Here is a 230,686-nt window from a genome sequence, read left to right on the forward strand (position 1 = left end):
TCGTGGCAAACCTCAACACCGTGATTGTTGTGGTTCAGGTTGCGGTCATGATCATCTTTGTCGGCTTACTTATCCGTGGCGTGTCCGGCGGCGAAGGTGCAGGTTCACTGCTCTCATTCCGTCCGTTTGCCTCCATAGATGCTGAGCTTATTCCGATGATAAGCGGGGCGACGATACTGTGCTTCTCCTTCCTGGGATTTGACGGTATCAGTTCCCTGTCCGAAGAAACACCGAATGCCGGTAAAGTTATCCCGAAAGCGATTTTCCTGACGGCGCTGATTGGCGGCCTGATCTTTATCGCAGTGTCATACTTCCTGCAACTCTATTTCCCGGATGTATCGCGCTTTACTAATCCGGAAGAATCACAACCTGAAATCATGTATATGGTCGCCGGTGCATTCTTCCAGTCCATCATTCTGGTCTTCTCTTGTGTGACGGTACTGGCTTCCGGTATGGCAGCACAGGCAGGGGTATCCCGTCTGATGTATGTGATGGGGCGTGATGGCGTGTTCCCGGAGAAATTCTTCGGCTATGTTCACCCGCAATGGCGGACACCGGCACTGAATGTGCTGCTGGTCGGCGTGCTGGCACTGAGTGCAGTCTGGTTTGATCTGGTCACAGCGACCGCGCTGATTAACTTTGGTGCGCTGGTGGCATTCACCTTTGTGAACCTGTCTGTGATTTCTCAGTTCTGGGTTCGTGAGCGGCGTAATAAAACACTGGCTGATCATATTAATTATCTGATCCTGCCGGTTATTGGTGCCGCAACAGTAACCGTGCTCTGGTTCAATCTCGATGCTAAATCGATGGAATTAGGGCTGAGCTGGGGCGCATTGGGTCTTGTCTATATGTTATGGCTGACCCGCCGTTTCCGCCGTCCGATGCCGCAGATGCCCGAACAGTAATTGTCCGGCAGTTTACGCTGCATAACGGCGCACAGGTTGATTCTGTGCGCCGTTTTTTTTATGTATACCCTTATTGACTCAAATTGCAGGTTCACTGGCTGCATCCGGAATTATTCAGAGTATAATATGACAAATTAACATGCTGAAATAACAGAATAAAAACAAAGACAGAGGGATACGGATGTACATTGAACACAGTCTGATGGCGGACTATTTTTATGCGGGGCTGGCGCTGTTAGTGATCGCGTCATTTATTGCCGGATATATTGACTCTATTGCAGGAGGCGCGGGGCTGATTTTAATCCCGGCGTTTATGCTGACCGGTCTGCCGCCGCACATGGCGCTGGGACAGGAAAAACTGGTCAGTTCTTTTGGTACGCTTGCCGCTATTACTAATTTTATTAAAAATAAATCGATTTACTGGCAAATTATTCCGGCGGGGATTGTCTCATCATTTCTCGGGGCATGGGTCGGTGCAAAGGCAATAATTTACCTGCCCGCTGAAACGATAACCTACATTATCATTTGTATGTTACCACTCGGGCTACTGGCGGCCTTCTTTAAAGGCCGGCTCGGGCGCGCGCAGCAGGACAGTGCGGTACGAAAATCCGTCTGGCTGGTCTTTTTCACCTGTTTTATTGTCGGATTTTATGATGGATTTTTCGGACCCGGTACCGGCAGTATCTTTATTATCTGTCTCTTTCTGATCAATAACCTCGATTTACTCAAATCCTCCGCGACATCCAAAATTTTTAATTTAGCCTCTAATATCGGCGGGCTGGTTGCCTTTATTATGGCGGGTCACATTGCTTTCCTTATCAGTATTCCGATGATCGCCGCGAGTCTGCTCGGCAACCACCTGGGCAGCCAACATGCCATCCGCACTAACGGGGAAATTGTCCGTAAAATCCTAATCCTGACGGTCGGGATCATGATGCTGACGTTGCTTATCAATCTGTTCAGATGACAACAAAATAGTAGCGAATCTGTTAAATTTGTTAAAAATAGAGTTTGTATTACAAATGATATAAGAGGCATAATCATCTAATGTACAATAATTAATCTGACAGGGGAAAGATCATGAACGACAGCCGGGAGCCTGACAACAAACAGCTCATTCAGGTGATGACGGATATTGTGAGTCACAAGCACATTCTGACCGAGCCGCATAAAACAGAGCGCTATCGTAAAGGCTTTCGTTCCGGTGAGGGAAGTGCGCTGGCCGTGGTTTTCCCCGGAACCTTATATGAACTGTGGCAGGTATTTAAGGCCATCGTTGAGGCAGACAAAATTGTGATTATGCAGGCCGCCAATACCGGTCTGACAGAAGGCTCCACACCCAGCGGTGAAGATTATGACCGCGATATTGTTATTATCAGTACCCTGCGGCTGGATAAAATTCAGGTATTGTCAGAACAGCAGCAGGTTATTGCATTGCCGGGCAGCACATTGTGGCACCTGGAAAAAGTACTGAAACCGCTGGGACGTGAGCCGCATTCCGTGATTGGTTCTTCCTGTATCGGGGCTTCTGTGGTCGGCGGAATTTGCAATAACTCAGGCGGTTCGCTGGTTCAGCGCGGACCCGCTTATACCGAGCTGGCATTGTACGGGCGCGTCAGTGCAGACGGCAAAGCAGAGCTGGTTAATCACCTTGGTATTGAATTAGGGTCATCACCGGAGGCGATATTAAACGGCCTGGAAAACCGGCAGTACGGCGATGATGATATTGAAAGCACGGATAAACCGGCATCTGATCCTGATTATCAGCAGCGCATCCGTGATGTGGATGCGGATACGCCTTCACGTTTTAATGCTGATGAACGGCGTCTGTTTGAAGCCTCCGGGTGTGCCGGGAAGCTGGTGGTGTTTGCTGTGCGCCTTGATACGTTCCCGTCACAGGGCGAAAGCAAGGTATTTTACATCGGTACTAATACACCGGACGTGCTGGAAGATATCCGCCGCCATATTCTTGCGGATTTTACCCATCTGCCTGTTGCCGGTGAATATATGCACCGCGAATGTTATGACATCGCGAAAGTGTACGGTAAAGACAGTTTCCTGATGATCGATAAACTCGGCACGGATAAAATGCCGAAGCTGTTTACCATCAAAGGGCGGATGGATGCGGTATGTAATAAAATTCCGTTCTTACCAAAGCACTTTATTGACAGAGCAATGCAAATGCTCAGCCACTTGTGGCCAAATCACCTGCCACGGCGGATGGAAGAGTATCATGAGAAATACGAGCACCATCTGATGCTGAAAATGTCAGGGGATGGCATTGATGAAGCGCGTCAGTGGCTGAGCGGATTTTTTGATTCAGCAGACGGTGCTTTTTTTGAATGTGATGCGAAAGAGGGTGCAGATGCCTTTTTACACCGCTTTGTGGCAGCCGGTGCGGCTATCCGCTATCACGCGGTAAACAGTCAGAAAGTGGAAGATATTCTGGCGCTGGATATTGCGCTGCGGCGCAACGACCGCGTGTGGCTGGAACAACTGCCGCCGGAAATTGAAGATAAACTGGTGCATAAATTGTATTACGGACACTTTTTATGCCATGTTTTTCATCAGGATTATATTGTGAAGAAAGGCGTTGATCCGCATGCGCTGAAAGAAGAGATGCTTAACATTCTCAATGCGCGCGGAGCAGAATACCCGGCAGAGCACAATGTTGGTCATATCTATAAAGCCAAACCACAATTAAGAGCATTCTATAAAGTAACGGATCCGACCAATACTATGAACCCGGGGCTGGGGAAAACCAGCAAATTAAAATTCTGGGGTGAAGGGCATGAAGGGTGCGGCTGCGGAGATAGCAAGCCGTAACAGGGTTTATACCCAACGTCATTCGAATTGCAGGCAGGCGGCAAGGGAAGATAGACGGGGAGCATAGATAAACTATGTGACCCGGCTGGCTGAGCGTAGCCAACGAACCTGCAGTTTGAATGAATAAGGGTTTACCAGGCGCTATCTGTCCGGTTGCGGTTACGTGACCGGATTTTTTTTGTCACTATTGCGTAATTACTCTGAATAATTCGGAATGCCTGCGGTATAACGAGTATAAATCGGTAATGTTAATGTGGGTATAATTTCACTATAATCAGCTTTTCTTCTTGTTTATTGGTTATTATGTTTAAGAGACTCAAAAATGCGTTTGGCAAAACAGCTCCTGTAAAATGCCATAAATCGGTGGTTCTTCATAATCTCAGTTCTGATGAGCGGGCGCTGATTGTCTATATTCTCAATGCGCGTGAAGAGAATGTCAGCATCGGCATTAAGCACAGCAGTGCGGATTCACTGATAACGAAAGGGGTGCTGAAAGAAACCGGACGGGATCAGGAAAGCCGCACACGGACAGTGATAGTTTGCCCTAAATACAAAGAATCTCTGTGCCGGGTATTTTATACCGGGCAAAAACACTGAGTATTAACCCGCCGGGCTGTCGGCCCGGCGTATTGTTTATACCCAACGTCATTCAAGATGCAGCCAACGAACCTGCAGTTTGAATGAATAAGGGTATATTGATTATTCAGCCAGGTGCTGTGCATACTGCACCAGTTTTTTCAGCAGCTCACTTTTCTGCTCATCATGCTGATATTCCTGCATCATCTCACCAATCCGTGCAAAATAACGGGTTAAATTCTCCTGATTAAACACCTCACGGCGATGTGCCAGCCAGCGCTGTTGCTCGCTTTCGTCCAGTGTGCCTGGAAAATTGCGGGCGCGGTAACGGAATAGCAGTTCCGGCAGACGCGCATCCTGATATGACAGTGCCAGCGCCGGAAGATTTTTCGGGTCAGTTTCGCGGATAATCGTCATGGCGGCTTTATCAGCATCACTGAAAAATCCCTGATAAATCATGCGATCCACATCATTTCCTGCCGGGTATTCCCGCGCGACAGCAAATACGGCAACCACTTTTTCCCGGATTTCCGGATGCTGTAAAAGCAATTGCGCATTACGGGCACAGGCGTCTTTATCCAGCCCGATGCGCTGTGCATCCTGCGGGCGCAGGGTATTTTCCGGTGCCAGGATCGGACATTTATTGATATGAACAAGTTTGAGCGGCACCGGGGATTCACCCGGTGGCAGTTCATCGCGCCGGGTATACAGGCGTTCGCGCAGTGTATCGGCATCCAGTGTCAGCAGCGGCGTCAGGTCACCGGCGAGGTCGCACATAATCACTGCGTTGCGGTTATCCGGATGCCACGCCAGCGGTGCGACCAGGCTGGTATTTGACCGGATTGCACCAAACATACCGGATACATGCACCAGCGGCGTCATTGCCGGAATATCAATCAGGGCAGAGAGTTTGCGTTTATCCCGCAGCGCCAGGAAATAATCAAACAGGCGCGGCTGTGCGCCTCTGAGCTGTTTTGCCATAGCGATAGTGGCATATACATCTGCCATCGCATCGTGCGCGTTCTCATGGGCTATACCATTCGCTTTGGTCAGGTGTTCGAGTTTAAAGCTTGGCAAACCTTCATCATTCTCCGGCCAGTTTGTCCCTTCAGGACGCAGAGCATAGCAGGCGCGGGTGATATCAATCAGATCCCAGCGGGAATTGCGGTTCATCCAGCTGTAAGCGTAGGGGTCGTAAAAATTCCGGTAAAAAATATTACGTGTGACTTCATCATCAAAACGAATACTGTTGTAACCCAGAATGCAGGTATCGGGTTGTGTGAAGGTGTCATGGATGAGTTTGGCAAACTGCGCTTCACTCACACCCTTTTGCAGCGCTTCCTGTGGCGTTATCCCGGTTATCATGACCGCAACCGGATCCGGCAGGTAATCATCAGCCGGTGCGCAATAAGCAATCACCGGTTCTGCAATAATATTAAATTCACTGTCAGTGCGGACACCGGCAAACTGTGCCGGGCGGTCACCGGCGGGATCTTGTCCGAAGGTTTCGTAGTCATGAAAGAAAAATTGTGCAGAAGACACTGTTTACACCTGCTGTCTGATTCATTATGGGCTACAGGGTAGCAAATAAGAGGGAAATTACCAATTTCAACAGATGTTCATGGTGCATTAAAGCCCGGCAGGTAACACGATCATGATTGCGTATAATAAGGGGATATTTTGCGGATATCGCATCAGCTGAAACAATTCCGCTGATAAATACGCTACACTGAATAAAACCGGAGAAAATCGGCAGAATCACTTGTCGGCAGCCGTGGTTAACCTGTATTGTTTAATGAATCACATTTCAGATATGACTAAGGGTAGAATAATGGACAACACAACCAAGCCTTCCTTTCACAATGTCCTGGAGTTCGTTCGTATGTTTCGCCGTAAAAATAAGATACTGCGTGAAATAACTGACAACGAAAAGAAAATCCGTGATAACCAGAAACGTGTGCTTCTGCTTGATAACCTGAGTGAATATATTAAGCCGGGAATGTCCATTGACGATATTCAGGCCATCATCGCAAATATGCGGGGTGACTATGAAGATCGTGTGGATGAGTACATTATTAAAAATGCTGATTTATCAAGAGAGCGTCGTGAAATCTCGAAAGAATTGAAAGCGATGGGCGATATTAAAGATATTAAGTAATCGCTCGATCCTGATAGTGGAAACCGTGAATAATGATATTCGCGGTTTTTTTTTGCCTGAAAATCAGGATAAAAAAATGGCTCCCGGGGGAGCCATTTAACGGTCTGATTAATAAATCAAAGCATTGTTTTTGTCGCGCCGGAAGAGGCGTGATTTGTCGCGGCATGAGCACCGGCGCCATGCGCCTGATAATCTTCACGCGCTTCACGCTGATATTCCACAATTGTAAATGCTTCACCGGCAGCAGCCGGAGCCGGTGCTTTTGTCATCCCGGAAGAAGCATGATGACCAGCCTGCACCGCAACGGCAACCACGACAGCGGCTGTTTCAGTTACCTGAGGTGCAGCAGCAATTGCCTGAGCAACATGTGTTTCTGCGGCGGCAGTGTGTTCAGTCACGTCAGAAACGGTGTCTTTCACAATCGCCACCACGACTTGCGCCACATCAGCAATCACCGGTTCAACAGCGACAGACTCAGTAACCACCGGCTCAGTGATAACAGGCTCAGCAACAGCAGGCTGTGGTGCTTCTGAGGCAACCGTCAGTGTGAACTGCTCTGCCACAACCGTTGTTTCTGCCACATTCGCGACAATCTCAGTCACAACCGGGGCGATAGTTGCGGTTTCGGCAACAGGTGCAGTGGTATTAACCGCATCTGTGGTATCGACCTGGATATCTTCGACAGGAACAAATTCTGCAGCAGGTGTTACCACCGGATATTGGATCCACACTTTACCGGATGCAAGCTCAGGGGAGAACACCGCCATTTCCAGCGGAACCGGCGACTGAGTCAGCTGACGGTCTTCGCGGTAACGGCGGCGGCGCTGACCACTCACACGCAGATGGCGCGGAGAGCGGCGGGAGCGGCGCGGCAGCATATTATCAGTGTGTGCTTCATCACCGGCAGCATCCGCAGAGACAGAGGCTTCAGTTTCAGCCGTCTGTGCAACAATCGGTGCAACAACAGGTGCAGGTGCGGCATCAATAACAGCCGGAACTGCCGGCGTTACAGCAACAACAGCAGGTGCGACAGGTGCAACGGATGTCACACTATCAGTGACACGGACAGAGCCGGTTAACTGACGGCGTGTACGACGCGTACGAACCTGAGTCGGTGCATCATCATCTTCGGTATTGCCGTCACTGTTGAGTGCATCCTGATCTTCCTGCTGGGCGAGAAGTACTTTCTCATCCTGCGGCTGGGTGCGTTTCTCATCCTGACGGCGGCGCTGACGCTCTGCACGCTGATCACGGCGTAACTGCTGCTGTGCTTCGCGGGCGGCCAGTGCTTCCGGTGTCAGTTCTTCTTCCGGCGTGTTCTGGTTGCGCGGTTTGCGTGGTTCATTTACCGTATCGCGATCACGCTTGTTACGGGATTCACCTGCGGCGCGTTCCGGACGGTCAGGGCGCTCTGTACGCTCAGGACTACCCGCACGTTCAGTGCGCTCCCCGCGTTCAGGGCGGTCACCATTACGATCACGGCGGTTACGACGCTGTTTGTTACGATCGTTACCACCACGGCGGTTATTATCGTTACCTTGTGTTGTCTCTTTCTGTGCAGGGGCTTCTACGGCTGCAACCGGTTCAGACCCGAACAGTTTTTTGAAGAAACGGCTGAAGAACCCGCCTTCGGAAGATGCAGCAGCTTTATCTTCCTGACGATTATCGCGCTTAACTTCCTGTTTACGGGAAGGGGCGGACTGTGTCGGCACGGGTGCATCAGAGGTAATTTCAAATGCATTGATTGCCGGTTGTTCCGGCTCACGGCGCTCAGGTGTCTCTTCTTCCTCAACGGCTGCGGCTTCGGCTTCGTATTTCTCCGGTAAGCGATAGCTCAGTGTACCGATTTCTTCACCATTACGGACGCGGACGACACTGAAGTGCGGCGTTTCCATGTGGTTGTTCGGTACAATAATGACACTGACACCGGCCTGACGGGTTTCAATCGCACTGACTGCCTGACGTTTTTCATTCAGCAGATAAGAGGCAACCGGCACCGGTACGATGGCATGAACCTGATGGGTATTCTCTTTCAGTGCTTCTTCTTCAATCAGACGCAGAATAGAGAGCGCCAGTGATTCATTGTCGCGCACTGTTCCGGTTCCGCTGCATCGCGGACACACATGATGGCTTGACTCACCCAGTGACGGGCTGAGACGCTGACGGGACATTTCCAGTAAACCGAAACGGGAAATACGGCCGATCTGAATACGGGCGCGATCCTGACGAACGGCTTCGCGCATCCGGTTTTCAACTTCACGCTGATTGCGCACAGGGGTCATATCGATAAAGTCGATGACAATCAGACCGCCGAGGTCACGCAGACGCAGCTGACGGGCAATTTCATCCGCCGCTTCGAGGTTGGTGTTAAAGGCGGTTTCTTCGATATCACCGCCGCGCGTTGAGCGGGAGGAGTTAATATCAATGGCGGTCAGGGCTTCGGTGGTATCGATAACAATAGCACCGCCTGACGGCAGGCGGACTTCACGCTGGAAAGCGGATTCAATCTGAGATTCAATCTGGTAATGGCTGAACAGCGGCACTTCGCCCTGGTACAACTTAATTTTACTGACGAAATCAGCACGACCGATAGCGGTGATGTGTTTGCGCGCCAGTTCCAGAACCTTAGGATTATCGATGAGGATTTCACCGATGTCCGGGCGCAGATAATCACGGAACGCGCGGACGATAACATTACTTTCCTGATGGATAAGGAAAGGTGCCGGACGGCTTTCGGATACTGCTTTGATAGCCTCCCAGTGCTTGACGCGGTATTCCAGATCCCATCTCAGGGAGTCAGCGGATTTACCCACACCGGCAGTACGGACGATAAGCCCCATACCTTCCGGAATATCCAGCGCGGAAAGCGCTTCTTTCAGCTCAGTACGATCATCACCTTCGATACGGCGGGAAATCCCCCCGGCACGCGGGTTATTCGGCATTAAAACCAGATAGCTCCCGGCGAGGCTGATAAACGTGGTGAGTGCTGCACCTTTATTACCGCGCTCTTCTTTATCGACCTGAACAATGACTTCCTGACCTTCTCTCAGGACATCTTTGATATTAGGGCGACCGGATGCGTGATAATTAGCGGGAAAATACTCGCGGGCAATTTCTTTGATAGGAAGAAAACCGTGACGCTCTGCGCCATAGTCAACAAAAGCAGCTTCTAAACTCGGTTCAATACGGGTTATTTTCCCTTTATAGATGTTTGCTTTTTTTTGTTCGTGACCGGGACTTTCAATATCCAGATCATACAGCCGTTGCCCGTCGACGAGGGCAACACGCAACTCTTCCTGCTGAGTTGCGTTGATTAACATTCTTTTCATTATAAGTTACTCAATTTTTTCATTTAGTTAGTGCGCTGCGGGCAATCTTGTTGCTACCGGAACCGATGACCTCGTGGCTTTTACCGCACCGTCAGCCTCCCGGCTGTCGATCGTATAGAGGTGCAAATTGTGTCGGTGAGGTTCAGTCTTATTCTGAAATTCTCTTTGCCGGCAGAAAATCACGTTTATACGTGATACCGGCCCGGTAAGCTGCAACCCGCAGCCCGCTGATTATCTGACCGGAAATAACGTCTTATGCCATTGCAGCGTTTTCATCGGTCAGACAAATATAAAATTTCTGTTTTGCCAATATCGGCGTATGCATTATTCCATTGCTGGCGTGGTGATAGCAAGGCGACATTGCATGTTTTAATCAAAATTGTGCAGAAATTTGTTAATGACGTTAATCTTTGGTCTTTTCCTGAAAAAAATGGGAAAATAACCGTGTAAAAAATTGACGCACATTTGCCGCCTGTTTCACCGGAGCAATACCGGGTGACGGTGCAACAGTTCAGAGGATAGCCCCCCGTTTCATGAAAACTGATAATTTAGCCGTTCATTTCGTTGTTGTGACCGATGACGAAGCCGGACAACGCATTGATAATTTTCTGCTCGCCCGCCTGAAAGGGGTGCCGAAAAGCATGATTTACCGCATTATCCGCAAAGGCGAAGTGCGGGTGAACAAGGGCCGGATAAAACCGGAATACAAACTGGCGGAAGGTGACAGTGTCCGTATCCCGCCGGTGCGTGTGGCAGAATCAAATGCCGCACCTGTGTCGGCAAAGCTGGATAAAGTCGCGGCACTGGCAGATTGCGTTATCTATGAAGACGACCATATCCTGGTTATCAACAAACCGGCAGGCACCGCAGTTCATGGCGGCAGTGGTCTGAGTTTTGGTGTGATTGAAGCCATGCGTGCGCTGCGCCCTGATGCCCGGTTCCTGGAACTGGTGCATCGTCTTGACCGCGATACTTCCGGGATACTGCTTATTGCGAAGAAGCGCTCCGCATTGCGCGCGCTCCATGAGCAACTGCGTCTGAAACAAATGCAGAAAGATTATCTGGCGCTGGTGCGTGGACAGTGGCAGTCGTCGGTTAAGTCTGTTCAGGCACCGTTGCTCAAAAATATTCTGCAAAGCGGTGAACGTGTGGTGAAAGTTAATGCAGAAGGAAAACCATCAGAAACCCGTTTCAAAGTGGAAGAGCGTTTTGAGCATGCGACATTGGTGAAAGCAAGCCCGGTTACGGGGCGGACACATCAGATTCGCGTACACACGCTGCACGCGGGACACCCGATTGCCTTTGATAACCGTTACGGCGACAGCCAGTTTGATGAGCAACTGAAAGGCACAGGACTTAACCGCCTGTTTCTGCATGCGGCAGCGCTCGCGTTTACGCATCCGGCAACCGGGGAGACAATGCACCTTCAGGCACCAATCGATCCGAAACTGCGCCACTGTCTGACAATACTGCGCGCTAAGCAGGAAAAATAAACCCCGCCGGCAATGTTTGCCGGTGAATGAGTGATAACGGGCGGGCAAATAAATTTTATTGCCTGTCCCGGCCCGTTATCGCGGGTGTATCAGCCGGGACTCCGGTTCTGACAGTCTACTGCGCAGGGACACCAATGATGTCAGTTGTGCAGCTCTGTGCAATTTCACCAATCACCTGAGAATCCTGCTCTGACAGTTTCTGTCCTTTGCGGATCTGGTCATCAAGCTTAGTCAGCCCTTTGGTGCCGAATTTTGCTGCCGCTTTGTCGTACACACATTCACATACTGCCGGAACTTTACTGCGGTTATCCGGGTTTTTCAGATTGGCAATGGCCTCCTTCGAACAGTTAGCAACAAATGTTGTTTTGTCAGCCAGTGAAGGCGATGCAGCAAAACCAGCGGCACTGAATAGCAGGGCTGCTGTTGCTACAGCGGTCATTTTCCATTTCATGTCAGATCCTTAACAGTCAGAGAATACCCCGGAAACAGGATTTACCGGGAGATCCGTAATGGGTGAGATCCTGCCTGTATTAATAATTGCGTCAGGCGGATCAAGGGTAATCCTACCAGCGTATTAGGGTCATCTCCCTGTAGTTTTTTAAATAAGGCGATTCCTAATCCTTCTGATTTAAAGCTTCCTGCGCACTGATAAGGTGTTTCTGCGAGCAGATAAGCCCGGATTTCATCATCATCCAGTGTACGGAAATGAACAGAGTAAGGTTCACATAATGTGTGATCACGACCGGTGGCGCTGTTATATAAACAAAGCCCGGTGTAAAACGTAATGCACTGACCGGAGGCTTTGCGCAGTTGTGCAAAGGCCGCGTCATAATGATGCGGTTTGCCGGTTATTTCGCCGTCCAGTACACACACCTGGTCGGAACCGATAATTAAGCTGTCAGGGTGTGCTGACGCCAGCGCAAGGGCTTTTTCACGGGCAAGGCGCATAACCAGTGCCTGTGGCTGTTCGCCGGGTTCCGGTGTCTCATCAATGTCCGGAGAGCCGGTTACAAACGGGATGCCGAGCTTCTCCAGCAGGGCTTTGCGGTAAGGTGATGTTGAGGCTAAAACCAGTGATGTCATAAATATCCCGGAAAAACGTGGTAGAAAAACGTGGTAAAAGTAATGGACTCATTCTAAACTATGCGCCGCTTATTGAGTGTATTTTTAGCGGGAAGGGCAGATTATCGCCTTTTTTTGCTTTCTATATTTTCTTTGACTAAATCGTCTTACAAATATAAGATGCGCGCCTTATGCAAAAGATAAAATTACCTCTGACCATTGATGCAAAACGTACCGCGCAGAAGCGACTGGATTACCAGGGGTGTTATACACCTGAGCAGGTTACGCGGTTAGCGGAGTCAGTGGCCAGTGTGGACAGCGATGTTGATGTTGATTTGCGGTTTGAAATCGATCCTCAGCGTCTGGCAGTAATTAAGGGAACAGCAGATGTTGATGTTTCACTTGAGTGCCAGCGTTGTGGTAACATCTTCCCGCTTCATGTCCACGCAACGTATTGTTTCAGCCCTGTCACCAGTGATGAAAAGGCTGAGGCATTACCGGAAGAGTATGAGCCAATTGACGTAAATGATTTTGGTGAAACAGATTTACTGGCAATGATTGAAGATGAGTTAATTCTGTCTTTGCCCGTGGTTCCGGTACATGAATCTGAACACTGTGAAGTGTCCGACGCGGAGAAAGTTTTTGGTAAACTTCCAGAGGAAGTTGAAAAGCCTAATCCTTTTGCCGCATTAGCCAGCTTAAAGAAAAGTAATTAAGGAGTAAGGTCAATGGCCGTACAACAAAATAAACCAACTCGCTCTAAACGTGGTATGCGTCGCTCTCATGACGCTCTGTCAGTAACTCTGGTTTCTGTTGACAAAACCTCAGGTGAAACTCATCTTCGTCACCATGTGACCGCTGATGGTTACTACCGTGGTCGCAAGGTAATCAACAAGTAATCTGCTGCCTCCGGGCACGTTGATATCTTGACTAATCTAACCATTGCGTTAGATGCCATGGGCGGGGACATTGGCCCCCGCGTCACAGTGCCTGCCTCGTTGCAGGCACTGGCATCTAATCCGCAGCTCACCTTACTATTGGTCGGGCACCCTGATTCTATCTCTCCTCTGCTTGCACACCAGGATGCTGAGCTACTCAGTCGTCTGCGGGTGATCCCTGCTTATCAGACTGTCGCAAATGATGCAAAACCGTCTCAGGCTATCCGCCAGAGTAAAGGGACATCAATGCGTATTGCGCTTGAGCTGGTGAAAGACGGGGAGGCAGGGGCGTGCGTCAGCGCCGGTAATACCGGTGCGCTGATGGGACTGGCGAAACTGATGCTCAAATCCATTGATGGTATTGAGCGCCCCGCACTGATGACTGTCGTGCCGAATCAGCTGAAAACGAAAACCGTTTTGCTGGATTTAGGCGCAAACCCGCAATGCAGCAGTGCCATGCTGGTACAGTTTGCTGTGATGGGATCGGTGATGGCTGAAGATATTGCGGGGATCAAAAACCCGCGGGTCGCGCTTCTCAATATCGGGGAAGAAGAGACTAAAGGGCCGGACACTATCCGCGAAGCCGCCGCCGTGTTAAAAGAAATGCCGGAAATCAACTATATTGGTTATGCAGAGGGCAATGAACTGCTGACCGGTAAAACAGATGTTCTGGTGTGTGACGGCTTCGCGGGTAATGTTACCCTCAAAACAATGGAAGGGGTTATACGTGTGATCCTTTCTATGTTTAAATCGCAGAATGAAGGCAAATCTTCATCCCGGTTGTATAAAATTGTTAAGAAAGTCGTGAAGAAAGTGGTCACCAAATGGCTGAATAAACGTTTCAGTCACCTGAACCCCGACCAGTATAACGGTGCTTCTCTGTTAGGATTACGTGGTATTGTGATTAAAAGTCATGGTGCTGCGAATATAAATGCATTCAACGCAGCTATCGCACTTGCGGTACAGACGGTTGAAAAGCAAGTACCTGAACGGATAGCTGCACGTCTCGCTATGGCATCACCCAAGAGTAACTAACTATTATGTATACAAAAATCTTAGGAACCGGGAGCTATCTTCCTGCACAGATCCGTTCTAATGCCGATCTGGAAAAAATGGTCGACACATCGGATGAATGGATTGTTTCCCGTACAGGTATCCGCGAGCGCCGTCTGGCCGGTGATGATGAAACCGTTGTCACAATGGGTCACCAGGCCGCGCTGAATGCGCTGGATATGGCCGGAATTCCGGTAAATGATATTGATCTTATCGTTGTGGGCACCACCTCATCAACACATGGCTTCCCGAGTGCGGCCTGTGAAATTCAGCATCTGCTGGGTATTGATACCTGCATTTCATTTGATGTGGCAGCGGCCTGCGCCGGTTTCAGCTACGCCATCAGCGTAGTTGATCAGTTTATTAAAACCGGTATGGCGAAAAAAGCGCTGGTGATTGGCTCAGATGTGCTGGCAAAAACACTGGACCCGCAGGATCGCGGAACGGTTATCCTTTTTGGTGATGGTGCAGGCGCCTTTGTGGTGGAAGCCTCAGAAGAGCCGGGCATTTTATCCACCCATTTACATGCTGACGGCCGTTACGGCGATTTGCTGACATTACCGAATAAAGATCGCAAAGACAGTGAGAAACCGGCGTACCTGACAATGGCAGGTAACGAAGTGTTCCGCGTGGCGGTTCGTGAACTGGCGAATGTCGTGGAAGAAGCACTGACAGCTAATAATATTGATAAATCAGAATTAGACTGGCTGGTGCCGCATCAGGCAAATCTGCGTATTATTACGGCGACCGCGAAAAAATTAAACATGGGCATGGATAAAGTGGTTGTGACGCTTGATCGTCACGGAAACACATCCGCTGCCTCTGTGCCGACAGCCTTTGATGAAGCTGTCCGTGACGGGCGCATTAAACGCGGTCAGCTGATTCTGATTGAAGCCTTCGGCGGCGGTTTTGCCTGGGGTTCTGCTTTAATTCGTTTTTAATTTTTCAGGAAGATAATTCATGTCTGTATACGCAATGGTATTTCCCGGTCAGGGCTCTCAGTCTGTGGGTATGCTGGCTGAACTGGCTGCACACTTTCCGGTCGTTCAGGCAACATTTGCCGAAGCATCAGCTGAACTGGGCTATGATTTATGGGCACTCGTGCAGAACGGGCCTGAAGATGAACTGAATAAAACCTGGCAGACTCAGCCTGCACTGTTAGCAGCCTCTGTTGCTGTCTGGCGTGTCTGGCTGGAAAATAACGGTGCAATGCCCGCACTGATGGCGGGTCACAGCTTAGGTGAATATTCCGCGCTGGTGTGTGCCGGGGTGATTGATTTTAAAGAAGCCATCAAACTGGTCGAATTACGCGGACGCCTGATGCAGGAAGCCGTTCCGGCCGGGGTCGGCGCCATGTACGCGATCATCGGTCTGGATAATGACGCCATTGCCAATGCGTGTAAAGAAGCGGCTCAGGGGCAGGTTGTTTCCCCGGTTAACTTTAACTCACCGGGCCAGGTTGTTATCGCCGGTGAAAAAGACGCCGTTGAACGTGCCGCGGCATTATGTAAAGAAGCCGGTGCAAAACGTGCGCTGCCATTATCGGTCAGTGTACCGTCACATTGTGCATTAATGCAGCCGGCTGCTGAAAAATTAGCCGTTGCGCTAAAAAATATCACATTTAATTCACCAAACTTTTCGGTTGTGAACAATGTTGATGTTAAGATAGAGACATCCGCCGACGCAATTCGTGATGCATTAGTCCGTCAGCTTTTCAATCCGGTCCGCTGGACAGAAACTGTTGAGTTTATGGCCGCACAGGATGTTGAAGATCTGCTGGAAGCAGGCCCGGGTAAAGTTCTGACAGGACTGACCAAGCGTATTGTGAAAACATTAACATCATCCGCTGTCAATGATATGGCATCATTAACGACAGCTCTTGAAAATCGCTGAGGCTGAGATGAGCTTTGAAGGAAAAATTGCCCTTGTTACCGGCGCAAGCCGCGGAATAGGCCGTGCAATCGCGGAAAAATTAGTTGCACGCGGTGCAACAGTCATTGGTACAGCGACCAGCGAAAGCGGTGCGGCTGCCATCAGTGAATACTTAGGCGCAAAGGGTAAAGGTTTTGCCCTGAACGTGACGGACAGCGCATCCATTGACCAGGTGTTAGAAAAAATTCGTGCGGAATTTGGCGAAATCGATATTTTGGTTAATAATGCAGGTATCACGCGTGACAACCTGCTGATGCGTATGAAAGAGGATGAGTGGCAGGATATCCTGGACACCAATCTTTCATCAATCTTCCGTCTGTCCAAAGCAGTTATGCGTGCCATGATGAAAAAACGTTATGGTCGTATTATCACCATCGGTTCTGTTGTCGGAACGATGGGGAACGCGGGACAGGCTAACTATGCGGCGGCGAAAGCCGGGCTGATTGGTTTTAGCAAATCACTCGCCCGTGAAATCGCGTCGCGCGGTATCACCGTCAATGTTGTTGCACCCGGTTTTATCGAAACTGATATGACCCGTGCATTGACAGAAGACCAGCGCGCAGGCATTTTATCTCAGGTTCCTGCGAACCGTTTAGGTGATGCTGACGAGATTGCCAGTGCTGTAGCCTTCTTAGCTTCTGATGAAGCGGCTTACATTACAGGCGAGACATTGCATGTCAATGGTGGCATGTACATGATTTAATGTTTGAGCTGACCATTTGCTGATTTTGTGTGGAAATACACAAAAATAAGTAATTATTTGGTCAGACCAGCCGGGATTGGGTTGCATCTTTTCCTGTATTTTATAAACTACGAAAACCATCGCATATAGCGAGTTTTGATAGGAAATTTAATAGTATGAGCGCTATCGAAGAACGTGTTAAGAAAATCACCGTTGAACAACTGGGTGTTAAAGAGGACGAAGTAAAAAAACGAAGCTTCATTCGTTGATGACTTAGGCGCTGATTCTCTCGACACAGTTGAGCTGGTGATGGCTCTGGAAGAAGAGTTCGACATCGAAATCCCAGACGAAGAAGCAGAAAAAATCACAACTGTACAGGCTGCTATTGACTACGTTACTAATAACGAAGTTAAATAAGCAAACCTCATATCCAGGCGGTCACCCGACCGCCTATGTTATTTATTCCTTTTATTTTCCCTCCCTGGAGGATCAGCGTGTCTGAGCGTCGTGTAGTCGTGACCGGACTGGGCATGTTATCTCCTGTCGGTAATACAGTTGAATCATCATGGGATGCTGTGTGTGCCGGACAGAGTGGTATCAGCCTGATTGAACATTTTGACACCACAAACCATGCGACAAAGTTCGCCGGTATGGTGAAAGACTTCAATCACGAAGAATTCAATATTTCGCGCAAAGATGCACGGAAAATGGATCTCTTTATTCAATATGGTGTTGCTGCCGGTATTCAGGCAATGACCGACTCCGGAATTGAAGTAACAGAAGCCAATGCAACGCGTATCGGTGCTGCGATTGGTTCTGGTATTGGTGGGCTCGGACTGATTGAAGAAAACTGCAATTCTCTTAGTCATGGCGGACCGCGTAAAGTCAGTCCGTTTTTTGTGCCGTCGACGATTATTAATATGGTCGCAGGCCATCTGAGCATTATCTACGGTCTGCGTGGCCCGAGTATCTCGATTGCCACAGCCTGTACGTCCGGTGTTCATAATATCGGTCATGCGGCGCGGATTATCGCGTACGGTGATGCGGATGTGATGGTTGCAGGCGGAACTGAAAAAGCCAGCACACCATTAGGTGTTGCAGGATTTGGTGCTGCCCGTGCATTATCCACCAATAATGACAATCCGCAGACGGCAAGCCGTCCGTGGGATAAAGATCGCGACGGGTTCGTGCTGGGTGACGGTGCCGGAATGTTGGTGCTGGAAGAGTATGAGCACGCGAAAAAACGCGGTGCAAAAATTTATGCGGAACTGGTTGGTTTCGGGATGAGCAGCGATGCTTATCACATGACATCGCCGCCGGAAAATGGTGAAGGTGCTGCGCTGGCGATGGCTAACGCGTTGCAGGATGCGAAATTGTCCGCAGACCAGATTGGCTATATTAACGCACACGGCACATCAACCTCAGCGGGTGATGTGGCGGAAGCCCGCGCCGTTGAAGCGGTATTTGGCAAAGGAACATCTGTTCTGGTCAGCTCCACCAAATCCATGACCGGGCATTTACTGGGTGCGGCAGGTGCGGTTGAGTCGATTTTTACGATTCTTTCCCTGCGTGACCAGATTGTTCCGCCGACCATCAACCTGGATAATCAGGATGATGCAGTCTGCAAACTCGACTTTGTACCGGGTAAAGCCCGCAAAGTGGAAGGTATGGAATATGTACTCTGTAATTCTTTCGGTTTCGGCGGCACCAACGGTTCCCTGATTTTCCGTAAAATTTAAGATATTCCGTCAGGAAAAAGCGCCGGTGGCGCTTTTTTTTTTGCCTGTCTCACAGAGACTGAACGATATCAGCGGTATTTTGCACAAAAACCACCATTATACTATACCCTTATTCATTCAGGATGCAGCCAACGAACCTGCAGTTTGAATGAATAAGGGTATATGATACAGTTCTGTTCGGATGCAAAGTTCCGGTTATATAATAAGCGGTAAAACAATAAGTTGGCTATGACACAACAGACAAAATACCTGGTCAATGGTGTACCGTGCGACACTATCACTATTGCGGATCGCAGTGTACAGTTCGGTGACGGCTGTTTTACCACCATGCGTATTGCGGACGGCAAACCTGTGTTGCTGGCCCGCCATCTGCAACGTCTGCACGAGAGTACGGCAAGGCTGGGTCTGGCGGATGTGGATGACTCACTTCTGACCTCATGGGTCATGCAGGCGGCTGAAGGTAGCGAAGATGCGGTACTCAAAGTGATCATCAGTGCCGGAGAGCAGGGACGCGGCTATTTACGGGCGGAAACACCCCCGGTTGTGATCCTTATTCTCACGGCGTATCCGGACAATTATGCGACTCTGCGGGAAACCGGGCTGTCTGTGGTGAAAAGCCCTGTATCGCTGGGCATCAATCCTTATCTTGCCGGTCTTAAACATCTCAACCGGCTGGAACAGGTGCTTATCCGTCAGTATGTGGCGCAGCAGCAGGCGGACGAAGCCATTGTTACGGATGTGTCGGGCATTCTGACGGAAGGGTGCAGTGCCAATCTGTTCTGGCGTTGTGGTGATGATGTTTTTACACCGTCACTGGCAAACGCCGGTGTGGCGGGGATTATGCGGGCGCACATTTTAGAGGTGCTGAAAGACAGCCCTTACCGTTGCTATGAAACTGCGCGTTATCCGCAGGTACTGACAGGTGCCGACGAAGTGATTATGTGTAATGCGTTAATGCCGGTGATGCCGGTTAACGATATCCGCTTTGATGGTGATAATCACCGGTATTACACATCCCGTTCATTATTTATGTATCTTCAGCCCCATTGTACGGCGGCATCAGCCTGATCACACAGAGTATATTACTGATGAAAAAAACACGGATTATTCTTGTCACTCTTTTAGCACTGGTCGCAATAGTGGGCGGTGTGGCGTACTATTTTTATCATCAGACTGAAGCCTTCTCAGAACAAAAAATCATGGTTAAAGAAGAAACTATTTTTACCGTTTCTCCCGGAACCGGACGTGTTGCACTGGAAAAAAAACTGGCGGAAAACGGGATTATTCCGGAGTCCCCGAATTACGGCTGGTTGCTGCAACTGGAGCCGGAGCTGGCAAAAATTAAAGCAGGGACTTACCGCCTGACGCCGGACATGACTGTCCGCGACATGCTGCGTTTGTTTGTCAGCGGCAAAGAAGCCCAGTTCAGTATCCGTTTTGTTGAGGGCAGCAAGCTGTCAGATTGGCAGAAAACCCTGGCGGACGCTCCGTATCTCAAACAAACACTGGCAGATCTTCCGGCGGATAAACTGACTGATATGCTGGGATTACCGGCGGGCAGTAATCCGGAAGGGCGTTTTTATCCGGATACCTATCTTTATACTGCCGGTACGGAAGATGCGGACATTCTGAAACGGGCGCATCAGCAGATGGACACGCGGCTTGCTGCTGCCTGGAAAACCCGAAATACTGATTTACCCTACGCTACGCCTTATGAAATGCTGATCATGGCCTCTTTGATTGAAAAAGAGACCGGGGTGGATGGCGAGCGCAAGAAAGTGGCATCCGTCTTTATGAACCGTCTGCGCCTGAAAATGCGCCTGCAAACAGACCCGACAGTTATTTACGGTATGGGCGAGCGTTATCAGGGAACGATTTACCGCAGTGATCTGGCGCGCGTGACCCCTTATAACACCTATCAGATAGATGGTATGCCGCCGACACCGATTGCCATGCCGGGCAGTGCATCACTGGATGCAGCGGCAAAACCGGATACCACTGATTACCTCTTCTTTGTTGCAGACGGCAAAGGCGGGCACGTATTTACTTCAACATTACGGGATCACAACCGCGCAGTTGCTGATTACCGCAGCGGACTAAAAAAACAATGACGGGCAAATTTATTGTAATTGAAGGGCTTGAGGGCGCAGGAAAAACAACTGCGCGCCAGGCGATTGTGGATACCTTGCATGAGCAGGGTATTACAGACCTGGTGTATACCCGCGAACCGGGCGGCACGCCACTGGCAGAAAAACTGCGTACGCTGATTAAAGAGGGTATTGACGGCGAAACCGTCACAGACAAAGCGGAAGTACTGATGCTATACGCCGCGCGTATTCAACTGACTGATAATGTCATTAAACCGGCGCTGGCGCGCGGGCAGTGGGTTATCGGCGATCGTCATGATCTCTCGTCCCAGGCCTATCAGGGAGGCGGGCGTGGTATTGATCGCAAACTGATGGCATCACTGCGTGATACTGTGCTGGGAGATTTTTATCCGGATTTCACCCTGTACCTCGACCTGCCGCCGGAAATTGGTCTGGCGCGCGCGCGCAGCCGGGGTGAACTGGACAGAATCGAGCAGGAGTCTCTGGACTTCTTCCGGCGCACCAGGGCGCGTTATCTGGAACTGGCAGCAGCTGATCCGCGTATTGTGACGATTGATGCATCGCAATCAATGGATAACGTGCATCAATCTATCCGCAGCGCATTACAGCACTGGCTCTTACAGCAGAAGCAGAAAGAGGCGTAATGAACTGGTATCCGTGGCTCAATCCTGTTTACCGTCAACTGGCGACGGCATGGCTCTCCGGTCAGGGTCACCATGCGCTGTTGCTGTACGGTATTGCGGGCACCGGGACTGATGAACTGGCGTATGCACTGACTCGTCTGCGTATGTGTCAGCGTCCGGAAGGCATCAAAAGCTGCGGGGAATGCCACAGTTGCAAACTGATGCTGGCGGGCACACATCCCGATTTTTATCTGTTGCAGCCGGAAAAAGGCAAAAGTTCGCTGGGGGTTGATGCGGTACGCACAATCACTGAAAAATTGTATGACCGCTCACAACTGAGCGGCGCAAAACTGGTGCATATTCCGCAGGCGGAGCTGCTGACAGAAGCGGCTGCCAATGCGCTGCTGAAAACCCTCGAAGAGCCGACAGACAATACCTGGTTTGTATTACAAAGCCCGCGCCTTGATCTGTTGCTGCCGACTCTGCGCAGCCGCTGTTTTGCGTATCATCTGGCAACACCGCCGGTTGCATCAGGGCTGCAATGGCTGCAACGGGAACTGCCGCAGTCGGATGCCACAGACCGGCAAACGGCACTGAATCTTTGTCACAATGCACCGGCAGCCGCGCGGGACTTACTGATGACACCTGACTGGGCAGCCCGGCAGGCGCTGTTTACACAGCTTTTGCAGGCAGTACACAGTGGTGATTTTTTATCTCTGCTGTCTGCTGTTAACCATCAGGAGCCGGAAAAACGTATCAACTGGCTGGTTACATTGCTGATGGATGCGGTTAAATATCAGCAAAACATGGCTCCCGCCTGTCTTAATCAGGATCAATCCGCGCTTATTACCCTGCTGGCGGGGCGCTACAGCAGTGCACATTTACTGGCAGCGGCTGACAGTTGGCTGACCTGCCGCCACCGGTTGCTGACTGTTACCGGCATCAACCATGAGTTGCTGCTGGTGGAACAATTATTACATCAGGAAACGCTGTTTTCTGCACCACCTTTATCAACCCAATGAGTTTATTATGTTTTTAGTCGATTCCCATTGCCACCTTGATTGTCTGGATTACGAAAAACTGCATGAAAATGTGGATGATGTACTGCAAAAAGCCGCACAGCGTGATGTGCATTATGCCCTCGCAGTGGCAACAACCCTGCCCGGCTACACAAAAATGCGTGAGCTGATTGGTGAGCGCGATAATGTCGCGTTCTCCTGTGGTATTCATCCGCTGAATCTGGATGAGCCGTATGATTTCACCCTGCTGCGTGAACTGGCGGCAGATCCGCGTGTGCTCGCACTGGGCGAAACCGGGCTTGATTATTACTATCAGAAAGAAAATGCCGCATTACAGCGCGATGTATTCCGTGAGCATATCCGCGTCGGACGTGAGCTGAACAAACCCGTGATCGTACATACCCGTGATGCGCGCGAAGACACGCTGGCGATTATCCGCGAAGAACAGGCCGGTGATTGTGGCGGCGTGTTACACTGTTTTACCGAAGATAAAGAAACCGCCACAGCACTGCTGGATGAGGGTTTTTACATCTCATTTTCCGGTATTCTGACCTTCCGTAATGCAGAACAGATCCGCGAAGCCGCGCGCATTGTTCCGCTGGATCGCATTCTGGTAGAGACCGATTCACCCTATCTGGCGCCTGTTCCGTTCCGCGGAAAAGAGAACCAGCCCGCCTATGTACGCGATGTGGCGGAATATATGGCTGTTTTAAAAGGTGTGAGCGTTGAAGCGCTTGCTGAAATCACCACTGACAATTTCTGTCGTTTGTTTCAGGTGTCTGTCCGCTAAACCCGGATACTGATACGGCAGAATTATTACAGGAGCAGGTCATGTCCGAAGAAACTATTTTCAGTAAAATTATCCGTCATGAAATTCCGTCTGACATTGTTTATCAGGATGACAGCGTTACGGCATTCCGTGATATTTCTCCGCAGGCACCAACGCATATTCTGATTATTCCCAATCATCTTATTCCTACTGTGAATGATGTTACGGCAGCGGATGAACAGGTTCTGGGTCACATGATCACGATTGCGGCAAAAATTGCACAGCAGGAAGGTATTGCGGATGACGGCTACCGCCTGATAATGAACTGTAACCGTCACGGCGGGCAGGAAGTGTACCATATCCACATGCATCTGGTCGGTGGTCAGCACCTGGGTCCGATGTTAGCGAAATAAGCGGCAAAACAGGAGAATTGTGATGAAGCGTCTTTTGTGTGTGATTGCCTCTGTCTGGCTGCTGGCCGGGTGTCCCTCTCTCTCTCCGGTGACACCGCCGGCACCGGTTGAGACGGTAACCCCGCCACCGGTTGATACCACGCCACCACCGCCGCCGACAGATACTGTGCCTGTTCCGCCTAAAATGAAAAAAATCGAGTGGGAACAAAGCATTACACCACTGGTTAATCAAATGGTGAAAAGTGACGGTCTGACACAGGGCGGCACATTGCTGGTCAATAAAATCGGTAATAAAACCAACAGCAGTCTGCAAACCAATGTGGCGACCGGTGCGCTGATGAACAGTATTAATAAAACCGGCGTACTGACGGTTATCCCGGCAGGTGCTGTCACCAGCGCGATGTCTGTGCTCGGGATGGATGATAACGACACGCTGACACTGCGCAGTAAAGCCATTGGTCTTGCCCGTTATCTGAATGCGCAATATGTATTATACAGCGTGGTCACCGGCACGCGGGATGCCCGCCAGATAGAAATGCAGCTGATGTCTGTCGTCAGCGGTGAAATTATCTGGTCCGGTAAGGACGCGGTGCTTGAGCAGTAACTGCGGATTATTGCAGTGCCTGCGCGATCATTTTCCTGCGCTGCCCGCAGCGGGTTGGGTTATTCGCCCGCTGACCGGGCTGACGCAGGGAAGTGTCAGTATTGAACAAGCCGGTATTCGTCTTATCGGGCGCGCGCCTGTCGCACACAGTGCGGGTCCGGGTGTCAGCCGCCGGAAAGAAGCGCGTATTCTTTCAGGGCTGCGTCACAGCGGATTTGTCCCGCATATGTCGGGCTATAGTCATGGCTGGCTGTTATTGCACAGAGTAGAGGGCGATACACTTGCACCGGGTCGTATGGCATCCGCTGATTTTATGCCGCAACTGGCGGCACTTATCAGTCGTCTGCATGCAGAGCCGTTAACGGGTTACCGGTTGCCGTTGAAAGCACAGGTGCAGCACCATTATCAGCAGATGGATAAACGCCGTCTCACACCGCGCTGGCGGGCGGTTCACCGCGCATTTATGCACTTACCGGAGCCGCATCCGCTGAAACTTGCGCCTGCGCACATGGATATCCATCCCGGTAATATCATTATGTCCGGCACTAAGCTCAGTCTGATTGACTGGGAGTACGCCGCCGACACGGATATCGGCCTGTCCCTCGCGGCACTTTTTCGTGCAAACAACTGGTCATTGACGTTAATTAACACTTTTCTGCGTTATTATTCAGGCTATCACTGTCCGCAGCGTGTGCTGCTGCAAACCCGCCGCTGGCAGCGCCGGACAGATTATATGATGCTAATGTGGTTTGAGGGTCGCTGGGCGCATACCGGCGATCCGCAGTTTCTGCAACACTCTGCGCCGCTGATGACAGCGCTCGGGATCAGATAAATACAAAGGGGTATCGTCATGGGACCTGTAATGTTAGATGTTGAAGGGTATGAGCTGGACAGCGAAGAGCGCGAGATCCTGCGACACCCCTCTGTCGGCGGGCTGATTCTGTTCGCCCGCAATTTTCACGATACCGCGCAACTGCGTGAACTGACCCGGCAAATCCGCGAAGCAACCGGTGATAACCGTCTGGTCATTGCGGTTGATCAGGAGGGCGGGCGTGTTCAGCGCTTTAAAGACGGGTTTACGCATCTGCCTGCGGCGCAATCTTTTGCACAGTTTAATGACCTGCTGACCGGTGCGGCACTGGCAGAAGATGCCGGCTGGCTGATGGCAGCAGAAATGATCGCCATGGATATTGATATCAGCTTTGCGCCGGTGCTTGATTTGGGGCACGGCAGTGCAGCTATCGGTACGCGGGCGTTCCATGAAGACGGCGAAATCGCCGCACAAATGGCAGAGCGCTTTGTGCGCGGTATGCGCAATGCAGGAATGTCGAGTACCGGTAAGCATTTTCCGGGGCACGGCGCGGTCAGTGCGGATTCCCATAAAGAAACACCGCGTGATGACAGAGATCCTGCGCTTATCCGTGGTAAAGATATGGCAATTTTCCGCGAGTTTATTCAGCGCGGTCTGTTGGATGCCGTTATGCCCGCGCATGTTATTTATACACAGATTGATGACCGCCCGGCCAGCGGCTCGCCGTACTGGCTTAAATCTGTCCTGCGTCAGCAGCTCGGTTTTGATGGTGTTATTTTCTCAGATGACCTGTCCATGGAAGGGGCGGCGATTATGGGCAGTTATGCAGAGCGCGGGCAGGCTTCGCTGGATGCGGGCTGTGACATGATCCTGGTGTGTAATAACCGCAATGGGGCGGTATCAATCCTTGATAATTTGCCGGTTATCACGGCACAACGTATTGATAAGTTGTATCATCGCGGGAAAGGTTATGATTTAACTGAATTACAGCGCAGTGATCGCTGGCAGCAGGCAAACAAAACCTTATCCGCATTACATGAACAATGGCAGGAGCAAGCATGATTATTTACCTTCATGGATTTGATTCAACCAGCCCGGGCAATCATGAGAAAGTGATGCAGTTACAATTTGCTGATCCGGATGTCCGTTTTATCAGTTACAGCACGCTTCACCCGCGTTATGACATGAAATATCTGCTGACAGAAGTGGATAAAGCTGTGAAACAGAGTAATGGTCCCGCCATTATCACCGGTGTGGGGCTGGGAGGCTTCTGGGCTGAGCGCGTTGGTTATTTGTGCGGTATCCGTCAGGTGATGATTAACCCGAATCTGTTCCCGTATGAAAATATGGAAGGCAAAATCGACAGACCGGAAGAGTACCTCGACATCATGACGAAGTGTATTTCGGATTTCCGTGACCTGAACAAGCAGAACTGCCTGGTGATTTTATCCCGCAATGATGAGGCACTGGATAACCAGCGGACATCTGATACGCTCTCACCATTCTATAATGTCATCTGGGATGAGACACAGGGCCATAAATTTAAAGATCTCTCTCATCATCTGCAAGAGATAAAAGCCTTTAAAACCGCGTTTAAAAAGAACTGATCCGTTGCCGGTTGATAACCGGCAACATAAAACGATGCGGATACGTTTACCGCATCGTCCTGTTTTCTGCACGTCAACTGACACGATCCATATCTCATTTCTGCACGGTTCCCTCTCTCCGGCTTACGTATCATTACTGTGATTGCGTTACATCAATAACATTCTTTTTCTGAATCAGCAAGATAGCAGGCTTTTTGGCTCCCCGTCTGTCTTCCCTTGCCGCCTGCCTGCATCCTGAATGACGTTGGGTATAATCTTCCCTGCAAAGAATAGCCAATCTGTTGATTGATGATTTCGCGAAAGGTAAACCAAAAGTAAAATAGTCTTGCTGTTTTTAAAATAATGTTTGCATTTTGTCACCGGATTACCCAAAATTTGATAACGATCAATTTTGGTATGACCAAATTACCGGTTGTGCTATACCTTGATGTGACACGATTCAGTTTTATCTGATGTTATCTTACGGTTTTTCGGGAAAGCCGTAAGATAACGTTAGATTATTTTTCAGAGGATGTTATGACTACACCTAATACGAAAATTGTGATTATCGGCGGTGGCGCGGGCGGCCTGGAACTGGCAACACAGCTCGGCCGTAAACTCGGTAAGAAGAAAAAAGCGGAAATCACCTTAGTCGATCGCAACAGCAGCCATTTATGGAAACCTCTTCTGCATGAGGTCGCGACCGGCTCTCTGGACGATGGCGTGGATGCTCTGAGTTATCTGGCGCATGCCCGTAACCATTATTTTAATTTCCAGCTGGGTGCAATGACAGGTCTTGATCGTGACAGTAAAAAGGTAACCCTGGCAGAAATCCGTGATAACAGCGGTGAACTGCTTGTGCCTGAGCGCGACCTGGACTATGACATCCTCGTGATGGCGCTGGGAAGCACCTCAAACGATTTTGGCACGCCGGGTATCAGGGATAACTGTATTTTCCTGGACAGCCCGACACAGGCGAAACGCTTCCATAATGAGATGCTGAATCTGTTCCTGAAGTATTCTGCCAGCCACGGCGAGGGCGATAAAGTGAATATCGCTATTGTCGGTGGCGGGGCAACGGGCGTTGAGTTATCGGCAGAGCTGTACAATGCCGTTGAGCAATTGCACAGCTACGGATTTAAAGGTCTGAATACCGATGCACTGAATGTGACGCTGGTGGAAGCCGGTGAGCGCATTCTGCCCGCACTGCCGCCTAAAATCGCAGGTGCCGCGCATCAGGAACTGAGCAAGCTGGGTGTCCGTGTGATGACTCAGACGATGGTTACCAGTGCGGATGAGTCCGGGCTGAATACCAAAGAGGGTGAGCACATCACCGCAAGTCTGATGGTCTGGGCTGCCGGTATTAAAGCACCTGATTTCCTGAAAGACATCGGCGGACTGGAAACTAACCGCATCAATCAGTTAGTTGTGAAACCGACATTACAGACAACGGTTGATGACGCTGTTTTTGCCATCGGTGACTGCTCATCCTGCCCGAAAAAAGAGGGTGGTTTTGTACCGCCGCGCGCTCAGTCTGCCCATCAGATGGCGACCCGCTGCTATCACAATATCCTCGCGGTACTCAGCAATAAGCCGCTGAAGGAGTATGTGTTTAAAGATCACGGTTCGCTGGTATCGCTCTCCCGCTTCAGTACTGTCGGCAGCCTGATGGGTAACCTGATGCGGGGTAATATGATGATTGAGGGGCGCATTGCCCGAATTATGTATATTTCACTGTATCGTATGCATCAGATAGCGTTACACGGCTATATTAAAACCGGGCTGATGATGTTGGTCGGGGGAATAAACCGGATTATCCGTCCGAGACTTAAATTACATTAATGTTAATGATGTAAAAAATAACGCCTGCGGGCGTTATTTTTTATCCCCCGGAGCAGACTATCCCTGAAATAATCACAAACCCTGATTTAATTGACCGGCAGATATGAAGGGTAAAGGACAGGAAAAAAACAGAATAATTAAAGCCATATTAAAATCAGGGGTATTGGGTTTCGCCTTTTTACAGGATATGCCGGGAAATACACATTTACCCCGGAGTGTGACGATATTATTTAGCACAATGACTAACAGATAATTCTTGTGGTATTTGACAAAATAGAGAAGATACTACTCTTTATTAATCATTGTTGATCATTGTCAGTGCGCCGTGAGTTAAATTGAATTAATAAATAAGACAGTAAATTTTATCATTTCATTATTATTTAACTTTTATTTAGCAGGGCTATGAGAATATAACGTTATAGCTGAACAGCTGAAGAAAGACCTGTTGATAAATAGGAATTGTCCTAATAACCACTGCTAAATATTTATATACGTTGACAATGAATAAACATAAACAAAAATCAGTAACGTGGATTACAGTAAGAGGATTATTCCTCCTTATTGTTATTTTTGTTGTGATTATTTCCTCCGCTGTTATAAAAAATAAACGCCCTGCTATTGCCGAGGTCCTGTCCTCTGAGGCGATTATGGCGACGGTACCTGTGCGCCATGAATACTGCGACCTGATACCGATGCCCGGGCCGTTTAAGCCTGAGCATCTGGATATTATCCGCCCGACGTCGGAAACCTGCACACCGTATCTGCTGTATGAAATGCTGCTTAAACCCCCGCGAATGTATGGCGGCGCGGCTTATCGCTCCTGCACTGAGGCCTTTACCTATGAGCACAGGATAGTCGGGTATGACGTGGTGTATAAGATTAATAATACTGTCGGTAAGGTCAGGATTAATTATAACCCCGGGGATGCGATGCCGGTTGATAACACAGGGCGCCTGATCATTTTACCCGGATTGAGCAACGGGAAATAAACTGCATAATAAACAAAAAAAAGAAAATACCGGTTTATATCATAAACCGGTATACAACCAACGTCATTCAGGTTGCAGGCAGGCGGCTATCGTCGTTCCGCCAACTAACCTGAGGTTTGAATGAATAATGGTGTAAGTCACTTTTAATTTAATTTAGATTATAATTAAACCCAGCCTTTTTGGCGAAATTGCTTTAATACAGAAACAAACTGTAACATTTCTTCTGGTGTACCTAATGTCAGGCGGCTTCTGCCAATCACAGGCGGGAATTCACGTCCTACCATAATATGATTCTCTTTCATTCGCTGCTGATAGGTTTTTACATCACCGTTCACCTGATGAAAGATAAAATTAGCCTGTGAAGGCGCGTAAGCCAGATTTAATTCAGTCAGTGCAGCTATAACAATTTCCCGCGAAACGTCTGTTGATTTACGGTTGTAGTCAATAAACGACGAGTCATTTATTGATGTTAATGCAGCAACGGCTCCTGCTATATTTGTATTATCGCTAGAATTGAAGTTATTAATCTGTTTTGTCACTTCCGGTACGGCAATACCGTATCCGACACGTAATCCCGCCAGCGCAAATATTTTTGAAAATGTCCGCGTTACGATAATATTAGGTTTTCCGGCAGAAACCCATTCAACCGCACTTTTAAATTCCGGGTCAGAAACAAACTCAGCATAGGCTTCATCAATAATAAAATGTTGCTGTAAAGGCGCGTTTTTGATCCATGCCGCTAAGGCCGACGCCGGGGTTATCATGGCTGTCGGGTTGTTCGGGTTACAGATATAAATGATGGTGTGCCCGGCAAAATTATCAGCAATTGCCTGCATTGCCGCCAGGTCAAAAGAGAGATCTGCTTTCAGCGGCACTTTGACAACATTGACACCCAGCGGTTGTGCATACAGCTCAGCATAATTAAACGTCGGGTCCGGTACGATTAATTGTATCGGCTGCTGTTTTTTCTGTGCATCCGCGACCAGCATCTGCACCGCCGCCCGAATGGTTTCTGATGAACCATTTCCTAAGCTGATGTGCTCCGGCGTCAGAGAGTAGTGTGCGGCAATCTGCTCAACCAGCGCTTCACGGGCGGCATCCGGATAACGGAATGCCGTCGGCAGTGATTCAACAATTGCGCGGCGGGCATTGGCTGACATACCCAGTGAATTTTCATTAAAGTTCAGCAGCAGCGGATTTTTTTCACTGAGCGGAGCCGCAGGTACTGCCGCGCTTGCCGCATCTGTGGCGGCATAGCTGTGACTGACCAGTGAGGCGGCACTTAAACCGCCGAGAACAATCCCGGTTGATTTGAGAAACAAACGACGATCCATAGTATTTACCCTGTTTTTTTTAATTATGTTCAGGCAAATACTAACCGATATAATAATTAATTTATATATCATTATTCGTAATACGTGACTTTTTATTCATTCATAAAAGCGCCGGCATGGAAGCCGGCGCAGGTTAACAGGGGGGTGTTACATTTTGATAAAAGAAAATTTATGCAGTATGCGCAGAGAAGGCTGTCAGCAATTCAGTGATAAACTCAATGCGTTTTGGACGTGAACTCAGGTCGCAGATAAATTTCAGTTTTGCCGGGCCATCCAGCCGGTATTGTTTCGGATTATTTTGCAGTAATCCGATAAGGTAGCCGGGGTCAACGTGGTTTTTCTCACTGAATTCAATAAAGCCGCCTTTCTCCTGAGCCTCAATCCGTTTAATACCCAGTTGTTGCGCCAGTAAACGTAACTGAGCGGCTGCCAGTAAGTTGCGGGCAGCATCCGGCAGTAATCCGAAGCGGTCAATCAGCTCAATTTTTAGCTCTGTCAGCTCGGTGTCACTGCGGGCACTGGCAATTCGCTTATAAAAGGAGAGGCGCATATTCACATCCGGCAGGTAATCATCCGGCAGCAGGGCGGGCATCCGCAGTTCAACATCTGTCTGGTTTTGGGTGAGATCTTCCAGTGACGGCTCGCGCCCGTTTTTCAGGGATTCAACCGCGCTTTCCAGCAACTCCATATACAGTGTGAAGCCGATGCTGGCCATCTGTCCGCTCTGGTCATCGCCCAGTAATTCACCGGCACCGCGGATCTCAAGGTCATGTGTGGCAAGCGCAAACCCGGCACCAAGGTCTTCCAGTGAGGCGATAGCTTCAAGGCGTTTATGGGCATCCGTTGTCATTGATTTCGGGTGCGGTGTCAGCAGATAAGCATACGCCTGGTGATGTGAGCGCCCGACACGACCGCGCAACTGGTGCAGTTGCGCCAACCCGAAATGATCCGCCCGTTCAATGATAATGGTATTTGCGCTGGGAATATCGATACCGGTTTCAATAATCGTGGTGCATACCAGCACATTAAAACGCTGGTGGTGGAAATCGGTCATTACACGTTCCAGCTCGCGTTCGCGCATCTGTCCGTGACCCACTGCAATACGGGCTTCCGGCACCAGTTCCGCAAGGCGGTCGCGGGCTTTTTCGATATTTTCCACATCATTATAGAGATAATAGACCTGCCCGCCGCGCAGCACTTCACGCAGGATAGCCTCACGCACAACCAGTTCATCATGCTGACGGACGAAGGTTTTTACTGCCAGGCGCCGCGCCGGCGGAGTGGCGATAATCGAGAGGTCGCGCATACCGCTCATGGCCATATTCAGCGTACGCGGGATAGGTGTGGCGGTCAGTGTCAGAATATCAACATCGGCACGCATGGCTTTGATGCGCTCTTTGTGACGGACACCAAAGCGGTGCTCTTCATCAACCACCAGCAACCCGAGGTCGTGCCAGAGCACATCACTCTGCAACAGTTTATGAGTGCCGATAATAATATCAACTTTACCCTCCTGTGTGGCTTCCAGTACCTGCTGCTGCTCTTTGGCGCTGCGGAACCGGGAGAGCACTTCGATCCGCACCGGCCAGTTGGCAAAGCGGTCACGGAAGTTATCATAATGCTGTTGTGCCAGCAGGGTGGTCGGCACCAGAACGGCGACCTGTTTATGGTTATTGACCGCCAGAAACGCGGCGCGCATGGCAACTTCTGTTTTACCGAAGCCGACATCGCCGCATACCAGTCTGTCCATCGCCACCGGCTGACACATATCACTCAGTACGGCATTAATCGCCTGTTCCTGATCCACTGTGGTTTCAAACGGAAATCCCTGACAAAATTCAATGTACTGTTCGCGATCGTGCTTAAAGGCAAAACCGGGTTTGACGGCGCGTTGTGCATAAATGTCCAGCAACTGTGCTGCAACATCCCGCACTTTTTCTGCGGCTTTCTGCCGGGCTTTGCTCCAGGCTTCCCCGCCGAGTTTATGCAGCGGTGCGCTGTCATCGGCACCGCCCGCATAGCGGCTGATAAGATGCAGGGATGAAACCGGGACATACAGTTTGTCCTCACCGGCGTAGGTAAGGATAAGATATTCTGCTTTGATGCCGCCTGCTTCCAGGGTGGTTAAGCCCTGATAGCGCCCGACACCGTGCTCCAGATGTACCACCGGCTGACCGGGACGCAACTCCGCCAGGTTGCGGATCAGGGTATCGGTATTGATGGTGCGGCGCGGATCCCGGCGGCGGCGTACCACGCGCTCGCCGAGCATGTCACTTTCACAAATCAGGGCGCGTTGCAGAGTATTATCAATAAAACCGTGCTCTGCCGCGCCGATCATCACATAAATACCCGGTACAGCAGCATCCTGCAAGCGGCGGATTTCTGTCGGCTTTATTTTTATCCGTGCCAGCAATTCCTGAACACTTTCCCGGCGACCTTCACTTTCAACCGAGAATATAACCGCGCCCTCAAAGGTTTCCAGGAAGCGGCGCAGCGGGTCGAGAGGGGATTTCAGCTGAGAATTGACTTTAATATCCGGCAGCGGTGCATAGCCCAGGTTGGTATTCGCCGCTTTGCCGGGTAATTTTTCATTATTAAGTTGCAGGCGCGGGAACGCTTTCAGGTGCCGGTTCAGTTCATCTGTGGTCAGCCAGAGCTGTGCCGGAGGCAGCAGCGGGCGCATCGGGTCAACGCCGCGGCTTTCGAAACGCTGGTTTACATCCAGGCTGAAGCGTTCGGCGTGAGATTGCAGATCCTGCGTGACCAGCAGGGTATTTTCCGGCAGATAATCAAAGAGAGACACCAGCGGTGTGCTGAAAAACAGCGGCTGCCAGTATTCAATACCGGCAGGCAGGGTCTTTTTGCTGACCTGCTGATAGATATGCTCCGGGTCGCGGCGCACCTCAAAGATTTCCCGCCACTGGCTGCGGAACAGCTCGATGGCTTCTTTGTCTGTCGGAAATTCGTGGGCGGGCAGCAGATTAATCGCATCAACTTCATCCAGCGTACGCTGGGTATCGACATCAAATGTGCGCAGGCTGTCAATTTCATCATCAAAAAAATCAATCCGGAACGGCAGTTCACTGCCCATCGGAAAGAGATCCAGCAATGCGCCACGGATAGCAAATTCGCCGTGCTCCAGTACTTGTTCAACACTGCGGTAGCCGCCCTGCACCAGTTCATCGCGCAGTTTGTCCCGCGATAATTTTTCGCCTTTTGCCATTACCAGCGCATGAGCGGTGAGGAATTCAGGCGGACACACTTTCTGCATCAGGGTATTCACCGGCAGAATAAGTGCGCCTTTTTCCAGAGTCGGCAGGCGGTATAATGTCGACAGCCGGTTGGAGATAATTTCCTGGTGCGGCGAAAAACTGTCATAAGGCAGCGTTTCCCAGTCGGCGAGGGTTTCTGTCGGCAGCGCGGTAAACTGGCGGATTTCATCACGCAGGCGCAGTGCATTTTGCATGTCGCGGGTGACCAGGATAACGGGGCCGGTGTGGCGGTCAATAATTGCCGCACTTTCAACGGCGCAGGCAGCACCGGTCATTTCACCGAGCTGGCGGGTGTCTGCGGCACGGAGCGGGAGTTCATAACGTGTTTTCAGCGACATTCGGTTTTCCATCAGGCTTCGGTTTTCTGAGCTGGCAGCAGGTGCCCGCCCTGTAAATGATAATAATTCTGAATAATATAATCCCACCGTATTACCTTATTTGTGGCGTTTTTACCGGCAATACGCTGACCATATACCCAACGTCATTCAAGATGCAGGCAGGCGGCAAGGGAAAACAGACGGGGAGCATAGATAAACTATGTGACCCGGCTGGTTGAGCGCTGCCAACGAACCTGCAGTTTGAATGAATAAGGGTATAAATGAAAAAAAAACCACAGTAAACGGGCACGGGTGGTTCCATTCATCTATCGGAGCCTTTATTATCCCTGAACACTTCGCTTTGGCAACAGGGGCGTTCAGATTTCATGTTTCAGTCTGTCTCATTTTTAATCGGTCTGCGTTATATGCGGGGACGGGGCGGCGATCGTTTCGCCCGTTTTGTTTCTCTGCTTTCCGCAATCGGTATCACACTAGGGGTCGCGGCGCTGATCACGGTCACGTCAGTGATGAACGGGTTCGAGCGTTCACTGCAACAAAGCATTCTTGATTTTATGCCGCAGGCGGTGATTACCACCCCGGCAGGTGTGCTGGATCCGCAGGAGCATCCGGTTTCTCAACTCTCAGGGCTGCGCGATGTGGTAAAGACCGCGCCGATTGTCACCGGCGATGTCGTGCTGCAAAGCAGGGGAAATGTCGGAATAGCCACGGTAACAGGGGTTGATCCGCAGGGAACGGAGCCACTGATGGCGCACCTGGTGAACACCCGGGCGTCTGAACTGGCGGCGGGGCAGTACCATGTGGTGCTGGGTGAGGGCGTGGCGGTCAAAATGGGACTGAAACGCGGGGATACTGTCCGTGTTCTGGTGCCGAATGTCTCACAACTGACGCCGATGGGGCGCATTCCCAGCCAGCGGTTATTTACTGTGGCGGGTATCTTTTCCTCGGGCAGCGAGTCTGATAAAAACCAAATTCTGATGAATCAGGACGATGCCGCACGTCTGATGCGCTATGCGCCGGGGCACATCACCGGCTGGCGGTTGTATCTGTCACAGCCTCTGATGGTCGATACACTCAGTCAGCAGACTTTACCGGACGGGCTGACCTGGACAGACTGGCGCGTTCAGAAAGGCGAGTTTTTCCAGGCGGTGCGCATGGAAAAAAATATGATGGGCCTGTTGCTTGGTCTGATTATTGCCGTCGCGGCATTTAATATTGTTACATCACTGGCGCTGCTGGTGATGGAGAAACAAACCGAGGTTGCTATCCTGAAAACGCTGGGTATGACGCGCGGCAAAATAATGCTGATTTTTATCATTCAGGGCGCAGGTGCGGGGATACTCGGCTCCGTGATCGGTATGCTTCTGGGGGTTCTGCTCTCTTCACAACTGAATATTCTGATGCCGCTGATGGGGCTTATCCCGAAAGGTATCGCGCTGCCGACGGTGATTGAACCGTTGCGCGTGGTGACTATCGGCGCGGCGGCAATGCTTATCTCTTTATTATCCACACTCTGGCCTGCGTGGCGGGCGGCAGCGGTACAACCCGCGGAGGCTTTACGTTATGAGTGAGTTATTACTGGCATGTCGTCAGTTATGCAAATCCTACCACGAGGGTGTGGTGGAAACAGATGTCCTGAAACAGGTTGATTTTGAGCTTAAACGCGGCGATATGCTGGCGATTGTCGGCAGTTCCGGTTCCGGGAAAAGTACATTGCTGCATTTGCTGGGCGGGCTGGATTCACCGACGTCCGGTGAGGTGATTTTCAACGGAACATCACTCTCATCAATGAGTCAGAATGCGCTGGCGGCACTGCGCAATGAAGAAATGGGCTTTATTTATCAGTTCCATCATCTGCTGCCGGATTTTACCGCACAGGAAAACGTGGCCATGCCGCTGCTGATAAGCGGTATGGCACGGGACAAGGCGATGAAACAGGCGTATGAAATGCTGGAAAACACCGGCGTGGCGCAGCGTGCGCTGCACCGGCCGTCAGAGCTTTCCGGTGGTGAGCGCCAGCGCGTGGCTATCGCGCGTGCGCTGGTGAATAAACCGTCTCTGGTGCTGGCAGATGAACCTACCGGTAATCTTGATCAGCGCAATGCGCAAAGTATTTTTGACCTGCTCTCCGGGCTGAATAAAACCCTTGGCACTGCATTTCTGGTGGTCACACACGATCTGGCGCTGGCACATAAAATGGGGCGGCAGATGGAGATGCGCGACGGGATCCTTAACCCGCAGCCGGAGACGGCAGTATGAATGCATTACCGCTGTCATTACTGACTGCGCTGCGCTTCAGTAAAGGGCGGAAACGGGCGGGGATGGTATCGTTTATCTCGGTTATTTCGACCCTCGGAATAACGCTGGGCGTGGCGGTGCTGATTATCGGGCTGAGTGCGATGAACGGGTTTGAGCGCGAGCTGGAAAACCGCGTGCTGTCTGTTGTACCGCAGGGGCAGGTTTCCACTGTTGAACAGCCGTTTGACAACTGGGCGCAAAGCTTATTGCGCATACAAAAGACCCCGGGCGTCGTGGCAGCGAGTCCCTATATTGAGTTTACCGGGCTTGCGGAAAAAGGCACAAAACTTCAGGCAATGCAGCTGATGGGGGTTGATCCGCAGACACAGCAGAAAGTCAGCGGGCTGGCGGATTTTGTTGCAGATAATGCCTGGGCGGATTTCAGGGCAGGTCAGAATCAGATAATCCTCGGCGATGGTGCGGCAAAAACACTCGGTGTCAAACCCGGTGAATGGCTGACTATCATGATCCCGAATAATGACAGCAGCGAGCGCCTGCTACAGCCGAAACGTATCCGTTTACAGGTTGCGGGCATTTTTCGTCTCAGTGGTATGCTCGATCACCGCCTGGCGTTGATCCCGCTACAGGATGCACAACAATATCTGGATTATGGTGACGGCGTCACCGGTATTGAAATCCGGGTAAATGATGTCTTTAAAGCAGATGCAATAGTATTACAGGCCGCTGAAGCCAGCCGCGAACATGTGTATTACAAAAGTTGGATCAATGAATACGGTTATATGTACAGCGATATACAAATGGTGCGCAGTATTATGTATCTGGCGATGATCCTTGTTATCGGCGTGGCGTGCTTTAATATTGTTTCCACCCTGATTATTGCCGTAAAAGACAAAAGCAGTGATATTGCCATTTTGCGCACGTTAGGTGCAAAAGACAGCCTGATCCGCGCTATTTTTCTCTGGTACGGGCTGATGACCGGAATGGTCGGCTGTATCAGCGGCGCAATACTCGGTACATTGGCGGCATTGAATCTGACACCGCTTATCCGTGGTGTGGAATATCTGACCGGACATAAACTCTTATCCGGGGATGTCTATTTTATTGATTTTCTGCCGTCACAACTGCAACTGACGGATCTTGTATATGTGGTATTGACCACGATTGTACTGAGTCTGATTGCCAGCTGGTATCCGGCACGACGTGCCTGCCGCCTGGAGCCTGCACGTATTCTGAGCGGGCAGTAAAACCGCAGAATACCGCAGAATAAGTAATGACGTTGGATCCGTACAACAAATGGATTACCCTGAACAGGGATATTGATGAACAAAGGCCGGATTATGCGCAGAACACACAGATTAAGAAAGTTACGTAAACAGCGGCGGATGTTGCGTCTGCGTTTTCACTTACGCTTTTTCTATCGTGATAAATGGAAAGCCGGAGAAATGGGCAGGTTTAAACCGAAAGTGGTGGTGCTGACCGGTGCGGGGATCTCCGCAGAGTCCGGTATCCGTACTTTCCGCTCAGAAGACGGGCTGTGGGAAGAACACAACATTGAAGATGTGGCGACCCCGGAAGGGTATGCCCGTGATCCGCGTCTGGTACAGCAGTTTTATAACGATCGCCGCCGGCAACTGCAATCTCCGGCTATTGCGCCTAATGCCGCACATCTGGCGCTGGCTGCGCTGGAGCAGGAACTGGGTGATAACTTTCTGCTGGTGACACAAAACATTGATAATCTGCATGAACGTGCAGGCAGTGAGCGGGTTATTCATATGCACGGCGAGTTACTGAAAATCCGCTGCGCTATGTCCGGACAGGTTCAGTCACGAACCGGTGACCTCACGGTGGATGAACGCTGCCACTGTTGCCAGTTCCCGTCACCGCTGCGCCCGCACATTGTCTGGTTTGGTGAAATGCCGTTCGGTATGGATGACATTTATCAGGCGCTGAGTGATGCGGATATTTTTATTGCTGTCGGCACATCCGGACATGTTTATCCCGCTGCCGGGTTTGTTCATGAGGCCCGGTTATGCGGCGCACATACGGTGGAGCTGAATCTGGAGCCGAGCCGGGTGCAGAGTGAATTTGAAGAATGCCATTACGGAGAGGCAAGCCGGGTGGTGGATGAGTATGTCCGCAGTCTGATTACACGGATTAACGACACTAAATCTGATTTGTCTCAATAACTCAATCTATGTTTCCCTGATAATAAGAAAACAAAGTTATCGGGGGAACTCATGGATAAGTTATTAGAGCGCTTTTTCGGGTATGTCTCGTTTGACACCCAGTCTAAGCCTTCAGGCAAATTGACACCCAGCAGTGACGGTCAATTCAGGTTGGCGCGTGCTCTGGAAAAAGAACTGAAAACGCTGGGACTTGAAGATGTCTCGCTGGATGATAAAGGCTGTGTGATGGCCTCATTACCATCAAATGTTGACTGGCAGGTGCCGGTTATCGGTTTTATATCCCACCTTGATACATCACCGGATTTCTCCGGGCGTAATGTGAACCCTCAGGTTCTGGAAAACTACCGTGGCGGAGATATCGCACTCGGTATCGGTGATGAAGTACTGTCTCCGGTGATGTTCCCGGTTCTGCATACCATGCTGGGTAAAACCCTGATCATGACGGATGGTAAAACCCTGCTCGGCGCGGATGATAAAGCAGGTATTGCGGAAATTATCACCGCAATGGTCCGCCTGAAAAACAGCGATATTCCACACGGTGATATCCGCATCGGCTTCACGCCGGATGAAGAAATCGGGCGTGGTGCTCAGCATGTGGATCTGAAAAAATTCGGCGCTCAGTGGGCATATACCGTGGATGGCGGTGGTGTTGGTGAGCTGGAATATGAAAACTTTAATGCGGCGGCTGTGTCTATCCGTATTGAGGGGAACAATGTTCATCCCGGCAGTGCCAAAGGGGTGATGGTCAATGCGCTCTCGCTGGCAACCCGTATTCATAATGAATTACCGCCGGAAGAAACCCCTGAACATACTGAGGGTTATGAAGGTTTTTATCATCTGCAAAGTATCAAAGGCACGGTTGAACGCGCTGAGATGAATTATATCATCCGGGACTTTGATCGTAATAACTTTGAAAAACGCAAAAATAATATGATTGTCATTGCTGAAAAAATCGGCAGCGGGTTGCATCCTGACTGTTATATTGAGCTGACCATCGACGACAGTTATTACAATATGCGCGACCATGTGGTGAAACATCCGCACGTCATTGAACTCGCCAAACAGGCAATGATTGACTGTGATATTAAACCGGATATCAAACCTATCCGTGGCGGTACTGATGGCGCACAGCTCTCTTACCGTGGCTTACCCTGCCCGAATTTATTTACCGGCGGCTATAACTTCCACAGTAAACACGAGTTTATTTCGCTGGAAGGTATGGAACAGGCGGTATCCGTTATTATGCGGATTGCCGAATTAACCGCGTTGGATATGAAGAATAAATAAGTTAAATTTTATATCTAAATGGTCGATCAATAAGCCACCTGAATACAGGTGGCTTTTTTATTAAATTAATCTAAAAACAATAATATTATAATCATTCCAGATGGCGTGATTATTTTTATTCCCCGCTATTTATTTTTTGTTTTAAATGTGTTTATTGTTTACTGGTATATTGTGCCGCCTGTTAACCTCGTTGGTTTATATACTCTCAGATAATATATTATTACGTTGGTTATTAATAATATAACCAAATATATAAGGTTTAATATTGATGTTTAATTTAAAAAGTAAGTTAATGGTTTCAGCTTTGATTATTTTTACAGCAACCTCATTTGCAGATGATTCTGATCCTGTTGAAATAGCCGGGGAGCCAAAAGGTCCCGGATATATTGACGGAAGTATTAAATTTAAAGGTTTAATAACTGACTCAAGTTGTAATATTACACAAAAAGATCAGGAGGTTGAACTTGGAACACATTCTGCAGCTGTTTTAAAAGAAATAAACAGCCGTACCAATCCTGTGGAATTTACTATTGATATTAAAGATTGTTCTCTGTCTATGAGTTCATTAACGATAGCAATGAATGGTGTAGCTCATGCAGATAATAATGCCATTTTCGCACTTAATACAGATGAAGAAAGTGCCGGTAAGGTTGGTATCCAAATTTCGACAGAAGCAGGTGACCCGGTTACCCCTGCAGGCGTTAGCGAAACAATCACATTACGTCAGGATTCACGCGATTATTCAAAAACGTATGCTGCTAACTATCTGGCGACCGGTCTGGCAACACCGGGACCTGCAAATGCAACCGTAAACTATACCGTTACTTATAATTAATTAATTACAGGGTGGTAATACGGATTGCTGCCCTGTTATATCAGATAATTTTTTTTATGAAAAAAAACATCATTTATTTTATCACGTTATGGATGGTATGCAGCCAGGCATATGCGGGGATTGTGGTCGGGGGAACCCGGTTTATCTATCCTCAGAGCCGGAAAATGATCACTGTGCCGGTTGAAAATACGGATAGTGAACGACCTTACTTAATTCAGTCCTGGATTGAGGATGAAGATGGCATTAATAAAACGAAAGAATTTGTGATAACACCGGTTATATTTCAGTTAAATGAAAAAAAGAAAAGTATGTTTCGTGTTTTATTGCGTAAGGCTGATTTAAAATCAGACAGAGAAACCTTGTTCTGGCTGAACGTACGGGGTATTCCTGCAACAGAATCAGATACTGAAAATAAATTACAGGTTGTTATTAATTCTAAGTTTAAATTGTTTTACCGTCCGGATGGATTAACAGAGCCTGATTTTAATAAAATACAGTATGAGATATCAGGCAGGAAAATAAAAATACTGAATAAAACACCCTATCATCTAACAATAAAGAGCATTAATATAAACAAAAAAGAACATTCTGTTTCCGATATGATTAAGCCCTTTGATGATTTGATTGTTTCAGCTAATGTCATTTATGAGAAAAATGATATTGTTATTAATTATATTAGTGATCTTGGCGGGGTAATCAGCAGGCCGGTGGTTTTCAATAATTAAAAAATAACTGCGGATATATGTATTTAAAAAAAAACTCATCTTATATTTATGATTGTGACTGGTATATATTCCGTCAGCACATTCAGTAAACCGTATTTTAACCCGGCGGCTTTGGGCATCGGCAGCACGGATTCTACAATCGATATTGTACAGTTTCAGCAACTGAGTGAACGGCAGTTTCAGAATGAAGGCCGTTATTTTGTCTCTGTATCTGTTAATCAACAGGTTCAATCCGGACAGTGGATTGAGTTTCGCTACCATCCTGTCCGAAAACAGCTGTTACCCCTGGTTTCCCGCAGGCAGTGGCTTATGTGGGGACTACGCCCTGATGCGGGTGCTGAATTTGAGCGCATGGATGACACCGCTCAGATTGACGATATCACGCGGTTAGTCAGTGTGGTGAATGTTACATTTGATGCCGCACAGCAGTCACTGGATATTATTATTCCGCAGCGTTTTTTTGTACCGGCCGACCAGCGGAACGGGGATATGCCACAGTGGGATCACGGTATAACCGCATTTTTACTCGACTATGATTACCGCATATTTCATACACGTGACCGTCACTATTATGATACCCGGCACTCTTTATCACTGCGCAGTGGTTTTAATCACGGCGCATGGCGCTTCCGGCATCAGGGATACCTGGATAAAACGAAGGACAAACTGTCATGGCAGTCACAGCGGAGCTGGCTGTATCGCCCGGTTGCACCGCTGAAGAGTGAATTGCAACTGGGTGAATTGTTCAGCAGTGATCCTATATTTGACAGCCGTGCTTACACCGGCGTCCGTCTTATCAGCCGTGAAGAAATGTTTGCGCAGAATCAGCAGGGTTATGCACCTGTTATCAGAGGAATTACGGCACACAGTGCACAACTGACGATAAAACAGCAGGGAATGATATTGCGTCAGATGTCATTACCCGGTGGCGAGTTTGAGATTAATGACCTTCATAATGGTCTTCAGGGTTCAGATCTTGAGGTTCTGATTGAAGAGGCGAACGGCACTGTTCAGCACTACTTTCAACCCGGCGCTTATGTCCCGGTCATGCTGCGTGAGGGGCGGACAAAATACAGCCTGGATGCAGGGAAACGCACCGGACAGAAGAATGAACACAGTACCTGGTTTATGCAGGGAACGGCGGCATACGGTATCAATTCCTCCTGACGCTGTACGGAGGCGGATATACGGCACACCGGGCAATAAGCGGCGGCATGGGCGCAGGTGTTAATATGGGAGCTGCGGGCGGGATTTCACTGGACTGGCTGACACATCAGGCAAACAGGCTTCGTTATCAGCGCTATCGTATTAATTATCAGAAAATTATCCCGCAGACAGGTTCTTCTCTTTATCTCAGGGCGGGCGAAACCATTCATGGTTCAGATAATACCGGACAGGAATATAGTCCTATATCTGCCGGGCGGCGGTGGTCGGGGCAGTTTCAACAGTCCCTGGCGGGATGGGGAAGTCTGTCTCTCAGCTATCGTTACAGTGAACGGACGCCACACCAGCGCCATCGTCGCGTACATCACCGTCAATCTGACAAAGTATGGGATGCGGGCTATCACGGCAGCATGCGTTATATCAATTACGGTGTGAACTATCAGTATCGCAGGAGTGGTGCTTATCAGCGGGAAGATAACCGGATATCTGTCTCATTTTCGGTTCCGCTGGAGTTTGGCACACAACAGTTGCGCAGCCATTTTTATTACTATCATCAGGCCGCCGGTTCCGGGACTCAAACCTCGGTAAGTGGTACTGCTGGTGATGATTATCGTCTGAACTATACATTACATCATGGCTATCAGCATAAAACGGGCTCTCATCGTCGTGGTGGCGAAATTTATTCGCGTTATGGCAAAGCGGATTTACAAGCTGGTTTCAGTTCTGACGGAAACCGTAATGTCTGGAATGGCGGTTTACAGGGAAGTGTGGTTATTCACCGTAACGGGGTAACACTGTCACGGCCGCTGGGGGAAAGCAATGCGCTGGTGGATATGAACGGAGTTGAAAATATCCGCCTTATGAACTCTAATGCGGCTCCCACGGATATCCGCGGGTTCAGCATTATTCCGCAACTGAGTAATTATAATAAGAATACTGTTTACATTGATCCGGAAACATTACCTGCTAATGCCGATATAGCCGACCCGGTTCAGATGGTTATTCCGTCAAAAGGTGCGCTGGTTGCGGTCCGGTTTGATGTTCAGGAAGGGCACCGTGTTATTTATGTCCTGAAAACAGTGACCGGCAGTGTTCCGTTCGGTGCTTTTGTGCAGGTAAAAAGACCTGACGGCAATACGGTGGGCGGGATTGTTGGTGATGATGGGGAAGTGTATCTGAGCGGTTTACCTGACAGTGGATTATTGCAGGTGAAATGGGGAAGTAACCCTGCGCAGCAGTGTGAATCAGAAATTGCTGTACCCCCTGAAAACCAGTGGCTTGTCACAATGACATTACTGTGTCAGTGAGGATTATTGAATGATTAAAGATATTATATATGGTGGCAGAATAGGTATTGTTTGTGTGATGCTGAGTATCATCCCCGTATATGTAAACGCCGCCTGTACCACGCCGGAGCCTGAAATAATGCTGACCCCGGATATGCATTTTGCTGAAATAAGTGAGCAATTACCGTTAATGGCTCCGATAGCCGGACCATTTTACTCTCGTATTTCAGCAGGATATCACTGTCATTTCACTGAAGAGACTTCAGTATCATTCGGAATTGCCGCATTTGGTGAAAAAATCGGAACCACACCGGAAGGACATTCTGTTTTCTATTTTTCCGAAGGTATCGGCTATAGTTTAGGCGGTGAAATTAGCTCCCCGGGTTGTCCGGCAGAAATGCATTATATTGACGGGAGTGATAGCGGGGGAACGGATATAGATAAAATTATCTGCCGTGACCGTCGTGTAAAAAGCGATATTAGTTACCGGGGACGGGTGGCGGTGACACTGTATAAAACAGGTGTTATATCAGGTAATAAAATACCGGAAGCTCAGGTGGCAAAATTTACGCTGATGAAAAATAACCGGTGGTATTCCACTATCAGAGAACCCTATGTCACTTTTTCCGGTTTTAATATCCGTCAGCGGGCTTGTGATATTTCAGCCCCACGTGAGATTGATTTGGGTCGGGTGTCGCGGACGGATTTCAGCAGAAAAGGATCTGTTGCGCAGGGAAGTGTGCGGGAATTCAGCATCGGATTGCAGTGCAGCCAATTGAACGGAGCTGAAATCCGGCTAAAAAGAACACTTTCTTATATGGGAAATGTGCCCGGAGTACTGAAACTTGAGCAGACTAAAAATGGTGCAAAAGGTATTGGTATTCAGCTAACCCGGCAGGGAACGCCGGTGAAATTTGATGAGTGGATACCTTTTGACAATGTGACTGCGCGGAGTGCACAAATTCGTTTTCAGGCGGCGCTGGTACAGATAAGAAAGAACATTCATCCCGGTAAGGCGGAAGCGGTACTTGATTATACTATCCGCTATCTGTAATAAACAACGCCACGATGTCGTGGCGTTGTTTATACTAACTATATGATAACTAATCGTTAGTCATCAAAATACCAGTAGCCGCTATTAATCAGCGCAGTCAGTAAAATAACAAACTGCGGGTCATGTAAGGCATCGCCCAGCATGTCTGCTGAGACTTCGTCATACTGGCAGAGCACGTCAGCGGCTTCAATATGCGGTGTTTTCAGCTCTTCGCCGTTGACAAAACAAGTGTCACCAACGCGCAGAACCCGCAGACCGTTAAGGCGGAACAGGGATTCGCCCTGAGCCATCAGTGCCTGAATATCTTCCGGCGTGTACGGCGGCTCCGGTTGTGCCAGATCCAGCTCATGGCGGGACTGAGAGATATATTCCCCGAACCACTGACGGAATACGGCGGGTTGATCCAGTAAATCCTGCATCATGCGGTGAAGTTTGGTTAATTCACCCTGCTGGATAAGCGCCGGATTATCACGGAAGGAGAGATCCGGATCACTGTAGCGATAGCTGCCGAGATCGTTAGCAATCACATAATCAGCAAAACCGCTGAATAATTCACGGGCATTCGGGGCACGGAAGCCGACTGAATAGTTCAGTGACTCTTCGATAGCATAGCCCTCATGCGGGAATCCCGGCGGAATATAAAGAATATCACCCGGCACCATTTCATCATCAATAATGGCATCAAACGGGGCGACCTGGAGTAGATCCGGGTGCGGACAGTGTTGTTTCATCGGGATTTTTTCCCCGACACGCCAGTGGCGGCGACCCTGTCCCTGAATAATAAAAACATCATACTGATCAAGATGCGGACCCACACCGCCGCCCGGCACAGAATAAGAGATCATCAGGTCATCGGCACGCCAGTCAGACAGGCAGCGGAAAGGTTTCATTAAGGCTGCGGACGGGAAATGCCAGTGATTGACTGCCTGCACCAGGATTGACCAGTCTTTTTCGCCTAAGTCGTCAAAATCCTGAAATGGTCCGTGGCGCACATCCCATTTTCCATCGAAGCGGGTAACCATGCGGCTGCTGACGTCATCTTCCATCGCGAGTCCCGCCAGTTCATCCGGTGAAATAGTATCCCGGAAATCGCGGAAGCCACCTTTGATCAGTAAAGGGCGTTTTTGCCAGTGGCTTTCCATAAAGGACTGCCAATCTAAATTCAGTTCATAATCCATGGTTACGCCCTCAATGAGAAAAAAAAACAACCAGATAACGGAGTATGTTGCATAACTATAGTGAAAGAAAGAACAAAAAACCGATGTCAGTCGTCACTCTCATCATGTGCCTGACGGCGGAATGTGATGGTAATGCGGGCACCACCCAGCGGGCTGTCGGTTACAACCGCACCGCCGTCATACTGCTCCAGAATATCCGTCACGATAGCAAGCCCCAGTCCCTGCCCCGGACGCAGGGTATCTGCCCGCTGTCCCCGGCGGAAAATCAGCTCCCGCTTATCTTCCGGCACACCCAAACCATCATCATCGACAATCAGGATCACCGCATCATGATGCCATTGGGCGGTTACTTCCACAAATTCAAGGCAGTATTTGCAGGCATTCTCCATAATATTGCCCATCACTTCCATAAAATCATTTTTTTGACCCAGCCAGGTGATGTCCGGCGGAATATCGACAGTAATATCAACACCTTTGCGCTGATAAACTTTGGACAAAGCACTTGCCAGGCTGTCAATCAGGGCAGGGACGGAGGAAATCTCACGCATCAGCAACGTGTTGTCACCGCCGATATTCGCGCGATGCAGATAATAGCCGACCTGCTGTGAAATCCGCCCGATCTGCTCAAGCATAATCGGTTCGGCGGTATCAATTGTCATGTCTTTCCCGCTGCGCAGAGAGCGCAACGTACTCTGTAATACCGCCAGCGGGGTTTTCAGGCTGTGCGTCAGATCAGACAATGTCCGCTGATAGCGTGTATAGCGCTCGCGCTCGTTGTGCAGCAGCAGGTTCAGGTTGCGCACCAATCCGCGCAGCTCGCTGGGCGGCTGTTCATCCAAGTCGTCCCGCTCGCCTTTTTCCAGTGCGCTTATCTGCCCGCTGAGGGCATTAATAGGCCGCAGGCTCCAGTGTGCCGCCAGCCAGATAAGCGGGGTGAGTAAAAAGAGGTTAGCGAGAACCACATACCCGAACCATTCCCAGACCTGAAATGTTTTCTGTAAATCCTGCGGAATGGTATCCACGACTACGATAGTCAGCGGCGGCAGATTATCGGTTTCGCCGTAACGGCTGACAGAGACGGAGTGGATCATACGCCCGTCATTATCTTCATCCAGGTCATTGATGCGGATATCTGCCGTGGAAAACAGCGGGGTATTAACCAAAATCGCTTTGGTGGCTTCAAGAGAGGTATTCAGATCATACAGACCCTCTTTGGTCAGCCATTTGGGCGGGATAGCCTTTTCAAGCGCATCAATCTTATGCTGACGCCAGAGCAGATTCTGATCTTTATCATAAATCAGCACAACGGAGGGGGAATTAAGGGTGAAATTCGGCGGAAAGCGGATATTGAGCTTTCCGTCTTCCCACTGCGACAGGCTGTAGAACAGATTGCTCTGGCTGCGCAGCATGGTATAGGTGGTTTTATCAAAACTGACCAGATAACCGACAATGGCAACCGCCCCGTAAGACAGGGTCATCGCCAGGATCACAGCGAAGGTTGCCAGTAAAAACCGGGTCCGCAGAGAGAACGGACTTTTGGTTCGCATTGTCATGCGAATTACCTCTGTGGCGTAATATTATGCTTTGGCGTCGAAACGGTAACCCTGACCACGGACAGTGACGATGGCATCCACGTCTGTAAAGACCAGGATTTTTTTACGCAACCGTCCCATCAGGACATCAATGGTGTGGCTTTCACGCAATTCGGCATCCGGGTAGAGCTGGCGCATCAGGGAATCTTTACTGACCACTTTACCATTATCGCGCATCAGTGTTTCAATAATAGTGTATTCAAACGCAGTCAGTTTGACCGCATTGTCACCGACCAGAAATTCTTTACGGGAGAGATCAATAGTAAAAATACCCAGTTCCAGTTGCTGTGAGGCAAGCCCGCTGTTACGGCGCATTAATGCCTGCATCCGGGCAACGATTTCTTCAAGCTGGAAAGGTTTTGTCACGTAATCATCTGCACCGGCATTGAGGGCGGCGACTTTCTCCTGCCAGCTTTCGCGGGCAGTGAGAACCATAATCGGGATTTTTACCTGCTGCTGACGCCAGCGGGCGATCATAGTCATGCCATCTTCACCGGGCAGCCCGAGGTCAACCACCGCGATATCCGGCTGACTTTCCTGAAGGAAATAATCTGCTTCTTTTGAATCTTCCGCAGCGTCCACCTGATGCCCGAGTTCACGGATCTGAACCATCAGGTGATGACGAAGTAAGTTGTTATCTTCAACAATAAGTACGCGCATACACAATCCCTTACAAATACAGATATTCCGATAGAAAACTGACGTGAATTGTAACAGTTTACCTGAATGAAGTGGAATATGTACGCCAAATAATACGCGGGATATGCGATTAATCATAAAAAAAAGAGGCAGATATTCTCCGCCTCTTGTGTAATTTAATTAGTTGTTGGTTAACTAACTATAACTCATCAACTAAACGGACAGCATCCCCGAGGTAATTTTCCGGTGTCATGGTTTTCAGGCGCGCTTTTTCGGCATCCGGCAGATCCAGACCGTCGATAAATACCTGCATTGCCTGCGCATTCACGCGCTTGCCACGGGTCAGTTCTTTAAGTTTTTCATACGGTTTTTCAATGCCGTAACGGCGCATCACAGTCTGAATCGGCTCTGCAAGGACTTCCCAGTTTTGATCCAGTTCATCGCGCAGGTGTTGTTCATTGACTTCCAGTTTGCTCAGACCTTTTTGCGCTGACTGATACGCGATTAATGCGTAACCAATGCCCACGCCCAAATTGCGCAGCACAGTGGAGTCAGTCAGGTCGCGCTGCCAGCGGGAAACCGGCAGTTTTGCTGCCAGGTGACCCAGCACCGCATTCGCAAGACCCAGGTTACCTTCTGAGTTTTCAAAATCAATCGGGTTGACTTTATGCGGCATGGTGGAAGAGCCGATTTCACCGGCAATTGTTTTCTGTTTAAAGTGATTCAGGGCAACATAGCCCCAGACATCACGGTTAAAGTCGATCAGGATGGTGTTAAAGCGGGCAACACAATCAAAATATTCGGCGATATAGTCGTGCGGCTCAATCTGTGTGGTGTACGGGTTCCACTGAATGCCCAGCGAGGTAACAAAGGCTTCGCTGAAACGGTGCCAGTCCACATCCGGATACGCGGATAAGTGCGCATTATAGTTACCGACGGCACCATTGAGTTTCCCGAGGATCTCAACCTGCTGTAACTGACGGTACTGACGTTCCATCCGGTAAGCGACATTGGCAAACTCTTTGCCGACCGTACTAGGTGTTGCCGGTTGTCCGTGGGTGCGGGAAAGCAGCGGTAAATCACGGTAACCGGCGGCCATGGTTTTAATGGTATCAATCAGCTGACGCCATGCAGGAAGAAGAACCGTTTCGCGCGCGGTGCTGAGCATCAGGGCGTGAGAGAGGTTATTAATATCTTCAGATGTACAGGCAAAATGAATAAATTCGGATACCGCATGCAGCGCAGGCACAGCTTCCGCTTTTTCTTTCAGAAAATATTCAACCGCTTTGACATCGTGATTAGTGGTGCGCTCAATCTCTTTGATGCGCATTGCGTCTTTTTCACTGAAATTTGCGACAATCTCATCAAGGTAAGCGATTGCGTCGCGGTCAAAAACCGGAACTTCACGAATGTCTGCACACGCTGCCAGTTTTTGTAACCAACGTACTTCGACCTGTACACGGAATTTCAGTAAACCATATTCACTGAAGATATCGCGCAGGGCGCGTGTTTTGTCACCGTAGCGGCCATCGACGGGGGAAACGGCGGTAAGTGAGGATAATTCCATGGGTTGCAACTCCGGATAATTTTAGTGTTGAGCGAGAATTTTTTTTAGCCGTGTCCACGAGACGTGAACGGGAAAACAGCAGTTGTAAGCGGTTTCCGCCTGTCTGACGCCAGAGTACCGCGCTGCGGATCCCGCTCAGTAACAGAGAGCGGACTTTGGCCTGAACCAGTTGGTTGCGCAGGATTTCCGGCGAGCCGGTAACCTGAATGCGGGGACCGAGCGGGCTGATGTTATCCACATAAATACCGGCAATGGTGTTAAGCATCGCCTCCTGTGACAGCCCGAAATGGTCGCGCTGATGTTCAAGATTATCAATGCGCTTACCCAGGTCATTCATGGCCCCGGGAGTTTTATACAGGCGGCGTTCGAGCAGCATAATCCCCAGCATATAGCGGGTCATCTCTGTATTTATGCCCTGCGCGCCGGTCATGTTAAACATCCCGGCAAAGGCTTCAAGACCAATCCGCAGGTTTTGCGTATTGTTGCCGTATACATCTGCTACAGATGACGGATTATTATTGATGATACTTTGGATCATCACATCAACGGCATCATTATCTGCCTGACCTTCATGCGCCAGTTGCTGAACCAGACGTGCGGCCTGGCAGATACCCGCCAGAGCGAGGGTAATGTCATCGTAATTTTTAGCCACAGTTACTCCGTAATTCGCGCTTCAATGATCCCGCCGCCCAGGCAGACTTCATCCTGATAGAAAACAGCAGACTGACCCGGTGTAACGGCCGCGACCGGGATATCAAACCGGACACTGATTTTATCTTCACCGAGCGGGGTAACAGTACAGGGAATATCTTCCTGGCGGTAACGTGTTTTGACAACACAGCGCAGCGGGTGTGCCAGCGGCTCCCGTGATACCCAATCCAGTTGTTGTGCAATCAGCCCGACAGACATCAGACGCGGGTGCTCATGGCCCTGGGCAACAATCAGTAAATTGTTTTCAACATCTTTATCAACGACATACCAGGGTTCTTCTGAGCCGTCACGCGTGCCGCCGATGCGTAACCCTTTGCGCTGTCCGAGAGTGTGGTACATCAGCCCGTCATGCTGACCGATTTCCTGCCCGTCCACAGTCATAATCGGACCGGGTTTTGCCGGTAAATAACGGGCAAGGAAATCACGGAACTTGCGCTCCCCGATAAAACAGATGCCGGTGGAGTCTTTTTTCTTTGCTGTGATAAGATCTAATTCTTCCGCAATACGGCGGACTTCCGGTTTTTCCAGTTCGCCGACCGGGAACAGGCTCTGCGCCACCTGCTCATGACTTAATGTATAAAGGAAATAGCTTTGATCTTTATTGCCGTCCAGTCCGCGTAATAACTGCGTTGTGCCGTTAATATCACGGCGGCGGACATAGTGACCGGTAGCGATATAGTCAGCGCCAAGATCTTCTGCGGCATATTCCAGGAATGCTTTGAATTTAATCTCTTTATTACAGAGAATATCCGGGTTTGGTGTGCGCCCGGCTTTATACTCTTCCAGGAAAAGCTCAAATACATTATCCCAGTATTCAGCGGCGAAATTGACGGTCAGAAGTTCAATGCCGAGCTTATCACACACCGCCTGCGCATCGGCAAGGTCGGCAGCGGCTGAGCAGTATTCTGTATCATCATCCTCTTCCCAGTTCTTCATAAACAGCCCGGTCACCTGATATCCCTGTTGTTGCAGTAACCAGGCTGAGACGGAGGAATCCACACCACCGGACATACCGACGATGACTTTTTTCTGGCTGTTATCTGACATGAGCTGATCTCGCGGCGATTGGGAAGCTCCGCACACGCAAAAAGGCGCAGTGCAAAGACGTACCCGGGGAAAAAATTAAGCGTCATACTTTACCATGATACGCCGGGCGGCGCATCATCAGGGCAGGACAATCTGTGTTTTTTTCACCGGGCATTTTTACGGATAGCTTTCGCTGATATCACCGAACGTGGCCAGCACGGATAACGGCAGCGGCTCGGCAGCAAAGAAGGCAAACATACTCTCTTTAACCAGCGGCGAGCGCAGGATCGGGCTGTTAATAATCTCATCAGCACTGACCCAGTGACAGCAATCAATATCCCTGTCCTGCGGACAGGTTTCACATTGTGTTTCCAGCGGGACCCGGAACAGAAAACGGATAAACGGTGTGCCGTCCGGTGCAACCCACTGATGAACTTTCAGCAGGGCATCCGGTGTGGCGCTGATCCCGGTCTCTTCATACAGTTCGCGCTCTGCCGCCGCAATCAGGGATTCACCGGCTTCCAGATGTCCGGCAGGCTGATTCCAGGTCGGTTTGCCCTTTACTGCTTCTTCCACCACCAGAAATTTATCGCCTGCGGTGACCATGCAGGCAACCGTAATATGGGGCTTAAATGTCATTCACACTTCTCCAGTCGCCGGGTTTGAGTGTATCAAGGGTATAATCGCCAATCTGCCAGCGGATAAGGCGCAGTGTCGGGTGCCCGATATGCGCGGTCATCCGGCGGACCTGGCGGTTACGGCCCTCTTTCAGTGTCAGTTTCAGCCAGGTGACCGGGATTGATTTGCGCTCGCGGATAGGCGGATTACGCGGCCACAGCCAGGCGGGTTCTTCCGTGATTTCAGCACCTGCCGGGAGGGTTTTCCCGTCATTAAGCGTCACGCCTTCGCGCAGTTTTTTCAGCGCAGCAGCATCCGGCACACCTTCCACCTGGACATAATAGACTTTCACGGCTTTACTATCCGGTCTTGTCAGCCCGGACTGTAATACACCGTCGTTGGTCAGGATAAGTAACCCTTCGCTGTCACGATCCAGGCGTCCTGCGGCATAAATATCCTGAATCGGGATATAATCTTTCAGTGTGCTGCGCCCGGCTTCATCAGTAAACTGAGGTAACACATCAAACGGTTTGTTAAACAAAACCATTTTGCGCGGACCCCGTTTGCGGGCAGGTTTATTCAGCAGGCGCTGTGCCGCCGGATGTGAATGTTTTTTGTCTGTAGGTCGGGTGTTAGGTGTTTTCGCGGCCATGATATCTTTTTTATAAAAAATGAGACTTACATTATAGCTTAAAACAGTTAGGATTTGCGTGATGCAATTATTCAAGTAGTATTGACAGTGCTATTACAAAAAATTAACAAAACATTGCGCTTACATAAAGGAGAGGTTGATGGAAAGCAAAGTAGTTGTTCCGGCGAAAGGTGCTAAAATTACCATTGACGCAAAAGGCAAGTTAATCGTTCCGGAAAATCCGGTTATCCCGTTTATTGAAGGGGACGGAATCGGGGTCGATGTTACGCCTGTAATGATTAAAGTTGTTGATGCTGCTGTGAAAAAAGCCTACGGCGGCAAACGTGAAATCTCCTGGATGGAAATCTACACCGGTGAGAAATCCACAAAATTATATGGCAGTGATGTCTGGCTGCCGGATGAAACTCTCGATTTAATCCGTGAATACCGTGTGGCTATCAAAGGCCCGCTGACCACTCCGGTCGGTGGCGGCATCCGCTCCCTTAACGTAGCACTGCGCCAGATCCTTGATCTCTACGTTTGCCTGCGCCCGGTTCGTTACTATAAAGGTACACCAAGCCCGGTAAAACAACCTGAACTGACTGACATGGTCATTTTCCGTGAAAATGCGGAAGATATCTATGCGGGTATAGAGTGGAAAGCCGGTTCTGCGGAAGCGGATAAAGTGATTAAATTCCTGCAGGATGAAATGGGCGTGACGAAAATCCGCTTCCCTCAGGAGTGCGGTATCGGCATCAAGCCATGCTCTGAAGCCGGCACAAAACGTCTGGTGCGCGCGGCAATGCATTACGCGATTGATAACGACCGTGATTCAGTCACACTGGTTCATAAAGGCAACATTATGAAGTTCACCGAAGGTGCTTTCAAAGACTGGGGTTATGAACTGGCGCGTGAAGAGTTCGGCGGAGAATTGCTGGACGGCGGTCCGTGGTTAAGTGTGAAAAACCCGAAAACCGGCAAAAAAATCGTCATTAAAGATGTAATCGCAGATGCATTCCTGCAACAGATCCTGCTGCGTCCGGCTGAATATGATGTTATCGCCTGTATGAACCTGAACGGCGACTATATCTCTGATGCGCTGGCAGCACAGGTCGGCGGTATCGGTATCGCACCGGGTGCGAATATCGGTGATGAATGCGCGCTGTTTGAAGCCACTCACGGCACCGCGCCGAAATACGCGGGTCAGGATAAAGTAAATCCGGGCTCCGTTATTCTCTCCGCAGAGATGATGCTGCGTCACATGGGCTGGTTCGAGGCGGCTGACTTAATCATTAAAGGAACTGAGGGCGCGATTGCTGCCAAGACCGTCACTTATGATTTTGAACGCCTGATGGACGGCGCTAAACTGCTGAAATGCTCAGAGTTTGGTGATGCCATTATTAAACACATGTAATTAAGCATGCTGTAAAACAGTTAACGGGAACTGATTGGTTCCCGTTCTTTTTTTAACCAATAAAATTCTTCCCCAAAACTCTTCCCCAAAACCGGTTAAATTCCGGGCGATTATACGGCGATAATTTGCCAGTCCTTTCCCCGGTCATCATTGTACTTATCTGTCATTTTGAATGACGTTGGATATATATTAAATAATAAAATTTGCTATCTGAATTAATCTGTGACTTAATGTCATCACTGGTTTGGAAGTACAGGCCTATTTATGCTGGTCAGTTTAAAGTTGTTCACCGTTTAGTGCTATCACTGATACCTCTTCATTGCGAATTCCTTCTAATTAATTCCCATAAGTAAAAATAAAAAAAACAAACCTCATATGCCTTATGGCAATTTAAAAAAATTAAAGGAAATTCTATGTCTAATACAATGACTGGTTCAGTAAAATGGTTTAACGATGATAAAGGTTTTGGTTTTATTACCCCTAAAGATGGCAGCAAAGATCTGTTTGTTCATTTCTCTGCAATTCAGAGCGATAGCTTCAAGTCTTTAGCCGAAGGTCAGGAAGTATCATTTACCATAGAAGATGGAATGAAAGGTCCTGCCGCTGGTAATGTGGTGGTGCTTTAAAACACTATAATGATTAACTTCTGTTTTAAATGTCCTTGTTGTAGTGGGTCGCAATACCGAACATCACAATTTGACATTTCACTGAGTAATCCGCGTGGAGCAAAATGTATTTTTTGCAAAAGCGTGATGAAAGTTGAAGCAAGTTAGATATTAAGTGGTCAATTATTTCAGACCCCGCCATCGGCGGGGTTTTTTTATACCTGAATTCAACACATTGATATTGTCCCGATATCGGAATTCCGATAACGCTGTTGATAAGTAGCATTTCCATAATATAAACCAGGATGGTTTATACCCTTATTCATTCAAACTGCAGGTTCGTTGGCGGCATGAAGCCAGCCGGGTCACATAGTTTATCTATGCTCCCCATCTATCTTCCCTTGCCGCCTGCCTGCATCTTGAATGACGTTGGGTATACATAAAATCATAATGCATAATAAAGTGATAAAAATTATTTCAGGTGCTTATACTCTTTATCTGAAACAGGTTCTAACCATTCGTTGGTAGCACCTTCTGCCGAAATTTCGACTGCGACATGAGAAAACCAGCTATCTGCGGCTGCGCCATGCCAGTGTTTAATTCCCGGGGCAACATGAACGACATCGCCCGGATTTAATGCCTGAGCATGTTTTTCTGCTTCCTGATACCAGCCGCGACCGCCGGTGACTAACAAAATTTGTCCGCTCTTATGGTGAATATGCCAGAAGTTACGACAGCCCGGTTCAAAGGTAACGTTAGCGATAACCGGGTTTTCTTTATTTAGTAATGACAGATAGCTGGTTCCGGTAAAATAATCGGCATACGCAACGTTTTTTTCACCAAAAGGGAAAATACCTTTTCCATTAAATATACCTGCTTTCAATTCTTCAGGGATCAATATATCTGATTCTTTATGCATAATAATCTCCGGTAAGTGCTGGTTTAATTGACGGATGAACACGGTAAGCATATTGGTATTAATACATATTGCTTTGTGTTACCTGATCGTTTATTCAACAATGTAACCAATCTATACGTACTCAGGTGATCATTGGTAGCCTGTTCCGTTCTGATACTTGCTCAATTGTCCAAAAATATATATTCAGAAAATTATGTTACTCATTAGTTAAGAATAAACACACGGAATTATTGCCTGATATTCTTTACATCAGTGAAGCCACCGTTATACTGAAATACAGCATCAAAGCCGGGAGAATAATTCCCCGGTTACCGATGGAGGCGACATGAACAGCCAGGAACACATGGAGAGAGCAACAAGAAAACTCGCCGGACAAATTGAAAAACTGACACAGAATACGAATCAGTCTGATACTGATATTCCCGGGTTGAGACTCAGCCATTGGGTATCTCCGACATCACCTGCGGGTTATACACATATATCAAGTATTTGTTTGATTGCTCAGGGAAAGAAACGTGTTCTGCTCGGCGAAGACAGTTTCACTTATGATGAGAATCATTTTCTTATTTCATCCGTTGATCTGCCCATTATTGCTAATATTATTGAAGCCAGCGAAGATAAACCCTATCTGGCGCTTACCCTGGAGTTAGATCTGCATGAAATATCACAATTGATTGCAGAAAGTGGCTTATCATTTAATCAGAGTACCGGTGCACAAAAAGGAATTGCGGTCGGTGAGTTATCAGAGCCGTTACTGGATGCCTTTATTCGCCTGATGGCGCTGCTTGAACATCCTGAAAGTATTAAAATCCTCGCCCCGGTTATTAAACGTGAAATTTTTTACCGTATGCTGACTACCGGACAAGGTGCCCGTTTAAATCAGATAGTGACTGCCGGTAGCCATAGTCACCAAATATCTAAGGCCATCGACTGGCTGAAAAATAATTTTGTGAGGTCGTTAAGTATTAATGAACTTGCTGCTTATGCCGGTATGAGTAAATCTGCGTTTTATACACATTTTCGAATAATGACATCAATGACCCCGCTGCAATTTCAGAAAAAACTTCGCCTGAGTGAAGCCCGCCGTTTAATGCTGACTGAACATCTGGATGCGGCTACCACCACATTCAGGGTGGGTTACGAAAGCCCGTCACAATTTAGCCGGGAATACAGCCGCTTGTTTGGCGCACCACCTTTAACCGATATTAAAGCGCTGAGAGAAACGGGATCAGTCTGACCCCGGTACAGGTAAATATGCGTACGATTATTTTTTTTCTTTATTTTTGTATTTCGGAAAAACAGGCAATAGACAGAGAGTATCAGACATTCATTTCCGGGATATAAAGCAGTAGTCTTTATCCTGATATCACAGCGTTACCCTATTCATCCTCAGGTGTGCAAAAATTGCACAACAGCCCTGTATCAAGGTTAATTCATAATAAGGATAGAAAAATGCAACTGGACTTTACTTATTACAATCCGACAAAAATCCATTTTGGTAAAAATTCTCTCACTAAATTAAATGATGAATTAACGCAGTATGGTGAGACTGTGATGCTGGTATATGGTCGTAATGCGATTAAAGCTAACGGGCTTTATGATAATATTATGACAATTCTTGCGGCTGCGGGGAAAAAAAGTTATTGAGTTGTCCGGCGTAATGCCGAATCCGACATATAACAAAATGATGGAAGGCGCTGCACTGGTCCGGGAACATAATGTCAGTCTTATTCTGGCAGTTGGTGGCGGTTCAGTCATAGATTGTGCAAAAGGCATATCGGTATCAGCCTATTGTGAAAATGAAGATCCATTTCAGAAATATTGGATTGAATTTAGTGAAGTCGATAATAAAGTTGTTCCTGTCGCGTCAGTTCTTACGATGGTCGGAACCGGTTCTGAAATGAATGGTGGTTCAGTAATAACACATGAAGCCACAAAATATAAAGCAGGGCGGGTTTTCCCGGCGAACATTTACCCTGAATTTTCAATTTTAAATCCGGAATATACATTCACTGTTTCTCAATATCAGATGGTCAGCGGTGTATTTGATACGATGTCTCACCTGATGGAACAGTATTTTTCTGATCAGGGTGCGAATACCAGCGATTATTTGATCGAAAGTCTGTTGAAGTCTTCCGTTGATAACCTGCGTGTTGCGCTGAAAAATCCGGATGATTACGAAGCCAGAAGTAATCTGATGTGGAATGCAACATTGGCACTGAACACCATTACGGGTTTATCAAAAACACAAGACTGGCAAGTCCATATGATTGAACATCAATTGGGTGCTTATACGGATTGCGCTCATGGTATGGGATTAGCCGCGATATCTTTGCCTTATTATCGTCTGATTTATAAATTTGGTATTGAGAAATTTGTACGGTTTGCAACTCAGGTATGGGGTATTTCCTGTGAAGGTAAAACTCAGAACCAAATTGCACTCGAAGGAATTGATGCACTCGAACATTTTACTAAGGAATGTGGCATCGTGACATCACTTAAAGAGTTGGGTGCAACAAAAGAGATGCTGCCAAAAATTGCAGAGTCAACCACCATTATAGGTAAAGGCTATAAAAAAATTAACATCGGAAGAGATCCTTAATATTTTGGAAATCTGTTTCTGATTATAGTCATTTGACTAAAGAGGCTGACTGATTTTATTGATATTAACTAAAAATATACTCATGCCAGCCTGTCATCAGACGTTTAATTTTGTTAGTGCAGGACGTATCCGTGTTGCACTAATAATCCAGCTGATCTATTTATCTTTCCGGGGATATTTTTACCGAAATGCTCTATTCTATAGTCGAGTGGGGTGCAATAATAAAATCAGAGTGATAATAAGATAACCAAGGTACGCCATATTACTTCATTATTATAGTAATTGTATTTACCAGTGTGTTTTTTTCCTGTGAGTGTTTTTTTAATCCTACGGGATAGCTTGTTTCGGCATGCCATTATATGAAAACTAATATTAACATCCTAATGAATGGGTAATATCTTATTTTCAATTAACATCAAAATAATGTCTTGATTTAACTTTTAAAAAAAACAGATCATAGAATAAGTGCATGTAATTATGTTTTTAATTTATAAATATATAACATGACATGGTACGTTATTTACTTGTTGATAAGGAAATCATTATGAAAGAATTATCTGTTAGTGAGCGTGAAATTGTCAGCGGAAGTGGGTTATTTGATTTTCTGAGACCAGGTACAGGAAACGTTTCTCCTCCTGTCACACCACCAACTGAATGTACTGGTGGCGGTAAATTAATTATTGGTGGCGGGATCGGGTTCGGGATTGGTATTTTTCCGTTCTTTATCGGACCAATGATTGGTTTTATCAGATCATTTAATTTGTAATATGTGGTAAGTGCTCTCAGAGTATGAATCATATTAAGGTCACTCAGGTGGCCTTTTTTACATTCTGTTTTCCGGATAAAAAAAATACCCGGTGTTATGGGCACCGGGCAGAAAGAGATATAGGTATGAAAATCATGAACGGCAGGTATAAACAGTTCATGCACGCATGGTAATGGATTTAACTTAAACAAAGCACCAACAAAGTTGGTCAAAATTTAAAATTAGTATGCGGTGCATCATTAGCTGTATGTTTCTGAGCTGATAGTATTCAGATAACATTTTGATTATCAGTGGTTTTACAAGAGCAGAATGAGCGTGAATTACAGTCTGAATTAACCTGCCCGCCAATACAGGAAGCGGTACTTACGGGCAAAGCGGCATGTTGCTGCCCGTCACAGGACGGAAAATAAAGATAAAAAAATGCCCGCAGGATAATAATGCGGGCAGAGTACATCAGTAATAAAACCGGGTCATTATATATCCTTATTCATCCAAACCGCAGGTTGGTTGGCTACAGTCAGTCGGCAGCCTGAATGACGTTGGGTATAGACTCCGTGAAATAAAGAGAATATCAATTAATTAAAAACGCTTATCAATATAGCCGGTGTGATAAAGAAGTACAGGTCAAAAAAAGACCATGTCCAGTTTTCAGTATTTATACTTATCCCTGATTGTGTTTTTAATTAACGCCTGAGATGTGTTTTAGGTTGACTGTAAGTAATTAATTTTTATGTTAAATGTCGTTTTTTTTCTGTGTGGGTATCAAAAAAAAAGCCTCTGAACAAACAAAGCGGGTTCAGAGGCATCAGGTGTTACTTTCAGCTTGGTAACAGTTTAAATATAGTTAAGATATATGAATTAGTCAAAAAATGATTTGTCATAATACGTGTTTTTATCGCTGCTTTATGACGGGATATTATTGAATCCCCGGATAAACGAAAACGCCTTTCAGTTTATGGTGGAAACTGAAAGCGTTTAATCAGATAATATACCTGCGTTCATTTAATCATCCCATTTAGGGCTCATTATTGTAGCAAACAGGCAGGATGTAATAATTAACCCCAGTGTCAATAAAAACATATACTCTCCTCAATACCGCGTTAAATTAGTCTGATAAAACACTCCGCTGAACATGTATAAAGCTGTTGCGCTGTCAGTAATTAATCTTACCGGGAAAGCGTGGTAACGCAATGAAAGTAAAGTATTTTATTGTAATTTTTTGTCATTGTCAGTGCTGCTGTACTGACGAAGGATCATGAATGTAAGTAAATATCGATAAAATGAAAATATTGTCTGCCGGAGAAAGTAGTAGCAATAAATTAAAAAAAGTTGTAAATTGATTGAATGATGAATAATAAAATTACAGCTCAGTTATCTCACAATGCTTTTTGGTGGCGCACAACGTGCGGCGCCGGTTTTGTTATGTCATTTTAATTTTAACAAATCGCCGCCGGAGTGCGGCGATTTCATTTCAGGTATATTGCACTTCACTCTGGCGGCTTCTGATATACCCTTATTCATTCAAAACTGCAGGTTCGTTGGCTGCATCCTGAATGACGTTGGGTATAGTATTCAAGAGGAAATAGTATGCCAGCTCATCAAACCAACCCGATTATCCTGACCGGCGACCGTATTACCGGGCCATTGCATCTTGGTCATTATATCGGCTCCCTGCAACAGCGCGTTTTACTGCAACATTCGTCCACTCAATATGTGTTGATGGCAGACTTACAGGGTCTGACTGATAATGGCTCACATCCGGAAAAAGTTAATCGCTATCTGTATGATGTGGTTGCTGATTATCTGGCGGTTGGTATCGACCCCGGGCGCTCTGTGATTTGCCTGCAATCCGCACTGCCTGCGCTGGCGGAACTGACACTGCTGTATCTCAATCTGGTCACTGTTTCCCGCCTTGAGCGCAATCCGACAGTCAAACATGAAATCATTCAAAAGCAATTTACCCGCACCGTTCCGGCAGGTTTTCTTATCTATCCGGTAAGCCAGGCGGCAGATATTTCGGCGTTCAAAGCAGAGCTGGTGCCTGTCGGGGAAGACCAGTTGCCGATGATTGAGCAAACCAATGAAATCGTCAGTAAAGTAAACAGTATTACCGGCGAACCGCTGCTGGTGCATTGCCGTGCGCAGGTTGGTAAAGCAGGGCGGTTGCCCGGCATTGACGGCAACGGGAAAATGTCAAAATCCCTCGGAAATGTGATCAATCTTTCGGTCAGTGAGGATGAGTTAACCCGCGCGGTGAATGCGATGTTTACTGACCCGCAGCACTTGCGGGTATCTGATCCCGGGCGGATTGAGGGCAATGTCGTGTTTACGTATCTTGATGCGTTTCATCCGGATACCGCCCTGATTTCTGAGATGAAAGCGCAGTATCAGGCAGGTGGGCTGGGTGACCGGCAGTGTAAAACGGTATTGAATGACTGTTTGCAATCATTGTTGGCACCGGTGAGAGAAGAGCGGGTGCGTCTGATGGCGGATAAACCTATCTGCTTTCCGTTATCCGCAGCGGCACGGAAAAGGCGCGGGAAGTAACACAACAAACGTTGGATCAGGTAAAGCGGGGCATGGGGCTGTTTGTCATTTGATTGACGGATCATGCGGTTTTAACCGGATGCGATTGATTCCCGTTTCCGGGAGGTTTACCATATGAACCATATCTGTTTCATATATGGTTTATCAGTAAAGGATTTCACGTGGGTATTGTTAAAATCTCCGATGAATTACATGTTTATCTGCGCCGTGCGAGCAATGTAATGTCACGCTCAATCAATGCACAGGCGGAATTCTGGATAAAAATCGGTATGCAGGCTGAAATGAATCCCGATAAAACCTTCACAATGCTTATCAGTGAGATGCTGGAAAAAGAGTCACTGAGCCGGAAAGGAGAGCAGCATGAGTAGTATCGTTATTAAAACAGCCGCGGAAATCGAACTGATGCGGGAGTCAGGTCGTTTGCTGGCACAGGTTTTTGCCATGCTCGATGATTTCATTAAACCGGGTGTCTCCACGCTGGCGATCAATGACAAAGTTGAAGATTATATTGTTAATACACTTGAGTCCCGCCCCGCCAGTAAAGGGCAGTACGGGTTTGAGTATGTGCTGAATACGTCACTGAATGAAGTGGTGTGCCACGGTGTGCCGAAAGCCGATGAACTGGTAAAAGACAAAGATATTATCAATGTGGACATCACCCTGGAAAAAAACGGCTTTATTGCTGATTCCAGTAAAATGTATGTGATGCCGGATGCTTCTCCGTTGGCAAAAAAACTGGTGAAAGCCACTTATGACGCTATGTGGGAAGGTATTCAGCAGGTAAAACCGGGTGCAACACTCGGTGATATCGGCTCTGCTATTCAGCACTATGCGGAGTCACGCGGCTACAGTGTGGTGCGCGAGTATTGCGGACACGGGATCGGGCGTGAAATGCATGAGTCACCGCAGGTTCTGCACTATGGTGTCCGTGGTCAGGGGACAGTACTCAAAGAGGGAATGACCTTCACGATTGAGCCGATGATCAACCAGGGGGGTGCTAAGATCAAAACCAAAAAAGATGGCTGGACTGTTGTCACGCGGGATAAAAAATTATCTGCGCAATCCGAGCACACGATTGTGGTGACGGCAACCGGTTATGAAGTGCTGACGCTGCGTGCGGATGAAACACTGCGCTGATCCACCCGATACAGCGAGTGTTAGTGAGAAGACCCGGCTGCCGCCGGGTTTTTTCATATTTAACGTCAGGCGCGTAAAAAACGCAGAAACTGTTCGTATAATACTGATCCCAAAGTATTCACATCATAATTGCAGGAGTGCGGCAGGGTATCAACGGCAGCATGCATACCATGATAAATAATCATGGCAGTGATATCCGGATGTGCGACCTGCCATACTCCGAGAAGCTCTGCTTCAGCAATCAGCGCAATTAATTGCGTCAGTACGGCATTTTCATGCTCATTTCCCTGCTGATGAAAGCCCTGATGAAACAGAACATCATGCAGCTTCTGTTTTTCTGCATACGCGGTGACGGAGCGTTCACACCAGGCAGCCAGTTTTGCATTTACATCACCGGCAGCACAGGCATCTGTTGCCTGCTGAGTTTGTGATAAAAACCACTCCATATAGCGCTGACGCAGCGCCTCATAAATATCCGGCTTGGCGGCAAAGTAGTGATAATACGTGCCTTTGGCAACACCGGCGCGTGCCACAATATCGCTGACAGTAGTTGCATCAAATCCCTTTTCCAGGAACAGTGCTTCGGCGGCATCCATCAGTTCATTGATCCGGACGTCGGCAGGCTTAAAACGGGGTTTGTGTTCCGCTGACTGAGTCATAAACGCGCCTTATATAACGGAAAACAGAGATTATGCCATTTCCGGCAGACTAACGCGAAAAAAACAGGTAAATAAAAACCGTTCTCATTTGAATTGACCGTCGGTCGGTCGATGTGTATTCTGCATCAGATAAAGGAGAACAACATGAACCGAATTCGTTATTTCGCCGTCACCACGGCAATCTGTCTGGGTACGTTTATGGCAACGCTGGATATCAGTATTGTCAATGTGGCACTTCCTGCTATTCAGCAAGAGCTGAATACGTCAATGGTGTCATTGCAATGGTTGATCGATGCTTATGCGCTGTGTTTATCCGCCCTTATTCTATCTGCCGGACCGCTCAGTGACCGGTGGGGGCGGAAAAAAATGTGGCTGACCGGCGTGGTAATTTTTACTCTCGGCTCATTACTCTGCGCACTTGCCGGAGAGCTGACATTATTACTGGCGGGGCGGATTGTGCAGGGGATCGCGGCGGCATTACTTATCCCCGGGGCGCTGTCCCTTATCTCTCACACCTTTACTGATAGTCAGCAGCGGATCCGCGTGATAGGTGTCTGGTCATCCGTCAGTGCGTTGTCACTGATTGTCGGGCCGATACTCGGTGGGGTGCTGGTGCATACCACCGGCTGGGAAGGTATTTTTCTTATCAATATCCCGATAGGTATTATCACTTTTCTGCTGGGTGCGTATGGTATAAGTGAAAGTTCCGATCCGGAGAAAGCCGCGTTTGACCCGGCAGGACAACTGCTGAGTATTGCCGCACTTGGTGCGGTGACGTACGGGCTGATTGAGGCGGGTAGCCGGGGCTGGCTGCATCCGGTGACATTATCAGCAGTTATCGGCGGTATTGTTTTATTTCTGATTTTTTTAGTCACTGAAAGCCGGGTGGCGCGTCCGCTTTTACCGCTGGCAGATTTTAAACAGCGGGACTATCGTCATTACAATCTGGCCTCATTTGTGATTGGTTTTTCCGCCTATACCAATGTCTTTTTTTATTGCGCTGTTTTTACAGAAAGCACAGGGCTGGAATGCGCTGGAAGCGGGATTGCGTATGTCGCCGGAATTTATTGCGATGGCACTGTTTTCATTTTCATTTGGTCAGATTTCCCGCACATTCAGTATTAAAGGGATTCTGGGCACCGGCCTGGCACTAATAGCGGGCGCGTGTGCGCTGATGACGATGCTGACGCCGTACACACCTTATATTGCAACGGGTCTGATGTTGTTTATGCTCGGCACAGGGATGGGATTATCGATTCCGGCAGTGGGGGCGCTGATTATGCATACGGCTGATCCTGCGCGTTCAGGCGTTGCCTCTGCCACACTGAATATGATGCGCCAGAGCGGGATGACCCTGGGAATAGCGCTTCTCGGCACACTGATGACACAGCGCGCGGTAATACTTGCCCGGGGCAGTAATCTGGCGGATGCGGAACAGCTTATTACCGGTACACAAGGACAGGAGCTGGCGGCGGCGGTACAAAATAGTATTTATGAGGCGTTTGCCGGAGGATTCAGTCTGGCGATGGCGGGCGCAGCATTGTCGGCGGCATGGATATTTATCCTGATTTTTTATCCCCGTCACCACAAAATACGGCAGGAAAACGGGAAAATAACCTCATAACAGAGAAGGGCTATCCGGGACGGTTATTTTGTGATTAATTAGTCAATAATCAAAATAACACTATAAAGCAGATAGCGTGCTGACACGCGGAGACGTCATGTTTGAACAACTGGGCATACTGAACATCGGGACATATTTAATCGGCGCCATTTTTATTATCCTGGTCCCCGGTCCGAATTCACTGTATGTCCTGAAATCCAGCGCAACATTCGGCTATAAGAAAGGCTATCAGGCCGCGTTCGGTGTATTTGTCGGGGATGCGGTTCTGGTCTTTTTGTCATTCCTGGGCGTGGCGTCTGTTATTAAAGCGTCCCCGGTATTATTTACGGCTGTGCGTTATCTCGGGGCGGCATATCTGCTTTATCTGGGATTAAAAATTCTCTATGCCACCTTTATTCAAAAACAGAGCGATCATGACGATAAGCCTCTGCGGGCTGAGAATGCGTTTAATAAAGCGCTGATACTGAGCCTGACAAACCCGAAAGCCATTCTGTTTTATGTCTCTTTTTTTTATTCAGTTTATCGATTTTAACTATGCCCATCCCGGGATAAGTTATGCGGTTCTGGCACTGCTTCTGGAAGCGATTAGCTTTATTTATCTCTCCTTTTTAATTTACAGTGGTGCAAAATTATCCCAATTTTTCCGCCATAAAAAACAGGTGGCGAAAGCCGGTAACAGTACTATCGGGTTATTTTTTATGGGGTTTGCCGCCAAACTGGCATTATTTACGGCGTGAGATAAAGATAACAGATAATACAGATAACAAAGACGGATGGCGCTTCCCGGGCGCACATGGATGTGTTTACAGCGTCTTTTCGTTTTGCCCGTTATCAGCAGACCCGGAACTTTGCAGAAAATCCCGCTATACTGGGCGCAATAGCAAGTATACGGCGCGATAGTAAGCAACCAGGTGTTAATGTGACTGATAACGTAATTGATAATTCAACACAATATAATAACGACGAATATTGGATGCGCCGGGCGCTCGCACTGGCAAAAGAAGCCGGTGAGGCGGGGGAGATCCCGGTCGGTGCGGTGCTGGTAAAAGATAATCAGCAGGTTGCCGGTGGTTTTAATCAGCCGATCCGCAGTCATGACCCCGCCGCACACGCCGAAATTCTCACACTGCGCGAAGCCGGTGCTGTACTGGGCAATTATCGTCTGATTGATACCACTCTGTATGTCAGCCTTGAGCCGTGCATGATGTGTGCCGGTGCGCTGATCCACAGCCGGATAAAACGGCTGGTCTTTGGCGCAGCGGAGCCGAAAACAGGCGCCGCCGGGTCGTTTATTGATTTACTGACACTTCCGCGCCTTAATCACTATATGGATGTTACCGGCGGGGTGCTGGGGGAAGAGTGCTCTGCATTGCTGAGCGATTTTTTCCGCCGCCGCCGCGCAGAAAAAAAAGCCCTGAAACGTCAGAGTGCAGAGAGTGGCAGCGACAGCGCGTCCTGATCAGGGATTACCGGCAGAGGTCAGCATATTTTTTGCCGGTTCATCTTCAGGATTTTGATTTAACAACAACTCTTCATTATGTAAATCCAGATAACCCTGCAAACTAAGCTGATAACGGCGCACACCTTCCACATAGCGATAAGCTTCGTGTCCCCGTGCGTAACCATAAGGCAGATTCTGATAATAGGCCTTTTTACTCAGCAGCGGCAGGCGGGATTTCACATCCAGCCAACTGTCCGGGTCTGCGCCCTGCATTTCTGTCAGCCTGCGCACATCCAGCATGTGGCCGTACCCCATATTGTACGCCGCCAGGGCAAACCAGATTTTTTCATCTTCTGCGATGGAGTCCGGTAATTTATCCATCAGATAATTAATATAGGTGCCGCCGCCTTTGATGCTCTGCTCGGGGTCGAGGCGATCCTCAATACCAAAAAAAGAGGCAGTCGGGCGTGTCAGCATCATAATGCCGCGCACACCTGTCGGGGAGGTGGCGGTCGGGTTCCAGTGAGATTCCTGCCATGCGATAGCCGCGAGCACCTGCCAGTCCATCTTTCCGGCGTATTTCTCAAACAGCGGGCGGTATGTGGCTAACTGTGTGTTGATCGCAGTAATAAAGGTTTTGGTATCCACATAATTGAACTGGTTCATGTGGCTGAAATATTTTTCTTCCAGGCGCGCGAGGGTATCGCCTTCACTGGTCTGATTGAAAAAATCAAGCAGAGCGGCATTCAGGCTGCTGTCCTCACTGCGTTTAAGATACCAGGTCATGGGCTGATTTTCGGTGACTTCAAAGGCGACCGCCACATTCGGATGAATATGCTGCTCCTGCGCCACGCTGACTGAGTCACTGACCACATAATCAATATCGCCTTTTGCCAACTGTTGCAGCAGGCGGTTGCTGTTTATGTCATCAACTTCGCGGATATCCAGATCAGGATATTTTTCATTTTTCAGCTTTTGCAACAGGCGTGCGTGTGCGCTGCCGGTTGTGACATAGACCGGCGAGCCGAGATCCCCCAAATCACGCGGGCGCTTATTTCCCATGCGGTACAGGAGTTGCTGGGCGACGGTGTAATACGCCGGGCCGCTCATGGCGGAACCCAGGCGATCTTCATTGTAAATCAGACCCGCCGCCAGCAGATCCGCATCATTGTTATTCAGGTCATCAAACAGGTCATTGACGCCATCGCGTTCCTGAATCACCAGCTTCACGCCGAGATAGTCCGCAAAGCGCTGCGCCAGTTCATAATCAAAACCGCTGGGCTGTCCCTGCTTATTAAAGGTAATAAGCGGTGAGGCCATCGCGCTGACCCGCAGCTCCCCCCGGGCAAGGATCCGGTTGAGCTGCTGTTGCTGCGTCGGCCAGCTGATATTGATGGCGATCAGCGCCGCAGAAAAGAGCGCGACGATGACGATAACAACATAGTTTATTTTTTTTATGTACCAAAGGCGTTTCTCACCGGTTACACAAAACGGATATATACGTGCATAAATTACCATGGTTATATTTCCAGTAATCGGACATTTTGCTCAAGATTTTGTCAGTGTGCAACTTTATTCCGCTCCCGGGGGCTGAGATTAAGAAAAAATAACGGGATGAAAAAACGTCACGCAAACGGTTTCGTCGGCGTCAGTATTGCTCTATACTGTGCCCGTTTCCCCTCCGGGCCGATGGCTCAGCGTGTTAAAAAGAGAGAACTGACAACTATGGAAATTTTGCGTGGCTCACCTGTGTTATCTGCGTTTCGCGTAACAAAATTTATCAGCGCGTTCACTGAACACCACCTGCCGGTGACCAACATTTATGCAGAATATGTGCATTTCGCTGATATTTCTGCTCCCCTGACCGATGACGAGCACACTAAATTACAACAATTGCTCTGTTACGGTCCGTCACTGGCGGAACATGCGCCTGAAGGGGTTCTGTTGCTTGTCACACCGCGTCCGGGAACACTATCGCCCTGGTCGTCAAAGGCCACGGATATCGCGCATAACTGCGGTCTGTCCGGGGTCACCCGGCTTGAGCGGGGAATCGCCTACTATATTTCTACCACAGGACTGACAGAGAATGAACATCAGCAACTGAGTGCGCTGTTGCATGACCGCATGATGGAAACGGTTTTCAGTGATATGTCACAGGCGCAGGCACTGTTTACACATCAGGAGCCTGCTCCGCTGACCATGATTGATTTGCTGGGGCAGGGACGCAGCGCGCTGGAAACGGCAAATATAGTGCTGGGGCTGGCACTGGCAGAAGATGAAATTGATTATCTGGCGCAGGCATTCACTTCGCTGAAACGAAATCCGTCAGATGTGGAACTGTATATGTTTGCCCAGGCAAACTCAGAGCACTGCCGCCATAAAATTTTTAATGCGGACTGGGTGATTGACGGCGAAGAGCAGCCGAAATCCCTGTTTAAAATGATTAAAAATACCTTTGAACAAACGCCGGATTATGTTTTATCCGCTTATAAAGACAATGCCGCCGTCATGGAAGGCTCGTCAGCCGGGCGCTTTTTCCCGCAGGGTGATACGCGCAGTTATCAGTATCATCAGGAGCCGGTACATATTCTGATGAAAGTGGAAACCCATAACCACCCGACGGCGATTTCGCCGTGGCCGGGTGCAGCGACCGGTTCCGGTGGTGAGATCCGTGATGAGGGTGCAACCGGGCGTGGTGCTAAGCCAAAAGCCGGGCTGACCGGGTTTTCAGTTTCAAACCTGCGCATACCGGGCTTTGTCCAGCCATGGGAGCAGGATTTCGGCAAGCCGGATCGCATAGTCAGTGCCTATGACATCATGATGGACGGTCCGCTGGGCGGCGCGGCATTTAATAACGAATTCGGGCGTCCGGCGCTGCTGGGCTACTTCCGGACTTATGAAGAGCAGGTCAGCAGCCACAATGGTAATGAACTGCGCGGCTACCATAAGCCGATTATGCTGGCGGGCGGTATCGGGAATATCCGGGCTGATCACGTACAGAAAGATGAAATTGTTGTCGGGGCGAAGCTGGTTGTGCTGGGCGGCCCGTCAATGAATATCGGGCTTGGCGGGGGGGGCGGCATCATCCATGACCTCCGGGCAGTCTGATGCGGATCTGGATTTTGCCTCTGTGCAGCGTGATAACCCGGAAATGGAGCGCCGTTGCCAGGAAGTGATCGACGCCTGCTGGCAACTGGGTGATAACAACCCGATTCTGTTTATTCATGATGTGGGCGCGGGTGGTTTGTCTAACGCCATGCCGGAGCTGGTAAGTGACGGCGGGCGCGGCGGGCGTTTTGAACTGCGCGATATCCTCAATGATGAGCCGGGCATGAGTCCGCTTGAGATCTGGTGTAATGAATCTCAGGAGCGCTATGTTATGGCGATCGCACCGGCGCAGCTTGCGCTGTTTGAAGCGATTTGTCAGCGGGAGCGCGCCCCGTATGCTGTCATCGGTGAAGCAACAGAGGCGCGGGAACTTACCCTTAACGATCGCCATTTTGATAATCAGCCGATTGATATGCCGCTGGATATCTTACTGGGTAAAACCCCGAAAATGCGCCGCGATGTCACTACTCTGACCGCAGAAGGTACGCCGATTGACCGCCGTGATATTGATTTGCAGGAAGCGGTAAAACGCGTGCTGCATTTACCGGCAGTTGCTGAAAAAACCTTTCTTATTACTATCGGGGATCGCTCGGTGACCGGCATGGTTGCCCGTGACCAGATGGTCGGTCCGTGGCAGATCCCTGTGGCTGACTGCGCAGTGACTACCGCCACTCTTGACAGCTATTACGGCGAAGCGATGTCTCTCGGCGAACGTGCGCCGGTTGCTTTGCTGGATTACGCCGCGTCTGCGCGGATGGCAGTCGGTGAGGCGCTGCTTAATATTGCCGGTGTGCAGATCGGTGATTTAAAAAATATTAAATTATCGGCAAACTGGATGGCGGCAGCCGGACACCCGGGAGAAGATGCCGGGCTTTACGCGGCGGTGAAAGCCGTCGGTGAAGAGTTATGTCCTGCGCTCGGTCTGACAATCCCGGTCGGTAAAGATTCGATGTCGATGAAAACCTGCTGGAATGAGCAGGGTGAAGAGCGCGAAATGACCTCGCCGCTTTCGCTGGTGATCACGGCGTTTGCGCGCGTGGATGATGTCCGCAGGACAGTTACACCGCAACTGCGCAGTGATGTGCCGAACCGCCTGCTGCTGGTGGATCTGGGTGAAGGACACACCACACTGGGCGCGACTGCGCTGGCTCAGGTGTACCGTCAGCTCGGCAATAAAGCTGCTGATGTCCGTAATCCGCAGGCATTACGCGCCTTTTTTGACACCATGCAGACACTTGTGCGTGATGAAAAACTGCTGGCGTATCACGACCGTTCAGATGGCGGGTTGCTTGTCACCCTGGCAGAAATGGCGTTTGCCGGTCACTGCGGGGTGAGTGCGGATATCAGCGCGTTTGATCAGGATATCCCGGGCGCACTGTTTACAGAAGAGCTGGGTGCGGTGCTGCAAATCCGTGAAGCGGATCTGGATGCGGTTGTGCAGTGCTTTGCGGATGCCGGGCTGGCAGATGCGTTGCACGTTCTGGGCGAAGCCGCTCCGGGGGATGATTTTATCATCCGCAGCCATAATACCGGGGTATATCATAATTCATGCCGTGAATTACGTTTGTGGTGGGCGGAAACGACCTGGCAGATGCAGCGTCAGCGGGATAACCCGGCCTGTGCTGATGAAGAGCACGAAGCAAAACAGGATATCGCCGATCCCGGTCTGAATGTGGTGCTGACCTTTGATCAGAACGAAGATATTGCCGCGCCCTATATTGCCCGCCAGGCGCGCCCGCGTATTGCAGTGCTGCGTGAGCAGGGTGTGAACTCCCATGTGGAAATGGCGGCGGCGTTTCACCGCGCCGGGTTTGATGCCATTGATGTTCACATGAGCGATTTACTGAGCGGCAATCTTTCCCTGAGTGGTTTTCAGTCACTGGTGGCGTGCGGCGGATTCTCTTACGGCGACGTGCTGGGTGCCGGGGAGGGCTGGGCGAAATCGGTACTGTTCAATAATCAGGTACGCGATGAATTTGCACAATTCTTTGCGCGTCCGGACACATTATCTCTCGGCGTGTGTAACGGTTGTCAGATGATGTCAAACCTGCGGGATCTTATTCCGGGCGCAGATTTGTGGCCGCGCTTTACCCGTAACCGTTCAGAGCGCTTTGAAGCACGTTTCAGCCTGGTTGAGGTTGCACAAAGCCCGTCATTACTGCTGGATGGAATGGCAGGCTCGCAGATCCCGATTGCGGTTTCCCACGGCGAAGGACTGGCGGAGTTCCGCGATGCGGCACATCAGCAGGCGCTGATGCAGCGCGGCCTGGTTGCATTACAGTATGTGGATAACTATGGTCAGGTGACAGAACGCTATCCTGCGAACCCGAACGGCTCACCGGACGGGATCACGGCTGTCACAACAGATGACGGACGTGCCACTATTATGATGCCGCACCCTGAGCGGGTATTCCGTACGGTCAGTAACTCCTGGCATCCGGAAAACTGGGGCGAAGATGGTCCGTGGATGCGGATTTTCCGTAATGCACGCAAGCAGTTAGGCTGATTAACCATAAAATTATATTCTATGCGGCGGGGTTATCCCTGCCGCATTTTTTTTTATCTGTCCGACGAAAAAACAGACAGGTGTCACAGAATAGCGACATAGCGGGGTTTGTCTGTCGTGAAAAAGAGACACGTAACATGCTGAATTATAAAGAAGCAAAAATGATGGATAAAGACTGTCGCATATCAGAGACGTTTTTAACGAAAATTGCCTGAAAACCCCGGATTATTGATTTACAGGTAAGTGTTAAAAGAAATTCAGGATGGCTTAAAATATATTACTTGTTATTTAACAGTGAATTATAAAATTTATTTGTAAGTTGGCACGGCAGTTGCAATAATCTATTCAGTTGCTCATTCAATTCTTTATGTCGGCCCACAGAACAGGTGGAGATATGCCACATAATACCGGGAATGATGCCAGAGTAAGGTGCCTACCGTCCGCTAACACCGATAATTGCGCAAGCTTTATCAAACACAGGGCGACACGTTGAGTGAGGCACCACCATAATCTCACTGACGGGACGGCAGGGAAACTGTCGTCCCGTCATCATTTTATCTCACCTTCTCCTGCATTATCCCCCGTTACCTCTGCCTTTCCGGCTAAAAATACAGCATTCTGCGCACAGATACTCTCTGCTCCTTTTCTCTTAGCGCAGACTCAGTTAGCATCAGCACATGACAACAGGTTAAGAGATGACAATCTTGAAGAAATGGCGATTATTTCCGCGCTCTTTGCGACAACTCGTGGTGGTTGCATTCTGTCTGGTGCTGCTGCCCTTGCTGGGGCTGGCCTGGCAGGCGTATCAGAGTTTTGATGATCTGAGTAATCAGGCGGCACAAATCAGTATTGCGACAGTTCAGGATGCCCGGCAAAGTGAAGAGATGTCGGGTCTTGCGCTGGAAATGGAGCGCAGTTACCGTCAGTATTGTGTGTTGGGTAACGAAACACTGAAAAATGTCTGGAACAAACAATATGCCCGCTATGAAGAATATCTCAGCCGCCGGAAGCAGTCTGATCAGGATCCGCGCTATACTGATGTTATCTCCGCCAGTCTCGGGCAATTATCTGTACTGAAATGTGAAAACGGCGAACCGGTTGCAGCTATGACAACCCATCTGGAAGCGTTTGCCAAAGGCAATGCTGATTTGGTTCAGGCTGTCCGTGAAATTAACTTCCGGCGCGGCGAAGAGCTGCAAAATGCCATTGCACAGAAAGGTCAGTCTTTCGGTTGGCAGAGCCTGCTGGTTTTTGTTCTGAGCACCGGGCTGATTATCCTGTTTACCCGGATGATTATCGGACCGGTGAAAGTGATTGACCGGATGGTTAACCGTCTCGGTGAAGGGCGCAATCTGGTGCAGCGTCTTGATCACTTCAAAGGTCCCCGCGAACTGCGCTCACTGGCGCAGCGGATTATCTGGCTGAGTGAGCGCCTCGCCTGGCTGGAATCCCAGCGGCATGAATTTTTGCGCCATATATCCCATGAACTGAAAACACCGCTGGCGAGCATGCGCGAAGGAACTGAATTGCTGGCAGATGAAGTTGCCGGTCCGCTGACTGCGGATCAGAAAGAAGTGGTGACTATTCTCAGTGATTGCAGCCGTCACTTACAAACACTGATTGAACAACTGCTGGAATACAACCGGACACTGGTGGACAGCCCGACAGAAGCCAAATGGGTTAACCTGGATACGGTAGTGCAGGAGGTTGTCAGCGCGCACAGTTTACCGGCGAGAAGCAAAGGGATCACCACAGGAGTAGAGCTGGACGAGACAAGTGTCTGGGCTGAGCCTGTGTTATTAACGCGTGTACTCGATAATCTCTACTCAAATGCGGTACACTATGGCGCTGAATCGGGTAATATCCGGATAACCAGCCACAAGGCAGGTCAGCACATACAGATTGATGTCGCCAATACCGGTACACCAATCCCGGAAGAGGAGCAGGGAATGATCTTTGAACCTTTCTACCAGGGCTCACTTCAGCGCAAAGGTGCCGTAAAAGGCAGCGGGCTGGGGCTGAGTATCGCGCGGGATTGCATTAACCGGATGGGCGGCGAACTGATATTAGTCGGTTCTGAAGGTGCGGATGTCTGCTTCCGTATCCAGCTTCCGTTCCACACCTTACTGGAATAACAGGTCAGCTATTAATTTGAACATGATATTTAAGTCCCTGATTGCCGTCGTGCCGCTGTTACTGACCGGCTGTGTAAAAACGTCAACCCCGCCGGTTCTTTCATCGCTGGCGGCGGCAGTATTGCCACATGAGCGCACTGTCGATTACCGGATAGCAGACTGTCATACGCTCTGGGAGCTTGATTCTGCGGCTGCAACAGAAAACGGACTTTACTGGCTGCGGATGATGGACTGCGCTGATTTGCTCAACAGTGATACCGCACGGATAATGGCAGGGAAAATCACAGCGGACAGTTGGGATACCGTATTCCGTCAGAGTATTTTGCTGGATAACACCGGCAGCTCTGCCAATGACAAACGCAAAGTGCTCGATACACTCAATACCTTCAGCGCAGGCTTCCCGGTTTCACTGCGCCCGTTAATGAAACTGTGGCGCGAACAATTAAAACTGACGATTACGCTGAGTGACGAGCGCCAGCGTTACCGCCGTCTTCAGAGTGAAACCGACGGAAAAATTGATCAGTTACGCGCAGTGAATTCCCGCCTGCAATATGAATTGCAGACTACGACCCGCAAATTGGACAATCTGAGTAATATCGAACGCCAGCTTGCCGGACGTAAACAGCCGGCAAAAGCCGATGCGGAGCCTGAAAGTGCTCAGGAAGAGCGAAGTGAAGCATTAAAAGAGGCAGCGGCTACTGATGAAGCCGCAGCGCCGCCGGTAAAAGCGAAACCTGTTGCTGAGTCAACACCGGCTGAAAAACCGGCAGAAAGCAAACCGGCACAGAATAAAAAGGAGTAACTCAGGCATGACAGCACGCCGCAGCGCAAATTTATTATTAGTTGATGACGATCCCGGATTATTAAAATTACTGGGAATGCGCCTGAGCAGTGAGGGCTTTCGGGTCACAACAGCAGAAAGCGGCCCTGAAGCACTGAAAGTACTCGGAAAAGAAAAAATTGATTTAGTCGTCAGTGATTTACGGATGGATGAAATGGACGGTATGGCACTGTTTGCCGAGATCCAGAAAACCCATCAGGGAATGCCGGTGATTATCCTGACCGCTCACGGCTCTATTCCGGATGCGGTTGCCGCCACGCAGCAGGGAGTATTCAGCTTCCTGACCAAACCTGTCGATCGCGATGCATTATATAAAGCTATTGATGATGCCCTGGCTCTCTCGACCACAACTGTGAGTGATGAGTCCTGGAGTGACGGCATTGTCACCCGCAGCCCGCTGATGATCCGCCTGCTGGAGCAGGCAAAAATGGTCGCTCAATCTGATGTCAGCGTGCTTATCAACGGACAAAGTGGTACCGGGAAAGAGGTTCTGGCGCAGGCAATTCATAAAGCCAGCCCGCGCGCTAAAAAGCCGTTTATTGCAATTAACTGTGGTGCTCTGCCGGAACAACTGCTGGAATCCGAGCTGTTCGGTCACGCCAAAGGCGCATTTACCGGGGCTGTCAGCAGCCGTGAAGGATTGTTCCAGGCAGCGGGAAGCGGGACACTTTTTCTTGATGAAATCGGCGATATGCCAATAGCTTTGCAGGTCAAACTTCTGCGGGTATTGCAGGAGCGGAAAGTCCGCCCGCTGGGCAGTAACCGCGATATTGATATTGATGTCCGCATTATTTCCGCAACCCACCGCGATTTACCCAAAGCGATGGAAAAACACGAATTCCGCGAAGATCTCTATTATCGCCTCAATGTCGTTAATCTGAAAATTCCGACCCTGCATGAGCGCGCGGAAGATATTCCGTTACTGGCAAACCATATTCTGCGTGAAGCGGCAAAAAAACATAAACCCTTTGTCCGCAGTTTTTCCACTGATGCCATGAAGTGTCTGATGGGTGCAAGCTGGCCGGGAAATGTCCGCCAGTTACTCAACGTTATTGAACAGTGCGTGGCACTTTCTACGGTACCGGTGATCAGTGAAGCACTGGTGACTCAGGCGCTGGAAGGGGAAAATACAGCGCTGCCGACCTTTGTGGAAGCAAGAAACCAGTTTGAACTCAATTACTTACGTAAATTATTGCAGATGACCAAAGGCAATGTGACCAATGCTGCCCGTTTAGCGGGGCGCAACCGGACGGAATTTTACAAACTCCTCTCCCGTCATGAGCTGGATGCGGCTGACTTTAAAGAATAAATAAAGAATACGCTGTCGCAGGCACATTTTGCTATCATCTTCATTATTAGCTGTTTTATTATTTTATATACTCAACGTCATTCAGGATGCAGCCAACTAACCTGCAGTTTGAATGAATACGGGTATACATGAGAGAGACGGAGACCCGGATTTTATGCGTCGTACACTCAATATCGCCTTAGCTCAGCTGAACTTTCTGGTCGGAGACATTGAAGGCAATGGTGAACGTATCCTGAAAACGGTCGCAGAGCAGCAGCAAAAAGGCGCTGATCTGGTGATGTTTTCTGAACTGGCACTATCCGGATATTCGCCGGAAGACTTGGTTTTTCGTCCTGATTTTCATCAGCGGACAGAGCAGGTATTAACAAGAATTGAGCAGGCGAGCCATGACTGTGCGATCCTGGTGGGTCATACGTGGCATGAAAACGGGCATATATATAATGCGCTCTCTTTCTTTGAACAGGGCAAACTCCGCGCCCGTTATTTCAAACAGCAACTGCCTAATTACGGCGTATTTGATGAAAAACGCTGGTTTACCGCCGGAACGCAAACTTGTGCTGTTGATTTCAAAGGTTACCGCCTGGGGCTGCTGATTTGTGAAGATATCTGGACTGACGGGCCTGTTGATGCACTGAAAACAGCCGGGGCAGATATGATCCTGACGCTGAATGCCTCGCCGTATTCCACCGATAAAATTGATACGCGTGATGCCCTTATTCAATCACACTGTCGCCGTACCGGGCTGCCGCTGATTTATCTCAATCAGGTTGGTGGTCAGGATGAGCTTATTTTCGATGGCGATTCAGCCGTTTTCGGTGCAGATGGCAACATAATGCATCGTCTTGCCGCATTTTCTGAGCAGACAGTACAGTGCCGGTTTGATGATCTTGCTATTACGCCGATGGATTCTCCTGCACCGACACTGTCCGTTCTGGCACAGGTATATCAGGGATTGGTACTGGCTACCCGTGATTATGTGACTAAAAATGGTTTTCAGGGTGCATTACTGGGCTTATCCGGCGGTATTGATTCCGGTCTGACGGTCGCTATTGCCGCAGATGCACTGGGAAATGACAAAGTACAGGCCGTGATGATGCCATTTCGCTACACGGCGGAAATCAGTATTCATGATGCCCGTGAGCAGGCAGAACTGCTTGGCGTAGAGTTTGATATTGTCCCGATTGAGCCGATGTTTGATGCCTTTATGCACGAACTGGCACCGAAATTCGCCGGTATGGCAGTAGACACAACGGAAGAAAATTTACAGGCGCGCTGCCGGGCGGTGATCCTGATGGCGATGTCAAACAAGCGCCGCCGCATTGTGCTGACCACCAGTAATAAAAGTGAGTCCGCCGTGGGCTATTCCACATTGTACGGTGATATGGCTGGCGGATTTAACGTACTGAAAGATGTGCCGAAAACAATGGTTTTTGAGTTGGCAAGATACCGCAACACCTTGTCACCGGCGATCCCTGAGCGGGTAATTACCCGTCCGCCGTCAGCTGAGCTGGCGCCGGGTCAGTTGGATCAGGACAGTCTGCCGCCGTATGACATTCTTGATGCGTTGCTGGAAGGCTATGTTGAACGCGACTTGTCCCCGGAAGAACTGATCGCCGCCGGTTTTGATGAAGCGGTTGTCCGTAAAGTTATCCGGCTGGTTGATATTAATGAATATAAACGCCGCCAGTCACCGGTAGGGCCGCGTATTACCGCCCGCAACTTTGGCAAAGATCGCCGTTACCCGATCACATCCGGGTTTGGCCGTAAAAATTGGTAGCAGGATCTGATAATGAAAAAAAATTGAAGCGATTATTAAGCCGTTCAAACTCGATGATGTCCGTGAAGCACTGGCCGAGGTCGGGATCACCGGTATGACAGTCACAGAAGTAAAAGGTTTCGGGCGTCAGAAAGGCCATACAGAACTGTACCGTGGTGCAGAATATATGGTGGATTTTCTGCCGAAAGTGAGAATTGAGATTGTTGTCGCCGATGATATTCTTGAAAGCTGTGTGGAAACAATTATGAAGACAGCACAAACCGGAAAAATCGGTGACGGCAAAATCTTTGTGTTTGATGTGGCACAGGTTGTCCGTATCCGTACCGGCGAGCAGGATGAAGAAGCGATTTAAGCGCTGATTGTGTTCTGTTAATAAAAGAAACTCATCTGCGGATGGGTTTTTTTATTAAAAAAAAGAGTAACAACACGCCAGCGAAAGGATGGGATAGATTATCCGGAGGTTTTTTGTGTTGTTACTCAAATGCGCGTTATCCTTCAGCCCGCAGATGCGACTGAAGTGCTCCGCATATGTCTTATTGTTATTCTGTCGTGATTATAAAATTTTGTGCGGACCAAAACATTCATAATGGATTTGGTCTGTATTTACACCCATTGCCGTCAGCTGACGTGCAACGTGCTGCATAAAAATAACCGGACCGCAGAGATAATAGTGGCGCATTTTACTGAGCAGGACATTTTTCTGCGGATGTAAATCCATCAGTCCGGTCAGGTGCGGATATGCCTCCCCGGCGCGCGGTTCGCGATACCACACTGTCCGGCTGAATGCGGGCAGCGCGGCACCAAAAATATCAACGTCGTCTGCAAATGCATGAACACCGCCATGATCTGCGGCATGCAGCCAGGTAACATCCCCCGCATGTTGCTGCTCTGACAGGGTTTGCAGCATCGCCATCATCGGCGTTAATCCGACACCGGCGGAAATCAGTACAACCGGTGTCTCTTTTCCGGTATTCAGGAAAAAATCACCGGAAGGCGGCGTCAGTTTAACAATGTCACCTTCCTCAATATTGGCGTGCAGCCAGCCGGAAACCATTCCCTTATCTTCCCGTTTTACGGCAATCCGGTACGTTTTGCCGTTCGGAGCTTGTGTCAGTGAATACTGACGGATTTCCTGATTTTCAAGAGACTGATCATTAATATAGAGACTGATATATTGCCCCGGACGGAAATCTGCTACCGGCTGCGCATCAACCGGTGTCAGTTCAAAACTGGTAATAAATTCACTCTGCACCCGTTTGCGGGTAACGCGAAAATCCCGTAATCCTTCCCTGCCACCGGCAGATGAAGCTTTCTCTTTATATAGCCCGGCTTCGTGCTGAATAAAAATATCCGCCAGCGCAGCATATGCTTTTCCCCAGGCTGCTAAGACTTCCTCACCCGGATTGAGCAACTCTTCAATGGTTGCCAGCAAATTTTCACCGACAATCGGGTAATGCTCCGGTTTAATCAGCAAGCTAACGTGCTTATTAGCTATTTTTTCAATCGCAGCGCTCAGTACGCCGGGGTTATCAATATTCATCGCATAAGCGCAGATTGCATTAAATAAGGCTTCACGTTGCGCGCCGCTCTGCTGGTGGCTCATGGTAAAGATATCTTTTAACTCCGGATGCTGACGAAACATGCGGTCATAGAAATGGGCGGTAAGTTTTGGTCCGGTCGCGGCGATCAGCGGTGCGGTGGATTTTACAATGGCGATAGTTTGAGCATCGGGCATGGCAGGGCTCCTGAAAAAACATCACTTCAACGTGAATTTTATAACATGTATTTTTAATGCAACTTATAATATAGGGCAAAATTTGTAAAGGGTAAATTTTAGTGCTGTGTCAGAAAATAGGCTAAAAATAGCGAAATTGACCAATGAAAGGGGGAGGAGGGGGATCACAAATCCGGCATTGAGTCCGATGAACAGGATATTCTGATGAAATTTTAAGGCCGCTAACTACCTGATTTTACCGCTATGCAATCGGTTGCGTATTTTTTATTTCCGGGGCTATCTCAATCCTGAAAAAGAGTTTACACTGTATGCCATTCGTCCCCTGAAGGGGGTGGTTTTTTTATCGGCGTCAGCGAGTCAGGAGAAGCGAATGTTAAAGCGTGAAATGAATATTGCAGATTACGACCCTCAACTTTGGCAGGCAATGAAAGATGAAGATCGTCGTCAGGAAGAGCACATTGAGTTAATTGCCTCAGAAAACTATACCAGTCCGCGCGTCATGGAAGCCCAGGGCTCACAGCTTACTAATAAATATGCGGAAGGCTATCCTGGTAAGCGCTATTACGGCGGTTGTGAGTATGTGGATATCGTTGAACAGTTAGCGATTGACCGTGCAAAAGAGCTGTTTGGTGCTGATTACGCCAACGTACAGCCGCACTCCGGCTCACAGGCTAACGTAGCGGTATACTCCGCGCTGTTATCGCCGGGTGACACTGTTTTAGGGATGAACTTAGCGGAAGGCGGTCACCTGACTCACGGCTCTCCGGTAAACTTCTCCGGTAAACTGTATAACATCGTTCCTTATGGTATTGATGCTGCAGGTAAAATTGATTATAACGATGTTGCTGAACAAGCTAAAAAACATCAGCCAAAAATGATCATCGGTGGCTTCTCTGCATACTCAGGTGTGGTTGACTGGGCAAAACTGCGCGAAATCGCAGACAGCATCGGCGCTTACCTGTTCGTTGATATGGCACACGTTGCCGGTCTGGTTGCTGCAGGCGTTTATCCGAACCCGGTTCCGCATGCGCACGTTGTAACCACCACCACGCATAAAACCCTTGCAGGCCCGCGCGGCGGGATGATCCTGGCGAATGGCGGCAGCGAAGAGCTGTACAAAAAACTGAATTCGTCCGTATTCCCGGGCAATCAGGGCGGCCCGCTGATGCATGTCATCGCCGGTAAAGCCGTGGCATTAAAAGAAGCAATGGAGCCTGAATTTAAAGCAAATCAGGTTCTTGTTGTGAAAAATGCCAAAGCAATGGTTGAAGTCTTCTTAAACCGTGGTTATAAAGTAGTGTCCGGCGGAACGGAAAACCATCTGTTCCTGGTGGACCTGGTTGATAAAGACATCACCGGTAAAGAGGCAGATGCAGCGCTCGGTCGTGCGAATATCACTGTGAACAAAAACAGTGTGCCGAACGATCCGAAAAGCCCGTTTGTCACATCCGGTATCCGTCTCGGATCGCCTGCAATTACCCGTCGTGGCTTTAAAGAAGCCGAAGCGCGTGAGCTGGCAGGCTGGATGTGTGACGTGTTAGATAATCTCAATGATGAAGCGACCATTGAAGCTGTGAAACAAAAAGTTCTGGCTATCTGCGCGAAATACCCGGTTTACGCATAGTCCGTTATACTGACTGAGTATACCCAACGTCATTCAGGATTCAGGCAGGCGGCAAGGGAAGTTAGACGGGGAGCATACATTAGTATGTGATCCGGCTGGCTGAGTGCCGCCAACGAACCTGTAGTTTGAATGAATAAGGGTATATATTTATGAACCCGCTTCGTAACTCCGTACGAGCGGGTTTTTTGTTTTCATCGAAAGGAGACATCGGATGTTTGTTCCGTCATCGCTTTGGCTGGCGCTTGATTATTTCACGTATTTTTTTTTCTTACGGGATATTTCTTCCCTACTGGGGAGCCTGGCTGAAAGGTGAAGGGCATGATGTGGCAACCGTCGGGTTGTTACTGAGTGTGGGGCTGGTGGCGCGGTTTATAGGCAGTCTGTTTATCACGCCGCTGTTTAAAGATCCTTCCCGTCTGATTTTCGCATTACGTCTGATGGCGCTGTGTTCATTTATCTTTGCGGTGGCATTCTGGTTTGGATCTCACTGGATTTGGCTGTTCTTTGTGATGGCCGGGTTTAATCTCTTTTTCTCCCCGATGATCCCGCTGGGGGATTCTCTCGCCGCAACCTGGCAAAAACAGTTCCCGATGGATTACGGCACTATCCGTGTCTGGGGATCGGTGGCTTTTATTATCGCGACCTCCGTGACCGGGCTGCTGATGGATGTCTGGAAACATGATGTTATTTTAGTCGCGTTAATTGTCAGTACGGCATCCCTTGTGCTGACCTCCTTTTTGCGCCCGCGCATTATGCCTGCGGGTGAGCAAAAACAGCGCGGACCACAGGTGGCGTTTCGTACCTTACTGAAAGATAAAGCCGTTGTCCGCTTCCTGATTTGTGTCAGCCTTTTGCAGGGCGCACACGCGGCATATTACGGATTCAGTGTGATTTACTGGCAGTTGGTGGGATATTCCGATGCGACAATTGGCTATTTATGGTCGCTGGGGGTTGTTGCGGAGGTGATTGTGTTTAGCTTCAGTAATAAATTATTCCGCCGCTGGAGTGCGGCAAACCTGTTATTACTTTCCGGTATCTGCGGTATTCTGCGCTGGTCACTGATGGGAATGTCTGCTGCATTGCCGGTTCTGATTATCGCGCAAATCCTGCACAGCGGAACCTATACAGTGTGCCATCTTGCCGCCATGAAATTTATCGGGGCACGAAAATCCGCTGAAATTATTCCGTTGCAGGCCGCTTATTCGGCACTGGCGATGGGCGGGGCTATTGCGGTAATGACACTGGTGGCGGGTTATCTCTATGAAGATATTCACGGAGGTATTTTCTATCTGATGGCGCTGACGGCAATTCCGGCACTGTTCCTGCGCCCGAAAGTCCGGGCTCAGATATAAAATAAAGTAACAGGTGAGAGCGGCGGTAATACCCGCCGCTCATGTCTGACAACTGCCTGTAGTATATGCAAGCGGCGGAGAGTTAGCTTTTGTAATACTTCAGTGCGTTAATGTGACTGTTAACTATTTCATTAAGCCCTTCCACAGAAGCCCCTTCTGCAAAATACGCATCATAGCGGGAAACATTCATCACCCAAAAGTGGATAACAGCGAGTGACATGTCTGTCAGCTGATTTATTTTATGAAGAAGTGCCGAGAATTTAACGGTATCCTCTATTTGCAATTTCAGATGTTTAATTTCTTCACTGAGTTTTTTTTATCAGGTCATCAATACTGAGAATCAGTGTATCTTTCTGCGGGAAATCAAATTTAACAGGCAGATGAGGGAATTTTATTTTTTTTCAGTTGCTCAATATGATCATAATAGCTGTTAACTAATTCAGATAAATCATGTCCGTGTTTTTCAGCGTTATCTATGAGTTCTGATGTGTGCATCATATCAGTATAGCCGTGAACAGTGGTGCTCAGGTTGTTGATGTCATTTTTTGATATCGTTAAGATAGGTGGTGTTATTATCCGAATCCAGATAATGCTGATATGAATCAATAAGTTCTATTTCCATATCGAGTGCGTTAAGAACCCGTGAAGAGTGCACGGATATACTACTGTACTGCTCCGCAAAGGGTATTTCAGTGATATTTTTCTGGTCGTTATTTATTTCATCAGATAATGATACTAAATCTGAGTATTTTATATTTTCAGCCTGAACCATATAGTTTCCTTTATAATAAAATAGTCTGTTTTTTTGTAGCAGGAACAGTGCATATACTATTTAAATATAAAAGACGGACAATATTATAAAAAATAAAGGGATTGATAATTATATAGGAGGGGGAACTATAATTTGTGGCTGATCGCCGGTAAACAAACTTGCCGGATAAACAGCAGAGCACTGATTATCCGGCAGACGAAACAGAATCAGCGTTTCAGTGATTCAGTCAGTTCGTCACGCATTTCTGACAGAAGTTCGCGCACAACGCGCGGGCTGCCTGCCACAATGTTACCACTGGTCATATAGTTATGATCGCCGGTGAAGTCAGAGACAATACCACCCGCTTCACGGACCAGCAGTTCGCCGCCGAGGAAATCCCACGGTTTCAGACCGATTTCAAAGTAACCGTCAACACGACCGGCAGCCAGATACGCCAGATCCAGTGCAGCAGAACCACTACGGCGGAAGTCCGCACAACGGTTGAACAGTTTGCCCAGGATTTTGATATAGGTATCAGCGTGCTGTTTGGCTTTGAACGGGAAACCGGTCGCCAGAATTGCACCGTCAAGTTCACGACCGGATGCACCGCGCAGGCGGTAGCCGTTTAACTGTGCGCCCTGACCACGGACTGCGGAGAATAATTCGTTACGCATAGGATCGTATACCACAGCCACTTCAGTGCGGCCTTTGATACGAAAAGCGATGGATACAGCAAAATGCGGGAGACGTTTAACGAAGTTGGTTGTGCCATCCAGGGGATCAACAACCCATTGCATATCATGTTCTTCGCCGATTAATTCACCGCACTCTTCAGAGATAATGGTGTGCTTAGGGTATGACTTGCGGATGATTTCAATAATCATCTGTTCAGCTTCACGATCAACGTTAGTGACAAAGTCATTCACGCCTTTCTGAGTAGTCTCAACGCTGTCAGGCATTTCATAGTGTTTGGCAATCAGGTTGCCGGCCTTACGTGCAGCACGTATGGCGATGGTAAGCATCGGATGCATGGGGGTTGTCCACCGGGATGTTAAAGAACGAAAATAATCGCCGCGGATTATAACAGGTGATCGTCATTCTGACTATTCTTGTGTTAAGATAAAGCGATAATTTCTCAAATATAGCTTGTTATGTCTGAAAACATCCGAATTGTTCTGGTCGAAACCTCACACACCGGCAACATGGGCTCCGCTGCGCGCGCCATGAAAACGATGGGGTTATCTAACCTTTATCTGGTTAATCCGCAGGTTCAGCCTGATTCCCACTCTATTGCACTCTCAGCGGGTGCCAGCGATGTTATCGGCAATGCAAAAATTGTCAGCTCGCTGGATGAGGCAATCGCCGGATGTGAACTGGTGATTGGCACCAGTGCGCGTTCCCGTACATTGCCCTGGCCGATGGTTGAACCGCGTGAATGCGGTGAAAAAAGTGTCAAAGCTGCACTGACCGCACCCGTCGCCATTATTTTTGGTCGCGAGCGTGTCGGGCTGACCAACGACGAGCTGCAAAAATGCAATTATCATCTTTATATTCCGACCAACCCGGAGTACGGTTCACTGAACCTGGCGATGGCGGTACAGCTGGTCAGTTATGAGATCCGTATGGCATTTCTGGCCTCTCAGAATGAGAGCCAACCGCCACATCATGATGAAGAGGATGAGGTACACTATCCGCCGGCTGATGATATGGAGCGGTTTTATACGCATCTTGAATCGGTATTAAATGAATCCGGTTTCATCCGCAAAGCGCATCCCGGTCAGATTATGAACCGCCTGCGCCGCTTATTTACCCGCGCGCATCCGGAAGTGCAGGAGCTGAATATCCTGCGCGGCATACTGACTTCTGTTGAAAAATGGGCAAAAAAATAGTTGAGTAATTTACTGGGTTAAATAGTTGACTAAATTACTCAGGAATGACACAATTTCGTCACCATTTATCACGGGGATCCGGTTATGAGACTGACATCAAAAGGGCGTTATGCAGTGACAGCTATGCTTGACGTAGCACTGCACTCCCAAGGGGGGCCTGTACCGCTGGCTGAAATTTCCGAGCGCCAGGGTATTTCCCTCTCCTATCTTGAGCAACTCTTCTCCCGTTTGCGTAAAAACGAACTGGTTTCCAGCGTCCGTGGTCCGGGCGGTGGTTATCGTCTGGCACGTGCGCCGGGAGAGATTTTTATTGCTCAGGTCATCTCAGCTGTTGATGAGTCCGTTGATGCAACGCGTTGCCAGGGAACTCAGGAAGGCTGTCAGGGCGGTGACCGCTGTCTGACCCACGCATTATGGCGTGACCTGAGTGACCGTATTACTGATTTTTTAAGCAGCATCAGCCTTGAAGAGCTGGTAAATCATAAAGAAGTGATTGATGTTGCTGATCGCCAGGATGATAAACGCCGGGCACATAGTTTAGCTATCAACGAAACGATTATCAATCTGCAAGCATAAGCAGAAACCTGCGTTAACAACGCAACCGTAGTTCATGGAGCAATTGAGCGATGAAATTACCGATCTACTTAGATTATTCAGCAACGACACCGGTTGATCCGCGTGTTGCTGAAAAAATGATGCAATACATGACAATGGACGGCGTTTTTGGTAACCCGGCGTCACGTTCACACCGCTTTGGCTGGCAGGCTGAAGAGGCGGTTGATATCGCCCGTAACCAGATAGCTGAACTGGTCGGTGCGGACCCGCGTGAAATTGTGTTCACATCGGGTGCAACTGAGTCAGACAACCTTGCTATTAAAGGTGCCGCGAATTTCTACGGCAAAAAAGGCAAGCACATTATTACCAGTAAAACCGAGCATAAAGCGGTGCTGGATACCTGCCGTCAGTTAGAGCGCGAAGGGTTTGAAGTTACCACGTTAGCGCCGCAGCGCAACGGGATTATTACGCTTGAGCAATTAGAAGCGGCAATGCGTGAAGACACCATTCTGGTGTCAATTATGCATGTGAATAATGAAATTGGTGTGATTCAGGATATCGCTGCTATCGGTGAACTGTGCCGCAGCAAAGGTATTATCTTCCATGTGGATGCGACCCAGAGCGTCGGTAAAATCCCGGTGGATTTAAGCACGCTGAAAGTTGACCTGATGTCTTTTTCAGGTCACAAAATTTACGGGCCGATGGGGATCGGGGCACTGTATGTCCGCCGTAAACCACGCATCCGTATCGAAGCACAGATGCACGGCGGTGGTCATGAGCGCGGTATGCGTTCAGGTACATTGCCGGTACACCAGATTGTCGGCATGGGCGAAGCGTACCGTATTGCAAAAGAAGAAATGGCGGCGGAATCTGAGCGCCTGTCTGCACTGCGTCTGCGTCTGTGGAACGGCATCAAAGATATTGAAGAAACGTATCTTAATGGTTGTCCGGAACATACGGCACCAAATATTCTTAACGTCAGTTTCAACTATGTTGAAGGTGAATCCCTGATGATGGCGCTGAAAGACCTGGCTGTCTCATCCGGCTCTGCCTGTACGTCTGCCAGCCTGGAACCGTCTTACGTTCTGCGCGCACTGGGTATGACAGATGAACTGGCGCACAGCTCAATCCGTTTCTCAATGGGGCGTTTTTCCACTGAAGAAGAGATTGACTACGCAATCACGCTTATCCATAACGCAATTGGCCGCCTGCGCGATCTTTCCCCTCTTTGGGATATGCACAAGCAAGGTGTTGATATTAACAGTATTGAATGGTCACACCATTAATCAGACGGTTTCAGGAGCATAAACAATGGCTTATAGCGAAAAAGTAATCGATCACTACGAAAATCCGCGCAACGTGGGCTCTTTTGATAACGAAGATCCGACAGTCGGCAGCGGCATGGTGGGTGCACCGGCCTGTGGTGACGTCATGAAACTGCAGATCAAAGTTGATGATAACGGCGTAATTGAAGATGCCCGTTTCAAAACTTACGGTTGCGGCTCTGCAATTGCCTCCAGCTCGCTGGTGACAGAGTGGATGAAAGGGAAAACCCTGGATGAAGCTGAGTCCATCAAAAATACCGCTATTGCGGAAGAGTTAGAATTACCGCCGGTGAAAATTCACTGCTCAATTCTGGCTGAAGATGCGATTAAAGCAGCAATTGCGGATTACAAAAGTAAGCGCCAGGGCAAATAATAGCCCCCGTTATCACTGAGTGCAGGGATGTGAATTCCTGCTGTTCAGATGGGAACGAGTAATAAAAAAATTAATGGCGGATACTGAGCATTTCAGTGATCCGCCATACTGGTTTATAGAGCGAGGTGTGTAATGTCCATTTCCCTTACAGAAAGTGCGGCAAACCGGGTATCCGGTTTTTTGGAAAACCGGGGCAAAGGATTAGGCCTGCGGTTAGGTGTAAGAACCTCTGGTTGCTCTGGTATGGCCTATGTGCTGGAGTTTGCCGATGTACTCAATGATGACGATATTGTGTTTGAAGACAAAGGCGTTAAAGTCATTATTGATGGCAAAAGTATTGTGTATCTTGACGGCACGGAAGTGGATTTCGTGAAGGAAGGGTTAAACGAAGGGTTCAAATTCAGTAACCCGAATGTTGACAGCGAATGCGGCTGCGGCGAAAGTTTTCACGTTTAACTTCTCCATCTATCCGCGCTTTGTGCGCCGTAAAGAGTACGATATGAACTATTTTTCCCTGTTCAGCCTGCCTGAGCGTTACGAGCTTGACACTCAGGTTCTTGCCGGACGTTATCAGGATTTGCAGCGTCAGTATCATCCCGACCGCTTCGCCACCCATGACGAGCGGGAACAGGCGCAGGCGCTGACTATGGCCGCGACCATCAACGAAGCTTACCAGTCACTGAAACATCCCCTGAAACGCGCAGAATATATGCTGCTGTTACATGATATTGATATCAATAATGAACAGCACACCATGCATGATACTGCGTTTTTGATGGAACAGATGGATCTGCGTGAATCTCTTGATATTATTGAGCAAAAGCAGGACAGCGATGCGCTGGACGGTTTTGCTGCTGAAACGGATAAAATGACAAAAACCCGCATGGCAGAGATGATCCGGCAGCTTGATGATAAAGACTGGCTGGTAGCCGCAGACAGTGTGCGTAAGTTACGATTTCTGAGTAAACTGGCGCAACAAGTTGATAATATTGAAGAACGTTTGTCAGACAGTTTTTAAGGGAAAAATATGGCACTGTTACAAATCAGCGAACCGGGGCAGGCTCCGGCTCCGCACCAGCGCCGCCTTGCTGCGGGTATTGATTTAGGCACCACGCATTCACTTGTTGCCACTGTACGCAGTGCAAAGGCGGATGTGCTGGCAGACAGCAACGGACACTTTCTGCTGCCGTCAGTGGTGCGTTATTGCGCTGAAAACGGGGGTACTGACAACCGGATCGTCGGGCGCGAAGCCCTCGCCAATGCGGCTGCCGACCCGCAAAACACCATTATTTCAGTTAAACGGATGATGGGGCGCTCTCTCAATGATATTACCCAACGCTATCCCGGACTGCCGTATCAGCTACAGGCAAGTGAAAATGGCCTGCCACTGATCCGCACGGCTGCCGGTCTGGTTGATCCCGTGCGTGTTTCTGCCGATATTCTGTCTGTGCTGGCACTGCGTGCGCAGGAAACCCTCGGCGGAGATCTGGACGGAGTGGTGATCACCGTTCCCGCGTATTTTGATGATGCACAGCGTCAGGGCACCAAAGATGCCGCGCGGCTTGCCGGATTGCATGTACTGCGCCTGCTGAATGAACCCACTGCTGCCGCTATCGCCTACGGGCTGGATTCCGGGCAGGAAGGTGTGATTGCAGTTTATGATCTTGGCGGCGGCACGTTTGATATTTCTGTCCTGCGTCTGAGCCGTGGTGTGTTTGAAGTGCTGGCGACCGGTGGTGATACCGCACTCGGCGGTGATGATTTCGATGCCCTGATAGCTGACTGGATTTATCAGAGCAGCGGCATGCAGGCGCGTGACCATTCACACCACCGCACAATATTAAATGCGGCATCCGCTGCAAAAATTGCCCTCTCAGATGCACAGGAAACGATAGTTTCTGTTGATGGCTGGCAGGGCGTGCTGACCCGCGAAACCTTTGAAGAACTCATCCGTCCGCTGGTCAGAAAAACCCTTATGACCTGCCGCCGCACACTGAAAGATGCGGGTATCAGTCAGGATGAAGTCTGTGAAGTCGTGATGGTCGGCGGCTCCACCCGCGTTCCGCTGGTGCGGGAATCCGCCGGCGAATTTTTTGCCCGTCAGCCGCTCACCTCGATTGATCCGGACAAAGTGGTCGCACTCGGTGCGGCAATCCAGGCCGATATTCTTGCCGGTAACAAACCGGACAGTGACATGCTGCTGCTGGATGTTATCCCGCTGTCACTCGGGCTGGAAACCATGGGCGGATTGGTGGAAAAAGTTATTCCGCGCAATACGACCATCCCGGTTGCCCGCGCCCAGGAATTCACCACATTCAAAGATGGTCAGACGGCCATGAGCATTCATGTCTTACAGGGCGAGCGGGAAATGGTCAGTGACTGCCGTTCGCTTGCGCGTTTCACACTGCGCGGCATTCCGCCGATGGCAGCCGGTAACGCACATATCCGTGTCACCTTTCAGGTGGATGCGGATGGTCTGCTGAGTGTCAGCGCACTGGAAAAATCCACCGGTGTGCAGGCGTCAGTGCAGATCAAACCGTCTTATGGCCTGAGCGATACTGATATCGCCGGCATGATAAAAGATTCACTCGAAAATGCAGATAACGATGTATCCACCCGCCGTCTGGCGGAACAAAAAGTGGACGCTGCCCGCCTGCTGGAGAGCCTGACACAGGCTCTGTCAGAGGATGGCGATTTACTGAGCGACGACGAAAATGCCGCCATCGATGCGGCAGTTGATGCTCTTATTCAAAGCGCGCAAGGCGACTCACCGGTCGCGATTGAACGCGCAATTAAACAACTGGACAAGCAAACACAGGTATTCGCAGCCCGCCGGATGGACAATTCTGTCCGTAAGGCACTCGCGGGTCACTCTGTGGATGAGATATAACGGGAAGATTATGCCTAAGATTGTTTTTTTACCGCATGAGTATTTATGCCCTGAAGGCGCGGTATTCGACGCAAATGAAGGTGAGTCAATTCTGGATGTTGCCTTGCGTAATGGTATCGAAATTGAACATGCCTGTGAGAAATCATGTGCCTGCACCACCTGTCACTGTATCGTCCGCGAGGGGTTTGACTCCCTCAGAGAGAGCACTGAGCTGGAAGATGACATGCTGGACAAAGCCTGGGGACTGGAGCCGGAAAGCCGTCTGAGCTGCCAGGCAAAAGTGACAGATGAAGACCTGGTTGTGGAAATGCCTAAGTACACTGTTAATCACGCGCGTGAGCACGGATAAAGGAACACAGATATGGGACTGAAATGGCAGGATACCCGGGAAATCGGCGAAGCACTGTATGATTTATATCCGGATACCGACCCGAAAACGGTGCGTTTCACTGATATGCATCAGTGGATCTGTGCGCTGGACGATTTTGACGATGAGCCTGAAAAATCTAACGAAAAAGTATTAGAAGCAATTTTGTTAGTCTGGCTCGACGAATGTGAATGACACTTTTTGTTACGCATGTCAGGCCGCACAATTATGTTACCGTGCGGTCTCTGATGCGCGTATGCTGTCCTCCTGTGCAGACCGGCACCCCGTGCATTCCTCAGATAAAATCGGATTGTGACTCACAATCATAAAATCAAAAGAGAGAATATAATGACGCAACTAATCATGCCCGTAACCCTGTCATACGAACCCGCCTCTCCGGCATGGGGAGAAAAAGCCCTTGTCAGCGCAACTGATAACGGAATGACCATTCATTTAAGTCAGAAAGGAATGCTGTGTGCGGTTCAGCGCGCCGGGCGTAAAATTGACGGTCAGGGGATCCGCAATGTGATCCTGAGCGGCAGTAACTGGGATCTGGAAACAAGCTGGGCATTCTGGCAGGGTTTCCGTGCGCCGAAAGGTGCCCGCTCCATTGAGTGGCCTGAATTACCGGAAGCCGATAAAGCTGAATTAGAGCACCGCATCCGTATCATTGACTGGGTGCGTGATGTCATCAACACCCCTGCAGAAGAGCTGGGACCGGAACAACTGGCACAGCGTGCCGTTGATTTACTGTGCAGCGTTTCCTGCGGATCAGTCGGCTACCGTATTATTAAAGGCGAAGATTTACGCGAGCAGGGCTATATGGGTATCCATACTGTGGGTCGCGGGTCTTCGCGCTCACCGGTTCTGTTAGCGCTGGATTACAATCCGGGCAAACAGGATAACACCCCGGTTTTCGCCAGCCTGGTTGGTAAAGGGATCACCTTTGATTCCGGCGGCTACAGCCTGAAACCGTCTTCCGGTATGGAATCTATGAAATCGGATATGGGCGGTGCGGCAACACTGACCGGCGCACTGGCAATGGCTATCTGTGGTGGTCTGCAAAAACGTGTCAAACTGTATCTGTGCATCGCGGACAACCTGATCAGCGGCAACGCATTCAAACTGGGTGATATTATCCGTTACAGTAATGGTAAATCCGTTGAGATCCTCAATACCGATGCAGAAGGGCGTCTGGTGCTGGCGGATGGATTGATCGAAGCCGGTAAAGATAATGCCGGGTTTATTATTGATGCCGCGACGCTGACCGGGGCGGCCAAAACAGCCGTCGGTAATGATTACCACTCTGTCATGAGTTTCGATGATGCATTATATAACGACCTGATGGCAGCAGCCGATCAGGAAAAAGAGCTGTTCTGGCGTCTGCCGCTGGCAGAATTCCACCGCCTGCAAACACCGTCATCATTCGCTGACCTGAGCAATACCGGTGCGCCGAATACGGCGGGTGCAAGTACGGCAGCGGCATTCCTGTCACACTTTGTGGAAAACTACCGCAAAAACTGGTTGCATATTGACTGCTCTGCGACCTACCGCAAATCGCCGTCAGACATGTGGGCGGCGGGTGCGACCGGCTATGGTGTCCGCACAGTTGCGACACTGCTGCTGAAAAAAGCCGGAAAGTAACACGTATTACGGCAATTTAGTTATCTTTATCAGTAATTTGACGGTCACGGTTTTCGTGACCGTTTTTCTGTCTGAACCTGACACACTGAATCTGAAATACGGAGCTTTATTATGGCGGATATCCTCCCGGCTGAACCCCAGGAAGTGATGATTGAGCAGGGCACTGCATTGCTCCTGAGTGTTCCGGACAAAACACCGGAAGATGTACTTGGCGCACTGTCCGGTATTTTTAAACAGCATAAACCGGTACGCCGGGCATTCTGGGTAATGGCGCAGGAAAAAGAAGATAAAAGCGCGGACGGACAGGTATTACTGATCGCCCTTGAATTCAGTGAAGAGTCCGGGATTGATGCGATTATCAGCGACGCGGCAGAGGCTGCGATGGCACACCTCGGAGACGGCGAACATATTGATTTTTGTCTGTTAAATCCGGATGAAAATGACGGACTGACCCATTTCCTGACACAGCATACCAGCGCATTTTATCAGCGTCGTCTTGGTGGCTGGTTGCGCAATGCGATTCCGGTAACGGAGACGCAGTAATAAGTTATCTGGTGAATGAATACCCCCTGCGCTGATATTCGGAATAATGCGCTATACGCTTGTTTAGGTTTTGTTTACACTTCGTGAAATAATACCGAACATGCGCCCGGGTTACGGGCTCCACCAGAAAGGATTGATTATGAGTTTTCCGATAGCAGGACAGGGTATCGGTAAGAAGCGCTGCCTGGCAGTGCTGCTTGCTTCAGCGCTGGCGCTCATGGGTTGTGATGACACCGGCAGTAAAACAACGGCGGCGGGCGCAGATGATTCCGCACCTGCCAATAAAAGTGGCACCCCTTCTTCATCTTCTTCTTCATCTTCCGCGTCATCCAAAGAAACTAAAAAAACACACGATTCAGCGTCTCTGGCAGAGATGGCGAAACGCTATGCCGGTAAAGATGTGACGATTATTGACACCTCCGAAATTCAGCTTGATGGCGCGAATGCTATGGTGGTCACATTTTCCATCCCGTTGGATCCGAATCAGGATTTCGGTCAGTTTGCCCGTCTGGTGGATGTTAAAAACGGTAAACTGGAAGGCGCGTGGGAACTGTCTGATAACCTGATGGAGCTGAGAATGCGCCATCTTCCGCCATCCCGCGAGCTGCAATTAAGCATTGATCGCGGTGTGCGCGGTATTAATGAACGCACATTGGTTAACGGTTATGACGCAAAACTTACCACGGCAGAAGTGACGCCGAGCATCGGCTTTGCCAGCCGTGGTTCACTGTTCCCGGGTGATGTAATTAAAGGGCTGCCGGTTTTTGCCCTGAATGTGGACAGTATTGATGTCAATTTCTACCGCATCAAACCGGACTCCCTGGCGGCATTCCTCGCGAGCTGGCAATACGGAAACAATCTCCAGTACTGGAATTCTGATGAGCTCCTTAATAATACGGATCTCGTTTATACCGGGCGTTTTGATCTCAATCCGCAGAAAAACACCCGCGAAAACATGCTTATCCCGCTCAAAGACATCAAGCCGTTGCAGGATGAAGGTGTGTATCTGGCGGTGATGCAGCAGGCAGGGCGCTACAGTTACACCATGCCTGCCACACTCTTTACCCTGAGTGATGTCGGCGTGTCGATGCACAGCTATCTCAATGAACTGGATGTCTTTACCCAGTCGCTGGCAAAAGGCAGTGCAATCAAAGGTGTGGAAATCCGTTTGCTCGACAGCAAAGGTCAGTTACTCAGCAAAGGGGAAACTGACGGCAGCGGGCATGCAAAACTGGATCGCGGCAATGACGCGGCGCTGTTACTGGCTATCCATAACGGGCAGACCAGTATGATTGACCTGAAAAACCCGGCGCTGGATTTGGCTGAGTTTGATATCGCCGGTCCGCAGGGCTATGCAAAACAATTTTTTGTTTTCGGTCCGCGTGACCTTTACCGCCCGGGTGAGACATTAATTATCAACGGCCTGCTGCGTGATGGTGACGGGCATCCGGTAAAAGATCAGCCGGTGAAAGTTGATGTACTGAAAAATGACGGACAAGTGGCATCCACCTTTGTCTGGCAGCCGGAAAACGGGCTGTATCAGTATAAATATGAGATCCCTGAGAATATTGAAACCGGCAAACTGACGCTGCGTTTTGATCTCGGTGATAACACGCCGCGCTTCTACAGTGTCAATGTGGAAGATTTCATGCCTGAGCGCATGGCGCTTGAAATCAAGACAGAAAAACTGCCGATCACCGCAGGGCAAACTGCTGATTTTGAGCTTGAAGGTCATTATCTTTATGGCGCACCGGCTGCCGGTAACCAACTGACCGGGCAGCTCTTTATGCGTCCGGATCGCGAAGCGGTCGCTAAACTGCCGGGCTTTGAATTCGGTGACATTCAGGAGGGCAATCTGACCCGTACCCTGGATGAATTCGATGAAACCATGAGCGACAACGGGGAAGCGGCATTCACTGTCAGTAATGATTACTGGAAAGAGGTGAAATCACCGTTCAAATTAATTCTTCAGGCAAGCCTGATGGAAACCGGCGGTCGTCCTGTCACCCGCCGCGCAGATCTTGCGGTCTGGCCGGCAGAAAGAATGGCGGGGATCCGCCCGGTCTTTGCGAAAAAAGAAATTTACGACTACCGCACAGACAAATATGTGTCTCAGTTCAGTCTGGATCAGGACTCCCTGGCGGAGTTTGAAATTGTTTATACGGACAAGCAGGGTAATAAATTAAAAGCCGATAATCTGACCGCCCGCCTGATTTACGAGCGCCGCGACTATTATTGGCGCTGGTCAGATTCTGAAGGTTGGTCATCTAATTATGACCAGAAAGACCTGATGATGACCGGTGACCCGATTTCCATCGCGAAAGACGGTACGGCAAAAGTGACGGTTCCGGTGTCATGGGGCGCGTATCGCCTGGAAATTCTGGACCCGTCGACCGGGCTGACCAGCAGCGTGCGCTTCTGGGCGGGTTATTCCTGGCAGGATAACACCGGCGGCACCGGTGCTGTGCGTCCGGATCAGGTCAAACTGAAACTCGACAAACCGGATTACCGCGCAGGCGACAAAGTAAAACTGAATATCGCCGCACCGCAGGCGGGTAAAGGCTATGTGTTACTTGAATCAAGTGATGGTCCGCTGTGGTGGCAGGAAGTGGATGTACCGGAAGGCGGGCTGGATGTCGAGGTTCCGCTGAACAAAGAGTGGACGCGCCATGACCTGTATGCGACAGCGGTAATCATCCGTCCGGGTGATAGTTCCCGCCAGGCGACCGTTAAACGTGCGGTCGGTATTCTGCATATTCCGATGGCTGATCCGGGTCGTAAAATTGCGGTCACACTGGATTCACCGTCCCGCATTCGTCCTGACCAGGATCTGACAGTTAAAGTCAAAGCAAATGCACAGGACGGCAAAGCCATGCCGCAGAAAGTGAATGTGCTTATCTCCGCCGTGGATACCGGGGTGCTGAATATCACTGACTATAAAACGCCGGACCCTTATGATGCGTTCTTCGGGCGCAAGCGCTACAGCGTGGATCAGTATGATGTCTATGGTCAGTTGATTGAGGGTGAAGGGCGTCTCGGCACGCTGCGTTTCGGGGGCGATGGTAGTGATGAACTGGATCGCGGTGGTCTGAAACCGCTCAATGATGTGCAGATTATCGCACAGCAGGCAGCCCCGGTTGTTCTCAATGAGCAGGGCGAAGGCACGGTCACTTTATCCATCCCTGATTTCAACGGCGAACTGCGTCTGATGGCGCAGGCGTGGACAGATGAAGATTTTGGTCACGCACAGAATAAAGTGATTGTTGCGGCACCGGTTATCAGCCAGATGGCGTTACCGCGCTTTATGGCGGGCGGTGATAATTCACAACTGACATTAGATCTGACTAACCTGACGGATGAAACACAGAATCTGACCGTTAATTTCAGCGCAGAGGGCATGATCAACCTGAAAGGTGCTGCTGTGAAAGACGTGACACTGACCAAAGGTCAGCGCACCTCTGTCAATGTCCCGGTGGAAGCGGTTAACGGCTTTGGTCAGGGCGAAGTCTTTATGACCGTCAAAGGGCTGAAACTGCCTGATAACGGCAGTGACGTCTACAAAAACAGCTGGAAAATCGGCGTGCGTCCGGCGTATCCGGCAGAAACTGTTTCTTATTCCATGTCGCTCGGCAACGCCGCTGAGTGGGCATTACCGGCCGATCAGCTCAGTGGTCTGGAAAGCTCGACAGTGTCCGGTGAATTACTGCTGACCAGCCGTCCGCCACTGGATATCTCGCGCTTTATCCGCGAGCTGTATGCCTATCCGTACGGTTGTCTGGAACAGACAGTCAGCGGGTTGTATCCGTCACTTTATTCGTCGGAAGCTGAACTGAAAAAACTGGGGATCAAAACCCAGACCGATGCCGGACGCCGCCAGGCGATTATGACCGGTATTCCGCATCTGCTGGGAATGCAGCGCAGTGACGGCAGTTTCTCTCTGTGGGATAACACCGGGTCGGAAGAGCCGTGGCTGACAGCGTACGCGACAGACTTCCTGTTCCGTGCCGGACAGCGCGGGTTTGATGTTCCGGCATCAGCACTGAGCAATGCCAACAACCGTTTGCTGCGCTATTTGCAGGATCGCTCTGTTATCAGCAGCAACTACTACGGGGCAAGTGATCAAATGCGCTTTGCCGTTCAGGCGTATGCCGGTTATGTGCTGGCACAACAGCAGAAAGCCCCGCTGGGCGCGCTGCGTCAGGTGTATCAGCGCCGTGATGATGCAAGCAGCGGACTGGCACTGGTTCAGCTCGGTATCGCCCTGAAAAAAATGGGTGATGCAGACCGTGGTAATGAAGCTATCCGCCTCGGCGTGATGAAAAACCGCAACAGCAACACCTATACCGGTGATTACGGCAGCAATGTCCGTGATGATGCAATGATTATTGCGCTGCTCAGTGAGTCAGATTCTGATGCAGAACAGCGCTTTGTGAAATTGCAGTCGCTGTCCAATGAGATACAGAACCGCCGCTACTTCTCCACTCAGGAAAGTAACGCGCTGTATCTTGCCGGTCGTCATTATCTCAATCAGAGCGAAGTGCCGTGGTCTGCGGTACTGAACGGCGAAGCACCTGCTCTCAGCCACGATAGTGCGCTGCGTGAAAACCTGACCGCACGTCAGTTGCAGAAGGGCATCAGCGTGGCGAACAGAGGTGACAGTCAACTCTATGGGCGCATCAATATTGTGGGTTATCCTGTTCAGGCACCAAAACCGGAATCTGAAGTCCTGAAGATTAAACGGACGTATCTGGATCTCAATGGTAACCCAATCAGTATTGATCGTCTGCGCAGCGGCGATATGGTTGTGGTACGTCTGGATATTCAGGCGGATCGCAACGTGCCGGATGCGCTGGTGGTTGATTTGTTACCGGCCGGTCTGGAGCTGGAAAATCAGAATCTGGCGGCAAGCAGCGCCAGCCTGAGTGACAGCGCGCCAAACCTGGCAGAAGCGATTCAGGATATGCAGCAGGCGACAATCCGCCACACGGAATATCGTGATGACCGCTTTGTGTCTCAGGTGGTGGTTGAAGAGTACCGCCCGGTAACACTGGTTTATCTGGCGCGTGCTGTGACGCCGGGTAAATACAGCGTGCCTGCGCCACAGGTGGAATCCATGTATATTCCGTCCTGGCGTGCAGTCGGTGTGACACCTGCAACACTGGAAGTTGTCCGTTAAATAGCCATATGGTTATCCTCAGTCCCTTATACCGTTTTATAGGTAAATTCAGGGGCTGAGATTATTACCTGAGGGGGAAAAGTGTATTTTTCCCCCTTTTGCATTCTGTGCCGGAAATCAGTAATGTATTTTTCCGCCATTTCAATACTGACAGATGATAATTTACTGCGGACTGATTGATGAAAGTGTGGTTTAAGCGCCTTGCGCTCTCCGGCCTGATAATGATTGTGATAACTCCGCCATTGCTCTGGCTGGCGGATAAACTCTGGCCGCTGCCGCTGGAAGAATTGGTGATGGCGCGCACAGTGACCGCAGAAGACGGCTCGCCGCTCTGGCGTTTTGCTGACAGTAACGGCGTCTGGCGCTATCCCGTCACACTGAAAGAGGTATCACCGGAATTTATTGAAGCGCTTCTGACATACGAAGACCGTTATTTTTATCAGCACCCGGGTATTAACCCGCTGTCCATCGGGCGGGCGGCATTGCAGGATCTGACCTCCGGAAAAATTGTCTCCGGCGGCAGTACGTTGTCCATGCAGGTAGCCCGGCTGATTGATCCCCATGACCGCACGCTGAGCGGAAAACTGAAACAGGTTTTCCGCACTGTTCAGCTGGAATGGCACTATTCCAAAGATGAAATTCTGGAGATGTACCTGAACCGGGCGCCATACGGCGGTACGGTGGAAGGGATTGGTGCCGCAAGCTGGATGTATCTCGGCAAACCGCCGTCAGAACTGACGTCGGGGGAATCAGCAATGCTGGCGGTTCTGCCGCAGGCACCGAGCCGTCTGCGTCCTGATCGTTATCCGCAGCGCGCGGAAGCGGCACGTAATAAAGTGCTGGACAGGCTGGCGGAATTTCAGGTGTGGCCGCAGGCAAAAGTGGATGATTTAAAACAGGAAAGTATCTGGCTGGCACCGCGTCAGGTGCCGCACTCCGCACCACTGCTGGCGCGCCGGGTGGCGCTCGGTGTAAAAGAACCGGTTATACGCACCACTATCAACCCCGGCATTCAGCGACAGCTTGAGGAAATGGCGCGTAACTGGAAATATCAGTTACCGGAAAAAACCTCACTCGGCATCATGGTGGTGGATAACCTCGATATGAGTGTGAAGGGCTATGTCGGCTCAATCGATTTCTCTGACGACAAACGCTTTGGTCATGTGGATGTGAACAGCGCCTGGCGCTCTCCCGGCTCTACCCTGAAGCCCTTTTTGTACGCGCTGGCACTGGACGATGGTCTTATCCACAGCGAATCCCTGTTACAGGATGTGCCGCGCCGTTTTAATGATTATCGCCCCGGTAACTTTGATACCGGTTTCAATGGTCCGGTGAGTGTCAGTGAGGCGCTGCGCCGCTCGCTGAATCTGCCGGTTGTTCAGTTACTGGATGTTTACGGACCAAAACGCTTCAGTGCCAATCTGCGTAATGCGGGGGTGGAGCTGCGCTTCCCGCTCGGCAGTGATCCTAATCTTTCACTGATCCTCGGCGGAACCGGCGCGCGGATGGATCAATTAATTTCTGCATACAGTGCGTTTGGTCGTCAGGGCAAAGTGGCACCGGTGCGTTTTCGCCCGCAGGATCCGCTGGCGGAACGCAAACTGATGTCACCGGGAGCCGCCTGGATAACCCGGCGCATTATGGCAGGGGAAACCCGTCCGCTGGCTGATGACCGCCTGACGCTGGATGTGCCGCTGCGTGGAAAACCGGTACCAGTTACGGCTACCGTGATGCCTGGGCGCTGGGGCTGAATAACCGTTACACCATCGGCGTCTGGGTCGGGCGACCGGACGGCACACCGGTGGCTGGGCAGGTCGGGTTTGCAACCGCGATTCCGATCCTTTACCAGATTGACAGTTACCTGCGCGCGCGGGGCGGTAAAAAAATCCCTGATCCGAAACCGCTCAGTGTCAGCAGCAAAATGATTTGCTGGCCGTCAGGGCTGGCTGCGGATAAGCAGGATCCTAACTGCCGCCAGCAGCGCATGGCGCGTATCCTGGATAATACGGTGCCGCCGACCTTGCCATCAGCCGGGCAGGAAAGTCTGTCCGGGACAAATGCGGTGATGTGGGTGGATGAAAAGGGCGAACGGGTTGCGCCGGATTGTCCGGGCGCACAGGAAAAAACCATTGCGCTGTGGCCTATCGCGCTGGAAAGCTTTCTGCCGCCCGGTGAACAGCGCAGTCACAGATTGCCACCGGTAAGTAAAACCTGCCGTCCGTTGCGGGTCGAAGCCGCTCCGTTGCTGATTTCCGGTATTCGGGAAGGTGATGTGCTCCGCCGCCTGCCATTGGCAAAAACACTGGATCTGCGGGTTGTCACCCAGGGCGGAGAGGGCACGCAGTGGTGGTTCCTTAACGGCGATCAAACCGGCAGCACAGAACCCGGCGAGCCGCTGGTGCTTACACTTGATACCCCGGGGCGCTATCAGCTTACTGTTTTGGATCTCAGCGGGCAGGTCAGTGCGGTTAATTTCAGGCTGAAATAGCACAAACCGCAGGCAGCTCATCAGAAAAAGTGTGATTCAGCCGGAAAAACGGGCATATCAGGGGTGGTAAACTTTACAAAAATGTTGCGAAACTGTAGGTGAAATTGGCGTAATCCCTTATAATCATCATCTTACCACATGATGTGGACCGGTCTGCCATCAGCCGAAAATAACAATGACAACAGCGCTCCCGCGCACAATGAGGTTTACCAATGTCTGTACAACGCACATTCTCCATTATCAAGCCAAACGCGGTAAAGAAAAATGCTATCGGTGCCATTTACCACCGTTTTGAAAGCGCCGGTTTTCGCATTGTTGCTGCCAAAATGTTGCACCTGACCCGTGAACAGGCAGAAGGTTTCTACGCTGAGCACAAAGGGCGTCCGTTTTTTGACGGCTTAGTTGAATTTATGACATCCGGACCGATTATGGTGCAGGTTCTGGAAGGTGAAAATGCTGTACAGCGTCACCGTGACCTGATGGGCGCGACCAATCCGGACAATGCGCTGGCAGGCACTCTGCGCGCAGACTATGCAGACAGCTTTACAGAGAATGCCGTCCACGGCTCTGATGCCGAAGAGTCCGCTGCCCGTGAAATTGCCTATTTTTTCACTTCTGACGAAATCTGTCCGCGCTGATTTGTATTCTCTTTCTGCTTGCGTCTGTTTTCCTGCAAAATAAAAGAACCGGCCATTCCGGCCGGGTTATTTTTCTGTTAACTGATTTTCCGTTTGCCTTACCGCCTGCAAAGTTTGTACAATGCCGCCGCGCCTGTATTTGTACGGGACAATGATTATTTCAGTCGTGCATGTGGCGTTATGGCTATGTACGGCTATCCTTATTTCAGTATCTGTGATGCGTTTGCGTATCACCGCCGAAAGTGTAACAACGAGGCACTAAAAATTATGTCCGGACTGACCACGCCAGATGCCTGCGAAACAGGCTCCGCACCTATTTATCCAGAAAAAATCAACGGTAAAATTAATTTACTCGACCTGACCCGCAAAGAAATGCGCCAGTTCTTCGCCGACATGGGCGAAAAACCGTTTCGTGCCGATCAGGTAATGAAATGGATCTACCACTATTGTTATGATGATTTCGATCTGATGACCGACATCAACAAAGTGCTGCGCACTAAACTGAAAGCGATGGCGGAAATCCGTGCGCCGGAAGTCTCAGAAGAGCAGCGCTCGTCGGACGGCACCATAAAATGGGCTATCCGTGTCGGGGGGCAGGAAGTGGAAACCGTGTATATCCCGGAAGATGACCGCGCCACATTGTGTGTTTCTTCTCAGGTAGGTTGTGCGCTGGAGTGTACATTCTGCTCAACAGCGCAGCAGGGTTTTAACCGCAATCTGCGGGTATCTGAAATTATTGGTCAGGTCTGGCGGGCGGCAAAAATTATCGGCTCCCTGAAGTCCAGCGGACGTCGTCCGATTACCAATGTGGTGATGATGGGGATGGGTGAACCATTGCTTAATCTGACTCACGTTGTTCCTGCAATGGAAATCATGCTTGATGACTTTGGTTTTGGTCTGTCCAAGCGGCGTGTGACAATCTCCACGTCCGGTGTCGTCCCGGCGCTGGATAAACTGGGTGATATGATTGATGTGGCGCTGGCAATTTCTCTGCATGCACCGACAGACGATGTGCGTGATGAGCTCGTACCTATCAATAAAAAATACAATATAGAAGCGTTTCTGGCATCAGTCCGCCTTTATCTGAGTAAATCCAATGCCAACAGCGGGCGGGTGACGGTTGAATATGTCATGCTTGATCATATCAACGACAGCACGGAGCAGGCGCATCAACTGGCAGAATGCCTGAAGGACACGCCGAGTAAAATCAATCTGATCCCATGGAACCCGTTCCCGGGCGCACCTTACGGACGCAGCTCCAACAGCCGGATCGACCGCTTCGCAAAAGTCCTGATGGGATACGGATTTACCACGATTGTGCGTAAGACACGCGGTGATGATATTGATGCCGCCTGTGGTCAGTTAGCCGGCGATGTCATTGACCGCACAAAGCGGACACTGAAAAAACGCATGGCGGGTGAACCAATTGCTGTTAAAGCAGTCTGACATTAATATTACGTAACACTCCCCGGTGTTTATTTACGATAAAATATCTGCCTCACCGTAAAGGAGGCAGTATGATAAGGATGTATTACCCGGGATTATTAGGATTAGTGCTGCTGGCAGGATGCCGGACAGCACCGGTTACGCAGGCACCGCTGACAGCGGTAAATACGCGGCTGGCGCTGGGAGAGGCCTATCTTCATGCCGGACATTATGATGCTGCACGTTATCATTATGACCGGGTATTGAAGGTACAATCGCAGCATACCGTGGCTCTGACCGGAATGGCGCTGGCAGCAAAGTGCGACCAGCAACCTGAAATTGCGGAAAAATACCTAAATTTAGCCGTGAATTCCCCGTCAGGCAGTGATACTGTGGTACAGTACGTTTCGGCCTATTCGTGTTTGCCGGATAACAGCTTGTAAAACAACATAAAACAGATGTTGTTTTCGACGTTATTTTGCCCTTAATGGTAGCACGCGGTACGTCGGAATACGGAACTTAGGTGCGTGGAGTAGCTGACTCCGCGCTTTCTCGTAACCAGAACTGCTTGTGTCCTGAAACTCATGAATAATTCGCAATCTCAAGATAATATTCAACTCTCTCTTGGTCAATTCTTAACACAACGTCGGGAACAACTTCAGTTATCACGGGAAACAGTAGCAGATAGGTTATGTCTTAAACTGACAACAGTGCGTGAAATTGAAGAAGATGCACTGAAAGAAACCAATCCGACCTTTATCCGTGGTTACGTCCGTACTTATGCAAAATTACTGCAAATTCCTGAAGCAGAAATTATGCCGTATCTCGACAAAATCGCACCGGCGCAGATGACGAAAGTCCAGCCGATGAAAAGTGTGTCTATGGGTCGGCAGCGCAAAAAACGCGAAGGCTGGCTGATGAAATTTACCTGGCTTGTGCTGCTGGTTGTTATTGCCCTTGTCGGGCTGTGGTGGTGGCAGCAATATCAGGCACAGCAGGCAGATCTCCGCTCTCTTGCACAGCAAAATGATGTAACGGTCAATCCACCGGCAGGTGCTGAGCATGCACTGCCTGACAATATTCAACCGCCGGTACAAAATACCCCGCCGGTTGAAAGTACCCCGCCGGTTCCGGCCGTATCTGCTAATACCAATACAGCCACACAGGAACTCTCTGCGGCAACCCCGCAGGAGCAGGTTGTTGACAGCAGTAAAATTGTGCCGTTACCGGGCAGTAATCGTATCCCGCCGGTTGTAAACCGTGCCGCCGGCAGTGAAGGTGATTCGGCTGCGGCTGTGGCGCTGACACAGAACGGACTGGTTCTGACATTTAAAAATGCCTGCTGGCTGGAAGTCTCGGACAATAAAGGCACAAAAATATTCAGTGGTACCAAACAGAAAGGCGATACTCTGGAATTTGCAGGGGCGGAACCTTATCGTCTGAAAATTGGCGCACCGGCTTCCGTGGATGTTCAGTTTAAAGGTCAGGCGATTGATATGAGCCGTTTTATCCGGGCTAACCGGGTCGCAAATCTGAGCGTACCAAAAGCAGAATAATAAAATTTTCTATCTGTAATTTTTACAATTAATTTAATTAACACAGCAATGATTGAGGATACAGGGATGTTCCGGAGAAATAATTATGCACAGTGAATCCCCGATAAAGAGACGCAAATCCACCCGGATTTATGTGGGTAATGTGCCGGTCGGTGATGGCGCACCTATTACGGTGCAGTCAATGACAAACACCCGGACAACGGATGTTGACGCGACAGTTCGTCAGATTAAAGCGCTGGAGCGCGTCGGTGTTGATATCGTCCGTGTTTCTGTGCCGACAATGGATGCGGCAGAAGCCTTTAAGTTAATTAAACAGCAGGTTTCTGTGCCGCTGGTGGCAGATATTCATTTTGATTACCGTATCGCGCTGAAAGTGGCGGAATACGGTGTGGATTGTCTGCGGATAAACCCGGGGAATATCGGCAGCGAAGAGCGCGTCCGTCAGGTCGTGGATTGCGCACGCCATTACAATATCCCTATCCGTATCGGGGTTAACGGCGGATCACTGGAAAAAGATATTCAGGAAAAATACGGCGAGCCGACACCGGAAGCGCTGGTGGAATCCGCCATGCGTCATGTGGATATTCTCGATCGCCTGAATTTCGATCAGTTCAAAATCAGTGTGAAAGCCTCTGATGTCTTTTTGGCAGTGGGTGCTTACCGGCTGCTGGCGAACAAAATTGACCAGCCGCTGCATCTGGGTATTACAGAAGCGGGTGGTGCGCGGGCAGGATCAGTGAAATCTGCTATCGGCCTGGGGTTACTGCTCTCAGAGGGGATTGGCGATACACTGCGGATCTCGCTGGCGGCTGATCCTGTTGAAGAAGTGAAAGTCGGGTTTGATATTCTTAAATCGCTGCGGATACGTGCCCGCGGTATTAATTTTATCGCCTGCCCGACCTGTTCACGCCAGGAATTTGATGTGATTGGCACGGTTAATGCGCTGGAACAACGGCTGGAAGATATTCTGACGCCGATGGACATCTCTATTATCGGCTGTGTGGTCAATGGTCCGGGTGAGGCGGAAGTCTCAACACTGGGTGTGACCGGCGCGAAAACGCGCAGCGGCTTTTATGAAGATGGTGTCCGCCAGAAAGAGCGCCTGGATAATACGGATATGATTGACCAGCTTGAGGCAAAAATTCGCGCCAAAGCGGCAATGCTGGATAAAAATAACCGGATTGCCATTAATCTGGTCGATAAAGAGTAATAACTGACCGGTTCATTGTATAATGAACCGGTTTTAAGACGATATATCGGTCTCCCGATATTGCGCCCGCTCCGGGTCGCTTTTATAATCGGTAACATATTTCATTGAGTTAAGAGAACTAACGTGGCCAAAAATATCCAAGCCATTCGTGGTATGAATGATTATCTGCCTGCTGATACGATTGTCTGGCAGCGCATTGAAAGCACGCTCAAACGTATTCTGACAAATTACGGGATCAGTGAAATTCGCACACCCATTGTCGAGCACACCCCGCTGTTTCAGCGCGCCATCGGCGAAGTCACTGATGTTGTTGAAAAAGAAATGTATTCTTTTCAGGATCGTGGTGATGAAAGTTTAACGCTGCGTCCTGAAGGAACAGCGGGCTGTGTTCGCGCAGGTATTGAGCGCGGATTACTGTATAACCAGGAACAGCGCCTCTGGTATATCGGGCCGATGTTCCGCTATGAGCGCCCGCAGAAAGGCCGCTATCGCCAGTTCCATCAGTTAGGTGCGGAAATTTTCGGGCTGAGTGGTCCGGATATTGATGCTGAGCTGATTATGATGACCGCCCGCTGGTGGCGTGAACTGGGTATTGCAGAACATGTTACACTGGAGTTGAACTCTATTGGTTCGCTGCAGGCGCGTGCAAACTACCGAGAAGCGCTGGTCGCATTCCTGGAGCAGCACAAAGAAAAACTGGATGAAGACTGTAAGCGCCGGATGTACACAAATCCGCTGCGCGTACTGGACTCGAAAGATCAGGGCGTGCAGACGCTCCTGAACGATGCACCAAAACTGTTTGATTATCTGGATGAAGAATCAAAAATCCACTTTGACGGTTTGTGCGCCATTCTGGATGCCGCCGGTATTCAATACCGTATTAATCAGCGTCTGGTCCGTGGTCTTGATTATTATAACCGCACCGTGTTTGAGTGGGTCACAACCGCACTTGGCGCACAGGGTACAGTGTGTGCCGGTGGTCGTTACGACGGGCTGGTTGAGCAACTCGGTGGTCACAATACACCGGCGGTCGGTTTTGCGATGGGCCTGGAGCGTATGGTGCTGCTGGTTCAGGAAGTTAATCCTGACTTTGTAAAAGAAACCGCAGTTACCGATATTTATCTGGCATCATTCGGTGACGGCAGCCAGGTGGCAGCAATGTTACTGGCAGAGCAGGTTCGCGACAGTTTACCCGGCGTACGCATTATGACCAACTACGGCGGCGGCAACTTTAAAAAACAGTTAGGTCGCGCTGACAAAAACGGTGCACGTATCGCGCTGATTTTGGGTGAGGATGAAATCGCCAACGGGACAGTGACAGTTAAAGAACTGGCTACCGGTGAGCAACAGACGCTGGCACAGAGCGGGTTATCTGCCCGTCTGAGCGAACTTTTAGGTTAAGGAGAGACGCGTGGAAGTCTATACCACAGAAAATGAACAGGTATCAGTGCTGAAGAATTTCTTTGTCGAAAACGGCAAAGCGATTGCAGCAGGATTGATCATCGGTATCGGCGGTATTGTCGGCTGGAATTACTATCAGTCTCATCAGGTCACTCAGTTACAGGATGCAGCCGTTGCGTATGAAGCGGCGACTGTGGTGAAAGGGACGGCAGAAGAGCAGTTAACCCGTCTGAAATTATTCGCAAAAGAAGCCAATAATACCTATGGCGCTTTTGCCGGTCTTGATTTGGCTCAGAAATCAGTTGAAAGCAATGATTTGCCGGGTGCCGAAGCGGCACTGAGCGCGGCATTGCCGAAAGCAGAAAATGAAGAGTTAAAAGATCTTATTAACGCACGTCTGGCCCGCGTTCAGTTGGGTCAGGGAAATGCAGATGCCGCGCTGAGTACAGCCGGTAATATTAAAGGGAAAGGCTGGGCGGCTTACGCACAGGATATCCGTGGCGATGCCCTGTTACATAAAGGGGATGTGAAAGGCGCGCAGGAAGCCTACACCACAGGTATTCAGAGTGAAGGTGCCGGGACTATCAAATCCGTTATGACATTTAAACTCGATAACTTAGCCGGGTGAGAGGACTATTAATAATGCAACTGCGTAAGACACTCCTGGTTGGTTTCGTTGCTTCTGTACTGCTGGCAGGTTGTTCCAGTGAGACAGATACCGTTGTGATGTCACCATTGCCGGAGGTTGCGAGTCAGTTCTCGCCACAGACCGTGTGGGATAAATCCATCGGTAACGGTATCGGAAAATATTATTCGCATCTTTCGCCGGCCTGGGAAGGATCAACTGTCTATGCCGCTGATCGCAACGGTCTGGTAAAAGCGCTGGATATTGATTCAGGTGTTGAAATCTGGTCAGTCGATCTGGCAGAAAAAACCGGCTTTTTGTCATCTAATCTTTCGGCGATGTTATCCGGTGGTCTGGCCGTTTCCGGTGAACATCTTTATGTCGGTACAGAGCGCGGTGCACTGATTGCACTGAACACCAACAATGGTGAGCTTGCCTGGACACAAAATGCCGGTGGTGAAGTACTTTCCCGCCCGGTGGTCAGTGATGGTCTGGTGCTGGTACATACCGGAAACGGTCTGTTACAGGCATTTGATGCGGCATCCGGTGAATCCCGCTGGAGCCTGAATCTGGATACGCCAAGCTTATCTGTCCGTGGTGAGTCCGCTCCGGCAATCTCTACCGGTGCGGCAATTGTCGGCGGTGATAACGGACGCGTCAGTGCGGTTATGCTGAACCAGGGTCAGTTAATCTGGCAACAGCGGATTTCTATGACAACCGGCACCACTGAAATCAGCCGTCTGAATGATGTGGACATGACACCAATTGTTGCTGATGGCCGTGTTTACGCTATCGCGTATAATGGTAATCTTGTCTCCATGGATATGCGCAGTGGTCAAATCCTGTGGAAACGCGATTTCGGCTCAGTAAATGAAATGGTGCTGGATGGTGAGTCACTTTATATTATTGACCAGAATGACAATGTTTATGCTATCCGCGCGGCGGACGGGGTAACATTGTGGTCACAGGATAAATTGCAGCACCGTAACCTTTCTGCACCTGCAATCTTTAATGGTTATCTGGTGACCGGTGATGGCGAAGGCTATCTCCATTGGTTGGATACCAGCACAGGACAGTTTGTTGCACAAAATAAACTGAACAGCTCCGGCATTTTCGCCCGTCCGTCAATTGCCGGTGATAAACTGATGGTACAGACCCGTGATGGTCGTCTGTATCTGCTCCGCCGCTGACAGAGATTCTCTGTTACCGGTGTAACCTCCGCGGGTCAATAATCCCGCTGAGGGGATCCATTGACGGCTCCTGAATGACAGGAGCCGTTTCGTCTTTAATCTCCTGCATGCGGCAGGGGATTTTTCAGTGTTATGAGGCAGTAAAAGCATGGTACCTGTCGTTGCTCTGGTCGGACGTCCCAATGTAGGGAAGTCCACGTTATTCAACCGCTTAACGCGTACGCGCGATGCGTTGGTTGCTGATTTTCCCGGCCTGACGCGGGATCGTAAATACGGTCGCGCAGAAGTTGACGGGCAGGAATTTATTATTATTGATACCGGTGGTATTGACGGTGCGGAAGAAGGCATTGAAACACACATGGCGGCGCAATCGTTATTAGCGATTGAAGAAGCGGATATTGTGCTGTTTCTGGTTGATGCCCGCGCCGGTATGATGCCGGCGGATATGGCTATCGCCAAGCACCTGCGCAGTCGTGATAACAAAACGACGTTTGCTGTGGCAAATAAAATTGATGGTATCGATCAGGATCAGGCGCTGGGTGAATTCTACAGCCTGGGTCTGGGTGAGGTTATGCCGATTGCCGCATCACATGGTCGCGGTGTAAACCAGTTAATCAGCCGTTCACTGATCCCGTTTTATGGTGAGCCTGAAAGTGAAGACGGGCGTGAATTAACGGAAGAAGAAGCAAACGCTGCTTACTGGGCCGAGCAGGAAGCGCAAACGGAAGCCGCTGAAGCGAAGCTGGAAGAAGATGATAACTTCAACCCGATTGATCAGCCGATTAAGCTGGCGATTGTCGGGCGTCCTAACGTCGGTAAATCCACACTGACCAACCGTATTCTCGGTGAAGATCGTGTGGTGGTATTTGATATGCCGGGCACCACACGCGACAGTATCTATATTCCGATGGAGCGTGATGGCCGCGAGTATGTTCTTATTGATACTGCTGGTGTGCGTAAACGCGGGAAAGTAACTGAAACAGTTGAAAAATTCTCTGTTATCAAAACGCTGAAAGCGATTGAAGACGCCAACGTGGTGTTACTGGTTATTGATGCCCGTGAAGGGATTTCAGACCAGGATCTGTCTCTGCTGGGCTTCATCCTGAATGCCGGTCGTTCTCTGGTGCTTGCTGTCAATAAATGGGACGGCATGAGCGCGGAAGATCGTGACCATGTTAAAGATATGCTGGAACTGCGTCTGGGTTTTGTGGATTTTGCCCGTATTCACTTTATTTCAGCACTGCACGGCAGTGGTGTCGGTAATTTATTTGACTCTGTGCAGGAAGCGTATGATTGCGCAACCCGTCGGGTCAGTACCGCGTTAGTCACCCGTATCATGAAAATGGCGGAAGATGACCATCAGCCACCGCTTGTCCGCGGACGCCGCGTGAAACTGAAATATGCGCACGCAGGGGGATATAACCCACCTATTATCGTTATCCACGGTAATCAGGTCAGTGATTTGCCGGATGGCTACAAACGCTATCTGATGAATTACTTCCGCCAGTCGCTGAAAGTGATGGGTACGCCTATCCGTATTCAGTTTAAAGAGGGTGAAAACCCGTTTGCGGATAAAAAGAATACCCTGACGGCAAGCCAGTTGCGTAAACGCAAACGTCTGCTGTCACATATCAAAAAAGGGCATTAATCTGTCCTGCTGATCCCTGCAAAAACCCGCACAGAATGCGGGTTTTTTTTGTGTTTTTTATACCTCCGGGTTCAGTCCCACAGCATGCCAGGCATTGAGTAAGATACCGGCAACATCATCACCGTAGTTATCCCGTGCAATCCGTACCGTTTCGCGTGCAAACGTCAGAAAATCACACTCCGGCGGCAGGTTTGCGTTGCGCAGAGTATCAAACCAGACTTGTCCTGCAACTTCCCAGCTATAGCCTCCCAGCGCGGTGGCAAAATGATAAAAAGCATGGTTGGGTATTCCCGAGTAGCGGTGGACGCCGCCGTTGTCATTATTAACATTATCAGGCAGTTCAATATAGTCGCGCATGTGTGAAACCTGCCTGTCTCTTCCGATGGCAGGGTGATTATAGGCATTTCCGGGGTCAGAAAGAGAGCGTAATGCTTTAATACCACTGCTTTCTGTGAATAATGTACGCCCGATAGACCAGTCACCCTGATGGCTTTTGTGTTGCTGCTGATAATGAAGCAGCATCACAGTAAACACATCACAAACGGATTCATTCAATGCGCCGGATTGTCGGCTGTACGTCAGTGGAGAGAGGTGGTCAATCACCGCATGCCCGTATTCGTGGGTTGCAATATCGAGCTGAGCGAAACTCATAAACAGGGGCGCGTTGCTGGTTGTGAGATCGCCTGCGCCAAAGACAAGGTGCGTGCCGTCCCAGAATGCGTTGGAGTAACCCCTGCCGTAATGGGTCATTGCGGATATTGTCGCATTATGGTTATCAAAGGATTCATAATCAAAGACATCGGCAAAAAAAGTATAAATTATTTCAAGATATTCAAACATATTGTCGGTATCAGTATCACTTTTGATGGTGGTAGTGTACTGATCATTTTCTGCTTTTTTATCTTCGCGGTAATAAAGGTCAGGGCCGGTCGTCATGTTTTTGAGATGAATAACACGGCGGTGAGCAGCCAACGGGTTATTCGCCGATTTTTTTTCAGTGAGATAAATCGGCTTTGGTAAGACGCTATCGTCAGAGCGGTGGTGTTTACCCAGCAATAATTGAATGTGCTGATAACAGAGCCGGGTTTCCTCATGATTATTATCATGATCCATACGATTTTTCATGATCCATGGCGGTAAGAAAGAGTAATTGGGGCTGTGTGTATTTACGGGCATAGCGTATCCTCCGGTTATTGGAAACGCTATTTTTATGCAGAAAATTATTCACAGCAGCAGACTATCAGTCTGCTTTTTACTCAGTGTACTGCGCTTGTCTGTCAGGTCAGACCCAGTCACGGGCAATCAGAAAATCCCGTGTTAATGCCGCTTCCGGCGAGTTTTCTTCCGGCTGATAATCATACTCCCAGCGTACCAGTGGCGGCATTGACATCAGAATGGACTCTGTCCGCCCGCCGCTCTGTAATCCGAATAATGTTCCGCGATCCCACACCAGATTGAACTCGACATAGCGCCCGCGCCGGTATAACTGAAACTGCCGCTCACGCTCGCCGTACGGCGTATCCCGCCGCTTTTGTACAATCGGCAGGTAAGCCTGTGTAAAGCCGTTACCTACGGCGCGGGTGAATGCAAAACTGTGTGCGAAATCCGGTTCATTAAGGTCATCAAAAAACAGACCGCCGATGCCGCGCGCTTCATTGCGGTGTTTCAGATAAAAATAGTCATCACACCATTTTTTATAACGTGGATAACCCTCTTCACCCAGCGGACGGCACAGCTCTTTTGCGACGGTGTGCCAGTGAACCGCATCTTCTTCAAACGGATAGAACGGTGTGAGGTCAAACCCGCCGCCAAACCACCAGACAGGTTCACAACCCTCTTTCTCTGCCATAAAAAAGCGCACATTGGCATGAGCCGCAGGTACATAAGGATTATGCGGATGCAACACCAGAGATACCCCCATCGCCTGCCAGTGACGGCCTGCCAGTTCCGGGCGGTGTGCGCTGGCGGAAGGTGGCAGATTCTCACCACAGACATGTGAAAAATTAACACCTGCCTGTTCAAATAATGCGCCGGATTTCAGTACACGGCTGCGACCGCCGCCGCCGTTTTCCCGTTGCCACGCGTCTTCGGTAAATACAGCACCGCCGTCACATTCGGCTAACTGACGGCAGAGAGAATCCTGCAAATTAAGGAAAAAATCATTAACACTGTTACTATCGGGGGTATTCATAACATAATGCCCATTGAGCTACGCATAAACTTTAGTATATCATTTTGTTTTTATAAGATACCGATCCCCGTTCCCGCCGGGGATTACGGGCAGCTAAACCGGCAAACAGGTGACAGTATGGAAATCCGCACATTTGAGCAAAGTGATTTTGAAGAGGTCGCTGCACTCTGGGAACGTTGTGATATGGTCACACCACCGGACGATCCGGAAACCGTGATTGAACGGAAAATGGCACACGATCCTGCGCTGTTTCTGGTGGCAGAAGTCACCGGAGAAGTGGTGGGCACACTGTTGGGCGGTTATGACGGTTACCGGGGTTATGCCTATTATCTGGCGGTTCATCCGGAATTTCAGGGGCGCGGTATTGCCAATGCGATGATAACCCGGCTGGAAAAAAAACTCCTGGCGCGCGGATGCCCGCAACTGCTGGTGACTATCCCGGACGATAATACGGCGACACTGAGTATGTTTGATAAGCTGGCGTATGACGAGTGTCAGCAGGACAGCCTGACATACAGTAAACGTTTGATTACGGACCCGGAATATTAACGTCAGGCCGGGTTTTTCACCACATCTATATTATCTGCCATGATCATAATAGTGTGGCGGTCTTTCTCCATTTCACCCTCAATACGTACTGTATCATAAGGTGTGATGATGGTTTTTCCCCATAATGCAGCTGAAATTTTTATTTCGACCACACCACTGTAATCAGCAAAAAGATAATGCTCAGGATCAAGCTGTGTCTGAATATTACCTTCCAGAATGACGCGGCTGTTGTCTTTGAGATATGGCAGTTGTTTGACCATAAAGCGCTGAGGTACGTCACACTTTACTGTGCTTTGGTGGTATTCATAGGCAGAAAAAAGACGGCAGAGCGACCGCATCATGATGCGATAAAATACCCGCAGATAATAACGCGGAAATCAGGTAAAAAGACGGTTTCATATAAGTCATTTTGCCATAATAAATCAGTTAGCCGGTTTTGTCTTTTATTGTGCAATAGGAGATATCTTATAGGAAATGATAATTTACAAAATCAGTAAAAATACGTGTTTTGATAAAAATATCTGATGTGAGAATTCAAAATGAATGTTTTGGCAATTCCGGAGTCAGATACCTGAACTGAAAACAAAGGAGTAAAGGAATGAGGCGTTATCAGGCAATGAAACTGGCGGTCGCCGCCGGTGCTGTACTTATGCTGAACGGGTGCAGCTCGTTTTCATGGTCATCATTATCGCCGGTGAGCTGGTTCAGCGGTAGCAGCCTGACTCTGACAGCACAAGGGGTCGGCGGTGTGAACAGCACCACATTGATGACAGAAACAGCCATAAATCACGGGCTGGAGGATAATTACACCCTGCGCAGCGGAATGCAGACAGAGCAGGGCGATATTGTGAAAATCTTTGAAGGCCGCAAAGACGGAAAAACACTGATCCGCCTTTCAGGACCGGAAAACGGCACTGTCCGGCGCATTGTTGTCAGTGATCCTGATATTTCCACAGAGTGGGATACCGCCGCAGGCACACTGTTCTCAGATATTTACCCGCAGGCTTCCGCCGGAGCCTGTACGCTGACAACTGAATTTGACGACAGCGCACAGGTTATCTGCACCGCACCACAAAGTAAGCGCGTGTCCTATGTCTTCCGCGGGATCTGGTTTGGTCCTGAGACGTTGATGCCGTCTGACGATATTCTGAAAAGCTGGACTGTCAGCCATATGGTTTGGTCGAATAAATAACCCGGAATAATGAGTGAACTTGCGGAATAGCAAAGTAATTTATCATCAGTGATTTATGATAAGACAATTTCGTGATTTGACTTTTGATGCAAAGGAAGCTACATGGCACATGCACAAAGCGGTATCCTGCCGGAACATTGTCGTTTCGGTATTTTTATTGAAGCCATCACCAAAGGTGATAAATCCGCAATCCGGACCGGGTGTCAGGTTTTTCTGGCGGCACTGAAAAAATTACAGACAGAGTTTCCCTCAGATCAACTGGGTGCAACTGTCGCATTCGGGCATTCAATGTGGCGTGAAATGAGCAGTAAAAGCAGTGCGCCGGAACTGAAAGATTTCCGTGAACTGGGACGCGGCCTGGCACCTGCCACACAGTATGATCTCCTGATCCACATTCATTCACAGCGCCATGATATTAATTTTTCGCTGGCACAGGCGGCGGTTGCCGCGTTCAGTGACGCTGTTGAGATTCAGGGTGAAACCCACGGTTTCCGCTGGACAGAAGATCGTGACCTGAGCGGATTTATTGACGGGACAGAAAACCCGGCGGGTGAAGAGCGCCCGGACGTTGCGCTGATCCCTGAAGGGATCGATGAAGGCGGCAGTTATGTTCTGACTCAGCGTTGGGCGCACAGTCTGAATAAATGGACGCGCTTCACGCAGGAGCAGCAGGAAAAAATGATTGGCCGTACCAAAGCGGACAGCACGGAGCTGGATGAAGAGGTGCGCAATGTCACCTCTCACGTCTCCCGCGTGGTTATCGAAGAAGAGGGTGAAGAACTGGCTATCCTGCGCCAGAGCCTGCCATACGGCACGGCAAGTGGTGAGCACGGGCTGTTTTTTATCGCCTATTGCGCCCGTCTGCATAACATTGAACAGCAGCTTCTGAATATGTTCGGTGAAACAGACGGTAAAGTGGATGATTTACTGCGTTTCAGTAAACCAAAAACCGGCGCTTATTATTATGCACCGTCTATGGATCAACTGAACGCGTTGTAATCATTTATACCCTTATTCATTCAAACTGCAGGTTCGTTGGCTGCGCTCAGATAGCCGGGTCACATAGTTTACCTATGCTCCCCGCCTATCCTCACTTGCCGCCTTCCTGCATCTTGAATGACGTTGGGTATGTATAATATCGGACTGGCCGGGATACTGTTACAGATAACACCTGCGGTCAGGTAAAGCAGCGATAACGGACAAGAGAACGAAAAGCGTCTGCGCCATGGATGGCGCAGCCGGGCGTACACGGATGTATTTACAGCGACTTTTCGTTTTGTCCGTTGTCAGCGGCTCCCCGGGCTTAATTAATAATCACTGTTTATCTTTGTTTTTTATCCTTACAAATACAAAGGTTAAATAACACTATTCCGCTGTACCTTCCCCTGAGGGATCTCCGGAAAGCAGACAGGCAATTACACAATTTAAATTGCAGCTTCTTACAGGCTTGCTTATTCTTAACTGCAACTATACGAATTACCAGTATCGGCACCAATCATCCCGTAATCTTTAATCAATTCTGGTGTTCCGGTAGAGCCATTGAAAGCTTTGACATTAACATCCTTATCTTTCACATCTATAAGGTAATAATCACCGTTAAACAAAGCGCCCGCAGTATATATCGGAACGTTACCATATACTTTATCGTCTTTAGCCCGGCAATATGATTGACTATGAGTGTGACCTAAAAATACCGCTTTAACATTATATTTGCTAAGCATAGATTTAAATCGCTGTTTCTCTGCATCACTTGACTTTGAGATAAAATGGTAGCTTCCATCATGAAAATTAATAATTGATGCTTTACCTATTTCATGTGCCTTCTTCAGGTCTTCTTCTAACCAATATAGTGATTTACCTATACTTACGACAGTAGATGCCTTATAAAACCGGACGTAATAAGTAGGATAGTTTTGTAGTTGTGCATAATGAATATCACCAAAATCCCAGGAGTAGGCCAGACTTCCTGATATAGTTCCGGTAAGTGAGTTTCTGGATGCATCCTTACTAAAGTTAACCAGACTTCTGGCGTATTTATTTAATTCATTAACCATTCTGTCAACAGCACTATAAGCGCAACTATTCTCGTAGCAATCGTTAACATTATTGGCATAGTCGTGATTCCCCAACCCTTCATAAACAGGGACTTGGTTTTTCTTGTAGACATTAGCATAGTCTTTGTATGTACCAGACCGGCCAAACTCGGTTAAATCACCGTTTACAATATAAAAATAAACGCCGTTATGAGACTTTATAGCCTGAGAGGTTTTATTATTGACGTCTAACCATGGTCCTCTGTTTTGTTTAGAGTTTGGATCACCTGTATGCAGGCGCCATGGTTGGGGGTCTGCTCCAATTATTGCTGTATAATTTTTTTTTATCGACTTTATTTTTAGCTCTTTCATCATTTGTTATATCTGTTGCATTAGCGAACATGCAGACCGGCAGAGCCCCGGCCATTAACATCGCTAAAAAAATATTTATTTTCATAGTTACGTTGTTCCTTTTTGCATTTTTAGTGAAATAAGATGATATTTTGGTCGATAGATATCAGGTGTCCGTTATCACACAACTCCACAAAATTAAGGTTATAAACCTTTTATTATGTATGGGGTTAATTTATCAGGCTAACGAGTTTTTTAATTAAATTAATATCTCCGCTATAAAAGTTGAGGTATTATAATAACAGCCGGATTTGATTTTTTCTGGGTTTTTATTATTTACTATGAATATGTTTTGTTTGTAAGTTGAATGGTAATTCATAACTTAGGGAGGTGCAAAATCAATATTTGATAAACCTCCTATATGAAAATTAAAAAAATATTTATTTTCAATAAATTAACGCCTGATCAATTATTAAAAAAATTATCATTCTATACACGTGAGCATTGAAGATACTTGATTTTATAATATTTGAGGATCATGCTCTATCTCATAAAAACAGAGCTGACCGCAAAACCTGATATTCTGTTTTTATTAATACGCTGAAGTAGCTACTGACATGTTTTTTATCCTTACAAATACAAAGGTTAAATGACACTATTCCGCTGTACCTTCTCCTGAAGGGGAATCTCTATCCTTTGTTTGCACACAACAAAGGAGGCGCTTATGTTCGAATTCTTCAGAGAAAATTGTTTTATACCCAACGTCATTCAAGATGCAGCCAACGAACCGGCAGTTTGAATAACATTGGGTATATATATCATTCCATATTGATATAAGAAAACAGTTATATTCACTATCCTGCTATATACAAACTGGCTAGAGTAATCCGTACTTGTCATCACAATAAGGAATGTCGCCGTGAAACAGTTCCCGAAAACGGTATTACCCGCTGGTTTGCTGATACTGACCACACTATTGAGCGGGGCCGCCAGCGCCGCACAACTGCTGAACAGCTCCTATGATATTGCCCGCGAACTGTTTACTGAACTGAATCCGCTGTTTGAAAAACAGTGGAATACGGCGCATCCGGATGATCCCCTGACTATCCGTCAGTCTCACGGCGGCTCCTCAAAACAGGCGCTGGCGATTTTGCAGGGTCTGCGGGCGGATGTGGTGACATACAACCAGGTCACTGATGTTCAGGTGCTGCATGACAAAGGGCAACTGCTTGCGGCGGACTGGCAGTCCCGCCTGGCGAATAACAGCTCACCTTATTATTCCACCATGGCGTTTCTGGTGCGCAAGGGAAACCCGAAACAGATAACGGACTGGGATTCCCTGCTGCGTGGTGATGTGAAAATTGTCTTTCCTAATCCGAAAACCTCCGGTAACGGGCGTTACACCTATCTGGCGGCAGAAGGCTTCTGGCAGCAGAAAAACGGAAAAAACAGCCCGGAAACCACAAAGAATATGGCAAAATTTCTCAGTCATGTGGCGGTATTTGACACCGGTGGGCGGGGAGCGACCACCTCATTTATTGAACGCGGGCTGGGTGATGTGCTGATAAGCTTTGAATCTGAAGTAAATAATATACGCCGTGAATATGGCGAAGATGATTATGATGTCATCGTGCCGCCGTTTAATATCCTGGCGGAATTTCCGGTTGCCCGTATAGATAAAAACACCGAACGCAATGGCACACAGGCAGTTGCGGATGCCTATCTGGCCTTTTTATACAGCCCGGCAGCGCAGGAAAAAATGATGCAATCTAACTACCGCGTGACAGACGCGGGAATTATGGCGGCAAACAAAGCGCGTTTCCCGCCGGTCAGGTTGTTCCGTGTTGAAACGCAGTTCGGTCCCTGGGCGCAGGTGATGGAAACCAGGTTTAATTCAGGCGGTGAATTCGATACGCTGATGGCACAAGGCCGCTGATATGTCGCGGCGGGTTTTACCGGGTTTCGGGCTTTCCCTTGGCTTTACGCTGCTCTATACCGGGCTGATTTTATTGCTGCCTCTGACTGCGCTGGTGATGCAACTGGCGCAGATGAGCTGGTCGCAGTACTGGAATGTGATCACAAGCCCGCAGGTGGTTGCCGCGTATGGCGTTACACTTAAAGCCGCGCTGGCCGCAAGCCTGTTCAATGCCGTTTTCGGCATACTGATGGCGTGGATACTGACGCGCTACCGCTTTCCCGGCCGCCGCATTCTGGACGGACTGATGGATCTGCCCTTTGCTTTACCCACGGCAGTCGCAGGGCTGACACTCGCCACACTCTTTGCGCCGGACGGCTGGTATGGACGTTTTTTTCACTCTTTTGATATCACCGTCGTGAATACCTGGGTGGGAATTGCAGTCGCTATGGCATTCACCAGTATCCCGTTTGTGGTCCGCACTGTGCAGCCGGTACTGGAATCGCTGAAGCCGGAGTATGAAGAGGCCGCAGAAACCCTGGGCGCATCCCGCCTGCAAATTTTTTACCGTGTTATCTGGCCGGAAATTGCTCCTGCGGCGCTGGCAGGGACTGTTTTGTCTTTTACCCGCAGCCTGGGTGAGTTTGGTGCGGTGATTTTTATTGCCGGAAATCTGGCATGGAAAACAGAAGTTGTCTCATTTTTGATTTTTGTCCGTTTACAGGAATTTGATTTCCCTGCCGCCACTGCGATTGCATCCGTTATTCTGATGGCATCGCTGGTATTGCTTCTTACCGTCAATATTATTCAGAGCCGTGTTGGTTTGCGGACAGGCGGGGCACATGGCTGATAATTTCCGTCGCCGCCCGCGTTTTGCGTGGCAAAAATGGTTGCTGATTGCCGCCGGGATGCTGCTCACACTCGGGATCTTAATTATTCCGCTTGGCTGGATTTTTGTGACCGCACTGTCTGATGGTATTGCCGGTGTCCTGAAAGCACTGGGCGAGGCGGATACACAGCATGCTATCTGGCTGACACTGATTGTTGCGTTGATCACCGTGCCGGTAAACCTGGTCTTCGGCACATTGCTTGCGTGGCTTGTTACCCGGTTTCGTTTTCCCGGTCGTCAGCTGTTACTGACGCTGGCGGATTTACCGTTTGCGGTGTCACCTGTTATCGCCGGTTTGCTCTATTTATTACTGTATGGCGCAAATGGCTGGCTGGGCAGTTTTTTTGAAGATGACCTTAATACACAGATTATGTTTGCGCTGCCGGGTATTGTGCTGGTAACTATATTTGTCACCTGTCCTTATGTGGTGCGGGAACTGGTACCGGTGATGCTCAGTCAGGGCGCGCAGGAAGAAGAGGCGGCGGTGCTGCTCGGTGCGTCGGCGCACCAGATTTGGTGGCACATTACCTTACCCAATATCCGCTGGCCGCTGTTTTACGGTGTGATCCTCACCAATGCGCGGGCGATAGGTGAATTTGGCGCGGTGTCTGTGGTATCAGGTGCTATTCGCGGTGAGACATTCACTCTGCCGTTACAGGTGGAACTCTTACATCAGGATTATCAAACCGTCGCGGCATTTACGGCCGCAGGATTGCTGGCGCTGATGGCTGTGGTGACACTGTTTATCCGCCACGGCGTGTCCTGGTATCTGGCTCGGCGGGCGTTGTCCGGGAGACATTATGAGCATTGAAATTACTAACCTTACACACCATTTCGGTGCAGACCCGGTACTGCGGGATATCTCACTCTCAGTCGCTGACGGCGAGATAGTGGCGCTGCTCGGACCCTCGGGCTCGGGCAAAACCACCTTACTGCGTATTATTGCCGGACTGACGTCCCACACCCGGGGGCAGCTTTATATCGGCGGGGAGGAAGTCTCACATCTGCCTGCCGGAGAGCGGCGCGCCGGGTTTGTTTTTCAGCACTATGCATTGTTCCGTCACATGACTGTTTTTGACAATATTGCATTCGGGCTGACGGTTCTGCCGCGCAAAAACCGGCCGTCAAAAAAAAGTGATCCATGAAAAAGTAACCGCTCTGCTGGAGAAAATACAGTTGCCGCATCTGGCTCAACGGTATCCCGCACAGCTTTCAGGCGGGCAGCAACAGCGCGTGGCGCTCGCCCGGGCATTAGCGGCAGAGCCGCGTATTCTGTTGCTGGACGAGCCGTTTGGTGCGCTGGATACGCAAGTCAGAATTGAGCTGCGCCGCTGGTTGCGTCAACTCCATCAGTCGCTGCATTTTACCGCTGTTTTTGTCACCCACGATCAGGATGAAGCCCTTGAGGTGGCAGATCGCGTTGTGGTGATGCATAACGGGCAGATTGAGCAGATTGCCGCGCCGGATACCTTGCAGGAAAATACAGAAAACCGCTTTGTGACCGAGTTTCTCGGGCAGGTAAATACCCTGAACGGTGTGATTACGGATAGCGGTATCTTACAGATTGGCGGGGTAAACCAGCCGGTCAGTCTCATGGCAGAACCCGGATTAGTGAGTGTGTTTGTGCGCCCGTGGGCGTTGACACTTAGCGCTGTTTTCTCACCGGGAAGTTTTGTGGCACAGGTGTGTTCTGTCCGTTCATACGGACATTACCGCAAAGCGATGGTAACCACGGCTGCCGCCGGACATGAGATTACGGTTATTTTACCGCAGGATGCCCCGGAGGTTATCAGCGGGGAGTCCGTCTGGCTGACGGCGCAGAGTGTCCGGGTATTTCGCGGGGAGGATGAACTGATGTGGCAGACACAATCTCAATCTGTTGCTGAGAACGCTGACTGTTTTCCGCGCATGACAATAAATCCGGTGACATGACCGGGGCTGTGGCAGTATGGTTTGAGCTTACTTATTCAGAGGCAGAAAAACGTGGCATCGATCAGTAATGTAATCGGCAATACCCCGCTTATCCGGCTCGCCCGGCTGAGTGAGGGCACCGGGGCAGAAATCCTGGTAAAAACAGAGGGTAATAACCCCGGTGGCTCAGTAAAAGATCGCGCGGCAAAAAGCATGATTGAAGGTGCGCAGGCGCGTGGTGAAATTTGTCCGGGAGATACCCTGATAGAGGCGACCAGCGGAAATACCGGGATTGCGCTGGCAATGATCGCGGCAGTCAGAGGCTATAAATTAAAGCTGCTGATGCCGGAAAACATGAGTGCGGAGCGCCAGGCGGCAATGCGTGCTTACGGCGCGGAGCTGGTGCTGGTCAGCCGTGCGCAGGGTATGGAAGGGGCGCGGGATCTCGCGCAGCAGATGGCGGCGGCGGGTGAGGGTTATGTGCTTGATCAGTTTAATAACCCGGATAACCCGCTGGCGCATTATCAGACAACCGGACCGGAAATCTGGCAGCAGACAGACGGGCGCATCACGCATTTTGTGTCTGCAATGGGTACCACCGGGACGATCAGTGGTGTGGGGCGTTACCTGAAAGAAGTCGCACCACAGGTGAATATTACCGGGCTGCAACCGGCAGAAAACAGCCAGATACCGGGGATCCGCCGCTGGTCGCCGGGTTACCTGCCCGGTATTTTTCAGCCACAACTGGTGGATGATATTCTGGATATCACACAGCAGGAGGCGGAAAGCACCATGCGTCAACTGGCGCAGCAGGAGGGGATTTTCTGTGGTGTAAGTTCCGGCGGGGCGGTTGCCGGTGCGCTGAAGATTGCACAAACACAGCCCGGAGCTGTGATTGTGGCGATTATCTGTGATCGCGGAGACCGCTATCTCTCAACCGGCGTTTTTGGCTGATAATCAGCGCAACAATCTGTTCCCGCTACTCAGTGCCGGTATTTCATGTGGACAGAAAGGCAGAGATACCCCGGCGTTATCGGAGTATCGCGGGAACTTAATGATTAATTTGACGTTTTTTCGGCGTACAGATATACACCCACGCCGGAGGCACATTAAATAACACACGCTCTTTGCGGAAATGAAAGTAGCGGTGCAGGTATTTCTCAAATTTAGTGGTGTACTGGAACAGAATAAACTGCCCGTCACTGACTTCAATATTATCGCGGACCGCTTTCAGAATACGCAATCCGGTGCGGCGATCGATTGAGAGAAACGGCAAACCGGAAAAAATAACATTATACGGGCGGCTCAGTTTCTCTGCGGAATCCGAAAAAATGCCCAGCCGGTCATCCTGAAATTTATTCAGCAGACTGACAAAATACGGGTCAATTTCATAGGCATCCAGGTTTGCCTGCGGGCTCATCTGTTCCAGAATCTGGCGGGTGATAACGCCGGTTCCGGCACCCAGTTCAGCAAAATTCTGTGTGTCTGCCCAGTTAACGTGACGAACCATTGCGCGGCACAACCAGCGGGATGACGGCGCAATGGTCCCCATCGTCGCAGGTGAAACAATAAATTTGCGGATGTACGCGTAATAACTTCGCAACGGTGAATAATCTGATACTTCCATAGGTATTCCTTACAGGCTCTGCCGGTGTTCTGTGCAAGAGAACATAACCCAAAACATATTTCCGCCCGGGATTGCTGCCGGGACGGTGCATTGGCAAAAATTAACTTATCCATGTTTCGGAATAAGCAGAACAGGAATCCTGACGGTAAATAGTCACGTCAGTGAAACATCTTCATCATATTCTCATTTCTCCTGATTCTCCATAGGGAATACGTGGATTTTTTCGCCGTCATAATATTAGGCTCTTTTTTTTTATTTTTTATTAAATATCATTGTGTTATTGGCCATATTTCAATAGAAAATCAAAAAAACGAATAAGATTATTTTGTTATAAATAAGAATGATATGTCCGGAATGGTACGGTTTCAGGCAGACCTGTCATCCGGATAATGATATGTGACAAAGGAAATACAGCTACATTAAATAATGATGATGCGTGCGGGAAGTGTTTTAACATGACACTCTGCGCCGGATGATTATTCTATATAATATCCGGCACAGAATATAAATTAACTAGTGATGTACTTTTCCATGATCCATAATCGCCTGGCGCAGACGCTGTTGCAGTTCATAACGCTGTTCGTACGGCAGCGGGTTAGCGTCACCCAGGCTAATCATTAATTCATTCATTGCAGTGATATTGTTGCTCTCAATCGCTTTTTCCACGGCAGCTTCACTCTGTGCATAATCACTCATCTGTTTTATCCTTCTCTTTCTGGTTTTGATGGTTTTATCCTACCCGAACGGCGGCGAAAACGTTAGTACAAAACAGGTGTCATCAGGCGGCATGATCATGATGATGAGGGGGTGTTATCAGCGGGGGCAGACCATAAGCCGCTCTTGCGCGGTCATTTCCACCGGCACCACACCGCCGGTAATATCTGTTTCCCCCTGATAAAATGAGACGCGGAAACAGGCACAACAGGCTCCGCACAGCATACAGGGATTCGTATCTGTATTTGTTTATCTTTTAAAGAGATAAAATAAACACGCGTCATAAGTAACTCTCCGCCATAATATTCTGCTCTCTTCTTCGCCGTAAACCTAAAAAATCCCCCCGCATGGCTGACAGTGATGCCCGTTTAAGTATGGTTTACTTTCTGCATCCGAAAACACAGGCGGAAGGCGAAGGGAAGCGAATGAAATTGTCTCAGGATGAGCGCAAAGCACTGTTGTTGCCAATCAGTGAAACACAGCCGCAGGGGCGCTATTTAAAGGCAGACAGTAGTCTGTACCGCCCGCTGCGTAACCTGTTTAATATTGCACAATCCTCATTACGCAAGCTGTTACAGCAAACAGAGGCAGAAGACCGGGCGCTGCATCAGCAGATGATGCTCAGTGATCAGGCGGCGCTCGCCGATGCGCTTTTCCCTGTACTACGCTGTACCGCCCGCGATTTAAGCCTTACCGGCTGGTTTATCAACAGTCAGATTTTACTGGACCCTACCCTTGAGGCACTTGAACTGTGCCTGTCCTGGTTTTCGCAGCAGATAACCGCGCACTGGGAATCGCTTCCTCCGCAGCATTGTGATGATGCCGGTGCCGGAGAGAGTAAATTGCAGGAGCTGGCACTGTTTATGGGGTCAGGGACGGAAAGCTGCCTGTTTTACAGTGCGGTTTTACTGCTGCCGGTGACAGATGACATGGCGTATTACCACTATCTGCAACAGCAGCGCCGTGCCCAAACTACGGATTTTCCGCCACTGACACCAGACGCCCGCGCGGCGGCACGTCAGCGCATTGATTTTCTTTCTGCCTGCCTGGCGCACTTGCAGCCACTGGTGCCGTTCTTTGCTGCTCAAAATAGTACGACTGATGTTTTCCCCGGTTTTTTTATTAATTTACTGACTGACTACCGGCTGGCGGTGATGACAGTCTGCGGGCTGCCGTTATCTGAAAAACAGGCGGAAGAAAGCCCTCCACAACCTCATACAGAGCCGGAGACTGTCGCAGAAAAATCCCGTCCGGCGCAGGCAGCACCGCATCCGGGTATTCCGGATTTACAATCGCTCAGCCAGCGTAATCACTATAACCGGGATGTGGCGTTGCATCAGTTACGCGACATTTCGCTCTATTTCAGGCGGAGCGAGCCGCACAGCCCGCTCTCCTATCTGCTGGAAAAATCTATCCGCTGGGGTCAGATGTCGTTATCTGAACTTTGGCAGGAAATTTTACTGGAAGATAACAGTTCATTACTGGACCGGATTTTTTCTCTGACCGGACTGAATGAAATACAAATGGCCACACTGCCTGAGCTCGGTAATGCGCCGGGTTCAGCAGGGGATAAGGCTATGGATAAAAACCCGGACTCACCGGCGGATGCCCGTAATACGGCACTTCGCTGGTAATTACAACACATAATAAGGATAGTTATGGCCAGTATTTATATGCGGATTGATGGTGTCGATGTTAAAGGCGGCGCAACAGTTATCGGGCTGGACGGAGCCGGCTGGTTTGCCGTGGACTCCTACAGCTGGGGCGGCACGCGCAATGTGGCAATGGATATCGGTAACGGCAATAACGCCGATTCCGGAATGGTTGCTATTCAGCCGGTGAATGTGGCGAAGCAGATTGATGGCGCATCGGAAGATCTGCTTTCATTTCTGTTTAACCCCGGCAAAGAGGGCAAAACAGTGGAAATCGCATTTACCAAACCTGAAGCTGATGGTTCAGGCGCGAAAGTGTATTTCCAGATAAAACTCTCCCATGCACGGCTTATCGGCTACAACGTCAGTGGTTATGACGGTGCGCAGCCTCATGAAATGATCACCTTTTCGTATGTGGAAATTTCGCAGAAACATGCCTACGAACTGGAAGGTGGTGAGCTGAAAGAGGGCGGTATCGTGACCTACAACCTGCCTCAGGGCAAATTATTGTCCGGCGCGAAGTAAACCTGAGCGGGAAGCCTGCGGGCTTCCCGTTTTATCCACTGCGTAAAGGAGAGCGATATGGCAATTAACGCGCAACATAAGCGGGTCAATAAAAACCGCGTCAGTATTACCTATGACGTTGAAACAAATGGTGAATCAGAAAACCGGGAATTGCCGTTTGTGGTGGGGGTGGTCGGGGATTTCTCCGGTCATAAATCTGCCGATAAAAAATGCGCACCGGAAGACCGCGAATTTACCGGTATTGATAAAGACAATTTTAATGATGTGATGGCGCAGATTAGCCCGGAGCTGACATTCAATGTCGATAACACTTTGTGTGATGATGGCAGTGAATTTCCGGTAGAACTGCGTTTTCAGTCAATGGCGGATTTTCATCCGGAAAATCTGGTGGATCAGATAGCGCCGCTTAAATCCCTGGTTGATACCCGTAACCAACTGAAAACATTGCTCAGCAAGGCTGACCGCTCCCGTGATCTGGAGCAATTGCTCAAAGAGATATTACAAAATACGCAGGCACTTGAATTGCTCTCGTCAGAATTGGCGGTAACGGAGGGCCGCAATGAGTGAGTCACTACAGGCGCAGGCCGCCGGGCAGGAAACAGTTTCTGAGCTGAGTTTTCTGGATCGCGCGTTGCAGGCGACCGTCCAGACCCCGCCGGATACCGCGCGGGAACTGATGACCGCACTGACACGCCAGGCAATGGAAGGCACGGTGAGCTGGGATAAAAACCTGACACTCACGCTGCGCAATGCGATTGCCGCGATCGACAATAAAATTTCAGCGCAGTTATCAAAGGTGATGATGTCACCGGACTTCAGGCGGCTGGAAGGCAGTTGGCTTGGTTTGCAGAAATTAGTGAAAAACAGTGATTTGGGCGCAGATTTAAAAATCCGTCTTGCTGATTTTACCAAGACAGAACTGCTGCAACAGTTTGAAAATGCCCCGGCGATTGATCGCAGCCCATTTTTTAATCAGGTGTATCAGGCGGAATTCGGCACCGCCGGAGGACAGCCTTACGGCACACTGCTCGGGGATTTTGAATTCGGCTACGGTGAAGAAGATGTCGCCCTGCTGCGCTATATGGGCGAAGTGGCCTGTGCATCTCATGCACCGTTTGTTGCCGCCGCCGGTCACACCATGTTTGATTTTCCGGCATTTACACAGTTTGCGGACGGCAAACCGGTTGCCGCCGGTTTTGATGCCCCGGCGTATGCGGCCTGGAATGCATTCCGCGCATCTGATGAATCCCGCTATGTGGCACTGACTCTGCCGAAAACCCTGGCGCGCACACCTTATGGTGCGAACGGTACGCCGGTCAGCGGTTTCAGTTTTGAAGAACTTCCTGTGCGCGAAGATGGCTCGGCACGGGTGTCGTCACAGGATCAGTTTGTCTGGAGTAACGCGGCGTATGCTTACGGGCTGTTGCTGACAGATTCGTACCGCCGTTTCGGCTGGTGTACGGCTGTCCGTGGTGCGGAAAATGGCGGCAAAGTGGAAAATCTGCCGAATTTTATTTATCGCAATGATGCCCGCGACACGGTGCAGATGTGTCCGTCACAGGTCAATCTGACGGATGAGCGGGAAAAAGAGCTGAGCGACCTGGGTTTTCTGCCGCTGGTTCATTATAAAAATGCTAATTATGGCGTTTTTATGGGTGCGCAGACGGTTCATAAACCTAAAAGTTATACCGATCCTGCCGCCACCGCGAATGCGGCAATTTCTGCCCGCCTGCCTTATGTGATGGCGAGCAGCCGTATTGCGCAGTATCTCAAAGTAATCGGGCGTGACCGTATCGGCTCAAATCTCTCGGCGGCGGATGTGGAAAAAGCGCTGAGCCGCTGGATCCATCAATATGTGAATCCGAATGCCATCGGCAATGAAGCCAAAGCGACCCATCCGCTGGCAGAAGCCAAAGTCACCGTGAGTGATTTACCCGGACGCCCGGGCATGTACGCTGCTGTTGCGTGGATACGTCCGTGGCTACAGATGGAAGCGCTGAGTGCGTCTTTACGGATGGTGGCCGATATTCCGGGCGGCTGATTTAGTAAGAGAAATATTCAGGAAAGGAATAGTCAGGAAAAGGAAGACGGATGATGACGGAGTATCAGGCGGGTACAGAGCAACAGGAGCACAACCGGCTTTGCGCCCTTATCGGGCAGTGGATCCATCTGATTGACCGGCGGTGCAGTACGCAGTTACAGCAGGTACTGAATCATCCGCAATTTTGTGCACTGGAAGCCCGCTGGCGCAGCCTTCAGCATCTTACCGCCCTGGTCAGCCGGTCCGGGCGGGTGATTATCCGCCTGCTTGATTTAGCATGGGCACCGCTGGCGCGGGATTTGAATACCGCCTTTGAGATCCGCCATACCCTTTTGTACCGCCTGTTGTATCAGCGGGAGCTGAACACGGCGGGCGGCACACCCTTTGGTCTTTTGCTGGTGGATCACCCGCTGGTCTTTACCGGCTGCGATGAGTATGACGAACTGTATACCGCTACCCGTCTCGCGGAGCTGGGCGAAGTCTCACTCTGCCCGGTTATCATGGGGACAGATCCGAAATTTACCGGTGATGACCTGCATTGGTTCACGGCTGACCGGGAACGGATTGCCAGGATACTCAGCAGCGACGATTACCGCCTGTGGGAAAAGTTACGTTGTCACGAAAGTGCGCGATTTTTATATCTGACATTACCCCGCTTTTTAGTGCGTTATCCGCATACCGCACCGCGCTGCGGATTTGTGTATCAGCCGGATAACCCGGCAGGCGGAGAATTATGGGGCAACGCGGCCTGGCTGCTGGTCATGAATGTTATCCGTGAATTTGAGCGGATAAGCTGGTTTGGTTTTCTGCGCAGCTATGACGACAATGCCACTCAGGGTGCGATCATAGCCCCGCTGACCGGCGGGGACAGTTGCACGCCGCCGGCTATCATCACCGAAACCGATCTCGCCTGTGAGCAGGACAGCTTCTGGGGAGAGCAGGGACTGACTGCCTGTACCTCCCTCTATCTCAGCGGGCAGTACGGTTTTTTCAGTCATCACAGTGTCTGGCAGCCGCCCGCACCTCACTGGCGGCAACTGACAATGTTACAGACCAACCTGATGGCCTGCCGGTTTGCGCATGCCATCAAAGCGCAAATCCGCGACAAAATCGGCAGTTTTGAAACCCTGGCGGCGTGTCAGCAGTCAGTCGAGCGCTGGCTGAAACAGTATGTCAGTGATGTGGATTACGGGGAGGAAGCCATTATGGCCGATTATCCGCTGCGTCAGGCCGGTGTTGAAATGAGTGCTGATGCCGCAGACCCGACCCGCTACCGGTGCCGTATCTGTCTGCAACCACAGTATCAGTATGATATCAGCGAAGCAAAAGTGGATATCGCGCTCTGGTTTACGCGCCCGCAAAATGAGGTGCTGTCGTGAGTCTGCTTGAGCGCCTGTGTCATGATGCGGACGATTTGCCGTATCTCAGTGATCCTTACCGCTCCGTTGTGGCGCACCTGTATCAGATTATCAATGCCCGCGCGCCGGTCTGGCCGGGTCAAAAGCCTGCGGCGCGGGCAGGCGGAATAACCACGTTCGGGCTGAGTCACCTGCTGCGCTCGCAGGGAAAGTTTCATCTCACTGTTATCACTCAGGAAATTGAAGCGCTTATCCGGCTTTATGAACCCCGTCTGCAACAGGTAACGGTTTGTACCGGATTGCAGGCGTATCAGCAGCATCAGGTCAGTTTTGAGATTACGGCACGGTTGATTGACGCGCTCGGCGGCGGAGAACTGAGTCTGCAGGCGTGCCTGGATTTTAATACCGGGCAGATGATAAGCAGCGGGGACAGTCATGCGTAATACGACACTGCACTATTTTGAACAACAGCGGCGTCTGTTACAGGAAGGGCTGGCTGAATTTACCCGGCTGCATCCGCATCAGGCGCAATTACTGGGGATCGGATACCGGGAAATCACAGATCCGCAATTGCGTGCGCTGATTGACGGCGTGGCATTTCTCAACGGGCTAACCGCACAACGGCTGGATCGTATTGCGCCGGCGCTGACGGAAACGCTGATCCGCATGGCATTTCCTGATTATTTACGCCCGGTTCCGGCACTGATGCCGGTGATATTCACGCCGCAACCGGAAGCGATGCAGGCAACAGAACTCCCGGCGGATACGCCGTTCAGTACTCAGAGTCACACAGGGGAAACGCTGTACTGGCGGACACAGGCGCCGCTGACACTTCTGCCGCTGGCACTGACGGCACAGCAATTTATTGCGCGGGACACGGCGTACCGGGAAAACGGACACATGTACAGTGCGTCCTGTTCGCTTCTCCTGACACTGTCGGTGACCGCACCCGGCGTGACACTGGCGGCGCTGCCGCTCTCTTCACTGACGCTGAATTTTACCGGAGAAGGTGAAGCGCCGTGGCAGGCAGATGACACTGTTCACCGCCTGTGTGCGGGGATCCGCCTGACCGCCGGGGAAACCGTCCTTTTTTTTACCGGCACATATTTGTCACCGTCTGCCCCTGAGCCACAGCGCAGAGACAGGCGATACGGTCAGTGCACTGCTGTATCATGCATTGTGGCGCCCGGAGCGCCACACCGGGGTGATGCTGCAACTTGGTGATGTCCTTACTCACTGCCGTGAACGGACATTCAGCCTGGAATTTCTGTTCCGTGAACTGCCGCCTGATCCGGCGGTATTTGATCAGAACAGTACGATCACACTGTTCAGTGCGGTACTGACAAATTGTTTCCCCCATCAGACTGAGCCGCTGCGCATTACCCGGGATACCAATCCGCACCGGATCTGCACAGACACACACGCGGATTTCATTCTGCATTCTGTGGAAGAAGTGACGGATATCAGCACGCTGCCGTCTGCCACGGTCGCGCAGTTGTATCATGAAACCGCAGGTATTCCCTCCCGCTGGTACTGGCAGGCGGTGTGTGCAGATGATGGCGCGGTAACTCATCTTAATGCCATACGGTCTGAGCCGCGGACAGACGGCGAAACAGAAACATCCGGACTTTGGGTGCTGCGCACAAGGGTAACTCAGGGCGCGGCAGCCACCCGTTGCGCGGTAACGTCGGCGGTAAATTCCCTGCGGGCAGAGCCGCTGGCGTACCGCGCGTCGGCAACGCAGCGCCCGTTACTCACCCCGCTGATATCGCAACCGGACCCGGACGCGCTCTTTATGCATCACCGGCACACGCGGTTGTCTGATCTTATCCGCAGCCCGCAGGGCGCGGCACCACTGAAAGCCTTACTTACTCTGTATGACAGACAATCCGCACCGGTGCTTTCCCGCCTGATAGCGGCAATTGACGATGTCACTTCCTCGACCGGGGTTACTGTCCGTTTTTATCAGAACACCCCGCTGACTCTCACCGGACAGCATATTACGGTCACACTTTCACAAAGCGCCCCGGTTGCGGGAACGGCATTTTTTGCCGCATTGCTGGAAGCGGTTTTTATTGTGCTGAGTGATGATGATGAATTTATACAACTGACATTGCGCTGGCAGGAAAATGTGCGTGAAGCACATCACTGCCCGCTGAGATTGTCTGCTGAGATGAACGGATGAAGCGGCGTAATCCCCCCGGGCTGCTCGGCTCTGATGGTGTATTGCCCCGCTGTATTACCGGGCGGGTGGCGGAATACGCACAGGTGCATCAGCAGTGTGCACCACAGGATTTTTTCCGTATTTTTGATAAATGCTGCGACACATTACAGAGCAACATTAATAAAAAACAGCGGGTTACGGCTGATTCCACACCAGAGACATTACCCCTTACCCGGCTGTTACAGGGACTGATGCCTGAAGACAGCGTTTGTTACCCGGGAATAGGGATGACCCTGAGCGGCAATGTCCGGCTGCGCGCACTCAGCAGGCTGGCATCGGCTTATTTTGCACAGCGGACCGACTTTCACTATGCGCCGCCTGTCCGCGTGCCGTATACCCCGCGCGCGGGAACAGAACGGCTTCTCGGCGGCGGGGCGATGCTGGGCAGCCATTGTCTGCTTCGCACCGCACATCTGGTTATGACGATATATGCAGACAGTCTGCGGGTGTATGACGAGTGGCAGCCCGGCGGGCTGCGTGACCGGTTATGCGGGCAATTTCTCCGCACCTTTCTCCGCCGTCCGGTTTTGTGGCAGGTGATTATCCGCCCGTCAGCGGCACTGATACTCCCTGCGCAACTGGCTGTTACGCCATCATTATTGGGACGGAATATCTGTCTCTGACAAGGATCTGACAAGGAATAGTTATGCTGGCTATCGATTTAAACCATTTAATCAAACGGTTATCCCCTGAACTCATTACCACACTGGAAGAGGCGGCACAGGAATGTGTGCGCCGTCATCACAGTGCCATCACGCCATTGCACTGGTTTCTGGTAATAGCGAAACGGCGTGACCTGCACTGGTGTGCGGCGCAGGGCGGGTCACCGGTGCTGCAAAATTGTTTGCATGATGCGCTGGCGGCATTAGTGCCGGAGGCAAGTACCTCGCCGGTTTTTGCCCCGGCACTGATTGAGCTGATGAAAACCCTCTGGCTACATACTTCGCTGAATCAATGCGGGCAACGTATCAGCGATTTGCATATTTTGCAGGTGTTACGCCAGCCCGCCGCGTGCCCGGGAATACCGGCAGCGGTAACAGCGTGGGCGCAGGAGGTTGATCCCGGCTGGCTGGCGGCACAACTGAAAACCCTGCCGGAAGCGGATGTTGCCCCCGCGATCAGTATGTCAGCCCCGGAAACACTGCTGGAAACCATGTGCGACCTGACGGCACTTGCGCGCGCGGGAAAACTGGACCCGGTTATCGGGCGCGACAGTGAAATCCGGCAGATGCTGGATATTCTCTGCCGCCGCCGCCAGAACAGCCCGATCCTGGTCGGGGAGGCAGGTGTCGGAAAAACCGCCATAGCAGAAGGTCTGGCTCAGCAAATTTGTGACGGACAGGTTCCGGCGCGTTTACGCGGCTGCGAAGTATGGGAGCTGGATTTGACTGCATTGCAGGCAGGTGCGGCGATGAAGGGTGAGTTTGAGCAACGCCTGAAAAATGTACTGGCAGAGATCCGCGCCGGGAGCACACCAAAAATTATTTTTATCGATGAAGCGCATACCCTGGTTGGTGCAGGCGGCAGTGCCGGGCAGGGAGACGCTGCCAATATTCTGAAACCGGCACTGGCGCGCGGTGAATTCAGGGCAATAGCCGCGACAACCTGGTCGGAATATAAACAATTCATTGAACCTGATCCCGCGCTGACCCGCCGTTTTCAGCCGGTAAAAGTCGCTGAACCGGATGAATCCGTAACACTGAGTATTCTCAGTGCGCTGCGCCCCGTGCTGGAACAACATCATGGTTTGCCGGTAACCGACGCGGCACTGGCGGCGGCTGTGCGGTTATCTGTCCGTTATCTGCCGGAACGGCAATTGCCGGACAAAGCGATCAGCCTGCTGGATACCGCCTGCGCCGGTCTTGCGGTATCGCACTCAGTCACACCGGAGGATGCTGCGGATGCCGTGGATGAAACCCATATTGCGGCGGTTATTGAAATGTGGACGGGCATTCCCGCCGGACATCTGGCGGGGGATGAAATCACCAGGCTGACAGAGCTGGAAAGCCGCGTGGCAGAGCGGGTGATAGGTCAGACAGCACCGGTTGCCGCTATCGCGCAGGCTATCCGCATTGCGCGTACCGGGCTGAATAACCCGGCGCGTCCGCAGGGTGTTTTTCTGATGTGCGGGCCGAGCGGTGTCGGGAAAACCGAAACGGCGCTGGCAATGAGTGAAGTGCTCTGCGGTGACGAACGCCGGGTGGTGACACTCAATATGACCGAATTTAAAGAGCCGCATAAAGTCTCCATGCTGCTCGGCGCACCGGCGGGCTATACCGGCTACGGCAAAGGCGGGGTACTGACGGAAGCCGTGCGGCGCAATCCGTACAGTATTTTACTGCTCGATGAAATGGAAAAAGCGCATCCCGCTATCCATGATGTGTTTTATCAGATTTTTGATAAAGGCCGGATCACCGACAGTGAAGGGCGTGAAATAGATTTCCGTAACACGGTCATCATTATGACCACCAATGCCGCCGACAGTGACATTGTCGCGCGCTGCCGTGACGGGCGTCCGGGGGTGAATGAACTGGTACCGGCGATTTTTCCGGTTCTGCTGCACCATTTCAGACCGGCGTTTCTCGGGCGGACCACCATCATTCCGTATTATCCCCTCAATGACGATGAAATGACTGCCATTGCCCGGCTGTCACTGGACAAAATAGGCAAACGTATTCGTGAAACGTATCAATGTGAATTCAGCTATACGGATGAATTAATAACGTATCTGTTATCGCTGCCGTATTCAGCAGAAACCGGCGCAAGAGCTATTGAGCAGGGGCTGGCGGGTAAACTTCTGCCTCTGATTGCCGAAGCTTGTATTAACAAACACCGGCAGGAGACTGCCATTACCCGGGTTTCATTATCTGTCATTGATAATGAGCCTGATGTTTTTATTGATTAAGCGCAGGATCACAGCCATGTCATTAACGATTCGGATAATCAGCTCACCGGATGATCAGGGAAACCGTCCGTCACAATACTATTTTGATGGTAAAGACGGCACCATCGGCCGGGATGCGCAAGCCGATATTGTTCTGAATGATCCGCATGCGCATATTGATGATATTCATGCCACGCTGCGTTGTACGGAAACGGGCTATGTGCTGACAGACAACAGCCGTGACGGCATTTTTATTAATAATAATCCGCAGGCGCTGGGCTGCGGGCTGCATTATGCGCTACAGGACGGGGATATGCTGGCAGTCGGCTCATTCCGGCTGCTGGTGTCCTGTTTTATGCCGCTGAACACGCCACAGGCCTTACCGGCGGAGAATGCCGATGATGAAGCCGCTCTATGTGGATTATTCTCCCCGGAAGATAACGCGGCACATTTTGCAGACGATCCGTTTCTCAGTACTGAACCGCCTAAAAAGCCGGAGCCTCACGAGATCCGCTACCGCTTTTCCGCCGTCGCCAGACCCTATTCCCGTCCGGCACCTGAACCAGAGCCTGAGCCGGAACCCGATGTGATACCTGTTTCTCTTGTCAGTGAACCGGCACCGGCGTTTTTTCCTGATGACGCGCCCGTTGAGCTGCCGGATACAGAGACACTTTCACCGGAGCAGCTCAGTCGTGAAAAACTGGCGCTTGTCCGGATACTGTTGCCGGAAATCAGCCGGGCACTGAGCTATGCCGCAGATAAAGTGATCCGCGATATTTCTCCTCTGCACATGACCGCGCTGTGCCGTGATCAGAAACTGGCGAAAAAAATCGATTACTGGCAGGCCTACCAGCAATTTTTCAGCCGGCAGACAGCTGATAATCAATTGCAAAATAAGCTTATTGATTATTTTCGCAGTGAATTTTACACACAGATTATTGAGTCAGTATGAGGCGGATAATCAGCGTTATCCTGTTTTTCTCTGTACTGACAGGACTGACTGCCTGCCGGAGTCTGACATTACCGGAAAGTGGGGTGCTGCGGGTGGCTGTCCGCGCACAGGAGAATATTAATCCGAATGCGGATAACCGGCCTGCACCAATCGTTCTGCGGATTTATCAGCTTAACAGTGATGAAATTTTTAACCGAGAACCCTTTATGGCGCTCTGGCAGCATGATCAGTCACTGCTGAAAGAGCAGTTGCTGGCAAAACGCACCACCGGGCCTGTTTATCCCGGCAGTGACGAAAATCTGCTGCTGCCGTTGCAGGCGGGAACCACTCACATTGGTGTACTGGCGGGCTTTGCAAGAGCCGGTGAGGCAAAAAACAAAATAGTGGCAGCGGTGCTGCCTCTGCCGGTCATGCTGATGTCGCTGCATCTGGACGGACTGACGATGAGTATGACTGCCGGAGCGGATGCTGATGAATGATGATGCAGGCGTCTGGTGGCAGGAAGGGCTGTTTTTACAGCCCGCTCATTTTCAGCAGGAGAGCCGCTGGCACAGCCGCTGTCAGCGCGACAGTCTGATGCTGATAAGCGGCGGGGCACACGGTTTTTCCCGGCTGGAAACGGATGAGTCGTTGCTGAGCGCAGGTAAACTGACGCTGTTGCAGGCGCGGGGTGTGATGCCTGACGGTACACCGTTTGTGCTGAATTCGCCGCTGACAGCCGATCTCTGCGGGCTGAACGGTGATATTACTTTCTGGCTGACATTGCCGCTGACATCTGCGGCAGACCGCTTTGTTGCCTGTCCTCTCAGTGTAACGGATTGCTGCACTCCGCAAACACAGCCGCCGGTGATGATGAGTGTTGCGGCACTTAATCTGCAACTGAAAAGTGATTCACAGCGGCGTGATGATGAAACGGCTCTGGCGGTTGCACGTCTGCATTGCACTGACGGCAGCGCCCGCGTATCACCGGAACCTGATTTCTGTGCGGTCACTCTGTTTGTGCAGGATAACCCCTGGTTATGCCGTCAGATGGACGATGTACGCACGTTGTTACAGCAAAAGCTGCAACGCCTGCATGATACCCTGGCACATCTGCGCAAACAGGCCGGATACCAGACAGACGGCACCCGGGAAACGGCATTCCGCCAACTGATGCCGCTGTATTCGCAACTCCCGGCGGGAACACAGGGCGACAGTATGACGCCCCGCGAATTCTACCGTTTTTGTCTTCAGTTACAGTCGGTGTTGTGCGCGCTGGTCTTTACCTGGCCTGCGCAGGCGCAACCGTGGCGTAACGATGACCATTTCAGACTCTTTTCACCCTGCCTTGAGGCACTGAAACAACAGCTATCCCCGCAGGACGGCACACAGGTGCAGACACTGACATGGGATACGCAGTTGCTGGCATCCCGCCGGTTATTACGTGTTTCGCTTCCCGCAGATGCGCTGTCAGACCATTGCCGCATCATTCTTGAATATGAAGATGATACCCGCACGCAGGCAGATACCGCACTGATCGCCCGCTTGTTAAAACTGGCGGGAAACAGCCAGATAGCGGCCTGTGTGAATAACGGGCTGACCGGGATACCTCTGCTTGCGCTGGCGGTGCCGCCGGACGGGATCCGCAGACGACCGCAGGCAGTCTGCTTTGAGCCTGACAAACGCAGCCCCTTGTGGGCGCGGCTGGTACAGCAGGACACCGTGCTGGCACTGCATATTGATGGTCAGCTGCGTAATTTCACACTGAATGCTTATCTGATTACCGGGAGGTAACCCTGATGGACACATTTTCCGCAATACCGGCAGACACTGCCGTGAAAAGTGGTGAACAGCCGCCTGCCGGACACAATATTCTGTTAACCGCCGGGGAGCCGTTATTTCAGGCAGTGATCATGCTGGCGCAGGGACACATTCCTGCGGATATTACGTTTTTCCGCCGGCAGATGTTACAGGCACTGAGCCGGTTTTACCGGATTTGCGCAGCGCATCAGGTACATCCCTCATTAACCGGAAAAAGTGCGTTTGTCTGGTGCGCCGCGCTGGATGAAGCCGTACTGGTCACGCCGTGGGGTGCGACATCCGCCTGGCATGAACACACACTGACCGGCACGGTATTTCAGAATCGCCGGGGCGGGGAGGTGTTTTTCCGTTATCTGCAACTTGCCGTACATAACCCCGGCCCGCTTCATGATTTTCTTGAGCTTCAGTTCTATGTGTTATCCCTTGGTTTCAAAGGTAAATACCGTGCACAGCCGGATGCGCTGGCCGCCTGCTATGTCCGGCTGCGCCATTGTCTGGTGACGGAAAACAAGGTACCGGGAAAGGTGCGGAAAACCGTACAGGTGCGCGGGAACAGACCTGTGCGTCTGTTTCCGCTCACGCTGATTATATCCGGCGCGCTGCTGGTCTGTATTGCCCTGCGGATAGCCGCAGATGTGTATTACCAGCATACATTGCAGCAATTCAGTGCTGCGCTGACCACACTGCTCTGATAAGGAAGAGACTGATGAAAATCCGGGCTGTGGCAGGTTTTATCACCGTGATACTGATACTGGGCGGGTTGAATATAACGGCCTGGTATTACCGCGCAACACAGGGCGGCAGCATATTGTTGCCGGTGTTGGTTACGCTTCTGAGTGTGAGTTTTGCGGTTTACATCCTGATAAAAACGGCATTTCGCAGTGCAACAGACGAGAAAAAAATTGCAACGTCTGCAACAGCGTCGTGAATACAAAATGCATTGGCGCAGGCTTATCCGGCAGTTACGCCGCAGTGGAGGCGCTCCGCGCCGTGATCCCTACCGGGTGCGGGCTTACTGGCTGGTGTGTGAGGATTTACACCGGGCGCAGGCGTGCCTGAAGCAGCATGGTTTTACGCTGGTGGCGGATAACGACGAATTGCTTTGCTGGCAGGCGGGAAAAACCGTGATCTGGGTCAGCACATTTACCCGGCTTGCCGGTGACGGCGGGCAGGAAAGCGCCCGGCAGTTACTGCGCCTGCGTCCGCGTCAGCCACTGAACGGGTTTATTGTATTGCATGACGCAATGTCTGTTGCCGCACTCAGTGCCGAGCAGGCGCAGCAGCAGGGGCTGGCGCATCACCGGGCGTTAATGACCTTTGCCACACACTTACAGTGCCGCCCGCCGCTGCATCTTGCCATCTGCGGATTAAGCAGTGTACCGGCGCTGCGCCGCCGGTTTGCCGACCCGCTACAGGCACAATTTTGTCACAGCACAGATTTTTGCCGTGAACGACAGGTGCTGCCGGATGCCCCGTTTGCGCAATTTGTTGCTGATCTTATCAGTGAATTACAGCAGAAACAGACCGCAGAACTGGTGGTGGGTCAGACACAGGAAAATGCCGTGATCCTGAATTTTCCCGCACAACTACAGGAACATCTGTCTGTGTGGGAGCACTATGCAGGCGCGCTGCGCCATCATCGCCCGGCAGGAACCCGGCTGGTTTTGTCGTCGGCAATGCTGTGTGCGGGGGAGTCTTCACACCAGCAGATTGCCACGCCACTGTTTGAGCGGGTTATTCACGGCAGGGATGAGGTTATCCGCACCGGACAGGAGCGGCGTTATCTGCTGGCGTACAGCCTGGTGGTCAGTCTTTGTCTGTCCGGGCTGGCGGCGGCGGGTTTTATGCAGTGGACTCAGTGGCAGGATCAGCGTGATACAACAATACTTCGCCGGGATCTTCTCGCCGGTCTGATGGCGCAGCAGGACAGTGACCGGGTTCACCGCCTGCACAGTCTGCAACCGCTGATGGCTGATCTTCGCCGGGAATACCTCGCCCGCTGGTGGTTTCCGTCGCAGGAACTGCCGGTATACCGCCGTTATCAGCAGCAGATCCGCAACATCGTGTTTCCGCGTCTTGCCGTACAGTGGGAACGGCGTCTGAAAACGGCACAGGCAGAATTTTCCCCGCAGTTATTGTCGGTTATCCGTGATTATCAGCAACTTTTTACCGACGATCATATCGGCGCTGCCGTCAGTGATCTCAGCAGCAGTGATGATATCACCGCGCTGCTGAGTGATTACCCGGTTCAGCCGCTCAGCCTCAGTGAGAAGCGGTTATATAATAGCGCTCTTGTGGCGGACGCAATGCAGCAACTGATGGCGGCAGATCCTGCGCAGGTGCTGTATCACGCATTGCGTGACCGGTTTGATCAGCAGCAGACACCTCAGTCTGTCTCACTCACAACCGTATTTGCCGCAGATTTGTCCCCTCTGTTTCAGCCCGGAAATCGCTTTGCACAGATCCCATTTTCTATGACAAAGGCCGGTTATCAGAGCTGGCAGGCACAATGGGAGGATGAGGGTTTTCAGGCGCATTTTTCTGCACTCTCTGAGCCATGGTCTGGCAATTCAGACATTAAACCGGAAATGGTGGTCGCTCAGATTAACCGGTTATATGAGGAGGAATACATTCAGTTCTGGCAGCAATTTTTATCTGAACTGTCACTGAAAAAAGTTACTGTGCCGCAGGCTCTGCTGGCACAGTTGCAGCTTCCCGGTCAGAACTACCGTGACCCTGTTCTTGCCGTGATCCGCGGTATAACCCGCAATACCCTGTTTGTGGCGGATAATAAAGGTACCGCACTGCCGGATTTAAAAGCCGGACAGCAGACTGCCGCACTGCTGGGACTGAGTAAAATCAGCCGCAAGCTGAGAAAAGCGGGGCGCTGGCAGTCAGTTTTTACAAAACGCAAAACCACGGATGAGCCTGACGGAGCTGCTATCACACAGGCATTCGCCGGATACCATTCATTACTCACCCCGGCAGGCGATCCTTCACCTGCTCTGGTGGCGTGGCAGCAGGCCGCCGGTGCATTACGGATACAGTGGCAGCAGGGACTGAGCGCGCCGGATCCGCAATACGGATTTTATCAGCAACTGATGACAGGTACCGCTGAACCGGCAGCCGCGCCGCTGACAGGTGTGCCCGGAGAATTATCCGCCTGGCTTGAGCAGTGGCGGCAGCAATCATCACAACTACAGACGATAATGGCGGAGCGCTGGCTTGACAGTCAGTGGCAGCAGCGTGTGTATCCGTTCTGGCGCGACCGTCTCGCGCCGTATTATCCGTTTACGTCAGATAATGCGCAGTCAGTTGAACTGACTGATTTACATGATTTTTTAGCCTCTGACGGTGTAATGGCAGCATTTCTGCAATCTCTGCCGTCCGGCACCGGGGTCCCGGCGCTTGCCCGAATCACCACACAAACAGAGCAGTTGCGTCAGCTTTTTTATGCAGACGGGCAATCAGCACTGAATATGCGGGTGGATATCAGCCCGGTGTCGCTGACGCCCTCGCTTTCAGGGTTCCGGCTCACTCAGGGAAATGATGTCCTGCTTTATCAGCAGGGGCCGCGTGTCCGGCAGGTTTTTCACTGGCCACCCGCACCGGATGCCGCACAACTGACGACGGATTATGTCCGCCGGGGAAACACCGTATTTTCGGCCTCGGTGCCCGGGGAATGGGGATTGCTGCGCTGGCTGATGTCAGCACAGACACGCGGTTCGGCAATGGTGCCTGAAATGTCGGTATCAGATAACGGATATGAGTTTCGTTTCAGTTACCGGATAAACGGCAAACCGTTTCCGTTACTGTCTGCATTATTCAGTGAATACCGGTTGCCGGTATCATTATTAAACGTCGGTGATACAAGCAGTAATTTCGCTGAAAATCCACAAAATCGCGATAATGGATGCGGGAATTGTGCTGCGGTTCCGTGACACACTGACCTCTCTGTCAGGCTGAAATAATGAGTAATGTTATGGACAACTATGCTGAACAGCCCCGTCCGTTGACGGTTGTGATTGATAACAGCACACCCTGTGTGGCGAGCCGCCTGCATGCACATGAATCATTAGCAGACGGTTTCCGGCTGGAGGTCAGCCTGCTGAGCGTGACGCCGCTCACACCCGCATTGTTAGGCAAGCTGGTGGTTGTCAGCTACCGGGATCATGACATCATCCGTACCTTTGCCGGTCTGGCAGAACAACTTGAATGTGAGGGGTTTCACCCGGACAAACAACACTATTTTTACCGTATCACGGCAACAGACCCGATCACATTTCTCCGTCACGGGCAGCAAAGGCGGCTGTTTCAGAATCAGAACAGCAAAGCGCAGATAACCACGTTGCTCACCGCACATCAATTATCTGCATTTGTCCGTTTTGCCTTGCGCCATGAGGGGGAAGCCACGCCCTGTATGTGTCAGATGGATGAAAGTGACAGCGCGATGATCCGCCGGATTATGGCGGCACAAGGCTGGTTTTGCTTTCGCAACCCGGACAATATCACGCAATGGACAATAACCGATTCGCTGCAACATGCAGCATTGGCGACGTGCGGGGATATTCCCTGGCGGGTGGCACAAACAGATGATGGCGCACGAATAACACAATTCCGTGCCTGCTGGCAGGCAACGGGACAACATTTTTCTGCGCAAACTTACTCTCAGGAGCAGCATCACAGCCGCACGGAGACACAATTGCTGTCTGTGGCAGGCACCACACAGCAGGTGCACTATTATGACACTCCTGCGGACAGCGCGCAGATTGCCTGTGATGCGGCGGCGGTTTGTGCGCACTATTATGAAGCGGGATCGGCAATTTCATCACTTTGTGCAGGGATGCGTTTCCGGTTTTGCGATCATCCGGTTGATGATTATAACGACGAGTATTATATCAGCGAGATAACGCACACTGCCGAGAGCAGCGAAACCGGCGGAAATCCGTTGTATCACAACACTTTCCGTTGTCATCAGACACACACACCATTCCGTGTACCGCTGATTGCCAAACCACGCAATCATGCATTACAGACTGCAACCGTGGTCGGGCCGGATAACAGTGAAACCTGGTATGACGCGCAGGGGCGGGTGAAAGTCCGCTTTCACTGGGAAGATAACAGTGGTGACGGCAGTTTATCTCAGGCGTGGTTGCCGATCATTGCCCCGGGTGCCGGAGCCGGTGCGGGCGTTCAGTTTTTACCCCGGGTCGGGGACGCGGTGGTTATCCAGTTTCTTAATGGTGACCCGGACAAACCGGTGGTGGCGGGTGCGCTCTGGTATCGTGACCATCCGCGCCCTTTCAGTGACGCTGCCACCAGCGGGATCTACAGCCGATCTACGCCGGATAGTGCGCGCGGTGCCGGGAACCAGCTGCGCTTTGAAGATAAACGGGATGAAGAGTGTCTTGCACTGGCAGCGCAGCGTGATTTACAGCTGACGGCAAATAATGACTGGCTGACGCAGATAAAAGGGGCTATCCGCTGTGAAACAGATAAAAGCCTGACTGTCGCCAGCAAAGAAAATATGCAGTATCAGAGTGAAAAACAGTGGCAGTTGAATGCGCGGGAAGGGATCACCCAACAGACAGAAAAAAACCTGAAAATGCAGGCGGATAACACACTGACCGCTGATGCAAAAACCATCACTTTAACCGCCGCACAAACGCTTACCCTTGCCGTCGGCAGCAGCAAAATTGAACTTTCCGCAAGCGGGATAGCACTCAGTGCGCCGCAGATTACTGTAAAAGGTGACGGGAAAGTGACACTGGAAAGTGCCGTTCTGACCATGAGTGCACAGGCAAAAGCACAACTGACCGGCGCGCTGGTGCAGATAGACGCCTCGGCGATGGCAGAAGTGAAGGGCGGCGCGGTTGTTAAAATTAACGGCGCACTGACAACGATTAATTAAGGGGCGGCAATGCTGAGCAAAATACCCTACAGCAGTGTGATGCAGGTGATGAAGAATTACACACCGTCAGACGGCGCAATTGCACTGGCAGAAAAATACCCTGTTCCGGCAGATTTTTTGTCTGCCGCGCAACAACAGAAATGTTATGCGGATGCCGTGCTTTTTCTTGCTCACGGATTGCCGCTGAAAGAGGCGCTCTGGTGGGGCTATTGCTGCGCGCAGAGCCTGACGGAATGGACAAAGGCAGATCAGATTGTACTGGAAACCGTCAAAGCCTGGCTGTCCCGCTCAGGGGAAGTGCAGCGGCGCAGTGCCGGTGATGCCGCACAATTACAGGGACAGGAGGCCGCCGCCGGCTGGCTGGCACAGGCGGTGTTCTGGAGTACCGGCAGCATGCTGGATGCCGCACAGCCGCCATTAGTCGCACCGCCGTTTTTGTATGCACAAGCGCTGAGCGGAGCGGTGAATCTGATGGCGGTACTGCCTGACGGCGCGCAGGCAGCAGCGCGTTACCCGCATTTTATCTCTCTGGGAGTGAAAATTGCCCGCGGGGAGAGTGTATGAAACCCGCGGCGCGAACCGGCGATATGCATTTGTGTCCGGGACAAACGCCCCCGGTTCCGATCCCGCATGTGGGCGGACCGGTTCTGCCCGCGCCGTCCACCATTCTGATTGGCGGATTACCGGCAGCAACACTCGGGCAGATGTGCGTGTGCACCGGGATACCTGATGTTATCGCTACAGGCAGTATGACGGTACTTTTGAATAACAAACCCGCGGCCCGTCTGGGAGACAGCACGGCGCACGGCGGCACAATTATATCCGGTATGCCTTCAGTGCTTATCGGGGGATAGTGTTATTTTATCAATAAAAAGGGAATTTTATGGCAGGAAATATAATGGCGGTGGCGCAGAAAGGCGTGACAGGTTTTAGTACACTAGTTGGCTTAGGTGCATTGGATACACCACTTGGTGCGCTGGATGAAAAAGTGATGGCTGCAGAGCGGACAAAAATAGCGCTCTCTGTTAAAAAGCTCTATTCCACCTATATCTCGCAGGCGGTGGGTGCAAAAGTGCATACTACCGTCATGGTTGGCGCAGACAGCGCACAGCGAATGCATCTGGATCAGGATGTGGTCGGCGGGAAAGGTTTGCTGGATGAAACCGCCGGTATTTACCAGGACGGGCGGGAGAGTAAAACGTACCGGGTGATGCGGAAAATGGCGGATAAAGCCCGGGTTCAGGTGACAAAAAATCTGGCAACTCATCTGACCACGCCGCTTGGATTTATCCCTGACGGGGGGATAAGTAAAATGGTTGCCTCTGCGGCGCTCGCCGTGATGGATCAGGGTAAAGCTATCCGCCGCAGCCGTAAAAGCGAACACTATATTAATAATAAAAAAGGGGTAGCCGGACAGATTGGCAGTGTTGAAGCGCAGCGAAAATCAGCCAAATGGAGCAGTAAAACACTTGGCGGGGTCGGCGGTGATTTACAGCGTAATCTGTGTAAACTGAAACAGTCGGTTCAGGTGCTGCAAAGTCGTGAACAGAGCACCCGCCAGCGTATTGATATGATGAATGCACACAGTCATAATCATCTCGGCAGCCATGAATTATCACAAATCCGTTCATCGCTGACAGATCTCTCCATGAGTTTTCATGAGAGTCTGCATTATGTCGAAAAAGTCACCAATATGTGTACTTTGCTGGATGCGGCAAGTTGTGAAATTAAAGCGCACATGGACAATATGCTGACACTGCTTGAGGCAACAGAGTCCACTCTGATGTCTCAGGGAGATGAATTTTTCCGCTGATTCAGCTGGTTACCGGGAATTCCCCCGTATTGCAGACAACAGTACGGGGTAAAAATCCTTATAAACAGAACATAATGTTGCCAATTCTCTTTCACTCCGGCGTCACTTCATGCAGGATTACCGTCAGATATTTTCTGGCGGTAATAACTGAGAAAGAGATGAATACAGAAGAACGCCTGCGCTGCCTGACGCAATTACTCGTCAGACATACGGCACAGCGTGAAGACGGATGGGATACTGAGGTTCCCGGATTGTCACTGTGCCGGTGGACGGCACCCGCAGAGCCGGAAGGCTGGTTATATGAGCCGGGTATTGCCCTGGCGGTTCAGGGCGCGAAGCGCATCACTATCGGGGATAACAGTTATTGTTACCGCGCAGGCGAGGTGTTGCTGACCTCTGTTGATATCCCGACAATTGCGCAGGTATGTGAAGCCACACCGGATGCCCCGTTTCTGGCGGTAATGATTAAACTGAATCTGAACGATATCCCGGCACTGATTCAGGAAAGCCGGTTTCAGTTACTGACGCCTGTCGTGGCCGCACCCCAGGCGGTTATGCCGGCAACGGATGCACTGGTAAGCTCCGTGTGCCGTCTTCTGGCATTACTCGATGCCCCGGACGATATTCCGGTAATGGCGCCCCTCATTAATAAAGAAATTCTGTATTACCTTCTGAAAAGTGATCAGGGTGCGCGTTTGCAACTGATGGCGTCACAAAACAGCCAGTGCAGCAAAATCACCCGGGCATTGTGTTATCTCAAAGAGCATTACCATGAAGCGCTTTCGGTGGAGTCACTGAGTCACCATGTCCAGATGAGCACATCCTCTTTTCACCGTCATTTCAGACAGATAACGCACATGAGCCCGTTACAATATCAAAAATGGCTGCGGCTGAATGAAGCCCGGCGTTTGCTGCTGGTGGAATCAACGGATGCCGCAGAAGCTGCTTTCCGCGTTGGTTATGAAAGTGCATCTCAGTTTAGCCGCGAATACAGCCGGCTATTTGGTCTGCCGCCCGGACAGGATAAAAAACGGTTACAAATTATGCCTTCCGCGTAAATTTTTGGGTTGAATGAGAGGATCAGGCAAAGATCAGGGAGGATAGGTTAAGAGATTTACGGGATATATCGCTTAAGATAAAACTATCAGCAAAATGAATATCTGAGAGTGTAATTCTATGAAAAATATTTTTATTATCAACGGTTCAAAAGTATTTGGCGGGTCGGAAGGCAAACTGAATGATCATCTGACCATGACCGCCCGTGAGCATTTAATCAGTAAAGGAATGAATGTTCGTGTCACCCGTATTGATGACGGATATGACAATGAGCAGGAAGTTCTGAATTACCTGTGGGCGGATCTGATTATTTATCAGATGCCCGCCTGGTGGATGGAAGGTCCCTGGATTGTGAAAAAATATATTGATGATGTCTTTACGCAGTCTGATGACCGTTTTCACATTAATGACGGGCGCACCCGCCATGACATCAGTAAAAAATATGGGTCAGGTGGTGTATTAACAGATAAAAAATATATGTTATCAGTGACCTGGAATGCGCCACAGGAAGCCTTTGAGGATGATGCGCAGTTTTTTGAAGGGCGCGGTGTGGACAGCGTATATTTCCCGTTCCACAAGGCTAATCAGTTTACCGGGATGTCACCGCTGCCGACATTTGCCTGTTTTGATGTCGTTAAAAACCCGCAGATTGAAACAGACATCAGCCGTTATCTTGCACACCTTGATACGGCTGTTTCCGGCTGAGTTTTCAGCGTGCCACTGATGCCAGGCGCAGTCCCAGCGCAATAAAAGTGGTACCGACCACTCTGTCTATCCAGTAATGTGCTTTCGGGCTGCCTGAAATCCGGGCAGCCAGCGTACCGGCAATCAGCGCCAGTGTGAGGTCAGTACAGAATCCGAGCAGCGCATAAGTTGCGCCGAGCAACAGAAACGACTCTGCATAATGGCCGCCGTCTGCGGCAATAAACTGCGGGAAAAAGGCAATAAAAAACAGCAGGACTTTCGGGTTGGTCAGTGTGGTAATAAAGCCACGGATCAGAATCGTTTTTGCTGCCGCTTTCTGAATGACAACCTCTTCATCTTCCCCGGTTTGCCCCCGTTTTTTCAGTGTTCCCCAAATCATTTTTGCCCCGAGAAAAGCAAGATACACCGCCCCCAGGTATTTAATCACAGTGAATAAAGTCGGTGAGGCGGCAATGATTGCCCCCAGCCCGATGGCACCGGCGATGGCGTGTACACTGCTGCCGAGCATCACCCCCAGAGCGGAAAGTATCCCGGCTTTGCGCCCGTTCGCCAGACTTTGTCCCAGCACATAGGCAATATCCGGCCCCGGGGTGACGGCAAAAATAAAAACAGACACCAAAAACAGGGGGTAATGGATAATATCCAGCATGTGAGCATTCCTCGTGACTGACATCAAGGTTAAATAGTGTCTGACATAATGCCACTATACCCTTATTCATTCAAACTGCAGGTTCGTTGGCTGCACTCAACCAGCCGGGTCACATACTAATGTATGCTCCCCGTCTGTTTTCCCTTGCCGCCTGCCTGCATCTTGAATGACGTTGCGTATAAGTGTAATTGACTGGCAAATGACATTTTTGGTAGTCATTTATACAGTGAGACTACGTAGATAAATTGTATGGACTCATTCAATATTTGTAATGAATTCGTACATCAGGTATCCGCCGGGTTAAAAAAAAGATACAAAATAGTATTACGCACAGAAAGAGTGTATCCGGATGGCAGATAGTGTAACAAAACGTAAGGTCGCGGCTCGGCGCGGGAGAAAGTGTATTATACTCAGCAAAAGATGAAATCCCCGTCTCATTTATTAACCACATGAATTAACAGGCTATTTTTTATCTCATTTCTTATGACTGTATTGCGGCCGACCAGGTGTCAGTCATGTTGTTTTTATCGTGAAGACCTGCTGCCGGATTTTAATCGCAGGGTTATGACGGGCTGATGTCAGAGACGAATTATGCATTATGTATGTGAGCTAATGACAGTAACGTACGTTATTCATCGGAATACCTTATCTACGGCGTACGGCTCCTGATTGTTACCGGACAAATCAGGTGACGCCGAAAATGCGGATTTTAAGCGGCCAACTATCCGCAAGGAGAAAATTGTTGAAACATTTATTTTTAAGACCACGGCGCCGCCGTTTTTTGATCACTTTATTGGTTTTTCTGGTGATCCTCGGGGGATATGCAATGTACAACGCAACCCGGCTACAGGAAAAAGGCGTGGAAGAGCATTACACGCACCGGGGAGAGATTAAACAGTATTCCCTGAAAGACGGCAGCCAGCTGAAGCTGGATACAGAGTCCCGCGCGGTGGTGGCGTATGACCATGACAGTCGTGCGGTAAAACTGCTCTCCGGTCGCGCCCGGTTTGCGGTCAGTGAGAGCCGTGAAGAGCAGCGTCCGTTTCAGGTAACCGCCAACGGGGTGACGGTTGAGTCTGATACCGGAAATTTTGTGGTGGATATCGTCGGGAATAAAGTCTCTGTCTGTCCGCTTGATCAGGTTGTGACCACGCATTTCGGCGGAAAAACAGAAACGGTCGGGCCGGGTCAGCGCCTTGAGATCCTGCCGGAAGGGCGGGCAAAAGTCTTTCAGCGCCAGTATACCGATATTGACTGGCTCTCCGGTGCTTTAGTGCTGGATAAAGTACCGTTATCGGAAGCCATTGAAATGATTAACAGTTACCGTGCTGTTCCTGTGGTTCTGATGAACAATGATAAACAAGATGTGGTAATAGACAGCGTGTTGTATCTCAACCAGATGGATGATGATGTGGAGCGCCTGATGCTCTCGCTGGGGCTGACCCGCGAATCACTGCCGGGCTCTGAAGCATACCGCTGATTGCCTGTCTGCGGATAAAGAATGACTGTCCGGCAACAGCAGTTGCCGCTGCGCGCAGGTATAATACAGCGGATAATATATACCCAACATCATTCAGGATGCAGGCAGGAAATACAATGACATCAGCAGAGATAGAATGGGCAGATTTTGAAAAAGTGGAAATGCGGGTCGCAACGGTACTGAGTGCGGAACTGAATCCGAAAGCCAGAAAACCCGCCTATATTTTCACCCTCGATTTCGGGGAATTCGGTATAAAAACCTCAAGTGCGCAGGTGACTGTGCTGTATAACGCCGGTGAACTGATCGGACGCCAGGTTTTGTGTGTCTGTAATTTCGCGCCTAAAAGAGTGGCCGGTGTGAAATCAGAAGTCTTAATCACAGGGGTGGCAAATGCGGACGGTGATATTGTCCTTGCCGGGTTCTCCCTGCCCGTACCCAATGGTCACCGCCTGATATAATCGCGGTTATGGCTTGTGCTTTTCTGTAAAATCGGGTCGAATGGGGTGTTCTTATTAAACGGACACCGCCCATGCAACGACCGGTTATCTCTCTGCGTACCTATCAGCACGAAACTCTTGAACACAGTCATGATGATATGTGGCAACTGGTGCTGGGCGGCTTTGGTGCAATGGAACTGACGGTCGGTAATGACAGCGGAGCAGTTGAACAGGGCCGGATGGTGGCTATTCCGCCGGGTGTTCATCATGGTTTTTGTGGTACGGGGCATAACCGCCAGGTTGTACTTGAGCTGCCGGCTGACAATTTCTCTCTTCATTATTCTGATTCGCTCTGGTCTGAATTACCTGACGCCACCCGTGCCTATGTGGACTGGCTTATCCGCTATCCGCAGGTGATTGAGCAGCATTCTGACAGTACACGTCTGCTGCTGGCGGAACAACTGGCGGTACAGTTACAGCCTCCGGGTCAGGATAACCGCTGGCTGCGGACACTGAACGAATTGCTGAGTGCGCAACCTGATCATCCGTGGACCGTCAGAGAAATGGCGGCGGGCTGTGCGCTTTCCGCCAGTACGCTGCAACGCAGGCTGATGGCGGCGACCGGTAAAACGCCGGGAATGTTTCTGACAGAACTGCGCCTGCGGCAGGCACGACACCTTATTTGTCACACCACACTGACACTGCCGGAGATAGCGCTGCGCTGCGGATACAGCACTCAATCTTCCCTGACCTGTGCTTTCCGACGTCATTACGGTGATACGCCGGCATGTGTATGCATGAAATTCGGGCGCATAAAAAAAGGGTGAGCCGAAGCTCACCCTTTTCTGTACAGCATTATGTCTAATCAGGCAGCCTGATTATCCGCGCTTCGCAACATTTTGCGGACCGGGATTATCAGTACACACAGCACCGCAGCACAGATAACCAGTGCGACAGAAACATGTGAGAAGAACGCAGGCATGTTTAACAGCTGATCCGGGCGTACATTACCGCCCATGATACCCGCCGCCAGGTTACCCAGCGCACTGGCGCAGAACCATAATCCCATCACCTGACCGCGCATTTTCATCGGCGCTAATAAGGTCATGGTCGCCAGACCAATCGGGCTTAAACACAGCTCACCCAGGGTCAGCAGCAGGATGCTGAATGTCAGCCACAGCGGGGAAACCCCGGCGCTGGTTTCAATTACGCGCTCGGATGCCATCATCATGACCACAAAGCCACCCGCAGCAAACAGCACCCCGAACATAAACTTGGTGATACTGCTCAGGTTCATATTACGGCGTGCAAGTGCCGGCCATAACCAGCTGAACAGTGGCGCCAGCAGAATGATAAACAGGGCATTAATAGACTGGAACCAGACTGTCGGGATCTCAAAGCCCATCATGTTACGGTCAGTGTAGTCTTTCGCAAACAGGTTAAATGAGGTTGGTTTCTGTTCGAAAGCAGACCAGAACAGCGCGGCTGTCACTAACAGAATAAAGCAGACAAATAAGCGGATGCGTTCACTGCGCCCCAGGCCTGCAAAGAGAAACAGGTAAATGAAGTACAGAATAACCATCGCAGAGATGAGGTAGACCATATTGGTGGCAACCAGCAACGGGTTGAACGGGATAGCACCTGTTGCTACCAGTCCTGCAACAACGGCAATAATTGCCGCAGCCAGACTCACCCACATACCGACATTTTTACGGACAACCGTCGGGCGATCCCAGCTGGAATCCAGACCGACTTCACTGTCATACTTGCGCATCAGCGGCACGGCATAGAAACGGAAAACCAGCAGCGCGACTAACATACCCAGGCCACCGATACCAAAGCCCCAGTGCCAGCCGTAGTTAGGAACTAACCAGCCGGATGCCAGCGGGGCGATGAATGACCCCATGTTAATGCCCATATAGAACAGGGAGAAACCACCGTCACGGCGTGTATCTTCTTTTTTGTACAGTGTACCGACCATCACCGTCACACAGGTTTTGAACAACCCGGTACCGATGACGATAAACAGCAGACCGATAAAGAACAGCTTAGGTGATGAGACAGCGGACAAGGCGATAGCGAGATGCCCGAGTGCGATGATGATCGAGCCGTACCAGACCGCCTTTCGCTGACCTAACCAGTTATCAGCCAGCCAGCCGCCCGGTAATGAGGTCAGGTAGATTGCCCCGGCAAAAATACCGACGATGGCAGAGGCTTGTTCACGGGGGATATCCATCCCGCCTTCATAGACGGTGGCGGCCATGAACAGGATCAGTAACGGACGGATCCCGTAGAAAGAGAATCGTTCCCACATTTCAGTGAAGAACAGTGAGCTCAGCGGATAAGGGTGCCCGAAGAAGGTACGATTATTGTTAGTTTTTGATTGCATCTGTAATTTCCCGAGGGTTTATACGGAGGATAAACCCAAAAATGAAAAGGATAAACAGTTCCTGTTAACAAAATGATACATTTACGTATCAATAAACATCCTGTCTTATTAAAGTATTTTTAACACACTTGTTGTGAATTTTATTCATCTGAAGCACGTTTTCTATTTTATAAACCATTTTTTTAGATTAAATGTCGATGAAAATATCATTTCACGATACTTATTTTGACACTATGTGACGGATGCCATTGACAAAAAGCCAGAATTATGAGGCTTTCATTTTTATGAAATAATATTTAAAATCAATCAATTACAGATAATCGATTGTGTAAATATGAAATTCCGGCAACAAATGGCTGGTACGTAAAAATAACAGGATGAAAACAGGAGGGATACGGGTAATATCGTGCGGTTAATTTTTTTGTTGGCTGTGAGATTTTATGCACCACCACGAATAAAACAGATTAAACAGTACAACGGCAGCGGTGAAATAAAATACAGAGGAGAAGCCGAACTGAGCGGCGACCCAGGCGCCCATTAACGGGCCCGTAACATTTCCCACATCCCTGAGCGCCTGGTTATAGCTGAAAATACGACCGGCAATCTGGTGAGTGATATGATAAATAATCAGTGTCTGTACCGCCGGTAACATGGCTGAGTTGACAGCACCAAGCAGAAAACGCAGTGCGCCGAGCTGCCAGTAATGTGTTACCCAGGCCATGGGAAGGATGACAAACACAGAAAGACCGAGCATCGCTATCAGGACTTTTTCCGGCCCTATCCGGTCACTGAGTTTACCGAGTCGCGGCGCGGTAATCAGTGCGGCAACTCCCGGAACCGAGGCAATTAATCCGCTGATAAATGCCAGGTTTTCTTTTTGTCCGCCCAGTTCGCGGATATACAGCGTGATCACCGGATTGACAGAGCCGGCAGCAATCTGAATGCACATGGTGGTGAAGAACAGGCAGATAATCAGACGGGGATTTTTAATTGTGGCAAAGACCTGTTTTGTGTTCAGTGCGTCTTTGCGCGACACCGGCGTGAAATTTTCTCTGACATAAAACAAAGTGACAAAAAAGCAGATAATCAGCACTGTTGCCGTGATAAAAAAGACCGGACGCAGACCCACACTATCTGCCAGAAAACCACCGATCAGCGGACCTATCAATGCACCGCTGACCGCGCCGGTAGATAAGGTTCCCAGCGCCCATCCGCTGCGTTTTACCGGTACCTGAGTGGCTATCAGCGCATTCGCATTCGGTATAAAACCGCCGAGCAGCCCGAGCAGCGCACGCAGAAATAATAACTGCCAGATATTCTGCGCAAAGCCGATCAGCAGCATCACAATCCCCATGCCGAGCGCGGAGCGCAGCAGCATCAGTTTACGTCCTTTACGATCAGATAATTTTCCCCAGAAAGGGGCGGCAATCGCCGAAAAGAGAAATGTAATGCTGAATACCGCCCCGGTCCATAAACTCAGCTCACGATGGTCCGTAATGCCCATCTGCTCTATATAAAGCGGCAAAAAAGGCATAATCAGACTAAATGCAGCACCGGTTAAGAAGCAACCAAACCAGACGACATACAGGTTTTGTTTCCAGTTACGGTTGGGGGCTTTGTTGAGCATTGTTCTCCTTTACTCTTCATTTACTCTTCATCATTCAGATTGCAGGGGTGTTAGCTGCGCTCAGTCAGCCGGGTCACTTTACTCTTCATCCTTCAGATTGCAGGGGTGTTAGCTGCGCTCGTTCAGCCGGGTCACTTTACTCTTCATCCTTCAGATTGCAGGGGTGTTGGCTACGCTCAGCCCGGCGGGTCACATACTGATGTATGCTCCCCGCCGGTCTTCACTTGCCGCCTACCTGCAATCCGAATGATTTTGAGTAAATAATTATTTTGATGAATAATTAAAAGCTACCTAAAAATTATCATCCTTCGGATTGCAGGGGCTACACTCAGTCAGCCTGACCATATACTAATGTATACTTCAAACAAACACGGCTGTTTCAAAGAAGCAGCCGTGTGTGTATTAATGTACATTGTCCCGGTTATCGTAAAGGGACGGTTCGCCCTCCGGCCGGGTTTTAAAACGCCGGTGTAACCACATATATTGTGCAGGTGCGCGCAGGATCTCTTGTTCCACAATATGATTCACAAAAGTTGCAGCGGCGACTTCATCATTTTCCGGAAAACCCTCCACAGGCGGCTGAACCAGTAATTCATAACCTTTACCACCCGGTAAACGGCGGGGCGTGAACGGCACTAATTCCGCACGTCCGGCTTTGACCAGAACGGATGTTCCGGTAATTGTGGCGGTTTTTTCAACAGCAAAGAACGGGGCAAAAACACTCTTATGCGGACCATAGTCATGATCAGGGGCGTACCAGAGAATATCTCCCTGACGCAGGGCGCGCACCATTCCTTTTACGTCTTTGCGGTCGATCATTGATTTATTTGAGCGCATGCGCCCGGTAGTCTGTATCAGGTCTATCACCGGGTTATCATTCGGACGGTAAACGCCTACCCCGGGGCTCATAATGCCGATCATCCGCGCGCCGAGTTCCAGGGTGAGAAAATGAATACCGATAACAATGACGCCTCTGCCTGAATCCTGCACTTTACTGATGTGCTCAAAGCCATCGACCCGGAACCAGCGCTTTATCCGCCAGTCCGGCCAGAACCATGCCATTGCGGTTTCAAACAGCGCCATGCCGACAGATTCAAAATTAGCAATAACCATGGCTTTGCGTTTTGCCTCAGGCATATCAGGAAAGCACAGTTGCAGATTGCGATCCGCAATCGCGGTACGACTTTTCAGAAAGTGCATAGACAGGCGGCCCAGCCACGTACCCAACCGGTAAATGACAGGATAGGGCAGCAGAACCAGAACATACAATATTCCTGCACCAATCCAGGTCAGCCAGTAACGGGGATGCAACAATGTGCGCTTAAAAACAGGTGCTGTAATCATAGTCAGAAATCGTTGTCGGATGCATCACAGAGATGCAGGTAAATGATATAATAATAAATTATACGTCGTATTTTCCGGTAATATCAGTTTTCTGTCACGCAACTATCACCGGCATTGATAGTATTCAGTTGTGTCACCAGTTCTGCGAGGCTGCCGGCTGCCATTTTTTCCATCACCTTTGCGCGGTGAACTTCTACCGTCCGCACAGCAACATGCGCGACATCAGCGATTTCGCGGTTCATCAGCCCCTGAGCCACAAATCCGGCAATCTGGCGCTCTTTCGGGGTCAGGGTCAGGAAGCGTCCGTGGATTGCTCTGTCAGCCACAGCTTTTTCCGTGACGGCTGCGGCGCGTGTCAGCGCCGCCTGTAACGGCTGTGTGGCCACCGGTTTTTGCAGAAAATCCACTGCACCCAGTTTCATTTGTCCGACCGCCATCGGCAGGTCGCCGTGTCCGGTCAGAAAGATAACCGCCAGCGTACTGTGCTGCTCACGGAGTAGCTGATGAACCCGGCAACCATCAGGGTCCGGCATCCGCATGTCCAGTAATACAATACCGTAAGTATGCAGTGGTGCCTGTGCAATAAATGTCCGGCTGTCATTCCAGATACTGACATCATAGCCGAGGCTTTCCAGTAAAAACTGACACGCCTGTGTCACGGCGATGTCATCATCAACCAGGTGAATTACGGGCATGGTGGCTCCTCTGTCAGTCGGGTAAAGATAAGGGTAACACATAAGCCGGACTGTTCACCGGCGGAGCTATAATTTTCCATATGAATATCACCGCCCTGACTGCGCATCAGCCGCTGGCAGATAACCAATCCCAGCCCCAGACCTGCTGAACGGGTTGAGCGGAACGGTGAGAAGGGCTGCGCCAGCCGGCTTTCATCCATACCGCCGCCGTTATCCTGAACCACCAGCAACTGTCCGTTGGGTGTACGGTGATGCGTGACACGGATGCTGTCCGCACCCGCCTGCAAACTGTTACTCAGCAGGTTTGACAGCAGCTGGTCAAGCAATGTGGGTGGCAGATGCAACAGTACATCCGGCGCAACAGTATTGTGCAATACAGCAGACGGATAATGTTCATTTACTCTTAACAGCGCCCATAACTGATCCAGCGTTTCGGCCACATGTTGTGCAACGGGGGCGCTTTCCGGTGTAACAGGACTGTTACCTGCCCATTGGCGCAGATTACGGATAATATTTGCGCCGCGCTCAGCCTGATTTTCAATTTGCGACATCACCGGAAGTAACGGATGTTCCGGGTCCTGGCGTTGCAGGCGGATTTGCGATCCCTGTGCATAATGGCGGATAGCTGACAGTGGCTGATTCAGCTCATGCGCGAAGCCGGATGCCATTTCTCCCAGTACACTGAGTTGCTGCGCTTTTTCCAGATCCTGGGCTTGCTGCTGTAGTTGTGAATGTGCGGTTTCCAGTTGCCGGGTGCGGCGGCGGATCTGAAACGCAATCCAGATATGATTAATACCCAGCAGCAGAAAGGCGAGTGCGACTGTGCCGATAAGCCAGCTGTTTTTTTTTGCCCCAACTGACAATGTCCTGCCAGAACCGGCGCTGCTGCGGATGCTGATTAACCTCTCTGAGCAGATTTTCCACCTGGCGTGTGGAGGATGGTGCACCCCAGCGCATTTCATTTTCTCCGTGGCTGTTGATCAGCACACGGGTGACATCATCTGCCAGTTCATCCGGTACATCACTGCCTGCGGCAAATGACCAGTTCGGATATAACTCACTGCTGCTCCAGCAGGGAACTGCACTTTCCCGTTGGAGCAGCGGGCGGAAATCATCCTGATGAATAAGACCTTCGCTATTCATTGATTCAATCAGACACACCGGCACAATCACGCCCTGAACGGCACTGTCACGCAGCAGATAGAGCAGGGCATCTGCCGGAAATCCGGAAAATTGCAGGTGGTAATCACGCGGCGGATCAAGACCAATATCCCGTAATGCTTTGTAGCCTAATAAATAGCCGCCAAAAGCATCAGGGGCAATAGCACCGACTTTTTTACCGGTCAGATCAGATGGCGTGTGGTACGGGCTGTCTTTTCGTACCAGCAACACACTGCCGACAACATTGCGGGTGGCGTTGTCCGGCTCAAAAGCTGAACGCAGGGAAACCAGCCAGCGCAGAGGAAAATTGCTGTCCAGCTGGATAAACTGCGCCGGATTGGTGAGAACAAACTGCACTTTATTATTATGCAGCGCTTCGCGCATCTGATCGAGTGTCAGCGGCAGCAGGGTAAAGTGCTCGCCGGGCAGGGCGCGGTTCAGTTGTTCGGTCAGCGGCGCCCAGAAATGGCGCGTCGGTGCATCTCCCCGCAGTGCCAGCACGCCGATTGTCCACTGTGCGGCAAAAGAGAATGAGGAAAAAAAATAAGAGCCCGGTTAACAGCCCGATGCGTACAGCCATCTCACATTGCGTCCTGAGTCATTATCTTAAGATAAATCTGTTGTTTCAGATCAAGGTATCACCGGTTATGTGGTTAACCACAATAGGGTGTTTCCCCGGCAATTTTTACAATCAACATAATGACATATCCCTTTACTCAGCACACGTTTATTCCTTTTTGGCTGAGTTTGAACATTAAGCGCAATGAAGTTTGAAAGACACTGGAGAGCAGTATGGATCTTGGCAAACGAAAATTTCTGCAAAATCTGGGAGTCCTGACCGCCGGGGCTTCACTGGTTCCGCTGGCGGAAGCCGGTATGCATTTTTCACCGACCCGTCGTGAAGGTGACCCGTCAAAACGTTACGCAATGCTGATTGATTTACGCCGCTGTGTCGGCTGTCAGTCATGTACCGTCAGTTGTTCCGTAGAAAATCAGAGCCCGCAGGGGCAATTCCGCACATCCGTCAGTCAGTATCAGATCCAGATCCGCAATGAGGATGCCGCAACAACTAACGTCCTGCTGCCGCGCCTGTGCAATCACTGTGATAATCCGCCATGTGTGCCGGTGTGTCCGGTGCAGGCGACGTTCCAGCGTGAAGACGGAATTGTGGTGGTGGATAACACCCGCTGCGTGGGCTGCGCATACTGTGTGCAGGCCTGTCCGTACGATGCCCGCTTTATTAACCACAGTACACAAACGGCGGATAAGTGCACGTTCTGTACCCACCGTCTGGAAGCCGGGTTGTTACCGGCCTGTGTGGAATCCTGTGTCGGCGGTGCGCGTATCATCGGCGATTTAAAAGATCCGTCCAGCACAATAAGCAAAATGCTGCATGAACACGAAGCCGCAATCAAAGTTCTGAAACCGGAAAGCGGCACATTACCGCAGGTGTTTTATCTGGGGCTGGATGATGCCTTTGTCCAACCGCTGGAAAATCGCGGTCAGCCCGCATTATGGCAGGAGATCCACTGATGATTGAACAGACAATGTTAATTCAGGAAGTGCTGGCCCGCCCGCAGGAAATCACCTGGCTGCCGTGGGCAGTGCAATACTTCTTTATGATAGGGATTGCCGCCTGCGCCGCGCTTTATGCCTGCTGGCAGCGCTGGCGTGGTGATAAACGTGATGCCCGCCTTGAGATGCTGGCCGTTTTTATCAGTATCACACTAGGTATTGCCGCACCGTTGGCACTGACGGCTGATCTGCATCAGACTGCCCGCGTCTGGCATTTTTATGCGTATCCGACACCGTGGTCGTGGATGCCTTGGGGGGCGGTATTCCTGCCTGCATTCACCGGCTGTATCGGTTTGTATTTTCTGGCGCTGGTGGCGGATAAAATATGGGGTAAACAATTTAAACTGACCCGCTGGGTGGCACTCGGCAGCGCGGCATTTGCAATCGGGCTGCTGTTATACACCGGACGCGAGGTGTCTGTTGTCCGCGCTCATCCGATCTGGTTCAGTTATTGGATACCGGTACTGTTGTTTTTCAGTGCATTACAGGCATTACCGGCGCTTATGATGCTGGGTGCGCGCCGCGAACCGCAGTATCAGGCACAGCTTGCCCGCTTACAGATAGTGTCATTGCTGCTGCTGGCAGTGAGTATGGGCTTCTGGATTGCGGGAGACACGCTTTCCGGAGCCGCTATCCGCGCACAACTGAGTTTCGGCAGCACCGGATGGACAATGGCAATGGGCGAAGTCGTGCTGTGGATTGCCCTGATGGTACTGGCTGTGCGTCTTCTGACCGGTCGCCGTTCAGTGGCTTATATCACCGTCCATGCGGTACTGACCCTGTTACTCACCTGGTCGCTGCGCTGGATGCTGCTGATGAGTGTGCAGACCTTACCGAAATACAATGTTATGCATAACCCGTACAGCCTGCCGATGGGCACTGACGGTATCCAGGCGATTATCGGCACTGTCGGCTTGTGGATAGCCCTGGTGATTATATTCCGTGAAGGTATTCGCTGGGTAAATAATAAAGTACAGAATAAACAAAATATTACGCAGGACGGGGGTGTACAGCATGGCTAAGTCAACAAGACGTCAGTGGTTAAAAGCAGGTTTGGCGGTCGGCGGGCTGGTGGCTTTCGGGATCAGTTACCGTGATGTGGCAAAACGCGCCATCGACGGGCTGATGAACGGTACATCCGGTAAAGTGACACTCCACCGTATCAATGGTAATTCACTGATCCCGGAAGGGAATGCCTTAAAGGGCTGGCAGGCGGATAAAACTCAGGCAGTATCCATGACGCAGTGTTTCGGCTGCTGGACCCAGTGCGGGATCCGCGCCCGTGTTGACCGCGAAACCAATCAGGTTATCCGCATTGCCGGAAACCCGTATCATCCGCTGTCGCATGATCATCATATTGCGTATAACACCCCGCTGGCAGATGCCCTGAAAAATATGGGCGGCGAAAGCGGGCTGGAAGGACGCTCTACTGCCTGTGCCCGTGGTGCAACCCTGATGGAAGGGCTGGACAGCCCGTTGCGTATCCTGGAGCCGATGAAGCGTGTTGGTAAGCGCGGCGAAGGGAAATGGCAGCGCATCAGTTATGAACAACTGATGCAGGAAGTCATTGAAGGCGGCGATCTGTTTGGTGAAGGGCATGTGGATGGCTTACGGGCGATCCGCGACCTTGATACTTTGATTGACCCGGCGCAGCCTGCGCTTGGTCCGGTGGCAAATCAGCTGCTGGTGACCAATGCCGGGGATGACGGGCGCGATACCTTTATCCGCCGGTTTGCCCAGAATGCATTCGGCAGTAAAAACTTCGGGGCGCACGGCTCTTACTGCGGGCTGGCATATCGTGCCGGTTCCGGCGCACTGATGAATGATCTTGATAAAAATGCCCACGTTAAACCGGACTGGGATTATGTCAAATTTGCCCTTTTCCTCGGCACATCACCGGCACAGTCAGGCAACCCGTTCAAGCGCCAGGGCCGCCAACTGGCGAATGCCCGTATCCGTGACAGCTTTAATTATGCCGTTGTGTCACCGGCGCTGCCGCTGACCACAACGCTGGCAAACGACCACGGACACTGGATCCCGATTGAGCCGGGCACGGATTCCGCACTGGTCATGGGAATGATCCGCGTGATGATTGAAAATAATCTTCACAATGCGGAGTATTTGTCTGTACCGGGCGAAGCCGCGATGAAGCGGGTCGGTGAAAGCAGCTGGACCAATGCCACGCACCTGGTTATCACCGATGATAAACATCCGCTTGCCGGACAGCATCTGACCGCGGAAGCCCTGAATGGCGTGGCGTCAGAAGAGCCGGTGTATCTGGTTCTTAATGATCTGAATGTGTTGGTTCCGGCAGCAGAGTGCGACCGCGCGGTACTTGATGTCAGTCAGCCGGTAACACTGGCAGACGGCACAACGGTTACTGTAAAAAGTAGTTTCCTGCTGCTGAAAGAAGCCGCTCAGCGTTTCACCCTGGCAGAATACACTGCCCGCTGCGGCGTGCCGGAAGAGACTATTGCCGGGCTTGCAAAAGCGCTGACATCTTACGGGCGCAAAGCCGCAGTGATTTCACACGGCGGTATGATGTCCGGTAACGGATTCTATAATGCCTGGGCGGTGATCATGCTCAATGCGTTGATCGGCAACATGAATCTGAAAGGCGGCGTGTCTGTCGGCGGCGGCAAATTTAATGGTGCCAATGACGGTCCGTGCTACAAAATGGACAGCTTCCCGGGCAAAGTGAAGCCGAAAGGCATGAACCTGGCGCGCAGTAAATCAGTCTACGAAAAATCAGATGAATACAAAAACAAAGTGGCAGCAGGTCAGAACCCGTATCCGGCAAAAGCGCCGTGGTATCCGCTGGCAGCCGGTCAGTTAACAGAGCAGCTCGGCTCAGCACTGGAAGGGTATCCGCATAAACTGAAAGCCTGGATAACCAATATGACCAATCCGCTTTATGGGATCGCGGGTATTCGTCAGGTTATGGAAGATAAACTGAAAGACCCGGCACATCTGCCGCTGATCATCGGCATTGATGCCTTTATGAATGAAACCACCGCGCTGGCGGATTACATTGTGCCGGATACGCATAACTTTGAGAGCTGGGGATTCAGTGCGCCGTGGTCTGGTGTTCAGACCAAAGCGACCACTGCGCGTTGGCCGATTGTTGAACCTCGCGTGGCAAAAACCGCAGACGGGCAGCCAGTCTCAATGGAATCTTTCTGTATCTCAGTCGCGAAAGCCCTGAATTTACCGGGATTTGGTGATAATGCGATTGCAGATAATGACGGTAATACTTATCCGCTGAATACGGCTGAAGATTATTATCTGCGCGTGGCAGCCAATACAGCATTCATGGGTGAGAAACCGGGACCGGAAGCTAAAGAGGCTGATATTAAGCTCTCGGGTGTCGATCGCATTGTACCCGCTATGCAGCGCACACTGAAAGCGGATGAAATCAGCCGTGTTGCGTATCTCTACAGTCGCGGCGGACGTTTTGCACCGTATGAAAAAAGCTGGGATGGCGAAAAAACCGGGCCGCAGTGGAAGCAACCGCTGCAAATCTGGAATGCGGAAGTGGCACAAAATCGTCACGCAATCACCGGTGAACGGTTCAGCGGCTGCCCGACTTACTATCCGCCGCGTTTATCAGACGGCAGCGATATCAATAAAGTGTATCCGGTTGATGCCTGGCCGCTGAAGCTGATGTCGTTTAAATCTCATGTGATGAGCAGTTCGACCACGATGATCGAACGTCTGCACCATGTGAAACCGTGCAATATGGTGGCACTGAACCCGGCAGACGGCGAGAAATTCGGCGTACAGCACGGTGACTGGGTGCGCATTACCACTCCGGGCGGCAGCGCGCAGGCACAGGTCAGTTTGCTGACCGGTGTTATGCCTGGCGTGGTCGCGATTGAACACGGTTACGGACATCATGAGATGGGCGCGCGTCAGCACTATCTGGATGGTGAAGAGATGGCGATGGACAAACGTATTGCTTCGGGGATCAACATCAACGATCTGGGCTTTGCGGATCCGACAAGACAAGTCAGCAATACCTGGCTTGACTGGGTAACGGGTGCTTCCGTCCGCCAGGGATTACCGGCAAAAGTGGAACGGATTTCTGCTGCCTGATAAATATTATCTGCCTCAACCCAACATATAATAAATAGTGACACAATACCTCTGACCACCTTCGGGTGGTCTTTTTTGTGGCAGAAAAACAGCACAAAAAACAAAGGACACCCTGTTGGTGTCCCTCTTAGATCATTTTGCTGTGTCAGTGCTTAATATTATCAGAACGGTTGCAATATTCGCCGGATTCTATTTTATCAATTCCGGCCTGAAGGATAGAAATCAACTGGCGGGCAACATCGGTTGTCAGCCACATCGTTTTATCGGTTTCCGCATGTTCAGGGGCCTGGGATTGATCCCTGATATAATGCAGGCGCAACATCATTGCATCATAACTGTCGACAGTACTGATATCCCATCCGATCACGGGGTGGGTTTGAATGACCGCTTTCTTATCGTCCATTGGTACCTCCTAATCATAATGCAAGATGATAATATCTGTGACTAAGAGCTAACGTCCCGTTAACAACGAGCTTTACCAGTATAGGGCTTTTTAATAAAGTAAACAGAGGGGGAGGGACTGTAATTGTGCAGAAAACAGCAAGTTCACCTTTTTTTTTATATAATTGTGGTGCAATAACGCATTTTTCACCTTATTGCACCAAAGAGTCAGGTACTTATACTAAGTAAATAGGCTTACTTACAAACATTAACACGCCAGCGGGCATCAGTGCCTGCCAGGAAAGGCACCAGCGCCTCTTCTGCTTCACCGATAGTTTCAGGAACTATTGTTTCTTCCCGCGTTAATTCAATAAACCCGTCATTTACCGGTAAGCCGTAAAATGCAGGTCCGTTGAGTGAACAGAAGGCTTCAAAATGTGCCAGTGCACCCAGCTCTTCAAAGACAGTAGCATAAGCCGCGAGGGCGTTTGGTGCATTAAAAACACCGGCACAGCCGCAGGATGATTCTTTCCGGTGGCGTACGTGCGGTGCGCTATCTGTTCCGAAGAAGAAACGCGGAGAGCCGCTTGCCACCGCCTGACGCAGTGCTTCCTGATGAATATTACGTTTGAGCACCGGCAGACAATACAGGTGCGGATGAATTCCGCCAACCAGCATATGGTTGCGGTTAAATATCAGATGCTGCGGGGTCAGTGTTGCGGCAACATTATCATCAGCGTCAAGGACATACTGCGCAGCCTCTTTGGTGGTAATGTGCTCAAAAACTACTTTCAGTGCCGGAAAATCACGGCGCAGCGGGATCATCACCTGCTCAATAAAACGCGCTTCGCGATCAAAAATATCAATATCTGCCTGTGTCACTTCGCCGTGAACCAGCAGCGGCATACCGGTGCGCGACATCATCTCCAGCACCGGATAAATATTTCTGACATCAGAGACACCGTGCGCAGAGTTGGTGGTCGCATTTGCCGGATAAAGCTTACAGGCGGTAAATACCCCTTCACTAAAGCCACGTTCAATTTCTGCGGTATTTGCACCATCTGTCAGGTAACAGGTCATCAGCGGGGTAAAATGGTGTCCATCCGGTACAGCGGCCAGAATGCGCTCACGGTACGCTATGGCGGCATCCACGGTGGTTACCGGCGGAGCCAGATTCGGCATCACAATGGCACGGCCGAAAAACTCACTGGTATAAGGCACAACAGTATTGAGCATCGCGCCATCACGGAAATGAATATGCCAGTCGTCAGGGCGGCGGATTTTCAGGGAAGATATTGGATGAGTCATTGAACCGGCTCCGAAATAAGTATAAGGATAACCTGATGGCGGATGCCATAAGCCGGAGAAGGATAATAGAACGAAATGCAGGTAAATACTATCCTCTTATTCATTCAAACTGCAGGTTCGTTGGCACAGGGAGCCTGCCTGTATCCTGAATGACGTTGGGTATATGTTAATTTGATTTTTGCGTTACACGCCCTGAATTGGTTTAGCTGTTACTGAAAACCGCCTGTCTTATCTGAATGCAGATTCTGTTTGTTACTGTTCCTCCGTATAGTCTGGCTGCGGCTGTTATAAGATCCTCACTATTGCTTTACACCTATATTGCTTTACAGCGATATAGCTTATAATCTATATTAGTGAGGATGCACTGTGTGGACGATTGTGACGACGGATACGTTTACTGCGTGGCTTGCCGTGCAACATAAATCAGATCGTGCTGCTGTACTGGCGGCGATGCTTGTATTACAGGTTCAGGGGCCGGGATTATCGCGCCCCTACAGTGACACCATTAAAGGTTCACTGTACATGAATATGAAAGAGTTGCGGATCCAAAGCAGGGGTGAACCGATACGGGCATTTTATGCATTTGATCCCGGACGCCGTGGCGTTTTATTGTGTGCCGGTAATAAAACCGGAAATGAAAAACGATTCTATGCACAGATGATTGCGCAGGCAGATCGGGAGTTCACTGACTGGCTGAATGCACTAAAGAACAGGAGGTAAAGATGGGGAAATCACTGGAGCAACTGCTTGCAGATGAAACACCTGAAGTGGTCGCTGATGCAAAAGCGATGGCAACAGAGATATTGCTTAATATCCACCTTGCGCAGTTGCGGGAGCGGGTACAAAAAACCCAGGTGGAAATGGCACAGGCGCTGGGAATCAAGCAACCAACGGTTGCCGGAATGGAAAAACCGGGGCGTGACCTGAAATTATCGACACTCAGACGCTATGTTGATGCGATAGGCGGTAAACTGAATATTGATATTGAACTGCCGGATGGTTCACATCATACATTTATAGTGTGAAAAATAAGGGATTTACTAATAGATCCGGACAGGAACGCAGGGTAAATTAATACAGGACAATGATGTGACATTGACCTGACGGGAACGGAACAGCGACAGCGTAATATCCCGTCATTACATTAAAAACAAGGAGTTACTATGAATTACCATTGCCAGGAAGGCGCGGTTACCCTGCCGGTTTCAGATTATCTGGACAGCAGTGTTCATATTCTGAAGTTTCCGTCTCTGGATGCCACACTGACACTCACCCGTGACCGCCTTGCGCAGGAGCAAACCGCCGCAGAGTATCTCACCGCACAAATCACGCTGTTACAGCAGAATATGACACTTCACGGGCTGACAGAGTTTATGTCGTTTCATACTGTTGAACAGATAGCCGGTACTGAATTTTATTGTGAGCCGGAGCAGCAGGGAATGCATCTTTATCAGTATGTTGCCGCATATGATTTGACCAGTTCATTACTGGTTATGACCTATTGCCAGATCCGCCCGTTTACGGATGTGGATTTACAGCACTGGCAGACACTGAAACTGAATTTTGCCCGCAGACCGTAAAGCAAAAAGCCCGCTCATTGAGCGGGCTTTTAAAATGTGGCTCCTCCAGCTGGACTTGAACCAGCGACATACGGATTAACAGTCCGGCGTTCTACCAACTGAACTATGGAGGAAGCGTGTTCTCTGTGAGAACGGGGTGGATAATAATGCGGACCGGGAGGATTGTCAAAGCGAAAATCACAGAAGATGTTCTGTTTGCCGGACTTCTGAGCATAGCGGTGGAATAATCATCAAAATCACGGTGTTAACACTGATGAAGGGGGCATTTCTGTATTTTTCAGGGATGATTTTGTGGTGACAGAAGGAGGAATATAACAGACGAAAAAAAAACCTGCTCATTGAGCAGGCTTCTTAAATGTGGCTCCTCCAGCTGGACTTGAACCAGCGACATACGGATTAACAGTCCGCCGTTCTACCGACTGAACTATGGAGGAAGCGAGTTCTCTGTGAGAACGGGGTGAATCATAGCGGGGTGATGCCGGGTTGTAAAGGACAAAATGCAAAAAAATGTCTGAGTGGTCAAGGGGTGAGCGATTTAATGTAATTTCGCTTGTCGCCTGCAGGCATCCGGGATTATTCAGCGTATATCAGGTAAAAAAAGAGAGAAAACGGGTGTTATTAATCCGGATGATGCCAGTGGCAGAATGCAAAAAGCCCGCTCATTGAGCGGGCTTTTAAATGTGGCTCCTCCAGCTGGACTTGAACCAGCGACATACGGATTAACAGTCCGGCGTTCTACCAACTGAACTATGGAGGAAGCGTTGTTCCCTTGGGAACGAGGCGCATATTAGCGGGGCGCCTGCGTTGTGTCAATGGGGAAAAATCAAATTTGCACTGTTTGCTCATCAAGTGAACGCTATGAACAAAAAAGTCGCATAAACAGCGGGTTAAGCCGCACCTTTCATCCAGTGAGAGGCTTGTTTTTCCGGGTGTTTCTCCGGATAGGCAATAAGGAACAGATCATAAAAAGAAAGATCGTTTTTTGTTTCGTTAGTGCGGCGGATGTCTTGTTTAAGGCTGTCACTAACCTGTGGATGTGACAGTAAGGCATTAATCGTCTCCGGCGGGACAATCTCACTGACAAACCATTCGCCGTTATAGCACACGCGTAAATCCAGAACGCCGATGTCCGCGAAGTGATAGACAGGCTTGATTTCAAAGAGCAGCACTGCGGCCATGACCAGAAACAGGGCACTGAAACCAAGCAGCCAATAAAATCCGAAGTATGGCGCGTAATAAATAAGAACACCCAAAAAGAGATAGGACACTACCATTGCCAGGCACAAAAAAGGGTATGTGCGCAGAAAATGGCTGTTAAAACGGGGTTTTCCGTCCCGTTTTTCGCGCTGATTAATCGTATCAAGCGCGCTGGTAATAAGCGATTTGACGATATCCATATAGTGGCCTCTGAAGATACTTTTATGATACATTATATTAACATAACCCTGTTCCGGCAGAGTAGATCAGTTATCTTATTTGTCCTGGCGAAGTGTTATGATTGCGGGTCAAATAAGAATAATCCTAACCCCGTAAAAAATGTGATACACAGCACTTAATTGACTGAAATTGCAAAAAATAATCAGAATGAAAACAGATAAATATGAGCTTATTCACTTTTTACAGAAATTGTCCCGATAAATCAGTTGCTATTCAGTGTCTGCCATGAGTTAATGTTTGCGGCCCGATAAAAAGAGCAGCTTTATGTATGACAACTGAGTTTGAGCGTGTAGTTGAGTGTTATCCTGGATAGCCTTTGACCGTTTCATCTGCTGTGTGCCTCCATTTAGTTTTTGCTTCCGGCCAGTACCTGCCAATATGGCAATGCATTTATTATATATATAGGAAAGACACATGTCTGACAAAATGAAAGGTCAAGTTAAGTGGTTTAACGAATCTAAAGGCTTTGGTTTCATCACTCCGGCTGATGGTAGCAAAGATGTTTTCGTACACTTCTCTGCCATTCAGGGCGCAGGTTTCAAAACCCTGGGCGAAGGCCAAGCAGTAGAATTCACCATCGAGAATGGTGCTAAAGGCCCGGCTGCAGCTAACGTAACTCCGCTGTAAGATATAGCCAAACCAAATTCCAAGCCTGCCATGTAAGTGGCGGGCTTTTTTTTCGTCCGTTTTTTTGTTTCATTATCCGAAACAGGGCACAAAGGGGCACATGATGCAGATAAATGACACTGTGTATGTCAAAACGGACTCAGATGTTCCGCGTGAAGGTAAGATCTTACTGATTGAACCTTTTAGTGAAGGCATTATGTATCTGGTTTCATTGCCGGAATATCCCGGAGGTATCTGGTTTTTTAACGAGAAAGAAGGGGGGGATGGTGTATTTGTAACGCCGGGTAATGATATCTGACTTTACTTACTTTACCCGCCAACCTATACTCCGTGCATTAATTTTAAGCAGAGGATCCGGATTTGGACAGTTGCAGTGACGACACATTGTAGTAATCCGGCCCGCGTTCCCTTCTGAAACTGCCTGCCGGAACCCCGGCGGCGGTGCATTGTTATCATGTACTGCAACAATCACGTGTGATCTCCTTTAAAGGGGGGACTCACCGGTAAAGGTATGCAGCATGTTCATTATTTTCCATACACTCTTTCCTCCCGGTAACTGAGCAGAAATTTCCGTTATTTTCCCTTTTTCTGTTTGAACACCTGACGTCATTACGTCATACAGGTGGAGGTTACTATGTTTGCAATTCCTTATTTACTGAATTTACTTGCCGCACTTGCACTCGGTGCATTAATTGGTGCAGAACGCCAGTGGCGTCAGCGCATGGCCGGGCTGCGGACCAATGCTCTGGTCGCAATTGGCGCCACTGTTTTTATTTTAAGCTCTGTCAGTGCCTCACCGGACAGCCCCGGCAGGATCGCGGCGCAAATTGTCTCCGGTATCGGGTTTTTAGGTGCCGGCGTCATTATGCGTGAAGGTATGAATATCCGCGGATTAAACACGGCGGCGACATTGTGGTGTTCCGCAGGGATTGGTGTGTTGTGCGGATTAGGAGAGTTCACTATTGCCGCGACAGCCACGCTGGTTATTTTATGCGCGAATATTTTGTTGCGGGAGGCTGCTCTGAGAATTAATGCACAGCCAAAAAGCCAGGCTACAGACCTGGTGCAGAACTATAAAATTCGTGTTACCTGTCATGAAAAAGATGAAATTTTAGTCCGTACTGTCATTTTACAGGCTCTGAATGGGTTACATGTCCGTCTTAAATCACTCAGTAGTGCGGACATTCAACAGGGATTACTGGAGGTCTGTGCTGAAGTTGAGGCTACACCGGCAGAGCAAAAAGAGGTGGAAGGCATCGTTTGCCGCGTCAGTCTGGAGAAAAGTGTCAGTGCAGTGAACTGGATTATTTCATCAGAGCAACCTGTCTGATATTTTCGCAGGGGATTGGTGGCGGTCATTACGGCTGTCACCAATTAAAATCCGGATATTTACTTATCTGATAAGTTGTTAGCTTTATTTCGCGTATCAACAGAATATTGAAACATGGCAATAATTAATAGCGGGACAGGGATGTGATTTTATTCTTTTATTAAGAATAAAGAACTAAAAAAAAATTCATGCAGAGGATAAACGGCGAAGTAGTGACAACGGGATCTCGTCTTCGCACAAGTGGATAAATTGCACTTTTTTTTACTATAGATACGTGATTTTCATCACAAAAACAGGCTGTAGATTTGGAAATTTTTCAGAAAATTTGCGCTGCATTGTGATCCGGAGCTCAAATAATGGAAATTATTCATATTATTCAGACAGAAAAAATAAAATGAAAAAAGGCTAATTTTGATCTGTGTATTATTTTGGAGATAAGCCGTTAAAAACAGCTGTCTGATGTGTGTACTAATACGGCGAATGGTTAGTCATTATCCCGTCGATTCCGATTTACTCGTCTAATTTGTAAAAACAAAAGTATATAGTAACGTTTCGTTACTATAGTCTACGGAATCATAATTCTACTAATTTACACCCTTATGCTACATTTAATTAACGCTTTTGCTAATAGGAAAATACCGGGATTGCGATACCGGCAGGTCACAGATGTAACAAATAACAAAAAGGGACTGTTTACAGTCGGACAGGTATAGCGCGCAAGGGGCGCAAAGAGGGCACCGGATTTATAAAAGTATTGCCGGAACAGATATACGTGAGCGTATTCACTTTTAAACGAGAAATAAATGAAGGTATAAAAATAAATAATGCTGTTTTTTATAAAAAACAGTAATTGAAACGAATATAAAAACCCCGCCAATAATTAAAAATATTAAATATTAAATTATTCTCTGAGAAAATTAAAATCAGAACCAAGCGTAAGTTAAATTAATGAATTGATATTGATGCTGTCTATTTTTTGATAAAAAACACTTAACATTGATCTCAATCCTGATCAGAAGTCATACTGTTACATTCTGTCATGACATGGCTATTATCCTGACAAAAAAAATACTAAAATGTGGCTTTAATCATGTGAAATAAGCAAAATAAGTGGTTTATACCACCATTTTAATCAAGTGCTACTGCATTATTTATTGTAATGGCGGGTTTCCGAATAAAACATTTTGATGTGGATCAATATTCTTTGTTCTGTAATGTGATTGGTGTATTGAACTCATGCCGCACGTAAAAAGAGTCGGATTTACCTGAAGATTACTGACATTTGACTTATGTGAGTTATAAGTATGGTGGCTATTTGGGATATGAAGAGACAAAATATAATAAATAGTGAAATTGTACTAATGCATGATGGGTTATTTATATCAGGGGGCTAAAAACAAACATCAGTGGCTTGAATAGTTAATTTTGTGGTGCATAATAAATCACGCCCATAAATGATATAAGCTGACCCAGACATTAAATAAGCTAGTACTGATTTTCATCGGTACTTTTATTGTTTACAGGTATTCCTGATATGTATTTAATTTAAGTTTACTTTTGTGTACTGCACACGCATGCCGGATATTCATATATGGACTGACAGGTCAAACAATGGAATGAACTCCTCCGGTAATTACAATATTACTTAAAACAGGTTCTCAGGCATCACTCAAACCCCGGGTTTGTTTCTGCGCTACATTGATGCTGCTAATATTCGGAAAGGAAAAAAAAATGAACCCGACGACTGATTTTCTGAAGCATATTTATGACATTAATCTCTCATATTTACTGCTTGCCCAAAAACTTATCGCTCAGGAAAAAGCCACTGCCATGTTCCGGTTGGGTGTAAGCGACGCCATGGCAACTACATTAGCAAATCTTTCCCTCCATCAATTAGTCAAATTAGCAGAAACTAACCAGCTAATCTGTCAGTTCAGATTTGAAAACAGCGAAACGATTGAACGACTCACACGCGATTCCCGCGTGGATGAACTACAACAAATTCACACCGGAATTTTACTGTCAACCCGCCTGTTACAAACACATGGCGCGGGTGACTCTGACTCACATGCAAGAAAAAGATAAGTATCATGGCTGAAAAAAGTATCATCAAAGAGGCTCAGGATATCCGTCTCGCGATGGAATTAATCACTCTGGGTGCCCGTCTTCAGATGTTGGAAAGTGAAACACAAATCAGCCGGGGACGACTGATTCGGTTATACAAAGAGCTGCGGGGTTGCCCGCCGCCGAAAGGCATGCTGCCGTTTTCGACAGACTGGTTTATGACCTGGGAACAAAATATTCATGCTTCCATGTTTTATAACGCTTACCAGTTTTTAATGAACAGCGACCAGTGCACCGGAGTTGACGTGATAGTAAAGGCTTACCGGCTTTACCTGGAGCAGTGCCCGCCAGCGCCCGGTGAGGACCCTTTGCTGGCGCTGACCCGTGCATGGACTCTGGTCCGGTTTGTGGACAGCGGTATGTTGCAATGCTCTGTCTGCTTCGGGTGCAAAGGCTCATTTATCACCTATGCACACATCCCTGAAAACAGTTTTACCTGTAGTCTGTGTCAGCCTCCGTCACGGGCAATAAAAAAACGTAAACTTTCCGCTCATCCCGCCGATATTACGCTATATCGACAGGATGGCATTGCCAAAGCGGTAATGTGATTGGATTGATTTGGTAAACAGGCAAATATAGTTTGCCTGTCCTTCCTGAAAACTCCCTTTGACTGCCATCCGATACCTAACTGAGTGAAAGGGAATAGCGTGTTAATACTCATTGGATACATCATTGTTACGGGCACGGTCATCGGCGGATATCTGATGGTCGGCGGTCATATGGGCGCACTTTACCAACCCGCAGAGTTTCTGATTATTTTAGGCGCCGGTTTTGGTGCGTTTGTCGTTGGTAACAGCGGAAAATCCATTATTGCCCTGGGTAAAGTCCTGCCACGCCTGTTCCGGCGCTCGGCTTACAACAAAACTATGTCAATGGATCTGATGGCACTTTTGTTTCAGCTTCTGAACAAATCCCGCCAGCAGGGGCTTTTGGCACTGGAAAAAGATATCGAAAATCCGCAGGAGAGCGATATCTTTTCCCAGTATCCCCGCGTTCTGAAAGATCCCGTTGCGTTGATGTTCCTTGTTGATTATCTGCGCCTGATGATTACCAGTAACCTGCAAAGTCATGAAATTGAAGCGTTGATGGAAGAAGAGCTGGAAACGTTCCGCCAGGAGAGTGAAGTCCCTGCATCCGGTCTGAATATGGTAGGTGATTCCATGCCGGCATTCGGTATTGTTGCCGCGGTTCTCGGTGTGGTCAATGCTCTGGCCTCAGCCGATCGCCCTGCCGGTGAGCTGGGCGCACTGATTGCTCACGCGATGGTCGGAACATTCCTCGGGATACTTGTGGCTTACGGCTTTATTTTACCGCTGGCCTCACTTATCCGTCTGCGCAGCGGCGAGCAATTAAAAATGCTGGAATGCATTAAGGTGACGTTTCTCTCTTCACTTCAGGGTTATCCTCCGCAAATTGCTGTCGAATTCGGTCGTAAAGTACTGTTCAGCACTGATCGTCCGTCATTTACCGAGCTGGAAGATAAAGTCCGCGAGGTGAAAGTCAGTCACCGCACCGAAGCGAAGGACGAGGAGTAATCAGACAATGAAACCGGGCAATACGCAGATTATCCGCGTCAAAAAGCGGGGTAGACACTCGCACGGCGGCGGACACGGGGGATCATGGAAGATTGCCTATGCGGATTTTATGACCGCAATGATGGCGTTCTTCCTGGTGATGTGGCTGATTTCAATTTCCAGTCCGCAGGAACTGACACAAATAGCGGAGTATTTTCGCACACCGCTGAGAACGGCAATTAATCCCGGCTCAAAAACCGGCGATGCGACAAACCCTATCCCGGGCGGCGGTCAGGACATCATCTATCAGGAAGGTGATGTTATGCCTGATCCGAACGGCATGACCGATGATCAGGATGCGGAAGGTAATTTCGAAAAACTGAAACAGGATCTGGAGCAGGCGATTTTAAATGACCCGCGTCTGAATGAACTCAAGCCGCACCTGCTGATTGACATGATTGATGACGGCTTGCGTATTCAGATTGTGGACAGTGCTAACCGCCCGATGTTTATGGTGGGTTCAACACACGTTGAGCCTTATATGCGGGATATTTTGCGGGCTATTGCGCCGATCCTCAATGATGTGCCGAACCGTATCAGTATCTCCGGTCATACGGATGATCTGCCGTACGCGAATGGCGCGAACTACAGTAACTGGGAATTATCCGCAGAGCGTGCAAATGCATCCCGCCGTGAACTGGTTCGTGGCGGAATGAATGAACATAAAATTCTGCGGGTGGTCGGGATGGCGTCATCTGTTCATCTGGACAAAAAAGACGGGCTGGCACCGATAAACCGCCGTATCAGTATCATTGTTCTGAATGAAGCAGAAAGGGCCAGCATCCTGCATGAATATGAAGGTGCTGTACCCATCAATAGCATACAGGAACTGAATGCGCTGGAGATGCCTCCGTCCGGGATCCCTGCGGAAAAAAATCCGGTGGAAATCAGTGTGATACCACCGGAGCCGGAAAAACAACCGGCGATCCCGGCAGAACCCGGCGGAACACCGCCACAGGATGCCGCCACAGCGGCAGACAAACAACAATAAATATGAAACACAGGTACTGCCGGATTTTCCGGCAGTACCTGTCAGTCGTAACGCAAGCAAAATTGGATAACAGCGATGGATATAACCGAGTTTTATCAAACGTTTTTCGATGAAGCTGACGAGTTGCTCCTGGATATGGAGCAGCATCTGCTGGAGCTCGATCCTCATGACCCGGACAGCGAACAGCTTAATGCCATCTTCCGCAGCGCGCACTCTATCAAGGGCGGTGCTGCGACATTCGGATTTACGCTGCTGCAAAAAACCACACATACCCTGGAAAATCTGCTCGATAAAGCCCGTCATGATGAACTGACACTGACGCCGGATATTATCGATATCTTCCTGGACACAAAAGATGTGATGGGCTCGCAACTTGATGCTTACAAAAGTGACAGGCTGCCGGACGAAGAGAGCTTTAACCGCATCTGTGAAGTGCTGGGCCGTGTAGAACAGAGTGTCGCTGATGCCGCTGTTATCACAACACAGGCTGCGTCTTCACAGGATAGCACCGGTGATGAACCGGCGGAAACAACCGCTGTTTCTGCGGCGGCGGGAACCGGTTTTGCGCATCACGTCACCTTCACGCTAAGTCAGTTAAAAGCCACGGAAGTCCCTTTACTGGCGGATGAACTGGCACTGTTCGGGACTGTTTATAAAACAGAAGAGGGCACAGACACACTGCGGATCTGGCTCGGAACGAATACGGATATTGAAGATGTCTGCGGCGTACTCTGCTTTGTGGTGGATGAATCGCAGATAGCGCACGAAGAAACACCGGCGGAAGAGTTAGCCGCTATTCTGGCTGCGGAAGAAAAACCGGCAGAGCAGGAAGAGCCGGAGGTTGTACAAGCCCCGCAGGCCGCTCCTGTGGAAAAACAGGCAGAGCCTGCACGCAAAGCACCGGCTGTTAAAACTAAAGGCGACAGCGGCAGTATCCGTGTGGCAGTGGAAAAGGTCGATCAGTTGATTAACCTGGTGGGTGAACTGGTGATTATTCAGTCGATGCTGACACAGCACAGTCAGCAGGTTGAACAGTCAGAATATGCCGAGCTGCTCAGTTCGATTGTTCAGCTTGAGCGCAATTCACGGGCATTGCAGGAGTCGGTTATGTCCATCCGGATGATGCCGATGGATTACGTATTCAGCCGCTTCCCGCGCATGGTGCGTGATATCGCCTCCAAACTGAACAAAAAAATCGAACTGAAAGTTGAGGGTAGCTCAACCGAACTGGATAAGAGCCTGATCGAACGGATTATTGACCCGCTGACGCATCTGGTGCGCAACAGTCTTGATCACGGTATTGAACGACCGGAAGTCCGCGCGGCAAACGGTAAACGGGAAGCCGGGACACTGACGCTGGCGGCAGAGCATCAGAGTGGCAATATCTGTATTGAAGTGCGCGATGACGGCGCGGGACTGAACCGCGAACGCATTCTGGCGAAAGCCCGCCAGCAGGGAATGGATGTCCACGACAACATGACCAATGATGATATCGCGATGCTGATTATGGCACCGGGATTCTCCACCGCCGAGGTTATTACAGACGTGTCCGGGCGCGGTGTTGGTATGGATGTAGTGAAACGGAACATCCAGGACATGGGCGGACGTATCCAGATTGGCTTTACAGAAGGCAAGGGAACCATCACCCGTATTCTGCTGCCGCTGACCCTGGCTATCCTGGACGGCATGTCCGTCAAAATTGCAGACGACGTGTTTATCGTACCGCTCAGCGCCATTATCAGCACATTGCAACCGCGTCAGGAAGATATTTACCGGCTGGCAGGTGAAGAAAAAATGTTACTGGTGCGCGGAGAATATCTGCCACTGGTCGAAATGCATCAGGTATTCGGTATCGATGGTGCGGAACGCGACCTGGCAAAAAGCATTGCGCTGATTGTTCAGAATGCGGGCAACCGTTACGCCTTACTGGTCGACAAATTGGTGGGTCAGCAGCAGGTTGTGGTGAAAAACGTCGAAAGCAACTACCGCAAAATTCCGGGCATTTCTGCCGCGACTATCATGGGTGACGGCACTGTCGCACTGATTGTTGATGTGGCGGAGTTACAGCGGATGAACAACGAAATTTTGTGCAGCAAAAAACTGAACACGTCACACGTCGTGATGCAATAAACAGAGGTAAATGACCATGTCTATGATGGATGATGATTTTAACAAACTTGATGAAGAAAAAAACGGCGAAGGGTATCTGATTTTCACCTTAGGCGAAGAAGAGTACGGCATTGAGATCCTGAAAGTACAGGAAATCCGGGGATATGAGCAAGTTACCCGGATTGCGAATACACCGGACTTTATTAAAGGTGTCACTAACTTACGCGGCGTTATTATTCCGATTATCGACCTGCGGGTGAAATTTTCTCACCAGAACGTGACCTATAACGACAACACCGTGGTGATTGTGGTCAATCTTAAAGATCGCGTGGTGGGAATTGTGGTGGACGGCGTATCTGATGTGCTGGTTCTTAAAGATGAGCAGATTGCCCCGGCCCCGGATTTTGCCGTGACATTATCCACCCGCTATCTGACCGGGCTTGGCACCATCGGTGAGCGGATGCTTATCCTGGTGGACATTGAAAAGCTGCTTTCCAGCGATGAAATGGCGCTTATCGACAGCATGGCTGAATGATAACTAAGCTAAATGGTTTTGGTGTATCTATCACTAAAGTTTTTTTTTGATGTGACCGATATCAAAAATACAATAAAACTATGTCAGTAAAAAAATTATGTATAGCCGAATTAAAATTGTATCAGGGCTTTTATCCGTCATTCTTATTTTTGTACTGCTGCAATTAACATCCAGCGGGCTGATGTTCAGCAAGCTGGGTGAGAATCGCGACAGCATACATTTTCTGGACTCGCTCCAGAGCCAGAGACAAGTATTAACCCAGAGCTGGGTCAATCTGATCCAGGCCCGTGCGAACTTAAACCGCGCGGCAAATGGTTTTTTACTGAGAGAACATGCCTTTAAGGATGATGCAACACCGGAAGATCTGATTAAAACGGCACATCGCCAGTTAGCCGATGCTGATAAAGCGTATGCCCGTTATATGAAAATGATGGAAGGGACGTCATACGATAAGGCTAAGTTTGAAAAACTGCTTTCAACTTATGAAACTTACCGTAATGCGTTAACCCGGTTGTCAACGTATGTGCAAAATGATCAGTTAGATCAATTCTATACCTATGCAACATCAGGGTATCAGATGAAATTTGAAGAACAGTTCAATGCCTATTTTGACAGCATATCAACCGCTTTCCGTGGTGAAGTGATTAACGCAGAAGATAACTTCGATGAATCACTTTATATGCTGATTGTACTCGCCGTTATTTTGGCACTGACCAGCCTTATCAGCTATCGCTATGTTAAACGTGGCATTATTTTCCCTCTGAATAATTTGGTGGAGCGCATCAATATCTTTGCTGCCGGTGATCTGACCCCGACAGTGCAGGTTGATGGTAATAATGAAATAGCGGATCTGGGGCGTGGTGTTCAGCACATGCAGCAGGAGCTTATCAATACGGTGCGCGGTGTGCGTGACGGCAGTGAAAATATCTATCAGGGCACCAGTGAAATTGCAGCAGGAAACAATGACTTATCTGCGCGCACACAAGAGCAGGTTGCCTGTCTGGAGCAGACCGCTGCCAGCATGAGTGAACTGACTGCCACTGTAAAACAGAATACTGAATATGCCCATCAGGCCAGTGAATTTGCCGGTCAGGCATCTGTCATTGCCCGTGAAGGCGGGAAAGTGGTGTCTAACGTGGTGAATACCATGCTGAATATCGCTGACAGTTCACAGAAAATTTCTGATATCACTGCGGTTATCGACAGTATTGCGTTCCAGACCAATATTCTGGCACTGAATGCTGCCGTGGAAGCAGCGCGCGCCGGTGAACACGGACGCGGATTTGCTGTGGTCGCAGACGAAGTCCGCAACCTTGCCCAGCGCAGTGCGAATGCGGCAAAAGAAATTAAAACGCTCATTGAAGACTCGGTATCCCGTACCGGAACAGGCGCCCGTCAGGCAGAAGATGCCGGTGAAACCATGACTAAGATTGTGGAATCCGTCACGCGTGTTACTGACATTATGGCCCATATCGCAACCGCTTCTGATGAGCAGAGCAAAGGAATTTCACAGGTCAGTATTGCAGTGGCTGAAATGGACAAAGTGACGCAGCAGAACGCCTCACTGGTTGAGCAGTCTGCGGTGGCGGCAAATGTGCTGGAAGAACAGGTGGCAAAACTGTCACAACTGATAGCTATTTTCCGCTTACCGGCCTTGAAACACAGGGACGATAAGTATACTGAACCGGCGGCAAGAACGATTTCAAACGTCGTGAAAACCCCGGATCTCAGTAAAATATCATCGAAGAATCATCAAGATGATGACAATTGGGAAACTTTCTAACGACGCGTCTCAGCTTTGCGCTGTCAGGGTGATACCTGACGGCGCTTTTGTGCATCACAGCGATAACAATAATTGAAGCAGGTGAGCTCTGAGCGGACGCAATTGGGGATGGTATATGTTTGGTAAGAGAATTCGGATTTCTGTCAGTTTATATCTGCTACTCATTTTCTTTTGTGGCATGCAGATAATTTCCAGCGGTTTATCGCTGGGAATTGTTTCATCAGAGCTAACGTCGCTGGAACGGGTCGATCTCGGCTCTAAAAAGCGTTCACTTTTGGTTTCATCGTATGAAGATCTGATGCAGGCACGTAACCTGCTGACTCAGGTTGTTATCCATATCAAAGTCGGCTCTGAAGAGAGTGATATCCGTCAGGTGAAAACCGCCTTTGATATGTTGCTGGAAAAAGCGGCTGAAGATTATAACCAGTTTAAAGCGCAGCCGGTTCTCAGTGAAAAAGAGGATTTCGCCGGTATCGAGGAGCAGTATCAGTCTTACCTCGGAGTGGTGAAGGAACTGCGCGGTTATATTGATGCAGGTAACATTCCTGCTTACGTTGAGCACCCTACACAAATGTATCAGGACAAAATGGGGGCGGTTGTCAGCGATTATCTTGCATTACTCGATGATGAAAGCCGCAGTGCCATTGAGTCCGGCACATTCTATAACCGCCTGGCATGGATTATGTTTTTCTGCGTGACCGGCACCATTTTGTTTATCTCTGTGCTTGCGCATTTCTGGATGCGTTACAAGGTTATCAATCCGCTGACCAGCATGAGTGAACATTTTATGCTGGTGTCAGAAGGAAAACTGAATCAGCAGATAGATGTCACGTCCCGTGATGAAATCGGTAGTGTTTTCGGGCAGTTACAACTGATGCAGACATCACTGGCAGAATCGATATCAAACGTTCGCCTGAATACAGACCAAATGTATACCGGAATTCGTGAGATTGCGCTGGGCAATAATAATTTATCATCACGTACAGAGCAGCAGGCGGCCTCTCTGGAAGAGACGGCAGCCAGCATGGAAGAACTGACCGCCACAGTGAAACAGAATGCGGATAATGCACGCCAGGCCAGTGAGCTGGCGGTAACCGCATCTAAAACGGCGGGGCGTGGCGGGAAAATTACGGACAGCGTGATTGAAACCATGACCTCAATTGCCAACAGTTCGCAGAAAATCAGCGCCATTATCAGCGTAATCGACGGCATTGCATTCCAGACCAATATCCTGGCACTGAATGCGGCTGTTGAAGCGGCCCGTGCCGGAGAGCAGGGACGCGGGTTCTCGGTGGTGGCAGGTGAAGTCCGTGCATTGGCACAACGCAGTGCGGAAGCGGCGAAAGAGATCAAATCACTGATTGATGAGTCCGTTGATCGGGTCGGACAGGGTACTCAACTGGTGGACAGCGCCGGTAAGACTATGGAAGAGCTGGTGATTGCGGTAAATCAGGTGACAGAATTAATGAGTGAAATCGCCTCGGCATCCAATGAACAGAGCCGGGGAATTGAACAGGTGGCAACCGCCGTCAGTCAGATGGATCTTGTTACTCAGCAAAACGCCGCGCTGGTTGAGCAGTCGACCAGCGCCACTGCAGCACTGGAAGATCAGGCTAATAACCTGGTGGAAACAGTGTCGTTCTTTGAATTACCTGACAATAAAGGGCCCAAAACCGGCTTTGCCGGCTGATTAAGTCGTGAAACTCCCCGGTATCGGGCCGCTATATCGCAGGCTGTCCGGTGCCGGGTCGTATGACTATTTTTACAGAAAGGACAACAAGTACGATGCTTTTTGCGCCACAGATAGCACCACTCACAGATGATGAGTTTGGTCGGGTGTGCCGGTTTATTTATAAAAAGTCAGGCATCGTCCTTAGCATGAATAAAAAAAATATGGTTTACAACCGCCTGTTAAAGCGGCTGAGAGACTGCAATACGGGCACATTTTCTGAATACCTGCGCATGCTGGAACGGGAGCCGCTGCACCCGGAATGGCAGGCTTTTATTAATGCACTGACGACGAATTTAACGGCTTTTTTCCGTGAGCCGCACCATTTTCAGACACTGACAGAATTTATCCGCTCCCGCCGTGATCAGCCGATCAATATCTGGTGTGCGGCCTCGTCAACCGGGGAAGAGCCTTATTCTATCGCCATGACACTCAGTGATGTCCTCGGACAAAATGCACTGAATGCCAAAGTGATCGCCAGCGACATCGACACTGAAGTGCTGGAAAAAGCCCGCAAAGGTGTTTACCGCCTTGAAGAGCTGAAAAATATGAATGCTCTTCAGCGCCAGCGCTACTTTATGAAAGGCGTCGGGGAATATGAAGGTTATGCGCGGATAAAACCGGCACTCGGGCGGATGGTTGATTTCAGGCTGTTGAATCTGACCGATACTGACTGGCAGTTTCAGGGACAATTTGACGCCATTTTCTGTCGTAATGTCATGATTTATTTTGATAAAGAGATGCAAAAACAATTGCTGGAACGTTTTATTCCGCTACTGAAGCCTGACGGACTGCTGTTTATCGGACACTCAGAGAATTTATCTCAGTTATCCCAGCGTTATGTCATCAGAGGACAAACCGTATACAGCGTTCAGGCTGCCGGGAGAGGTGATGAAAAAAATAAAAGTACTTTGCGTTGATGACTCCGCGCTGATGCGCCAGTTAATGCGTGAAATCATTAACAGCCATCCGGATATGACGGTTGTGGATGTCGCACCGGACCCGTATGTCGCGCGTGATTTGATTAAACAGCATGAGCCCGACGTGGTCACGCTGGATGTCGAAATGCCGCGTATGGACGGAATAGACTTTCTGGAAAAACTGATGCGCCTGCATCCTGTGCCTGTGGTGATGGTCTCCACACTGACCTCCAAAGGTTCTGAGGTGACGTTAAAAGCACTGGAACTGGGGGCGGTGGATTTTGTCACCAAACCGCAGATCGGCATTCGTGAAACCATGATGAGTTACCGTGATCTTATCGGTGAAAAAATCCGTGCGGCAGCCATGTCAAAAGTCACCCGGGCAAGCCGTACTCAGCGTCAGGAAAAAACAGCTGCGACACCGGTGGTTACCGGCAAGCCGCTGTCATCGTATGTTTGCCACAACCGCGTGATAGCGGTTGGTGCTTCAACAGGCGGCACAGAAGCTATCCGTCAGTTCCTGGAAATGTTGCCGCCGGAATGTCCGCCGGTGGTTATTACCCAGCATATGCCGGCGGGTTTTACCCGTTCGTTTGCCGAGCGGCTGAATAAACTGTGTGCGCTGACGGTAAAAGAAGCGGAACACGGCGATACTCTGCTGAAAGGGCATGCGTATATCGCACCGGGAGATGCTCACATGCTGATTGTGGATAAAGGGCATGGTTATCAGGTGGCGCTGCAACAGACGCCGCCGGTAAATCGTCACCGTCCGTCTGTGGATGTGTTGTTTGACTCAGTGGCAGAGAGTGCCGGGCGTAAATGTATCGCGATATTACTGACCGGGATGGGTATGGACGGCGCACGCGGTATGCTTAATCTGCACCAGAAAGGCGCGGTGACGTACGCGCAGGATGAGCGCAGCTGTGTGGTGTTTGGTATGCCGAGAGCCGCAATTGAACTGGATGCCGTCGATGAAATCCGCGATCTCCTCAAAATAGCACCGAGTGTGCTGGAAAGACTTGCCGCTGTTTCCGCGTAGCGGGAGCAGCAATTATTCATTGTATTGAAGCAGGAGTGGTTATGGCCGCTAAAGATTTAAATTTTCTGGTTGTTGATGATTTTTCCACAATGCGCCGTATTGTACGCAACCTCTTAAAAGAGTTGGGATACAACAAAATTGAAGAGGCGGAAGACGGTGTGGATGCACTGGAGAAAATCCGTGCGGGACAGATTGATTTTGTGGTGGCGGACTGGAACATGCCGAATATGGACGGACTGGAATTGCTGAAAACCATCCGTGCAGATGAGGCACTCAAGCACATTCCGGTCATGATGGTCACCGCTGAAGCCAAAAAAGAAAACATTATTGCCGCAGCCCAGGCGGGTGCCAGTGGTTATGTCGTCAAGCCGTTCACCGCAGCCATTCTTGAGGAAAAGCTGAACAAGGTGTTTGAAAAGATGGGTCTGAACTGAGAAGTATCAGCAGAGGGAAAGCAGGATGACGGAAAGCATATCAACGGACAGAAATAAAAACAGTGATGATGATTTAAAACAGATCATCACCCGGGTTGGTTTTTTAACGAGGATGTTGAGAGAAAGCATGCGTGAACTGGGATTAGAAAAGGGCGTGCAACAAGCGGTCGCGACAATTCCGGACGGAAAAGACCGATTGCGTTATATCGCTCAGATGACAGCACAGGCCGCCGAAAGAACACTCAACGGGATAGACACCATCAAGCCGTTACAGGTAAAGATGCATGATGAGGCGCTGGATTTGCAGGAACGCTGGCAATCGTCCCCGTCACCGGAGAGTGACCCGTTATTGCAGGAATCAACCATGGCCTTTATCCGCCGGGTGATTGACGGCAGTGCGGTGACCAAAAGTGAGCTGATGGAAATCATGATGGCGCAGGACTTTCAGGATCTGACCGGCCAGGTTGTGAAAAAAATGATGGAAGTCGTGGAAGAAACAGAGAAACAGCTGTTATTCCTGCTGATGGAAAATACACCGGCGGATATCCGCGCAAAACACCCGGTCGACAGCCTCAAGAACGGACCGCAGATTGATCCGAAAGGCTCCAATGTGGTGGCATCACAGTCACAGGTTGATGACCTGCTGGATGAACTCGGATTTTAGTTGTAAAAAAACCGCAGTAAGGATACTGCGGTTGTGAAATATCTTTCCACACGGGAAGGATATTAGATACCCATTGCCTGCTTAACCTGAGCCAGTGCTTCGCTACCTGCTTTACATGCAGCATCCTGCTGATCTTTAGGCATTGCAGCGATTTGCTTTTTAGCATCATCGTACTGCTTCATCATCGGCTCTAACTGAGCTTTAGCTGCTTCGTTTTCGCTGGCTTTTTTCATTAAAGCATCAACTTCAGAGAAGTATTTGTTACAGGTTTCAGTAGCGCCCGGAACGGCTGATGCTGTTTTTTCTTCGCCGGAACATGCGGTAAGTGCCAGAGCCATCAAACCCAGAGAGCAGGCTAAGATTGTTTTTTTTCATGTAGTGAGTACCTTGCTTGTGATTATCGTGGAATAAATCGTCCGGAATTATAAATAAACCAGCAATTATGCCTATCGGAATTATTCCTAATTTAATCATTTACATAAAATACGGGGTTTCGTGGGGCTGCGGGCGGGTTTGCACAGATAAAGCATTGCAATACCATGATTTGTTTCATTGTGAAGTTATTTTCTGCTGGAAAGTTCATCAGAGCGGCTTTAATCAGGGAATTACCCCGTTAAGATCAGTCATTTTCCACCATTGAATCAGCCGTACTCTGTCATGCTATAGCCATAAGCAAAATAGCCGCAGACGGCGGAGGCGTGCGTGTCTGATGAAAGTGATGTAGAAAAAACAGAAGATCCCACCCCCCATAAAAAAGAGAAAGCGAAAGAAGACGGACAGATAGCCCGCTCAAAAGAGCTCAGTTCACTGATGATGATGCTGGCGGGGGTTAGTTTGCTGTGGTTAAGCGGCGGACATCTGGCCGGACAGTTGCGCACTATTTTTCGTCAGGGATTTATTTTTGACAGTTTTTATCTGCAAAACTCCGGGTTGATGCTCAGCTATCTGGGCAAAGTGATTACTGAAGCATTGTTTGCGCTGCTGCCGGTTGTCGGCGGGCTGGCGTTGGTGGGTATTTCGGCATCGGCACTGGTCGGCGGGCTGGCATTCAATACAAAATCCATCAAGTTTGATCTGTCAAAACTCAGCCTGTTAAAGGGGCTTAAACGCATTTTTTCCATGAATGCGCTGGCCGAGTTATTCAAAGCCATTCTTAAATCCGCATTTATCGGCCTTGGTGCCTGGATTTTTTTATGGCAGGCCTGGCCCTCATTACTGCATTTGGCAATGGAATCACCGGGAACCGCAATGGGTAATGCGATGCAGAAAGTTATTTTTGCCGGTTATCTCATCATATTTATGCTGATCCCGATGGTGGCGTTTGATGTGTTCTGGCAGTTGCGTTCTCACCTGAAAAAGCTGCGGATGAGCCGTCAGGATATCAAGGATGAGTTTAAGCAGCAGGAAGGCGACCCGCAGATAAAAGCAAAAATTCGCCAGCAACAGCGGGCGATGGCGCATAACCGCATGATGGCAGATGTGCCCGGGGCTGATGTCATCGTGACTAACCCGACACATTATGCGGTTGCACTCAAGTATGACGATAAAAAAATGAGCGCCCCCAAAGTGCTGGCAAAAGGTGCCGGTGTGCTGGCACTGCGGATAAAAGAAATAGGTGCGGAAAACCGCATTTTACTGCTGGAAGCACCGCCGCTGGCGCGTGCCTTGTACCGCCATGCTGAAGTGGGTCAGTCAATACCGGTGGCACTGTATGCCGCCGTGGCTGAAGTTCTGGCATGGGTGTTTCAGTTACGTCGCTGGCGTCGTGAAGGCGGGCTGAAACCGAAGAAACCGAAGAATTTACCGGTGCCTCAGGCACTTGATATTGTTGGAGAAAATAACTGAAATGGCTAATCTGGCTGCACTTTTAAGATTACCGAAAAACATGCAGGGAGCACAATGGCAGTTACTTGCAGGACCTGTGCTCATTTTGATGATCCTGTCCATGATGGTTCTGCCGCTGCCGGCGTTCATTCTGGATTTGCTGTTTACGTTTAATATTGCACTTTCCATTATGGTTCTGCTGGTCGCTATGTTTACCCGGCGTACCCTGGATTTTGCGGCATTCCCTACCATTCTGCTCTTTTCGACCCTGCTTCGCCTGTCACTGAACGTGGCATCGACCCGTATCATTCTGATGGACGGACACACCGGACCGGCTGCCGCCGGACAGGTGGTGGAAGCATTTGGTCACTTTCTGGTCGGCGGTAACTTTGCCATTGGTATTGTGGTCTTTATTATCCTGGTATTAATCAACTTTATGGTTATCACCAAGGGTGCGGGGCGTATTGCGGAAGTGGGCGCACGCTTTGTTCTTGATGGTATGCCCGGTAAACAAATGGCAATTGATGCCGATTTGAACGCCGGTATTATCACGGATGAAGAAGCCAAACGCAGGCGTACTGAAGTCACTCAGGAGTCGGATTTTTACGGCTCGATGGACGGTGCCAGTAAATTTGTCCGTGGTGATGCCGTTGCCGGTATTATGATCATGGTGATTAACGTGATCGGCGGGCTGATTGTCGGGGTTGCTCAGCATCAGATGCCGCTGGGCGATGCCGCCAGCACCTATACACTGCTGACTATCGGTGATGGTCTGGTCGCACAGATCCCTGCACTTATCATCTCAACGGCTGCCGGTGTTATTGTAACCCGCGTGGCGACAGATGAAGATGCGGGCGAACAGATGATTTCCCAGCTGTTCAATAATCCGCGTGTCATGTGGCTCAGCGCCGGGGTGCTCGGGCTGCTCGGGCTTATCCCGGGAATGCCGAACTTTGTTTTCCTGCTGTTCACTGCCGCACTTGCCGGTCTTGGCTGGTATCTGGTGAAAAAATCGCAGGCACCGGAGAAAGTCACAGAAACCAATGTGCAGGATAAGCACTTCCGTGAAGCCAATAAAGTGACGGAAGCCACCTGGGACGATGTTGTCGCTGAAGATTTACTGGCAATGGAAGTTGGCTACCGGCTGATCCCGCTGGTAGATAATGACCAGCAGGGCGAGCTGCTCGGACGTATCCGCGGATTGCGCAAGAAATTTGCGCAGGAAGTCGGGTATCTGCCGCCGGTGGTGCACATCTGTGACAACCTGGAACTGACCCCGACGAGTTACCGTATTCTGATTAAAGGTGCGGAAGCAGGACGCGGGGAAGCTCAGCCGGGTCGCTGGCTGGCGATTGATCCCGGTAATGCGGCAGGCTCTCTGGAAGGGGATGCGACGCAGGAACCGGCCTTCGGATTACCGGCAGTGTGGATTGATGATGATCTGCGCGAGCAGGCGCAAATCCAGGGTTATACCGTGGTATCTGCAAGTACGGCGGTGGCGACGCACTTTAATCAGATTCTGCTGGAGTACGCGAGTGATCTGTTCGGGCGTCAGGAAGCACAAATGCTGTATGACCGCGTGAAAAAAGAGATGCCGAAACTGGCGGATGACCTTATTCCTGATACATTGTCACTGACGCTTTTCCATCGGGTCCTGCAAAATCTGCTGGCAGAAAACGTGATGATCCGCGATATGCGCACCATTATTGAAACGCTGGCGGAGCAGGTGGGTGATAATGGCGAACAGAAAGACGCGGATATTCTGACATCTCAGGTGCGGATAGCCCTGGGCCGTGCGATCACACAGCAGTGGTTTGGCTCTGCCGGTGAGATTCAGGTTATCGGGCTGGATGCGGGTCTGGAACAGATCCTGTTACAGGCATCGAAAAACGGCGGCGGACTGGAGCCGAACCTGGCGCAGAGCATTGAGCAGCAGGCAATCGCCGCCGTATCACACCAGGAAGCAATGGGTGCACCAACAGTATTGCTGGTGAATCACTCCCTGCGTCTGATTTTATCCCGCTTCCTGCGCCGTAGTCTGCCGCAGTTGGTGGTGATGTCAAACCTGGAACTGAATGACCGTCGTCAGATAAGAATGACGTCCATGATTGGCGGCTGATAAGCTGATAAGCTGATAAGCTGATAAGCTGATAAGTCATTAAGACATTATTGCTGCACTAAATTACTGCACTAATACGATACGGGAGCCTGTGAAAACAGACTCCCGTTTTTTATGTGCAGCATGTGCGTAATTCTGCCGGATGTTGTTTGGGTCCGCTGCTTTGCGTGAAACCGCAGAGATCTGCATTCAGAGGCAGGAACAGGGACAGATACAGGGATTATTCAGAAAATATAAGCGGAAACAGGGGGAAGCGGAGAAGGATGCAGGAATGAAACAATTAACTGCCATACAGAAGGCAGTTAATTATCAGACAATAATTTTCTTACCCAGTAACCGGCTGCCGGATTCCTGACCATCAGCACCATAAGTCGCCTGGTTATTATGTTTTTTCATAAAATCCAGTCGTTCCTGATTAAGCTGCATGTGCAGTTTCAGCATCTGATGGTTACGGTAATTCATCTCTTTCAGCATGATGGTAAGATCTTTAATGCTGTTCCAGACAAGATGAATACCTTCATCGTCCTCATAGGGCGGGCATATACCGGACTCCTGCTCAAGTTGCAGGCGATGGTTTTCATTGTGACCGATAGCAGCCACCAAAAACCGTTTTTGTTCCGTTGTTTCCTGATACGGGGATTGCGGAACGCGCGCATAGCCGAGTAACAACTCCTCATTTTTCATCACCTGGTGCAGTGATTGTAAATGAGCGAGTTGTTGCTCAAGCAGCGGCAGAAGTTGTTCAGTCATCTTTATCAGCACTGTTTATTGATAGCATGCATTCATGTGCATCACGCAGAATACCATCAGCTATTTTACCGGCGTCCATACGCAGCGTACCGTCTTTCAGGGCTTGCTTGATTTCAGCAACTTTTACCGTATTGATATCATTTTTATTCGGTGCCAGCAGTTGTTTCTGAATTTCACTTGGTGAAAATGCACTCTCGCGGACTGTTTCAGCGGTCTGAATTTTTTTTATCACGCGGTGCTGCGGCCATTTCTTTCGGGTCGCGGTTGGTCACTTTAGTCAGTGATGAAATCGCGGATGTTTGCTCAATTGCCATATTTATTTTCCTTATTCCCGATCTGCGGTGATTGAGGGTGTCTCCCTTATACTCACTACATATCGGCAATTTTATCTGAAACTTTATAACTAAATTTATACCCTTATTCATTCAAACAGCAGGTTCGTTGGCTACGCTCAGCCTGCATTTTGAATGACGTCGGGTATATAGCTAAAGTGATACTTTTACACTGCCATTCTCAAGTGCTTCGCCGCTGACGACTTGTCCGTTAACCAGACGCACCCGGATTGTGGCACCCGTTGCAGCATTATTGATGGCGCGCCCTTCGTATTTTACCGAAAAATTGTCACCGTCCGCTACAACAAATACGGTTTGTCCGGCTTTAATTGCCCAGGGCTGACGATACATTGAACTTATGTATGTCTGTCCGGCATCAATATTACGCAGGGCAACGCCTCCGCGCAGTGCCATTTTATCGGTGACTGTGCCTGCCGGTAACTTATGTAATAAGCCCCGCTTTGCACCGATATCCACAAACTGAATAGCTTCGCCGCGCATTATTTGCCGGGTGGCAACGTAATATTGTCCGGTGACATTCACGGTCAGCTGAATAAATGTGCGTTTCTTCCCGCACAGCACCGGCAGTGAAACATTACCCGTATTACGCCCGCCTGCCGGTAACTGTAACACCGGTTTCTTACATGCAGGCCAGCGGTCGATAGGTGTTTTTACCTCTATCGACACTTTCAGCGGCTCCGGGTGTAACAGGCGGAAATACTGATTGATATCCTCCGGCAATGCAGCTTGCGCAGAGGCGGAAAATACCAGTAAACCGCTGATGAGTAATTTACGGTAACGGAGAGACATACTTTTTCCTCATATACCCTTATTCCTTCAAACAGCAGGTTTGTTTACCGGGCAAAGCCCGCCTGCATCCTGAATGACGTTGGGTATAGTCAATCAGCCCATTTCTGATGTCCGCAGTTTACGCACTTTCAATATCGTTGAATCCGGTAAATAGCCCGGTTATTTCACGTTTATCCTGCCATTTGAATTTTTCAGGGACGGCTACTATAGCTATCACTAAAACAGGCGTTCCACATCAATTGAGGACAGACATGCTTGATAAGTTAAATGCTACGTTTGCGTTTCAGCAGCAGGCGCTTTCATTGCGTGAAAACCGTCAGACAGTGCTGGCATCCAATATCGCTAACGCAGATACCCCGGGCTATCAGGCGCGGGATATTGATTTCAGCCATCAGCTGAAACAGGCAATGAACAACGGCACAGCCAAAAGCGGTGGTCTGACAATGGCGGTCACTGCGAAAGGACATATCAGCGGACAGGGTACGGCCACACCTTCTGCGGTTGATCTGAAATATCGCGTTCCGTATCAGACATCTATGGACGGTAATACCGTCGATATGGATGTCGAGCGCAGCCAGTTTGCTGATAATACCCTGAAATATCAGGCTGACCTGACCTTTATTAACAGTCGCGTGAAAAGCATGCTGGCTGTCTTACAGCAAGGATAATCCGCATGGGATTACTGAGTATTTTTGATATTTCCGCATCAGCATTAACGGCGCAGTCACAGCGTCTCAATGTCAGTGCGAGCAATATGGCGAATGCCGAAAGTGTGGCAGGCCCGGATGGTGAGCCGTACCGTGCGAAGCAGGTTGTGTTTCAGACCTCGCCGCAGGGGCGTTATGACATCGGCGGCGTAAAAGTCAGCCAGCTGATTGAAGACCCGTCAGAACCCCGGCTTGAATACAAACCCGGTCACCCGCTGGCAGATGAAAAAGGCTACGTGCGTATGCCTAATGTGGATACCGTCGGCGAAATGATCAACACCATTTCGGCTTCCCGCAGCTACCAGGCGAACCTGGAAGTGATGAATACCGCGAAAACCCTGTTGCAGAAAACATTAACACTGGGGCAGTAACGGAGTAAATCATGGGAATTAATGCCACGAACAATGAATCAACGAATAACGATATTGACACTCAGAAAAAGCCGCAAAAAAGCCAGAGTGATGATATGCGGGATACGTTTTTGCAGATGATCGTCACGCAGATGCAGAACCAGGATCCGACCAAACCGATGGATAACACGGATCTTACCAGCCAACTGGCGCAAATTGCATCACTTGAGAGCATGAATAAGCTCAATGACAGTGTGACCGGTATTTCCAAACAAATTAATTCGGGTCAGTCATTGCAGGCAACTCAGCTGGTCGGAAAAAGCGTGCTTATTCCCGGCAGTGATTTAGTCCTGACTCCGCTGAATACTGACGGTACACAGAAATTAGTGAAACCAACGAATCCGCTGGCGGGTACTGATGAATCTGTTCTGCCGTTTGCCGATGATAAACCGGATGACGGAAACAGCGGGAATAACGAAGGCAGTAATACCGGCTATGAGTCTTCACCGTTCGGCTTCTTCCTCGGTAAACCAGCCGACAAAATTGATATCACTATCCGTGATAAAAACAAAGCCATTGTCCGGACTATTACGATTGAGGGTGAAACCAAACCGGATCTTTATGACCGGACCTGGGATGGCCGCAATGATAATGGTGAGCTGGTTGCTGACCTTAAAGGTAAATATACCTTTGAAATCAAAGCCAGCATGAAGGGCGAAGAGATCGCAGAAAGCAATCTTATCCGACTGAAATACGCAAAAGTTAACGGAGTAACACCGGGGGCGGATGCACCGTTGCTGGATGTGGGCATTGGTCACAGTGTGTTGTTATCTGAAATATTTAAAGTGTATCCGGCTAATTAATAAGTAAACCCAATTGTCATGGAGGTGACATGTCTTTTTCACAAGCAGTCAGCGGTCTGAATGCCGCTTCATCGGGGCTTGACTCGATAGGTAACAATATTGCCAACTCAGCAACCAACGGTTTTAAAGGCGCACATGCCTCTTTCTCCGATATGTTTGCAGGCTCCGGTGTTGGTCTGGGGGTAAACGTCGCAGCGATTTCCCAGAATTTTAAAGATGGTTCAATTACCCGTACTGATCGCGCAACGGATGTTGCTATTTCAGGTAACGGTTTTTTCCGTTTACTGGATACCAACGGTGACGTGGTTTACAGCCGTGACGGCGAATTCCACCGCGACAAGAGCGGAAATCTCGTTAATAACCAGGGAATGATGGTCAGTGGTTTCCCTGCGGGTATGGATGCTAACGGTAATGTAACTATCCAGACCGGTGGTGTACCACAACCACTGAATATCCCGACGGATATGATGGATGCAAAAGCGTCAGCCAAAGGTGAATTAACCATTAACCTGAACTCCGACGACAAAGTTCCGACTGTTACCACGTTTGACCCTGATAACCCGGACAGCTACAACTTCAGTACCACGATGACCGCGTATGACAGTCAGGGAAATACCCATGAAATTGCTGTTTACTTTGTGAAAACAGCGGATAACAAATGGGATGTTAAGGCAAAGGACAGTACTGATAAAACATCGGTAATTCAGGATCTGGGTCCTATGGAGTTTGATGGTAACGGTAAACTGAAAGGTCCTGCCGATTTTACAGTTGCTTATAAAGGATTAAACGGTGCTGATCCCGGTGCGATTGATCTGAGCCTGAATAAAACCCGTCAGCAGAAAGTCACTGAATCATCCGTCAGCAAAATTGACGTGGATGGTTATCAGTCCGGTGAATACACCAACTTTAAAATCGAAAACGACGGCACAATTACTGCCAGCTATTCAAACCAGCAGAAGCGTACTGTCGGCAAAATGGCACTGTCTTCATTTGCTAACCCGAACGGACTGGCCTCTCAGGGCGGTAACGTCTGGAAAGCAACCAATGCCTCCGGTAACCCGATGGACGGTGTGCCGGGAACGGGTCAGTTCGGTAACCTGACCGGCGGCGCGCTTGAAGCATCCAACGTGGATATGAGCCAGGAACTGATCAATATGATTGTGATGCAGCGTAACTATCAGTCCAACTCACAGACCATCAAAACGCAGGATCAGATGCTGCAAACATTGGTTAACTTACGCTAAGTACTGAGGGCGGTCATGGATCACGTTATTTATACGGCAATGGGTGGCGCTAAACATGCGCTGGAAAATCAGGCCATTGTCTCGAACAACATTGCCAACGTCTCAACGTCCGGGTTTAAAGCACAGTTATCCGCTATGCGCGCCGTTCCTGTCAATGGTGACACGGAACAGACCCGGACACTGGTGGTTTCCACAACACCCGGGGCGGACATGAGTCAGGGACCGCTCAATTATACCGGGCGATCAATGGATGTGTCGCTTAACGACGGACATTTTCTGGCTGTTGCACTGCCGGGCGGTGATGAAGCCTACACCCGTAACGGGAATATTCAGATTTCAGCCGATGGTCAGCTGATGCTGGGTGAAAACCTGTTACAGGGCGACGGCGGGGCGATTGATGTGCCTCCGCATGCACAGCTTACTATCGGCGGCGACGGAACCATTACGGCGCTCATCCCGACTGATCCACCGACGATGCTCGGGCAGATTGGTCGTCTGAAAATGGTGGAAGCGAAGCCGCAGGATGTGATGCGCGGTGAAGACGGGCTGTTTCATCTGACACCGCTTGCCCGTAACACCAACGGCAATGCATTGCCAATGAGTGAGCGCGGCAAAGTGATGGCGGGTGTGCTGGAAGGCAGTAATGTCAATCCGGCACAGGCGATGGTGGAGATGATAGCCAACGCACGCCATTTTGAGATGCAGATGAAAGTCGTCCACAGCGCGGATGAAAATGCCCAGCGGGCGAATCAGCTGCTGGCTGTAAGTTAATACTTAGTAAGGAATTATCATGATCCGTTCATTATGGATTGCAAAAACCGGGCTTGAAGCCCAGCAGACAAACCTGGATGTTATTTCCAACAACCTGGCGAACGTCAGCACTAATGGTTTTAAACGCCAGCGCGCTGTGTTTGAAGACCTGCTCTATCAGAACATCCGCCAGCCGGGTGCGCTGAGTTCCGAACAAACCTCTTTGCCGACCGGTCTGCAATTGGGTACAGGTGTCCGCCCTGTGGCGACCACCCGTATTCATGAGCAGGGCAGTCTGAATAAAACCGGTACCTCGACTGATATTGCGATCAGCGGGCAGGGTTTTATCCATGTTCAGATGCCTGACGGCTCTGATGCCTATACCCGTGACGGCTCTCTGCATCCTGATCAGAATGGTCAGTTGGTGACATCATCCGGCTATCAGGTTGTGCCTGCCATTATGATCCCGGAAGGGGCGCAGAAGATGGAAATCGGTCGCGATGGTACTGTCTCTGTCACCATGTATGGTGAGAGTCAGCCACAGCAGATCGGACAAATCACGCTGACGACCTTTATCAATGATGCCGGTCTGGAAAGCATGGGTGAAAACCTGTACATGGAAACCGCCAGCTCCGGTGCACCGACTGAAAGTGCGCCTGAAACAAATGGCGCAGGGCGTATTTATCAGGGAATGGTAGAGACTTCCAACGTCAACGTAGCCGAAGAACTGGTCAATATGATCCAGACTCAGCGCGCGTATGAAATCAACAGTAAGGCGGTTTCCGCCTCTGACCAGATGTTACAACGTCTGACTCAGCTGTAATTCCCCGCCCCGTCCGCGAATGAATTGCGGACAGGGCTTTTTTACTGAGACACGCACAGAACAGCAAGAGTAAAAAGATGACTGAAAATGGCATTGTTCCACAGCAGCAGGATTGCGCAAGTTCTCCTGCCTTGTCTGTTTCCGGGCGCGGACTGGTGGCGGCAGCAGTGATTGCTGTTTCACTCAGCGGCTGTGCTTACATCAAGCCAAAACCTCTGGTGGACACCAAAACAACCGCCTTACCGGTGGCACCGACAGCTCCGGCACCCAACGGGGCTATTTTTCAGAGCGCGCAGCCGGCTTTTTACGGCTATCAGCCTCTGTTTGAGGACAGACGTCCCCGCAATACCGGGGATATCCTGACGATTAATTTGCAGGAAAATGTCAGCGCCAGTAAAAACTCCTCCGCGAATGCAAACCGTGCCGGGAAAACCGGGTTCCTCGCCTCAATATTGCCGGGCTTTATGAGCGGCTGGCTCGGCGGCGGTAACACTGAGCTGGATGTGAAAGGCAACAGTGAATTTTCCGGCAAAGGCGGCGCAAACGCACAAAACACCTTTAAAGGTACGATTACTGTCACGGTGGATCAACTTCTGGCAAACGGCAACCTGCATGTTGTGGGTGAAAAACAGATCGCTATCAATCAGGGAACGGAATCTATCCGTTTCTCCGGCGTGGTCAATCCGCGCACAATCGGTGCGGATAACAGCGTCAGTTCGACTCAGGTTGCAGACGCCCGTATTGAGTATGTAGGCGATGGCTATATTAATGAATCGCAGAATATGGGCTGGTTACAGCGCTTCTTCCTGAATGTATCACCGTACTGAGCAGAGGTAATGATAATGAAAAAAGTACTGGCTGGTCTGCTGGTTGCGGTTCTGGGTGTATTAAGTGCCCCGGCTCATAGTGAGCGGATCAAAGACCTGACGAGTGTTCAGGGAATTCGTGAAAATGCCCTGATTGGCTACGGGCTGGTCGTGGGGCTGGACGGCACCGGTGACCAGACGATGCAGACGCCGTTTACCACTCAGAGTCTGAGCAACATGTTATCCCAGATGGGGATCACGGTTCCGCCGGGCACCAATATGCAGCTGAAAAATGTGGCGGCTGTTATGGTTACCGCAAAAATGCCGCCATTTGGTCGTTCCGGGCAATCTATTGATATTGTGGTTTCCTCGATGGGTAATGCCAAAAGCCTGCGTGGCGGCACATTGCTGATGACACCGCTCAAAGGTGTGGACGGGCAGGTGTACGCGCTCGCGCAGGGGAATATCCTGGTCGGCGGAGCCGGTGTCAGTGCCGGTGGCAGCAGTATTAAAGTTAACCAGTTAGCGGGCGGGCGTATCAGCGGCGGTGCCAGTATTGAGCGCGAACTGGCAGGCAGCTTTGGTCAGAGTGGTGTTATCAATCTTCAGCTGAATGAAGACAGTTTTGCCCTGGCGCAGGATATCTCGGATGCGGTTAACAGGATGAACGGTTCCGGTACGGCGACTGCGCTGGACTCACGCACTGTGCAGTTACGGGTTCCGCAAAGTAACAGTGACCAGGTGCGTTTTCTGGCAAGAGTGCAGGATCTGAATATTCGTCCGCCGCAGACAGACGCTAAAGTTATTCTCAACTCCCGTACCGGCTCTGTGGTGATAAACCGCACGGTGACACTGGAAAGTTGCGCTGTCGCACACGGCAGCCTGGCGGTTACGGTAGATCGTGATACTCAGGTTAATCAACCGGATACGCCATTTGCCGGCGGTCAGACAGTGGTGACACGCAATACCAATGTCGGGATCCGCGAGCAGGACGGCACACTGAAAAAAGTGAATGCAGGGGCAAATCTGAATCAGGTTATTCAGGCGCTGAATACATTAGGGGCAACGCCGACCGATCTGATGTCTATTTTGCAGGCGATGGAAAGTGCCGGTTGTCTGCGGGCGAAGCTGGAGATTATCTGATGAGCGACGTGCAGTTAATGCAGAGTGCTGCTTATGACGTGCAGTCGCTGGGCAGCCTGAAGCAACAACTGAATGAGAAACCGGAAGAGGGGCTGCGTCAGGTGACGCAGCAACTGGAAGCGACATTTGTTCAGATGATGCTCAAAAGTATGCGGGCGGCACTGCCGCAGGATGGTATGTTTTCCAGTGATCAGACCCGGATGATGACCAGTATGTACGATCAGCAAATCGCACAAAACCTGTCACAAAAAGGGCTGGGATTCGGCGAGATGATGTATCAGCAGCTTTCCGGCAATCAGGATACGGAAATGCCGCTTAACTCATCAATGATGTCACTGGGTGATGCCTCCGTTGTGCAATCGATGCCACAACAGGCGATGGCTCAACTGATGCGCAAATTCAGTTCGGCTGGTGATATGTTAAGCGCACCTCTGAAAAAAGTCCGCGAACTGGGACTGAACAGTCAGAACTTTATTGCCAAACTGACTGAACCGGCAAAATCGGCGTCACAGAAAAGCGGGGTACCGCATCTGCTTATTCTTGCCCAGGCGGCGCTGGAGAGTGGCTGGGGAAAGCGTGAAATTCTGACCGCAGAAGGTAAAACCAGTCATAACCTGTTTGGTATCAAAGCCGGAAAAAGCTGGAAAGGACCGGTCACGAATATCATGACCACGGAGGTTATCGATGGTAATACCATCAAAATGCGTGATAACTTCCGCGTTTACGGTTCTTACGAGGAAGCAATTGCGGATTACACCCGCTTGCTGACAGAAAACCCGCGTTACCACGGTGTGAAGCAGGCGGCAAGCCCGGAACTGGCGGCACAGCGCCTGCATAAGGCCGGTTACGCAACTGATCCGGGTTACTCAGACAAACTCATCACGCTGATTAACCAGATCAGAGGAACTGCGCCATCCAATCCGGTTGCTTCCCGCGCTGTTCAGGCCTATTCCCTCGATTTAAGCGATATTTTCTAATCTGTTTGCGGTGTAAAAATAAAGTTATATCACTAAATTTTTACGCCGTCTTTCCGATAACTAAGTAAGAGATAATTTTAAACGGATGGCATCTGTTCCCGGGAGCAGGCACCAGTCAAAGGAAAAGCGAATGCTGAATAATGTAATGAATAACGCATTAAGCGGAATTAATGCAGCCCAGGGCGGGCTGAGCGTTATTTCCAACAACCTGGCGAATGCCGGGGTCGGTTACTACCATCGCCAGAGTGCGGTATTTGGTGAGAATCCGGGCACAATGACCACAAATGGCTATTTCGGTAATGGTACATATTTCAGCCATGTCCGCCGTGAATTTGATGAATTTGTTAATGCACAATATAACGGTGCGCGTTCACTCAGTGGTGAGCATGAAGCGTATCTGAAAAATATCAGTGATGTCGATAATATGCTGTCAAACAGCACTGATGATATTGCCGGTATGCTGGGAAATTTCTTTACCTCACTGGATGAAGCTGCCAGCGATGCAAGTGATAAAACGCTGGTTGATGTATTTCTCGGTAAAGCGAAATCCATGGTAAATCAGATGAAAGAGGCTGATCGCCGTCTGCGTGAAATGGATCGTGATGTTAATCATCAGCTCGATAATAAAATCAAAGACGTTAATACCTACGCAGAAAAAATTGCACAGCTCAATGAACAAATCAGTAATTCCCGGTCTGTGAATAACAGTGAACCGAACGATTTACTGGATATACGTGATCGTTTAGTCAATGAGCTGAATTCAGTCATTGGTGTAAAAGTTATTGAGCAGAACGGGAATTTTAACGTCTCTTTTGCTAATGGTCTTCCGCTGGTAACAGGCGGACGGGCAAACCGTCTGGAAGCGATACCGTCGGGCAGAGATGACAGCCGCCTGAGTGTCGGGTTTGTGGATTCAGCCGGGAATGTCCGTGAAATAAAAGATGAACAGATCCGTGGTGGTGAGTTAAGCGGTGTTCTGCGTTCCCGTCGTGAAGTTATTGACCCCGCAAGACAAAAACTGAATCAGATGGCACTGGTTTTTGCGGAGAAATTTAATGAAGTTCATCGCAAAGGCTATGATGCAAACGGCAATACCGGTAAAGATTTTTTTGCGGTTGGCGGCGGCAGTGTGGTGAGCAACACGCATAATAAAGGAAAAGCGGATTTTGACATCAAATATACCGATGTATCAGCGGTATCCGGCAATAATTATGATGTCAGTTTTGACGGTACTGACTGGAATGTAACCCGTTTGCCGGAAGGGACAAAGGTTAATGCTAATTTTGACAGCGCAACCGGAAGTTTAAAATTTGATGGTATGGATATCAAAATCAGCAATAACACCGCACAGGCCGGGGACAGTTTCCTGCTGAAACCGGTGGACAATGTTATCGGTGGTATGAATACCCTGATTAATAATGCGGCTGATTTTGCAGCATCTGATAGTACGGGGGGCGCGAGCAATAACGAAAACATCAAAGATCTGGTGAAGTTACAGGATCAAAAACTGGTGGGCGGAACATCAACCCTGTCAGATTTTTATGCCTCTCTGGTCAATGATGTCGGTAGTAAAACGAAAGAGGCCCTGTCAAACTCTGAAACACAAAACAAAGTGACTATCCTTTTGTATGAGAATCAACAGGGTATTTCCGGCGTTAATACTAACGAAGAAAGTGTTCAGATGCAGAAAATGCAGCAATTTTTCAATGCTAATGCCAAAGTGCTGTCCACCGTTGACGAATTATTCGATGCGCTGATGCGTGCGTTCTGATTAGTGATTATGTAAATAAGGGAATTTATTATGCGCTTTAGTACTAATTTAATGTTCAGTCAGCGGGTAACGGATATGAATAATTCAACCGCCCGCTGGATGGAAGCCGGCTCTAAACTGGCTTCCGGCAAACGTGTCAGCAAGCCTTCTGATGATGCACAGGCATCGGCACAGGCGGTGCGTATCAGCCAGTCAGAAACCCGTAACCAGCAGTATGCCTCAACCCGTGGTTTTGCAAAAACAGGGATGACGCTGCAAATGAGTATTCTCAGCCAGATGAATAATGTCTCCACACAGATGGATACCACGGTTATTCAGGCCTCTAATCAGGGCACACTGAGTGATGCGGATCGTGATTCTCTGGCATCACAGCTACAGGGACAGAAAGATCAATTAGTCTCCCTGGGGAATACAACAGATGGCAACGGGCGTTATATTTTTGGTGGTTATGAATCCGATAAGCCACCTTTTGAAGTGGATGCAACAACCGGTGATGTAATCTACCGTGGCGGTGACAAATCTATCACCCAAAACGTGGGCAGTGACCGTGAAATGATCAGCTATTTCAATGGTTCTGAGGTGTTTGCCACAACCACAAATACAAAAGGTGAAAAAGTTGCAGATATGTTTACGGCGATTAATAAAGGGCTGGAAGCTCTGAAGATCCCGCAGCAAAATGCATCTCAGGCAGATCTGGACAAGGCGAATGCTGCTATGGGAGATGCCAATAAGGGCATTAAAGCCGGAATGGATAAAATCTCCAACATTGAAGCGAAACAAGGCTTGCAGCTCCAGGAGATTGACAGCCTGGATTTCCTGTCAGACACCCGGAAAATCCAGAATGACAGCCGCATGAGTGAGCTGATGGAGACTGACTGGACCGGCACTATTTCTGATTATCAGAAAGAGATGTCCATGTTCCAGGCATCCCAGAGCATTTTTAAAGATCTTAACAGTATGTCGCTGTTCAGCCGTTAATTTACGGATAGTTATATTCCTCTCCGGGGCCGTCATTATGACGGCCTTTTTTTTATGGCTATATTTTCCCGGGATCACCGGACAGGAATAATCACAGCATCCTGCGGAAAACCATCGGCAGGCTTTAGTTCTTCTGCCAGGAACGCGGTGAAGGCTCTGATTCGGGGGGATTTCATTGCATCCGCCGGGCTGGCAAGATAATGAATATGTGAAACCCGGCTCCAGGGTTTCAGGAGGCGGACAAGTTGTCCGTTATCCACGGCTTTGCGGGCAATAAAATCATGCATTATCGCCGGACCATTACCATTGAGCGCCATGTAATAGGTGGACATAACATCTTCAAAGAATGCCATATCACCTTGTGTTTCAATATGAACAACCTCATTATTGTCGAGTACAAACGGCCAGCGCAGCGCGTGTACGTTTTCCGGCAGATGCATCTGGAGGCAGTTATGATTGCGCAGGTCATCAATAGTATCTAACGGCGGCGCTTTCTTCAGATAGTCCGGCGACGCCACTACCCAAAAGACGGAATAATCAATTTTTGTTGCCACCCAGTCCGGCAGATAGTTCAGCCAGCTTGTCAGAACAATATCACAACCGGGGTTCTCCTGGCGGGGGATGCGGAACCGGAGACTGAAATCGATTTCAATCTGCGGATAACGCCGGCGAAATTTTGGTATCAGCGGAAACACTTTCAGATAAGCGTAGTCATTTGGCAGGCAAACGCGGATTTTTCCTGCCGGAATTGTTTTCAGATCCTGCAAGGCATTTTCTGCATCATACATGGCATTGAGGGCAGTTTTACAGTAGCTCAGATAATGCTCTCCGGCTTCTGTCAGCCGGACATGGCGGGTCGTGCGGACAAATAATGCGCAGCCGAGTTTCTGCTCCAGCCGGTGAATTGTTTTGCTGACGGCGGCGGGAGAAATATTCAGTGCGCCTGCCGCCTGTGAAAAACTCTGCAACTCTGCGGCCCGGCAAAACAATTCCAGAGTTCCCAGCATTAAATCATCAAAGTGACGCGGCATTGTTAACCTCGGGTTAATAATGAAGTAATCTGAGGGTAGTTTATTTTACGTAGGTCAAATATATAATAACTACCATCAATTACTGAAGAAAAAACATAAGCGCAGGTTATTTATGAATCCACAACAACGTACTGCCGTCATTACAGATGCAGAAAGTTGTCTGGGAAAGCAATTAACCAGGACACTGCTTGATGAACATTATAGAGTGATTGGCGTATTCAGCAATGAGCAGGCCATGCAGGCCTTTATGCAGGGGCCGGATAATAAACCGTCATTTTTACCGATTGTCGGTGACAGTCATTCAGCCGACTTTGCGAATGAAATTATCCAGCAGGGAATTATTCATTTCGGAAATATCGATGCTATCATTCATAATTCCGGAGCATTTGTCTGCAAACCTTTTGAAACAACAACTACAGATGATCTTCAGCATTTAATAAACAGTAATATTTATAGTTTATTTAATCTGAGTCAATTAGCAATTAAAAACATGTTGAAAAATGAAGGCGGAAAAATTATTGTTGTGACGTCATCTATTGCGCTGCAACCATCCCAAAAAATCCCCGCCGCCCTGAGTGTTCTGGTGAAAGAGGGAGTTCATGGTCTGGTCAGGGCGCTTGCGCTGGAATATGCGAAGAAGAATATCCGGATCAATGCCATCGCCCCCGGGTATATTGAATCACCGACATGTTCCGGACTGAATAAAGATTTAATTAATTTAGTTTCCCCGGCTGATAAAGTCGGAACCGTTAAAGATATTATAGACAGTATTCGTTTTCTGCTGACATCAGATTATATCAATGGCACGATTATGCCGGTCGATGGTGGTTATTCAGCAGGGAATTGGTAACAGAGTTATTTCTCAAGTCGTTTCCGGATTACACACAGCAAGCTATTTTTGTACGTCAGTTACCGGAGCCGGTAACCACTTTCTCAGTGGTTACCGTTTTTTTTGTCCGGTGTTTACAATCAACCTGCGTAGAGTGTGAAAATCAGTGATAATTGTTCAAACGCCTGATTAATCACCCGCTCGGTATAGCTCGGAAGAACAGAAATAATCAGACCGAGCATACTTATTCCGACGGTCAGCGTCAGTGGAAAACCGACCACAAAGACAGATAACTGAGGTGTCATGCGATTTAAGATACCTAACGCCAGGTTAAGAATCAGAAATAAGGTAATAAACGGCAGTGCCAGCATCAATCCGTTTAAAAATATATGGTTAGCTGATTGCACCAGTATCCAGAAGCCATCGCGGTTCAGCGGGAGTATCTGTATGGGAAGCAGATCAAATGAATTAACCACAATATGAATCAGCCACAGATGCCCGTCAAAAGAGAGAAACAGCAACAGAACGATCAGGTTAAATATACGCGCGATAATCGGCATATTCGGACCGCCGCTCGGGTCAAAAAAAAGTCGCGAAAGATAGACCCATCTGTAAACCAATCACTTCACCGGCATGACGCACAGCGGCAAATGCTATCTGCATCGCCAGCCCCATGGTTATACCAATCACCATTTGTTGCAGAATGACCCATAAGCCGGGCGCGGAAAACAGCGGAATATTCACCACCGGTAACTGTGGCGAGACAATCAGCACCGTAAAAAAGGCCAGCATGACCCGGACTTTACCAATGGACTGTTTTTCATTGAAAAAGGGTGCGGTGCTCAGCAGTGCCAGGATCCGGATAAACGGATAAAATCCCTGGCTCAGCCATAATGTGAGTGTTTCGCTGGTAATGGTTAACATAGATTAACCAATAATGAACGGCAGATTACTTAACAGGCTGCGCATATAGTCGATGAGCAGATTGAGCATCCACGGACCTGCAATCACGATCACACTGATAACTGACAGGATTTTCGGGATAAATGACAATGTCATTTCATTTACCTGGGTGGCGGCCTGCAATAAACTGATCAACAGACCTGCCGCAAGGGCGGCAAGCAGTAAAGGTGCCGCCAGCATCAGCGCCACTTTCATGGCTTCAATTCCCAGAGCCATAACGGATTCAGGTGTCATGACGTCTCCTAGTTAAAAAAGCTTTGTGACAGAGAGCCGAGCAGCAACTGCCAGCCATCCACCAGCACAAAGAGCATCAGCTTAAAGGGCAGGGAAACAGTGGCAGGCGGCACCATCATCATCCCCAGCGCCATCAGCACGCTGGCGACGACAAGATCGATAATCAGGAACGGAATAAACAGCGTAAAGCCAATCTGAAATGCCGTTTTCAGTTCGCTGGTAATAAAGGCAGGGATTAAAATGCGCATCGGCACATCTTTAGCTTCCTGAATATCTTCCGTTTTGGCTATGCGGGCAAACAGTGCCAGATCGCTTTCACGCGTCTGACCCAGCATAAAGGTGCGGAAAGGTGCGGTGCCGCGTTCAAGTGCGGTTTCCAGACTGATTTTGTCTTCACTGAACGGCTGATACGCTTCCTTGTACACTTTATCAATGACCGGTGACATCACAAAAAAGGTGAGAAACAGCGCCAGTCCCAGCAGAACCTGGTTCGGCGGTGCTGAAGGCGTACCCAGCGCGTTACGTAACAATCCCAGTACAATAATGATGCGGGTAAAGCCGGTCATCATCAGCAACAGCGCAGGGATAAATCCCAGCAGTGTTAAAAAAAGCAGTGTCTGAACCGGCAGTGACCAGCTTTGACTGCCGTCCGGCAGTACATGGCTGACAACGCCGGGCAAAGACGCCAGTGCTGCCTGGGGAAGAAGCAAAAGCAGCATCAGTACGGGGATTACACGTTTGTGAAATAACATCTTGGATTCTCAGATTGGCTTATCAACAGGCGCGGCCCGTTTGGTTTTCAGCAATGCGTGAAAGGCTGAGGGTGCATTTGTTACCGCATCCGGGTCTGCCGGACAGCGGTGAAGTAAATTAACAGATTGTGCCGTGACACCCAGGATAAGCCACTCATCCTGAATCTCCACAACCACCAGCCGTTCTTTACTGCCTAAGGAACAGCTGCTTTTTACTGTCAGCAGTGCTGTTTTCCCCGCAAGTTTTGCGGAAAACCCAAGTTTTCTGACAAGCCAGGTCAGGGCGAGGATCAGCAGGATTATTCCGCCGAGTGCCCCGGAAACCTGGATCAGACTGTCTGTATTGCTGACCGCCTGCGTGCCCGGTACAGAGGGTTGTGTGATTACCGGAGAAAAAACGGCAGTGTCTGCCGTTTTTTCTGTTGCCGGTAACGCGGCGTGCCCGGCGCTGTTTGCTATCATATCAGCGGCTCAGACGACGCATACGCTCAGACGGGGTAATAATATCCGTGATGCGGATACCGTAGTTATCTGAGACAACCACCACCTCGCCCTGCGCAATCAGATAGCCGTTGATCAGAATATCCAACGGCTCGCCGGCGAGTCCGTCAAGTGCGACCACCGAACCCTGCGATAAACTCAGGAGTTTTTTGATGGTCATTTTTGTCCGGCCCAGCTCAACAGAGAGGCGGACAGGGATATCCATAATCAGATTGATATCGGATAGCTGACTCAGCGGATTCTGGCTGTCAAGGTTATCAAACGGGTTCTGAGTCCCGGATTCTGCTTTTTTTTTGTTGTTCCATCGCATCAGCCCACAGAGATTCATCATTTTTTTCAGGGTTCATGCCCGGAGTGTTATTCGCCTCACTCATTGGTTTTTTCCTCGTCCAGAGTGTTTAATACAGGGTTAATCAAATGTTCTACACGCAACGCATATTGGCCATCACGGGTGCCATACTGACTGGTCAATACAGGTACGCCGTCAACACTGACAATCAGGCGATCCGGTTTATCTACAGGGATCACATCCCCTTTTTGCAATTGCAGTAATTTAGAAATGCGCAGCGGCATTTCAGCAAAATTAGCGACCAGTTCCAGCTCAGAATGCTTCACCTGTGTAACCAGGTTTGACACCCAGGCTTCATTTTCCTGATTGCCGTGTTCCATCGGCGGATTGATTAACCGCTCGCGGATAGGCTCAATCATGGCTATCGGGATACAGATACTGAATTCACCAATGGTGTTACCAATCTCGACCAAAAATGATGTCGTAACGACGATATCGTTGGGTGAGGTGGTGATATTAGTGAATTTTACCTGTATCTCTGAGCGGACATATTCCACTTCCAGGTCAGCAATCGGCTTCCATGCATCACGGTAAGCATTCAGTGCCAGTTTCAGCATGCGGTGGATAATGCGTTGTTCGGTATTGGTAAATTCTTTACCTTCAGAACGAACCGGAAAACGACCGTCACCTCCGAACAGATTGTCGACGGCGATATACACCAGCGCAGGCTCAAAGGTGAACAGTGCGGTTCCGCGCAACGGAGGCATGTGCACGAGATTCAGGTTAGTCGGCACCGGAAGATTACGGGCAAACTCATGATAAGGTTCTATTTTAATACCACCGACAGTGATGTCGGGACTGCGGCGCAGCATATTGAACAGTCCCATACGGAACTGACGGGCAAAGCGTTCATTAATAATTTCGAGGGATTGCATCCGCTCACGGATAACGCGGCGCTGAGTATTCGGGTTATAAGGACGAACCTGATCCTTATCTTTTTCCTGTGCTCCGTCGGCAGGAAGCGACTCTGATGGCGAATCACCATTGAGCAGCGCGTCGATCTCCGCCTGAGATAAAATATTATCGCTCATCAGCTTTACCGAAGAATAAAAGTAGTGAATAACACGTCCGAAATATCCTGATCCGGCTGACCGGGAACCAGCGTCGGGGCGAGTGTGGTTTTAACCGCATTCATTAACTGAATTTTTCCGTCATGTGTTCCCAGCATCTGTGATGTCTGTTGTGATAACAGCAGCAGAAGACGACTGCGGACTTCCGGCAGATATTCATGGAGTTGTTCACGGGAACGTTCGTTGGCCAGGCGCAGTGTCATATCAATATATAACACGCGGTCACGGCTGTTATTCACACCGGGCAGGTTCACGGTAAAAGGTTCAACCCCCATGAAGATGGGTTCAGGCATATTGGCCCGTTTCTCTTCTCCGGTACCGGCCGTGGTGGTGGTGTCCTGCTGGGACCACCAGCTGTAGCCACCGAAACCTGCACCCGCGAGGGCAATCAGGGCGAATAAAACCAGTAACCCGGCATTGGAACCTTTTGAGGCGTTACGTGAAGACGACATGTTAACTGAATTCCTATTTCTTTTAGCAAAACCCGTCAGGGGTTTCATACTCTGTATACCCGACTATTATGGCGTGCTTCTGCGGGACTAAAGGGGGGAAAAACGAAACAAAAAGGCGGTAACTCGGGGCTTTAGTTCCCGCGCTCCGCCATTAAGTATAAGGATCAGGCGAAGGTATCTATTCCGCCGCGTGCAAGGGCCGCGCTGTGCGCCACACGACTGACGGTGGTATCACCCTGAATATTCAGACCGGTGATGTTTCCGGCAGCGGACAGTGATTCACCGGATTGCCGCGCGTTCTGACCCTCCCCGGAGTTTTGCTGATCGCCGTGGTATTCCTGACCGACAGAACTTTGCGCCAGATTAATGCCGCTTTCCTGAAGGGCACTGCGCAGTACCGGCATCATTGATTCCATTGCGGCGCGGACATGGCTGTGTGGTGAAACAAAATGCATAACAGCCTGATTATCTTCGATTTTAAGATGGATATTCAGCGAGCCGAGTTCTTCCGGATGCAGCCTGAGTTGCGCCTGCTGTAATCCCTGACGGGAGAAGTAAGTGATATTCTGGCTGACCTGCTGCTGCCACAATTCACTGCCCAACTGACCGGTAAGCGGCATTGCCTGTGCGGTTGGTGCTGCGGCTTGTGTGGCAGATACCTGTGCGGCGGACGGCATCATTGCCGGGCTTTGCAGTGCGGTATGTGCTCCGGGTGCCGTGACAGTCTGAAATGCACTGTTTTCAGTTTTGATACTGAATGCACTTTTACTGTTATCACTATTGTTCTCTGTAACAGAGACCAGCGATAACGGTGTTGTTGTATCTGCTGATTTTTTATTCAGCGGCATAAAATCGTCCGCAAGCGTTTTCGGATCGGCTTTCTGTGCATCCGCTAAAGAAAAGCGGGGCTGATCGACACGCGGTTTTGATTTTTCATCAGTAAACAGGGTACGTGAGTCGATTTTTTCATCGGTGATCAGCGGTTTATCATCCGTTTTTACCAGGATGTCATCCTGCAGTTCCGCTGTTTTGGCACTGTTTTTCCCGCTGTCATCAATATGCAGTTTTGTCTCTGTTACTGGTTTTTCTGCAACAGTACCGTCGCGCCCGGTCAGGCGCTCTTTCAGTGCTGTCAGTAACGCATTGTCAGCTTCATCAGAAGCCGGAAGCGCGGTATTCCCGTCTTCAGCACCTTGTAACAGCTTAGGATTAAGGTCCGCCGTGGTAGTATCACCCTGTAAACGACGGGAAAAATTAAGCTGAGCCAGGGTATCTTCACTGGTCTGCTTTTGCGCGGCGGTGGTTTTTGCATCTCCGGCAGGTTTACGGGCAGCAGCATCATGTTGATTGTTTTTTACGCCATTGGCCGCACTGACCTGTGCCGGTTTTTCCGGGCGGGGCTGCTGTGCATCCAGGACGGACTGAAACGGCAGAACCGTTGCCTGTACGTCTTCCGCCTTCGGGGATTCCTGTTTATTCAATGCATTGTCAGCTGAACTGATCGGTTTGGTGCCGGCATTGACATCCATTTATCGGGTTCTCCATAAAGTAGCCCGCTGGGCAAATTCATCCATCTGCTTTTGCTCCAGCCGGTTCTGTCGTTGATTATGTGCATGATCGGCGCGCTGAATAAGAGTATCGAACGCATTTACCCGCTGCTGTTTTTCCTGCCAGTGGCGGTTTGCCTCACTGACCCGGTGTGCCCAGACGGTTAACTGGGTTTGCTGCTGTTCTATTGTCACATCGAGTGTGACTAAAAATTGCTGATAATTCTGCCACTTATCGGCGGCCATTCCGGTGTGAAGCGTCTGATTCAGTTTCTGGCGGTAATCTGCCTGATAATTTTCCAGCATAGTGAGCTGCTGACTCATCTGCGTGTGAGTCATGCGCACCTGAGCCAACACTTTTGCCGCCTCTTCGGCGGCATCTTCGGCTAAATTTAACAGTGTGGTTAATGCATTATTTTTTGACATTGACGGCCTCGTTACGCTTGCGGCACCACCTGATCAAGCTGCTCACAGGCATCCGGGTAATCACAGCGTTCATCGATATCCTGTTGCAGAAATTTTGCCATGTGCGGGAACCACTGAATCGCCATGTCCAGCATCGGATCACTGCCTGCGGCATATGCGCCGACATTAATCAGGTCACGGTTGCGCTGATAGGCGGACGTCAGCTGTTTGAACCGCTGTATTTTCTTGTAATGGCTTTTGTCGATAAGTTCTGTCATTGCACGGCTGATTGATGCTTCTATATCGATAGCAGGGTAGTGTCCGGATTCAGCCAGCGAGCGTGACAGCACGATATGGCCGTCAAGAATGGCCCGCGCGGAGTCAGCAATCGGATCCTGCTGGTCATCGCCTTCGGTCAGGACAGTATAAAACGCTGTAATAGAGCCACCGTTTTTCCCGTTACCCGCCCGTTCTACCAGTGCCGGTAATTTTGCGAACACCGACGGAGGATAGCCTTTCGTAGCAGGCGGTTCTCCGATGGCAAGCGCAATTTCACGTTGTGCCATGCTGTAACGGGTCAGGGAATCCATAATTAACAGCACATTGCGACCCAGATCACGGTAATACTCCGCGATACGGGTGGCATAAGATGCGCCCTGCATTCTCAGCAGAGGGGAGACATCTGCCGGTGCTGCGACAACAACGGCGCGTTTTAATCCTTCCGCGCCGAGAATATTTTCAATAAAATCTTTAACTTCGCGCCCGCGCTCGCCAATCAGTCCGACAACAATAATGTCTGCCTGAGTAAAGCGCGCCATCATGCCGAGCAGCACACTTTTTCCGACACCGGAGCCGGCAAACAATCCCATCCGCTGCCCGCGCCCGACTGTCAGCAGAGCATTGATGGCCCGCACACCGACATCGAGTACATCTTTGATCGGGCTGCGCTCCAGCGGGTTAATCGGCGGGGTATACAGAGGTGCGCGTATTTTAGCGTCCAGCGGACCTTTGCCGTCCAGCGGATTGCCGGATGCATCAAGGATCCGCCCGAGCAGTTCATCGCCCAGCGGCAACTGGCGGCTGGTCTGCCCGCCCGCGCCGGTAGACTGCGCATAAACGCGCGCACCGGGCGCTATTCCTTCCAGCATCAGCCCTGCGGCATCAGCAGCATGCGTGGTCCGTTGAATCCGACCACTTCACAGATGACTTCTTCTGTTTTGCCGTTGATGATGCGCTCGATAAAACAGGTCGCACCGAGAGGCATTTTGATGCCTTCCGCTTCCATCACAAGTCCGGTGATTTTAGTGAGCCGCCCGTAATGGCGGGTCATCGGCACGCCGCTCATCCGTGCATCCAGCCCGTCCAACGCGCCAATCCAGCGGCCAATCCGCGCCGTCATAATGAGATCTCCGGGGCATATAACCGGCACAGCTCCTGCCAGCGTGTGGCAACGCTCATGTCGATTTCACCATCATCCGCCACCACGCGACACCCGCCTGCATGAAGCTGCGGATCCGGCACCAGCCGCCAGCCGTTCAGATTTAGCTGGGTGCTGAGATGCTGTTCCAGCATCTCAATATGTACCGGGTTTACCCGCAGTTCAGGCTGACCGGTAAACAGGGGTTTCTGTTTCAGAAGACGGCTTATCTCTTCCAGCAGCGCGGTACCGTCACAGACAGCGGGCTGTCCGAGCACTTGTTTGGCGGCGGTCAGGGCAATCTGTAGCAGTTTTGTGGTGACCACCGTGTCAAAGGTGTCCAGGGAATAGCTGAACTCAGTCAGTAATTTCTGCCAGGAATCAGTAACCGGTTGCTGCTCTGCCAGAGCCTGCTGACGACCTTGCTCCGCGCCTTCCTGTAAACCCTGAGCAAAACCGGCATCATACCCGGCCTTTTCGCCGAGCTCCTGACCGGTCTGAAAGCCGCTGCGCTGAGCTTCTTCTTTCAGATTGTCCAGCAGATTGATCTGCTCCAGAACTTCGCGCGGCTCCAGGCAGGGGATTTTAGGGGCATCCGGCTCCGGGACATCTGACAGGGCAGGGAGCACGGAGGAATTAAGATCCCACTGATTCAGCTCCCGCGGCTGCCAGCGTTTCCACTGAGGATTGTTATTTCCCTTATCAGACATAGACATCGTCACCACCACCAATCACAATTTCACCGGTTTCCATCAGGCGGCGGACCACCAGAAGAATGGATTTCTGTTCATTCTCAACCTGAGACATACGTACAGGTGAACGGGATTCCAGATCATCACGGACAATTTCTGCCGCACGGGTCGACATATTGCGCAGGAAGTGTTCGCGTAATTCTTCATTACAACCTTTCAGTGCAATAACCAGCGAGTCGTTGGCAACATCCTGAAGGATGCGCTGAATGCTGCGGTTGTCGACTTCGATAAGGTTTTCGAACAGGAACATTTCGTCGATAATACGCTGTGCCAGTTCGCCGTCGTAATCGCGCATTGCGCCGATAACACCTTCTTCCTGCTGACTTTTCATCAGGTTGATGATTTCGGCTGCGGTTCTTACGCCACCCATTTTGCTGCGCTTGAGATTCTGTCCGTCGAGCAGGTTATTGAGCACTTCGGTGAGTTCTGCCAGAGCGGCCGGCTGGACGCCGCCGAAGGTGGCAATACGCAGCATGATGTCATTGCGCTGGCGTTCGTCGAATAATTCAAGTACATCGGCCGCCAGGTTGCGTTTTAAGTGAACCAGGATGGTAGCGATAATCTGCGGATGTTCGTCGCGGATAATATCGGCCACTGTCTGCGGCTCCATATAATTGAGGCTTTCAATACCGGATGCACTTTCATGCTTCTCAAGAATATCTTCCAGCAGGCTGGCAGCCCGGTCTTCGCCCAGCGCCTTGATAAGGACGGAACGCAGATAATCATTGGTATTGATATTAAGTGCCGCGTACTGAATAGCCGCTTCCTCAAATTCAGTCAGGACTTCTGCCAGTTCGGCGTTAGAGACCTGGCGCATATTGGAAACCGCCATACTCAGTTGCTGAACTTCTTTGTTATTCAGGTGTTTAAAGACCTCTGCGGCCTGATCTTCACCGAGCGTCATCAGCATGACGGCGCTCTTTTCTGTTCCGCTTAAATTCATTGTGCTTTTCCTAACCACTGGCTGATAACCATTGCCACAACCTGCGGATCTTTATCTGCCATTTCACGGATCCGCTGACTCTGGATCTCGGCACTGACACGCTGACGGGTCAGGCGACGGCGGGTTTTCTCGTCCATATCGTCACTGAGGGCTTCATCAGCCACGAGCGGCGTTTTCATTTGTGTTGCTTTAAACAGACGGGCTTCGCTCTCAGCCTGCTGTGCTTTGCGGTAACGTTGCCATTGTGGCTTGATACCACGACGCCACAGGAGCCAGCCAACCAGTAACAGCAGCAGAATTTTTCCGTAATCCAGCGCCTGTGCGATAATCACCGGACTGGTAAAGACGGAGTGTTCTTCTGTAATCTGACCTTCATCCGTAAAGCGGGTGTTGGTGATATTCAGACTGTCACCGCGCGAAACGGAATAGCCCATTGCTTCACGGGTCAGCGATTCAATCTCTTTAAGCATCTCCGGCGGCAGCGGTTTCATCTCTTCTGTACCGTCTTCCGCTTTCTGCGGCAGATAGTTAATGATGACCGCTACAGAGAGGCGATCGACCACACCAATCTGACGCTGGGTATGGCTGATTTTGCGATCCACTTCGTAATTCGTGGTTTCATCGTTCTGCGAATTAATATTGGCATTACGGTTATTATCGGCACGCGGGGCTGTTTTATTATCCTTCGCGTCCTTATTATCCGCTTTTGCGGTTTCTATCGGCGCAGCAGGTGCGCTGACCGGCTGGTTAGATAACGCGCCCGGCACACCGCCCGGTCCGCCGTTACTGTTTTGCTGACTCTGGCTGCTCTGGCGTGAACGGACTGCGCCGGTATCCGCCTGCTGGTTAGGTTTGTACTCTTCAGCCGTTTGTTCGACTTTGGAGTAATCCACCTGTGCGGTAACCTGAGCCTGAACGTTGGCGCGACCGACCAGCGGGGAGAGTAAGTCTTCAATCCGCTGTTTGAGACGGGCTTCCGTTTCATTCGTCAGCTTCATCTGTGAGGTGCTGACAGATTGCTGGCTGTTATCATTGTTGGTGAGCAGGCGTCCGGCCTGATCGACAATAATCACGTTGGCGGTTGTTAATCCGGAAACACTGCTGGAAACCATGTGCACAATGGCACTTATCTGGCCTTCATCCAGGGCGCGTCCGGGAAGCAAACCGACTGTTACGGATGCGGTCGGGGATTTTTGTTCGCGGACAAACAGAGTCGGCTTCGGAATGGCGAGGTGAACCCGCGCGGTCTGAACCGGACTGAGTGATTCAATCGTACGGGAAAGCTCCCCTTCAAGGGCACGCTGATAGTTAACCTGTTCGCTGAACTGGCTGATGCCGAACTGCTCTTTGTCCAGCAATTCAAAGCCGGTATTGCCGCCTTTCGGTAAACCGGCCTGAGCCAGTTTAAGACGCAGTTCGTGGACTTTATCCGCAGGCACCAGAATGGCGCTGCCATTATCCGCGAGCTGATACGGCATATTCATTTGTGTCAGCTGACCGACAATATCACCGCCGTCTTTTGCACTCAGATTGCTGAGCAGCACGCGGTAATCCGGGCTTCGCATCCAGAGGAACAGTGCGACAATAATCGCAATTGCGGCAGCACCCGCGATCATCAGCGGAACTTTCGGATCGGCCTTAATACGGTCAATAATCAGGGCTAATCCCTTTTTGGTATCTCCGGTGTCTTGTGATGCGGCACTCATAAACATTCCCTGCCTTGCAGATTTGACGGGTGAAAATAGTTTTGGCGAAACAACGTAATTTCCCTCTTTGTAACGTCACTTTTTTTACGCTGCTATTATTCTCCGTGAATGACAAATCTAATGACGGAATCAGCCTGTGATTTAGGTGTTATTTACGGGCTTCAAGTTAAAAAGGGTGTGTTAGGGTAATGCGGCATAAGATATGACAGGTGTTTTTGCAGGAAAAAAAAGCGCGCTGTGAAATTCAATAACCCGTAATAACAGAAGAGAAAAACATGACGATTCAGGCAATTGAAGGGGTTGTTTCCCAACTGAATGTAACGGCAGCACAGGTCGCAAACCAAACCAAACCTGTGGTTGAGGGTGTGGGCTTCGGTGATCATCTGGTTTCAGCCGTTAATCAGATTAATACCACGCGGGTAGAGTCTGCGAAGAAAACGGAAGACTTTACCCTGGGTAAAGCCGATGTTTCACTCAATGATGTTATGGTGGACATGCAAAAAGCCAGCCTGAGCCTGCAAATGGGTATTCAGGTGCGTAACAAGCTGGTTGCTGCATACCAGGAGATTATGTCAATGCCGGTGTGATGTGGTTATCTGATTGATAATTAACACTAAATGTCAACATCAAAACTAGCCCGGGGCATGGGTGGGGCATTGTTATTCATAATTGCAACCTGGTCTGCATCATTTTCACTCATCCATGCACCCTAAACATCATGTCATCTTCGATGAAACGTGCCCCATCCGGCGGGTAGAGCGTTGTCTTTAATCCATTATGAGCGGTAACTTGCGGCTGAAACACAAAGGTGCATGTGTCCGACACAGTCACACACTCTTCTCCTTCCATTTTCGGTATCAGTATTTGTCTTTTCAGGCAGGGCCAGGCATGTAAATGATAAGGTCTGTTTGTGTTGTTCATGTACATTGTGATTGAACTTCGGGTAGTATAGTACTACTATAAATGTACGGTAAAAAACCGTACCTTACTTGGCGGTACGTCAAAATATGGATATACAGTCAGTAAAAAGCCAGGAACCCGGTGGCTCGTAAGTAACTAAAAATTGACCATTTTCCGTTCATCAAATGGTCAGGGAGAAAGACCATGTCAGCACTGAAAAAACAGCGCATTGACCTGAGATTAAATGAAGAAGACAAAAATATGATTGAGGAAGCTGCGGCAATGACTAACCAGTCTATTTCTCAATTCATGGTCAGCACTGCTTCACTGCGTGCAGTAGAAGTTATTGAACAGCACCGTCGCCTGATTCTTAGTGAAGAATCATGGAATCTGGTTCAGAATGCACTCGATAATCCGCCATCGCCGAACCGCCGGCTGAAACAAGCCGCCAGACGTTTACAGAAACTGGAGAAATGAGTGAACGACTTAAAGATAAAAATATTCTCTGAGGAAATGGATTATGATTTAAGCCATTTCGATTGTGGAGATAACTATCTGAATATGTTCCTCACTGACCACCTGAAGCGTCAGCATAAAGGCAAATTTTTGCGGGGTTATCTGCTGGTAACTAAAGCAGAAAGACCACGCGTTATGGGATATTACACGTTATCCGGTAGCTGCTTTGAAAGGGAGCATCTGCCGAGTAAAAGTCAACAAAAGCGCGTGCCCTACAAAAACGTGCCGAGTGTAACCCTGGGGCGTCTGGCTATCGATAAAAGTATCCAGCGGCAGGGCTGCGGAGAGTTGCTTGTCGCCCATGCAATGAATGTGGTTTATCATGCATCAAAAGCGGTAGGTATTCACGGCATGTTTGTTGAAGCGCTGAACGATAAGGCAAAGAAATTTTATCTCGGGCTGGGTTTTATCCAGCTACAGGGCGGAAATGAAAACAACCTGTTCTATACGACTAAAAGTATTGAGGAGCTGTTTGAAAAAGATGATTGAATATTTGTATTGAGGTGAATACGACAGAATATTTATATGATGGCTGCGTATATTATATTAATAAGTAATCACCGGAAGTATTGATAATAATTTCATTCATTTTCTTTGTATAGCATGTACAGTTGCCGGGTATATAAATGCAACAAAACAGATAATTACAGAGATATCCTATTTCTGTTGCGCGAGATAAGAAGATAATTAATCTGCATCAAAATAAATAGCTGTTTTACTCGTTTTCAGGAGAAAGCAATGCGTAAAATTCTGTCTGTATCTGCTGTTGCGTTAGTTTCTGTATTGCTGGCAAGCCCGGCGTTTGCTGCAAAAACAGAAGCCTATAATTGTGATGGGCAAAAGATCAAAGTATCGTTCCCGGATGAAAAAACGGCAGTGATGTTATACAGCGATGAGTTAATTGTTTTGAAAGAAGCTGTCGCGGCAAGCGGCGCCCGTTATGTCGGGGAAAACTTCCAGATTTGGTCGAAAGGAAAGAACGAGTTTAATTTAGCTACTATTTCGGAAGATGATGCCGTTAACGGCCGTGTCGCCGAAGATAAAGGTCGCACCTGTAAGCTGATAAAAAGTAAATAAATTTATCTACCCTTATTCATTGTATACAGAGCAGGGGTGATAATTTATCACCCCTGCCTATATTCCACTCTTTTTATTTATGGTCACGGCGGTACAGTGCCCATTCTTCAATTTCACTGCCGTCCGGTAATGTACAATAACCAACCTGACCATCAGCCGTATCTTTTATTTTAAGCGTACCGCCGGATTGTTCACAATATACGGATGCCGGGTTTGCCATTCCTATTTTTTGCGAACTTTGCGGGGCGGATGAACAACCGGCAATAACACCGGCTGTTATCAGTAAAATTACTTTTTTCATCGGATGTATTTATTTCCTGTCTTTATCCAGTACGGTTAACAATTCATATCTGGCACTTGGCGCATCAGCTGGTGGATTCGGGATATCGGTTACTTTGACCGCGATCCGGTACAAGTAGCCCGGTTCGTAGGTAAACCCATCAATATTTTGATAGAAAAATTCCCATTCTGCATTTGGTTTTTCTTTTACTTTCATACATTTCATCGGTGCAACACCGACACAGTCTGCCAACTGAGAATCAATATATAAAACTTTTGACGGGGCAGGGGTTTGGTCTGCTCTGTAGCTGTGGCTGCATCCGGCAAGTAATAAAAGCGCAGGGGCAAGAATATAAGTAAGTTTCATCAGCAATCCTTAGTAAGTAACGGGAAATCCGGTTCTGTATTTCTTTGACCACGGAAAAATCATATTAGTTCCGTGACGGTATGCAGCCAAATTGTATTTCCGGATATGGATTTACCCTGCTGTTGCTGCCGGTATTTTTCTGTGTACGGCATTATAAATCCACGAAAAACAGAATATGCCGGGATATTACAGTGCGGAACTCACAACGGGTTTATTCTAACAGTGTGTTTGCATTAATTTGATTAATTCTTGTCGGTTAATTGTGAAATTCAGCCGGAAAACCTACACTATCAGCTATGCGTATTTATCCTGAGAGTAATCAACAGGTGGGTTATTATGACGGTGACAGATATTTTCTGGGTTGGGGCAGGTGGCGGCAGCGGTTCATTGCTGCGCTGGTGGGTCGGAAAACTTGTCGGAGAACGTTATCACGGTCATTTTCCGCTGGGTACCTTTATCATTAATGTTTCCGGTGCGTTTATTATCGGTTTTTTAAGCACATTGTTTGTTATTGACTGGCATGACCGCTTTGGTTCTTTTCTGCATGCGGCGATTTTAACCGGGATTTTGGGTGGATATACCACATTCAGCAGTATGCAACTGGATGCGGCAAAACTTGTCAATACGCAGCAGCGGATATTGGCATTCAGTTATTTACTGCTTTCTGTGGTGTGTGGTCTTGTTGCTGCGGCAACAGGCATCTGGCTTGCGGCATAAGGAAGACAGCATGAATATGGTTATTCTGATTTTTGCCGGCGGGGCATTTGGTGCAATCTGCCGTGAATTACTGATGCTGGGTGTGCCATCACTCAGTGATGGTTTTCCCCTTGATATTCTGGCAGCGAACATTATTGCGTCTTTTTTGCTGGGAATTACTGCGGCATTATTGCAGCGCAATCGTATTAATCAATATGTGAACGCGCTTGTGGCGACAGGTATTATGGGCGGATTATCGACTTTCAGTAGTTTTGTGTACGGTGCATTTGAAATAATGTCATCGCCCGGATTACTGTTGACGGGGGTAAGTTACCTTCTGGTGAGTATTATCGGTGGTTTTCTGGCGGTGATAGCCGGGTTATTTTTAGGCAATCGCGTAAAACCCGGCACACAAAACGTGGCCGGGTAATAAAATTCCGGTCTGGCGGAGGAACGTCCCATCCGTCCGGAATAGGTCAGACGGTATTTTTGATTGTTTTAATGTACAGCTCTGACCTGCAAAAGGTTATTCCATTGGCTTAATATTAATCGAATAATCCGGGTCATTAAACTGCCCGTAACTTTTATTAATCACCCGTTGTTGATCCAACTGTTTTATTTCTTTGCTCAGATAGTTAAGGTGATCTTGCAAATAGGTTTTTGTTACCCGTTCATTCTCAATGATGGCTTGCAGTACTTCAACTAATTCGCCGGTAACCGGCTGTTCTTTTTCAAGCTCATGAGATATGTGTGTCAGATATTCAACAGCACTGACATAATCAGTTTCACGGGCGATTAATGAATCCCATTCACTGTTTTTTGCCAGGGTAACAAGTTCCTCACTCAGTACTAAAACATGGCTATATATATCGTGTAAATTAATGGTTGTTTGAGTACTCACCTGGTTATCTTTCATCCACATTTGCCCCGATTTGTTGCCATGTTTCTGCGAGATCGGAAAGCAGTTGATAGACCTCTTTTATATAGGTCACGTTATTTTCGATATTAGCGTTAAGTAACCGCATAATCATATAGTCATACAGTGAAGCCAGATTATGCGCTAATTCACCTCCCGCCTCATAATCCAGCGCCTGTTTTAAGCCATTATCGATAATATTAATGGCTTTAGACAGTTCTTTGCCCTTGGCGGCAATATCATTTTGCTCCATAAAGATTTCGCTGCGACGAAGGGCGCTGAGCGCCCCGTTAAACAAAATCCGGATCAACTGATATGGCGAGGCATTGGTAATTTCACTTTCAAGATTAACTTGTTGGTAAGCCTGATTTGCCTTGCGTTGATACATATTTTTAACCTAACATTTTGCCGAGTGCCTGGGTGGTACCACTAAGGGTATTCATCATTTTATCCAGATTCTGAAACTGACGGCGGTATAAATCCATCGAGTTTTCAATCTGTTTGGTGGTTTGCTCGATACGTTTATCGATGCCTTTTTTCTTTTTCTCCAGACCATCAGTCGCGTTATGAATAGTGCCTTCACGACTGTCTAATGTCTTTTTCAGGTAATTAAAGTTTTCAGTCGCAAAACCGGTTTTCTCTCCGTCACCGGCGAAAAATTCTTTTACGCTGGACGAATTTTCGCCAAGTGCCTTGTCTAATTTTTTAGTATCAATTTCCAGTGTTCCGTCAAGCTTCTGCTTAATACCGAGTTTATTCATGGTGTCTACTTCACCACTGCCGTTCGGAGTACGGATCTGGCCGCGCATCGTATTTTGAATACCACGCAAAGTAGAGTCGCCAATCAGCGGACCATTACTTTTATCAGCTGCCTTTCCACTTTCGGTCTGAGTATATTTCGTCAGCTCAGTGCTGAGTTTCTGATACTCGTTATAGGCATCCACCCATGCTTTGATCTTGTTCTTTGCCGGTTCAATATCCGTAGAAATAATCAGGTGGTCTTCTTTACCGTTTTCACTCTCTTTTTTCAGAGTCAGTTTCAGACCCGGAAACTCATCTTTTACGACATTGGTGCTGGTTTCAATATCAAAACCATTGATATTCAGCCGCGCATTATTAGCGGCGACTTTTTGCTCCATATTACCGCCGGACACCTCGGTTACCTTAATTTTGGGTCCGGTCGGCTTGGCAGGGTCTACTGGCTCTTCTTTAACCCCTGAAGTGCAGTCCAGCACATTAGCAAGTTTAGTATCACCAGTGACATTTACACTGATACGGGAATCTATCCCTTCGGTTTTTGAGGTTAAAACCAGATGATATTCATTGTTACTGTCTTTAACAACAGAGGCAGAAACCCCTTTATCCTTTTTATTGATAGCATCGGCAATTTCAATTAATGAGGTATGTTCTTTATCCAGTGTCACTTCAAAGACTTTCTTCGGATCAGTACCATCACCCTGGGTAATTTTAATTGTACGTGTATCTGCGGAGGTGTCCCCGAGGTCTGCTTTATTATCTGCCTGACCTTTGGTTGCAATAGTCTGTGCTTTGGCTAATTTATCCACCCGCACATCATATACACCCGGAACGGCTTTACCGTCGGTTGAGACATCAAAGCTTTTGTATTCACCACTGACTTTGGTGGTACTGATATCGTCGTATTTTTTTCAGGGCTTCCGCCGCTGATTTTAATTTTTCCAGTGAAGACTGTAACTTACCGAATGCACTGATCTGAGCATCACACGCTGTTTTCTGAGCGGCTAATGGCTCCAGACGGCGCATTTCTGCGGCTTCTAACATGTCCAGCTGCTTATTGAGATCCATTCCCGCGCCAACTCCTAACGATGCTATGCCTGCCATGTGCTTCTCCTGAATTAAAGTGGTTTTACATAGTTATCGGTTGGTTGCGGGATAATTTTAGCGTTGACAACAAAAAATGATGGGTGGAGTTGCGCAGATAAAGCCGGTTTATTGTCTCTATTAAGCAGGTACCGGCAAATTGCCACCTCACAGCAAGGTCAGAGCGTATAAAGAAGAAATGATAAATTCCACTATTTTCCGGCTATAAATATCGATAATTAACAATATGGCGACTTTTTGTCTGTAAATAAAATGAATTATTACCCGTTAACAGTATTACCCCGCCACGGCGGAATAAAAATAATTCAGATTATTTCATTCAAAAAATAGGAAATATCATCATGGCACAAGTTATTAATACTAACGTCCTGTCTCTGGTTACCCAGAATAATTTAAATCGTTCGCAAGGTATGCTGGGTACAGCAATTGAGCGTCTTTCTTCCGGTGCCCGTATTAACAGTGCAAAAGATGATGCGGCAGGTCAGGCAATTGCCAACCGTTTCACGTCGAATGTACGCGGTCTGACCCAGGCATCACGTAATGCCAGCGATGGTATCTCCATTGCGCAGGTCACGGAAGGTGCGGTCAATGAAATAAATGACAATTTACAGCGTATCCGCGAACTGTCAGTACAGGCGCAGAACGGTACTAACTCCGAAAGTGACATTAACTCCATTAAAGAAGAAGTCGGTCAGCGCCTGAAAGAAATTGACCGTATCTCAGAGCAAACCCAGTTTAACGGCATCAAGGTATTATCATCAGATACCAAAATGAGTTTCCAGGTCGGAACAAATGACAGTGAGACTATTGATATCGATCTGAAGAAAGTGGATGGTGCCTCTTTAGGTCTGGATAAACTGGATATTGCGGCCTCTAAATTTGGTGCGTCGTTGTCAGCAGGTGATTTTGTTGCGGACATTAAAGGTACAGGTACGGCTACTGACGCAGAAGTGCTGAAGGCTGCAGAGGACGGACTCAAGGGCATTAAGTTAGGTGCTAACGTTGTCACAAATGCCAAGGTTTCTTACCAAATTAAAGCTGATGGCACTGTGGATAAAGGAAGCGTCCACATCAGGGGTAAAGTTAATGGTAAGGATGTGACATTGAAAGCGGATGTCAAGGTGACGCCGGGAGCAGCTGCGGTTCCGGGGAAACTTGAATTTGAGAATGTGGCAGAATTAGATGCGACAGAACTGAAAGCCCTGGATGATAAAGATGCGCTGGGTACCTTAGATAAAGCACTGTCCAAAGTAGATTCTCAGCGCAGCCAGCTTGGTGCGTTCCAGAACCGTATGCAGTCCACCATCAATAACCTGAACAACTCGGTTAATAACCTGAGCGCGGCACGCAGCCGTATTCAGGATGCGGATTTCGCCACTGAAGTATCAAATATGAGCCGTGGTCAGATTCTGCAGCAGGCGGGTACCTCTGTGCTGGCACAGGCAAACCAGGTGCCGCAGTCAGTCCTGAGCTTACTGCGTTAATCGGTAAAAGATAAATTATTCCGATAAATTAATCCCTCTGTCTTAATACCCGGCCGGAACCTTTGTTCCGGCTTTTTTTTATTTTTAAGATTAAATTTCCCGTGTCAGTGATTCCGTCGTATTAAGATAAAAAAAACGACCTTTATCGTGTTATAAATCAACTATTTGTGCCGTTATTAATATTACCCCGCCAAGGCGGAATAACAATAATTCAGATTATTTCATTCAATAAAATAGGATATATCATCATGGCACAAGTTATTAATACTAACGTCCTGTCTCTGGTTACCCAGAATAATTTAAACCGCTCACAAGGTATGCTGGGTACAGCAATTGAGCGTCTTTCTTCCGGTGCCCGTATTAACAGTGCAAAAGATGATGCGGCAGGTCAGGCGATTGCCAACCGTTTTACATCGAATGTACGCGGTCTGACCCAGGCATCCCGTAACGCCAGCGACGGTATTTCTATTGCGCAGGTGACGGAAGGTGCGGTCAACGAAATTAATGACAATTTACAGCGTATCCGCGAACTGTCAGTCCAGGCACAGAACGGGACTAACTCAGAGAGTGATATTAACTCTATTAAAGAAGAAGTCGGTCAGCGTCTGAAAGAAATCGACCGTATTTCAGAGCAAACCCAGTTTAACGGCATCAAAGTATTATCATCAGATACCAAAATGAGTTTCCAGGTCGGAACGAATGACAGTGAGACTATTGATATCGACCTGAAAAAAGTGGACGGTGCGTCTTTAGGTCTGGATAAACTGGATATTGCAGCATCTAAATTTGGTGCGTCGTTGTCAGCAGGTGATTTTGTTGCAGACATCAAAGGTACAGGCACTGACGCAGAAGCGCTGAAGGCCGCAGAGGACGGATTTAAGGGTATACAGTTAGCCAATAAAAATGTCACAAATGCTAAAGTTTCTTACCAAATTAAAGCTGATGGCACCGTGGATAAAGCAAACGTCTACATCAGGGGTAAAGTTGATGGTAAGGATGTGGTACTGAAAGCCGGCGTTACGGCGACTGCCGCAGCAGGTACGACCGCCGGAAAACTGGAATTTACCGGTGTGGCAGAATTAGATGCGACAGAACTGAAAGCCCTGGATGATAAAGATGCGCTGGGTACCTTAGATAAAGCACTGTCCAAAGTAGATTCCCAGCGCAGCCAGCTCGGTGCGTTCCAGAACCGTATGCAGTCCACCATCAATAACCTGAACAACTCAGTGAACAACCTGAGCGCGGCACGCAGCCGTATTCAGGATGCGGATTTCGCCACCGAGGTGTCAAATATGAGCCGTGGTCAGATTCTGCAGCAGGCGGGTACCTCTGTACTGGCACAGGCAAACCAGGTGCCTCAGTCAGTACTGAGCTTACTGCGTTAATCCGTTAGCGGACAAATTATACAAATAAATCAAAGCATTCCTCTGTTTTAATGTTTCGCCGGAACCTCTGTTCCGGCTTTTTTTTATGCCTGCTGATAAATTTTCCCCGACGATTTTCTAAAAATATTTACTAAAAAAACTAAAGTGACCTGTCCGGGTGCCGATAGTGTTATTACTGGCGAAAATCAGAAACCCAAACAGATAAACGCTGTTTATTATTTTCAATAACAAGGACATATATCATGGCACAGGTTATCAACACTAACGTTCTTTCTCTGACTACTCAGAACAACTTAAACCGTTCACAGGGCGTACTGGGTTCTGCAATCGAGCGTCTGTCTTCAGGTTCACGCATCAACAGTGCAAAAGACGATGCAGCAGGCCAGGCAATTGCCAACCGCTTCACTTCAAACGTTAAAGGTCTGACTCAGGCTGCACGTAATGCTAACGACGGTATCTCTATCGCACAGACCGCTGAAGGCGCTGTTAACGAAATCAACGACAACTTACAGCGTGTTCGTGAGCTGACTGTTCAGGCGCAAAACGGGACTAACTCCAAGAGCGACATCGAGTCAATCAATAAAGAAGTTAAAGCCCGTATGGACGAAATCAACCGTATCTCTGAACAAACTCAGTTCAATGGCGTGAAAGTACTGAGCAAAGATACTTCAATGAAAGTTCAGGTGGGTACTAACGATTCAGAAACTATCGATATCAACCTGAAAAAAATCGACAGCGAAGTATTAGGTCTGACCGGTTTTGATGCAAGCAGCGTTAAATTCGGTAAAACTCTGTCAGCAGATGATTTTGCTGCTGATCTGAAAGGTACTGCTAAAGACGACACTGCCGGTAAAGCTGTTGCTCAGACCGCTCTTGATGGTCTGAAGTTCGGTGGTAAAGACATTGAAGGTGCTAAAGTTTCTTACCAGATCAAAGCTGATGGTACAGAAGATAAAGGCAATGTCTTCATTCAGGGTAAAGTAGATGGTAAAGATGTTACGCTGAAAGCAAGCGTGACAGCAACTGCTGCCAGCGGTGTTGATGGTGCAACTGCTGCGACATTAGTTTTTGGTGCTCCTGCTGCGTTAAGCGCCACTGAACAAGAAGCACTTGATGCTAAAGGTCCTCTGGGTACTTTAGACAAAGCACTGGCAACAGTTGACAGCCTGCGTTCAGACCTGGGTGCTATCCAGAACCGTATGCAGTCTACCATCAACAACCTGAACAACTCTGTTAACAACCTGAGCGCTGCACGCAGCCGTATCGAAGATGCAGACTTCGCAGTTGAAGTGTCTAACATGAGCCGTGGTCAGATCCTGCAACAAGCAGGTACTGCTGTGTTAGCACAGGCAAACCAGATCCCTAACGGCGTTCTGAGCCTGTTACGTTAATATACGTCTATATACGTAATAGCGTTAACATATTTGAAAGGTCAGAATATTCTGACCTTTTTTTTATGGCTGTTACCCATAACAGAACAAATAATGCTCTAATTATTTGTTTTTTTTATTCTATCAATGAACATATATTTTTCTTTTTATCATATAAAATAACCGTGATTTTGAAAAAAAAGATGCTAAATATGAAAGAGAGTATTGCTATTTGTTAATGAGGTGATTTAGGATAAGGCAAATAAGGCGTGATTTACCTCACTACTCACCGGATTGAATTCTTTTTCGGGCACGATAATAAAAGCCTTTCATGAAACTCGAAGGGTTTTCAGGTTGTGAGTGATTTGTATACCGCCGAAGGTGTTATCAACAAAAATAGCCTGTGGGAACGTTATTATCCCCTTATCCGGCACGAAGCCCTGAAATTGCAGGTAAGATTACCGGCAAGCGTTGATATTGACGACTTAATTCAGGCCGGGGGTATCGGCTTACTGCATGCGGTTGAACGGTTTGACGCCATGCAGGGCGCGACATTTGCGACCTACGCGGTACAACGGGTTCGTGGTGCAATGCTGGATGAATTGCGGGGAAGAGATTGGGCACCCCGCAGTGTGCGCCGTCAGGCGCGGGAAATAACGAAAGCGGTGCGTGCATTAGAGCAGTCATTAGGGCGCACTGCCACCGAACAGGAGATTGCTGACTCATTAGAGATGGATATAGCGGAATATCGTCAGGTGTTAACTGACACTAATAACAGCCAGCTATTTTCCTATGATGAGTGGCACGAGATCCACGGCGAGAGTTGCGAACCCGTCCGTGATGATGAAGACGGGGGAAACCCGCTCGGTTTGTTGGTAGACGAAAGTTTGCGTCACCAGGTGGTTGAGGCGATAAAACAACTACCTGAACGTGAAAAACTGGTTTTGACTCTTTACTATCAGGAAGAGCTGAACCTTAAGGAGATAGGCGCAGTGCTGGACGTAGGGGAATCCCGCGTCAGCCAGTTACACAGCCAGGCAATAAAAAGGCTGCGGGCCCGCTTAAAATCCATGAAGTAACTTTGACTTTATCTTTGATTTATTTTATTAGACTAGACTACACAAGGCGCCAGAATTATGTCTGTTTCAAAACAAAAGAAACGGCCTGTAAGCCGTTATATTAAAGATTTTAAACATAGCCAGACCCACTGCAGTCACTGCCAGAAAACCCTCGACCGCATTTCACTGGTCTTTAATGGTCAATTGATCAATAAAGAAGCCATTTCTGAAATGACGGATATGATCGATGATACTATCTGGATGGGATTACAGGACAAATTTGTGGCACTGTGCCGTTTTTGCAGCGAAATTTACTGCAACAGTGCGACAGATTACTTCGATATTATGGCATTTAAACAGTATCTGTTTGAAGAGACTGAAATGAGCCACAGCACCGTACGCGAATATGTTGTCCGCTTACGCCGCCTCGACGAACTGCTTTCCTCGAAAGCGTTCCCGACCACCACTGCATTTTCAACTGAAATTATTCAGGCACAGCTGAGTGAAGATTTATCTGACTCCGCACTGAGTAACTACAATATTGCACTGCGCAAGTACGAACAGTATCTGCACTGGCAGGGCAAAGGGCACTGAGTTACAGAGCCTGACTTTTTTTTATCTTTAACAGATAGAACAAAGGGGACATTCGTTCCCTTTTTCCGTTTTTATACCCTTATTCATTCAAGCTGCAGGTGCGTTGGCTTCGCTCAGCCAGTCGGGTCACATACTCATGTATGCTCCCCGGCGGTCTGAGTTTGCCGCCTTCCTGCATCCTGAATGACGTTGGGTATACATGCATCCCGAATTATTCAGAGTGTATATTTTTATTTTAAATCAATTGGTTATTGTTGGTCAGCCAATGGTCATCAGGCTGGCATTTCCGCCTGCGGCTGCGGTATTCACACTGACAGCCCGTTCATGCATTAACAACATCAGCGGAATATGTGTTTCTCCGTGGCTTAAACCGGCAACCGGGATAATTGCCCCCGGGCGCGATGCAATTTCCCGGTTCACTGCCAGCAGCTTGTCACTGTCTCCGTGGAAAATAACCCCGTTAAATTCAACAGATTCAGCTGCCCAATCCGCTGCCAGTGTTACCTGAGAGCGGACAGCATCCGGCAACCGGTTATACAGTGCGCGGGTGTGATCCGTGTCCGCAAAGAGCTGGCGGCAGCCGGTGGCAAGTGTCGCACCCAGTTGCAGCAATGCATCATGTTCTGTGTCATTTAACCCGAGAATGGTACCGCGCGGCAGCAGATGATAACTGTTGCGCTCGCCGGTCGGTCCCGGTAACAGGCGGCAGGTTCCGGCTTGTGAGAGTGTGCCATAGCGGGTGATTGCGGGCAGAACATCATCGCTGTGTTGTGATTGCAGCCAGGCACAGAATGCATTGAACGGCACCTGTAACTGTGTGTGCAGAGTGACATCCGGCGCGGTACTGTTATCAATTTCTGCCAGGGCATTCATCACGGAATCATCGGGTTGTTCCGCAAGCAGGCGGTGGAGATAGAGCGGTCCGCCGGCTTTCGGCCCGGTGCCGGAAAGTCCCTCGCCGCCGAATGGCTGAACGCCGACCACTGCGCCGACAATGTTGCGGTTCACATAAATATTCCCGGCATCAATCTGCTGTATCAGTTGTGTGATAGTTTCATCTATTCGCGTATGAATTCCGAATGTCAGCCCGTAACCACCGGCATTAATTTTCGCCGTCAGGTCAGCCAGACTGTCACGCGGATAGCGCACCACATGCAGCACCGGACCAAAAATTTCCTGCGTCAGTTCGGTTACATCATCCAGCTCAATCAGTGTCGGAGGAATAAAGGTGCCGTTCAGTAATTGCGGCAAACCGGCATCCATGGCGAATGCTGCCTGATACACCGGTTTACCTCTGCTGCGCATCAGCTGAATATGCTGACGGATACTGTTATGTGCCTCTTCATCAATCACCGGACCGATATCGGTTGCGAGTATTTCCGGGTTTCCTGCCCGGCATTCTGCCATCGCACCTTTGAGCATGGTGATGGTGCGATCAGCCACATCTTCCTGAATGCAGAGCAGGCGCAGCGCCGAACAGCGCTGTCCGGCACTGTCAAACGCTGAACTTATCACATCAGTGACAACCTGTTCGGTCAGCGCGGAGGAATCCACAATCATGGCATTCAGCCCGCCGGTTTCTGCGATCAGCGGGATAACCTGACCTTCTGTGCAGAGCCGTGCCGCCAGGTTGCGCTGCAAAATTTTTGCAACCGCGGTCGATCCGGTAAACATTACGCCGCGAACACGCGGGTCACATACCAACTGGTTGCCGGTGGTTTCACCCTCTCCCGGCAGCAGTTGCAGAACATCACGCGGCACACCGGCCTGATGCAGCAATCCGACGGCAACAGAGGCTATCAGTGGTGTCTGCTCTGCCGGTTTTGCCAGTACCGGGTTTCCGGCGGCAAGGGCGGCGGCTATCTGCCCGGTAAAAATGGCCAGCGGGAAGTTCCACGGACTGATACAGACCACAGGTCCCAGCGGGCGGTGGGTATCATTGGCAAAATGTGTCCGCACTTGTGCGGCATAATAATTGAGGAAATCAACTGCTTCGCGGACTTCGGCGATGGCATTGGCGTAGGTTTTCCCGGCTTCGCGCACCAGAATGCCCAGCAGTGGCTGAAGTTCTGCTTCCATAAGCTGTGCCGCTTTGCACAGAATTGCTGCGCGATCTTCCGCCGGAGTCGCAAACCAAATACCGGCGGCTTGTTCAGCCGTGGCAAGCGCGCTGTCGACCTCATCTTCTGCGCAAGGGCGTACATGCCCGACAATATCATTATGATCGGCGGGATTTCTGACCGGCAGCCGGTCAACCGGGGATGCAGATACAAAATCACTGCCGGTAAGCGGCTCACAATAAAGTGTGTCACCGGCGCGGCTGAGCAGGGCGCAGGAGAGTGACGCCAGGCGGTGCTCGTTACTCAGATCAAGACCGGCGGCATTGACCCGTGAATTGCCGAATAACTGACGCGGCAGCGGAATTTTAGGGTGAGGCAGACCAACCGCGCCCTCTTTTTCCGCTACAGACAGAACCTCCCTCACCGGGTCTTCCACCAGGGTTTCCAGCGGAATATTGCCGTCAGCTATCCGGTTAACAAACGAGGTATTCGCGCCATTTTCCAGCAGGCGGCGCACCAGATACGCCAGCAGTGTTTCATGAGTTCCGACCGGTGCATACACGCGGCACGGTCGGTTCAGTTTGCCATCAGCGATTTTCCCGACCACCTGCTCATACAGTGGCTCACCCATACCGTGAAGGCACTGAAATTCATATTGTCCCGGATAGTAATTATTACCCGCCAGATGATAAATGGCAGACAATGTATGTGCATTATGTGTGGCAAACTGCGGATAAATCAGATTCGGTACAGACAGCAGCTTGCGTGCGCAGGCGAGATACGAGATATCCGTATAAACCTTGCGGGTATAAACCGGGTATCCCTCTAATCCGTCCACCTGGGCGCGTTTGATTTCGCTGTCCCAGTATGCCCCTTTTACCAGACGGATCATCAGGCGGCGCTGGCTGCGTGAAGCGAGATCAATAAGATAATCCACGACTGCCGGGCAGCGTTTCTGATACGCCTGGATAACAAAACCGATCCCGTTCCAGCCCGCCAGTTGCGGGTCAAAGCAGAGTTTTTCCAGCAAATCGAGGGAGATCTCCAGCCGGTCAGCTTCTTCGGCATCAATATTAATCCCGATATCATACTGGCGCGCCATCAGCACCAGGCTCAGCAGGCGCGGGTACAATTCATCCATCACCCGGTCATACTGTGCGCGGCTGTAACGCGGATGCAGGGCGGAGAGTTTAATCGAAATTCCCGGTCCCTCATAAATTCCGCGCCCGCCCGATGCTTTGCCGATAGCATTGATAGCCTGCTGATAAGAAAGAAGATAGGCCTGCGCATCTGCTTCTGTTAGTGCGGCTTCACCCAGCATGTCATAAGAGTAGCGGAACCCGCGGGCTTCATTTTTGCGGGCATTAGCCAGCGCTTGTGCGATCGTTTCGCCGGTGACAAACTGCTCGCCCATCAGGCGCATTGCCATATCCACGCCCTTGCGCACCAGCGGTTCACCGCTTTTGCTCAGGATCCGGTTAAGGGAGCGGGACAGCCCGGCTTCATTGTGTGTCGCCACCAGTTTGCCGGTAAACAGCAATCCCCAGGTGGCAGCATTTACAAACATGGATTTGCTCTGCCCGAGGTGTGAATTCCAGTCTCCGGTACTGATTTTATCGCGGATAAGCGCATCACGCGTGGCTTTATCAGGAATACGCAGCAGAGCTTCCGCCAGGCACATCAGCGCGATCCCCTCCTGAGAGGAGAGTGAAAATTCCTGTAATAATCCCTGCACCAGACCGGCGCGCCCGCTGCTGTTTTTCTGGTTGCGCAGTTTTTCAGCCAGCCCGTAAGCCAGTTTATAAGCTGCCTGCGCCTGTTCCGGGGACAACTGTGCCGGAGGGAGCAGCATAGACACGGCTTCCGGCTCCGGTGTCCGGTAGGCGGAGGTGATGGCTGCCCGTTTTACCGACTGCGGCAGAATATCCCCGGCAAATTCAAGAAATGGCTGATAAGCAACCGGGTGTGCTGTCAGTTCTGCTTCATCCCCGGATGCATTAACTCCGGGTTCAGGTAGTTTACTTTCCGGCTGAGCACTGAGCTGCGCGAGATACTCAAAAATGGCTTGTTTGATAAGCCAGTGCGGGGTCCGGTCAATCTTTTGTGCCGCCAGTTTAATCTGCCCGCGGGTTTCATCATCCAGCCTTACACCCATTGTGGTACTCGCCATGTTCACTCCTCATAAGCAGCGTTGTATCTAAGTTACGTATCAATATCCGGCAAGTTGCAACTTTGTGCAACGTTGTTAAATAAAAGAATACCTAAAGTGTGAATAATATCGCTGTTTAATACCATTAATATGAAGTGATTAATAAATAACCCGTACTGGTTAAAATAAAATCATTATATAACAATGGTGTATTGGTTATTTAAAGGCGTATAATGATTAAATCAAGTGATTAATATCATCGTAAACGGATGATCACTCTCGTGATGAAAGTCACGAATTTTCACTTCAGTATCGTTAATTAATTGTTATTTTATTGTTGTTGTCGTTACTATTAAACGGAACACAACACATTACCGGCAGATAAAAAAATAATGATTAACGGGGCATTATCTGTGCCGGCAGGAGAGAGCAGCCACTATGTGCAACACAGTAATACCAGTACAACATAGTGATACTCTGCTTCTCCTGCGGGTGTGATGCCATCATGCAGCGGGCAGGAGAGCCTGTACACGCAATGCTGATGTAATGACGGATTATAAATTCAGTACAGGAACTCAACTATGAATATGACACTGACAACACCGTTGCTGGTGACATTTATTGTCTACATCTTCGGTATGCTGTTTATCGGCTATATGGCTTACCGCTCCACCACCACATTTGATGACTATATTCTCGGCGGTCGCCGGATGGGCAGTTTTGTTACCGCATTATCGGCAGGCGCGTCAGATATGAGTGGCTGGCTGCTGATGGGCTTGCCGGGCGTGGTTTTTTTCTCCGGTATTTCAGAATCCTGGATTGCTATAGGTCTGTGTCTGGGCGCGTGGCTGAACTGGCGGATTGTCGCCGGACGCCTGCGGTTACAGACAGAGGTAAACAATGCGCTGACACTGCCGGATTATTTCACTCAGCGTTTTGAGGACAAAAGCCGCATCCTGCGTATTGTGTCCGCTGCCGTGATCTTAATCTTTTTCACGATTTACTGCGCGTCCGGCATTGTGGCGGGTGGTCTGCTGTTTGAAAGCACCTTTGGCATCAGCTATGAAAAAGCCATGTGGATCGGGGCGGGTGCGACAATCGCATACACGTTCCTCGGTGGTTTTCTTGCCGTAAGCTGGACGGACACGGTTCAGGCAACACTGATGATTTTTGCCCTGATCCTGACCCCCGTTATGGTGGTTGTTTCTGTCGGCGGGTTTGACACCGCGCTGGCGATTATTGAAGCAAAAAGCCCGGCGTATGTGGATATGTTCCGCGGGCTGGATGTTATCGCGATAATTTCTCTGCTCGGCTGGGGGCTGGGATATTTCGGGCAGCCACATATTCTGGCGCGTTTTATGGCGGCGGATTCACACCATACCATCCGCAGCGCACGCCGTATCAGTATGACCTGGATGGTGCTCTGTCTGCTCGGAACAGTCTGTGTGGGGTTCTTCGGGATCGCCTTTTTCGAGCAAAATCCGTCGCTTGCCGGTGCGGTAACTGAAAACCGTGA

207 protein-coding genes, 3 tRNA genes and 14 pseudogenes (2 of these 224 running past the window's edge) are annotated in these 230,686 nt (G+C 49.6%); 159 read left to right on the forward strand and 65 right to left on the reverse strand.

Annotated features, from left to right (window positions below):
• The 4 genes from AYY16_RS01420 to AYY16_RS01435 all read left to right on the forward strand — a co-directional run.
• On the forward strand, positions 1-905 hold the 3' portion of the coding sequence (locus tag AYY16_RS01420) for an APC family permease (protein WP_067361073.1). The gene continues 475 nt to the left of window position 1, outside the view; the window shows 905 of its 1,380 coding nt (coding positions 476-1,380); its start codon lies off the left edge, out of view; its stop codon occupies positions 903-905.
• A gap of 181 nt (positions 906-1,086) precedes the next feature.
• Positions 1,087-1,872, forward strand: coding sequence for a sulfite exporter TauE/SafE family protein (locus AYY16_RS01425; RefSeq protein ID WP_067361076.1), 786 nt, complete (start codon positions 1,087-1,089; stop codon positions 1,870-1,872).
• A 113-nt stretch (positions 1,873-1,985) separates the two neighbouring features.
• Entirely contained in the window at positions 1,986-3,731 is a 1,746-nt protein-coding gene (gene dld / locus AYY16_RS01430) for a D-lactate dehydrogenase (RefSeq protein ID WP_067361079.1), read from the forward strand.
• A gap of 303 nt (positions 3,732-4,034) precedes the next feature.
• Positions 4,035-4,328: a hypothetical protein gene (locus AYY16_RS01435; protein ID WP_067361083.1), complete on the forward strand. Its 294-nt coding sequence runs from the start codon at positions 4,035-4,037 to the stop codon at positions 4,326-4,328.
• Between the two features lie 102 nt (positions 4,329-4,430).
• Here AYY16_RS01435 and sbcB read toward each other — a convergent pair whose 3' ends face one another.
• Positions 4,431-5,849, reverse strand: coding sequence for an exodeoxyribonuclease I (sbcB, locus tag AYY16_RS01440; protein WP_067361086.1), 1,419 nt, complete (start codon positions 5,847-5,849; stop codon positions 4,431-4,433).
• Positions 5,850-6,138: 289 nt separating this feature from the next.
• Between sbcB and tmaR the strand changes: the two genes are divergently transcribed.
• On the forward strand, positions 6,139-6,465 hold the full coding sequence (gene tmaR, locus AYY16_RS01450) for a PTS system regulator TmaR (RefSeq protein WP_067361089.1): 327 nt from the start codon (positions 6,139-6,141) through the stop codon (positions 6,463-6,465).
• Between the two features lie 116 nt (positions 6,466-6,581).
• Here tmaR and rne read toward each other — a convergent pair whose 3' ends face one another.
• Positions 6,582-9,794, reverse strand: a complete 3,213-nt coding sequence (gene rne / locus AYY16_RS01455) for a ribonuclease E (RefSeq protein ID WP_067361091.1) — start codon at positions 9,792-9,794, stop codon at positions 6,582-6,584.
• A gap of 533 nt (positions 9,795-10,327) precedes the next feature.
• On the opposite strand from rne, the gene rluC reads away from it, so the two are divergent.
• Positions 10,328-11,287: a 23S rRNA pseudouridine(955/2504/2580) synthase RluC gene (rluC, locus tag AYY16_RS01460; protein WP_067361093.1), complete on the forward strand. Its 960-nt coding sequence runs from the start codon at positions 10,328-10,330 to the stop codon at positions 11,285-11,287.
• 115 nt (positions 11,288-11,402) lie between these two features.
• Here rluC and AYY16_RS01465 read toward each other — a convergent pair whose 3' ends face one another.
• The gene (locus AYY16_RS01465; protein WP_067361095.1) at positions 11,403-11,738 is read right to left on the reverse strand and encodes a hypothetical protein; all 336 of its coding nucleotides are present in this window, start codon (positions 11,736-11,738) and stop codon (positions 11,403-11,405) included.
• 41 nt (positions 11,739-11,779) lie between these two features.
• Positions 11,780-12,370 carry a Maf family protein gene (locus AYY16_RS01470; RefSeq protein ID WP_067361098.1) on the reverse strand — a complete coding sequence of 197 codons (591 nt, stop codon included), beginning with the start codon at positions 12,368-12,370 and terminating at the stop codon, positions 11,780-11,782.
• A 170-nt stretch (positions 12,371-12,540) separates the two neighbouring features.
• On the opposite strand from AYY16_RS01470, the gene yceD reads away from it, so the two are divergent.
• From yceD to AYY16_RS01565, 20 genes and pseudogenes are all read left to right on the forward strand, one after another.
• Positions 12,541-13,065: a 23S rRNA accumulation protein YceD gene (gene yceD / locus AYY16_RS01475; protein WP_067361101.1), complete on the forward strand. Its 525-nt coding sequence runs from the start codon at positions 12,541-12,543 to the stop codon at positions 13,063-13,065.
• A gap of 12 nt (positions 13,066-13,077) precedes the next feature.
• On the forward strand, positions 13,078-13,248 hold the full coding sequence (rpmF, locus tag AYY16_RS19485; RefSeq protein ID WP_074401108.1) for a 50S ribosomal protein L32: 171 nt from the start codon (positions 13,078-13,080) through the stop codon (positions 13,246-13,248).
• Between the two features lie 27 nt (positions 13,249-13,275).
• A complete protein-coding gene (plsX, locus tag AYY16_RS01480) occupies positions 13,276-14,322 on the forward strand; it encodes a phosphate acyltransferase PlsX (protein ID WP_082970552.1) in 1,047 nt (348 codons plus the stop codon).
• A 5-nt stretch (positions 14,323-14,327) separates the two neighbouring features.
• Positions 14,328-15,281: a beta-ketoacyl-ACP synthase III gene (locus AYY16_RS01485; protein ID WP_067361107.1), complete on the forward strand. Its 954-nt coding sequence runs from the start codon at positions 14,328-14,330 to the stop codon at positions 15,279-15,281.
• Positions 15,282-15,300: 19 nt separating this feature from the next.
• Positions 15,301-16,233: an ACP S-malonyltransferase gene (gene fabD, locus AYY16_RS01490; RefSeq protein WP_067361110.1), complete on the forward strand. Its 933-nt coding sequence runs from the start codon at positions 15,301-15,303 to the stop codon at positions 16,231-16,233.
• A gap of 7 nt (positions 16,234-16,240) precedes the next feature.
• Positions 16,241-16,975 carry a 3-oxoacyl-ACP reductase FabG gene (gene fabG / locus AYY16_RS01495; protein WP_067361114.1) on the forward strand — a complete coding sequence of 245 codons (735 nt, stop codon included), beginning with the start codon at positions 16,241-16,243 and terminating at the stop codon, positions 16,973-16,975.
• A 155-nt stretch (positions 16,976-17,130) separates the two neighbouring features.
• Positions 17,131-17,371, forward strand: a pseudogene (gene acpP, locus AYY16_RS01500) (acyl carrier protein).
• Between the two features lie 77 nt (positions 17,372-17,448).
• Complete coding sequence (gene fabF / locus AYY16_RS01505; protein WP_067364531.1) at positions 17,449-18,693, forward strand: beta-ketoacyl-ACP synthase II; 1,245 nt, start codon at positions 17,449-17,451, stop codon at positions 18,691-18,693.
• Positions 18,694-18,921: 228 nt separating this feature from the next.
• Positions 18,922-19,761 carry an aminodeoxychorismate lyase gene (gene pabC / locus AYY16_RS01510; RefSeq protein WP_067361117.1) on the forward strand — a complete coding sequence of 280 codons (840 nt, stop codon included), beginning with the start codon at positions 18,922-18,924 and terminating at the stop codon, positions 19,759-19,761.
• Positions 19,762-19,781: 20 nt separating this feature from the next.
• The gene (mltG, locus tag AYY16_RS01515; RefSeq protein ID WP_067364534.1) at positions 19,782-20,804 is read left to right on the forward strand and encodes an endolytic transglycosylase MltG; all 1,023 of its coding nucleotides are present in this window, start codon (positions 19,782-19,784) and stop codon (positions 20,802-20,804) included.
• Positions 20,801-21,445: a dTMP kinase gene (gene tmk / locus AYY16_RS01520; RefSeq protein WP_067361120.1), complete on the forward strand. Its 645-nt coding sequence runs from the start codon at positions 20,801-20,803 to the stop codon at positions 21,443-21,445. The genes mltG and tmk overlap by 4 nt, the downstream gene beginning before the upstream one ends.
• Complete coding sequence (holB, locus tag AYY16_RS01525; RefSeq protein ID WP_067361123.1) at positions 21,445-22,446, forward strand: DNA polymerase III subunit delta'; 1,002 nt, start codon at positions 21,445-21,447, stop codon at positions 22,444-22,446. The genes tmk and holB overlap by 1 nt, the downstream gene beginning before the upstream one ends.
• Positions 22,447-22,453: 7 nt before the next feature.
• Complete coding sequence (locus AYY16_RS01530; protein WP_067361126.1) at positions 22,454-23,233, forward strand: metal-dependent hydrolase; 780 nt, start codon at positions 22,454-22,456, stop codon at positions 23,231-23,233.
• A gap of 41 nt (positions 23,234-23,274) precedes the next feature.
• A complete protein-coding gene (gene hinT / locus AYY16_RS01535) occupies positions 23,275-23,625 on the forward strand; it encodes a purine nucleoside phosphoramidase (protein ID WP_067361129.1) in 351 nt (116 codons plus the stop codon).
• 22 nt (positions 23,626-23,647) lie between these two features.
• Positions 23,648-24,229 (forward strand): penicillin-binding protein activator LpoB, encoded by a 582-nt coding sequence (gene lpoB / locus AYY16_RS01540; RefSeq protein ID WP_067361132.1) that lies wholly within the window; start codon positions 23,648-23,650, stop codon positions 24,227-24,229.
• Positions 24,219-25,061: a phosphotransferase gene (locus tag AYY16_RS01545; protein WP_067361134.1), complete on the forward strand. Its 843-nt coding sequence runs from the start codon at positions 24,219-24,221 to the stop codon at positions 25,059-25,061. The genes lpoB and AYY16_RS01545 overlap by 11 nt, the downstream gene beginning before the upstream one ends.
• Before the next feature lie 18 nt (positions 25,062-25,079).
• A complete protein-coding gene (nagZ, locus tag AYY16_RS01550; RefSeq protein WP_067361137.1) occupies positions 25,080-26,102 on the forward strand; it encodes a beta-N-acetylhexosaminidase in 1,023 nt (340 codons plus the stop codon).
• The gene (ycfP, locus tag AYY16_RS01555) at positions 26,099-26,647 is read left to right on the forward strand and encodes an alpha/beta hydrolase YcfP (protein WP_067361139.1); all 549 of its coding nucleotides are present in this window, start codon (positions 26,099-26,101) and stop codon (positions 26,645-26,647) included. The genes nagZ and ycfP overlap by 4 nt, the downstream gene beginning before the upstream one ends.
• Positions 26,648-27,163: 516 nt before the next feature.
• On the forward strand, positions 27,164-28,468 hold the full coding sequence (locus AYY16_RS01560; RefSeq protein ID WP_067361142.1) for an NAD(P)/FAD-dependent oxidoreductase: 1,305 nt from the start codon (positions 27,164-27,166) through the stop codon (positions 28,466-28,468).
• Between the two features lie 647 nt (positions 28,469-29,115).
• The gene (locus AYY16_RS01565; protein ID WP_223861164.1) at positions 29,116-29,457 is read left to right on the forward strand and encodes a glycine zipper 2TM domain-containing protein; all 342 of its coding nucleotides are present in this window, start codon (positions 29,116-29,118) and stop codon (positions 29,455-29,457) included.
• Between the two features lie 164 nt (positions 29,458-29,621).
• Here the strand turns inward: AYY16_RS01565 and AYY16_RS01570 are convergent, their stop codons facing one another.
• Together AYY16_RS01570 and mfd are read right to left on the reverse strand one after the other, a co-directional pair.
• Positions 29,622-30,791 carry a pyridoxal phosphate-dependent aminotransferase gene (locus tag AYY16_RS01570; RefSeq protein WP_067361148.1) on the reverse strand — a complete coding sequence of 390 codons (1,170 nt, stop codon included), beginning with the start codon at positions 30,789-30,791 and terminating at the stop codon, positions 29,622-29,624.
• Positions 30,792-30,960: 169 nt separating this feature from the next.
• Complete coding sequence (gene mfd / locus AYY16_RS01575) at positions 30,961-34,401, reverse strand: transcription-repair coupling factor (protein WP_067364537.1); 3,441 nt, start codon at positions 34,399-34,401, stop codon at positions 30,961-30,963.
• A 365-nt stretch (positions 34,402-34,766) separates the two neighbouring features.
• Here mfd and lolC point away from each other — a divergent pair, with 365 nt between their 5' ends.
• The 10 genes and pseudogenes from lolC to AYY16_RS01620 all read left to right on the forward strand — a co-directional run bounded on the left by lolC (position 34,767) and on the right by AYY16_RS01620 (position 45,194).
• Entirely contained in the window at positions 34,767-35,969 is a 1,203-nt protein-coding gene (gene lolC, locus AYY16_RS01580; RefSeq protein ID WP_067361152.1) for a lipoprotein-releasing ABC transporter permease subunit LolC, read from the forward strand.
• Positions 35,962-36,657, forward strand: coding sequence for a lipoprotein-releasing ABC transporter ATP-binding protein LolD (gene lolD, locus AYY16_RS01585; protein ID WP_067361155.1), 696 nt, complete (start codon positions 35,962-35,964; stop codon positions 36,655-36,657). Before lolC ends, lolD begins: the two co-directional genes overlap by 8 nt.
• A complete protein-coding gene (gene lolE, locus AYY16_RS01590; RefSeq protein ID WP_067361158.1) occupies positions 36,654-37,901 on the forward strand; it encodes a lipoprotein-releasing ABC transporter permease subunit LolE in 1,248 nt (415 codons plus the stop codon). Before lolD ends, lolE begins: the two co-directional genes overlap by 4 nt.
• Before the next feature lie 93 nt (positions 37,902-37,994).
• A complete protein-coding gene (gene cobB, locus AYY16_RS01595) occupies positions 37,995-38,843 on the forward strand; it encodes a Sir2 family NAD+-dependent deacetylase (protein ID WP_067364540.1) in 849 nt (282 codons plus the stop codon).
• A 51-nt stretch (positions 38,844-38,894) separates the two neighbouring features.
• Positions 38,895-40,130 carry a peptidase T gene (pepT, locus tag AYY16_RS01600; RefSeq protein WP_067361161.1) on the forward strand — a complete coding sequence of 412 codons (1,236 nt, stop codon included), beginning with the start codon at positions 38,895-38,897 and terminating at the stop codon, positions 40,128-40,130.
• A gap of 268 nt (positions 40,131-40,398) precedes the next feature.
• Complete coding sequence (locus tag AYY16_RS01605; RefSeq protein ID WP_067361164.1) at positions 40,399-40,965, forward strand: fimbrial protein; 567 nt, start codon at positions 40,399-40,401, stop codon at positions 40,963-40,965.
• Between the two features lie 92 nt (positions 40,966-41,057).
• Entirely contained in the window at positions 41,058-41,690 is a 633-nt protein-coding gene (locus tag AYY16_RS01610; protein ID WP_268874128.1) for a fimbrial biogenesis chaperone, read from the forward strand.
• Positions 41,691-41,738: 48 nt separating this feature from the next.
• Positions 41,739-43,831 (forward strand): annotated as a pseudogene (locus tag AYY16_RS01615) (fimbria/pilus outer membrane usher protein); the annotation flags it as partial.
• An 18-nt stretch (positions 43,832-43,849) separates the two neighbouring features.
• Positions 43,850-44,161 carry a FimD/PapC C-terminal domain-containing protein gene (locus AYY16_RS20715; RefSeq protein ID WP_235846247.1) on the forward strand — a complete coding sequence of 104 codons (312 nt, stop codon included), beginning with the start codon at positions 43,850-43,852 and terminating at the stop codon, positions 44,159-44,161.
• 10 nt (positions 44,162-44,171) lie between these two features.
• Positions 44,172-45,194: a fimbrial protein gene (locus AYY16_RS01620; protein ID WP_067361170.1), complete on the forward strand. Its 1,023-nt coding sequence runs from the start codon at positions 44,172-44,174 to the stop codon at positions 45,192-45,194.
• A gap of 56 nt (positions 45,195-45,250) precedes the next feature.
• On the opposite strand, the gene AYY16_RS01625 is transcribed toward AYY16_RS01620, so the two are convergent.
• The 8 genes and pseudogenes from AYY16_RS01625 to rluE all read right to left on the reverse strand — a co-directional run bounded on the left by AYY16_RS01625 (position 45,251) and on the right by rluE (position 53,177).
• A complete protein-coding gene (locus tag AYY16_RS01625) occupies positions 45,251-46,372 on the reverse strand; it encodes a ribosomal protein uL16 3-hydroxylase (RefSeq protein WP_067361173.1) in 1,122 nt (373 codons plus the stop codon).
• 86 nt (positions 46,373-46,458) lie between these two features.
• On the reverse strand, positions 46,459-47,925 hold the full coding sequence (gene phoQ, locus AYY16_RS01630; protein ID WP_067361176.1) for a two-component system sensor histidine kinase PhoQ: 1,467 nt from the start codon (positions 47,923-47,925) through the stop codon (positions 46,459-46,461).
• Between the two features lie 24 nt (positions 47,926-47,949).
• Complete coding sequence (gene phoP / locus AYY16_RS01635) at positions 47,950-48,624, reverse strand: two-component system response regulator PhoP (protein ID WP_067361179.1); 675 nt, start codon at positions 48,622-48,624, stop codon at positions 47,950-47,952.
• A gap of 178 nt (positions 48,625-48,802) precedes the next feature.
• Positions 48,803-50,170 carry an adenylosuccinate lyase gene (purB, locus tag AYY16_RS01640; protein WP_067361182.1) on the reverse strand — a complete coding sequence of 456 codons (1,368 nt, stop codon included), beginning with the start codon at positions 50,168-50,170 and terminating at the stop codon, positions 48,803-48,805.
• A gap of 40 nt (positions 50,171-50,210) precedes the next feature.
• Positions 50,211-50,822: pseudogene (gene hflD / locus AYY16_RS01645) on the reverse strand (high frequency lysogenization protein HflD); the annotation flags it as partial.
• A 2-nt stretch (positions 50,823-50,824) separates the two neighbouring features.
• Positions 50,825-51,928: a tRNA 2-thiouridine(34) synthase MnmA gene (gene mnmA / locus AYY16_RS01650; RefSeq protein ID WP_067361185.1), complete on the reverse strand. Its 1,104-nt coding sequence runs from the start codon at positions 51,926-51,928 to the stop codon at positions 50,825-50,827.
• A 156-nt stretch (positions 51,929-52,084) separates the two neighbouring features.
• On the reverse strand, positions 52,085-52,546 hold the full coding sequence (locus AYY16_RS01655) for an NUDIX domain-containing protein (protein ID WP_067361188.1): 462 nt from the start codon (positions 52,544-52,546) through the stop codon (positions 52,085-52,087).
• A complete protein-coding gene (rluE, locus tag AYY16_RS01660) occupies positions 52,536-53,177 on the reverse strand; it encodes a 23S rRNA pseudouridine(2457) synthase RluE (protein WP_067361192.1) in 642 nt (213 codons plus the stop codon). Before rluE ends, AYY16_RS01655 begins: the two co-directional genes overlap by 11 nt.
• A gap of 139 nt (positions 53,178-53,316) precedes the next feature.
• Here rluE and icd point away from each other — a divergent pair, with 139 nt between their 5' ends.
• The 3 genes from icd (at position 53,317) to ymcF (ending at position 55,343) form a co-directional block, all read left to right on the forward strand.
• Complete coding sequence (gene icd / locus AYY16_RS01665) at positions 53,317-54,570, forward strand: NADP-dependent isocitrate dehydrogenase (protein WP_067361196.1); 1,254 nt, start codon at positions 53,317-53,319, stop codon at positions 54,568-54,570.
• Positions 54,571-54,983: 413 nt separating this feature from the next.
• Positions 54,984-55,196, forward strand: coding sequence for a transcription antiterminator/RNA stability regulator CspE (cspE, locus tag AYY16_RS01670; RefSeq protein WP_067361199.1), 213 nt, complete (start codon positions 54,984-54,986; stop codon positions 55,194-55,196).
• A gap of 9 nt (positions 55,197-55,205) precedes the next feature.
• Positions 55,206-55,343 carry a cold shock small protein YmcF gene (ymcF, locus tag AYY16_RS20720; RefSeq protein ID WP_396672620.1) on the forward strand — a complete coding sequence of 46 codons (138 nt, stop codon included), beginning with the start codon at positions 55,206-55,208 and terminating at the stop codon, positions 55,341-55,343.
• 304 nt (positions 55,344-55,647) lie between these two features.
• Here ymcF and AYY16_RS01680 read toward each other — a convergent pair whose 3' ends face one another.
• Entirely contained in the window at positions 55,648-56,094 is a 447-nt protein-coding gene (locus tag AYY16_RS01680) for a cupin domain-containing protein (RefSeq protein WP_067364543.1), read from the reverse strand.
• A 325-nt stretch (positions 56,095-56,419) separates the two neighbouring features.
• On the opposite strand from AYY16_RS01680, the gene AYY16_RS01685 reads away from it, so the two are divergent.
• The 7 genes and pseudogenes from AYY16_RS01685 (at position 56,420) to map (ending at position 63,146) form a co-directional block, all read left to right on the forward strand.
• Complete coding sequence (locus AYY16_RS01685) at positions 56,420-57,331, forward strand: AraC family transcriptional regulator (protein WP_067361205.1); 912 nt, start codon at positions 56,420-56,422, stop codon at positions 57,329-57,331.
• 215 nt (positions 57,332-57,546) lie between these two features.
• Positions 57,547-57,741, forward strand: coding sequence for an iron-containing alcohol dehydrogenase (locus tag AYY16_RS21340; protein ID WP_208020714.1), 195 nt, complete (start codon positions 57,547-57,549; stop codon positions 57,739-57,741).
• A 13-nt stretch (positions 57,742-57,754) separates the two neighbouring features.
• On the forward strand, positions 57,755-58,696 hold the full coding sequence (locus AYY16_RS01690; protein WP_208020715.1) for an iron-containing alcohol dehydrogenase: 942 nt from the start codon (positions 57,755-57,757) through the stop codon (positions 58,694-58,696).
• 544 nt (positions 58,697-59,240) lie between these two features.
• The gene (locus AYY16_RS01695) at positions 59,241-59,462 is read left to right on the forward strand and encodes a hypothetical protein (RefSeq protein WP_067361208.1); all 222 of its coding nucleotides are present in this window, start codon (positions 59,241-59,243) and stop codon (positions 59,460-59,462) included.
• A 1,587-nt stretch (positions 59,463-61,049) separates the two neighbouring features.
• Positions 61,050-62,062: pseudogene (gene trpS, locus AYY16_RS01705) on the forward strand (tryptophan--tRNA ligase).
• Positions 62,063-62,170: 108 nt separating this feature from the next.
• Positions 62,171-62,377 (forward strand): ParD-like family protein, encoded by a 207-nt coding sequence (locus tag AYY16_RS01710; RefSeq protein WP_067361214.1) that lies wholly within the window; start codon positions 62,171-62,173, stop codon positions 62,375-62,377.
• Positions 62,370-63,146: a type I methionyl aminopeptidase gene (map, locus tag AYY16_RS01715; protein WP_067361217.1), complete on the forward strand. Its 777-nt coding sequence runs from the start codon at positions 62,370-62,372 to the stop codon at positions 63,144-63,146. Before AYY16_RS01710 ends, map begins: the two co-directional genes overlap by 8 nt.
• Before the next feature lie 65 nt (positions 63,147-63,211).
• Here the strand turns inward: map and AYY16_RS01720 are convergent, their stop codons facing one another.
• Positions 63,212-63,805, reverse strand: a complete 594-nt coding sequence (locus tag AYY16_RS01720; protein ID WP_067361220.1) for a TetR/AcrR family transcriptional regulator — start codon at positions 63,803-63,805, stop codon at positions 63,212-63,214.
• A gap of 144 nt (positions 63,806-63,949) precedes the next feature.
• Between AYY16_RS01720 and AYY16_RS01725 the strand changes: the two are divergent.
• From AYY16_RS01725 to tadA, 3 genes and pseudogenes are all read left to right on the forward strand, one after another.
• Positions 63,950-65,429, forward strand: a pseudogene (locus AYY16_RS01725) (MFS transporter).
• Between the two features lie 97 nt (positions 65,430-65,526).
• Positions 65,527-66,166: pseudogene (gene leuE / locus AYY16_RS01730) on the forward strand (leucine efflux protein LeuE).
• 197 nt (positions 66,167-66,363) lie between these two features.
• Positions 66,364-66,888, forward strand: coding sequence for a tRNA adenosine(34) deaminase TadA (gene tadA / locus AYY16_RS01735; RefSeq protein WP_263317260.1), 525 nt, complete (start codon positions 66,364-66,366; stop codon positions 66,886-66,888).
• Here tadA and mltF read toward each other — a convergent pair whose 3' ends face one another.
• Complete coding sequence (gene mltF / locus AYY16_RS01740; protein WP_082970556.1) at positions 66,889-68,388, reverse strand: membrane-bound lytic murein transglycosylase MltF; 1,500 nt, start codon at positions 68,386-68,388, stop codon at positions 66,889-66,891. It lies immediately after the preceding gene.
• A 207-nt stretch (positions 68,389-68,595) separates the two neighbouring features.
• Between mltF and purL the strand changes: the two are divergent.
• The 6 genes and pseudogenes from purL to glnB all read left to right on the forward strand — a co-directional run bounded on the left by purL (position 68,596) and on the right by glnB (position 78,898).
• Positions 68,596-72,484: pseudogene (gene purL, locus AYY16_RS01745) on the forward strand (phosphoribosylformylglycinamidine synthase).
• Between the two features lie 695 nt (positions 72,485-73,179).
• Positions 73,180-74,619, forward strand: coding sequence for a sensor histidine kinase (locus AYY16_RS01750; protein WP_067361223.1), 1,440 nt, complete (start codon positions 73,180-73,182; stop codon positions 74,617-74,619).
• Between the two features lie 22 nt (positions 74,620-74,641).
• Positions 74,642-75,421 carry a two-component system QseEF-associated lipoprotein QseG gene (gene qseG, locus AYY16_RS01755; RefSeq protein ID WP_067361225.1) on the forward strand — a complete coding sequence of 260 codons (780 nt, stop codon included), beginning with the start codon at positions 74,642-74,644 and terminating at the stop codon, positions 75,419-75,421.
• A gap of 7 nt (positions 75,422-75,428) precedes the next feature.
• Positions 75,429-76,769, forward strand: a complete 1,341-nt coding sequence (glrR, locus tag AYY16_RS01760; RefSeq protein WP_067361228.1) for a two-component system response regulator GlrR — start codon at positions 75,429-75,431, stop codon at positions 76,767-76,769.
• 154 nt (positions 76,770-76,923) lie between these two features.
• A complete protein-coding gene (locus AYY16_RS01765; RefSeq protein ID WP_067361231.1) occupies positions 76,924-78,546 on the forward strand; it encodes an NAD+ synthase in 1,623 nt (540 codons plus the stop codon).
• A gap of 22 nt (positions 78,547-78,568) precedes the next feature.
• Positions 78,569-78,898, forward strand: a complete 330-nt coding sequence (glnB, locus tag AYY16_RS01770) for a nitrogen regulatory protein P-II (RefSeq protein WP_067361234.1) — start codon at positions 78,569-78,571, stop codon at positions 78,896-78,898.
• Positions 78,899-79,099: 201 nt separating this feature from the next.
• On the opposite strand, the gene hmpA is transcribed toward glnB, so the two are convergent.
• On the reverse strand, positions 79,100-80,281 hold the full coding sequence (hmpA, locus tag AYY16_RS01775) for an NO-inducible flavohemoprotein (protein WP_067361237.1): 1,182 nt from the start codon (positions 80,279-80,281) through the stop codon (positions 79,100-79,102).
• A 370-nt stretch (positions 80,282-80,651) separates the two neighbouring features.
• On the opposite strand from hmpA, the gene glyA reads away from it, so the two are divergent.
• Both glyA and AYY16_RS01785 read left to right on the forward strand, forming a co-directional pair.
• Positions 80,652-81,905 carry a serine hydroxymethyltransferase gene (gene glyA / locus AYY16_RS01780; protein ID WP_067361240.1) on the forward strand — a complete coding sequence of 418 codons (1,254 nt, stop codon included), beginning with the start codon at positions 80,652-80,654 and terminating at the stop codon, positions 81,903-81,905.
• A 211-nt stretch (positions 81,906-82,116) separates the two neighbouring features.
• Positions 82,117-83,257: pseudogene (locus tag AYY16_RS01785) on the forward strand (3-phenylpropionate MFS transporter).
• An 82-nt stretch (positions 83,258-83,339) separates the two neighbouring features.
• On the opposite strand, the gene AYY16_RS20100 reads toward AYY16_RS01785, so the two are convergent.
• The 3 genes from AYY16_RS20100 to suhB form a co-directional block, all read right to left on the reverse strand.
• A complete protein-coding gene (locus AYY16_RS20100; protein WP_156664940.1) occupies positions 83,340-83,477 on the reverse strand; it encodes a hypothetical protein in 138 nt (45 codons plus the stop codon).
• Positions 83,478-83,795: 318 nt separating this feature from the next.
• The gene (locus AYY16_RS01790) at positions 83,796-84,029 is read right to left on the reverse strand and encodes a hypothetical protein (protein WP_067361243.1); all 234 of its coding nucleotides are present in this window, start codon (positions 84,027-84,029) and stop codon (positions 83,796-83,798) included.
• Positions 84,030-84,235: 206 nt separating this feature from the next.
• Positions 84,236-85,039, reverse strand: coding sequence for an inositol-1-monophosphatase (gene suhB, locus AYY16_RS01795; RefSeq protein WP_067361246.1), 804 nt, complete (start codon positions 85,037-85,039; stop codon positions 84,236-84,238).
• 120 nt (positions 85,040-85,159) lie between these two features.
• Here suhB and trmJ point away from each other — a divergent pair, with 120 nt between their 5' ends.
• The 22 genes and pseudogenes from trmJ to der all read left to right on the forward strand — a co-directional run bounded on the left by trmJ (position 85,160) and on the right by der (position 110,951).
• Positions 85,160-85,897 carry a tRNA (cytosine(32)/uridine(32)-2'-O)-methyltransferase TrmJ gene (gene trmJ / locus AYY16_RS01800; RefSeq protein WP_067361249.1) on the forward strand — a complete coding sequence of 246 codons (738 nt, stop codon included), beginning with the start codon at positions 85,160-85,162 and terminating at the stop codon, positions 85,895-85,897.
• 84 nt (positions 85,898-85,981) lie between these two features.
• A complete protein-coding gene (gene iscR / locus AYY16_RS01805; RefSeq protein ID WP_067361252.1) occupies positions 85,982-86,473 on the forward strand; it encodes a Fe-S cluster assembly transcriptional regulator IscR in 492 nt (163 codons plus the stop codon).
• A gap of 50 nt (positions 86,474-86,523) precedes the next feature.
• Entirely contained in the window at positions 86,524-87,738 is a 1,215-nt protein-coding gene (locus AYY16_RS01810; RefSeq protein ID WP_067361254.1) for an IscS subfamily cysteine desulfurase, read from the forward strand.
• Positions 87,739-87,763: 25 nt separating this feature from the next.
• Positions 87,764-88,150: a Fe-S cluster assembly scaffold IscU gene (gene iscU, locus AYY16_RS01815; protein WP_067361257.1), complete on the forward strand. Its 387-nt coding sequence runs from the start codon at positions 87,764-87,766 to the stop codon at positions 88,148-88,150.
• Positions 88,151-88,282: 132 nt separating this feature from the next.
• Positions 88,283-88,606, forward strand: a complete 324-nt coding sequence (gene iscA / locus AYY16_RS01820; RefSeq protein WP_067361260.1) for an iron-sulfur cluster assembly protein IscA — start codon at positions 88,283-88,285, stop codon at positions 88,604-88,606.
• Positions 88,607-88,649: 43 nt separating this feature from the next.
• Entirely contained in the window at positions 88,650-89,168 is a 519-nt protein-coding gene (gene hscB / locus AYY16_RS01825) for a co-chaperone HscB (protein WP_067364552.1), read from the forward strand.
• Positions 89,169-89,177: 9 nt separating this feature from the next.
• Positions 89,178-91,040 carry a Fe-S protein assembly chaperone HscA gene (gene hscA, locus AYY16_RS01830; protein ID WP_067361263.1) on the forward strand — a complete coding sequence of 621 codons (1,863 nt, stop codon included), beginning with the start codon at positions 89,178-89,180 and terminating at the stop codon, positions 91,038-91,040.
• 10 nt (positions 91,041-91,050) lie between these two features.
• Positions 91,051-91,389, forward strand: coding sequence for an ISC system 2Fe-2S type ferredoxin (fdx, locus tag AYY16_RS01835; protein WP_067361265.1), 339 nt, complete (start codon positions 91,051-91,053; stop codon positions 91,387-91,389).
• 12 nt (positions 91,390-91,401) lie between these two features.
• The gene (gene iscX, locus AYY16_RS01840) at positions 91,402-91,602 is read left to right on the forward strand and encodes a Fe-S cluster assembly protein IscX (RefSeq protein ID WP_067361268.1); all 201 of its coding nucleotides are present in this window, start codon (positions 91,402-91,404) and stop codon (positions 91,600-91,602) included.
• 153 nt (positions 91,603-91,755) lie between these two features.
• Positions 91,756-93,051 carry an aminopeptidase PepB gene (gene pepB / locus AYY16_RS01845; RefSeq protein WP_067361271.1) on the forward strand — a complete coding sequence of 432 codons (1,296 nt, stop codon included), beginning with the start codon at positions 91,756-91,758 and terminating at the stop codon, positions 93,049-93,051.
• Positions 93,052-93,162: 111 nt separating this feature from the next.
• A complete protein-coding gene (locus AYY16_RS01850) occupies positions 93,163-93,594 on the forward strand; it encodes an enhanced serine sensitivity protein SseB C-terminal domain-containing protein (protein WP_067361274.1) in 432 nt (143 codons plus the stop codon).
• A 139-nt stretch (positions 93,595-93,733) separates the two neighbouring features.
• Entirely contained in the window at positions 93,734-98,770 is a 5,037-nt protein-coding gene (locus AYY16_RS01855) for an alpha-2-macroglobulin family protein (RefSeq protein ID WP_067361277.1), read from the forward strand.
• A gap of 179 nt (positions 98,771-98,949) precedes the next feature.
• A pseudogene (gene pbpC, locus AYY16_RS01860) lies at positions 98,950-101,258 on the forward strand (peptidoglycan glycosyltransferase PbpC).
• A gap of 212 nt (positions 101,259-101,470) precedes the next feature.
• Positions 101,471-101,896 carry a nucleoside-diphosphate kinase gene (gene ndk, locus AYY16_RS01865; protein WP_067361279.1) on the forward strand — a complete coding sequence of 142 codons (426 nt, stop codon included), beginning with the start codon at positions 101,471-101,473 and terminating at the stop codon, positions 101,894-101,896.
• A gap of 267 nt (positions 101,897-102,163) precedes the next feature.
• Entirely contained in the window at positions 102,164-103,342 is a 1,179-nt protein-coding gene (gene rlmN, locus AYY16_RS01870; RefSeq protein ID WP_067364555.1) for a dual-specificity RNA methyltransferase RlmN, read from the forward strand.
• Between the two features lie 71 nt (positions 103,343-103,413).
• On the forward strand, positions 103,414-103,764 hold the full coding sequence (locus AYY16_RS01875) for a hypothetical protein (protein ID WP_067361280.1): 351 nt from the start codon (positions 103,414-103,416) through the stop codon (positions 103,762-103,764).
• 141 nt (positions 103,765-103,905) lie between these two features.
• The gene (rodZ, locus tag AYY16_RS01880) at positions 103,906-104,877 is read left to right on the forward strand and encodes a cytoskeleton protein RodZ (RefSeq protein WP_067361283.1); all 972 of its coding nucleotides are present in this window, start codon (positions 103,906-103,908) and stop codon (positions 104,875-104,877) included.
• Between the two features lie 85 nt (positions 104,878-104,962).
• A complete protein-coding gene (gene ispG / locus AYY16_RS01885; protein ID WP_067361285.1) occupies positions 104,963-106,087 on the forward strand; it encodes a flavodoxin-dependent (E)-4-hydroxy-3-methylbut-2-enyl-diphosphate synthase in 1,125 nt (374 codons plus the stop codon).
• Between the two features lie 123 nt (positions 106,088-106,210).
• A complete protein-coding gene (hisS, locus tag AYY16_RS01890) occupies positions 106,211-107,488 on the forward strand; it encodes a histidine--tRNA ligase (protein WP_067361287.1) in 1,278 nt (425 codons plus the stop codon).
• A 10-nt stretch (positions 107,489-107,498) separates the two neighbouring features.
• A complete protein-coding gene (locus tag AYY16_RS01895; RefSeq protein ID WP_067361290.1) occupies positions 107,499-108,116 on the forward strand; it encodes a YfgM family protein in 618 nt (205 codons plus the stop codon).
• Positions 108,117-108,130: 14 nt separating this feature from the next.
• Positions 108,131-109,303, forward strand: coding sequence for an outer membrane protein assembly factor BamB (gene bamB, locus AYY16_RS01900; RefSeq protein ID WP_067361293.1), 1,173 nt, complete (start codon positions 108,131-108,133; stop codon positions 109,301-109,303).
• A 148-nt stretch (positions 109,304-109,451) separates the two neighbouring features.
• Positions 109,452-110,951: a ribosome biogenesis GTPase Der gene (der, locus tag AYY16_RS01905; RefSeq protein WP_067361296.1), complete on the forward strand. Its 1,500-nt coding sequence runs from the start codon at positions 109,452-109,454 to the stop codon at positions 110,949-110,951.
• Between the two features lie 57 nt (positions 110,952-111,008).
• Here the strand turns inward: der and AYY16_RS01910 are convergent, their stop codons facing one another.
• Entirely contained in the window at positions 111,009-112,127 is a 1,119-nt protein-coding gene (locus tag AYY16_RS01910; protein ID WP_067361299.1) for a M4 family metallopeptidase, read from the reverse strand.
• Between the two features lie 106 nt (positions 112,128-112,233).
• Positions 112,234-113,142: an oxygen-dependent coproporphyrinogen oxidase gene (gene hemF / locus AYY16_RS01915; protein WP_067361302.1), complete on the reverse strand. Its 909-nt coding sequence runs from the start codon at positions 113,140-113,142 to the stop codon at positions 112,234-112,236.
• Positions 113,143-113,259: 117 nt separating this feature from the next.
• Here hemF and AYY16_RS01920 point away from each other — a divergent pair, with 117 nt between their 5' ends.
• Complete coding sequence (locus AYY16_RS01920; protein WP_067361305.1) at positions 113,260-113,691, forward strand: GNAT family acetyltransferase; 432 nt, start codon at positions 113,260-113,262, stop codon at positions 113,689-113,691.
• A 2-nt stretch (positions 113,692-113,693) separates the two neighbouring features.
• Here the strand turns inward: AYY16_RS01920 and AYY16_RS20725 are convergent, their stop codons facing one another.
• Positions 113,694-113,951 carry a YgiW/YdeI family stress tolerance OB fold protein gene (locus tag AYY16_RS20725; protein ID WP_235846184.1) on the reverse strand — a complete coding sequence of 86 codons (258 nt, stop codon included), beginning with the start codon at positions 113,949-113,951 and terminating at the stop codon, positions 113,694-113,696.
• Positions 113,952-114,289: 338 nt separating this feature from the next.
• Between AYY16_RS20725 and AYY16_RS01930 the strand changes: the two genes are divergently transcribed.
• Positions 114,290-114,883 (forward strand): RpoE-regulated lipoprotein, encoded by a 594-nt coding sequence (locus tag AYY16_RS01930; RefSeq protein WP_067361310.1) that lies wholly within the window; start codon positions 114,290-114,292, stop codon positions 114,881-114,883.
• Between the two features lie 102 nt (positions 114,884-114,985).
• The gene (locus tag AYY16_RS01935) at positions 114,986-115,882 is read left to right on the forward strand and encodes a Dyp-type peroxidase (RefSeq protein ID WP_067361314.1); all 897 of its coding nucleotides are present in this window, start codon (positions 114,986-114,988) and stop codon (positions 115,880-115,882) included.
• Positions 115,883-116,340: 458 nt separating this feature from the next.
• Here AYY16_RS01935 and AYY16_RS01940 read toward each other — a convergent pair whose 3' ends face one another.
• Entirely contained in the window at positions 116,341-117,291 is a 951-nt protein-coding gene (locus AYY16_RS01940) for a metallophosphoesterase (RefSeq protein ID WP_208020716.1), read from the reverse strand.
• A gap of 895 nt (positions 117,292-118,186) precedes the next feature.
• On the opposite strand from AYY16_RS01940, the gene cysP reads away from it, so the two are divergent.
• The 5 genes and pseudogenes from cysP to cysM all read left to right on the forward strand — a co-directional run bounded on the left by cysP (position 118,187) and on the right by cysM (position 122,936).
• Positions 118,187-119,203, forward strand: coding sequence for a thiosulfate ABC transporter substrate-binding protein CysP (gene cysP / locus AYY16_RS01945; protein WP_067361316.1), 1,017 nt, complete (start codon positions 118,187-118,189; stop codon positions 119,201-119,203).
• A gap of 1 nt (position 119,204) precedes the next feature.
• A complete protein-coding gene (gene cysT, locus AYY16_RS01950) occupies positions 119,205-120,032 on the forward strand; it encodes a sulfate/thiosulfate ABC transporter permease CysT (protein ID WP_067361318.1) in 828 nt (275 codons plus the stop codon).
• Entirely contained in the window at positions 120,025-120,882 is an 858-nt protein-coding gene (cysW, locus tag AYY16_RS01955) for a sulfate/thiosulfate ABC transporter permease CysW (protein ID WP_067361319.1), read from the forward strand. Before cysT ends, cysW begins: the two co-directional genes overlap by 8 nt.
• Positions 120,872-122,003, forward strand: a pseudogene (cysA, locus tag AYY16_RS01960) (sulfate ABC transporter ATP-binding protein). Before cysW ends, cysA begins: the two are co-directional and overlap by 11 nt.
• A 51-nt stretch (positions 122,004-122,054) precedes the next feature.
• Entirely contained in the window at positions 122,055-122,936 is an 882-nt protein-coding gene (gene cysM / locus AYY16_RS01965; protein WP_067361322.1) for a cysteine synthase CysM, read from the forward strand.
• A gap of 97 nt (positions 122,937-123,033) precedes the next feature.
• Here cysM and AYY16_RS01970 read toward each other — a convergent pair whose 3' ends face one another.
• The 3 genes from AYY16_RS01970 to AYY16_RS20730 form a co-directional block, all read right to left on the reverse strand.
• Positions 123,034-123,609 (reverse strand): class I SAM-dependent methyltransferase, encoded by a 576-nt coding sequence (locus tag AYY16_RS01970; RefSeq protein WP_067361326.1) that lies wholly within the window; start codon positions 123,607-123,609, stop codon positions 123,034-123,036.
• Between the two features lie 513 nt (positions 123,610-124,122).
• Complete coding sequence (locus tag AYY16_RS01975; RefSeq protein ID WP_067361327.1) at positions 124,123-124,305, reverse strand: DUF2526 family protein; 183 nt, start codon at positions 124,303-124,305, stop codon at positions 124,123-124,125.
• 117 nt (positions 124,306-124,422) lie between these two features.
• A complete protein-coding gene (locus AYY16_RS20730) occupies positions 124,423-124,548 on the reverse strand; it encodes a hypothetical protein (protein ID WP_396672595.1) in 126 nt (41 codons plus the stop codon).
• Positions 124,549-124,670: 122 nt separating this feature from the next.
• Here AYY16_RS20730 and AYY16_RS01980 point away from each other — a divergent pair, with 122 nt between their 5' ends.
• From AYY16_RS01980 to AYY16_RS02085, 22 genes are all read left to right on the forward strand, one after another.
• Complete coding sequence (locus tag AYY16_RS01980) at positions 124,671-125,957, forward strand: type VI secretion system protein TssA (RefSeq protein ID WP_067361328.1); 1,287 nt, start codon at positions 124,671-124,673, stop codon at positions 125,955-125,957.
• A 24-nt stretch (positions 125,958-125,981) separates the two neighbouring features.
• Positions 125,982-126,500, forward strand: coding sequence for an Hcp family type VI secretion system effector (locus AYY16_RS01985; protein ID WP_067361331.1), 519 nt, complete (start codon positions 125,982-125,984; stop codon positions 126,498-126,500).
• A 57-nt stretch (positions 126,501-126,557) separates the two neighbouring features.
• Entirely contained in the window at positions 126,558-127,067 is a 510-nt protein-coding gene (gene tssB / locus AYY16_RS01990) for a type VI secretion system contractile sheath small subunit (RefSeq protein ID WP_067361333.1), read from the forward strand.
• The gene (gene tssC / locus AYY16_RS01995) at positions 127,060-128,541 is read left to right on the forward strand and encodes a type VI secretion system contractile sheath large subunit (RefSeq protein ID WP_067361336.1); all 1,482 of its coding nucleotides are present in this window, start codon (positions 127,060-127,062) and stop codon (positions 128,539-128,541) included. Before tssB ends, tssC begins: the two co-directional genes overlap by 8 nt.
• Before the next feature lie 50 nt (positions 128,542-128,591).
• Positions 128,592-129,920 carry a type VI secretion system contractile sheath domain-containing protein gene (locus AYY16_RS02000; protein ID WP_067361338.1) on the forward strand — a complete coding sequence of 443 codons (1,329 nt, stop codon included), beginning with the start codon at positions 128,592-128,594 and terminating at the stop codon, positions 129,918-129,920.
• On the forward strand, positions 129,917-130,342 hold the full coding sequence (locus AYY16_RS02005) for a GPW/gp25 family protein (RefSeq protein WP_067361341.1): 426 nt from the start codon (positions 129,917-129,919) through the stop codon (positions 130,340-130,342). The genes AYY16_RS02000 and AYY16_RS02005 overlap by 4 nt, the downstream gene beginning before the upstream one ends.
• On the forward strand, positions 130,335-131,123 hold the full coding sequence (locus tag AYY16_RS02010; protein ID WP_067361342.1) for a type VI secretion system baseplate subunit TssF: 789 nt from the start codon (positions 130,335-130,337) through the stop codon (positions 131,121-131,123). Before AYY16_RS02005 ends, AYY16_RS02010 begins: the two co-directional genes overlap by 8 nt.
• Positions 131,107-132,084: a type VI secretion system baseplate subunit TssF gene (locus AYY16_RS02015; protein WP_067361345.1), complete on the forward strand. Its 978-nt coding sequence runs from the start codon at positions 131,107-131,109 to the stop codon at positions 132,082-132,084. The genes AYY16_RS02010 and AYY16_RS02015 overlap by 17 nt, the downstream gene beginning before the upstream one ends.
• Entirely contained in the window at positions 132,081-132,746 is a 666-nt protein-coding gene (locus tag AYY16_RS02020; RefSeq protein WP_067361348.1) for a type VI secretion system baseplate subunit TssG, read from the forward strand. Before AYY16_RS02015 ends, AYY16_RS02020 begins: the two co-directional genes overlap by 4 nt.
• 23 nt (positions 132,747-132,769) lie before the next feature.
• Positions 132,770-135,028 (forward strand): AAA family ATPase, encoded by a 2,259-nt coding sequence (locus tag AYY16_RS02025; RefSeq protein ID WP_067361349.1) that lies wholly within the window; start codon positions 132,770-132,772, stop codon positions 135,026-135,028.
• A 16-nt stretch (positions 135,029-135,044) separates the two neighbouring features.
• On the forward strand, positions 135,045-135,959 hold the full coding sequence (locus tag AYY16_RS02030) for an FHA domain-containing protein (protein WP_067361352.1): 915 nt from the start codon (positions 135,045-135,047) through the stop codon (positions 135,957-135,959).
• The gene (tssJ, locus tag AYY16_RS02035) at positions 135,956-136,438 is read left to right on the forward strand and encodes a type VI secretion system lipoprotein TssJ (RefSeq protein ID WP_067361355.1); all 483 of its coding nucleotides are present in this window, start codon (positions 135,956-135,958) and stop codon (positions 136,436-136,438) included. Before AYY16_RS02030 ends, tssJ begins: the two co-directional genes overlap by 4 nt.
• Positions 136,431-137,732 carry a type VI secretion system baseplate subunit TssK gene (gene tssK, locus AYY16_RS02040; protein ID WP_162271033.1) on the forward strand — a complete coding sequence of 434 codons (1,302 nt, stop codon included), beginning with the start codon at positions 136,431-136,433 and terminating at the stop codon, positions 137,730-137,732. The genes tssJ and tssK overlap by 8 nt, the downstream gene beginning before the upstream one ends.
• A gap of 5 nt (positions 137,733-137,737) precedes the next feature.
• Positions 137,738-138,451 carry a type IVB secretion system protein IcmH/DotU gene (icmH, locus tag AYY16_RS02045; protein WP_067361359.1) on the forward strand — a complete coding sequence of 238 codons (714 nt, stop codon included), beginning with the start codon at positions 137,738-137,740 and terminating at the stop codon, positions 138,449-138,451.
• Between the two features lie 14 nt (positions 138,452-138,465).
• Positions 138,466-138,687 carry a hypothetical protein gene (locus AYY16_RS02050; RefSeq protein ID WP_067361362.1) on the forward strand — a complete coding sequence of 74 codons (222 nt, stop codon included), beginning with the start codon at positions 138,466-138,468 and terminating at the stop codon, positions 138,685-138,687.
• Positions 138,641-141,700 (forward strand): ImcF-related family protein, encoded by a 3,060-nt coding sequence (locus tag AYY16_RS02055; RefSeq protein WP_156664942.1) that lies wholly within the window; start codon positions 138,641-138,643, stop codon positions 141,698-141,700. The genes AYY16_RS02050 and AYY16_RS02055 overlap by 47 nt, the downstream gene beginning before the upstream one ends.
• 29 nt (positions 141,701-141,729) lie before the next feature.
• The gene (locus tag AYY16_RS02060; RefSeq protein WP_067361367.1) at positions 141,730-143,670 is read left to right on the forward strand and encodes a type VI secretion system Vgr family protein; all 1,941 of its coding nucleotides are present in this window, start codon (positions 141,730-141,732) and stop codon (positions 143,668-143,670) included.
• 9 nt (positions 143,671-143,679) lie between these two features.
• Complete coding sequence (locus tag AYY16_RS02065; protein WP_067361369.1) at positions 143,680-144,234, forward strand: DUF6931 family protein; 555 nt, start codon at positions 143,680-143,682, stop codon at positions 144,232-144,234.
• Positions 144,231-144,524: a PAAR domain-containing protein gene (locus tag AYY16_RS02070; protein WP_067361372.1), complete on the forward strand. Its 294-nt coding sequence runs from the start codon at positions 144,231-144,233 to the stop codon at positions 144,522-144,524. The genes AYY16_RS02065 and AYY16_RS02070 overlap by 4 nt, the downstream gene beginning before the upstream one ends.
• A 29-nt stretch (positions 144,525-144,553) precedes the next feature.
• Positions 144,554-145,483, forward strand: coding sequence for a hypothetical protein (locus AYY16_RS02075; protein WP_150384744.1), 930 nt, complete (start codon positions 144,554-144,556; stop codon positions 145,481-145,483).
• Between the two features lie 158 nt (positions 145,484-145,641).
• Complete coding sequence (locus AYY16_RS02080) at positions 145,642-146,541, forward strand: AraC family transcriptional regulator (RefSeq protein ID WP_067361378.1); 900 nt, start codon at positions 145,642-145,644, stop codon at positions 146,539-146,541.
• A 118-nt stretch (positions 146,542-146,659) separates the two neighbouring features.
• Positions 146,660-147,244 carry an NAD(P)H-dependent oxidoreductase gene (locus AYY16_RS02085; RefSeq protein ID WP_067361384.1) on the forward strand — a complete coding sequence of 195 codons (585 nt, stop codon included), beginning with the start codon at positions 146,660-146,662 and terminating at the stop codon, positions 147,242-147,244.
• A gap of 4 nt (positions 147,245-147,248) precedes the next feature.
• Here the strand turns inward: AYY16_RS02085 and AYY16_RS02090 are convergent, their stop codons facing one another.
• Positions 147,249-147,893, reverse strand: coding sequence for a LysE family translocator (locus tag AYY16_RS02090; protein ID WP_067361386.1), 645 nt, complete (start codon positions 147,891-147,893; stop codon positions 147,249-147,251).
• A 742-nt stretch (positions 147,894-148,635) separates the two neighbouring features.
• On the opposite strand from AYY16_RS02090, the gene AYY16_RS02095 reads away from it, so the two are divergent.
• The 3 genes from AYY16_RS02095 (at position 148,636) to AYY16_RS02105 (ending at position 150,637) form a co-directional block, all read left to right on the forward strand.
• On the forward strand, positions 148,636-149,373 hold the full coding sequence (locus AYY16_RS02095; RefSeq protein ID WP_223861161.1) for a FecR domain-containing protein: 738 nt from the start codon (positions 148,636-148,638) through the stop codon (positions 149,371-149,373).
• A gap of 116 nt (positions 149,374-149,489) precedes the next feature.
• A complete protein-coding gene (locus AYY16_RS02100) occupies positions 149,490-149,831 on the forward strand; it encodes a tRNA-binding protein (RefSeq protein ID WP_067361389.1) in 342 nt (113 codons plus the stop codon).
• 71 nt (positions 149,832-149,902) lie between these two features.
• Positions 149,903-150,637, forward strand: a complete 735-nt coding sequence (locus AYY16_RS02105) for an AraC family transcriptional regulator (protein ID WP_067361400.1) — start codon at positions 149,903-149,905, stop codon at positions 150,635-150,637.
• A 38-nt stretch (positions 150,638-150,675) separates the two neighbouring features.
• Here the strand turns inward: AYY16_RS02105 and AYY16_RS02110 are convergent, their stop codons facing one another.
• The 6 genes from AYY16_RS02110 to AYY16_RS20740 form a co-directional block, all read right to left on the reverse strand.
• On the reverse strand, positions 150,676-152,199 hold the full coding sequence (locus tag AYY16_RS02110; RefSeq protein WP_067361402.1) for a peptide MFS transporter: 1,524 nt from the start codon (positions 152,197-152,199) through the stop codon (positions 150,676-150,678).
• Positions 152,200-152,611: 412 nt separating this feature from the next.
• Positions 152,612-153,826 carry a multidrug efflux MFS transporter MdtG gene (gene mdtG, locus AYY16_RS02115; protein WP_067361404.1) on the reverse strand — a complete coding sequence of 405 codons (1,215 nt, stop codon included), beginning with the start codon at positions 153,824-153,826 and terminating at the stop codon, positions 152,612-152,614.
• Between the two features lie 402 nt (positions 153,827-154,228).
• Positions 154,229-155,170, reverse strand: a complete 942-nt coding sequence (locus AYY16_RS02120) for a Kdo(2)-lipid IV(A) acyltransferase (RefSeq protein ID WP_067361406.1) — start codon at positions 155,168-155,170, stop codon at positions 154,229-154,231.
• 83 nt (positions 155,171-155,253) lie between these two features.
• Complete coding sequence (ttrR, locus tag AYY16_RS02125; RefSeq protein ID WP_067361408.1) at positions 155,254-155,865, reverse strand: tetrathionate respiration response regulator TtrR; 612 nt, start codon at positions 155,863-155,865, stop codon at positions 155,254-155,256.
• Positions 155,856-156,728, reverse strand: coding sequence for an ATP-binding protein (locus AYY16_RS20735; protein WP_235846185.1), 873 nt, complete (start codon positions 156,726-156,728; stop codon positions 155,856-155,858). Before AYY16_RS20735 ends, ttrR begins: the two co-directional genes overlap by 10 nt.
• Complete coding sequence (locus AYY16_RS20740; RefSeq protein WP_235846186.1) at positions 156,655-157,527, reverse strand: PhnD/SsuA/transferrin family substrate-binding protein; 873 nt, start codon at positions 157,525-157,527, stop codon at positions 156,655-156,657. The genes AYY16_RS20735 and AYY16_RS20740 overlap by 74 nt, the downstream gene beginning before the upstream one ends.
• 291 nt (positions 157,528-157,818) lie before the next feature.
• Here AYY16_RS20740 and ttrB point away from each other — a divergent pair, with 291 nt between their 5' ends.
• Genes ttrB through ttrA form a run of 3 tightly spaced genes read left to right on the forward strand, consistent with a single transcriptional unit; the run spans position 157,819 to position 162,696 of the window.
• Entirely contained in the window at positions 157,819-158,559 is a 741-nt protein-coding gene (gene ttrB, locus AYY16_RS02135; protein ID WP_067361411.1) for a tetrathionate reductase subunit TtrB, read from the forward strand.
• A complete protein-coding gene (gene ttrC / locus AYY16_RS02140) occupies positions 158,559-159,623 on the forward strand; it encodes a tetrathionate reductase subunit TtrC (protein ID WP_067361414.1) in 1,065 nt (354 codons plus the stop codon). The genes ttrB and ttrC overlap by 1 nt, the downstream gene beginning before the upstream one ends.
• Positions 159,616-162,696 (forward strand): tetrathionate reductase subunit TtrA, encoded by a 3,081-nt coding sequence (gene ttrA, locus AYY16_RS02145; RefSeq protein ID WP_067361416.1) that lies wholly within the window; start codon positions 159,616-159,618, stop codon positions 162,694-162,696. The genes ttrC and ttrA overlap by 8 nt, the downstream gene beginning before the upstream one ends.
• A 145-nt stretch (positions 162,697-162,841) precedes the next feature.
• Here ttrA and bssS read toward each other — a convergent pair whose 3' ends face one another.
• Positions 162,842-163,099 carry a biofilm formation regulator BssS gene (bssS, locus tag AYY16_RS02150; RefSeq protein WP_067361422.1) on the reverse strand — a complete coding sequence of 86 codons (258 nt, stop codon included), beginning with the start codon at positions 163,097-163,099 and terminating at the stop codon, positions 162,842-162,844.
• A gap of 233 nt (positions 163,100-163,332) precedes the next feature.
• Positions 163,333-164,385, reverse strand: a complete 1,053-nt coding sequence (gene pyrC / locus AYY16_RS02155) for a dihydroorotase (protein WP_067361425.1) — start codon at positions 164,383-164,385, stop codon at positions 163,333-163,335.
• 366 nt (positions 164,386-164,751) lie between these two features.
• On the opposite strand from pyrC, the gene AYY16_RS02160 reads away from it, so the two are divergent.
• The 3 genes from AYY16_RS02160 to AYY16_RS02170 all read left to right on the forward strand — a co-directional run bounded on the left by AYY16_RS02160 (position 164,752) and on the right by AYY16_RS02170 (position 165,965).
• Complete coding sequence (locus tag AYY16_RS02160) at positions 164,752-165,105, forward strand: type II toxin-antitoxin system RelE/ParE family toxin (RefSeq protein WP_067361429.1); 354 nt, start codon at positions 164,752-164,754, stop codon at positions 165,103-165,105.
• A gap of 2 nt (positions 165,106-165,107) precedes the next feature.
• A complete protein-coding gene (locus AYY16_RS02165; RefSeq protein WP_067361432.1) occupies positions 165,108-165,410 on the forward strand; it encodes a helix-turn-helix domain-containing protein in 303 nt (100 codons plus the stop codon).
• 138 nt (positions 165,411-165,548) lie between these two features.
• The gene (locus tag AYY16_RS02170) at positions 165,549-165,965 is read left to right on the forward strand and encodes a DcrB-related protein (RefSeq protein WP_067361435.1); all 417 of its coding nucleotides are present in this window, start codon (positions 165,549-165,551) and stop codon (positions 165,963-165,965) included.
• 37 nt (positions 165,966-166,002) lie between these two features.
• Here AYY16_RS02170 and AYY16_RS02175 read toward each other — a convergent pair.
• The 4 genes from AYY16_RS02175 to AYY16_RS02190 all read right to left on the reverse strand — a co-directional run bounded on the left by AYY16_RS02175 (position 166,003) and on the right by AYY16_RS02190 (position 167,362).
• Positions 166,003-166,078 (reverse strand) — tRNA-Asn (locus tag AYY16_RS02175).
• A gap of 245 nt (positions 166,079-166,323) precedes the next feature.
• Positions 166,324-166,399, reverse strand: a tRNA-Asn gene (locus AYY16_RS02180).
• Positions 166,400-166,646: 247 nt separating this feature from the next.
• Positions 166,647-166,722 (reverse strand) — tRNA-Asn (locus tag AYY16_RS02185).
• 130 nt (positions 166,723-166,852) lie between these two features.
• Positions 166,853-167,362, reverse strand: a complete 510-nt coding sequence (locus AYY16_RS02190; protein WP_067364561.1) for a YlaC family protein — start codon at positions 167,360-167,362, stop codon at positions 166,853-166,855.
• Positions 167,363-167,816: 454 nt separating this feature from the next.
• Here AYY16_RS02190 and cspE (AYY16_RS02195) point away from each other — a divergent pair, with 454 nt between their 5' ends.
• The 15 genes from cspE (AYY16_RS02195) to AYY16_RS02265 all read left to right on the forward strand — a co-directional run bounded on the left by cspE (AYY16_RS02195) (position 167,817) and on the right by AYY16_RS02265 (position 183,261).
• Positions 167,817-168,029, forward strand: coding sequence for a transcription antiterminator/RNA stability regulator CspE (gene cspE / locus AYY16_RS02195; RefSeq protein ID WP_067361438.1), 213 nt, complete (start codon positions 167,817-167,819; stop codon positions 168,027-168,029).
• A 103-nt stretch (positions 168,030-168,132) separates the two neighbouring features.
• On the forward strand, positions 168,133-168,327 hold the full coding sequence (gene dsrB / locus AYY16_RS02200) for a protein DsrB (protein ID WP_067361440.1): 195 nt from the start codon (positions 168,133-168,135) through the stop codon (positions 168,325-168,327).
• 336 nt (positions 168,328-168,663) lie between these two features.
• Positions 168,664-169,359, forward strand: a complete 696-nt coding sequence (locus AYY16_RS02205) for an MgtC family protein (RefSeq protein WP_067361441.1) — start codon at positions 168,664-168,666, stop codon at positions 169,357-169,359.
• Between the two features lie 1,731 nt (positions 169,360-171,090).
• Positions 171,091-171,444 carry a flagellar transcriptional regulator FlhD gene (flhD, locus tag AYY16_RS02210; RefSeq protein ID WP_067361446.1) on the forward strand — a complete coding sequence of 118 codons (354 nt, stop codon included), beginning with the start codon at positions 171,091-171,093 and terminating at the stop codon, positions 171,442-171,444.
• A 5-nt stretch (positions 171,445-171,449) separates the two neighbouring features.
• Positions 171,450-172,031, forward strand: coding sequence for a flagellar transcriptional regulator FlhC (flhC, locus tag AYY16_RS02215; RefSeq protein WP_067361449.1), 582 nt, complete (start codon positions 171,450-171,452; stop codon positions 172,029-172,031).
• Between the two features lie 99 nt (positions 172,032-172,130).
• On the forward strand, positions 172,131-173,018 hold the full coding sequence (gene motA, locus AYY16_RS02220; RefSeq protein ID WP_067361452.1) for a flagellar motor stator protein MotA: 888 nt from the start codon (positions 172,131-172,133) through the stop codon (positions 173,016-173,018).
• 7 nt (positions 173,019-173,025) lie between these two features.
• The gene (gene motB / locus AYY16_RS02225; RefSeq protein WP_067361458.1) at positions 173,026-174,048 is read left to right on the forward strand and encodes a flagellar motor protein MotB; all 1,023 of its coding nucleotides are present in this window, start codon (positions 173,026-173,028) and stop codon (positions 174,046-174,048) included.
• Between the two features lie 75 nt (positions 174,049-174,123).
• Complete coding sequence (gene cheA, locus AYY16_RS02230; RefSeq protein WP_067361461.1) at positions 174,124-176,178, forward strand: chemotaxis protein CheA; 2,055 nt, start codon at positions 174,124-174,126, stop codon at positions 176,176-176,178.
• A gap of 16 nt (positions 176,179-176,194) precedes the next feature.
• Positions 176,195-176,692, forward strand: a complete 498-nt coding sequence (gene cheW / locus AYY16_RS02235; protein ID WP_067361474.1) for a chemotaxis protein CheW — start codon at positions 176,195-176,197, stop codon at positions 176,690-176,692.
• Positions 176,693-176,789: 97 nt separating this feature from the next.
• Positions 176,790-178,475: a methyl-accepting chemotaxis protein gene (locus AYY16_RS02240; RefSeq protein WP_067361477.1), complete on the forward strand. Its 1,686-nt coding sequence runs from the start codon at positions 176,790-176,792 to the stop codon at positions 178,473-178,475.
• A 115-nt stretch (positions 178,476-178,590) separates the two neighbouring features.
• Complete coding sequence (locus AYY16_RS02245) at positions 178,591-180,165, forward strand: methyl-accepting chemotaxis protein (RefSeq protein WP_067361480.1); 1,575 nt, start codon at positions 178,591-178,593, stop codon at positions 180,163-180,165.
• Positions 180,166-180,260: 95 nt separating this feature from the next.
• Positions 180,261-181,124 (forward strand): CheR family methyltransferase, encoded by an 864-nt coding sequence (locus AYY16_RS02250; RefSeq protein ID WP_067361482.1) that lies wholly within the window; start codon positions 180,261-180,263, stop codon positions 181,122-181,124.
• Complete coding sequence (locus tag AYY16_RS02255) at positions 181,096-182,163, forward strand: protein-glutamate methylesterase/protein-glutamine glutaminase (protein ID WP_067361485.1); 1,068 nt, start codon at positions 181,096-181,098, stop codon at positions 182,161-182,163. Before AYY16_RS02250 ends, AYY16_RS02255 begins: the two co-directional genes overlap by 29 nt.
• 41 nt (positions 182,164-182,204) lie before the next feature.
• Positions 182,205-182,597 carry a chemotaxis response regulator CheY gene (gene cheY / locus AYY16_RS02260; RefSeq protein ID WP_067361487.1) on the forward strand — a complete coding sequence of 131 codons (393 nt, stop codon included), beginning with the start codon at positions 182,205-182,207 and terminating at the stop codon, positions 182,595-182,597.
• A gap of 25 nt (positions 182,598-182,622) precedes the next feature.
• Positions 182,623-183,261, forward strand: a complete 639-nt coding sequence (locus tag AYY16_RS02265; protein ID WP_067361497.1) for a protein phosphatase CheZ — start codon at positions 182,623-182,625, stop codon at positions 183,259-183,261.
• Between the two features lie 62 nt (positions 183,262-183,323).
• Here AYY16_RS02265 and AYY16_RS02270 read toward each other — a convergent pair whose 3' ends face one another.
• On the reverse strand, positions 183,324-183,599 hold the full coding sequence (locus AYY16_RS02270; RefSeq protein ID WP_067361506.1) for a DUF5339 domain-containing protein: 276 nt from the start codon (positions 183,597-183,599) through the stop codon (positions 183,324-183,326).
• A gap of 364 nt (positions 183,600-183,963) precedes the next feature.
• Here AYY16_RS02270 and flhB point away from each other — a divergent pair, with 364 nt between their 5' ends.
• Both flhB and flhA read left to right on the forward strand, forming a co-directional pair.
• On the forward strand, positions 183,964-185,106 hold the full coding sequence (flhB, locus tag AYY16_RS02275; protein WP_067361510.1) for a flagellar biosynthesis protein FlhB: 1,143 nt from the start codon (positions 183,964-183,966) through the stop codon (positions 185,104-185,106).
• Between the two features lies 1 nt (position 185,107).
• Complete coding sequence (gene flhA, locus AYY16_RS02280) at positions 185,108-187,204, forward strand: flagellar biosynthesis protein FlhA (protein WP_067361514.1); 2,097 nt, start codon at positions 185,108-185,110, stop codon at positions 187,202-187,204.
• 309 nt (positions 187,205-187,513) lie between these two features.
• On the opposite strand, the gene AYY16_RS02285 is transcribed toward flhA, so the two are convergent.
• From AYY16_RS02285 to flgA, 3 genes are all read right to left on the reverse strand, one after another.
• Complete coding sequence (locus tag AYY16_RS02285) at positions 187,514-187,954, reverse strand: flagella synthesis protein FlgN (RefSeq protein ID WP_067361516.1); 441 nt, start codon at positions 187,952-187,954, stop codon at positions 187,514-187,516.
• Positions 187,947-188,186, reverse strand: coding sequence for a flagellar biosynthesis anti-sigma factor FlgM (flgM, locus tag AYY16_RS02290; RefSeq protein ID WP_235846187.1), 240 nt, complete (start codon positions 188,184-188,186; stop codon positions 187,947-187,949). The genes AYY16_RS02285 and flgM overlap by 8 nt, the downstream gene beginning before the upstream one ends.
• A gap of 253 nt (positions 188,187-188,439) precedes the next feature.
• Positions 188,440-189,096 (reverse strand): flagellar basal body P-ring formation chaperone FlgA, encoded by a 657-nt coding sequence (gene flgA, locus AYY16_RS02295; RefSeq protein WP_067361519.1) that lies wholly within the window; start codon positions 189,094-189,096, stop codon positions 188,440-188,442.
• Between the two features lie 251 nt (positions 189,097-189,347).
• On the opposite strand from flgA, the gene flgB reads away from it, so the two are divergent.
• The 11 genes from flgB (at position 189,348) to flgL (ending at position 199,508) form a co-directional block, all read left to right on the forward strand.
• Positions 189,348-189,764 (forward strand): flagellar basal body rod protein FlgB, encoded by a 417-nt coding sequence (gene flgB, locus AYY16_RS02300; protein ID WP_067361520.1) that lies wholly within the window; start codon positions 189,348-189,350, stop codon positions 189,762-189,764.
• Positions 189,765-189,769: 5 nt separating this feature from the next.
• Positions 189,770-190,174, forward strand: coding sequence for a flagellar basal body rod protein FlgC (flgC, locus tag AYY16_RS02305; RefSeq protein WP_067361521.1), 405 nt, complete (start codon positions 189,770-189,772; stop codon positions 190,172-190,174).
• A gap of 11 nt (positions 190,175-190,185) precedes the next feature.
• On the forward strand, positions 190,186-191,016 hold the full coding sequence (locus AYY16_RS02310; RefSeq protein ID WP_067361522.1) for a flagellar hook assembly protein FlgD: 831 nt from the start codon (positions 190,186-190,188) through the stop codon (positions 191,014-191,016).
• 29 nt (positions 191,017-191,045) lie between these two features.
• On the forward strand, positions 191,046-192,260 hold the full coding sequence (gene flgE / locus AYY16_RS02315) for a flagellar hook protein FlgE (protein WP_067361525.1): 1,215 nt from the start codon (positions 191,046-191,048) through the stop codon (positions 192,258-192,260).
• A 15-nt stretch (positions 192,261-192,275) separates the two neighbouring features.
• Entirely contained in the window at positions 192,276-193,031 is a 756-nt protein-coding gene (locus AYY16_RS02320; protein WP_067361526.1) for a flagellar basal body rod protein FlgF, read from the forward strand.
• A gap of 19 nt (positions 193,032-193,050) precedes the next feature.
• Positions 193,051-193,833, forward strand: coding sequence for a flagellar basal-body rod protein FlgG (gene flgG, locus AYY16_RS02325; protein WP_067361527.1), 783 nt, complete (start codon positions 193,051-193,053; stop codon positions 193,831-193,833).
• Between the two features lie 77 nt (positions 193,834-193,910).
• Positions 193,911-194,660 (forward strand): flagellar basal body L-ring protein FlgH, encoded by a 750-nt coding sequence (locus AYY16_RS02330; protein ID WP_067361529.1) that lies wholly within the window; start codon positions 193,911-193,913, stop codon positions 194,658-194,660.
• 15 nt (positions 194,661-194,675) lie between these two features.
• Positions 194,676-195,782 (forward strand): flagellar basal body P-ring protein FlgI, encoded by a 1,107-nt coding sequence (locus AYY16_RS02335; RefSeq protein WP_067361531.1) that lies wholly within the window; start codon positions 194,676-194,678, stop codon positions 195,780-195,782.
• Complete coding sequence (flgJ, locus tag AYY16_RS02340; RefSeq protein WP_067361533.1) at positions 195,782-196,759, forward strand: flagellar assembly peptidoglycan hydrolase FlgJ; 978 nt, start codon at positions 195,782-195,784, stop codon at positions 196,757-196,759. Before AYY16_RS02335 ends, flgJ begins: the two co-directional genes overlap by 1 nt.
• Positions 196,760-196,889: 130 nt before the next feature.
• A complete protein-coding gene (gene flgK / locus AYY16_RS02345; protein ID WP_067361536.1) occupies positions 196,890-198,530 on the forward strand; it encodes a flagellar hook-associated protein FlgK in 1,641 nt (546 codons plus the stop codon).
• A 30-nt stretch (positions 198,531-198,560) separates the two neighbouring features.
• On the forward strand, positions 198,561-199,508 hold the full coding sequence (flgL, locus tag AYY16_RS02350) for a flagellar hook-associated protein FlgL (RefSeq protein ID WP_067361538.1): 948 nt from the start codon (positions 198,561-198,563) through the stop codon (positions 199,506-199,508).
• A gap of 74 nt (positions 199,509-199,582) precedes the next feature.
• Here flgL and AYY16_RS02355 read toward each other — a convergent pair whose 3' ends face one another.
• On the reverse strand, positions 199,583-200,539 hold the full coding sequence (locus AYY16_RS02355; protein ID WP_067361540.1) for a LysR family transcriptional regulator: 957 nt from the start codon (positions 200,537-200,539) through the stop codon (positions 199,583-199,585).
• Positions 200,540-200,651: 112 nt separating this feature from the next.
• Here AYY16_RS02355 and AYY16_RS02360 point away from each other — a divergent pair, with 112 nt between their 5' ends.
• Positions 200,652-201,389: an SDR family NAD(P)-dependent oxidoreductase gene (locus AYY16_RS02360; protein ID WP_067361542.1), complete on the forward strand. Its 738-nt coding sequence runs from the start codon at positions 200,652-200,654 to the stop codon at positions 201,387-201,389.
• Between the two features lie 119 nt (positions 201,390-201,508).
• Here AYY16_RS02360 and fliR read toward each other — a convergent pair.
• The 13 genes and pseudogenes from fliR to fliF all read right to left on the reverse strand — a co-directional run bounded on the left by fliR (position 201,509) and on the right by fliF (position 212,459).
• Positions 201,509-202,292: pseudogene (fliR, locus tag AYY16_RS02365) on the reverse strand (flagellar biosynthetic protein FliR).
• Positions 202,293-202,295: 3 nt separating this feature from the next.
• Entirely contained in the window at positions 202,296-202,565 is a 270-nt protein-coding gene (fliQ, locus tag AYY16_RS02370; RefSeq protein ID WP_067361543.1) for a flagellar biosynthesis protein FliQ, read from the reverse strand.
• An 8-nt stretch (positions 202,566-202,573) separates the two neighbouring features.
• On the reverse strand, positions 202,574-203,317 hold the full coding sequence (gene fliP, locus AYY16_RS02375; RefSeq protein ID WP_067361544.1) for a flagellar type III secretion system pore protein FliP: 744 nt from the start codon (positions 203,315-203,317) through the stop codon (positions 202,574-202,576).
• A 9-nt stretch (positions 203,318-203,326) separates the two neighbouring features.
• Positions 203,327-203,779, reverse strand: a complete 453-nt coding sequence (gene fliO / locus AYY16_RS02380; protein ID WP_067361546.1) for a flagellar biosynthetic protein FliO — start codon at positions 203,777-203,779, stop codon at positions 203,327-203,329.
• A 1-nt stretch (position 203,780) separates the two neighbouring features.
• A pseudogene (gene fliN / locus AYY16_RS02385) lies at positions 203,781-204,192 on the reverse strand (flagellar motor switch protein FliN).
• Entirely contained in the window at positions 204,185-205,198 is a 1,014-nt protein-coding gene (gene fliM / locus AYY16_RS02390; RefSeq protein WP_067361548.1) for a flagellar motor switch protein FliM, read from the reverse strand. The pseudogene fliN and the gene fliM overlap by 8 nt, the downstream one beginning before the upstream one ends.
• 5 nt (positions 205,199-205,203) lie before the next feature.
• Positions 205,204-205,689: a flagellar basal body-associated protein FliL gene (fliL, locus tag AYY16_RS02395; RefSeq protein ID WP_067361550.1), complete on the reverse strand. Its 486-nt coding sequence runs from the start codon at positions 205,687-205,689 to the stop codon at positions 205,204-205,206.
• A gap of 164 nt (positions 205,690-205,853) precedes the next feature.
• A complete protein-coding gene (locus AYY16_RS02400; RefSeq protein ID WP_067361552.1) occupies positions 205,854-207,218 on the reverse strand; it encodes a flagellar hook-length control protein FliK in 1,365 nt (454 codons plus the stop codon).
• Positions 207,219-207,662: a flagellar export protein FliJ gene (fliJ, locus tag AYY16_RS02405; protein WP_067361554.1), complete on the reverse strand. Its 444-nt coding sequence runs from the start codon at positions 207,660-207,662 to the stop codon at positions 207,219-207,221.
• 11 nt (positions 207,663-207,673) lie between these two features.
• Positions 207,674-209,040, reverse strand: a pseudogene (gene fliI, locus AYY16_RS02410) (flagellar protein export ATPase FliI).
• Positions 209,037-209,768, reverse strand: a complete 732-nt coding sequence (fliH, locus tag AYY16_RS02415) for a flagellar assembly protein FliH (RefSeq protein WP_067361557.1) — start codon at positions 209,766-209,768, stop codon at positions 209,037-209,039. Before fliH ends, fliI begins: the two are co-directional and overlap by 4 nt.
• Positions 209,761-210,753 (reverse strand): flagellar motor switch protein FliG, encoded by a 993-nt coding sequence (gene fliG, locus AYY16_RS02420; protein WP_067361572.1) that lies wholly within the window; start codon positions 210,751-210,753, stop codon positions 209,761-209,763. Before fliG ends, fliH begins: the two co-directional genes overlap by 8 nt.
• Positions 210,750-212,459 (reverse strand): flagellar basal-body MS-ring/collar protein FliF, encoded by a 1,710-nt coding sequence (gene fliF, locus AYY16_RS02425; protein ID WP_067361575.1) that lies wholly within the window; start codon positions 212,457-212,459, stop codon positions 210,750-210,752. Before fliF ends, fliG begins: the two co-directional genes overlap by 4 nt.
• A gap of 275 nt (positions 212,460-212,734) precedes the next feature.
• Between fliF and fliE the strand changes: the two genes are divergently transcribed.
• The 4 genes from fliE (at position 212,735) to AYY16_RS02445 (ending at position 214,952) form a co-directional block, all read left to right on the forward strand.
• Positions 212,735-213,046, forward strand: coding sequence for a flagellar hook-basal body complex protein FliE (gene fliE / locus AYY16_RS02430; protein ID WP_067361577.1), 312 nt, complete (start codon positions 212,735-212,737; stop codon positions 213,044-213,046).
• 517 nt (positions 213,047-213,563) lie between these two features.
• A complete protein-coding gene (locus AYY16_RS02435) occupies positions 213,564-213,836 on the forward strand; it encodes a type II toxin-antitoxin system TacA family antitoxin (protein WP_067361586.1) in 273 nt (90 codons plus the stop codon).
• 36 nt (positions 213,837-213,872) lie between these two features.
• Positions 213,873-214,364: a GNAT family N-acetyltransferase gene (locus AYY16_RS02440; protein ID WP_396672811.1), complete on the forward strand. Its 492-nt coding sequence runs from the start codon at positions 213,873-213,875 to the stop codon at positions 214,362-214,364.
• A 249-nt stretch (positions 214,365-214,613) separates the two neighbouring features.
• A complete protein-coding gene (locus AYY16_RS02445; protein ID WP_067361606.1) occupies positions 214,614-214,952 on the forward strand; it encodes an MliC family protein in 339 nt (112 codons plus the stop codon).
• Between the two features lie 73 nt (positions 214,953-215,025).
• Here the strand turns inward: AYY16_RS02445 and AYY16_RS20745 are convergent, their stop codons facing one another.
• Positions 215,026-215,253 carry a putative hemolysin gene (locus tag AYY16_RS20745; RefSeq protein WP_067361610.1) on the reverse strand — a complete coding sequence of 76 codons (228 nt, stop codon included), beginning with the start codon at positions 215,251-215,253 and terminating at the stop codon, positions 215,026-215,028.
• A gap of 9 nt (positions 215,254-215,262) precedes the next feature.
• Entirely contained in the window at positions 215,263-215,598 is a 336-nt protein-coding gene (locus AYY16_RS20750) for a DUF4377 domain-containing protein (protein WP_067361613.1), read from the reverse strand.
• Positions 215,599-215,934: 336 nt separating this feature from the next.
• Here AYY16_RS20750 and crcB point away from each other — a divergent pair, with 336 nt between their 5' ends.
• Positions 215,935-216,315, forward strand: a complete 381-nt coding sequence (gene crcB / locus AYY16_RS02460) for a fluoride efflux transporter CrcB (protein ID WP_067361616.1) — start codon at positions 215,935-215,937, stop codon at positions 216,313-216,315.
• A gap of 10 nt (positions 216,316-216,325) precedes the next feature.
• On the forward strand, positions 216,326-216,724 hold the full coding sequence (locus tag AYY16_RS02465) for a CrcB family protein (RefSeq protein WP_067361619.1): 399 nt from the start codon (positions 216,326-216,328) through the stop codon (positions 216,722-216,724).
• 96 nt (positions 216,725-216,820) lie between these two features.
• On the opposite strand, the gene fliT is transcribed toward AYY16_RS02465, so the two are convergent.
• The 3 genes and pseudogenes from fliT to fliD form a co-directional block, all read right to left on the reverse strand.
• Positions 216,821-217,210 carry a flagellar protein FliT gene (fliT, locus tag AYY16_RS02470; protein ID WP_067361621.1) on the reverse strand — a complete coding sequence of 130 codons (390 nt, stop codon included), beginning with the start codon at positions 217,208-217,210 and terminating at the stop codon, positions 216,821-216,823.
• A complete protein-coding gene (gene fliS / locus AYY16_RS02475; RefSeq protein WP_067361623.1) occupies positions 217,200-217,598 on the reverse strand; it encodes a flagellar export chaperone FliS in 399 nt (132 codons plus the stop codon). The genes fliT and fliS overlap by 11 nt, the downstream gene beginning before the upstream one ends.
• A 4-nt stretch (positions 217,599-217,602) precedes the next feature.
• Positions 217,603-219,070: pseudogene (gene fliD / locus AYY16_RS02480) on the reverse strand (flagellar filament capping protein FliD).
• Positions 219,071-219,411: 341 nt separating this feature from the next.
• Between fliD and AYY16_RS02485 the strand changes: the two are divergent.
• The 5 genes from AYY16_RS02485 (at position 219,412) to fliZ (ending at position 224,961) form a co-directional block, all read left to right on the forward strand.
• Positions 219,412-220,554: a FliC/FljB family flagellin gene (locus AYY16_RS02485; protein WP_067361625.1), complete on the forward strand. Its 1,143-nt coding sequence runs from the start codon at positions 219,412-219,414 to the stop codon at positions 220,552-220,554.
• Positions 220,555-220,802: 248 nt separating this feature from the next.
• Positions 220,803-221,939 (forward strand): FliC/FljB family flagellin, encoded by a 1,137-nt coding sequence (locus AYY16_RS02490; RefSeq protein ID WP_067361642.1) that lies wholly within the window; start codon positions 220,803-220,805, stop codon positions 221,937-221,939.
• A 242-nt stretch (positions 221,940-222,181) separates the two neighbouring features.
• The gene (locus AYY16_RS02495) at positions 222,182-223,330 is read left to right on the forward strand and encodes a FliC/FljB family flagellin (RefSeq protein ID WP_067361649.1); all 1,149 of its coding nucleotides are present in this window, start codon (positions 222,182-222,184) and stop codon (positions 223,328-223,330) included.
• A gap of 335 nt (positions 223,331-223,665) precedes the next feature.
• A complete protein-coding gene (locus AYY16_RS02500) occupies positions 223,666-224,388 on the forward strand; it encodes an RNA polymerase sigma factor FliA (protein ID WP_067361652.1) in 723 nt (240 codons plus the stop codon).
• Positions 224,389-224,445: 57 nt separating this feature from the next.
• On the forward strand, positions 224,446-224,961 hold the full coding sequence (gene fliZ / locus AYY16_RS02505; protein WP_067361655.1) for a flagella biosynthesis regulatory protein FliZ: 516 nt from the start codon (positions 224,446-224,448) through the stop codon (positions 224,959-224,961).
• Positions 224,962-225,219: 258 nt separating this feature from the next.
• Here the strand turns inward: fliZ and putA are convergent, their stop codons facing one another.
• On the reverse strand, positions 225,220-229,191 hold the full coding sequence (putA, locus tag AYY16_RS02510) for a trifunctional transcriptional regulator/proline dehydrogenase/L-glutamate gamma-semialdehyde dehydrogenase (protein WP_067361658.1): 3,972 nt from the start codon (positions 229,189-229,191) through the stop codon (positions 225,220-225,222).
• 566 nt (positions 229,192-229,757) lie between these two features.
• Here putA and putP point away from each other — a divergent pair.
• Positions 229,758-230,686: the 5' portion of a sodium/proline symporter PutP gene (gene putP / locus AYY16_RS02515; protein WP_067364564.1), read on the forward strand. It continues 559 nt past the right edge of the window; the window shows 929 of its 1,488 coding nt (coding positions 1-929); it begins with the start codon at positions 229,758-229,760; its stop codon lies off the right edge, out of view.

This window comes from Morganella psychrotolerans (assembly GCF_001676155.1).
Classification (GTDB): domain Bacteria; phylum Pseudomonadota; class Gammaproteobacteria; order Enterobacterales; family Enterobacteriaceae; genus Morganella; species Morganella psychrotolerans.

Excerpts from the sequence above, each read along its gene's own strand:
- AYY16_RS01425 (WP_067361076.1), top strand. The coding sequence starts at position 1,087 with ATGTACATTGAACACAGTCTGATGGCGGACTATTTTTATGCGGGGCTG.
- dld (WP_067361079.1), top strand. The coding sequence starts at position 1,986 with ATGAACGACAGCCGGGAGCCTGACAACAAACAGCTCATTCAGGTGATG.
- AYY16_RS01435 (WP_067361083.1), top strand. The coding sequence starts at position 4,035 with ATGTTTAAGAGACTCAAAAATGCGTTTGGCAAAACAGCTCCTGTAAAA.
- tmaR (WP_067361089.1), top strand. The coding sequence starts at position 6,139 with ATGGACAACACAACCAAGCCTTCCTTTCACAATGTCCTGGAGTTCGTT.
- rne (WP_067361091.1), bottom strand. The coding sequence starts at position 9,794 with ATGAAAAGAATGTTAATCAACGCAACTCAGCAGGAAGAGTTGCGTGTT.
- rluC (WP_067361093.1), top strand. The coding sequence starts at position 10,328 with ATGAAAACTGATAATTTAGCCGTTCATTTCGTTGTTGTGACCGATGAC.
- AYY16_RS01465 (WP_067361095.1), bottom strand. The coding sequence starts at position 11,738 with ATGAAATGGAAAATGACCGCTGTAGCAACAGCAGCCCTGCTATTCAGT.
- AYY16_RS01470 (WP_067361098.1), bottom strand. The coding sequence starts at position 12,370 with ATGACATCACTGGTTTTAGCCTCAACATCACCTTACCGCAAAGCCCTG.
- yceD (WP_067361101.1), top strand. The coding sequence starts at position 12,541 with ATGCAAAAGATAAAATTACCTCTGACCATTGATGCAAAACGTACCGCG.
- rpmF (WP_074401108.1), top strand. The coding sequence starts at position 13,078 with ATGGCCGTACAACAAAATAAACCAACTCGCTCTAAACGTGGTATGCGT.
- AYY16_RS01485 (WP_067361107.1), top strand. The coding sequence starts at position 14,328 with ATGTATACAAAAATCTTAGGAACCGGGAGCTATCTTCCTGCACAGATC.
- fabD (WP_067361110.1), top strand. The coding sequence starts at position 15,301 with ATGTCTGTATACGCAATGGTATTTCCCGGTCAGGGCTCTCAGTCTGTG.
- fabG (WP_067361114.1), top strand. The coding sequence starts at position 16,241 with ATGAGCTTTGAAGGAAAAATTGCCCTTGTTACCGGCGCAAGCCGCGGA.
- pabC (WP_067361117.1), top strand. The coding sequence starts at position 18,922 with ATGACACAACAGACAAAATACCTGGTCAATGGTGTACCGTGCGACACT.
- mltG (WP_067364534.1), top strand. The coding sequence starts at position 19,782 with ATGAAAAAAACACGGATTATTCTTGTCACTCTTTTAGCACTGGTCGCA.
- tmk (WP_067361120.1), top strand. The coding sequence starts at position 20,801 with ATGACGGGCAAATTTATTGTAATTGAAGGGCTTGAGGGCGCAGGAAAA.
- holB (WP_067361123.1), top strand. The coding sequence starts at position 21,445 with ATGAACTGGTATCCGTGGCTCAATCCTGTTTACCGTCAACTGGCGACG.
- AYY16_RS01530 (WP_067361126.1), top strand. The coding sequence starts at position 22,454 with ATGTTTTTAGTCGATTCCCATTGCCACCTTGATTGTCTGGATTACGAA.
- hinT (WP_067361129.1), top strand. The coding sequence starts at position 23,275 with ATGTCCGAAGAAACTATTTTCAGTAAAATTATCCGTCATGAAATTCCG.
- lpoB (WP_067361132.1), top strand. The coding sequence starts at position 23,648 with ATGAAGCGTCTTTTGTGTGTGATTGCCTCTGTCTGGCTGCTGGCCGGG.
- nagZ (WP_067361137.1), top strand. The coding sequence starts at position 25,080 with ATGGGACCTGTAATGTTAGATGTTGAAGGGTATGAGCTGGACAGCGAA.
- ycfP (WP_067361139.1), top strand. The coding sequence starts at position 26,099 with ATGATTATTTACCTTCATGGATTTGATTCAACCAGCCCGGGCAATCAT.
- AYY16_RS01560 (WP_067361142.1), top strand. The coding sequence starts at position 27,164 with ATGACTACACCTAATACGAAAATTGTGATTATCGGCGGTGGCGCGGGC.
- AYY16_RS01565 (WP_223861164.1), top strand. The coding sequence starts at position 29,116 with ATGGCGACGGTACCTGTGCGCCATGAATACTGCGACCTGATACCGATG.
- AYY16_RS01570 (WP_067361148.1), bottom strand. The coding sequence starts at position 30,791 with ATGGATCGTCGTTTGTTTCTCAAATCAACCGGGATTGTTCTCGGCGGT.
- mfd (WP_067364537.1), bottom strand. The coding sequence starts at position 34,401 with ATGTCGCTGAAAACACGTTATGAACTCCCGCTCCGTGCCGCAGACACC.
- lolC (WP_067361152.1), top strand. The coding sequence starts at position 34,767 with ATGTTTCAGTCTGTCTCATTTTTAATCGGTCTGCGTTATATGCGGGGA.
- lolD (WP_067361155.1), top strand. The coding sequence starts at position 35,962 with ATGAGTGAGTTATTACTGGCATGTCGTCAGTTATGCAAATCCTACCAC.
- lolE (WP_067361158.1), top strand. The coding sequence starts at position 36,654 with ATGAATGCATTACCGCTGTCATTACTGACTGCGCTGCGCTTCAGTAAA.
- cobB (WP_067364540.1), top strand. The coding sequence starts at position 37,995 with ATGCGCAGAACACACAGATTAAGAAAGTTACGTAAACAGCGGCGGATG.
- pepT (WP_067361161.1), top strand. The coding sequence starts at position 38,895 with ATGGATAAGTTATTAGAGCGCTTTTTCGGGTATGTCTCGTTTGACACC.
- AYY16_RS01605 (WP_067361164.1), top strand. The coding sequence starts at position 40,399 with ATGTTTAATTTAAAAAGTAAGTTAATGGTTTCAGCTTTGATTATTTTT.
- AYY16_RS01610 (WP_268874128.1), top strand. The coding sequence starts at position 41,058 with ATGGTATGCAGCCAGGCATATGCGGGGATTGTGGTCGGGGGAACCCGG.
- AYY16_RS20715 (WP_235846247.1), top strand. The coding sequence starts at position 43,850 with ATGGTTATTCCGTCAAAAGGTGCGCTGGTTGCGGTCCGGTTTGATGTT.
- AYY16_RS01620 (WP_067361170.1), top strand. The coding sequence starts at position 44,172 with ATGATTAAAGATATTATATATGGTGGCAGAATAGGTATTGTTTGTGTG.
- AYY16_RS01625 (WP_067361173.1), bottom strand. The coding sequence starts at position 46,372 with ATGGATTATGAACTGAATTTAGATTGGCAGTCCTTTATGGAAAGCCAC.
- phoQ (WP_067361176.1), bottom strand. The coding sequence starts at position 47,925 with ATGACAATGCGAACCAAAAGTCCGTTCTCTCTGCGGACCCGGTTTTTA.
- phoP (WP_067361179.1), bottom strand. The coding sequence starts at position 48,624 with ATGCGCGTACTTATTGTTGAAGATAACAACTTACTTCGTCATCACCTG.
- purB (WP_067361182.1), bottom strand. The coding sequence starts at position 50,170 with ATGGAATTATCCTCACTTACCGCCGTTTCCCCCGTCGATGGCCGCTAC.
- mnmA (WP_067361185.1), bottom strand. The coding sequence starts at position 51,928 with ATGTCAGATAACAGCCAGAAAAAAGTCATCGTCGGTATGTCCGGTGGT.
- AYY16_RS01655 (WP_067361188.1), bottom strand. The coding sequence starts at position 52,546 with ATGACATTTAAGCCCCATATTACGGTTGCCTGCATGGTCACCGCAGGC.
- rluE (WP_067361192.1), bottom strand. The coding sequence starts at position 53,177 with ATGGCCGCGAAAACACCTAACACCCGACCTACAGACAAAAAACATTCA.
- icd (WP_067361196.1), top strand. The coding sequence starts at position 53,317 with ATGGAAAGCAAAGTAGTTGTTCCGGCGAAAGGTGCTAAAATTACCATT.
- cspE (WP_067361199.1), top strand. The coding sequence starts at position 54,984 with ATGTCTAATACAATGACTGGTTCAGTAAAATGGTTTAACGATGATAAA.
- ymcF (WP_396672620.1), top strand. The coding sequence starts at position 55,206 with ATGATTAACTTCTGTTTTAAATGTCCTTGTTGTAGTGGGTCGCAATAC.
- AYY16_RS01680 (WP_067364543.1), bottom strand. The coding sequence starts at position 56,094 with ATGCATAAAGAATCAGATATATTGATCCCTGAAGAATTGAAAGCAGGT.
- AYY16_RS01685 (WP_067361205.1), top strand. The coding sequence starts at position 56,420 with ATGAACAGCCAGGAACACATGGAGAGAGCAACAAGAAAACTCGCCGGA.
- AYY16_RS21340 (WP_208020714.1), top strand. The coding sequence starts at position 57,547 with ATGCAACTGGACTTTACTTATTACAATCCGACAAAAATCCATTTTGGT.
- AYY16_RS01690 (WP_208020715.1), top strand. The coding sequence starts at position 57,755 with ATGCCGAATCCGACATATAACAAAATGATGGAAGGCGCTGCACTGGTC.
- AYY16_RS01695 (WP_067361208.1), top strand. The coding sequence starts at position 59,241 with ATGAAAGAATTATCTGTTAGTGAGCGTGAAATTGTCAGCGGAAGTGGG.
- map (WP_067361217.1), top strand. The coding sequence starts at position 62,370 with ATGAGTAGTATCGTTATTAAAACAGCCGCGGAAATCGAACTGATGCGG.
- AYY16_RS01720 (WP_067361220.1), bottom strand. The coding sequence starts at position 63,805 with ATGACTCAGTCAGCGGAACACAAACCCCGTTTTAAGCCTGCCGACGTC.
- mltF (WP_082970556.1), bottom strand. The coding sequence starts at position 68,388 with ATGGTAATTTATGCACGTATATATCCGTTTTGTGTAACCGGTGAGAAA.
- AYY16_RS01750 (WP_067361223.1), top strand. The coding sequence starts at position 73,180 with ATGACAATCTTGAAGAAATGGCGATTATTTCCGCGCTCTTTGCGACAA.
- qseG (WP_067361225.1), top strand. The coding sequence starts at position 74,642 with ATGATATTTAAGTCCCTGATTGCCGTCGTGCCGCTGTTACTGACCGGC.
- glrR (WP_067361228.1), top strand. The coding sequence starts at position 75,429 with ATGACAGCACGCCGCAGCGCAAATTTATTATTAGTTGATGACGATCCC.
- AYY16_RS01765 (WP_067361231.1), top strand. The coding sequence starts at position 76,924 with ATGCGTCGTACACTCAATATCGCCTTAGCTCAGCTGAACTTTCTGGTC.
- hmpA (WP_067361237.1), bottom strand. The coding sequence starts at position 80,281 with ATGCCCGATGCTCAAACTATCGCCATTGTAAAATCCACCGCACCGCTG.
- glyA (WP_067361240.1), top strand. The coding sequence starts at position 80,652 with ATGTTAAAGCGTGAAATGAATATTGCAGATTACGACCCTCAACTTTGG.
- AYY16_RS20100 (WP_156664940.1), bottom strand. The coding sequence starts at position 83,477 with ATGTCACTCGCTGTTATCCACTTTTGGGTGATGAATGTTTCCCGCTAT.
- AYY16_RS01790 (WP_067361243.1), bottom strand. The coding sequence starts at position 84,029 with ATGGTTCAGGCTGAAAATATAAAATACTCAGATTTAGTATCATTATCT.
- suhB (WP_067361246.1), bottom strand. The coding sequence starts at position 85,039 with ATGCATCCGATGCTTACCATCGCCATACGTGCTGCACGTAAGGCCGGC.
- trmJ (WP_067361249.1), top strand. The coding sequence starts at position 85,160 with ATGTCTGAAAACATCCGAATTGTTCTGGTCGAAACCTCACACACCGGC.
- iscR (WP_067361252.1), top strand. The coding sequence starts at position 85,982 with ATGAGACTGACATCAAAAGGGCGTTATGCAGTGACAGCTATGCTTGAC.
- AYY16_RS01810 (WP_067361254.1), top strand. The coding sequence starts at position 86,524 with ATGAAATTACCGATCTACTTAGATTATTCAGCAACGACACCGGTTGAT.
- iscU (WP_067361257.1), top strand. The coding sequence starts at position 87,764 with ATGGCTTATAGCGAAAAAGTAATCGATCACTACGAAAATCCGCGCAAC.
- iscA (WP_067361260.1), top strand. The coding sequence starts at position 88,283 with ATGTCCATTTCCCTTACAGAAAGTGCGGCAAACCGGGTATCCGGTTTT.
- hscB (WP_067364552.1), top strand. The coding sequence starts at position 88,650 with ATGAACTATTTTTCCCTGTTCAGCCTGCCTGAGCGTTACGAGCTTGAC.
- hscA (WP_067361263.1), top strand. The coding sequence starts at position 89,178 with ATGGCACTGTTACAAATCAGCGAACCGGGGCAGGCTCCGGCTCCGCAC.
- fdx (WP_067361265.1), top strand. The coding sequence starts at position 91,051 with ATGCCTAAGATTGTTTTTTTACCGCATGAGTATTTATGCCCTGAAGGC.
- iscX (WP_067361268.1), top strand. The coding sequence starts at position 91,402 with ATGGGACTGAAATGGCAGGATACCCGGGAAATCGGCGAAGCACTGTAT.
- pepB (WP_067361271.1), top strand. The coding sequence starts at position 91,756 with ATGACGCAACTAATCATGCCCGTAACCCTGTCATACGAACCCGCCTCT.
- AYY16_RS01850 (WP_067361274.1), top strand. The coding sequence starts at position 93,163 with ATGGCGGATATCCTCCCGGCTGAACCCCAGGAAGTGATGATTGAGCAG.
- AYY16_RS01855 (WP_067361277.1), top strand. The coding sequence starts at position 93,734 with ATGAGTTTTCCGATAGCAGGACAGGGTATCGGTAAGAAGCGCTGCCTG.
- ndk (WP_067361279.1), top strand. The coding sequence starts at position 101,471 with ATGTCTGTACAACGCACATTCTCCATTATCAAGCCAAACGCGGTAAAG.
- rlmN (WP_067364555.1), top strand. The coding sequence starts at position 102,164 with ATGTCCGGACTGACCACGCCAGATGCCTGCGAAACAGGCTCCGCACCT.
- AYY16_RS01875 (WP_067361280.1), top strand. The coding sequence starts at position 103,414 with ATGATAAGGATGTATTACCCGGGATTATTAGGATTAGTGCTGCTGGCA.
- rodZ (WP_067361283.1), top strand. The coding sequence starts at position 103,906 with ATGAATAATTCGCAATCTCAAGATAATATTCAACTCTCTCTTGGTCAA.
- ispG (WP_067361285.1), top strand. The coding sequence starts at position 104,963 with ATGCACAGTGAATCCCCGATAAAGAGACGCAAATCCACCCGGATTTAT.
- bamB (WP_067361293.1), top strand. The coding sequence starts at position 108,131 with ATGCAACTGCGTAAGACACTCCTGGTTGGTTTCGTTGCTTCTGTACTG.
- der (WP_067361296.1), top strand. The coding sequence starts at position 109,452 with ATGGTACCTGTCGTTGCTCTGGTCGGACGTCCCAATGTAGGGAAGTCC.
- AYY16_RS01910 (WP_067361299.1), bottom strand. The coding sequence starts at position 112,127 with ATGCCCGTAAATACACACAGCCCCAATTACTCTTTCTTACCGCCATGG.
- hemF (WP_067361302.1), bottom strand. The coding sequence starts at position 113,142 with ATGAATACCCCCGATAGTAACAGTGTTAATGATTTTTTCCTTAATTTG.
- AYY16_RS01920 (WP_067361305.1), top strand. The coding sequence starts at position 113,260 with ATGGAAATCCGCACATTTGAGCAAAGTGATTTTGAAGAGGTCGCTGCA.
- AYY16_RS20725 (WP_235846184.1), bottom strand. The coding sequence starts at position 113,951 with ATGGTCAAACAACTGCCATATCTCAAAGACAACAGCCGCGTCATTCTG.
- AYY16_RS01930 (WP_067361310.1), top strand. The coding sequence starts at position 114,290 with ATGAGGCGTTATCAGGCAATGAAACTGGCGGTCGCCGCCGGTGCTGTA.
- AYY16_RS01935 (WP_067361314.1), top strand. The coding sequence starts at position 114,986 with ATGGCACATGCACAAAGCGGTATCCTGCCGGAACATTGTCGTTTCGGT.
- AYY16_RS01940 (WP_208020716.1), bottom strand. The coding sequence starts at position 117,291 with ATGATGAAAGAGCTAAAAATAAAGTCGATAAAAAAAAATTATACAGCA.
- cysT (WP_067361318.1), top strand. The coding sequence starts at position 119,205 with ATGTCGCGGCGGGTTTTACCGGGTTTCGGGCTTTCCCTTGGCTTTACG.
- cysW (WP_067361319.1), top strand. The coding sequence starts at position 120,025 with ATGGCTGATAATTTCCGTCGCCGCCCGCGTTTTGCGTGGCAAAAATGG.
- AYY16_RS01970 (WP_067361326.1), bottom strand. The coding sequence starts at position 123,609 with ATGGAAGTATCAGATTATTCACCGTTGCGAAGTTATTACGCGTACATC.
- AYY16_RS01975 (WP_067361327.1), bottom strand. The coding sequence starts at position 124,305 with ATGAGTGATTATGCACAGAGTGAAGCTGCCGTGGAAAAAGCGATTGAG.
- AYY16_RS20730 (WP_396672595.1), bottom strand. The coding sequence starts at position 124,548 with ATGCTGTGCGGAGCCTGTTGTGCCTGTTTCCGCGTCTCATTTTATCAG.
- AYY16_RS01980 (WP_067361328.1), top strand. The coding sequence starts at position 124,671 with ATGGCTGACAGTGATGCCCGTTTAAGTATGGTTTACTTTCTGCATCCG.
- AYY16_RS01985 (WP_067361331.1), top strand. The coding sequence starts at position 125,982 with ATGGCCAGTATTTATATGCGGATTGATGGTGTCGATGTTAAAGGCGGC.
- tssB (WP_067361333.1), top strand. The coding sequence starts at position 126,558 with ATGGCAATTAACGCGCAACATAAGCGGGTCAATAAAAACCGCGTCAGT.
- tssC (WP_067361336.1), top strand. The coding sequence starts at position 127,060 with ATGAGTGAGTCACTACAGGCGCAGGCCGCCGGGCAGGAAACAGTTTCT.
- AYY16_RS02000 (WP_067361338.1), top strand. The coding sequence starts at position 128,592 with ATGATGACGGAGTATCAGGCGGGTACAGAGCAACAGGAGCACAACCGG.
- AYY16_RS02010 (WP_067361342.1), top strand. The coding sequence starts at position 130,335 with ATGCGTAATACGACACTGCACTATTTTGAACAACAGCGGCGTCTGTTA.
- AYY16_RS02015 (WP_067361345.1), top strand. The coding sequence starts at position 131,107 with ATGCTGCAACTTGGTGATGTCCTTACTCACTGCCGTGAACGGACATTC.
- AYY16_RS02020 (WP_067361348.1), top strand. The coding sequence starts at position 132,081 with ATGAAGCGGCGTAATCCCCCCGGGCTGCTCGGCTCTGATGGTGTATTG.
- AYY16_RS02025 (WP_067361349.1), top strand. The coding sequence starts at position 132,770 with ATGCTGGCTATCGATTTAAACCATTTAATCAAACGGTTATCCCCTGAA.
- AYY16_RS02030 (WP_067361352.1), top strand. The coding sequence starts at position 135,045 with ATGTCATTAACGATTCGGATAATCAGCTCACCGGATGATCAGGGAAAC.
- tssJ (WP_067361355.1), top strand. The coding sequence starts at position 135,956 with ATGAGGCGGATAATCAGCGTTATCCTGTTTTTCTCTGTACTGACAGGA.
- tssK (WP_162271033.1), top strand. The coding sequence starts at position 136,431 with ATGAATGATGATGCAGGCGTCTGGTGGCAGGAAGGGCTGTTTTTACAG.
- icmH (WP_067361359.1), top strand. The coding sequence starts at position 137,738 with ATGGACACATTTTCCGCAATACCGGCAGACACTGCCGTGAAAAGTGGT.
- AYY16_RS02050 (WP_067361362.1), top strand. The coding sequence starts at position 138,466 with ATGAAAATCCGGGCTGTGGCAGGTTTTATCACCGTGATACTGATACTG.
- AYY16_RS02060 (WP_067361367.1), top strand. The coding sequence starts at position 141,730 with ATGAGTAATGTTATGGACAACTATGCTGAACAGCCCCGTCCGTTGACG.
- AYY16_RS02065 (WP_067361369.1), top strand. The coding sequence starts at position 143,680 with ATGCTGAGCAAAATACCCTACAGCAGTGTGATGCAGGTGATGAAGAAT.
- AYY16_RS02070 (WP_067361372.1), top strand. The coding sequence starts at position 144,231 with ATGAAACCCGCGGCGCGAACCGGCGATATGCATTTGTGTCCGGGACAA.
- AYY16_RS02075 (WP_150384744.1), top strand. The coding sequence starts at position 144,554 with ATGGCAGGAAATATAATGGCGGTGGCGCAGAAAGGCGTGACAGGTTTT.
- AYY16_RS02080 (WP_067361378.1), top strand. The coding sequence starts at position 145,642 with ATGAATACAGAAGAACGCCTGCGCTGCCTGACGCAATTACTCGTCAGA.
- AYY16_RS02085 (WP_067361384.1), top strand. The coding sequence starts at position 146,660 with ATGAAAAATATTTTTATTATCAACGGTTCAAAAGTATTTGGCGGGTCG.
- AYY16_RS02090 (WP_067361386.1), bottom strand. The coding sequence starts at position 147,893 with ATGCTGGATATTATCCATTACCCCCTGTTTTTGGTGTCTGTTTTTATT.
- AYY16_RS02100 (WP_067361389.1), top strand. The coding sequence starts at position 149,490 with ATGACATCAGCAGAGATAGAATGGGCAGATTTTGAAAAAGTGGAAATG.
- AYY16_RS02105 (WP_067361400.1), top strand. The coding sequence starts at position 149,903 with ATGCAACGACCGGTTATCTCTCTGCGTACCTATCAGCACGAAACTCTT.
- AYY16_RS02110 (WP_067361402.1), bottom strand. The coding sequence starts at position 152,199 with ATGCAATCAAAAACTAACAATAATCGTACCTTCTTCGGGCACCCTTAT.
- mdtG (WP_067361404.1), bottom strand. The coding sequence starts at position 153,826 with ATGCTCAACAAAGCCCCCAACCGTAACTGGAAACAAAACCTGTATGTC.
- AYY16_RS02120 (WP_067361406.1), bottom strand. The coding sequence starts at position 155,170 with ATGATTACAGCACCTGTTTTTAAGCGCACATTGTTGCATCCCCGTTAC.
- ttrR (WP_067361408.1), bottom strand. The coding sequence starts at position 155,865 with ATGCCCGTAATTCACCTGGTTGATGATGACATCGCCGTGACACAGGCG.
- ttrB (WP_067361411.1), top strand. The coding sequence starts at position 157,819 with ATGGATCTTGGCAAACGAAAATTTCTGCAAAATCTGGGAGTCCTGACC.
- ttrC (WP_067361414.1), top strand. The coding sequence starts at position 158,559 with ATGATTGAACAGACAATGTTAATTCAGGAAGTGCTGGCCCGCCCGCAG.
- ttrA (WP_067361416.1), top strand. The coding sequence starts at position 159,616 with ATGGCTAAGTCAACAAGACGTCAGTGGTTAAAAGCAGGTTTGGCGGTC.
- bssS (WP_067361422.1), bottom strand. The coding sequence starts at position 163,099 with ATGGACGATAAGAAAGCGGTCATTCAAACCCACCCCGTGATCGGATGG.
- pyrC (WP_067361425.1), bottom strand. The coding sequence starts at position 164,385 with ATGACTCATCCAATATCTTCCCTGAAAATCCGCCGCCCTGACGACTGG.
- AYY16_RS02165 (WP_067361432.1), top strand. The coding sequence starts at position 165,108 with ATGGGGAAATCACTGGAGCAACTGCTTGCAGATGAAACACCTGAAGTG.
- AYY16_RS02170 (WP_067361435.1), top strand. The coding sequence starts at position 165,549 with ATGAATTACCATTGCCAGGAAGGCGCGGTTACCCTGCCGGTTTCAGAT.
- AYY16_RS02190 (WP_067364561.1), bottom strand. The coding sequence starts at position 167,362 with ATGGATATCGTCAAATCGCTTATTACCAGCGCGCTTGATACGATTAAT.
- cspE (WP_067361438.1), top strand. The coding sequence starts at position 167,817 with ATGTCTGACAAAATGAAAGGTCAAGTTAAGTGGTTTAACGAATCTAAA.
- dsrB (WP_067361440.1), top strand. The coding sequence starts at position 168,133 with ATGCAGATAAATGACACTGTGTATGTCAAAACGGACTCAGATGTTCCG.
- AYY16_RS02205 (WP_067361441.1), top strand. The coding sequence starts at position 168,664 with ATGTTTGCAATTCCTTATTTACTGAATTTACTTGCCGCACTTGCACTC.
- flhD (WP_067361446.1), top strand. The coding sequence starts at position 171,091 with ATGAACCCGACGACTGATTTTCTGAAGCATATTTATGACATTAATCTC.
- flhC (WP_067361449.1), top strand. The coding sequence starts at position 171,450 with ATGGCTGAAAAAAGTATCATCAAAGAGGCTCAGGATATCCGTCTCGCG.
- motB (WP_067361458.1), top strand. The coding sequence starts at position 173,026 with ATGAAACCGGGCAATACGCAGATTATCCGCGTCAAAAAGCGGGGTAGA.
- cheA (WP_067361461.1), top strand. The coding sequence starts at position 174,124 with ATGGATATAACCGAGTTTTATCAAACGTTTTTCGATGAAGCTGACGAG.
- cheW (WP_067361474.1), top strand. The coding sequence starts at position 176,195 with ATGTCTATGATGGATGATGATTTTAACAAACTTGATGAAGAAAAAAAC.
- AYY16_RS02240 (WP_067361477.1), top strand. The coding sequence starts at position 176,790 with ATGTATAGCCGAATTAAAATTGTATCAGGGCTTTTATCCGTCATTCTT.
- AYY16_RS02245 (WP_067361480.1), top strand. The coding sequence starts at position 178,591 with ATGTTTGGTAAGAGAATTCGGATTTCTGTCAGTTTATATCTGCTACTC.
- AYY16_RS02250 (WP_067361482.1), top strand. The coding sequence starts at position 180,261 with ATGCTTTTTGCGCCACAGATAGCACCACTCACAGATGATGAGTTTGGT.
- AYY16_RS02255 (WP_067361485.1), top strand. The coding sequence starts at position 181,096 with ATGAAAAAAATAAAAGTACTTTGCGTTGATGACTCCGCGCTGATGCGC.
- cheY (WP_067361487.1), top strand. The coding sequence starts at position 182,205 with ATGGCCGCTAAAGATTTAAATTTTCTGGTTGTTGATGATTTTTCCACA.
- AYY16_RS02265 (WP_067361497.1), top strand. The coding sequence starts at position 182,623 with ATGACGGAAAGCATATCAACGGACAGAAATAAAAACAGTGATGATGAT.
- AYY16_RS02270 (WP_067361506.1), bottom strand. The coding sequence starts at position 183,599 with ATGGCTCTGGCACTTACCGCATGTTCCGGCGAAGAAAAAACAGCATCA.
- flhA (WP_067361514.1), top strand. The coding sequence starts at position 185,108 with ATGGCTAATCTGGCTGCACTTTTAAGATTACCGAAAAACATGCAGGGA.
- AYY16_RS02285 (WP_067361516.1), bottom strand. The coding sequence starts at position 187,954 with ATGACTGAACAACTTCTGCCGCTGCTTGAGCAACAACTCGCTCATTTA.
- flgA (WP_067361519.1), bottom strand. The coding sequence starts at position 189,096 with ATGTCTCTCCGTTACCGTAAATTACTCATCAGCGGTTTACTGGTATTT.
- flgB (WP_067361520.1), top strand. The coding sequence starts at position 189,348 with ATGCTTGATAAGTTAAATGCTACGTTTGCGTTTCAGCAGCAGGCGCTT.
- flgC (WP_067361521.1), top strand. The coding sequence starts at position 189,770 with ATGGGATTACTGAGTATTTTTGATATTTCCGCATCAGCATTAACGGCG.
- AYY16_RS02310 (WP_067361522.1), top strand. The coding sequence starts at position 190,186 with ATGGGAATTAATGCCACGAACAATGAATCAACGAATAACGATATTGAC.
- flgE (WP_067361525.1), top strand. The coding sequence starts at position 191,046 with ATGTCTTTTTCACAAGCAGTCAGCGGTCTGAATGCCGCTTCATCGGGG.
- AYY16_RS02320 (WP_067361526.1), top strand. The coding sequence starts at position 192,276 with ATGGATCACGTTATTTATACGGCAATGGGTGGCGCTAAACATGCGCTG.
- flgG (WP_067361527.1), top strand. The coding sequence starts at position 193,051 with ATGATCCGTTCATTATGGATTGCAAAAACCGGGCTTGAAGCCCAGCAG.
- AYY16_RS02330 (WP_067361529.1), top strand. The coding sequence starts at position 193,911 with ATGACTGAAAATGGCATTGTTCCACAGCAGCAGGATTGCGCAAGTTCT.
- AYY16_RS02335 (WP_067361531.1), top strand. The coding sequence starts at position 194,676 with ATGAAAAAAGTACTGGCTGGTCTGCTGGTTGCGGTTCTGGGTGTATTA.
- flgJ (WP_067361533.1), top strand. The coding sequence starts at position 195,782 with ATGAGCGACGTGCAGTTAATGCAGAGTGCTGCTTATGACGTGCAGTCG.
- flgK (WP_067361536.1), top strand. The coding sequence starts at position 196,890 with ATGCTGAATAATGTAATGAATAACGCATTAAGCGGAATTAATGCAGCC.
- flgL (WP_067361538.1), top strand. The coding sequence starts at position 198,561 with ATGCGCTTTAGTACTAATTTAATGTTCAGTCAGCGGGTAACGGATATG.
- AYY16_RS02355 (WP_067361540.1), bottom strand. The coding sequence starts at position 200,539 with ATGCCGCGTCACTTTGATGATTTAATGCTGGGAACTCTGGAATTGTTT.
- AYY16_RS02360 (WP_067361542.1), top strand. The coding sequence starts at position 200,652 with ATGAATCCACAACAACGTACTGCCGTCATTACAGATGCAGAAAGTTGT.
- fliQ (WP_067361543.1), bottom strand. The coding sequence starts at position 202,565 with ATGACACCTGAATCCGTTATGGCTCTGGGAATTGAAGCCATGAAAGTG.
- fliP (WP_067361544.1), bottom strand. The coding sequence starts at position 203,317 with ATGTTATTTCACAAACGTGTAATCCCCGTACTGATGCTGCTTTTGCTT.
- fliO (WP_067361546.1), bottom strand. The coding sequence starts at position 203,779 with ATGATAGCAAACAGCGCCGGGCACGCCGCGTTACCGGCAACAGAAAAA.
- fliM (WP_067361548.1), bottom strand. The coding sequence starts at position 205,198 with ATGAGCGATAATATTTTATCTCAGGCGGAGATCGACGCGCTGCTCAAT.
- fliL (WP_067361550.1), bottom strand. The coding sequence starts at position 205,689 with ATGTCGTCTTCACGTAACGCCTCAAAAGGTTCCAATGCCGGGTTACTG.
- AYY16_RS02400 (WP_067361552.1), bottom strand. The coding sequence starts at position 207,218 with ATGGATGTCAATGCCGGCACCAAACCGATCAGTTCAGCTGACAATGCA.
- fliJ (WP_067361554.1), bottom strand. The coding sequence starts at position 207,662 with ATGTCAAAAAATAATGCATTAACCACACTGTTAAATTTAGCCGAAGAT.
- fliH (WP_067361557.1), bottom strand. The coding sequence starts at position 209,768 with ATGTCTGATAAGGGAAATAACAATCCTCAGTGGAAACGCTGGCAGCCG.
- fliG (WP_067361572.1), bottom strand. The coding sequence starts at position 210,753 with ATGAATTTAAGCGGAACAGAAAAGAGCGCCGTCATGCTGATGACGCTC.
- fliF (WP_067361575.1), bottom strand. The coding sequence starts at position 212,459 with ATGAGTGCCGCATCACAAGACACCGGAGATACCAAAAAGGGATTAGCC.
- fliE (WP_067361577.1), top strand. The coding sequence starts at position 212,735 with ATGACGATTCAGGCAATTGAAGGGGTTGTTTCCCAACTGAATGTAACG.
- AYY16_RS02435 (WP_067361586.1), top strand. The coding sequence starts at position 213,564 with ATGTCAGCACTGAAAAAACAGCGCATTGACCTGAGATTAAATGAAGAA.
- AYY16_RS02440 (WP_396672811.1), top strand. The coding sequence starts at position 213,873 with ATGGATTATGATTTAAGCCATTTCGATTGTGGAGATAACTATCTGAAT.
- AYY16_RS02445 (WP_067361606.1), top strand. The coding sequence starts at position 214,614 with ATGCGTAAAATTCTGTCTGTATCTGCTGTTGCGTTAGTTTCTGTATTG.
- AYY16_RS20745 (WP_067361610.1), bottom strand. The coding sequence starts at position 215,253 with ATGAAAAAAGTAATTTTACTGATAACAGCCGGTGTTATTGCCGGTTGT.
- AYY16_RS20750 (WP_067361613.1), bottom strand. The coding sequence starts at position 215,598 with ATGAAACTTACTTATATTCTTGCCCCTGCGCTTTTATTACTTGCCGGA.
- crcB (WP_067361616.1), top strand. The coding sequence starts at position 215,935 with ATGACGGTGACAGATATTTTCTGGGTTGGGGCAGGTGGCGGCAGCGGT.
- AYY16_RS02465 (WP_067361619.1), top strand. The coding sequence starts at position 216,326 with ATGAATATGGTTATTCTGATTTTTGCCGGCGGGGCATTTGGTGCAATC.
- fliT (WP_067361621.1), bottom strand. The coding sequence starts at position 217,210 with ATGAAAGATAACCAGGTGAGTACTCAAACAACCATTAATTTACACGAT.
- fliS (WP_067361623.1), bottom strand. The coding sequence starts at position 217,598 with ATGTATCAACGCAAGGCAAATCAGGCTTACCAACAAGTTAATCTTGAA.
- AYY16_RS02485 (WP_067361625.1), top strand. The coding sequence starts at position 219,412 with ATGGCACAAGTTATTAATACTAACGTCCTGTCTCTGGTTACCCAGAAT.
- AYY16_RS02490 (WP_067361642.1), top strand. The coding sequence starts at position 220,803 with ATGGCACAAGTTATTAATACTAACGTCCTGTCTCTGGTTACCCAGAAT.
- AYY16_RS02495 (WP_067361649.1), top strand. The coding sequence starts at position 222,182 with ATGGCACAGGTTATCAACACTAACGTTCTTTCTCTGACTACTCAGAAC.
- fliZ (WP_067361655.1), top strand. The coding sequence starts at position 224,446 with ATGTCTGTTTCAAAACAAAAGAAACGGCCTGTAAGCCGTTATATTAAA.
- putA (WP_067361658.1), bottom strand. The coding sequence starts at position 229,191 with ATGGCGAGTACCACAATGGGTGTAAGGCTGGATGATGAAACCCGCGGG.